Origin of the sequence: Kordiimonas marina (genome assembly GCF_023006325.1) — a bacterium.
Lineage (GTDB): Bacteria > Pseudomonadota > Alphaproteobacteria > Sphingomonadales > Kordiimonadaceae > Kordiimonas > Kordiimonas marina.
The window spans coordinates 339,298-527,241 of record NZ_JAINDF010000004.1 but is presented as its reverse complement, the minus strand read 5'-3'; the positions used below and the strand labels follow the sequence as shown (position 1 = coordinate 527,241).

The window sequence follows — 187,944 nt, the reverse complement described above, 5'->3', positions numbered from 1 at the left end:
GGACATCACCTACTAAGCCTAACCGCTTACCAAAAAGTTCGATCCGGGGAGGAGCAATAGCTCCTCCCCTTTTCGTTTGATGACACTGCTATAAGAAGCCTGCCCTAGTCGTGCGCGGGAGTCTGCGCCCGGCCTGATATCGTGAACAGCGTGATGCGGGACAGCGATCCGGACCGTGCAGCTTTGCTGCGCGGGTACGGCGGCAAAAGAAAACCCTGCTCCTCTTAGTGAGGGCAGGGTTTTCTTTTGATCTGAATGGACGGCCAGTCTATCGGGCGGTCAATATTCCTGCAGCAGCGACTTCAGGTAGGTGCCATAGCTGTTCTTGTAGGAGCTGGCCAGCTTGGCGAGGTCGTCACCGGTGATGAATTTCTTGCGCCAGGCCACTTCTTCCGGGCAGGCGATCTTGAGGCCCTGGCGGGCTTCGATCGTCTGGACGAAGTTGCTGGCTGCCAGCATGGCGTCCACCGTGCCGGTATCAAGCCACGCTGTCCCCCGGTGCAGTTTCACCACATTGAGGGTGCCCTGCTTGAGGTAGGCGTCGTTGATACTGGTGATCTCCAGCTCGCCGCGGGCCGAGGGTTTAACCTCGCGGGCGATGTCCACCACCTGGTTGTCATAGAAATAAAGCCCGGTCACCGCGAGGTTGCTTTTGGGCTGCTTGGGCTTTTCTTCGATCGACAGCGCGCGGCCGCTCTCGTCCATCTCAACGACGCCGAAGGCTGACGGGTTCCCGACCGGGTAGGCGAAGACATAGGCGCCTTTTTCCACTTTGCCCGCGCGTTGCAGGTGCTCGGTGAGTCCGGCGGCATAGAAGACATTGTCGCCGAGCGCGAGCGCACAGCTGTTATCGCCAATAAAATCGGGGTCGAGGAGGAAGGCCTGTGCCAGGCCCTTGGGTTCGGGCTGGGCGACATAATGAAGCTCAATGCCCCATTGGCTGCCGTCGCCGAGGAGGTCCCTGTATAGCGGCAGGTGCTCGGGCGTGGAGATTATCATGATCTCACGAATATCCGCCAGCATCAGCGTGGTCAGCGGATAATAGATCATCGGCTTGTCATAGACCGGCAACAGCTGCTTCGAAAGCGACTTGGTAATCGGATAAAGCCGGGTGCCGAGCCCGCCCGCCAGAATGATGCCTTTCATATGCCCGTTTCCCCCTTTTCGGTTTCTATTGTGCTGGGCTGAAGCTGCCGTCCGCGAACAGGCGGTCGACGCAACGTTTGAGGCTATCCTGCCACTTGGGCAGCTGGATGCCAAAAGTCTTTTCAAGCTTGCCGCAATCAAGGCGGCTGTTGGCCGGGCGCTTGGCCGGGGTCGGGTATTCCGCCGTGGTCAGGGCAGCAACCGTGGGCACGGGATGGCCGTGCTTTGCACCTTCGGCGAAGGTCGCCAACGCGAAATCGTACCAGGTGGTGTCACCCGTGCCCGCCAGGTGATAGACACCGGCGTAAGACGGCTGCCAGCCCTCGGCGAAGATATGCCTGACAACACCGATGAGCGCCTCGGCGATATCCGGCGCGTAGGTCGGGTTGCCTGCCTGGTCGGCGACAACACCGAGTTCATCGCGCTTTTCCGCCAGCATCAGCATGGTCTTGACGAAATTCTTGCCAGTCGCGCTATAGACCCAGGCGGTGCGGAAGATCATCGCATCCGGGTTTGAGGCCATGACCGCCTGTTCGCCTGCGAGCTTGGACCGGCCATAAGCGCCTGTCGGCCCCGTGGCGTCGGTCTCCAGATAGGGGGTGTCTTTCGTGCCGTCGAATACATAGTCGGTAGAGATATGCAGGAATGGCACGTCCACCGCGTGCGCTGCCGCGGCTAGGTTTGCGGCCCCCTGGGCATTGACGGCCAGCGCCGTGACCTCGTCGCTTTCGGCTTGATCGACCGCCGTATAGGCCGCGGCATTGATGACGGCATCAGGCGCGAAGGCCTGAACGGCCGCTTTCACGCCGTCCGCGTCGGTGAGGTCGAAATCCGGGCGGCCGAAGCATTGCACAGCCATATTATGCTTGCCGTCCAGTTCCTGGAGGGCGAGGGCGACCTGACCCGATTTTCCGGCGACAAAGATACGTTTCATGGCTTTATTTCTTCAAGAGCCCACGGCGTTCGGCGGCAACGTCCCTCAAGGGGCCCCACCACCATTCGTTTTCCAGGTACCATTCGACCGTCTTGCGGATGCCGGTTTCGAAATTCTCTTCGGCGCGCCAGCCCAGCTCGGTCTCAAGCTTGGTGGCGTCGATGGCGTAGCGGGCATCATGGCCCGGGCGGTCGGTGACGAAGCTGATCAGTTCGCGCCGGGGCCGGTTGCCGGGGCGCAGCTCATCCAGGATATCGCATATGGTTTCCACCACCGTCAGGTTGCTGCGCTCGTTGCGGCCGCCGACGTTATATTTTTCACCCAGCCGCCCCTTGGTCAGGATGGTGAAGAGCGCCTTGGCGTGGTCTTCAACGAAGAGCCAGTCCCGCACGTTCGAGCCGTCGCCGTAAACCGGCAGCGTCTGGCCGTCGAGCGCGTTAAGCGTCACGAGCGGGATCAGCTTCTCCGGGAAGTGATAGGGCCCGTAATTGTTCGAACAGTTGGAGATGACAACCGGCAGGCCATAGGTTTCATGCCAGGCATTGGCCAGATGGTCGGCCGATGCCTTGGAAGCCGAGTAGGGCGAGCTGGGGTCATAGGGTGTGGTTTCTTCAAACAGGCCGTCCGCGCCCAGCGAACCATAAACTTCGTCGGTAGAGACATGCAGGAAGCGGAAGGCGGCCTTGCGGTCATCCGGCAGCGCGTTCCAATAATCCCGCGCGGCTTCGAGGAGCACGAAGGTGCCGACGATATTGGTCTGGATGAAATCCGCCGCCCCGGTGATCGAGCGGTCGACATGGCTTTCCGCCGCCAGGTGCATCACCGCATCCGGCTGATGGTCGCGGAAGATGCGGTCCAGCGCCGGACGGTCGCAGATGTCGGCCTGTTCGAACGTATAAAGCGGGCTGTCCTCAATTTCCTTCAGGCTGGCGAGGTTGCCGGCGTAGGTGAGCTTGTCGAGGTTGATAACCGTGTGCCCGAGGTCCCGGACCAGATGGCGGCAGACTGCCGAGCCGATAAAACCAGCGCCCCCGGTGACGATAATCTTCATGGGTTTCAAATCCTTAACAGTTTTCGCCATAGACGAACGGGCTGTCGAAATCCGCCCAAGCAGGCAAGGCCTTGTCCTTGGCTGACAGGGTCGCGGTTTCGGCAGTGAACGGCCAGTCGATGCCGATATCCGGGTCATCGAAGGCGAGGCCCGCGTCATGCTCGGGCGAATAATAGTTGGTCACTTTATAGAAAAAGGCGGTATCGGGCACAAGCGTACAGAAGGCATGGGCGAAGCCCGCGGGCACCCACAGCTGCTTCCAGTTCTCGGCCGTCAGCTCAACCGCCACATGCTGGCCGTAGGTGGGGGAGCCCTTGCGGATATCGACTGCGGCGTCCAGAACCGCGCCGGAGATCACCCGGACGAGCTTGCCCTGTGCGAACGGCGGCTTCTGGTAATGCAGGCCGCGCACAACACCGGGATCGCGGGACAGGGAATGGTTGTCCTGCACGAACGTCTGGCCGGGAATGGCGGCGTCAAAGGTCTTCTGGTTGAAGGTTTCGGAGAAAAAGCCCCGGTCATCGCCAAAGCGTTTTGGCGTCAGGATAAAGACGCCGGGGATGGCTGTTTCTTCGACTTCCATAAATACTCGCCCATTATTAGAAATTGCTTTGGCTTGTATAGAGCAGATTACCCGGTTTAAAAAGGCGGAAGTAAGGGGCTGGACCGTCCGGCTTCGAAATTACAGGGGATGCCTGCCCATGAGGGCCGCAAAGGCGCGGCGATACATGGAGGGAAGGCGTCACCGGACTGTAGCTGGATGCCCTATAAAGCATTGCCAACAACCGATCTCTATTTCCTCGGCAGCATGGGCGACCTGGTCTCCGGCGTGGTGCGGCGCGCCCAGGTCACGCGCATCGGCGACAATAGCTTCCGTGTCGGCAGCCGCTATCTGGTGGTCAGGCGCGACCGGGATGAAGTGGTGGACAGGATCCTGTCCGACCAGGCGGCTGAAATCATCTATCTGATCGATGACGACCTGAGCGCGGCGGATGACCCAAGCCTGCCTGAAGGCTACCGTGAACGGCTGGCCGCCCTGAAGGCAGGGCAATACCGCAAGCTTCTGGACCGCGCGGCGCTTGTGGTCGCAAGCAGCGATAAGGTAGCGGCGGGGCTGAGCACGAAAGCCGACATCCGCACGCTGCATCCCTACTGGGCTGGCACCCTGCGCACGGGCAAGCACCTTACTGCCAAGGCTGGCCCGCTCGACCTTGTGCATCTGGGCACAGGCAGCCACGGGGCGGGCTTCGACTTCCTGAAACCGGTGATCGAAAGCCTGCTTGCAGGCGGCGCCGATATCCGCTTCCATTATTACGGTAATGAGCCGCGCCTGGGGGCGTTGGACGATGATCCGCGTATCGTCCGTCATGGGCTCAAGAGCTGGCGGCGTTACAAGGCAGCCCTTGGCCGCAGGCACTTTCACCTCGGGCTTTATCCGCTGCCGGACACGCCCTTTAACGCCGGGCGCTCCATCAACAAGATTTTGGAGTATACTCTGGCCGGTTGTCCCGCTATTTACAGTGCCGACTGGGGACGCGCCCGGGACCTTGTGCACGGGGAGAATGCGTTCCTCGCCGAAGATACGGTCGAAGCCTGGGGGCAGGCCGTTCGGGATATAGTGGCGGAACGCGACCGGCTGCCTGCCGTCTATGAGGGCGCGGCCGCGCACTACCGCCGTTTCAATGACCGGGACGCCCAGCGCCTTTTCTGGCTGGAAACCCTGGTCGGGGGAAACCTGTGAGATTGTTTTTTCTGTTCATCCGGGCCGTTGTCCGCCACCCGCTCAGAAGCCTGAGCGCGCTTTTCTGGTGGCTGCTCGGCAAGAAGCTCAGGGCCAGGAACCGGTTCGGTATCCTGGTTGACGATGAACAGCGCCGCTATGAAAAATGGCTGGCCGCCAAAGCCGGGCTGGACGATGACGCACGGCGTACGGTTGCCGAACGCGTGGCGCACCTGTCCGGGAACACGAATATCCTGATCCTGTGCCGCTTGTCGGCTGAAAATAAGCCAGCGCAGGTCGCGGCAACGGTCGCGAGCCTCAAGGCACAGCTTTATCCCAACTGGACCCTGCTTTTCGTCGGTGACGGTGCGGAAACATATCTGGACGCTGATGAGCACCGCCTGCACGCCGCGCCCGGCGGTGCCAAGGGGCAGGAAGCCTGCCTGAAGGCTATGAGGAAGGCGGCCTACGTCGGCTGGATGCGGCCGGGGGACAGCCTGGACGAGGAAGCCCTGTGTGCCTTCATGGCGACGCTGGGAGACGACCGCCCGGCGCTTATCTATTCGGATGAGGACCAGATCAACGCCCGCGGGGTGCGGCGCTTCGCCCATTTCAAACCCGGCTGGAACTTCGAGCTGTTGCTGGCGTGCGATTATGTCGGCGGGCTCAGCCTCATGCGGGCCGACCTGCTGAAAGGCGAAGCTGTCAGCGATGATGTCGCTTCCTGGCAGGGGCGTTACCATGCGCTCATCCAGGTGGGCGCTCCGCTCAAGAGCGAGCAGGTCCGCCATGTCTCAGACGTTCTGTACCAGCGCTATGTCCCGCGCTTCCTGCGGGCGGATGCCGTGCGGCCATCCAGTTCCGGCGTGGCCCATGAGGCGGTCCTGCAGGCTTATTGCCAACGGGAGGGGCTTCAGGCGGATATCGAGCGCGATACGTTCGGCCATGTGCGCCTGCGCCGGGATGTGGCGGAGCCCAAACCGCTTGTGTCCCTGATCGTCCCGACCCGGGATATGCTCCGGCTCACGCGGAAATGCGTGCGCAGCATTCTTGAGAAAACCACCTATGAGAATTTCGAGCTGCTGATTGTCGATAACGACAGCGAAAAAACTGCGACGCTGGCGTTTTTCGACAAGGTCGTGCGCCAACCCAAGGTGCGGGTGATTAAATACCCCGGCGTCTTCAACTATTCCGCCATCAATAATTTCGCGGTCGGCCACGCGCGCGGCGACTATATCGGCCTGATCAATAACGATACCGAGGTCATCACCCCCGAATGGCTGGATGAGCTGATGGCGCAGGCTGTCCGCCCGGAAGCGGGCGCCGTTGGGGCCAAGCTGCTTTATGCCGATGGCCGCATCCAGCACGCCGGGGTCTATACCGGCATGGGGCGGCTGGCGGGCCATGGCCACCGCTTCCTGAAGAACGACGCGCCGGGTTATTTCTACCGTGCGCACCTCAGCCAATTTGTCAGTGCCGTCACCGGCGCCTGCCTGATCGTCGAGAAGGAAAAATTCCAGGCGGTCGGCGGTCTGGATGCGGACGAACTGTGCGTCGCCTTCAACGATGTCGACCTGTGCCTGAAGCTGCAGGATGCGGGCTACCACAATATCTATGTGCCGCACGCGGTTCTGTATCACTATGAAAGCAAGTCGCGCGGCAAGGACCTGAAGGGCGAAAAGCGGGCGCGTTACCTGCGTGAAGCCGCGGTCCTGCAACAGCGCTGGGGTACCCACCTGGCGCCCGACCGCTATTTCAACCGCAACCTGTCCACCCAGCGGGAAGACTTCACGCTATCCTGAGGCTCAGCCCTTGATGAGGCTGCGCCAGGCGTCCCGGAACAAGGCTTCGTCATAGGCCTGCGCGGCCTTGAAGGCCTGAAGCGCCATGTCCTTCTTCTGGGCCACGGGCAGCTTGCTATAGGCGATGATCTCATCCTCGGCGGCGTTCCGGCTGCGGAAGGTGGCCCCGACGCCCGCCTTCATGACAAGCTCCGCAGCACCGCCGCCATCAAACACCAAAGGCACACAGCCGTAGGACATGGCTTCGACGATCGAAATGCCGAAATGCTCCATATAGTGGGGCTGCAGCGCCGGGCTCATGCCGAAGCCGGTGGCGTGCATATAGATGTCCGCGGTTGTAAGGTTATCGGCCACGCGAGCGGCTGAGACGTTGCATTCCACCGTGACGCCAAGGGGTGCACTGTTCCTCAGCCTGCCGAAATAGGCCATGTCGGCCTCATCGGTCGACAGGCTGCCGGAAATGATGCCCTTGATCTGACGGTTACCCCGGCCAAGCGCCACCAGTGTGTCCAGCACCACATCCTGCCGTTTCATATGCTCCCGCGTGATATAGCGGCCGAGGGTGGCCACCGTCAGCGGGTGGTCTTCGTCCTCAAAACGGGCAAGCGCCAGCTTTTCGTCCTTGTTGACCTTCACCGGCGGGTGGATGACATGGACGGGCATGTCCGGCAGGCGGCGGTCCTGCAGCGCCTTTTTGACGTGGGATGCGGTGAAGTCCGAGTTCACCACGATCGATTCATAGCCGTCGAGCGCGTTGTCCTGCCGGCCCTGAACCCGGTGCAGCGGGAAGGGGAACTGGCAGTGGTATATATTGCGCCGGCCCATCGCCGGCACGGTCGGCAGGATTTCATTGCCCATGGCGATGAAAAGGTCCGGGGTTTCGCGTGGATCGACCTCGCACATGGTGGTGAGGGCAAAGCTGCCTTCAAGCCCCAGGTCCTGCATGACGAAGGCCAGCCGGGTACGGCTGGTGGGCCAGGGTGTGGCGACCGTAACGTCATAGTCTGCGCTCAGCGATGACGCGATACTGAGAAGGTAGCGCTCACCCCCGCCGACGGACAGCCGGAACGGCGTATAGACCAGGGCTTTCGGTTTTTTGCCGCCTGCGTGCGCCTTGAAGCGGCTGAGGTTCGCGCCCGCGCGCGGAATATCATCCGAGGGACGGCGCAGCCAGCGGTCGGCATAGCGGCGGCGGTTGGTGTTGATTTGAGCGACAAATTTGTCGGCGAGCAGTTCGCTCGTTGAGGTGTTTTCAATATGCACCGCGAACGACCGGTGTGACACCAGCACTTTGTGGCCGTGGGCGCGCAGGCGGCGGCACAGGTCGGTATCCTCGAAGAACAGCGGTTCGAAGACAAAATCGAACCCGCCGATGGCTTCGATCTGCTCGGCGCGGACCATGGCGATCGCGGCCGAGATATAATCCACCTCGGTCACATGGGTCTCAGGCGGGCGGCGCAGGATGAACTCGTCCGCCGGCAGGTGTTTGGACCGCTGGATGGTGTTGCCGCAATCAGGCGCGATGCCGCCCTCTTCCTGGATCTTGCCGTCCGGGAACAGGAAGGTCGGGCCGACGAGCGCGCAGTCCGGCGTGCTGTCCAGGATGGAGACCATATCGTCGATGGTGGTCGCGCCCAGGTAGGCGTCATTATTCAGGAACAGCAGATATTTGCCGCGCGCGGCGTCGATCAGCAGGTTGTTGCCTTCACCGAAATAGAGGTTGGTTTCGGATTTGAAGACGCGGACCTCGGTGAAGGGGCTGAGGTAGCGTTCGATCTGGTGCAGGTCCCAGTTGCCGGAGCCATTGTCCATCACCAGGATTTCCGCCTGATGGCCGCCCAGGTTCATGAGCGCGCAATAAGCGCTCAGGATCGTGTGTTCCGGGTTCTTGTAATTGAGGCTGAGGATGCTGACCTCGGGCGTCCCGTCCGTCTGTTCCGGGCGCTTGCATTTGCCAAGCCTGATCTTGGTGACAAGCGTCATGAAATGGTTGGCGGTGAAGGGTTGGCCGCCGCCGATTACGCTGTCGTTCCAGGCGTGTCCCAGCGCCTCGAAATTCACCTTGCGGTGGGGCGAGACGGTCAGGAAGCGCTCATCCATCGCACAGAAGGCCTCGAACGGGTTGGCGTAGGACGTCTCCGGCAGGTTGGCGATGTGATTATAGTAAGGCGCATCGAAGAAGGGCGAGGCCGCGGGCGCGTCCGACCAATGCTCGATGAAATGCTCAAGCGGCGTCAGGCCGTTAAAGTCATTATGGTCCAGCGTGTCGTGCTTTTCCAGAAGGTCCATATAGAAGGCACTGTCGAAAAGCGGGTGCGGGTCATAGCCCTTGCGCCAGCCTTCCAGGACATAGTCGACAAGCTCGTTCTCCCACGTGAGGACAGACGCATGTTGCCGGTAGAAGATCGGGCGGAAGCAGCATTTGGGCAAAAGGCCGACAAGGGTTGCTTCCGGGTCGAAAAGGCGGCTGTAGGCCTCCCGGCTCGGGATATCGGGGATGGCCTCGGTCCAGTCAGCCGGGATGATCGGGTTGAAGCGCGGCGTGTTGCCGTCCCCAACTGAGCGGATGAAATGGGCGTAAAGGTCCGGAATTCTATCGGCGTCTTCCGTCAGGAAATAGGCATAGACGAAGGGCAGGAACAGCGGTGTCGGTTTGCGGCGCTCCAGGCAGCCCTTGCGGATATAATGAACGAACGGCGGCAGGCCGGTTCGCTCGGCGGCAATGCCTGCGGCAGCCTGATACATATCGCTTCGGAACCAGGGGCCGGGGTCATGGCCCTCCCAGATGCCGACCTCCAGAAACCGGGTTTCCAGGGCTTCGGTGTTGAGGCCGTCGAGCTCATGGGCCGCGCCGTACCAGGCCGGGTCGAAATAGGCGAGCGCGCGCTCTCTTTCTTCTTCCGTCAGGTGCTCTGTGGCCATGATCCTCTAGTCCCCCGCTTTTGGTCGTCAGTCTACTGCTGCTCAGGTGTATCGCTAACCGTTTGTAAGATTGCGATAATTTTAACAATAAGTCCAAGCTTTCCGCCCCGGAATGCCACCCTAAAATAAAGATGGCCCATGACGGAAGGCTTACCCGAGCTGTGTGCAGTATTTATTGCGCTTTTCTGATGGCGGCAACCTGTGCTTCAGATTTTTCAATTCCTGCCTGCATTTCCCGTGGGAGGTTGGTCTGAAGGTCACACCGGGGCAGCCGGGGCAGGGGGCGTCATGACCGCATCGAACAGGTGGGCCGCCAGCCTTTTGTCGACCTGGGACAGTTTCATGAAGAAGTCCAGGACTTCCGGGGTCGTCGGCCGCCGGAACGCATGGCCGCTGGCCTCGAATTCGTCGTCAAAGGGGGTATCGTCGTTGCCGAAGGTTTTGAAAGCCTCCCGGTTGCTGTCAGCATACCGGGCCAGTAGCGCGCGTTTTTCCTCAAGCGTGAAGACATCGAGCCTGGGCTCGGACGACAGGTGCTTCTGGATATAGGCGAGCAACTGGTCGCTGATCGCCTGCGGCAGGTCATAGCCGTTGAAATAATGCCGGAACATGAGCTTTTCCCCGTCGAGCGTCGGGTTCGCATGAACGCTGTTATAGCCGTCCGTGATGTTTGCGGGCAGGCCGAGGATATCCAGGAAACTGGGCAGCAGCACCGAACGGCATTTGTCGTAGGAGCGCAGGTGAAGCTTGCTGACGCCGGGCATCCCCGCCCACACCTGGCAATAATGCAGGATATCCATATTGATGCGGACATCATCCTTGATGAAATCCGCCGGTGGAATGCTGAGCTTGAGGTCGTCGCTTTTGGCCCACTGCTTGAACACGGATTCGGCCAAACGGTCCTGCCGCCTGGCATAGAGGATAATCTCGATATCATCCGCGAGCGCCTGCACCTCGGCCCAGAAAGCGGGCCAGCGGTCAGCCTGTTCATAGATGTTGGGGAACAGCTCGGAGCTGATAACCAGCGTCTGGCAACCGCTTTCCTCGATCTCCGCCCGCAGGTCCTTGAAGGCGGGCGCATAGTCTTCCTCCCGCCAGAACGGCAGGGTCAGGCTGTGGTGCGAAAAATCGTTCCAGGCCACCGAGGCCGGGTAAAGAACGCCTTGCTCCTTCAGCCGCTCCCGCGCGTGATAAAGCGCATACTGGATCGCGCTCGTGCCCGTCTTATGCAGGCCGATGTGGAGAAAGAGTTTTTGAACCGGTGTCTGAGCCATGGATGCGCGCCGTTATGCCCCGGTTGTCTTGCGTTTGAAATCATCCTCAAAGCGGACGATGTCGTCCTCGCCGAAATAGCTGCCGGTCTGGACCTCGATGAGGTGCAGTTCCGTCTCGCCTTCGTTGGCGAGCCGGTGGCGTGTCTCCACCGGCAGGTAGACGGACTCATTGGCCTTGAGGGTCAGGATATCGTCATTGCGGGTGACCGTGGCAACGCCTTCGACCACCACCCAATGTTCCGCGCGCTTATGGTGCGACTGCAGCGACAGGCGCTTGCCGGGGTAAACCACCAGCTCCTTCACCTGATAGCGGTGGTTGATGGCGAGCGAGCTATAATAACCCCACGGCCGGTAAACCGTGGTGTGCAGCTTGGCTTCGTCACGCCCCTCCGCCTTCAGGGCCTCGACAATATCCTTGACCTTCTGGTCCTTGTCCTTGGGCACGATAAGCACGGCATCATCGGTGGCAACGATGACCAGGTTGTCGAGGTCGGTGCCGGCGATCAGCTTGTCGTCGGCATGGATGTAGCAGTCCCTGGAATTGAGGAGGAGGACATCGCCTTCGGTGACGTTGCCGCCGGCGTCCTTTTCGCCCTGGTCATGCAGTGCGGAAAAACTGCCGAGGTCGGACCAGCCGATCGAACAGGGCACCACGGCGGCGCGTTCCGTGCGTTCCATGATGGCATAATCGAGCGAATCGGACGGCACGGCCGCGAAGGCGTCTTCGGGCAGGCGGTGGAACTCAAGGTCAGGCGTGATGCCGTCATACGCCTTCCGGCACGCGGCCAGCATGTCAGGCACATGAAGCGCGGCTTCTTCAAGAAGCTGGGACGCCTTGAAGAGAAACATGCCGCTGTTCCAGAGATACTGGCCCGAGGCGAGATAAGCCTGCGCGGTCGCGAGGTCCGGCTTCTCCTGGAAGCTGTCGATCTTGTGGACGCCTTTTGCGGCAACCTCCCCCGGTTTGATATAGCCATAGCCCGTTTCCGGGGCGGTGGGGGAAATGCCGAAACAGGTCAGGTAGCCCTCATCGGTGCCATTCGCCGCCATTTCGGTGGCGGTATGGAAGGCGGGCAGGTCGGCAATCAGATGATCCGCGGCGAGCAGCAGGATTTTGGCGTCAGGGCTTTGTGCCACAGCTTCGAGGGCGGCGATGATCGCCACCGGTGCCGTGTTGCGGCCGACCGGCTCCAGAAATATTTTCTGGGCGGCCAAACCAGCATCGTTCATCTGCTTCTGGATCAGGAAACGGTGGTCCTGGTTGGCGATGACCATGGGATCTTTGAAGCCGTACCGGGGCGCAGTCCGTTCGAGCGCCTGAATAAGAAGGCTTTTATCGCCGGTCAGGCTGAGGAACTGTTTGGGCATGCCGGACCGGGACAGCGGCCAAAGCCGGGTTCCGCTACCGCCGCACATGATGACCGGGAAAATGTCGTTAAACATGGTGTAGAAATAGTCCCTATGAAAATGAATAAGAGCCTTCCGGGGCAGTATCCAATGTTCCGCCGGTTTTGTTAAGGTTAATCAACAGCTTTCGTGCGCATGGCCGCAAAAGCCCCTGTGCGCGGGCCGCAAAAATTATGTACATTTAGGCGCCAGATGGTAAACCCCCTGAAGGGAAGGCGCCTGAAAGGGCGGGCCTGCCGGCGGGGCGAAGGGGTTTTTCGTGCGATTGGGAGTGTAACTTGTGGAACCAGCAATGATTTCCTGTGGCTCAACAGTTCTGCTCGTGGCTGACCGCGCGGATGTGGAAGACTATTACGCCAAGGACGAGACTGGCATCCAGATTGATCTGGTTCCAGAAGGGGTTGCGGACCGGCTGATCGGTATCAACCTCTTGGCGGATGGGGATTTTTCGAGCGATGAAAACCCGTGGCAGGTGACAGCTGGTGAGGCTCAGGGCGGAGTTGACCTCGCGCCGGACTGGACGCTGGCTGGTGCCCACACCGCCTACAGCCGCCTCGCCCCCGGTGTTGCATCTGCAACAGTTACCTATCACCACCCTGAGTATGGACCCTCGGTCCCGGTTCTCGGCGGCCATGACTATATGCTGTCGGCCTATGTGGCCGCGCACCGCTCCTCGGCCCACCTGCAGGTGACTTATTTCGGCGCCGACGGGACTGAGGTCGGGGCCTTCAGTGAAAAGATCGAGGACATCCTGTCCGGCGGCACGAAGCTCGCAACCTATAGCTTCGCCTTCATGAATACCACCGCGCCCGCGGCCGCCCGCACCGCCCGCGTTTCCTTCCTGATGGAAGCGGATGACCCGGCCGCGGACACGGACTGCTACCTTTTCTACACCTATGCCTCCCTCTTCATGTCGAGCGGTAAACCCGCCCGCGGCTGGCACGATACGGTGCCGGGCATCCTGGACATCATCAAGGCGCTGGGCAATGCCGGCACGGTGCTCCTGAGCCTTGAAAGCGCACCGTTTCAGGACGAGAGCGTCAAGCAGCTGGATATCTACAAGGCCGGAACCCGCATCGCTGAAGGTGTCCGGGTGGAGCGCCTGCCGCTCACCTGTCCCTGGATGATCATCCGGGGTCGGCGGTTCAGCGCAGGAGTCGAGCATGAAGCGGGGGAAAACCTCGTCACGATGCTGGACGATGCCGGAAAACCCAGTGCGCTGGGCGTTCAGGTCATGATCGACGGCACGCTCGATACCATCGGCTTCGCCCACAAGACCCAGAGCCCGGAACGCCGGGAAGTATATCTGCGGCTGAGCGCCAGGGCCTTCGACGGCCACGCGCATCATATCCAGCTCCGCACATTCGAGGGTCAGGTCCTTAAGGACGATGTGGTTATTCTGTCCCAGCGCAGTATCGATTTCGAAGTGATCCGCGAACATACCCGGCCGCCGTTCCGGTCGGACCTCAGCCCGATGGCGGGCACGCGCTACCGCTCCCTGCAGGCGCAGATGGCGCACGCGGATACGCTGGGCGCGCAGGCGATCGCGGAGATCGGCCAGTGTGTCGATATCGTCACGACGGGGTTTGAGAAAAACAAAATCTTCGTGCCGCTTGCCTTCCCGGTTCCCGAGGCGCCGACCGTGTCGGTGGTGGTGCCGGTCCATAACAAGTTCGCGGTCACCTACCACTGCCTGGCAGCCCTCCGCTTCGCCTATAATGAGGCCAGTGTGGAAATCATCGTCGTCGATGACGGTTCCAGCGACCGCACGACCGAGCTGGCCGGGCTTGTGAGCGGCATCAAGATCATCCGGCATGAAAAAGCCCAGGGCTTCGTCGGCGCCTGTAACGCCGGGGCGGCGGCCGCGCGCGGGGACTATATCGTCCTCCTCAATAATGATACCGAAGTCACCTACCGCTGGCTGGACGAACTTCTGTTCAGCTTCCGCAATTTCAAAAATGTCGGGCTTGTCGGCTCGAAGCTGATTTACCCGACCGGCAGCCTGCAGGAAGCGGGCGGCATCATCTGGGGCGATGGCTCCGGCTGGAACTACGGCCGCCACTGCAACGCCGATGAGCCGCAATATAACTATACCCGGCCTGTGCATTATTGCTCCGGCGCCGCCATCATGGTGGCAAAGCCGGTGTGGCAGGAAGTCGGCGGCTTTTCCGAGGACTTCGCGCCCGCCTATTATGAGGACACCGACCTCGCCTTCAAAATACGCGATAAGGGCTATAAGACGCTCTATGCGCCGCTCTCGGTCGTGGTCCACCATGAAGGTATCTCGAACGGCACCGAAGTCGCCTCAACCGGTTTGAAGCGCTTTCAGGAGATCAACCAGCCCAAGTTCCTGAAGAAATGGGCGAAAGCGCTGAAGGACGCGCCTGAAGCCGGGCCAGCCGCGCATCTTTACAAGGATGAAGGCGTCACCAAGCGGGCGCTGTTCATGGATTACCAGATGCCGCGCACCGACTATGACGCTGGCTCTTACGCGGCGATCCAGGAAATGCGGCTGATGCAGTCGCTCGGTTACAAGGTGACCTTCCTGCCCGGTAACCTGGCGTGGCTCGGCAAATATGCCGAGCAGCTCCAGCGTATCGGGGTCGAGGTCATCTATGCCCCCTTCTATGTGGCGGTCGATGAATTCCTGCAGGAACGCGGGGCCGAGTTCGATGTGGTCTATATCACCCGCTATTATGTGGCGCAGGACCACCTGGACATGGTGCGCGAATATGCCCCGCAGGCAAAAGTGCTGTTCATGAACGCCGACCTGCATTTCCTGCGTGAAGCCCGCGCCGCCATCCAGTCCGGTGACCCGGAAGCGCTCGAGGAAGCCCGCAAGACGCGGGAGGAAGAGCTGGCGGTGATGCGGCAGGTCGATATGAACCTCAGCTATAATGAGGTCGAGCACGCCGTGATCCTCAGCCACAATATGGAACAGTCCCGCGTGATGAAGGCGCCGTGGGTGGTCGATGTCGCGGACGATATCCCGCCGTTTGATGCCCGCGAAGGCATCGCCTTCCTCGGGGGCTACGGCCATCCGCCGAACGTGGAGGCCATGCGCTACTTCGTGCGGGAGGTGATGCCCGCGCTCAGAAAGGCGCTACCCGGCGTGCCGCTTTATGTGTACGGCAGCAACATGAATGATGAGGTCGCTTCGCTCGCCGCGGATGATGTCATCATCGTCGGCCATATCGAGGATGTCGCGGATGTCTATAACCGGCACCGGGTCTTCATCGCCCCGCTTCTGAGCGGCGCAGGCATCAAGGGCAAGGTGCTGGCGGCGATGGCCTACGGTATCCCGACCGTCCTGTCGTCGATTGCGGCGGAAGGCACCGGCGCGCGGCACGATTATGACTGTCATATCGCCGATACGGTTGAGGATTGGGTGGCGTCGCTTTCCACGCTTTATGGCGACGCAGAAGCCTGGACGTTGATTTCCGAACGTTCCCGCGCGTTCGTGGCGCAAAGCTTCTCCTTTGCCCGCGCGCGCAAGGACCTCCTTAATGCGGTCAAGGCCGTGGGCAGCCCCTATGAGGCCGAAGAAAGCGGACTTTATATCCAGTCGGCAACCATGAACCTGGAACCCTGAGGGTAGGGATGGCGGATAGGCGCACAATCCTTCTGTTGGCCGGGCTGCCGGGGCAGGATTTTTCTGCCATCGCCGAAGCCTGCGCCGCAGAAGGCGCCGCGTTCGTCGCCTTGTCCCGTGAAGCCGTGGACCAGGAAGACAAAAGCTTTCAGGCCCGGCTGAGCCGTATCAACCGGCGCATCCTCGACCTTTCGGGCTACGGCTGGGCCGATGTGCGGATGCTGCGGCAGGATGCTTCTTTCCAAAACATCGACAGCCGTTTCGCCCAATGGGCCAGCATGCGGATGCAGGACCTTATCGCCAAGGCATGGGAAGCGGCGCCTGCGGATAGTGGCAAGCCGCTGGTGATCGCGGGCGATACGTTGGCGCCGACCATCGGTATCTGGGCGCAGGCGTTCACTGCCTTGGATGTGGATGTCCGCCCGGTGCTGCTGGCGCTGACGGCGGATGAGGCCATGGCCCGGTTCACCGAGGCCTTCCCCGGCAAGATCGGCATCCCCGGCGGGCCGCAGCTTTGGCTTAAGCATACGCTATTGGCGCTGAGCCAGATGGCAGAACAGGACGCTGGTCAGCTGACCCACTGGACGGACGATCAAGCCAGCCGTGACGGCATGGCGGGTCTTCTGAAAGGGGAGACACCTGTGGCGTTCAAGGCGCCTGACCGTAGCGGTTTGGCCCGGAACCCCGACGCGTTCGACCTTGTTTCCGCAACCGAGGAGTTGCTCGCCCAATGGCCGGGTGTAGCTGGGGCTGAGCGGAAAGCCCGCTCCGGGGCGCTGCTGGATAGCCTGCGCACGATGGCAGCGCTTTATGGCGACATGGCAGATATCCCTGAAAAGCTGGCAGCGTTCCGCGTGCCGCTTACCCCGGCGCCGACGGTGAAGGGCCGGGCGGTCATCCTGCATTATCATTCCTTCAAGAATGCAGGCACGTCGGTCGATGCCATGCTGAAGGATAATTTCGGCCAGCTGTGCGATAGCCGTGAATTTGAGCGCGAAGAAGACATGCGGCCGCTCGCGCGGGACTGGATCTTGTCAAAGCCGCAGAAGCGGGCTTTTTCCTCCCATACGCTTGAGGGGCCGGTGCCCGATATCCCCGGTGTGGATATCCTGCCGGTGATCTTCCTGCGCCACCCGATAGACCGGGCGCGGTCGGCCTATCTGTTCGAACGGCGGCAGGCGGCGGACACCAAAGGCGCGGAACTGGCGAAGACCCATGATTTCGCAAGCTACATCGACATCAAGATGCAGGAGGAATACGGCTGGGCGGTCGTCAATTTCAACTGTGTCCGCCTGTCGATGTTCTCGGGGGCGCCGGGGGAAGAACCCAGCCTGGAAAGGGCGATGGAAACGCTGGATAGGCTGCCCTTCGTCGGGCTGGTGGAGCAGTTTGAGGCTTCCATCCGGCGGCTTGAAACTTTGATGCGCGCCTATTATCCCGATGTGGTGTTGGGGAGTGTCCTCAAGAATGCCACCCGCGCGCCGGAGCTTTCGCTTGAGGACCGGCTTCAGGAAATCCGGGCCGAGCTCGGCGACGCGCGCTATGACCGCCTTGAAGCGGCGAACAAGAATGATCTGGCCCTCTTTGAGCGGGTCAATGCTTTTTACAGTCAGAATACGTAAAGTAAGGAACAGGGTATGACGGTTTTGGTGACAGGCGGCGCAGGCTATATCGGCAGCCATATGGTGCTTGAGCTTCTGGGCGCGGGCGAGAAGGTTGTCGTGCTGGACAACCTCACCACAGGCTTCCGGGACGCGGTCGCCGGGGCCGCCGAGTTCATCAAGGGCGATGTCGGCGATGAAGCGACGCTCGACAAGCTTTTCACGGACCGTGAAATCGACGCCGTCATCCATTTCGCGGGCTCGATCATCGTGCCGGAATCGGTTTCCGACCCGCTCAAATATTACCGCAACAACACGGCCAACAGCCGCACGCTGATCGAGGCCTGTGTCCGCCACGGCGTGAAGCGCTTCATCTTTTCCTCCACCGCCGCGGTTTACGGCGACCCGGAGTATGTGCCGATCGGGGAGGATGCACCGCTCGCGCCTTTGTCGCCTTACGGCACCTCCAAATGGATGACGGAGATGATGCTGCGCGATGTCGCTGCGGCGCATGATTTCTCCTACGTCGCACTGCGCTACTTCAACGTCGCGGGCGCCGACCCCGAAGGCCGCACCGGCCAGTCGACGGCGAACGCCACCCACCTCATCAAGGTGGCCTCGCAGGCCGCGCTCGGCCTCCGCGACGCCCTCAGCGTCTTCGGCACCGACTATGACACGCCGGACGGGACCGGCCTCCGGGACTATATCCATGTCACCGACCTCGCGAAGGCGCACCGGCTGGCGCTCGGCTGGCTCAGGGATGGTGGCGAAAGCCAGGTGATGAACTGCGGCTACGGCCACGGCTTCTCGGTCTTCGAGGTGATCGAGGCGGTCAAGCGCGTCTCCGGCGTCGATTTCGAGGTGAAGATCGAAGGCCGCCGCGCGGGTGACAGCCCCAAGGTGGTCGCCAAGGCCGACAAGGTGAAAAGCCTGCTCGGCTGGACGCCGGATTATGACGACCTGGATACCATCGTCACCCATGCCTATGCCTGGGAAAAGCGGCTGTCACAGAAAGCCTGACGCGGTCTGTCGCACGGAAAAGCAGAAGGGGCACCTGAAAGGGCGCCCCTTTTTGTTTGTCCGGTTTTGGAAGGCTTACTTGAAGGTCACCAGCGTCTTCAGCTGCGCGGCCATCGACGGGTCTTCGGCGGCCAGCGACAGGTTGGCCATCAGCCAGCCGATCTTGCTGCCGCAGTCGAAACGGCGGCCTTCGAACTCCAGCGCGTGGAAGGGCTGGCTGTCGATCAGACGCGCCATGGCGTCGGTCAGCTGGATCTCGCCACCTGCGCCCACCTGGCGTTCTTCCAGATGCTGCATGACTTCCGGCTGCAGGATATAGCGGCCGACAATCGCCTGGTTGGACGGGGCATCGGCCGGGTGCGGTTTCTCGACCAGGCCCTTGACCTCGATCTTGTTGCCTTCCTGCACGCCCGGGGTGATGACGCCGTATTTGGACGTCTCTTCCTGGGCGACCTTCATGGTGGCGACGATATTGCCGCCATATTCATTGTAGGCTTCCACCATCTGCTTCAGGCAGCCGGGCTTGCCCTTGATCAGGTCATCCGGCAGCGCCACGGCGAACGGGTGGCCGTTGGTCAGCTTGCGCGCGCACCAGATGGCGTGGCCGAGGCCCAGGGGACGCATCTGGCGGACGTAGGAAATACGGCCTTCTTCAAGGAGCATGGAGCGTGAAATCTCCAGCGCTTCATCCTTGCCCTTTTCCTGCAGGATTTTTTCAAGCTCGTAGGCGTGGTCGAAATGGTCTTCCATCACCTGCTTGTTGCGGCCCGTGACCAGGATGATGTCCTCGATCCCGGCTTCCAGGGCCTCTTCCACCGCATACTGGATCAGCGGACGGTCGAGGACCGGCAGCATCTCCTTCGGGATGGCCTTGGTGGCGGGCAGGAACCGGGTGCCGAGACCGGCAACCGGCAGGACGATCTTCTTGATCGGACGGTGCTGCATTGTCACTCCAGTGCGGACAGATATTGCCGCGTCAGAATTTTACCTTCCTCAACCGCGGGCTGATCGAAGGCGTTGACGCCCATCAGGTGTGCGGTCAGGACAGTTTCAAGCATGAAGGACACGAAAAGGCCACCCAAATTTTCTTCCGAAAGCGCGTCGATGACGATCTCGCGGACGGTGCGGCCTTTGCCCCGCAAGGTTTCCTGCGTGGCGCGGGACTGGCAGGTGACCATGTCGCCGATGGTGCGGCCCGCCATGTAATCGAGGCCGTAAGCCTTGGCTTCGTCTTCATCGATTCTCGGGCCCTTGCCGAAGCTCGGGATGGTGATGATGGTGACGAACTTGTCATTGGGGCCATCGAGGAAAAGTTGCAGCTGGCTGTGCTGGTCCACCGGGCCGACGGCGCGGATCGGCGTGGTGCCGAGGCCGTCCTTGCCCAGGCTTTCCGCCCACAGCTGGCCGTGCCAGCGGGTGAAAGCGCGCAGCACTTCAGCATAGGGCATGACCAGAACCTGGGTGATGCCTTTATGTTCGTTCAGTGTCTGCGTGAGCGCGGCGCCGATGACGGCAGGCGCGCTTTCCGGGTTCTCGATCAGGTCCTTGCAGACCTCTTGGGCGCCATCGCGGAAGCCTTCGACCGACAGGCCGGAGACCATCACCGGCAGCATGCCGACGTTCGTGAGCACGCTGAAGCGGCCGCCGACGTCCGTGGGGTGATCCAGGATCGGCGCACCCAGCTTTTCACCGTAGGTGCGCAAGGGGCGCGTCCCCGGCTCGGTGATGAAGGTGAAATGCTCACCGATGGCATCTTCGGCCACGGCGGTTTCAAGCCACGCCCGGCAGGCCAGAAGCTGGGCCAGCGTCTCCGCGGTGGTGCCGGATTTGGAAATCGCCAGTACGTGGGTGTTTTTGGGGTCGAGCGTCCTGAAGAGCCGGTCCATCTCGAACGGGCACAGGCTGTCCGGCGTGTGGATTTGGGTGCCGGTGCCGTCGATGTAGCGCGAAATGGCAAGCGCCGCCTGCGCGCCGAGGCTGGAGCCGCCGGTCCCGAGCACGATGAGGTTTTCGAACGTCGCGGTGATGCGCGCCGCCGCCGCTTTCATCGGGGCCATGTCCGGTCCGGTCGAGGCCTGACGGGCGAACGGCAGCAGTCCATCAGCCGCCAGCGCACGCGCATGATCCGCCGCCTTTTTGAGGTTGGCGTCAAAGGCTGCGCGGATGCCCAGGGCATCCAGGTGATCGTGAAGGCTTTTTTGACCGAACGAGGTGGCGAACATGATTTCTTCCAAACACTAGAGTTTCCAACAATGACAACGCTGCCATTTAGGAAAGGAAGGGCGTGTCTTTCAAGACATTTCCTTCTAATGATGCATGACTGTTACCGGAAAATGACCCCCCGCGCAATTTGACGGGCGAGAATAGTGCAACCCTATGGCGGGGTGTGGGGCTTTTTCAGGGCACCACGGCGTTGGCGCGCGGGCATTCGCGGAACCACAGATTGAAGGCCCATTTTTCGCCCTCGATCACCGGGCATCCGGCATGGAGCGACTGCGGGTGGCAATTGACCGTGCCGGATTCGCAGTTATGGAACACCAGAAGCTTGCCGCGTTCGGGCGGGATGGTGATGCCGATGTTCGGGAAGTCTGTCTCCCCGCCCTTGGTCACGTTGGTGAGGTACCCGAGCGCGGTAATCAGCCGCTGGCCACCGCCTTCCCAGTTGCGCTTGCCCGAAGGTGTGTTCGGGTCGAAGGCGTCAAAATGCGCACGGTATTCGGCGCCGGGGCCGTAGCGGATCATCTGGATGCTTTCGGCGTGGCTGAGCGGCATCCCGATAAGGCCTGCGACGCGCGCCGCGATCCGCCGCGTGGCGGGGTCGGCGTCATGTTCCAGCCAGCACATGTCGTTGGTGCGCGCTTCCACGACGATCGAGTCATCGTCGCCCGAAACTTCGCCGCGCGTCATCGTCCTGGCCTTGGCTCGGGAAATCAGGTGGCTGCATTCCACAGGCGAGACGAAATTGTCGATGGTATAGATCCGCGGGTCCAGATGAAGGTCGATAATGGCGCGTAGCATGGGCGTTTCGGTGGCCTTTTGTATTCCTGTTCTAGTCCCCCTGAACTTTAAGGGGATTTTGAAAATGTGCCAGTGGCTTTTTGGCGAGGCGGGAAGTCCACGGAAAAAGTACGGAGGGAAGGCGGTCTAACCTTTGTCATAAACTTGCGGCGTATGCTGCGCGGGAGGAGGTGCCAGTCTCAAAAAGGCCATGATGGTACGCTGGCATATCTTTTGGGAGCGCGGGCGTGCCGGGTTTGCTATTCTGCTATGCAACGGAGGCTGGTATCCCATAGTCTTGATAGAGTTCGGCCAGAGGGGACGGTCGGGCGTATCTTTTTTGAGGGTAAAAAGTGGTAGATATTCCGAACGACTTAAGTACGACGGCGAGCGTCACCCAGGGTGCTACCTACACCGGCACGATCGATACGGCGGGTGATGAGGATTGGGTCGCGGTCACCCTGCAGGCGGGGGTAACCTACGCCATCAGTATGCAGGGCCAGCCCACCGGCGCGGGCACGCTTGAAGACCCGTACATCAAAGGGCTTTATGATGCCTCGGGCACATCCCTGGGCCTGTCGGATGACGATGGCGGGACCGGGCGGAACAGCCAGCTTGTTTTCACACCCACGGTAACCGGCACCTATTATGTCTCGGCCGGCGGCTGGGACACCACCACCGGCACCTATACGCTCAGCTATGATAATTATGTCGCGCCGGACCCGACCCCGACCACCGATGCCGTGGCAGAGAATGTCGACGCGAGCGGTGTGACCGAGATCGACGCGCTGCTCAACCTCACGCGCTACCAGAATGTCGAGCATGCGTCGACAACGCATGTGACCTACAGTATCCCGACCGCGAATAGCGTTTACTCGGACGCCAACAACGATTATGGCGCCAGCAACGGCGACGGCGAACCCTGGACCGGTCTTCAGGGGCTGACCGCAGCCGAGCAGGAAGTCTTCCATTATGCGCTCGACCAGGCCGCCAGCCTGGCCGCGCTGACTTTCGATGAAGTACCGGACAATGCCACCAGCGCAGGCACCATCCGCGCCGCCTGGACCGGGGTTGCCGATAACAGCGCCGCCGCCTGGGCCTATCTGCCATCAGGCTCGGTGCTCGCGGGGGACATCTGGTTCCTGAGCCAGAACCTGGATACCGGTGGCCGCGGCTCCTACTTCGAGCTGACCATGCTGCACGAGCTTGGGCACGCGCTCGGCCTGAAGCACAGTTTCGAGGCCGACCCGACCGGCGTGACCATGCCGAGCCAGTATGAAGGCCTCGAATATACGGTCATGTCCTATACGATCTCGGCCGAGCATCCGGAGGCCCAGGGCGCGAGCTTCTATCCCACCACCTACATGTATTGGGATATCAAGGCGCTTCAGTATCTCTATGGCCCGATCGACAAGGCGGTGGGGGATACCACCTACACGTTCGAGAACGGCACCAAATATTATGAAACCATCTGGGATACCGGCGGCAACGATACCTATGATGCCTCGCTTACCTCGGCCAATGTGGCGCTGAACCTGACGCCGGGCAGCTGGAGCAACGTCGGTACCCGGATTTCTCTCTATACCAACGCGGCCACGCTGGTGAAAACCGACACGGTCTACACGCCGCCGGAGATCACCATCGAAAATGCCATCGGTGGCACCGGCGACGATACGCTTACGGGCAACAGCGTCGCCAACAGCCTGGAAGGCGGTGCCGGGGATGACATCCTCAAGGGCCAGGGCGGCCAGGACACGCTTGATGGCGGCTCGGGGAATGACAGCCTGACCGGCGGCACGGGTGCCGATGTGTTCGCGTTCGACAGCGGCTGGGGCGATGACGTCATCACCGACTTCACGGTGGGCACGGATGAATTCGACCTGTCGGCCGCGGGCCTCAGTTACGGGACCGTCACCATCAGCCAGGGCGCGAACGGCGCGGTCCTTTCCGACGGGTCGGGCGATACCATCACGCTGACCGGCGTTGACAGCAGCTACATCAGCCGCGGTGATTTCGGGGCAACCGGCACGGCATCGTCCGGGAACGACGCGATTTACGCCACTGCGGGCAATGACCGCATCAAATCGCTTGCCGGGAATGACACGGTCGATGGCCGGGGCGGCAATGATTTCATCTCCGGCGGCTACGGCAGCGACATGCTGATGGGCGGGTCCGGGAACGACGAAGTCTATGCCGGGGCCGGGAACGACAGTATCCGCGGCGATGGGGGCAACGATATCCTCGGTGGCAGTACGGGCGACGACCTGATCATCGGTGGCAGCAGCGAAAGTTCCCTGTTTGAATTTTCGTCCGGCAGCGGTGATGGCGCCGATACCCTGTTCGGCGGTGACGGCAACGATACGCTGGTCGGCGGCAGCTGGAACGACAATGGCAATGGCGTGGTCGAAGTCGGTGAGGTCAGCGATAGCACCGGAGACGCGGGCAATGTCATCTGGTCCGGCACCGGTGATGACCTGGCCTACGGTGCCGGTGGCCGTGACACCATCGGTGGCGGCGAAGGCAATGACGACCTGTTCGGGGAGGGCGGCAATGACGTCCTCTATGGCGGCCCCGGGGCGGCCAATGTGTCGAACGACACGCTCACGGGCGGTGCCGGGAACGACAGCCTTTATGCCGGGGACGGTAATGACGTTCTCGATGGCGGCGCGGATAACGACCTGATGTTCGGCGGTAACGGGTCGGATACGCTGGATGGCGCCTCCGGCTCCGACACGCTTTGGGGCGGCGACGGCAATGACACGCTCACGGGTGGCGGCGGGGCCGACACGCTCAACGGCGGCACGGGGAACGACAGCCTCAATGGTGACGACGGCAATGACCGCATCAACGGCGGCCAGGGCGATGACACGCTTACCGGCGGTGCCGGGGCTGACACCTTCGTCTTCGCCGCCAACCATGGCGATGACAGGGTCACCGACTTCAACAAAGACGAAGACATCCTGCAGCTTTCGGGCACGACGACGGACTTTACGTCGCTTTCCGGCGTCCAGGCGGCGTCAAGCGAGGTAACGGTGAGCGGCGTGGCCGGGCTTCTGATCAACACCGGTGGGGGCGACAGTATCTTCCTTGTCGGCCTGCATATGTCCGACCTGTCGTCGATGGACATCACTTACTAAAGACAAAGGCATCCGCCGGGGGATTGGCGGATGCCTCTTGCTTGCCTTGGGGGTTCAGGCTTCTTGTGTGTCGGCATCCGGTAGCGGGCTTGCGGCCTTCACGCCGTTTCCGGCGCCGGCGAGGGGCCATGCCACTTCCTGCTTCCAGCTCACGGGCTCAAGGCCTTCGATGCCGTATTCCTTAGGGTAGCGGCGCGTGATGTGCGCGGTGCCGAACAGCACGTCCCAGAAGAACAAGAGGTTGCCGTAGTTGCCCTTATAGTTGGTGACGCCGTCCTCTTTATGCAGGCCATGGTGCGCAAAGTGGGTCGAGGGCGTAGAGATCGTACGTTCAACGATCCACAGGAGCGGCGACAGCCATGGCCGCTTGATCAGCGCCTCATCCCAGCGCACGCTCGAATGCGCGCCGATGATCACCGCCATCTTGATGATCAGATAAGCCGGGTAGATGACGCCGAGCCCCATATAGACGAGGACGGAGGAGATCCACAGGCTGGGCATGAACAGATAGTAGAAGATATTGTTCCGGTAGACGACGCGCACGCTCATATAGGACGCACTGTGGTGCGCGCGGTGCAGGTTATAGAGGAACGGCACGGCGTGCGACGTGCGGTGCCACCAATATTGCACCATATCGTCGCCGACGAGAAGCAGCACGACCATGGCCGGGACCGGCAGGTCAGCCAGCATACCCTGCGCGGCGGGGAAGAAGCGGTCGCCCAGCGTATGGACAGCAGCGAGCACCAGCGGAATTGTGATGACGGTGATGGCGATCATCGACAGGGCCTCGATGATCCAGTCCCGCTTTTTGGAGGCGCCGCGGTTCGGGAAGCGGCCGGTGAGGACTTCAAGCGCCACGAACCCGAGGAATACACATAGGACGACAAGTTTTTCGTTCATCTGACAGTTTCCCTTCCAGCCCCACACAGGGGCTTTCCTTCCCATCTGTCACTCTAGCGGTTCCTATACATAAGAATTAGTGATAAATAATACTGAATAAATAACTTATGGATATGTAATGCTCGAAATCCGTCACCTACGGCACCTGATCGCCATCGTCGACCATGGCGGGCTCGAGAAAGCCGCTGAGGCGCTGCATCTCACCCAGCCCGCGCTCACCAAAAGCCTGCGCCGGATGGAGGCGCTTCTGGGTGTGCCGGTGGTCGAGCGCGCGGGCAGGCGGCTGGTGCTTACCGAAATCGGGGCGGATATATTGGCGGACGGCAGGCGGCTGGTGCAGGACGCCGATGAGGTCGAGCGCCGGGCACGGTTGTGGCGCGAAGGCGGCGCCGGGCGTGTAACGGTCGGGGTCGGCCCGGCCGTGCAGGCGGGCGTGGTGCCGGATGTGCTGACCCGGCTCAGCGGCGATGCGGCGCTCGAAGGCGCGCTCCTCATTGAAACCGGCCATGCCGACAACCTGCTGCCGCGCCTGATGGCTGGCAGCCTGGATTTCGCGGTCTATGACTTTGACGTCGATCCGCACGACCCGGACCTTATGGCCACCCCGCTCGCGCCCGAGCCGGTGGCGGCGATGGTGCGGGCAGGGCACCCTTTCACGGAAACCCCGCCCAAGAGCACTGAGGACCTGCGCTCATATTCCATCGGCACAGTCCCTGCGCCGCCAGGTCTCCGGCAGGCAGCGGATGACATGATCCGCCAGATGGGCACAGGCATGACGCTCGAATGCGATAATTACGACTCACTGGCCGAAGTGGCGCTTTCGGGCGACATGGTCGTGCTTGCGCCTGACCGGGTGATCGCCCGGCTTGCCCGCCACCGGCCGCTCGTGGCCGTCTCGCTCGCCTTCATGGCCATGACCACGCGCCCGCAGATCATCCGCCGCCGCCACCGGCCGCAAAGCCCGCTTTCTCTGCGGCTGATGAAACTTTTCGAGGACGTGGCGGGCTGAAAGGCGTTTAGCCGGGAACGGCGGGTATTTCCCGCCGGAGGTCAGGCTCATTATGAAGGAAGGTTAGGCTGAGGGAGAGGAATATCTCCGCATCCCCGGTGGCCCCGCCGCCTGTGAAATCCGCAAGCCGGGCGAGGCTTTCTGTATCCAGCCGGACACCGGCATCTTTCATCCGTGCGGCCAGGGCAGGGAGCTGTTTGGCGGGCAGGGCCAACTGGAAAGCGGCGGCCATGTTTGAGAAAAGCGTATGATCGACAACCCAGCCCTCTGCGCCGGTAACGGCGTGGCCGATGGCGGCGATAACCTGATGCCGGTCCTGCCGTGTGACGCCTTCGAGCCTCAGCCGTTTCGGTCTCACACCTGATCTCCCGTTCCGCTTGTATAAAGTCAAGAAACTGTCAGCCTTCATATAGTATCAGGGAGACAGGATGCCACCCATCGGGCCCTGAAAAGGGGCGGGTCGGCGATGTTTTTCCGCAAGGTGAAGGAGACGGGCATGAGCTACCATTTCAGCAAAACGGTTGAGGGTGATTTCGATGAAGTGATCGCGCGGGTGACGGAGGCCCTGAAGGCCGAGGGCTTCGGCGTACTGACCGAGATCGACGTGCAGGCGACCCTCAAGAAGAAGCTGGATGTGGATTTCCGCCGCTACCGTATCCTCGGGGCCTGCAACCCGGTGCTCGCCCACAAGGCGCTGGAGGCCGAGGATAAGATCGGCACCATGCTGCCGTGCAATGTGGTGGTTCAGGACGCCGGGGATGGCAAGGTGGAAGTCTCCGCCGTTGATCCTGTCGCCTCGATGGCATCGGTGAAGAACGACAAGCTCGGCGATGTCGCCGGGGCTGTCCGGGGCAAGCTTTCGGCAGTGATCGACGCGCTTTAAAACGGCTCTTCCGCGCCAGAAACACGCGGGACCGGACAAGGTTGACACGTTTCGTCAGATTTTGACCTGCGTCAATGTGGCGCTATCGCCGGAATGGTAAATTTGTAATAGTAAGGATTAGTGGACAAATTTTGTCCGATGGATTAGACCGCTCTTTGCGGAAACTGGGAGAGTATGTAATGGCACATATCGTGGTATTGGGCGCCGGTCTCGGCGGCACCATTATGGCCTACGAATTGCGGGATGCCGTCGGGAAGGCACACCAGGTCTCCATGGTAAACATCGGTAGCACTTATTCCTTCGTGCCATCGAACCCGTGGGTCGCAGTTGGCTGGCGCAGCAAGGAGTCGATCGAGGTCGATCTCGCAGCCGTGTGCAAGAAGCGCGGCATCAAGCTGTATCCGCAGGGCGCCAAGCGCGTTCTGGCCAAGGAAAAGGCGCTTGAGCTCAATGACGGCGAAACGCTGGCCTATGACTATCTGGTCATCTCGACCGGGCCGGAGCTGGCCTTTGACGAAATCGAGGGCCTGGGCCCGGATGCCAATACCGAGTCCGTGTGCCACGTCGACCATGCCGTTAAGGCGCAAGAGTCCTTTGCCGAGCTGGTGAAGAACCCGGGGCCGGTGATCGTCGGCGCCGTGCAGGGCGCATCCTGCTTCGGCCCGGCCTATGAATATGCCTTCATCCTCGATAAGGCCCTGCGGGACGCCAAGGTGCGCGACCAGGTGCCGATGACCTTCGTGACCTCCGAACCCTATATCGGCCACCTCGGCCTCGATGGCGTGGGCGACACCAAAGGCCTGCTCGAGAGCGAGCTTCGCAACCATCACATCAAATGGATCTGCAACGCCAAGGTTGAGCGGATCGAAAAAGACAAGATGATCGTCTCCGAAATTGCGGAAGACGGCTCTGTCGCCAAGGAGCATGAGCTGCCGCAGGTTTACACCATGATGCTGCCGCCGTTCCGCGGCGTGCCGGCCGTGCGTGACATCGAAGGCCTCGTCAACCCGCGCGGCTTCGTGATCGTGGACAAGCACCAGCAGAACCCGGCTTTCCCGGAAATCTTCGGCATCGGCGTCTGTGTCGCCATTCCGCCGGTCGGCAAGACCCCGGTTCCGGTCGGTGTGCCGAAAACCGGCTTTATGATCGAATCGATGGTCACGGCGACCACGCGCAATATCTGCCGCCTGCTCGAGGGCAAGAAGCCCGACACCCAGGCGACCTGGAACGCGGTCTGCCTGGCGGACTTCGGCGATTCGGGCGTGGCCTTCGTGGCCCAGCCGCAAATCCCGCCCCGGAACGTCAACTGGGCGTCGTCGGGCAAGTGGGTGCATGCCGCCAAAATCGGCTTCGAGAAATACTTCCTTCACAAGATCAAGAGCGGTGTGTCCGAGCCTTTCTACGAGAAGCTCGCGCTGCAGGCGCTCGGCATCGGCAAGCTGAAGGATGTCAAAACCGAAAAGTCATCCGACTAAGTCGTCGGATGAACCCAAACATACACGGAAGCGACATCAGGTTCGTTTCCGTGTATGGTAAAAATACAACCCTGTTAGGAGACATGACATGTCTGTAGATAAAGCTGTTCTCGCATTTGCCGGCATTATGGTTCTGTTGTCGGTCGCGCTGACCGTGTGGGTCTCGCCGCTGTTCGTTTGGCTGACTGTCTTCGTCGGCGCCAACATGTTCCAGTCGGCCTTCACTGGTTTCTGCCCTGCGGCCATGATCTTCCGCAAGCTGGGCTTCAAGCCGGGTAACGCCTTCTAAAAACTGAAAGAGAAGAAACCGCTATGCGTGTGCTTTTCCTCCTGGTCGGGCTGTTTGCGATAGCAAGCCCGGCCTTCGCTGAAGCTATTTCCCTCACGCCGACGTCCATCACTGAATGGAAGCCGGTTTACGGCCGTGTGGAGGCCCGCTATACCGTGCCCGCGCGTGCCCGTATCGGCGGCGTGGTCATGAAGCTGACCGTCACCGAAGGCGATGCGGTCAAGGCCGGCCAGCAGATCGGCCTGGTGCAGGACCAGAAGCTGGCCTACCAGACCGATGCGCTCGACGCCCAGATACGGGCGCTCGAATCGCAGCTGAAGACGGCTTCGGCCGACCTCAAACGCGGTGAGACGCTTCTGGAAAAGGGTGTGGTGACCAAGCAGCGGCTTGATCAGCTGCGCACGCAGGTGGATGTGCTCCGCAACCAGCTTCAGTCTACCAAGTCCCAGCGCTCGGTGGTTGAACAGCAAAGCACGGAAGGCAAGGTCCTGGCCCCGCTTGACGGCAAGGTGCTGACGATCCCGGTCACGGTCGGTTCGGTCATCCAGCCGGGCGAAGCGCTGGCCATGGTTGGCGGTGGCGGCTTCTTCCTGCGCCTCGCCATCCCGGAACGTCACGCCGAAGCGCTGAAGCAGGGCGCGCCGATCCGCATCACCACGGTGGACGGCGAAAGCGAAGGCCACTTGGCAAAAATCTACCCGGAAATCCAGAACGGCCGCGTGGTCGCCGATGTGGAGGTCAAGGATCTCGACACAGACTTCGTCAACGCGCGGATGCTGGTTGAGGTGCCGGTGGGCAAGCGCGATGCGCTTCTGGTACCGGCAAGCGCCGTAACCACCCGGTCGGGCCTCGACTTCGTGATGGTGAAGGAAGACGGGCAGACGGTGGAACGCGCCGTGGTGCCGGGTGAGCACATCAAGCATGACGGCGGCGACTATGTCGAAATATTGAGCGGCCTCGCCGCGGGTGACACGGTTATCGTCCCATGAGCGAAAATTCCACGAATGAAGAACAGGGGAAACTGGGCATTGCGGGGGCGCTGACACGCGCCTTCATCAAATCGCCGCTGACCCCGCTCTTTCTGATCGCGGCTTTCGCGTTCGGGCTTATCGCGCTCGTCACGCTGCCGCGGGAGGAAGAGCCGCAAATCTCCGTGCCGATGGTGGATATCCATGTGCGCGCGGACGGGCTTAAGGCCGAAGACGCGGTCAAGCTGATCACCGAACCCTTGGAGACCATCGTCAAGGGCATCGACGGCGTTGAGCATGTCTATAGCCAGACGAGCGACAACCAGGTGATGGTGACGGCGCGTTTTGTTGTCGGCACCTCGGCCGATGCCGCCGTCCTCAGGGTGCATGACAAGGTGCGCGCCAATATGGACCGCATCCCCGTCGGCATCCCCGAACCCTTGATCGTCGGACGCGGCATCAATGATGTCGCCATCGTCTCGCTCACCTTGGCGCCCAAACCGGGCATGGACAAGGAGATCAACGCCAATGACCTCACCCGCATCGCGCGGGAGCTGAGGACCGAACTTGCCAAGATCGAAAATGTCGGCCTGACCTATATCGTCGGTGAAACCGGTGAGGAAATCCGCATCGCGCCTGACCCCAAACGTCTCGCGCTCAATGGTATCACGCTTCAGCAGCTTGCCGGTAAGGTCCAGGGCGCCAACCGGTCGTTTCCGGCGGGTCTGGTGCGCGACAAGGGTCAGCAGATTTCGGTGCTTGCGGGCGAAACCCTGAAGACGCCGGAAGACGTCGGCAACCTGCTGCTGACCTCACGGGATAACCGCCCGATTTACGTGCGCGATGTCGCGGATGTCAGCTTCGCCACCAATACGGCTGAGCATCTGGTGGCCAATGTCACCAGGGACAAGGACGGCAAAATCCAGCGCGTACCGGCGGTGACGCTGGCGCTGGCCAAGCGCGCGGGCGCCAACGCCGTGACCGTAGCGGATGAGATCCTCAACCGCGTCCATATGCTGGAAGGCACCCTGATCCCGAAAACCGTGCAGGTTGACGTGACGCGGGACTATGGCGAAACCGCGAACGAGAAGGCGAACGAGCTTCTGTTCCACCTGGCCCTCGCCACCGTTTCGATCATCATCCTCGTCTGGTTCGCGATCGGCCTGCGGGAAGCTGGCGTGGTCGCCATCGTCATTCCGGTGACCATCCTGCTGACGCTGTTCGCCTCGAACCTGATGGGCTACACGCTCAACCGGGTGTCGCTGTTCGCGCTCATCTTCTCCATCGGTATTCTGGTGGATGACGCCATTGTCATCATCGAGAATATCGCGCGCCACTGGGCGATGAAGGATGGCAGGGACCGCCGCCGTGCCGCGATCGACGCGGTTGCGGAAGTGGGCAACCCGACCATTGTGGCGACGCTCACCGTGGTTGCGGCACTGCTGCCGATGCTGTTCGTCTCCGGCATGATGGGCCCTTATATGAGCCCGATCCCGGCGAACGCCTCGGCCGCGATGATCTTCTCCTTCTTCGTCGCTGTCATGGTGACGCCGTGGCTGATGATGAAGATCGCAGGCAAGGCACCCGCGCATGCGGACGCTGACGCGCAACCGCACGGCGGCAAGCTCGGCCATTATTATGCGATGGTCGCGGGCCCGATCCTGGAGACCAAGAAGAAAAGCTGGATCTTCCTCGGTGTTGTCGGGGCGCTGACCCTCGGCTCGCTCACGCTTTTCTACACCAAGCATGTGACCGTGAAGCTGCTGCCGTTTGACAACAAGTCGGAGCTGGCGGTGGAAGTCGACCTGCCGGAAGGTTCGTCGGTTGAAGCCACCGACGCGGTCGCGCAGGACATCGCAGACAATGTGCTCAAGATGCCGGAAGTCATTTCCGCGCAAACTTACGCGGGCACGGCGTCGCCCTTCAACTTCAACGGCCTCGTGCGCCACTATTATCTGCGCATGAAGCCGGAGCAGGGCGACGTTGCGCTGAACCTGACGCCGAAGGGCGACCGGTCCCGCACGAGCCACGAACTCGCGCTCGAAATCCGCAACCGGCTCACGAAACTGGATGTGCCCAAGGGCACGCGCCTCAAAGTTGTTGAGCCGCCTCCCGGCCCGCCGGTCATGGCGACCTTGCTTGCCGAAATCTATGGGCCGGACGCTAAAACCCGGCGCGCGGTTGCAGCCCGGGTCGAAAAGGCCTTCCGTTCGGTGCCCTTCATCGTCGACGTGGACAATAGCTACGGTGTTCCGGCCCGCCGGCTGAGGGCGACCATCTCCACCGATGACGCCGAATATTTCCACGTGCAGGAAAGCGACGTGTTCGACACGCTGGCGATCCTCGGTGGCGGCAAGACGGTGGGCTATTCGCACCGCGGTGGCGGGCGTCAGCCGATCCCGATCCGGATCGAGCGGCCGAAGGGCCAGAAGACGCTGGATGAGGATTATCTCACCACGCCGATCCCCGCCAACGTGCTGCCGGGTGACCGGGGCGTTGTCGAACTCGGCGATGTGGTCAGAGTGAAGGAGGAGCGGGATTCTTACCCGATCTTCCGCCACAATGGCCGCTCGGCTGAAATGGTGACGGCGGAACTCGCCGGGGCCTTCGAAGCGCCGCTTTACGGTATGCAGGCGGTCGACAAGGCGCTGGACGCACAGGACTGGACCGGCCTTCAGAAGCCCGTGATCTCGCTCCATGGCCAGCCGGAGGATGAAAGCCATCCGACGCTCTTGTGGGACGGTGAATGGGAAGTGACCTGGGTCACCTTCCGGGACATGGGTGCCGCCTTCGGGGTCGCCCTTCTGGGCATTTACATCCTCGTGGTGGCCCAGTTCGGCTCCTTCAAGTTGCCGCTCGTCATCCTGACGCCGGTGCCGCTCACCTTCATCGGTATCCTTCTGGGGCACTGGATGTTCGGGGCACCCTTCACCGCCACGTCGATGATCGGTTTCATCGCGCTCGCGGGGATTATCGTGCGCAACTCGATCCTGCTTGTGGACTTCATCCGGCATTCGGCCTCACCCGGCCTGTCGCCGGTTGAGGTGCTGATCGAAGCCGGCGCCATCCGCTTCAAGCCGATCATGCTGACCGCGCTCGCGGCGATGATCGGGGCGGCAGTGATCCTGGCGGACCCGATCTTCCAGGGTCTTGCCATCTCGCTGCTGTTCGGCCTGTTGTCCTCAACGGCGCTGACCGTGCTGGTGATCCCGGCGATCTACCGGGTGCTCAGGACATAAGCACGGCCTGATAGAGAAACAAAAAAAACGGCGCCTCCTGATCGGGGCGCCGTTTTTGTTTGTCGGTTCGGGTGGGGTTCAGTCCCACTTGGGGCTGAAATCCGGGGCGCAGAAGCGCTGGTCTTTCGGCAGCGCCTTGATGGCCGCGCGGTCCGCGTCATCAAGCGTGATACCCCAGGCGTCCAGGTTCGCCTGCTGGCTGACCGTGCGGGCGGCTTTCGGGATGGCGATGACGCCGTCCTGATCGAGGAGCCATTTAAGCGCCACCTGCGCCGCCGACACACCATGCTTTTCGCCGATCTTTTGCAGCGTCTCATTCCCGGCCACGCGGCCCTGCCCAAGCGGGCTGTAGGCCACCAGCGGAATGCCGTGTCCGCGCAGGAAGGTTAGCATCGGCGTCTGGTCCAGGAAGGTGTGATATTCGATCTGGTTACAGGCGATCGGCGCGCCGATCTGTTCCACCGCCTCACGCATCAGGGGCAGGGTGAAGTTGGCGACCCCCATGGCGCGGATCAGGCCTTCGTCCTTCAGCTGGCCGAGGGTTTCAAGCGCCCCACCCAGGTTCATGCCCGGTGCGGGCCAGTGGATCAGGTAAAGGTCGAGTTGGTTGAGGCCGAGCTTCTTCAGGCTGCTCTCGCACGCGCGGCGCATGGCATCCGGCGCCAGGTGGTCGTACCAGACCTTGGTGGTGACATGCAGGTCAGACCGCGGTACACCAGCCGCGGCAATAGCGGCGCCCACCGCTTCCTCATTGTCGTACATTTCCGCGGTGTCGATATGGCGGTAGCCAAGCGCGAGCGCATTCTCGACCGCCTTCTGGCCCTCATCCCCCGTCAGCTTGAAGGTGCCGAGCCCAAGCTTGGGCAGGCTGATGCCGTGAATATCGATCGTTTCCATGGGGGCTTCCTCCATATGTGAGCGGCGTTATTCCACCGTGACGGATTTGGCGAGGTTGCGGGGTTGGTCCACGTCCGTGCCTTTTTCGACTGCGGTATAATAGGCCAGCAGCTGCACCGGAATGGCGTAGAGGATTGGCGCCACCAGTTCGCCCGCGCTCGGCATCGGGAAGCGGTCCAGAAGGCCTTCCTCATCCTCGGCATTGTCGGAGATCAGCACCACACGGCCACCGCGCGCCATGATTTCCTGCAGGTTCGACATGGTCTTGTCGATCAGGCCGTCATTGGGGGCGAGGCCGATCACCGGCACGGTTTCGTCAATCAGTGCGATCGGGCCGTGCTTCAGCTCCCCCGCGGCATAGCCTTCGGCGTGGATATAGCTGATTTCCTTGAGCTTGAGCGCGCCTTCCATGGCGATCGGGAACTGGATGCCGCGGCCGACGAACAATATGTCACGCGCGGGCGCGATCTGGCGGGCGATGTCCGCCATTTTGCCGTCCGCGTGCAGCACCTGCGCCATCAGCTTCGGTGTTTGTTCAAGCTCGGCGATATAGGCGGCTTCCTGCGCCGCATCCACCAGCCCATGCGCCGCGCCAAGTTTGATGGCGAAAGCGGCGAGCACGGCAAGCTGGCAGGTGAAGGCCTTGGTGCTGGCGACGCCAACTTCGGGCCCGGCATAGATGGGCAGGGCCACGTCGGCTTCACGCGCCATGGTGCTGCCCATGACATTCACAAGCACGGCGATATGCTGCCCGGCCGCCTTGGCGTGGCGGAGGGCCGCCAGTGTGTCCGCCGTTTCGCCGGACTGCGAGATGAAGATGGCCAGCCCGTCCTTTTGGTAGACCGGCGCGCGGTAGCGGAATTCGGAGGCAATATCCACTTCGACCGGCACCCGCGCGATCTTCTCGATCCAGTAGCGGGCGACGAGCGCGGCATAATAGCTGGTGCCGCACGCGACCAGCGTGACCTTGTTCACACCCGCGAGGTCGAACGGCATGTCGGGCAGGGTGACGGTGCCGCTGTTGGGGTCCAGGTAGCGCCCCAGCGTCTGCGCGACCACGGTCGGCTGCTCGAAGATTTCCTTCTGCATGAAGTGGCGGTAGTTGCCCTTGTCGACCATGGTGGCGGCCACCTGGCTCAGCGTCACTGGGCGCTTAACCGGCGCGCCTGCGGCGTCATACACCTGCACACTTTCCCGGCTCAATTCGGCCCAGTCGCCTTCCTCGAGGTAAATCAGCTTGCTGGAAAGACCGGCGAGCGCCATGGCGTCCGAGCCCAGATAGTTTTCACCGTCGCCAAGGCCGACCACCAGCGGGCTGCCTTCGCGCGCGCCGAACATCAGGTCGTCCTCGCCCGCGATCAGCACACAGAGGGCAAAGGCGCCTTCAAGGCGGCTGAGGGTTTTATGGAAGGCATCCCGTGGCGCCAGGCCTTCATCCAGATAGCGGGTTAAGAGGCGGGCGACGACTTCGGTGTCGGTCTCGCCTTCGAACGTGACGCCAGCTTTCAGGAGCTCATCCTTGAGCGGGCGGAAATTCTCGATAATGCCGTTATGGACGATCGCCACGCGGCCGGTCATGTGCGGGTGGGCGTTGGCTTCGGTGGGCGAGCCGTGGGTGGCCCAGCGCGTGTGGCCGATACCGGCCATGCCGCCGAGCGGGTCAGCCTTAAGCGTGGCTTCAAGATTCGCGAGCTTGCCTGGTGCGCGCCTGCGGCCCAGCGTGCCGTCCTCAACGGTGGCGACGCCGGCGGAATCGTAGCCGCGGTATTCAAGCCGCTTCAGCGCTTCCATCATGCGCGGAACCGCAGGCGTGTTCCCGAGAATGCCGATAATGCCACACATAGTCAGTTGCCCTTTTTCTGCTCGGCCTTCTTGGCCGCTTGGCGTTCCCGGAAAGTTTTGGCGAAGCCTTCGCGCCCTTCCTGACGGCCGCGCGCGACCGCAAGCGCATCATCCGGCACGTCTGCGGTGATCACGCTGCCCGCGCCAACCATCGCGCCCGCACCCACATTCACAGGCGCGACAAGCGCAGTGTTGGAACCAATGAAGGCCCCGGCGCCGATGGTGGTCTGGAACTTCAGGAAGCCATCATAATTGCAGGTGATGGTGCCCGCGCCGATGTTGGCGTCGGCGCCGATGGTCGCGTCACCGATATAGCTGAGGTGGCTGACTTTCACGCCTGCGTCCAGCGTGGCCTTTTTGATTTCGACAAAGTTGCCGATCTTGGCACCCGCACCGATGTCCGCGCCGGGCCGGAGCCGTGCGAACGGGCCAACGGATGCGCCTGCACGTACGGTAGTGCCTTCGAGGTGCGAGAAGGCCTTGATGGTCACACCGTCTTCCACGGTCACGCCGGGGGCGAACACCACGTTGGGTTCCACGCTCACGTCACGGCCAAGCACCGTGTCATGGCTGAAATAAACACTGTCCGGGTCGGTGAGGGTCACGCCCGCGTCCATCGCTTCCTGGCGCTTTTTTGCCTGGAAGAAACGTTCGGCCAAGGCGAGGTCGGCACGGCTGTTGACGCCGAGCACGTCGTCTTCGGTGGCTTCCACCACGGCGACACCATGGCCTTCCTGGCGGGCAACGGCCACAAGGTCGGTCAGATAATATTCCCCGGCGGCGTTATCGTTCTCAAGCTGGTCCAGCCAGCCATAGAGATGTGCGCCGTCGATCACCATCATGCCGGAGTTGCAGAGGCCGATGGCGCGTTCTTCTGCGTTGGCATCCTTATATTCGACAATGCGCTCGAGCGCGCCGTCCGCATCCTGCACCAGCCGGCCATAGCGGCCGGGGTCGGCGGGACGGAAGCCGAGGACGACAAGCCCGGTGTCCGGCGTGGCATGACGAGCGGCGATCATCGCCTGCATCACAGAAAGCGGGATGAAGGGCACGTCGCCATAAAGCACGATCACGTCGCCGGTGTGCGGGCCGACGGCATCGCGGGTTTCGAGGACCGCGTGGCCGGTGCCCAGTTGTTCGGCCTGCGTGACGATTTCCACATCAGGGGCCGCGGCCGCGACCTGGTCCCGCCCCATGCCGACGACCAGCAGCGTGCGCGCGGGCGCGAGGCCCGAAACCGTATCCAGCAGGTGGCGCAGTATCGGCTTGCCGCCGATCGGATGCAGGACCTTATGCAGGTCCGACTTCATGCGGGTTCCCTTGCCTGCGGCAAGAATGATGGCGGTGATATCCTGTGCAGGCATTGCTCTGCTAAACCCCTGAAAAAATAACGTTAATGGACAATAGCGCTAACGCACGACAATCTGAACAATAATTCGGCAATATGATGGCGGATGGCGAAGATTGGCAGTTAGTCCTCAAGCCCGTCCAGCATCTTCTCCGCCGGGATCAGGTGCCAGGTGGCGGGATAGCCTTTCTGCGCGGCTTCCCGGTCCTTATGGCGCCAGAAGGCTTGCGTCAATGCGTATTCCAAACGGCTGAGCGCAAGGCTGGCGAAGCCCGGCAGCGGGTTCATCGGGTTATGGCGGCTATAGGCCCATATCTCCAACCGGCTTGCGCCTTCGGCTGCTTGCCCGCGGCCATGGAAGCCGTTGGTGTTGGCGATGACGAAGGTCCCTGCCTTTGCGGTCAGCCCTTCGGGCGCGGGCAGGTCCATGGCCTTGAGATCGTCGTCATCGGCCCGGAAGGACCCTTTTTCGGAATAGCCGTCATGAATGCGCGCCGCGACGAGGGAGCGCCTGTATTCCCACCCGAGCCGCTTGAGCGTCAGCTTTTGGGAGCCGCGCACATAGGTGAACGGCCCTTTCTCGGGCGTGACGTCCTCCAGGAACAGCCAGGCCTTCATGGTGGGGTGGAACGTGTCCGAATGCATGGCTTTCTGCGGGTCAGCGGCGCCCTCACACCAGCCATTGCGGATGCGCTGGATATAGAGAAGCGGCCGGTGCGCCTTGGCACCACAATAGTAAAGCCGGTGCAGGAAACCCTTTGCCGTTACCGCTTTATTGAGCTGTGGGCAGGGGACCAGCATGTCGTCCGTGAGCAGGATTTTCTGGGTCGCGGTATCGCCCTGCAGCATCTGGCGCGCCTCGCCCTTATAGGCGGCAAGCTCGGCGCGGATGGCTTTGACCTCGTCCGCCGACAGGAAGCCTTCAAGCGCCACAAAGCCGTCCCGGTGATAAGCCGCTCGCTCGCTCGGGGGCATCATCGGCCTCAGCATCAGCCAGCGGATATGCGCGAACCCATGCGCCAGCACGACGCGCAGCACATGCAGCCCAAGGAAATTCAGGAGCCGCGCGCCCAGAATGGGGTTGGCCTTGAAAGACTTGCCGCCGCTCAGGAGGCCAAGCAGCCAGATGGGCCACATATGGATGTAAAGAATGCGCGGCATAAAGGGCTTTCCACAGCTGAATTGGAACCGGTTTTCTATGTAGCCTGTTTGATCCGGCCTGTCATGCCCGGGTTATGGCCGTTACGGTATTGGGGCTTCCGGGCATGAATTTAACTGTTATAGTGCAGGGGTGAACAGCCTGGCTGTTTCATTGACCGATGATCTCATACGGACCGATTGGGGGGACTATGAGCAAAAGGGACGCTAAATCAGCGGCATCCGCCTTCTGTAGAGGGAGGGCGGGATGAACCTGATGCATGCCGACTTGCTGATCTTTCTGGGCATCGCGACGGTTCCGGCCGCGCTGATCGTCCGCTATAAACGCTGGCGCGGGTTGGACTTCGGCCTGAAGTTCGTCTTCGTCGGTACCATGATCCTGACGCTGACCGCGCTTGTCGACTATCTCGAAAAGACCCCGCTTTTCGACGAAATGCTGTCGCTGGCGCCGCTCAAGACATGGAACATGCTGGAGGCCCTGGTGGGCTACCTGCCGGGGATCGTGCTGACCGGGATCGGGCTTTCCCGCTTTTTCCAGGTTTCCCTCATGCTGGAGGAGGAAGTCCGCCGCCGCAAGGAGGTGGAGGCCGAGCTCCGGCAGCGGACGGTAGAGCTTCAGCACGCGGTGGAGGAGGCTGAAAAAGCCAACCGTGCCAAAACCGAATTCCTCGCGAAGATGAGCCATGAGCTCAGGACGCCGCTCAATGCCATCATTGGGTTTTCCGAGGTGATGAACCTGCAAATCTTTGGGCGGATTGGGGAAAAACGCTACGAAGAATACAGCAATTTTATCCATAGAAGCGGGAAGATGCTTCTGGATATCATCAGCGACATTCTCGACCTGGCCAAGGTCGAGGCTGGGAAGCTTGAGCTTGAGGAAGAGGAGTTCAGCCTCGATGCTTTGGTTGAGGAATGCCTGCCGATCGTCGAGTTCAATGTTCGCGAGGCCGGGCTGACGCTGAGCCGCGAGATCACCAAGGACATGTATATTCTGGCCGATAAACGCATCGTCCAGCAGATGCTGTTCAATCTGCTTTCGAACGCCATCAAGTTCACGCCGGGCGGCGGGCATGTGACTGTGGGCTGTTCCATCGCCAATGACGGCAGCTATGTCCTGATGGTGAAGGATGACGGGGTCGGCATGACCGAGGATGAAATCGATACGGCATTGGAACCGTTCGGGCAGGTGGAAAGCGTGATGACGCGCAGCCACGAAGGCACCGGGCTTGGGCTGTCGCTGGTCAGGACCTTCATCCAGCTCCATGGCGGCGATATCGTGATCGATTCCGACCGGAACAAAGGCACGACCGTCAGCCTGCGCTTCCCGAAATCGAGGATTGTGGCCAAGGCGGCGGAGTAGGGGCACCCCCCCCTGACCTGATTTCATTCCACACCCGACATGAAAAAGGCCGCCCGATGAAGGCGGCCTTTTGGGGTGTTACGTGCTGTTGCACGGCGCCCGGACGCTGTTGCCTCTGCAACAGCTTGGGCTCAGGCGCGGTTACTTGCCGTCTTTCTCATGGTCGTAGGCCTCAATGAAGGCGCGGACGTCATGCATGAGCTTCAGGCGCGACTGCTGGTGCACATACATCATGTGGCCGGACTGGTAATATTTATACTCGACCCGGTCCTGCACGATCGGCGGTTCGGCCATGGCATTTTCCGCGCCGAAGAAAGGCGTGGCGAAATCATAATAGCCCTGGGCGACCAGCACATGCATGTCGCTGTTCCGGCGCATGGCCTTGCCGAGCATCGGCACCACATTCACCATGCGGCCCCCGTTCGGCAGGCTTTTGCCCCAGATGTTCCAGTTCCAGGTGAAATTCTTGTCGCTGTAGGCGCTGTTCTTGTAGGCCCGCTTGTCCAGCTTCACGCCAAGGAAGTTCTTCAGATGGTCATTGATCGCGACCGTGTAGGCGTTGCCTGAAGCGTAGGAGAAGGGATCGGCTTCCGGGTATTCGCCAGCGGAATCCGGTTCTTCACCCAGGTAGCGGCTGTCCAGCCGCCCGACGACCTTGCCCTGGTCACGCATCAGTTCCTTGAAGAAGCGGAACACATTGATGCGCATGTTGGTGGCCTTCAGGTAGGATTTCTTGAGGCCGGTATAAGCGTGCAGCTTGTCGATGATTTCCGCCTGCTTGGCATCCGACAGCCGCGCGCCGGCAATCAGCGCCTCGGCATAATCGGTGCGGGCGAAATCCCGCACTTCCTGGAGGAAGGGCTCCAGCGCCTTCGGCTTGTTGGGCAGCATGTCATGGTACCAGGCGGTGGCGGCATAGCTCGGCAGGAACGAGACATAGGACATCACGCTGCCCGCCTGGAAGCGGCTCATGTGATAATCCAGCACCGTGGAGATCAGCACGATACCGTTGAGCCCGATATTGTGGCGGTTGGTCAGCTGGTCTGCCACCACGGCGGAGCGCAGTGTGCCATAGCTTTCACCCGCCAGGAATTTCGGGCTGTTCCAGCGGTTGTTGTTATCGATCCACTGGTGGATGAAGCGCGCGACCGACTTGCCGTCTTCGAGCACGCCCCAGTGTTTCTTCGGGTCTTCCTTGCCGAGCGCGCGGCTATAGCCGGTGCCGACCGGATCGATGAACACAAGGTCGGAAACGTCGAGGATGGTGTCATGGTTGTCCACCACCTTGTAGGGCGGGGCGCCGTCATCGGCGGGGTTGTCCGGGATGATCACGCGCTTGGGGCCGAACGCGCCCATATGCAGCCACATGGAGGCCGAGCCGGGCCCGCCGTTATAGATGAAGGTCACGGGCCGGGTCGATGGGTCCTTCACGCCTTCCTTGATGTAGGCATAGGTGAAAAAGGTCGCTTCCGGCGTGCCGTCCGCGGCTTTGATGAAGGTATCGCCCGCCACCGTGCGGTAGCTGACCTTCTTGCCGTTGAAGGTGCCTGTCTTCTCGGTGACGAACTCAGCCGGTTTTTCGATGTCCGGGTTGCCGAATTCGGTCTTCGGTTTTGCGTCATCGCCAGCGAATGCGGGGGCGGTCACCTGCGCGGTCAAAAGCGACATGGCGGCTGCCGCCATCAAGAGCCGTTTCATGGCCTCTCCTCCTCAAAAAAATTCCCATATAAATGTAACCCTTTGGTAGCCGATAGATTGCGGGCCGGGAAGTCAAGTTTAGGTGAGCTGAGGCCCTTTGCCGCAGGCTGGACCTGCATGGCTTCTGCAAGGCCCCGAATTTTGCTATGAAAGGGAGACCTCAGCATGTGGAAGCCTCGATGGCCGACAAGACACAAACCATATGGCCGCGCCCAAGCGCGGTGGTGACGGCGGTGCGGCGCCAGCTCAAGCATACGCTGGGCGCCACCCGTGTGCCGACCCGCCAGCCGCGGGCGGCGGTTCATAAATGCCGTAAGGGCGGCAAGCGGCTCAGGAGCCTGCTGATCCTGCTGGAGCCGGCTTACGGGCAGGATGCGCTGATGGCCGAGCGGCAGCTCAGGAAGGCCGCGCGCAAGCTTGCTGACTTCCGTGACGCCACCGCCCGTGTTCAGTGCCTGGACCGGCTGATCGCGGCGGCCCCCACCAAGGCGGCGGCAAACCCGTTACGCATGCTCAGGCGGCAGATGGTCGCCCACGCGTCCTACACCCTGGACCCCGAGGCGGTGACCGCCGCGCTCACCCGTTTCCACAGTTCGGTGCACCGCGTTCAGGCGGAAATCATCGGCTGGCCCAAGGCGGTCCCGGACCGCGGCACGGTGCGGCAAGGCTTCGAAAACACCTACCGCCGCACCCGGCAGGATTTTCAGGCCGCGTTCGATAGCCCGGACCCGGACCATCTGCACGCCTGGCGTAAAAGCCTGCAGCATTTCCGCCACCAGATGCGCCTTCTGGCGGCAGATAGTAAAAAGGCGGCGACCCCGACACCGGAACAGGCGGCGTTGGCCGAGCGTGTGGCGCTTATCGATGCTGTGTCAGACTATCTGGGCGAGGACCATGACCTGCATGTATTGGAGATGTTCCTTCATGCCGGCCCGTTCGAGTTGCCGCCCGCGACGGTGGCGGCCTTCGACGCTGCGGCAAAGCGCGAAGCTACCCGCCTGCGCGACGCTGCCTTCTCAGCCGGTGCCACGCTCTTCTGGCGCAAACCCAAGGCTTTTATCAGCCTGATGGATGAGGCGGGTGCTGCCTGAAAAAGCGAAGGCCGCCTCGGGTTGAGGCGGCCTTTCTGCTGGGGGTTTTAGCCCTAAAGCCTTACTTCTTGGGCTTGTCTTCCTTTTTCTTCTTCTTGGCCGTGTCGTCATATTCCTCGACCTGGACATCGCCTTTCATCAGGCTCTTGTTCTTGTGAACCTGCTTCAGATAGTCCTTCACGAAATCCGGGAAGCGCAGGTCGACATCGTAGGTTTTGAAGTCGGCATAATTGTCGATGTTCATCTCCCCCATGCCGAGGTTGGCGCCTTCACCTTTCGAGGTGCCATAACCCTGTGCGGCATGGACGATCACGGTGGTCAGCGCCGCCCGGTTGGACGCGCTGGCGTTGCTGGCGTGCGCGATACCGCCTGAAAGGTCCGCGATATAATAGTCATTGGTTTTGGCCTCGATGTGCTTGATGTCCATGATGCGCGCGCGTTCGGCCGGGTCTTCCGTCAGCTTGGCCAGATGGTCCTTCAGGTCCTTCTTGAAGTGCGGGAACAGGGCCTTGTTTTCCTCATAATAGTCGGAAACACGCAGCTTCTTGCCGCTGAAGCGCATCCCGCGGCTGGTGGAGATGAATTCCTTGGCGTTCTGGATCAGCAGCTTATGGACATTATCGCCGGTGAAGGCTTCGTCCATGATGTTCGGCCCGCCGATATAGCCCTGGAACATGCCGTACATTACCAGCGAACTGTCCCACTTGTTGATGATGATATTATGGATATCGTTGAGCGACAGGGGCACGCCCGAAACCTTCAGGACCTTCTTGTCCCACAGCGAATGGCGGCCGTACTTCAGCTTCTTCAGGCTTCTGACCGGATATTCCTTGGAGATCTCTTCAATCAGCGTGATGTTGTAGAGGTTCAGCCAGTAGGCCAATTGTTCGTGTTCGTCCCACAGCTTGAGCGGTGCCTGATCCGGCACTTTCTCAAGCTCGGTGCGGATTGTATCCAGCGCTTTCAAATTGGCCGGGTTGTTGGCGAAGGCCTTGAAGTAGAGGCGGTTGCCTTCGTTGCGGGTACTTTTGGTATTGCCGTGGACAACCCGTGTACCGATTTCAGGACGGGGGGTTGAGGTGGACCCGCGGCCGCTCGAACGACCGGCATCCAGTACGGTTATCTGCAGGATACGGTTCCAGTCGCCATAATTGATCTGGATCGGTGAGCCCGGGCTCGCGCCCCGGAAGGGCTCAGGTATCTTGCTTTCATCCGCGTGTGCGGACAGCGCGAAGACGCCCATCCCAGCCAGCGCGGCAACGATGCACAACTTGAGTTTGTTCAGCATGGTTTGCTCCCCCTGATATTCAGCAGTTTCTCTGCGGCTTACGCCACAGGCCCCCTTCCTGCTCACAAGGAGAAATTGTGCCGAAGCCTAAGCCAAAAGGCAAGGTCAGCTAAACCAATGGTCTATGAGTCCGGGGAGGCTTCGGCGGGGCTTGAGGGCGGTCAGTTTATGCCGAGAAGCACACGGCGTTCGCTGGCCAGCAGGGTTTTGATGAAGCCGCACACCCGGTCTACGTGGGGCTCGTGCCTGAGTTCGGCGTGGGCGACCAGCCACAGGTCGCGCATGATGCTCAGCTCACCGGGCAGCACCGGGGTCAGCCCCTTCATGCGGTCCGCGACGAAGCAGGGGAGCAGGGCGATGCCGAGCCCGGCTTCGGCGGCGTTGGCCTGGCCGGTGACGCTGGTGGTGCGGAAAATCACCTGCACGTCACCCAGCGCCTTGTCGAGGATCTGAAGTTCCGGCACGGGCAGCAGGTCATCCACATACCACAGGAAATGGTGGGGTTTCAGGTCCGCAAGCCGGACGATGGGCGGATGCTGCTGCAGATAGCTGGGTGCGGCATAAAGCCGGAGCCGATAGTCACCGACCTTTTCACTGACCACGCGGCCGTGGCCGGGCGGGGCGAGCGTGATGGCGGCGTCTGCGTCCCGGCGGCTGAAATTGAGCGTGCGGGTTTCGGCGATCAGCTCCAGCGTGACACCGGGGGTGCTTTTGTGGAAGCTCATGCAGTGGCGGGCGAGGAACTGGCTGCCGAAGGCTTCCGGGGTGGCGAGGCGAACGGTGCCGACGGGGCCTGAAGCCACAGGCGCGATATCGTCCATCAGCTGGAGCGAGCCAGCCTCGATCCTCTCGGCATGGCCGATCAGCCGGCGGCCGTTTTCATTGAGGCGGTAAGCGCGGTTTTCGCGGTCGAACAGGGGAACGCCGAGCGCTTCTTCGAGCGCGGCAACACGGCGGGCAACGGTGGTGTGGTCTACCCCGAGACGGAGAGCAGCCGCCGCGAGCTTGCCGCGGCGGGCGAGTTCCAGAAAATAGCGCAGGTCGTTCCAGTCAAACATACGTCTCTTGTACGCGATGGAACGACCTTTGCTGAGAACTATTTACGTCTTGGGCTTATCTTTTTTGTCGTCCTTTTTGGTGCCGTCGAATTCCTCGACCTCAACCTTGCCCTTCATCATGCTCTTATTCTTGCGGACCTGCTTGATATAGTCCTTCACGAAATCCGGGAAGCGGGTGTCGACGTCGGCCTTCTTGAAGTCGGCATATTCGCCAAGGTTCATGGTGGCCACGCCAAGGTTGGCGGCGCCGCCCGCGGCTGCGGCCTCACCCGACATGGCATGGACGATGGCGCTGTCGAGCGCGGCCGGGTTGTTGGCGCTGGCGTTCGCGGTGCTGCGCGTGCCGCCGAACAGGTCCGCGATATAATAGTCGTTGGTCTTGGCCTTGATCTTTTTTGCATCCATGACGCGGGCGCGGTCCCCCAGGTCTTCCGTCAACTGGGCCAGGTGCTTCTGCAGATCGGTCTTCCAGTGCGGAAACAGCTTTTTGTTTTCCTTGTAATAGTCGGAGACGATCAGCTCCTTGCCGCGGATGCGCATCCCGCGGGTGGAGGCGACGAATTCGTGGGCGTTCTTGACCAGAAGCTGGTGGACATTCTGGCCGGTGAAAGCTTCGTCCATGATGTTCGGGCCGCCGATATAGCCCTGGAACAGGCCGTACATCACCAGCGATGTATCCCACTTGTTGATGAGGATATTGTGGATGTCATTGAGCGACAGCTTGACACCCGCGACCGTCAGCACCTTCTTGGCCCACAGCGAATGGCTGCCATACTTCAGCTTCTTCAGGCTTCTGACCGGATATTCATGGGCCAGCATCTCAATCAGCGTGATGTTGTAAAGGTTCAGCCAGTAGGCCAGCTGTTCATTCTTGCTCCACTGTTTCATCGGCACTTCGGCAGGAATTTTTTCCAGGTCGGTGCGGATGTCGTGGACCACCTTCAGGTTTTTTTGATTGTCGGCAAAGGCCGGGAAGACGAGGCGGTTGCCTTCGTTCCGGGTGCTTTTGGTGTTGCCGTGAATGACGCGCGTGCCGATTTCAGGGCGCGGCGCTGGCGCGGTCCGCCCGTGTGAGGTCCCGGCGTCGATGACGGTCAGGTGCAGAATCCGGTTCCAGTCATCATAGTTGATCTGGATCGGTGAGCCCGGGCTTGCACCCCGGAAGGGCTCCGGAATCTTGCTTTCATCCGCATTTGCCTGCAGCGCGAAGGCGCCTGTCGCCAGAAGAAGGGCGACGATACACAACTTGAGTTTGTTTAACATGATGGCTCCCCCTGAGAGCTCTCTATTTTCCCCATACTCTTAACTTCCGTGGTCTGATCGGGGATTGTGCGGCCGTATAAAACTAAAGGCAAGGTCTTATAAACTAAAGTAAAAGTCTTGGGCGCCTTATGCGCAGGGGGCTTTCGGTCTTCATCCTGCGGGTGTAAATATACAGGCGGATGCGTGGTATGGTCCGCCCCGGACCGGCAAGTGGGCTTCCCGTCCAGGCTGTTTAATGAGGCCGCGTGGCGGGACGCTGGAAATTCGTGCATATTCGCACAAAGACCAATGCAAAACTTCTTGGTGACCTGCAATATCGCATAACGTATGCTGCGCTCGATTTTGGGGAAGGATCAGCGGCGGTCTGCGGGACTGAGTGCCCGGCCGCGGCATCGGAATTGATGTCGGGTATCCCGGTGAGGGACGCCCGCCGCGTAATTCATTTGGAGGTCTACTCATGTACGAACGTCATCATTTCATCGGCGGCAAAACCGTCGAAGGCACTTCCGGCCGCTTCGGCCCGATCTATAACCCGTCGACCGGTGAGCAGGCGGGCAAGGTCGCGCTTGCCAGCAAGGCGGAAGTCGAAGCCGCTATCGCCACCGCTGAAGCCGCTTTCCCGGAATGGGCCGGCACTTCGGTCGTCAAGCGCGCCCGCGTGCTGCAGAACCTGGTGCAGGTGCTGTACCGCGAAAAGGACCGTCTGGCAGAAGCCCTGTCGGCTGAGCACGGCAAGGTCTTCTCGGACTCGCAGGGCGACGTGCAGCGCGGTCTCGAGATCGCTGAATTCGCGCAGGGCATCCCGCACCTGATCAAGGGTGAGTTCTCCGATAACGTCTCCACCGGCATCGACATGTATTCGATGCGCAAGCCGCTCGGCGTTGTTGCCGGTATCACGCCGTTCAACTTCCCGGCCATGATCCCGCTGTGGATGAGCTGCGTGGCCATCGCCTGCGGCAACACCTATGTGCTGAAGCCCAGTGAGAAAGACCCGTCGGTACCGCTGATGCTGGCTGAGTGCTGGAAAGAAGCCGGTCTGCCGGACGGTGTGTTCAACGTGGTTTGCGGTGACAAGGAAGCCGTGGACACGGTTTGTACCGACCCGCGCGTCAAGGCTGTGTCCTTCGTCGGTTCCACCCCGATCGCCCAGTATGTCTATGCCACCGCCACCGCGCACGGCAAACGCTGCCAGGCCATGGGCGGCGCCAAGAACCACATGATCATCATGCCGGACGCCGACCTCGACCAGGTCGCCGATGCGCTGATGGGCGCGGCTTACGGCTCGGCCGGGGAACGCTGCATGGCGATCTCGGTTGCCGTGCCGGTCGGCAAGGCAGTTGCCGACAAGATGGTCGAAATGCTGAAGCCGCGCGTTGAAGCGCTGAAGGTCGGCCACGCCATGGACCCGAACGCCGAAATGGGCGCGCTCGTAACCGCAGACCACCTCAAGAAGGTCCGTGGCTACCTGGACCTGGCCGAGCAGGAAGGCGCCAAGGTCGTCGTCGATGGCCGCGACTTCAAATACAACATGCAGGGCTATGAAAACGGCTACTACCTCGGTGGCTCGCTGTTCGACAATGTCACGGCCGACATGCGCACCTACAAGGAAGAAATCTTCGGCCCGACGCTTCAGGTCGTCCGCGCTGAGACCTTCGATGAAGCTGCCACCCTGCCGTCGATCCATGAGTTCGGCAACGGTACCTCCATCTTCACCCGCGATGGCGACACCGCGCGCGAATATGTCAACCGTGTCGAGGTCGGCATGGTCGGCGTGAACGTGCCGATCCCGGTTCCGCTCGCGTTCCACACCTTCGGCGGCTGGAAAAATTCCGCCTTCGGTGACATCAACCAGCACGGCATGGAAGGTGTGCGCTTCTACACCAAGACCAAGACGGTCACCAGCCGCTGGCCGACGGGCATCCGCTCCGGCGCGGAATTTGTCATTCCGACGCTCAACGGCTAAATTACCCGGGCCCGGAAGATGCTTGTCTTCCGGGCTCACCGGTTGTGGGGGAGCAACAATAAAAGTTCTAAGTATATCAATGCCTTCATGACCTGACGGGGAGGATGCGCACGCATCCCTCGAACCTATACAGCGGGAAGATGATTCTCATGAAGATGAAGCTGATTCTTTTAAGTGCTGTCGCGTCGGTGGCCTTGGTGGCTTGCAATCCGTCGGACGGTAAAACTCAGGCGGGGAAAGATACGGCGGCGCAAAATGCGGCGACTGTGGCAGCGGCAGAAAAGCCGGCCCTCGACCTAAAATTTGATGTTCCCTATACGAAATTTACCCTTCCCAATGGCCTGCGTGTCGTCGTGCATGAGGACCATAAGGCCCCGATCGTCGCGGTTGGTGTCTGGTACCATGTCGGCTCGAAGGATGAGCCTGAAGGCAAGACCGGCTTTGCCCACCTGTTCGAACACCTGATGTTCAACGGGTCGGAACACCATAAGGGCGAATATTTCAAGCCGTTCGAAGCGGCGGGTGCCACCAACATGAACGGCACCACCTGGTTCGACCGCACCAACTATTTTGAAAATGTCCCGACCCCGGCGCTCGATATGGCGCTGTGGATGGAATCGGACCGCATGGGCCACCTTCTGGGCGCTATCGACAAAAAGGTGCTGGATGAACAGCGCGGCGTGGTCCAGAACGAAAAACGCCAGGGCGAAAACCAACCTTACGGCACCATGGAAGAGCACCAGCTCAAGGGCCTGTTCCCGGTCGGCCACCCGTACCGGCATTCGACCATCGGCTCGATGAAGGACCTGAATGCCGCATCACTCGACGACGTGAAGGGCTGGTTCAAGCAATATTATGGCGCCGCCAACACCGTGCTGGTGCTCGCGGGCGACATTACGCCCGACAAGGCCAAAGCGATGGTCACCAAATATTTCGGTGACATTCCGGCGGGCCCGCCGGTCAAGCACCTGAAGGAATGGGTGCCGGTCAAGGAGACCAACGTTACTGAAAGCTATGTCGATCAGGCAGCGCCCCAGGTCCGCATTTCGCGCAGCTGGGCTGTGGCCAGCAACAGCAACCTCGATAATGCTTACCTGAACCTGTCTGCCGACATCCTGGCAAATGGCAAGAACAGCCGTCTCTACCAGGCGCTTGTTTACAAGAACCAGCTTGCGGTCAGCGTTTCGGCGGATGACCAGCCGTTTGAGCTGGCAAATATCTTCGATATCACGGTGCAGCTGAAGCCGGGCGCGGATGAAGCCAAGGCCAATCAACTCATCAACGACGTGATGAAGGAGTATCTGGCCAAGGGCCCGACCGCGGATGAGCTCCTGAGGTCCAAGACCAAGATCCTGTCGAACAATATTCGCGGGCTTGAGCAAATCGGCGGCTTCGGCGGCAAGGCCACGGCGCTTGCCCGGGGCGAGCTTTATGCTGGTGATCCAGCCTTCTTCGAGAAAATGCTCGATAAGATGAACCGGGCGTCCGTTCAGGATGTGACCGAGGTCACCAAAAAGTGGCTCGGCAAGGGCTATTACCAGCTCACGGTTCGGCCGGAACCCAAATACAAAACCACCGCGTCCGACGTGGACCGCACCAAGGGGGTTCCTGCGGTGGGCGACATGCCGTCGCTCAAGTTCCCGGCGATCAAGGAAGCCACGCTCAAAAACGGCATGAAAGTGGTTGTCGTCGACCGGCCGACCGTGCCGGTCGTGGGTATGGTGATGCAGTTCAATGCGGGCTATGCGGCGGATGCCGGGCGTCCGCTCGGGACCGCGAAGTTCGCGCTTTCCATGCTGGATGAAGGCACCAAGACCCGCTCCTCGCTCGAGATTGCGGCTGAAGAGGAACGCCTGGGCGCCAATATCGGCACAGACTCCGATGTGGATATGAGCCAGGTCTTTATGAGCACGCTGAAGCCCAACCTGGCGAAATCGCTGGCGCTGACGGCGGATATTGTCCGCAACCCGGCCTTCAAGCAGGATGAGCTCGACCGGCTGCGCTCGCGCTGGCTCGCCACTATCCAGTCTGAAAAGGCACGTCCGGTTCGTTTGGCGCTCAGGACCCTGCCGCCGCTTCTTTACGGTAAGGGGCATGCCTACGGCATACCGCTTACCGGCTCGGGGACTGAGGACTCGATCAAGGGGCTGACGCGTAATGACCTCGTCCAGTTCCAGACCGACTGGATCAGGCCGGATAACGCCACCATCTTTATGGTGGGTGATATCACGCTGGATGAAGCCGTGCCCGCACTTGAAAAAGCCTTCGGGGACTGGCAGGCACCTGCCACACCGATCCCGACCAAGAATATCGCCACGGTGGCTCTGCCGAAGCATGCCCGGGTGATCATCATGGACAAGCCGGGTTCGCCCCAGTCGCTGATCCTCGCCGGCCACCTGTTCCCGCCGTCAGGCGCCAAGGACTATCTGGCCGAGGAAACCGCAAACGACATTCTGGGCGGTGAGTTCACCTCGCGCGTCAACATGAACCTGCGCGAGGACAAGCACTGGGCTTATGGGGCTTACACCTTCACGACCAATGCCCGCGGTCAACGTATGTGGCTTGTTTATGCGCCGGTTCAGACCGACAAGACGGTCGATTCCATCGAGGAGCTGGAGAAGGAATTCACCGGCTATCTTGGCAAGCATCCGGCCACCGAGGCGGAGCTTGAGAAGATCATCCAGAAAAAGGTCAACAGCCTTCCTGGTGAATTCGAAACCGGGGCTGCGGTGATGCAGAGCATGGTCACCAACAGTCGGTTCGGACGTCCGCTCGACTATGTCACCACGCTGAAGGCGCGCTATGATGCGCTCGATCTGGCCAAGGTTCAGGCCGCGGCGAAGGCTGACATGCATCCGGGTCAGCTGACTTGGCTGGTGGTCGGGGACCGCACCAAGATCGAGGCCGGCATCCGCAAGCTGGGCATCGGTGATGTCGAGGTGTGGGACAAGGACGGCAACCGCCTGGACAAGTAAGCTAAAAACATGCGGGCGGGGCCATGCGTCCCGTCCGCTTTTAAGATAAGGCCCACTTGAACACCCTTTTGGGAAAGGACCGACGATGAAACTCTGGATAACGGCAGGATTGATTGCCCTGGGCGCGACCGTCGCGCACGCTGATGACAAGAAAGCCTGGAACAACCCGGCGGATATTCCGGCCGCGGCGCCCGTTTCCGTGGGTCTCGCCGGTAAGTATCCGGCGGATGTCACCCGTTTCCTGATGGCGCGGGGGGCATCTGATGTCCATCTCAACAAAGACGGCAGCCTGATGGCCTATCTGAGCCGGGAAACCGGCGTGCCGCAAATCTGGGTGGTGAACCCGGAAGGCGGGCAGCCGAAACAGCTTACCTTCGGTGGCGGCGTCACCTTCTATGCCTGGGACCCGGAAGGCAAGCATATCCTCTATGGCGCCGACAAGGACGGCGACGAGCGCGAAGCCTTTTATATGATCAGCTCGAACGGCACCCAGGAACGCGTGGTGCTGCCGCACACAGGCGCCTTCCGCCGCTTCGGTGCTTTCTCATCCGACGGCACGCAGTTCGTCTATGCCTCGACCGAACGTAACGGCCGCGATTTCGATATCTATGTCGCTGATACCGCCACGGGCAAAAACCATATTGTCTATAAGGGTACGTTCGGTTTCTTCCCGGTTTCGTGGCAGCCGGGCGGCGACACCGTTATCGTCAGCGAAGTGCGTGGCGAAGACGCCAACAACGTCTATTTCCTCAATGTTAAAACTGGTGCGCTGGAGACGGTGTTCAAACCCAAGGTGGCCGCGTCCTATACCGACTTCACCTGGCACTGGAGCGGCAAGCGCTTCTATTTCGCCACCAATGAGGGCCGTGAGCATAAGGCCGTCGCCGTCTATGATATGACCACGGGCGAGGTGAAGACCATCTCGGAGAGCGACTATGACGCCGCCAACGTGCTTATGTGCGCCGGTGGCCGCTATCTTGTCTGGACCACCAACGAAGGCGGCTATGACAAGCTGCACATGTATGACTATATGCTGCACCGCCCCGCCAGCTTGCCGTACCTGCCGGACGGCCTGATGCAGATGAGTTGGGTGGGGATACCGGAATCCCGCATGTCCATTCGGATCAATGGCCCACAAACGGCAGGCGATGTTTACTTCCTCAAGGTTTCCGAAGGCGAGCTCTATCACACGCTGAAACCCAACATGGCGGGGCTTGAGACCAACCGCATGGTGCGGCCGGAACCGGTGAGCTTCAAGGCACGGGACGGCGTGACCGTCCATGGCCTTCTTTACGTGCCGGTCGGGGTGACCATGCCGCCCGTTGTCGTGGACGTCCATGGCGGGCCGACCTCACAGGCAAGGCCGAGCTGGCAGCCGGTGACCCAGTATCTCGTTGGCAAGGGCATCGCTGTCCTCGATATCAACGTCCGTGGCTCCACCGGCTACGGCAAGACCTACGCCCGGCTGGATAACCAGGAAAAACGGCTCGATAGCGTGCGTGACCTTGTCGATGCGGTTGCCTGGATGAAGAAGGACGGCCGGGTGGATGCCTCCCGCGCGGCGGTGATGGGGGGCTCCTACGGCGGCTATATGGTCAACGCCGTGATGGGCGCATACCCCGGTGTCTTCAAGGCCGGGGCCTCGTTCGTCGGCGTGTCCGACTGGGTGCGCGCACTTTCCGAGGCCTCACCGTTCCTGAAGGCCAGTGACCGCATCGAATATGGCGACATCAGTGAGAAGCGCTGGCAGGAATTCTACGCCAAGAATTCGCCGATCAACACGGTCTCGCAAATCACCGCGCCCATGTTCTATGAGCATGGCGCCAACGACCCGCGGGACCCGGTCACCGAATCCGACCGCATGGTCATGGCGCTCAGGGCCAAGGGCGTGCCGGTCGAATATCTCCGCTTCCCTGACGAAGGTCACGGCATCCGCAAGATGAATAACCGTATTACTTTTTACCGGCGTCTGGCCGCTTTCCTTGAGAAGCAGCTGAAGGCGCAGTGAGACAAACAAGAAGCTATAAAAGCAAGAAGAGGGACTGAGTTTGGATTACCAGTTGAATGAGGACCAGCGCGCCATTCAGGAAATGGCCCGCAACTTCACCGCCGACTGCATCACGCCCCATGCAGCCGAGTGGGATGAGAAGAAGATCTGGCCGGCCGATGTCGCCAAGTCCGCCGGTGAGCTCGGCTTCGGCAGCATCTACGTCAGCGAAGAAGGCGGCGGCTGCGGCCTGAGCCGGGTGGAAAGCGTGCTGATTTTCGAACAGCTTTCCCAGGGCTGCCCGTCGACCGCGGCGATGATCTCCATCCATAATATGGCGACCTGGATGATCGATTGCTTCGGCAACGAAGACCAGCGTGAGCGTTTTGTGGGGGATCTGGCGACCTTTGAGAAGATGGCCAGCTACTGTTTGACCGAACCGGGCGCAGGCTCGGATGCCGCAGGGCTCAAGACCCGCGCGGTCAAGGACGGTGATGAGTATGTGCTCAACGGCTCCAAGGCGTTTATCTCCGGCGGTGGCACCAGCGACATTTATGTTGTGATGGCGCGCACGGGCGACAGTGGTGCCAAGGGCATCAGCTGCTTCATCGTTGAGAAGGGTACGCCGGGGCTTTCTTTCGGCGCGCAGGAAAAGAAAATGGGCTGGCACAGCCAACCCACCGCCGCCGTGATGTTCGATGACTGCCGCATTCCCGCCGCCAACCTGGTGGGTGAGGAAGGCCAGGGCTTCAAGATCGCCATGCAGGGCCTCGATGGCGGCCGTCTCAATATCGCGGCCTGTTCGCTCGGCGGTGCCACGCGCGCGTTCAACGAAGCCGTGGTTTACGTGAAGGACCGCAAGCAGTTCGGCAAGGCCATCGCCGATTTTCAGGCGACCCAGTTCAAGCTGGCCGACATGGCGACCGACCTCGAGGCCGCGCGGCTGATGCTCTATGCCGCCGCCCAGAAGGTCAGCAATAAGGCGCCGGACGCCGCGTCCGCGGCCGCGATGGCCAAGCGCTTCGTCACCGACGTCTGTTTCGATGTTGCCAACGCTGCGCTCCAGCTGCATGGCGGCTACGGCTACCTGCAGGATTATCCGATCGAACGGATTTTGCGTGACCTTCGGGTGCACCAGATCCTCGAAGGCACCAACGAAATCATGCGTGTGGTTATCTCCCGCGCGCTTTTGAAGGACTGAGTTTCATGACCGACGCTGAAGTTTTGTTTGAAACCAAGGGCAATATCGGCCTGATCACGCTCAACCGCCCGGGGGCGCTCAACAGCCTCACGCACGGCATGTGCGTGGCGATCAAGCGCCAGCTGGACGACTGGGCCAAATTACCGTCCGTGCAGGCGGTTGTCGTGGTCGGCGCGGGTGAGAAAGCCTTCTGCGCCGGCGGAGACGTGGTCAGGGTCGCCAAGTCCTACAAGGAAGGCACCGGCGAGTGGCGCGACTTCTTCCATGACGAATATCTCATGAATATCGCCATCGATGAGTTCCCCAAGCCTTACATCAGCCTGGTGGACGGCATCGCCATGGGCGGCGGTGTTGGCGTGTCGATCCCCGGGGATTTCTGGGTCGCGACCGAAAAGACGCTGTTCGCCATGCCGGAAACCGGGCTCGGTCTGTTCCCGGATGTCGGCGGCGGCTGGTTCCTGCCGCGCCTGCCCGGTGAAACCGGGATGTACCTTGCGCTGACGGGCGCGCGGGTGAAAGCGCCGGACCTCTATGCGCTCGGCATTGCCAGCCATGTCATCGCCTCCAATCAGGTGGACGAGGTGATCGGGGCGCTCGCGTCGGCCGAAATCGAAGGCAATGACGATGTGCGCAAGCTCTTGGGCCGCTTCCATGCCGACCCGGCCCCCGCGCCGCTCGTCGAATATTATGACGAGATCGACGGCATCTTCGCTGGTGTCCGTGTCGACGAAATCCTGCATATGCTGGAGCTGGATGAAACCGACTGGTGCCAGCAGACGTTCAAGATGCTGATGACCAAGTCGCCCACCAGCCTCAAGCTCACCTTCGCGCAGCTCCGCCGTGGCGAAGTGCTGGAAAATTTCCGCGATAACATGCGCATGGAATACCGCATGGTGAACCGGGTGATGGAAGGCCACGACTTTTTCGAAGGCGTGCGCGCGATCCTGATCGACAAGGACATGAAGCCGGTGTGGAACCCCGCGGGCCTCGACCGGGTTTCGGACGAAACCATCGACCATTATTTCGCGCCGCTCGGCGACGGTGAATTGGATATCGACTAATGAATACGGGACCGTTCATAGCGGTGTTCCTGGGCTCGCCGATCAAGTCGGCGAGTGACGACATATAATAATTCTCGTCATGCGACGGCTGGACCGGCGCATCCAGGAACACCGGCGGCTATGATCGTCCCGCCAAGTAGCTGTAAACAGGGTAGAAACAAGGATAAGAAAATGACGACAATCGCATTCATCGGGCTCGGCAACATGGGGCTGCCCATGTCCAAGAACCTCCTGGGCGCCGGCTTCACCGTGCGCGGGTTCGACCTTGCCGAAATCGCACGGGAGCACTTCACCGAAGCGGGCGGCAAGGCCTTCACCTCGGTCGCCGAAGCCGTGCAGGGCGCGGACGCCATCATCACCATGCTGCCGAACGGTGGCATCGTGAAGACCGTCTATGAGGGCGCGGACGGTGTGTTCGCGAACGCCAAGAACGGCGCCCTGATGATCGACAGCTCCACCATTGATGTGGAAACCGCGCGCGCGGTGGCCTCCGCCGCTGAGGCGAAAGGCTTTTCCATGGTGGATGCGCCGGTTTCCGGCGGTGTCGGGGGTGCGGCGGCGGGTACGCTTGCCTTCATGGTCGGTGGCTCGGACGAAGCTTTCGCGCGCGCCAAACCGGTCCTGGAGCCGATGGCGGGCAAGATCGTCCATTGCGGCCCGTCAGGCAACGGCCAGGCGGCCAAGGCTTGCAACAATATGCTGCTGGCGATTTCGATGATCGGTGTTTCCGAAGCCTTCAACCTCGGCCGGTCACTCGGGCTGGAAGATCAGGTCTTCTTTGATGTGGCGGCGAATGCCTCCGGCCAGTGCTGGTCGCTGACCTCCTACTGCCCGGTGCCGGGGCCTGTGCCCGCGTCGCCCGCGAATAATGACTATAAGCCGGGCTTTGCGACCGCGCTGATGCTGAAGGATTTGCGCCTGGCCATGCAGGCGGCAGGCTCAACCGGGGCGAACACGCCCATGGGCAAGAAGGCGGCAGAAATATATACCGCCATGGACGAAGCCGGCCATGGCGGTGTGGATTTCTCAGGCGTTATCAAGCACCTGACTAACTCGCTGTAGCGTAAGCCATTTCCTGGTTGCGGGCTGCCTGAGCGCGGCCCGCGGCCCCATAGCGGATAACCGCCTGGGTGCGGTTCTGAACCCCCAGTACCTTGAAGATGGCGTGCATGTGCGCCTTCACCGTCCCTTCGGCAATCGAAAGCCGGGCGGCGATTTCCTTGTTGGGCAGACCGTCCGCTGCCATCGCCAGGATTTGCTTCTGGCGGTAGGACAGGCGGCTGAAGTCAATGTCGCTGTCGGGACGACGGGCTATCAGGCTGCTATCCCCACTCCTCGGTGCGGGCATGTCCATCATGCGGCGGACATTCGGCGCGGCGGGCTGGCTGGCCACGGTGCCAAAACCGTCCAGCGGCAGCTTGAGCGCGCGGCGGATGGTCATGACGATTTGGCTTACGCTGGCCCCACGGTGGACCGTCGGAACGCCGTTCGGCACCATCGCAGCTTGACCGGCACGGTCCAGGATCACCACAATCGCGGCGTCCGGGTACAGGCGCTTGGCCAGCTTCAGGCAGTCCTCACCATCTTCCCCGAGGCTACCGGGGTGGACGATGATCAGGGAAAAATCTGCGTGGTGTGCAGTGCGGGCCAGAAACTCGTGTTCGCTGCCGGCTTCCAATATTTCATGGAAGTTCCCGGAGACAGAAATAACTTCTCTCAACGAAAGTCGATATAGTTCCTCGGCATCTACAATCAGAGCTTTCATAGAATTTCCTCGCTGTTAGTTTAGCTGTCGTTTAGCTTGCAGGTCCCACGCCGCTATTTTTTAGACATTCCGAAGGACCCGGTTCCTCATGTTTTTTTTCATATTATCGCAAAACGTCTCTTCTCACGGTTGCGCTGCGATAAACCGAGTATATGGAACGACGAGCTGAAAGATTAGCGGGTCTATGGTTTAAGTTTTGACCGAAAGGTTTAGGGTAGGCCCTACTAGCCTTGACCTGAGGCGGTGTGTCCCGTATCTCTGTGGACGGGAGCACATCGACAGAATTTGTCATACGACCGGAGCTATCATGTCGGTTGACTTCAGATCGCTTTTTGCCACTCCCCAAATCCAAGACGCCCTGAATAGTTTGGACGCCCGCCAGGACGATATGGTGGCGACCGTTCAGACTTGGTCGCGCATCAACAGCGGCAGCCGGAACCTTGAGGGCCTCGCCAAAATGGAGGCAGAGATTCTCAAGGCGTTTGAACCCCTGGGCGCCGAGATCGAGCTGATCGATTTGGCCGACACGGAAATGGTCGATGAAGCGGGGGTGCCGGTCTCCGTCAAGAACGGCCGCATGATCCGCCTCTTCAAGCGCCCTTCGGCTAACCGACGCGTGCTGATGACCGGCCATACAGATACGGTCTTCCCAAAGGATAGCGCGTTTCAACAGCCGGTCTGGCTTGATGATGGCCGTCTGAATGGCCCCGGTGTCGCCGACATGAAAGGCGGTGTCCTTGTGATGCTGAACGCCCTCAAGGCGTTTGAAGCGACGGACATGGCACCGTCTGTCGGCTGGGAAGTGCTGCTTTCGCCGGATGAGGAAACCGGCTCACTCGCCTCCGCGCCGATCCTGATGGAGCGCGCGAAGGCGGCGGATATCGGCATGACCTATGAACCCGCGCTCGCTGACGGCACGCTTGCGGGTGCCCGCAAGGGCAGCGGCAACTATACGCTTGTTGTCCACGGCAAGGCGGTCCATGCAGGCCGGGAGTTCCATAACGGCCGCAACGCGGTGGTTGCGCTCGCCGACATGATCGGCAGGCTGGCGGCTTTGACGGACGGCAGGCCGGAACTGACGGTCAACCCGGCGGTGATAAAAGGCGGGGTCGCGCCCAATGTGGTGCCGGATATGGCGCTGTGCCGCTTCAATGTGCGGCTGAAGGAACCCGAGGACGCCACATGGTTCGAAGCCCAGGTCGCCGCCATCATCAGGGACTGGCAGGGCCGGGACGGCTATGACGTTCATCTTTATGGTGGTATCAACCGGCCGCCCAAGGCGCTGTCGGATGCCAACCTCAAGCTGATGGAAGCGATCCGCGCCTGCGGGGCCGCGCTCGATATCGACATCAATTATGTGCCCACCGGCGGCTGTTGCGAAGGCAACAATCTGGCGGCGGCGGGCCTGCCGAATGTGGATACGCTCGGCGTGCGGGGCGGGCTTATCCACAGCGCGGACGAATTCATGATCCCGGAAAGTTTTTCGGAGCGGGCGAAGCTGTCCGCGCTCATCCTTTTCGCTTTCGCAAGCGGCGGCCTGGACGCCGTGGTGAAGGCCAAGACCTGACATTTGGGCCTGACATCCGGGAAGGGACGTCAGGCAAACAAGCGGCGGATAGACCGCAATAAGGCACCCGGGGCCCTGATCAGTTGCCCGGACTTTGGAGGGAAATTTCATGTTTGTGGTGCGACCCGCACGAATGGAGGATATCGATGGCCTCCTTGAGCTTGCCAAGAAGACCGGCACGGGACTGACGACCCTGCCGGACCACCGGTCCAGCCTTGAGAAAAAGGTGACCGAATCGCTGGTGGCTTTTTCGGCCCCCGTGGGCCTGACCGATAAGCGTTCGTACCTGCTAGTGCTGGAAGACGTGAAGAAGGGCGTGATCGCGGGCACCAGCGCGCTGATCTCCGGTGTCGGGCTCGACCAGCCTTTCTACAGCTACCGCATCCTGCACGTGACCCAGGTCTCCCATGACCCGGAACTCAGGGTCGATACCGAAATCCTCCAGCTTTCCAACGATTTTGTCGGCACCACCGAGGTGGCGACACTGTTCCTGGACCCGGACTATAGGGTCGGCAAGCTGGGCAAACTGCTTTCAAAGGCGCGCTATCTTCTGATGGCGGCGCACCCGGACCGTTTCTCCGACGCGGTGATTTCGGAAATCCGCGGCTGGATTGACGACAAGGGCAACTCACCCTTCTGGGAGGCGATCGGCCGTCATTTCTTCCAGATGGACTTCAAAACGGCGGATGAGATCAACGGCCGTGGCAACAGCCAGTTTATCGCCGATCTTATGCCCAAGTTCCCCATCTATCGGGCGCTATTGCCGGAAGCGGCGCGCAATGTCATCGGCAAGCCGCATGACAGCGCACGGCCCGCGATCAAACTTCTGGAAAACGAAGGGTTCCGCTTCTCGGGCGCGGTCGATATTTTCGATGGCGGCCCGGCCTATGAGGTGCACCGGCGCGGTATCTGGACCGTGCGCAAAAGCATCGGCGGTACGCTCGGCGGGACGGTTGAAGGCGAGGGGCATGACCCGAAGCATCTGGCCTGCAATCCGTCGCTTGAAAATTTCCGCGTCGTGCTCACCAATGTGATTGAGGGCTCAAGCGGGCAGTGGATGCCATACGAGGCGGCACAACTGCTGGAGCTGAATGAGGGGGATGACCTTCGCTACAGCCCGATCGACCGCATCCGCACCACGGCACAAACCAAATAACAGGACAGTAGGGAGTACTCAGTCATGACGCATTTTATCGGCGGTGAATGGATGGCGGGCGAAGGCGAGGTTTTCACCTCCATCAACCCGGCGGACGGCAGCATGCTGTGGGAAGGGTTCGCGGCATCCGCGGCCCAGGTGGCCGCGGCGGTGGAAGCCGCCCAGGCCGCTTTCGATAGCTGGGCGATGACGCCGCTTGAGCGCCGGATCGAGATCGTCCGCGCCTACGCCAAGGGGCTGACCGCGCGCAAGGACGAACTCGCTGAGCTGATCGCCAAGGACGCGGGCAAGGTGCTGTGGGATGCAACCGGCGAAGCCACGGCGATGATCAACAAGGTCGAGATTTCGCTGAAGGCCTATGACGAACGCACTGGCAGCCGCGAGGCGGTGAACGGCGCCATCCGCGCGCGGCTGACGCACCGGCCGCACGGTGTGATGGCGGTGTTCGGCCCCTATAACTTCCCCGGCCACCTGCCGAACGGCCATATCGTGCCCGCGCTGATCGCTGGCAATACCGTGGTGTTCAAACCGAGCGAGCTGACGCCTGCGGTGGCCGAGCTGATGGTCGAAATATGGGATGGTGCCGGCCTGCCGAAGGGTGTGATCAACCTCATCCAGGGCGGGCGTGACACCGGCGCGGCCCTTGTGGCCAACCCCGGCATCGATGGGCTTTTGTTTACCGGCAGCGCCAACACCGGCCTTGCCATTTCCCGCACGCTGGTGGATCGGCCCAATGTCATCCAGGCCTTGGAGATGGGCGGCAACAACCCGCTGATCGTCCATGAGGTGGAAGACACGCAAGCGGCGGCGGTGATGACCATCCTGTCGGCGTTCGTGTCCTCCGGCCAGCGCTGCACCTGCGCCCGCCGCCTGATCGTGCCGAACGGGGAAGCCGGGGATGAATTTGTCGATACCCTGATGGCCACCATGGACGGCATCACGGTCGGCGCCTGGAATGATGCGGAAGAGGCCTATATGGGTCCGCTCGTGTCCGCCGGGGCGGCCGGTAAGGTGCTGGAAGCGCAAGCCCGGCTTGAGGCGTCCGGCGGGCGTGTGCTCTGCCGCGCTGAGCGGCTGGAGCGCGGGGATGCTTATATCACCCCAGGCCTCATCGATGTGACGGCGGTAAAGGACCGCCCGGACGAAGAAGTGTTCGGGCCGTTCCTGCAGTTGATCCGCGTCAAGGATTTCGAGGACGCCATCCGGGAGGCTAACAACACCCGTTACGGGCTCGCGTCGGGGCTGATCTCCGATAGCCGGGCTTTGTATGACCAGTTTTACCCGCGCGCGAAGGCCGGCATCGTCAACTGGAACCAGCAGCTGACGGGGGCGGCCTCGACCGCGCCGTTCGGCGGTATCGGCTGGTCGGGCAACCACCGCCCGAGCGCCTATTATGCCGCCGACTATTGCGCCTATGCGGTGGCGACCATGGAACAGGCCGAAGGCCGCGTTGTCGTGGCCGCGCCCCCCAAGGGGCTGAAGCTGGACTGAGGCTGATCCGCGCGGGCGGCAGGCAAGTAAGGAGACACGCAGATGGCGTGGCAGGAAGTCAATTTCGACGGTCTCGTCGGTCCGACACACAATTACGCCGGGCTTTCTTACGGCAATGTGGCGTCGGCCAGCAACCGGGGGCAGGTGGCCAACCCGCTTGAGGGCGTGTTGCAGGGGCTCGACAAGGCGGCGCATTTGCGCTCGCTTGGTCTCATCCAGGGGGTGTTGCCGCCCCATGACCGGCCGCACCTCAGCACGCTCCGGGCGCATGGCTTTACCGGCTCGGATGCGGAAATCCTGACGGAGGCCTGGAGATCCAGCCCGGCGCTTATCGCCAACGTGGCGTCCTCCGCCGCGATGTGGACCGCGAACGCGGCCACCATATCGCCCGCGCCGGACACACTGGATGGCCGGACCCATTTCACCCCCGCGAACCTTGCTGCCATGTATCACCGCTCGATCGAGGCGCCGACGACCGCCCGCATCCTCAAGGTGATGTTCCCGGAAGGGGAGCGTTTCACCCACCACGCCCCGCTTGAGGGCGGGGTCCATATGGGCGACGAGGGCGCGGCCAACCATAACCGCCTGTGCGCCGATTATGGCGAGCCCGGCGTGGAGCTGTTCGTCTATGGCCGTGGCGCGTTCGAGACCGCAAAGGAACTGACCTACCCGGGCCGCCAGACCATGGAAGCCTCAAAGGCGCTTGCCCGCCAGCACGGTATCAAGCCCGGCAAGGCGCTGTTCGTGCGCCAGAACCCGGCGGCGATCAACGCGGGTGCTTTCCATAACGATGTGGTGGCGGTCAATAACAAGAATGTCTTCTTCTATCATGAGGAAGCCTTCACCGAGGTGCCCAAGCTGCAGGATACCATCCGTGATGCCATGGATGGCACGCAGGTCGCCTTCATCGAAGTGCCCAAGGCGAAGGTGCCGCTGGAGGACGCGGTGAAGTCCTATCTGTTCAACAGCCAGCTCGTCACGGTGCCCGGCCGCAAGGGCATGACGCTGATCCTGCCATCGGAGGTGAAGGAGACGCCGTCCACCCGCCTCTATGTGGAGGAGCTGATCGCCACCGGCGGCACCATTCACCATGCCGACTATCTGGATGTGCGCCAAAGTATGCGCAACGGCGGCGGCCCCGCGTGCCTGAGGCTGCGGGTCGCGCTGTCGGATGACGACAGGGCCGCCATGGGCGGCAACACTATTCTGGATGATGCCCGGCTGGAAACGCTAAGGGTTTGGGCGAAGCGCCATTACCGTGACCGGCTGATGCCGGATGACCTGGCGGACCCGAAACTGATGGAAGAAAGCTTTGCGGCCCTGGATGAGCTGACCCAGATCCTGCAACTGGGCAGTGTGTACGACTTCCAGCGTTAAAGCTTTTGCGAGGGGGCATCCCCTGCGGTGTCGCTTTTGCTGTCAGGCACGCCGGCGCCAATGTCGAAAAATTCGCGTTCAACCAGATTGGTATGGTCGACAGCCTCGGCCCCCAATTTGGCGATCAGCTCATCGCGCGGGACTTCATAACCTGTGCCGACGAAATAGCGGACCTTGCCGAACGGGTCCATAAGCGGCAGCTGGATGGTGCGGTAGACAAAGGGGCGTTCCCGGAAGTCTATGGTGCTGCGGCTGATCATCCCGGCGCAGGGCTGGTCACGCAGTTGCCGGTAATAGAGCGTCTCAGGGATGCGCAGGGGCTCGGGCAAGATGTCGAATATATTCCGGCCCGTCATGTCGAGGCCGATCAGGCGGTCAAGCACCGTTCCCGCCTGGACGACGACAAGCTTGTCGTCCTGCCATTCGCTGAGGAAAACTTCCGGCAAGGCACCGTTGATCTGCGCTGAGGAAAAGTCGGCGCGCTTCGGACAAACCCGCCCCGCTTCGCGTGGAAGTTTTAACCAGAATTGGATCAGATATTCGGTTGCTTTTGAGTGGTTGAGCGCTGTCAGCTCTTCATACATGGGGCATTGGGTCTTTTTGTCTGTTGTGGCGTACGGGTACAGGTTTCCGCGCTTGGCGAGGTTGCGGGAACGGCCCTCAATGTATCTGAATGCGCGAATTTATCAAGCGTTGTGGTTGAGCTTGGTAAAAGGTTCGGTCACGCAGGTGCTTAGGGTGTTTGGTGCGAAAATGCGCGTGTCAGCGATGGGGCTGGAAGTCCAGAATGGTCTCGCCCAGCTTGTCGTCACCCGGCACGCCGGCGCCGATATCGAAAAACCGCCGCTCCAGCAGCCGGATGCTTTTGAAATTGGTCTGGCCGAATTCCTGCTCCAGCTGTTTGCCTTCGAGCGCGGCGCCGGTGCCGACGAAATAGTGCACCTTGCCGAACGGGTCCAGAAGCGGCAGCTGGATGGTGCGGTAGACAAAGGGTTTGCCGCGCAGGTTATTGGCGCTTCGGGTGATGAGCCCGGCGCACGGCTGGTCCCTAAGCGCACGATAATAGATGCGTTCGGGCTCCTTCAGTTCTTCCGGCAGGATATCGAAGATATTGTGCCCGGTAATGTCGAGCCCCAACAGCCGGTCGAGCACGGTGCCTGCCTGAACAATGGCCAGTACGTCTTCGCTGTACCATTCACTGAGGAAAACTTCCGGAAGCGCCCCGTTGATCTGGGCGGAAGAAAAGTCTGAACGCTTAGGGCAGACCTGGCCTTCGGGGCGCGGCAGATTGAGCCAAAAGCGCACCAGGTCCTGGGTGGCTTTAGAATGGCGTAGCATCTGGAGCGCTTCGTTCATAAATAAACGCGGCCTTTAGGGGTAATAAATAAAACAGCCAAGGCACCTTGGCACTAACCTGCACTTGATTTCAAGCGATAGAAAAACAAGACCTTTTCGGTCTTTATTTAATTTCGGACCGGAAAAGGCGTACTCAGTATTTATGTGTCACACGCGGGAGCTTTGTTTTCTGCGGTGTGGCTCGTCTCAAGGCGTGTCAAGTTTTAGGCTGCCTTTGGGAATAGGCAAGCGCTAATTTACGCTACGGATTTCTGGCTTGGCTCAAACCCAGGGGGAAGCCCTGCGCCGATGTCGACCAGTTTGCGTTCGAGAACGACAGCATCGTTAATCCGGTTGGCGGCATAAGATCCCGGGCCGTCAAAATCGAATACTCGGCCGACACCAATCAAATAATGGGGCCTGTTGGCGTAATCGAGCAGTGGCAAATGCAAGACGAAATAACGGGCGCGCTGTCCCTTGATGTCAACGGATCCGCGGCAAAGGACACCGGCGCACGGTGTCTGTCTCAGCAAATGATAGTAAGCGGTTTCGCGTTCCTGGGTTTCACCGATCGAGATCTGCAGCATGTTGATGCCGGTCAGGTCCGCGCCGATGAATTTGTTGATGTCATCGCCACAGCGCGCCACGGCGAGCACATCCTCGGACACCCATTCACTCAGATAAATGCTGCCGTCGATTTCCTTGACTTGGTCGAAATCGAAATCCGACCGTTTCGGACACACCTGTCCCTCAGGGCGTGGCAACGATAACCAATAGTCGTACATGGTCGTTGCGGCATCATCGAAGCACAGGTCATCGATGCTGGCAGTTTTCATAAAGGGGCTTCCACTAACTTTTTACCGGGGCGTTATATATATTTTTTTCAGCGGCGGACAACAAACTCAGTCCCGCTATCTCACCATTCTTGCAACAAGACGTTACTGGACCGTTACCAGCCAGTTGATAAGCTGCAGGTAAGGAGATTGTGCCGATGTTGATTAAATCGCGTGAAAGTTGGGAAGAGGGCGAAGCTAGCGTCACGCCCGAGAAAATCTATCTGAACCGCCGGCGTTTCATGAAAAGCGGCCTGATGGGCGGACTTGCCGCGGGGCTGGCTATGAGCCTGCCTGCTTTCGCCTCAGACGACCGTGTGCTCAAGCCGCTGAATTTCCGCCATACCGATTTCGACCCCGGCGAGACGATGACGCCCTATAATGCGGTGACGGGCTATAATAATTATTACGAATTCGGCACCCACAAGGACGATCCGGCCAAAAACGCCTGGCAGCTTCGGCCGGCACCATGGTCTGTGAAAGTGGACGGCATGGTTGAAAAGAAGGGCACCTTCGGGGTCGAAGACCTTGTCGATTACGCAGCGCTCGAAGAAAGAATTTATCGGCACCGCTGCGTGGAAGCCTGGTCGATGGTCATCCCGTGGGTTGGTGTTCCGCTTGCGTCGATTCTCAAGAAACTGGGGCCAGAATCGGGGGCCAAGTATGTTGCCTTCGAAACACTGGCGGACCGGAAACAGATGCCGGGTATCCGCTGGCCGGTGCTCGACTGGCCCTACCGGGAAGGCTTGCGCATGGATGAAGCCATGAATGACCTGGCCTTCGTCGCGGTCGGGCTTTACGGCAAGGAACTGCCGAACCAGAACGGCGCGCCGCTTCGGCTCGTGGTGCCGTGGAAATATGGCTTCAAGTCGATCAAATCGATCGTGCGTATCCATTTCACCGACACGAAGCCGAAGACCAGTTGGAACATGTCGGCGCCCAATGAGTACGGCTTCTATTCGAACGTGAACCCCGAGGTGGACCACCCGCGCTGGAGCCAGAAGCGCGAGCGCCGGATCGGTGAATTCGGCCGCCGGAAGACCCTGATGTTCAACGGCTATGGTGACAAGGTGGCGAGCCTATATACCGGCATGGACCTGAGGGCCAATTTCTGATGCCTGTGACGGTTTCGGTCCCCACACTCCGGCGCTACGGCAAGCCCCTAGTGTTCGTGGCGCTGCTGCTGCCCGCCTTATGGCTGGCCTATAACTGGTGGCTGGCGTTCCAGTATCAGCCCAATGCGCTCGGCTTCAACCCGCAGGAAGCCTCCAACCGTTTCACCGGGGACTGGACCCTGAGGATGCTTCTGATCACGCTGGCGATCACGCCTTTGTCGAAGCTTCTGAAATCGCCGAAGCCGATCCTGTTCCGGCGCATGATCGGGCTTTATGCCTTCTTCTATGGCTGCCTGCACATCATCAGCTACGTCTGGCTGGATAAATATTTCGCCTGGGGCGAACTGTGGGCGGATATCCTGAAACGCATCTATATCACCGTCGGCATGACGGCGTTTCTGCTTCTGATCCCGCTTGCGGTTACCAGCACCAAGGGCTGGGTGCGGCGGCTGAAGGCCAAGCGCTGGCAGAAGTTGCATAAGCTTGTCTATGCCACCGGCGTGCTCGCCATCTTCCATTTCGTGATGATGCGCAAGGGCTTCCAGCTGGAGCCGCTCATCTACGGTGCCATTCTGGCCGGGCTTTTTGCCGCGCGCCTGCCTGCCGCCATCAAACGGCGACGCAGGCAGGCGGCTGCCTGAAGGAACCTAAGTCAGGCTGGGCGTTTGGCGACCATGACGTTGGTGGTCATGGTCATCACCACCTCGCCCTTCTGGTTCTTGACGTCATAGTCTGATTTGACGAGGCCCAGGTTGGGGCGCGACTGGCTTTCACGCTTTTCGGCGACTTTGGTGCGGACCGAAAGCACATCGCCCGGGAACACCGGCTTTTTCCAGCGGATATTGTCGATACCCGGTGAGCCGAGACCGGCAAAACCGGTTTCGCGCATATGGTCAACCAGCATGCGCATGGTCATGGCGCAGGTGTGCCAGCCGCTTGTACACAGCGACCCGAATACGGACCGTTTGGCGGCGTCCTCGTCCAGATGGAAGGGCTGAGGGTCGTATTTGCCGGCGAAGTCCAGCAGTTCTTCGCGCGTGACCTCATAGGCGCCGAATTCCTCGGTCGCGCCGACGTCAATATCTTCGTAATAGGTTTTGGCCATACTCTTCATCCTCCCCTGTCCGTTCTGTCCATGGGGGAGAAAATGGCACGCGCTTGCTTTTGGTCAAGGCAAAGGACGTCCGCATCGGCCAGGAATGCGAAAATGTCGCTCGGTGTGTCCCTGGCAGAGGTGGACGTAGGACAGGCGGGCGTGTGTATGAATACTTTATGCCGGTGCGGTATGTACCGGCTTTGTGGCCGACTGAAATGGGGGTCTTATGATCAAGCTTGACGACCTCCGGACGAACGTTGTCCGGGTTCTTCTTTTCTTCCTGTGGGCGCATGTGCCAGCTGCCTTTGTCCACGGCTGGTGGGCGGGCAGCAGCCACACGGTGATCGTGGCTGGCATTATTGCCGCCCTGGCGACCGCCGCCACGCTCGCGGCCCGGTTTGCGCCGCCGCTTGCCGGACGCATGGTGCTGGCGGTTGCGCTGACCATGGCGGCAGGCGCGCTCGTCGCCCTCTATCAGGGGCATCCGTGGCAGAAGGACGTTCACCTGTATTTCGCGACCGTGATCGCGCTTCTGTCGTCCACATTCTGCTGGCGCAGTCTGGTGACGGCGGCGGTAGCGACCGTGCTTTACTATGCCGTGATGATGGGGGTGGCGCCTGCGCTTCTGTTCCCGGGTGGTGCCGGGATTTTCGAGGTCGGCTTCAATATCGTCGCCTTTACGGTGCTGACTGCGGGCCTTTTGTGGGTGACAAACCAGGTCCATGGCTTGTTCGGGCAGGTGGAGCAGGAGCATAAAAAAGCGCTCGCCGAAGCCGAAAAGGCCCATGCCGCCAGCGAAATGGCCGAACAGGCGGCCAAGGATGCGCTCGCAGCGGCCGACAGGGCCACCAGCGCCAAGGAAGAAGCCGACGCGCTCCGTGACGCGCAGGCCGAGGCCGAGGAAAAGGCCAAGGAAGAGAAACGCGCGCTCCTGGATGGGCTCGCCGGTGAGTTCGAAGCCTCGGTGCAGCAGATCGTCAAGGATGTGGTTTCCATGGCGTCGGGCATGAAGAATGTGGCTGAAAGCCTGCAGGACCAGGCCCGTCAGAGCATGGAGGGCGCCGCGCAAATCTCAAACGCCACGCGGGATGCGTCGTCAAACGTCGATGCGGTTTCGGGCGCCGCGACCGAACTTTCGGGCTCGACCTCGGAAATTTCCCGCCAGGTGGATCAGACAAGCCGCCTGACCGCCGACGCCGTATCCCAAGCCGAAAACATCGCTGGCCGGATCGAGGTTCTGTCCGAACGGGCGCAGGAAATCGGCTCGGTCGTGGCGCTCATCACCGAAATCGCCGAACAGACCAACCTGCTGGCGCTTAACGCCACCATTGAAGCCGCGCGGGCGGGTGAAGTGGGCAAAGGCTTTGCCGTTGTCGCGACCGAGGTGAAGAACCTCGCGGGCGAATCGGCCAAGGCAGCGGACGGCATCCATAAACGCATCGGTGGCGTGCAGGAAGCCACGGATGATGCCGTCAAGGCGATCCGGGCGATCAATGACATGATCCGCGATATCAATGTCGGCGCCACTGCCATTGCGGCCGCTGTGGAGGAACAGGATGCCGCCACGCGTGATATCGCCCGCTCGGTCCAGCAGGCGTCCGAAGGCACGCGTGCGGCCGCCGACAATGCCACAAATGTGGAAGGCAAGGCGCGCCAGTCTGAAGTCGAGGCCGTCAATGTGCTCAGCGCCATCGCTCAGCTGGAAGCGCTGGCCGGGACGCTGGGGGAACAGACCGACAGCTTTCTCGAGCGCGTGCGCTACGGACTTTAAGAAAACCAGCCTGAAGAAGGCCCCTAAATGGGCTCCGCTCTTGTCTTTGTCCGTCCTTGTGGCAACACTGGCCCCGGACAGTAAGAGCGGAGCCCATGAAGCATCACCCCGAACATCAGCCAGAAGATGCGGCCGAGAAGGCCAGCGTGGTGCAGTCGGTGCTCGGTGTCGGCTTTTTCCTCGGCCTTGTCGAGGTGGTTGACTGGGGCGTGCGCCGTTACGGCCTCAACCTGCCCGCACCGGTGCTTGCCATGGCGCTCCTGACGCTTGGGCTCGCCTTTCAGAAACGGGTGCCCGCCACCCTATCCGCCGGGGCCGGGCTTTTGTTCCGGCTGTTCCCGCTTTTCTTCATTCCACCGCTTGTCGCCATTGTCGCTGTGATGGATGTGGTTGTCCGGTCCTGGGCTGCGCTTCTGTTCGCGGTCAGCATCAGCACCTTCGTCGGCCTCGCGGTCACCGCGCTGGTCTTCAGGGGGCTCAGGAAGGCGCAGGCAGGCAGGGGGGAGGGCACGCCATGATGCCGGCACTGTGGTTCTTCGTCACGCTTGGGCTTTATGCCGCGTCCGACATGCTGTTCCGGGCCACGGGGCGCAAGCCGTGGCTGCACCCCGTGCTGTTGCCGGTGATTGTGCTGGCATTTGTGATGTCACTGCCGGGGGTGAAACTGGTGGACTATCAGCACGGGACAGCCACGCTGCATCATCTGCTGATGGCGGCGGTGGCGGCCTTGGCGCTGCCGCTCTACCGCAACGCCGCGGCGATCCGGCAGGAAGCAATGGCGGTGTCGGTCGCCTTGGTGGCGGGGTCCATAAGCGGGGTAGGCTCGGCGCTTGCGGTAGCCTTCTGGCTCAAGGCTCCAGCCACGGTAGCCGCAAGCCTCGCCAACAAATCCATCACCACGCCACTGGCGATCACGGTGGCGCAGGCGATCGGCGGTATCCCGGCGCTGGCCGCTGCGGTGGTGATCGTCACCGGGCTCGTCGCCGCCATCATCGGGCCGCCGTTCCTCAAGCGTCTCGGTGTGGACGACGACCTGACGGCAGGCCTCGCGCTCGGGACCGCGGGGCACGCGCTCGGTATGGCCGAAGCCGCCAGCCGCAGCGACCTGATGGGCGCCGCGGCCGCCTTTGCCATGGCCGCCAACGGGCTTGCGACAGCCTTCATCCTGCCGCTTCTGTGGAGCATGACCGGTTGAAATCTCGGCCTTTGACGCGGGCGGCGGTAACACTTTGGCAACCCGCGACCTGATATTCTTGGAATCGCCCCATTCTTTTTGGATAGAATAGGGCAGAGGATGTGGGTGGATGAGATGCGGATAAAAGCCCTTGCCTACAGTATGGTCTGTCTGATCGGCGTCAGCCTCCCGGCTGCGGCGGCTGAACGCATTGCCGCGACCTATAATTTCATCCTGCATGGTTTCGTGGTGTCTACGGCCGAAACGGTCGCGGCGCTGAACCCCCATGATTACCGCCTGGATATCGATTTCCGCATGCGGGGCATCGCCAAACTGTTTTCAAATGGCCATAGCGAAATCACCGCGACGGGGCGTTTCGGCCAGGGCGGCGGTCTTGCTGCTGAACGCTTTGTGTCCGCCGGGCACTGGGACGGCAGCGACTATAGCCGCACCATGGTGTTCGATGGGGCTGGAAAACTGAAGGAACAGAAGCGGGATTTCCCTGCAAAATGGCTGAAGGAATACCGCTTTGAACCGGTGCCGAAGGATATGCAGGTCGGGCCTGACCCGGCCTCGCTGATCGTCGCCTTGTTGCGGGACCCGCCGCTTGCGGCCACGGGGGACGGTGTGAAGGCTTACCGGGTCTTCGATGGCGATTCGGTCGTTGAATGGCAACTCAAATGCGGACCCGACATGGTCGAGGTGGAAAAAAGCAGCCATTCGCCGAAATATGGCCCCGCGCGGGAATGTCTGGTTGGGAACCGCCTGGTTGCGGGCAAGCTGATCGAGACCGAAAAGCAGCGCAAGAAGCGCCTGAAGCGGGAAGCCAAGGCCGCGAAGCGCAAGGACAAGGACGATGACGCGGATGTCGCCCCGCGTCTGTGGCTGCAGGCGGTGCCCGGCAGCCGGTATCTCGTGCCCATCCGCGCCGAGTTTAAAACCGGCATGGGCACCATCCGCATGTATCTCAAGGATTTGACCTACGCTGACACGAACGGATTGTCGCGGTGATTGTATGCTTTTGTGAGCCTGGGAAAATGCGGCCCGGCTCACGAACTCGTGTAGTTTGTGATCGGGCGCAGCTGTGCCACACTCCCGCCCGATCAAGGAAAAGACCGAATAAGAAGTAGGGAGGAATTTTCATGTCCGTCATTAAGATGATTACCAAGAATTTGGCTGTGGCTGCCGTCGGCGCCATGGCGACCGCGAGCGTTGCCTTCGCGGGCCAGATCACCGTTATCCACGCCGGTCAGCTTCTCGAAGTGCCGGGCAAGGCACCCCTGAAGGAACAGACGCTCATCATTGAAGACGGCCATGTGAAGGCCGTGCGCAAGGGCTATGTTCCGGCCAGCGAAATTGACCCGAAGGCCAAGGAAGTGGACTTCAAGGACGGCTTCGTCATGCCGGGTCTGATGGACATGCACGTCCACCTCTTGGGCCAGCTCGGGCCGAAGAATGACTATGAGCGCCTGCACTATTCGAATGCCCTTTACGGCATGCAGGGCGTGATGTTTGCCAAGCGCACGCTGATGGCCGGCTTCACCACGGTCCGTGACCTGGGTGATGAGCCCGAGCATATCTTCGCGCTTCGTGACGCCTCGGCCAAGGGCTGGATCCCGGCGCCGCGCATCATTGCGGCGGGCAGCCCGCTGTCGGCGACCGGCGGCCACGGCGACGTGGACGGCATGCGTCCTGACTTCATGCACCTGATAACGCCGAAGACCGTGTGTGACGGTGCCGATTCCTGCCTGCACGCCGTGCGCTATGCAGTCAAATATGGTGCCGATGTCATCAAGATCATGGCGACCGGTGGCGTCCTGTCGGACACCAGCACCGGTACCGGCCAGCAGATGACCGATGCCGAGATGAAAACCATTTGTGATGAAGCTCATAGCCTCGGCCGCAAGGTCGCCGCTCATGCCCACTCGGCTGGTGGTATCAATGCCGCGCTCCGCGCTGGTGTGGACAGCATCGAGCATGGCTCCTACGCCGATGCGGAATCGATCAAGCTCTTCAAGAAGACCGGCGCTTACCTTGTGCCGACGCTGCTGGCCGGTGACACCGTGGTGCATATGGCCAAGACCAGCAACTTCATGCCCAAGGACATCAAAGCCAAGGCCATCCGCGTTGGCGGCGACATGCTGAAGCATTTCACGGCTGACTATAAAGCCGGTGTGAAAATCGCTTTCGGCACCGACAGTGGCGTATCCCACCACGGTATGAACGCAGAAGAAGCGATCCTGATGAACAAGGCTGGCATGACGCCGATGGATGTGTTGAAATCCGCGACCGTCAATGCCGCCGACCTCGCTGGCATGTCCGATAAGCTGGGCACGCTGGAGCCGGGCAAGATCGCCGACGTGGTTGCCATGCATGGCAGCCCGCTCAAGGACTTGCACGAACTGTTGGATGTGGACTTTGTCATGAAAGACGGCAAGATATACAAGAAGAAGTGATTAAGGAGGCCCGCCCGGGCAGGATTGAATGGCAGGACGCATCCACGACAGCCGCGCTTTCATTGGTGCTCTTGCCCTTCTGATCGTCGGGACGATCCTGTCGCTCATGGTGGCGTTCTATCTGCTGCCAGGGGTGTTCGGACGGGAGATCTTTATCGCACGCTGGTGGTGGGAAATCGTTCTCAACCTCCAGATCTTGTGTCTAGCCTTCATGTGGTTCTGCCACCATGAAAGAATCATTCAGGCGTCAGGTCTCTGGCGCCTGCGTGCTATCGGCAACTTTTTGGTCGGGATCATTTCGGTTTCCTACCCCATTGGCGTGATGCTGGTCAGCGCCTGGTTTGACTGGTTCCGTCACGCACCAAGCGAACATACGGTCCTTATCGTTATGATTGCGGGCATATCCCTTTGGGTGTTCGGGGACTTCCTGATGCCGGTTTTCTACCGGATGGCCCTGGGCCCTGAAGGCCGGACCGCCTTGTTGGCGGCGGCAGGGGACAAGCACCTGCGCTGGTTCAGGAATTTCTGGCCGACTTATATTCTTGTCGGGTGCCTTGGGTATGCGACGGTGTGCGGCGGTTTATTGGCGCTTATTCCGATCCCGATCCTGATGTATATGCAAGGGGCGATACCCTATTTGCGCAAGGCAAAGCACGCCTCCCCGCGCGATGCGGATATCTGAGAAAGCTATATTCTGTTAGAGATCGCCTTCAGGCGATGACGACGCGGTTGCGGCCCAATTGTTTGGCGCGGTAAAGCGCGGCGTCGGCTTCTGCGACAAGCTCTCTCAGCTTGGGTGGTGCGCTGCCATCCCAGGTCTTGAGCCCAAAGGATGCCGTGATCGCGATCCGTTCATGGCGGGTCGTCACCGGTGTTTCTGAAACCTTGGCTCGAAGCCGGTTGGCGATGCCTTCCGCGGTTTCCGCGGTGCAGCCGGGCAGGAAGATGCAGAATTCTTCCCCGCCGATACGGGCGATGACGTCATCATCGCGCAGTTCGGTCATCAGCCTGTGGGAAATGCTTTTGAGTGCCTGGTCGCCGATGGCGTGGCCGTAGGTGTCGTTGATCTGCTTGAAATGGTCGATATCCACCACCATCACCGCGCAGGGCTGGCCCTTGTCGCCCATGCGCCGGAGCGCGGGCTTGACGGCATCGTTGAAGCCGCGGCGGTTGAAGAGCGTGGTCAGCGCGTCGCGCTCGGCCATGTGGCGGAGCTTATCCTGCTGGGCCTGCCAGTCGCTGACATCGGTGGCGGACAGCATGATGGCATCATCGTCCATGCGGCGGGCGACAAGGTCGACGACCCGGCCCATGGGCGTCAGAACCCCGCGTTCGACCGTTTCCCCCTTGTCGGAGCTGTCCATGCGCGCCAACAATTCGGTGACAACCGGCGGCACCTCGGCGTTGGGAGTGGGGTCTTCCTGGAACAGGGTGCGCATGGCGCTGTTGACGATGCGCGGACGGCCGCTTGCCGAGAAAATGGCGATCCCGGTGGGGATGGCTTCCAGGATCGTGTCGAGTGAGGCCTCCAGCCGCCTGAGGGAGCTGAGGAGGCTTTCATTGGTCTCCACCGCCGCGCTGACGTCGGTGGCGGTGCTGAGAATGGCGGGTTTGCCGTCCTGCCACAGGATGCATTCGTCGGTAACGTCGAGCCAGATTTCCCGGCCGTCGGACGTGATGTGCCTGAGCCGGTTGCGTTCGAGCGCCTCGGTGCCGCCGATGATGTTGCTCCAGCGTTCGCGCAGGCGCCGGTGCATGTCGGCGGGCAGGTGTGGCCCCAAGTTGCCGTGGGCTATCAGGGCATCCGCATCTTCATACTGCAGCAGCCCGGCCAGGCGCTCATTGGCATAGAGGACGGCCATATCCCGATGAACCATGACGCCAAGCACCGATGTTCTGAACAGATGGTTCAGGTCTTCGACCGATACGGGAGCCGTCATGGATGTTGTCATGGTTAATAACCTGCTGATCTTGGTCCGATACTAACCCTAAGGGCTTAAGAAAGCATAACAAAAAGGAAACATACCCTTTTTGCCAAGTGTTTCTGCGTTTTCTGTGGAGGCGTATCTCTATAGACTGGAACCAGAGATGGAAGATAGCATGAGCTTAGCATTGGCACCCAATGGGGAAGGGGCTTGGCATATGACACCATTCTGGGAATCGTCGGATTTTACCGAGGCCCTGGTTGTGAAAGGCCTTCTGGAGCATGCGGGCTTTGCGGTCCATATGGACAATTTCAACATGGCGTCCGTCTTGCCGCATGTCACCTTCGCAGGTGGCTATCGGTTATGGGTGCCTGATGAGGATGTCCAGGCCGCGGAAAGGGTGATAGCCGAAGCGCGGGCGCAAGCCGAAGCTGCTGATCCCGTAGATGAGGGCTAGGGGCGAGCCGTGGCTCGCCTCGCCGGTGTGGGGCCGTTACAGTCCCTATTTTAAACGGCTGAAACCGTGAGGCTTAGTTCGCGAAGCGGAAGTGCAGGACGTCGCCGTCGGCAACGACATATTCCTTGCCTTCAAGCCGCATCTTGCCGGCATCCTTCGCGCCCTGTTCACCGCCGAGCGATACAAAGTCATCAAAGGCGATGGTTTCAGCGCGGATGAAGCCTTTTTCGAAGTCGGTGTGGATGACGCCTGCGGCCGCCGGGGCTTTGGTGCCCTTGGTGATGGTCCAGGCGCGGGCTTCCTTCGGGCCCACCGTGAAATAGGTGATGAGGTCCAGAAGGTCGTAACCGGCGCGGATCACACGGGCGAGGCCGGTCTGGCCAAGGCCGAGGGTTTCCAGGAATTCGGCTTTTTCCTCTTCCTCGTCCAGCTGGGCGATTTCGGCTTCAACGGCGGCGGAGATCACGACGCAGGCGGCCCCTTGCGCGGCGGCCATCGCCTGAACGGCTTCGGAGAATTTGTTGCCGGTGGAAGCGCATTCTTCCTCGACGTTACAGACATAAAGGATCGGCTTCGAGGTCAGGAGCTGAAGCATTTCCAGCGTCTTCTGTTCTTCGTCATCCTTGATTTCGACCATGCGCGCCGGTTGGCCTTCCTTCAGGAGCGGGATCAGGCGCTCGATCATGTCCATCATCGCCTTGGCTTCCTTGTCGCCCCCACGCACGCGGCGGCCGAGACCATGGACGCGGCCTTCCAGGCTTTCAAGGTCGGCGAGCATCAGCTCGGTTTCGATGGTTTCAGCGTCCGAGACAGGGTCAACGCGGCCATCAACGTGGGTGATGTCGTCGTCCTCGAAGCAGCGCAGCACATGGCAGATGGCGTCCACTTCGCGGATGTTGGCGAGGAACTGGTTGCCAAGACCTTCGCCCTTGGAAGCACCGCGCACGAGACCGGCAATGTCCACGAACGACAACTGGGTCGGGATGATGTCCTTCGAACCGGCGATTTCAGCCAGCTTGTACAGCCGCTCATCCGGCACCGGCACCTGGCCGACGTTCGGTTCGATCGTGCAGAAGGGATAGTTGGCCGCAGCGGCCGATGCCGTACAGGTCAGCGCGTTGAAAAGCGTCGATTTACCCACGTTCGGCAGGCCGACAATGCCACACTTGAAACCCATCTATTTATCTCCTGACTTGAAGGCGCGCAGCATGGCTGCCATGGGGCCCTCGGAATTCTTTTTCTCAACCGGCTTTGCGGCAGGCTTGGTGCCCGCCTCGGCCGGTGCGGCCGTGTCGGCCTTTTGTTTCTTGCCGCCACCGTTCTCGCGCGGCGGATTGATGGTGCGGGCGACTTCGCTCATGAAACGCGGTGTGTCGCCTGCGGCCAGATAGCCGGCTTCCTGGGCTACCGCGTCGAGGATCGTCTCCAGAAGCTGTTGTTCGGCCTTGGCGAAATCGCCCAACACATGGCCGTGCACACGCGCCTTGTCACCCGGGTGATCGATGCCGATCCGTACGCGGTGGAAATCGGCCCCGATATGCTGGGTGATGGAGCGGATACCGTTATGGCCCGCAGCCCCGCCGCCCGTCTTCACCTTGACCTTGCCGAACGCGAGGTCCAGCTCGTCATACAGCACGAACACGTCCGACGGATTGAGCTTGAAGAAGCGCATGGCTTCGCCAACGGCCTGGCCCGAAAGGTTCATGAAGGTTTGGGGTTTGAGAAGCAGTATTTTCTGGCCGCCCAGTGTGCCTTCGCTCACCAGCCCCTGGAAGCGCTTGCGCCAGGGCAAAAAATTATGGCGGCGCACGATCTCGTCCACCGCCATAAAACCCACATTGTGCCGGTTTTTTTCGTAGCTGCCGCCCGGATTGCCAAGACCGACAAAAAGCAGCATGGGATACGTTCCTCCGGCAGTGGAGGGCGCCTGCGTTCAGGCACCCTCTGTGCGTGCTTATTCTTCCGAAGCGTCTTCTTCTGCGCCTTCGTCAGCCGCGTTCTCGGTCGACTTCAGGCCGCTCGGTGCAACGATGGCACAGATGGTGAAGTCGCGATCGATGGTCGGACGGCAACCTTTCGGCAGCTCGATAGCGCTGATCTTGATGGCTTCACCGACGTCGAGGCCAGCAACCGAAACTTCGATGGCTTCCGGAATGGCGTCAGCCGGAACGTGCAGTTCGATGGCGTGGCGGGTGTGGTTGATAACACCACCGCGCTTGATGCCCGGGGAAACTTCTTCGCCCGTGATATGAACCGGTACTTCCATAACCAGATCCATGCCTTTGCCGAGGCGCAGGAAGTCGATGTGGATCGGCAGATCCGAAACCGGATGCAGCTGCAGGTCACGCGGCAGAACTGTGGTTTTCTTTTTGCCAACCTGAACTTCGAACGTGTGGGACATGAAGCCGCCACGGTTCAGAAGACGGATGATCTCGTTCTGCGGGATCTGGATCGATTCGGGTTCTTTGTTGTCGCCGTAAATTACTGCAGGCACTTTGCCAGCACGACGCACGGCGCGGGAGGCTCCCTTGCCTACCCGTTCGCGCGCTTCGGCAACGATGGTGACGATGTCAGCCATGGTATTTCTCCAAAAACTTTATTCAGGGACGGGACCATCCCGCACCTGACCGCCACTTCCTCCAGGGATGCAAGGGCGGACTTTCCCTGACGGCCGATGCCATCAGAGTCGGGCGCGATTTAACGCGAAATGCCCGGAAAAGCAAGCCTAATCGCCCCTGAGTATGCTCATGGGAAGGCCTGATGCGTGTCTGGGCGGCCTATTGCCCGCGCGTGTATCCAGTTCCGGGGGGCATTCCCTTCCTGGGAGAATAAGGCGAGCACGGTGAGCGTAAGTCGCTCTGTCCTATTTATAGGGCAGAAACAATGAAAATATAAGTTGTATTACTAAGCTTAAAGTAAAGCCATTAGGGATATAATATCTGGAATTGCTTAATAGTACACAGCGGACACCTTTGTTTGGAGAATTTATGAAAATTTAACGATAGATGGCCGATATTCATCGAGGGGCCGAGAGAATGATGAATAGAGGATTGTGTGTGTTTACCTTTTTAGGAAGGTGGCTTTCTGCCCTAATGGTGCTGGCCCTCCTCGGGCCACTGGCGACCGGCGTCAAAGCGGCAGAAGACATCAAGGTTGGTGGCTACCAGTTCGAGCCCTTCGTCGGGGGCGCGCATGCAGTCACGCCTGCGCTTATTGAACGCCTGAACAAAATCCAGTCCGACTATCATTTCGTTTTCGTGCCGATCCCGGCTCAGCGGCGGTATCAGCTGATGCGGTCAGGGGCCATCGATGTGCTGATGTTCGAAATGCCGACCTGGGGCTGGGCGGATGCGGGGATCAGTGTGGAGGTCACGCGCCCCATCCTTTCAGGCCATGAAGTGTTTGTCGCCCGTAAGGGCTCATGGGATGCAAGCCTTAAACCCGATGACCGCCTGAAGCGGCGCATGGCGCTTACGCTGGGGTATCATTACGCGTTTGCCGACTTCGATGCCGACCAGAAGTTCCTGAAAAGCCACTTTGATGTGATGTTTGCCGAGACCCAGACACAGGGGCTGAAATATCTGGTGGCCGGCACGGTGGATTTGGCCATCGTTAGCGACATGTTCCTCGCCTGCAGCCAGAAGCGCGACAAGGCCCTCGCCGGGAAGGTGGAGATTATCCCGCCGCATGACCAGGACTATCATCTGCCGTTGATGGTGCGGGCGGGTGCGCCGATCACGGCGGCCAACCTCGGCGCCATGCTCGATACGCTGAAACGCAGCGGCCAGCTCCACAGCTTCTTTGAGCACCAGGGCCTCGGCCAGTTTCTGGTTTACTGAAGCCTGCGCCCCAAATGCAAAAAGCCCCCGCCGGTTAGGGCAGGGGCTTTTTTGTATCTTTAAGTGCGCTTGCGCTTAGTCGAACAGGCTGGAAACGCTGGTCTCGTGCGCGATGCGGTTCATGGCTTCGGCCAAGAGGGGCGCTACGGTAACCACGCGGACCTTCGGGTTCGCCTTCACATCGTCCGACGGGCGGATACTGTCGGTGATGACCAGTTCGTCCATCACGCTGTTTTTGATCCGCTCCATCGCCGGGCCGGAAAGCACACCGTGGGCGACATAAGCCGAAACCGACTTGGCGCCGTGCGCATGCAATGCCTTGGCTGCGTTGCAGAGGGTGCCGGCGCTGTCGACGATGTCATCGACCAGCACGCAATCATAGCCTTCCACGTCACCGACGATATGCATCACTTCGGAAACCCCGGCGCGTTCGCGGCGTTTATCGATGATGGCGATCGGGGCATCCATGCGCTTGGCGTAGGCACGGGCGCGAACCACGCCGCCGACGTCCGGCGACACGATCATGGTCTTGCGGCCAGCGTATTTTTCTTTGAGGTCGCGAACGAGAACCGGCATGGCATAGAGGTTATCGGTCGGGATATCGAAGAAGCCCTGGATCTGGCCTGCGTGCAGGTCCATGGTCAGTACGCGGTCGGCCCCGGCGGTGGTGATGAGGTTTGCCACCAGTTTGGCCGAAATCGGCGTCCGCGGGCCGGGCTTCCGGTCCTGACGGGCATAGCCGAAGTAAGGAATGACCGCGGTGATCCGGCGGGCCGATGCGCGCTTGAGCGCATCGATGCACACCAGAAGTTCCATCATATGGTCGTTGGCCGGGAAGCTGGTGGGCTGAATCAGGAAAACGTCCTCACCACGGACGTTTTCATGAATCTCCACAAACACTTCCTGGTCGGAAAAGCGTTTAATAGCCGCTTTGGCGAGCGGCATATTCAAATAGGCGGCGATGGCCTCCGCCAGTTCCGGGTTAGAGTTCCCGGTCAGGATCTTCATGCCCATTAAATGGCCTCCGTGAGATGAAGACAGTTTTGTTTCGCGCACGGTTTATCAGCGGGGGGCGGGTGTGTAAAGCCGCATGGGCGTTTTACCGGGCGATTGCGCGTTCCACCCCCTTGAGGTGTACCATTATTACGCAGTTTCCCTTTATGGGCGCACCATGATGCCGGAAAGCTGGCGGCCATAGTCCGGCTCGTGCCGGTGAGTCGTCCGCCGGTAGGAGAAATGATCCGCACTTGCATAAGTGTCGAGCCCGGCGTCCCATATGTGCGTGATGCCCGCATCCGCCAGCCGGTGGCGCACGAAGGCGGGCAGGTCGAACTGAAAATGCGTGGCATCTTTGCCGGGGATGAAGAAACGGTCGAAGCTTTCGTCGGATTTCAGGAAGGTCTCGCGGAAGCCAGCATCCACCTCATAGCTCGCCTGTGCGATGGTCGGGCCGATCGCGGCATGGATGCGGCTGCGGTCTGCGCCCAGGTCTTCCATCAGCGCGACGGTGCTGTCGGTCACGCCGCCGAACGCGCCTTTCCAGCCCGCATGGGCGGCCCCGACAATACCGGCTTCGGCGTCCTCAAACAGGACCGGCGTGCAGTCGGCGGTGAGGATGCCGAGGATCAGGCCGGGCCGGTCGGTGACCATGGCGTCGGCCTTCGGGCGGTCATTACCCCAGTCTTCGGTGACATGGATCGCGCCCGCACCGTGCACCTGGTAGCAACTCAGGACCGGCGTGTCTGGTGTGCCTGAAATCAGCCCCGCTGCGATGCGCCGGTTTTCCTGCACATGCGCGGGCACATCATCCGACCCGGCCCCGCAATTGAGGCTTTCATACACGCCGTCCGACACACCACCGATCCGGCTCAGGAAAGCGTGCGGGGCGTGGATGTCGGGACTTTTTATATGGGTCATTGGGCGGGCCTCATTTTCGTGTGCGGCCAGCATAATCAGCCATTGGGGCGGTGAAAAGGCTTATGGGCGTCAAAAGCCCGGCGGCGGGGTAAGGCCGGGGGACTGAAGCGCGATCACCTTGAAAAGCTGGCCCATTTCATCGGGTGCTGTCAGGCGCTTGAGCTCGCTGAGGATGCGCGCTTGCCCGGCGTCATCGGCCCCTGCGGCAAGCTGCTGGGCGCGGGCGCCGAGGCCGATCGTCATCAGGAACGTGCCCTGTTCGGCAATGGCGGAGGCCGTCAGCCCGGCTTCCTGGGCGGTTTCGGCGATCCTGTCGAAGGCGACATGGGCGGTCAGGTCGGCAGCGCCGGGTTCGGCGAACGGATCGGTATATTGATGCGCCTTCAGGGCCTGGAACGTGTCGCCGGGGGCGGAGCGGGCATAGCCGTAATCAAGGATCAGCGCGGCACCACCATGGGCCTTCAGCCGTTCGGCAATGGTGCTGGTGACGGTCAGCGCCGCGGGGCAGACTTCGGCGATACTGCCGTTCGGCGCGGCTTTGACAGCATCGGGGATGAGCGCGAGCTTGGCGCTTGCCGCCCCGAGCGTGAAGCCGAGGGTGTCGTCTTCCGCGCCGACCAGCCGTTCGAACCACAGGCCGTCACGCTTTTCAAACTGGTGGATCGGCAGGGCATCGAAAAATTCATTGGCGACGATCAGGCTCGGCCCCTCCGGCACGGTCATCAGATTATCATGCCAGTGGGCGGCGGGCATTTTCTCGCGTTGGAGCGCGCGCAGCTGTGTGCTTGCTTCAACAAAATGCACAGATGCTGCCGCATGGAAGCCCGGCACCTTGCGGGTCGCGCGCCAGATATCCGCCATCAATGTGCCGCGGCCGGGGCCAAGCTCGATAAGCTGAACGGGCGACGGGCCGCCCATGGCGATCCAGCGTTCCGCCAGCCACAGGCCGATCACCTCCCCGAACATCTGGCTGACTTCGGGCGCGGTGATGAAATCGCCCGCTTTCCCGAACACGCGTTCCTTCTGGTAATAGCCGTGCTTCGGGTGCATCAGGCACATGGCCATATAGTCGGAAAGCGGCATCGGTCCCTCGGCGGCGATGCGCCTGAGGATAAGCTTTTTAAGCGCGGTCATGCCGCCCTCAGGCTTTCTTGCTTGCGCGCTTGCGCTTGATGCCCTGCCACATCAGCCAGGCGGCGAACAGGAACATGGGCACGCTGAGCATCTGCCCGCGCGAAATGCCGTGATAAAGGCCGACCTGCACATCCGGCATCCGCACGAATTCGACCAGAATGCGCGTCAGGCCATAGCCCGCGAAGAAGACACCGGCGATAAAGCCCGGCATTTCCTTGGCGACCCGCGTTTTGTGGAACAGGAACTGGAGAATCAGGAACAGAATGATGCCCTCACCGAAAGCTTCATAAAGCTGGCTCGGGTGCCGGGGCAATTGGGTCGGGTCATGCGGGAAGACCATCGCCCACGGCACATCGGTCGGGCGGCCCCACAGTTCGCCATTGATGAAGTTGGCGATGCGGCCGGCGAAAAGCCCGGCGGGGGTGACGACCGCGACCACGTCGGCCACGCGCATCAGGTCCAGCTTGTTCTTCTTGCAGAAGAAGATGACGGCGAGGATGACGCCGAGCGCCCCGCCGTGGAAGGACATGCCGCCGTCCCACAATTTGAAGATCTCAGCCGGGTGCTGGATATAGAAGGGCAGGTTATAAAAGAGCACATAGCCTGTGCGCCCGCCGAGGATGACCCCGAGGATCGCCCAGGTTAGAAAATCGTCCATATGGGCCGCGGACATGGCCGCGCCCGGTTTCATCGATTGCCGCCTTATGAACCACCAGCCGAACAGGAGGCCCGCGATATAGGCAAGGCTGTACCAGCGGATCGCCAGCGGCCCGAGGTGGACGAGAACAGGGTCGATTTGAGGATAGGCAATGACGCCCATGAGCGCAGAATCAAGCATGTGGGGGTCCCCGGCTATTGTTTGGCGCCATCATGGCGGCATGGGCGCGGCTGTCAAGCACCGGGTGTGGGCATCGGCCCTGCGGCAACGCTGCGACAACTCGGGCCTTGCCATCGGGGCCGGATTCGCCCATATGAAGGGGCGTGCACGCATAAGGATACGGAACCATGCAAACCAGCAACAAAATCTTCGACGATATCGCCAAACTCGCCACCGGTGCCGTGGGTGCTGCCCACAGCGTGAAGGCCGAGATGGAAGATCATTTCCGTGCCTGGCTCGATCGTCAGCTGTCCCAGATGGACCTGGTAAGCCGCGAAGAGTTCGAAGTTGTGCGTGATATGGCTGAAAAAGCCCGCCTCGAAAACGAAGCACTGCGCGCCGAAATCGACGCACTCAAGAAAAAGACCCCGGCCAAGGCCGCCAAAAAGGCCTGATCCGCGCAATAATCTGTCTTTGGAATCAATGGGTGAAGAGCGGATTCTAACGCTCTGTCCGCGCGGCTTTATTCGCCATATCAGAATGGTCCTTCAGGGACTTTTCCACAGAAAATATCCCCAAATCCGAATAAGCCCTTGCCACGGACTCATCCGTTTGGCACGCTACATCTAGTGTTATAAATGTTGGAAGGAGCCAGATTTCGTGGTTCGACAGAGTCAACAGTAACGCGACCGGCGTAACCAGATCTGCCGGTCTTTATCCGGCAGGCAGCATCTCCGGGGGGAAACGAGATGACCACCTTAAGTACCGGACACTCCGAAGTAATCCACAGCAATCCTGTCGACATGGTCGAGGAAATGGCGGGCGCCAATGACTGGGCCGTCGAGCGCCATGGCGACGATGAACTGACTATGTTCATCTCCGGCCATTATACCGACCTGCAGTTCCGGGTTTTCTGGCGCGAGGATTTCAAGACCCTTCAATTTGCCTGCCTGTTCGACCTCCGCGTGCCGGAAGGGCGGCGGATGGATATCTATCACACCATCGGGCTGATCAATGAACGTATGTGGATCGGCCATTTCGAATATTGGGCGGAAGAAGACGCGCTTCTCTATCGCCATGCCAGCCTTGCCAACGACCCGATGCTGGGTGCCTTGAGCGAGGAGCATGTCGCGACGATGATCGATAATGCGGTCAATGAGTGCGAGCGCTTCTATCCGGTCTTCCAGTTTGTAATGTGGGGAGGGCAGTCGCCCGAAGGCGCGATCGAGGCCGCCATGTTAGAGTGCGTAGGCACGGCTTAGGGAGCGAAATGGCCCGGAGGCGTCAAAGCTGGCCGGGCGACTTGCCGACACGGACGGGCGGGGCTATGCTCCGCCCGTTCTCTCTTTGGCGTCCGTGTAAGGGGTATCATCATGCATGACGGGTTCGACACTCACCATCCGCTCATTCTGGTCGGCTGCGGCAACATGGGCCGCGCCATGGCCGAAGGCTGGCTGAAGGCAGGCCATCCGGCAGATGCGCTTTATGTGGTTGACCCCGCGGCAGGCCCTGACGTCCTGCCGGGCGTGCCTGCGGATCATTTTGTGACAAGCGCCGATGCCCTGCCTGCGGGGCTGACCGCACGGGCGCTGGTGCTGGCGGTGAAGCCGCAGGTGATGGACGATGCGCTCAAGCCTCTCGGTGCCTTTACGGTCCCTGAAACGCTGGTGATTTCGGTTGCTGCCGGGATCACCGTTGCCCGGCTTGAAAAAGGCCTGGGGGTTTCCGCCCGCTTCGTGCGCGCCATGCCGAACACGCCGGCGGCTGTCGGCGCCGGGATCACCGGCCTCGCGCCTGCGCCCAATGTGGCGGCGGATGACCGCGCGGTGGCAGGGCGTCTGCTATCTGCCATCGGTCAGGTCGTCTGGCTCGACCATGAAGACCAGATCAATTCGGTCACGGCCGTGTCCGGCAGTGGCCCGGCCTATGTGTTCTATATGGTCGAATGCATGGCGGCGGCCGGTGTTGCCGAAGGGCTGGAGGCCGATGTGGCGATGAAGCTTGCGCGTCAGACCATCATTGGCGCCGCGCATCTGATGGAAGCCCAGCCCGATGTGCCCGCGGCTGAACTGAGGCGCCGGGTGACAAGCCCGGGCGGGACCACCAAGGCGGCGCTTGATATTCTGATGCGGGACGAAGCCGGCCTTGCCGCGCTGATGGCGGAAGCCATGCACGCCGCCCGCACGCGCGGCGAAGAACTGGCAGGCTAAGTGCGCCAACCCGCCCAGCCTTTACGGATTCCGATTCATTAAAAAGCGGCTGTCCTGAAGTCCGTGCCCCGCGCAAGTGGGGGCGGCCTTTTGGCCTGGAATCCTGCCACAAAGAAAATGACCCCGGCAAAAGCCGGGGTCTAAAAAGTTAGTAAACATAGGGAGGTTCATGCGTCTTAGAAACACTTAAGACGAAAAGGGCCGGTCCCGGGGGGGAAGTGGGGGGGGAGGGGGGAGGAACCCCGGGACCGACCTTTATGACGGAAGACCAACGGTATGCCGTCAAATTCGTAAGCGGTTCGCTTTCGCGTTCGCCGCTGTTGAGAGGTATATATGCCTGTGGGCCGGATAGAAAAACCCTTTTTTCTGCCGTACCAGCTATGCGTTTTATGCATAGTTACGCTTTTGTGACCATTTGTTTAACGAATGGCTTAGGCGGGTTAAAAATAGTACAGCAATGCTGACCCAAAAACGTTATATTGGGCAACGGTTTAGCGCGGGAGTAGAGAATGATACACCGGAACATGATTGCCGCCCTTCTGTTAACTTTTGCTGCAGGCGGCCAGGTAAGCGCTGTCAATTCAGCGGCAAAAAATGTTTTCATGGCTGAGATGAGGGCGGCGACAGACGCCCGAGATGCGGCGAATCCCGTGTTTGAGGAGGCTTTGAAGGCCCGCGATTACGACGCGCTGGAGATGCTCGGCCAGATTGGCGGCGATGCTTGCCGCAAGCTCACCCCTTATTTTGACTCGGGCGTGGCGGAAGCCCGGCGCGCGGCTTTCACAGGCGCCGCTTACTGTCAGGACAAGGGCCTCGCCCCCGCGCTGTTGGCTGCTCCGGCGCCCGACCCCAAGGACGCGAAGGTCTATGACGCCTATATGCGGGCGCTCGGTTTTTCGGGTGGCAAGGCGGCGCTCAGTGTTCTTGTCAAAGCGGTGAATGCCATTGGCGCGGATGAGACGGGCGTGAAGGCGACCGCACCGCTTTATGGCCTCATGCAGGCGATCGTTTATGACCGCATGGATGCCCGGCACCTGTCTGACCTCGATTTTCCCCATGTGCTGGCGCTCTCGGATAAAGGCGAGCGCGGCGTGGCGGCGGCTTACCTGCTTACCCGGTTTCAGGGCCTGGACGCGGTTCTCGATGCCAAGGCCATTTATGCCGCCATCGAGAAGGCGGACGATGGCGTGAAGCCGCGCCTTGTGCGTCTCCTCGGCCAGTTCGGTGAAGGCGCGGGGCCCATGCTTGTCAAGATCGCGGAGACGGGCACCAAGGCCATGCGCTATGAAGCGGTGCGCGCCATGGGTGGCCGCACGGATGAAACCACGGCAGTTTATCTTGCGGCCCATGCACAGAAGGGCGATGTTTTCATCCGCCAGATCAGCCTTGCGAGCCTCGCGCGCCGGGCGCCTGACGAAAAGGCCGCGGCCACAATCCTGCGCGCCATGGTGAAGGACCCCAACAAATGGCTGGCGGCGACCGCGCTTGAAGGCCTGGCTGATGTCGACCGGCCCGCGGCGAACGATGTCGCCGGTGAGTGGCTTCAGGGCAAGGACTATTACCTGGCCTATAAGGCGATGGGCATCCTGGCGGGCAGCGATGAAGGCAAGGCCGTGCTGCAGGATTATGCCGATAGCCATCAGGGCACTGCGCGCGGCTATGACGCCGCCGTCCGGCTTGACCCTAGCCTGGAGACGCGGGTGCCCGCCCGGAAAACCCCGCGCGATGCGCTTGTCCGTTCCTACCTGGGCCGGGACCTGCTTCTGGAGACGACGCGCGGCGATATCTGCATCGCGTTTGAGCCCCGCACGCCTTATACGGCGACCAATTTCCGCCGCCTGGCCGATGCCGGAAAGATGGACGGCATGGTGTGGCACCGGGTGATCCCGGATTTTGTCGCCCAGGCCGGGGCTGTGGAGAATAAGGATATCAACAACTGGGGCAGTATCCGCGACGAATGGTTCGTCTCCGACCACCGGCCCGGCACCGTGGGGCTCGCCACCTCCGGCAAGGATACGGGCGGCACCCAGTTCTTCATCAATACCGCCTATAACCTGCATCTCAATGGCCGCTACACCATGTTCGGTCATGTGGTGAAGGGGATGGACGCGGCCTATGCGCTGGAGGAAGGTGACGTCATCAAGAAGGCCTATACCGTCGGCCTTGATGATCCGCACTGCCAGTAAGTTGCCCGGGGTGAGGGGCTAGAGGATATTGCTCTCGGCCCTGATCTGCCGGATCATGAAATCACGGAACAGCGCTACCTTGAGGGAACCGCGAAGCTCCGGCGCGTAGCAATAATAGCTGTTGAAGCTGTGGCCCTTCACGTCCGGCAGCACCCGCACCAGCTTCTTGCGGTTATAGACCAGATAGTCCGGCAAGACCGCGAGGCCCATGCCGCGCTCAACCGCGTGCAGCACGGCATAAAGGTTGTTGACCTGTAGCCGGGGCTTGCGCTTCTTGCGCGGGTTCCCCACGGTCAGCAGCCAGTTCAGTTCCCGGATTGTCGGCACGTTTGAGATGCCGAAGGTGATCAGGTCATGGAAATCCAGGTCGTCGGTGGTGACCGGCGTGCCGTGCTTGTCCAGATATTCCGGGCTTGCGTAAATATGGGCATGGAAGGTGGCCAGCGGACGCTGGATCAGCTCGGCCTGTTCCGGTTCATGCAGACGGATCGCCACGTCGGCGGCCCCGGCGGACAGGTCCAGGTCCTGGTCGTCCAGGATAAGCTGGATGTCGATATCCGGATATTCGGCCATGAACTGTTCCAGGTGCGGTGTCAGCCACACGGCACCGAAGGTGACCATGGTGGTCACGCGGAACAGGCCTGAGGGCCGCTCCTTCGATTCCATCAGGCTGCGTTCGGTTTCCTCGATCCTGAGCACCACCTCACGCGCGGTGTTATAAAGCTCCTGCCCCTCCTGCGTGAGGACGAGGCCGCGGGCGTGCCGGGTAAAGAGCGAGACATTCAGGCTTTCCTCAAGCGCGCGGATCTGGCGGCTGACAGCCGACTGGCTGCAGTTGAGCCGCGCCCCCGCGCTCGTGAAGCTGCCGCATTCGGCGACAGTGTGAAAAATACGAAGCCTGTCCCAGTCCATCCTGTGCGTTCCCCTTCGGCACCCCTTTAGGGGTTGACGATGCCATTGCCAACCTGTGCACGCAAGGGTGCTAACGCCGCTTGCTGTAACTTGTTGTTTTCAATACAATCGACATCTTACAGGAGCGAAGACGCCTTGAGCAACAAATCGGTACTCGAACAAGCGGCCTTTCTTTTCAAAAGCCAGTATCCGTCGCTGACGGCGGAGGCGATTATCTGTTTCCTGATGATCCTCGACCTTGATGACCCGACCGTGGGCAAGGTGGCTCAGGCCGTGGGTATGACCGAACCGCAGGCCTATCACTTCATCTCCGAGCTAGGCTCCACCGGTGCGGGCCTCATCAAATTCGTCAACCGGGGCGACGGCGCCAATGTCTGCGAGCTGACGCAGGCCGGGATGCAGGCACGCACCTCCGTGCAAACGGCGCTGGCCTGAGGGCAAAAAGAAAAGGCGGCACTGCGCCGCCTTTCCCGAAATTTTCTGACAGATACGCTTACTCGGCGGCTGCGGCGTGCTCCAGCTCGGCGATATATTTTTCGCACTCGAGCGCGGCCATGCAGCCCATGCCGGCGGCGGTCACGGCTTGACGGTAGACCTTGTCGGTCACGTCACCGGCGGCGAACACGCCGGGGATGTCGGTTGCCGTGCTGTCCGGCTTCTTGATGATATAGCCCTGTTCGTCCATCGGCAGCTGGCCTTTGAAGATTTCGGTCGACGGCTTGTGGCCGATCGCGACGAACACACCATGCACGGCAAGCTCTTCGGTCTCGCCCGTCTGGGCGTTCTTGAGCCGCACGCCGGTCACGCCCAGCGGGTCTTCGGTGCCGAGAACTTCATCAAGCACCGTGTTCCACTTCACCTCGATATTCTTGGTGGCGAACAGACGCTCCTGCAGGATCTTTTCCGAGCGGAATTCTTCCCGGCGGTGGATGATCGTGACCTTCGAGCACAGGTTGGCGAGGTAAAGCGCTTCCTCAACCGCGCTGTTGCCGCCGCCGATGACGAGGACTTCCTTGCCGCGGTAGAAGAAACCGTCACAGGTGGCGCAGGCGGAAACGCCGTAGCCGTTGAACTTTTCTTCGGACGGCAGGCCGAGCCATTTGGCCTGGGCACCGGTCGCGATCACGAGCGTGTCGGCGGTGTAAACCGTGCCGCTGTCGCCGACCGCGCGCTTCGGCACGGCCTTGAGGTCGACCTCGGTGATCAGGTCATAAATGATTTCGGTGCCGACATGTTCGGCCTGGGCGCGCATGGCTTCCATCAGCTCCGGGCCCTGGACCGCTTCTGCGAAACCCGGATAGTTTTCCACATCGGTGGTGATGGTGAGCTGGCCGCCCGCCTGCATACCGGTGACAATCACGGGGTTGAGGCTCGCGCGTGCGCCATAAATGGCGGCGGTATAGCCTGCGGGGCCTGAGCCGATGATCAGCATCTTGGTATGTTTGGTCGCGGTCATTTCCGGGTCCTCTTGTACTTCGGGCGGGCCATGCCTTCAGGGCCCGCCGACAGGATATTGGGGTTCGCTTTCCTACATAAGGCCATGGGCGCGTCTTCACAATGGCCGAAGCACGCCCACACCATGGAAAGTTTCGATTGGCTTGATCGGATCAGCCGAATAGTGGGACGACGGCTAAGACGCCGGTCCCCCATCCGTTTCCGTCAGCCGTAAATCACCGCCATGCCGCGCTCGTCATAGCGGTTGCCGCTGACCTTGTCGGCAAGGGCATCAAGCCGGGCTGTTTCCCCGTCCGTAAGGGCCACATCATAGGCGCCGAGGTTGGTCTTCAAGTGGCTGAGCTTGGTGGTGCCCGGGATCGTCAGGATATTGTCACCCCTGCCGATGACCCAGGCGAGCGCGACCTGCGCCGGTGTGGCGCCTTTCGCTTTCGCGACCGCTTCGATTTCCTGAACCAGCGCCAGGTTGGCTTCATAAGCGCCTTTCTGGAAGCGCGGGTTCATCAGGCTGCGATAGTCCTTGTCGCCGGGGCGCTTGTCGTTGGTGAAGGCGCCAGTCAGCATGCCGCGGCCGAGCGGCGAATAGGCCACAAGGCTCGCGCCCACATCAGCACAGGCCTTGAGGACCGTGTCTTCGATATCGCGGCTGAAGATGGAATATTCGGACTGGACGGCGGCAATGGGGTGCACGTCGGCGGCGCGGCGGATGGTGTCGCTCGCGGCTTCCGAAAGCCCGATCGCGCGGACCTTGCCTTCCTTCACAAGCTCGGCCATCGCCTCAACCGTTTCCTCGATCGGGGTGGTCGGCGATACGCGGTGGAGATAATAAAGGTCGACATAATCGGTGCCGAGGCGCTTCAAGGAGCCTTCGATCGCGCGGCGGCAATTGGCTGGGCTGCCGTCGATGCCGACGGGGCGGCCGGTCTCAGGGTCGCGCATCGGGCCGAATTTGGTGGCCAGCACCACCTTGTCGCGCTTGCCCTTGAGCGCCGCGCCGACCAGCGTCTCATTGGCGCCCATGCCGTACATTTCGGCGGTGTCGAAATGATTGACGCCGAGGCTGATGGCTTCGTGGATCAGCTTGATGGCGGCGTCCTTGTCGGTCGGGGCGCCATAGAATTCCGAAAGGCCCATGCAGCCAAGGCCGATGGCCTCCACCTTAAGGCCCGAGTGTCCGATTGGTCTGATCATCAGATGTCTCCCTTTGGTACCCATTAAGATACGACAGCTTGTGCAACCTTCAAGGGCAGGTGGGGCGACAAATTGAAGCGACGGGTCTGTCATTTGCAGGCTGGATTGGCGGCACAAGGCAAGTTAGGGTGTAATTGTCACACTGGGGGGTCGGCGCTTGGAGAACCGCGTGCGCTGGATAATTGCGATCTTTTGCCTGATGGCTGCCTTCGCGGGGCCTGTGCACGCCGTTGTGCCGTCCTTTTCGCCGGGGGACCCTGGGGTCACGGTTCTTAAAGACGGCTGGAAGGTCTATGCCGGGCAGATCGTGGACCCTGTCGAGGCCTCGGTCGGCCGTGGGGCGCTTCCTGTCACGCTGCCGCATATCTGGAAGCATATGTCGGATAAGGGGCCGGACGGCGCTTACGGTGTGGCAACCTATGTCCGCCATGTAACGTTGGACGGCGCGGGCTATGACTATGCCCTGCTGCCGGGGAAAATCCGCACCGTTTATCATTATTATGCTGTCCTGACCGATAAGGAGACCGGCGCACGCCGCGTAGTCGACCTTGGTGGGGACGGTCAGCCCGGCCCCGATATGGATACGAAAACCCACGCGCCGCCGTGGATGATGCAATTCACCTTCCCGGACCGTGAGTTCGACCTGGTGATCCAGGTTTCCAACGATGTCCATTTCTATGTCGGCTTCATTCGGGCGCCTGCGGTCAGCAAGGTTGCAGTGGCGCATCATGCGGTTGGTCGACACCTTTCTATTGGTATGGCCTATGTCGGCTTTCTGTTGGCTGTTTCGCTCTACACCATGCTGCTGGCCTTCTGGCACGCGGGCGAGAGCTATTATTATGTCAGCTTCGTCATGCTGGCGACGATGGCGTTCCGCTATCTGATGACGGATGGCATCATCTGGATTTTCTTCCCGGATATGGCCTTTACCACGTTGCTCAGGCTTGAATACATCACCTCTTTTATGGTCGTGCCCGGCTATTATGCGCTGGCTTATGGCCTGTTCCCGAAGGAATCGAGCAGGCTTCTGCTGGTTTTCCTCGTTGCTTTGGGCGCGGCCGGCTGCGCCATGGCATTATGGGCCCCGACCCCGGTGATGTTCGCCTTCCGGAACCCCTATTTTTCGCTGGGTGCGGTGACGATGGTGATTGTGCTCGCCACTTTCCTGAAGGCGCGTCTTAACAAGCGGGATGGGGCATCGATTGCGCTGGCCGGTCATGTGGCGATTATGATTTCGGTTGCGCTTGATACGCTTCTGTATGCGCATGGCCGCCCAAGCGGGGCTGAGCATGTGCCGCTTGCCTCGCTTTTGTTCGCCTTTCTGCTGATGTGGCTGTTTACCCTGCGCTACCGTAAGGAACGGACTGAGCGCCGGGCGCTGTCCAGCCAGCTCAGGGTGGCGAATGAGGCACTGAATGTCCGGGCAGGCGCGCTCGATAAGGCGCAAGGGGATGCCACCGCGGCGCTGGCCATGAAAGCCAGCTTCCTCGCCAACATCAGCCATGAGATCAGGACACCGCTCAATGCCATCATCGGATTCGCCGATCTGCTGCTCACCCAGTCCCATGCACCGGCGGATGTGGAGAAGCAGCGCGAATATCTGCGGCTGATCCATAATAATGGCCAGCACCTCCTGACGCTGATGACCGATATCCTCAGCGTGTCCGATCTGGAGGCCGGGCGGTTCGAAATTACCTGTACGGAGACGGACCCCTGTGACGTGACGGACATGTGCGTTGGCTTTGTTGCCCCCACGGCGCTTGAGAAACAGCTGTTCGTCGATGTCCAATGTGAAAGCGCCGAGATGAAGGCGGATGAGCGCCTGATGCGCCAGGCGATCATCAAGGTTCTGTCGAATGCGGTGAAATATTCGCCGGCGAATGGTGTTGTCACGGTACGGGGCCGGGTGGTGGGCAAGGATTACATTCTGTCTGTCATCGACACAGGGCCGGGGATCGACAAGAAAGATATGCCGGCAGCGCTCGAGCTTTTTGGCCGGGTGGAGGATACCTACACCAAAAAAGACAGTGGCATGGGGTTGGGTCTGCCGTTGGTTTCCCGCTTTATGGCGCTTTTGGGCGGCCGTATGGACATTGATTCGATCGTGGGTGTGGGCACGACGGTGACGCTGACTTTCCCGCTGGTACCGCCCGCTCCGGCTGGGCTTGTGGCAGCAGACTGACAGTAGTCCTGCCCCGCAATGCCACACAAAGCTTTGCGGGACTGCCCGAATGTGCGAGATTTCCCCGGTCAGGTGCTCATTTATTGGGGGCCGTAACGACACGGGGGATAAGAAAATGATCAAGCTTTATTGGTGTGCCCAAACACGGGCGATGCGGGCGATCTGGCTTCTGGAGGAGCTGGGCGTGGATTATGAACTGGTGCCGGTGGATGTGCGCGCGGGCGAACGCCCGGCCGATTTCATCAAGGCAAGCCCGATGGGCAAGGTGCCTGCCATCCAGGATGGCGACGTGGCTGTCTCCGATTCCGCGACCATCGCGCTTTATCTTGCCGATAAATATACCGACGCTGGCCTCGCGCCTGCCGTGACCGCGCCCGACCGCGCCGATTATCTATACTGGATGCTCTATACGCCCGGGGTGATCGAACCGGCGATGGCGGAGAAATTCTCCGATATGCCCGCCAACAAGCTTGCGCATGGCTGGGGTGATTTCCCGACCATGGTGCAGGTGCTCGAAGACCGGCTGAAGGACCGGGAATGGATCATGGGTGACCATTTCACCGCGGCGGATGTGCTGATCGGCTCGTCGCTCAATTTCATGCGCATGTTCGGCATCATGCCGGACAGCGATGTGCTCAATGCCTATACCGACCGCTGTGTCGCCCGCCCGGCCTTCACGGCTGCGATGGCGAAAGACGCGGCCGGTGCCTGATGTGTCTTCTGGAGAGAGTATAGTGAAAAGTAAGTTCGTTTGGGGCCAGTTTATCTTCGGCCTCGTGCCCACCGCCTTCGTGGCTTACGTCATGGTGAACCATAAGGAATTCGTGGCGCTGTATCTTTATGGCGGCATGAGCCTGTTGGCGGCGCTTATGTATTTGCTTGATAAGAAAAGCGCAGAGGCAGGCAGCGTGCGGGTGTCGGAATCGACCCTGAACCTTCTGGCGGTTCTGGGCGGCTGGGCCGGGATGCTGGTGTTCGGGCCGCTCATTCGCCACAAAGTCCGCAAGAAGGATTTTCTCCTGCGCCTGTGGCTGATCGTGGCCGCGCACACGGCCTTCTGGGGCTGGCTCTTCTATTCCAAGCAGACGCTGGCGGCCTGGGTCGCGCATCTGGCGTTCGGCTGACGCCCTTTTAGGGCATCGGCTTGCCAAGCCGGGCTTCGAGAATATCGTACCAGTCGCGCCTTGTGAGGCCGACCTTGAACGCATCCGTGGCCGCGCGGATGCGGGCAGGGCTTTGCGTGCCGATGATCGGCACGACGGGGGCGGGGTGCGCCATGGTGAAGGCAAGCGCCACGGCGGCGCGGTCGACGCCGAAATCTCCGGCGAGGCTGTCCAGCACCTCCAGCAGCACCTGCATGGTGGGGGCATCGGCGGCTTCCTTGGCCTCCCCCGTCATCAAGCGGCCTCCCGCGAGCGGTGACCAGGCGAGGGCGATGGCGCCCGTCTCCTCACATTGGTCGAGCGTGCCGTCATAAAGCGGGTCCACACGCCAGCAGGAAAACTCCAGCTGCTGGCTGGCAATCGGGAAATCCAGATGTGCCTGCAGGGCTCGGACCTGGGCCGGGCTATAGTTGGAAACCCCCACTTCGCGCACCTTGCCGTCATCGCGCAGGCGGGTAAGGGCCGCGGCCATCTCAGGGGCGGGGGTCAGGAAGTCGGGCCGGTGGATCTGATAGAGGTCGATCACGTCGGTGCCGAGCCGTTTGAGCGAAGCCTCGCACGCACTTATCAGGTAATCCGCCGTGCTGTTGTAGGGCAGGCCGGGGATGACGCCGCCCTTGGTCGCCAGCACCATTTGGTCCCGCATGGCTGGGGTGGCCGCCAGCACATCACCGAGCAGGCTTTCGGCATCCCCGAAGCCTTTTTCCCCGTCAAAGCCGTAAATGTCGGCGGTATCGATCAGCGTCATGCCGCTTTCAAGCGCCGCCTCGATGAGGGCGGTTGCCGCGCGCAGTTCACCCTGAAGACGCCAGCAGCCATAGGCGATGGGGCCGATAACGAGGTCTCCCTGGCCCAAAGGGATACGGTCGGCAAAGGGTAACGGCTTTTCGCTCATGATCGGGGGCTCCCATTATGATGGTCATGAAGCTGTGTACGCCCGTTTTGCTGGGACGTCCATCACCGGGCTGTATCGCCCCGAGAGAGGCCATAGTCTAGAGGCAGTTATATCCATCTTCTTCTGTGGCCGGGTCAGGAACCTGGGCCGCCAATTTCTTTGGGGCGACCGTGCGGTAGCTTTGCGCCACCCATTCGCACAGCATATCGGCGGGCACCCTCTCCCCCGCGGCGAACCGGCAAGTCACCCAGCCTGAGCGGCCGAGGCCGTAGCCTGCTTTCTCCGCGAACGGATGGAGGAGCGCGAACTCGGCCGAGCGCGGCAGCTTGACGGTGAAGCCCGTGCGGCCCGCCTTGTCCGTGCCGGTGAACAGGAACACCTTCTTGCCCACCTTGAACACGGGCTCGCCCCACGGGAAATCCTCCCACGCGTGCGGCAGCGATAGCGCATAGGCGCGGATGGCCGAAAAGGCGGCCGCCACATCCAGCGCGCTATCGCATGGGGCAGTCATGCCTGCTTACTGGCCCGGGTGCAGCAGCCGGTACAGCAGCACGGCGATGCGGGCGGTGGCCAGCTTCTGCTTTTCAAGGTTCAGCCATTCCTGCGGTGTATGGTCGCCACCGCCGAAACCACCCAGCCCGTCCATCGACGGCAGGTAGGGCGCGACGAAGCTGACGTCGGCAGCCCCGCGTTTCTCCGGCGGGAAGGGCGTAACCTTGCCGGCGCCCAAGGCTTCGGTGATGTCGCTCAACTCATGGAGAAGCGCCATGCTTTCCGGCCGTACCTGCATGGCGGGGTAGCTGTCCTCAAAGCTGATTTTGGCGTCGGTTACCGGCAGGTGCTTGGCGACGATTTCGCGCATCTTGGCGCGCGCGGCTTCTTTCTGCTCCTTGCTCATGAAGCGGAGGCCGCCGTTCACCACGACCTTCTGCGCCACCACATTGTCCTTGCCGTAGGCGCTTTGCGCGGCGCGGTTTTCACCCTGTTTCACATAGGTGCCGCCTGCGATGACGCCGGGGTTGAAGGTCAGGCCGTGCGGGCCGCGCACGTCATTATAGAAGGCGTTTAGGATGCGGGCGGTCTCGAAGATCGCACCGGCGCCCACGTCCGGGCTGAACACGCCGGAGGAATGCGCGCGCTTGCCGGTGACCTCCAGGCTCCAGCCCGAAGCACCGCGGCGGCCGACCACGGCCTCACCGGAGCTCGATCCCTCGAAATTGAGCGCGATATCGCTTTCTTTCGCGACATCAATCAGCGGCCCGCGCGAAACCGAAAGCGGCTTGCCGGTCGATTCCTCATCGCCGGTGAAGAAGACGCGGATGGTGCCTGCGTCCAGGTGGCCCGTGGCCTTCAGGGCCTTCAGCGCATACAGGATGACCACATCACCGCTTTTCATATCGGCGGTACCGGGGCCATAAGCCATGTCGCCGTCACGCCGGAAGGTCTGGAACGGGCTATCCTTCGGGAACACCGTATCCATATGGCCCATCAGCAGGATCTTCTTGCCCTTGCCGAGCGCCAGCTCACCCGAAAGGTGGCCTGCGCGGTCCATCTCCTTCGGCATGTCGATCCAGTGGGTCTTGAAGCCGAGCTGGTTGAACTCCGCTGCCAGCGTCGCGCCGACCTTTTTCACGCCCGGCAGGTTGCGGGTGCCGCTGTTGATATTGACCAGCTTCTCCAGGAACGAGACCTGGCTTTCATAGTCAGCATACACCTTCTGGACGATCGCCTGTTCCTCGGGGCTCAGGCTCGGCTTGGTGTCGGCCGCCATGGCGGGCACGGTGGCGGCGGCGCTGAGCGCGGTCGCGAACAACAGGTGGGCGGGTTTAACGGTCATGATACTTCCCCCTCAGGATTCTCTTGCTTCAAAAGTTTAGCTGCCACGCTAACGTCAATTCAGGAGGGCCACAAGCGCTTCACGCCCTTGTGTGCGACCGATAGGAAAAAGCCCCGGCAAGGACCGGGGCTTGGTAGGGGCGAATATCAGCCGCTTGTGGCAGAGGGCGGTGTGCTGTGCCCTTTCGGCGGTGGGGTGAACCAATATTGGTTGGCATCCTCTGCCGGGTTGATGAAGGCCTGGGTCGGGCCGCCCGGCGCCTTGGTGACGATAAAATGAGCCAACTGGCCGTCGCACCACCAGGCAAGCGTGAGGTCCCAGCTTGGCCAGAGGGGGGCGCTCTTGGATGTTGGCGGCGTCAGGTCGCGGATACCATAGGTGAGGCCGCTGTCTGTCCCCAACTCCTTGAAGGTGAGTGTCGTTCCTTTGGGCCAGGCGAAAAGCGCCTGGGCGCTGGCCTCTGCATCTTCAAGCGGGGCCGGGTTCGAGCTTGCGGCGACCGCAGGCACGGTTACGGCCAGCACATATTTGCTGGAAGCGGTGGTAACGGTTGTACCGTCCGCCAAGGTGTAGGTGCCGCGGACCTCATCGAACCGGCCGTCATCCTGCGCCAGCACGGCGAAGGCGCCGACATCCTTGCTGGTAGGTTGCAGCGCTTCCTGCAGGATGCCCTGCAGCCAGGCGATATGATCGGCCACGGCAATTTTCTCTTCCGCTGTTGAAGGCCTGCGGGCCTTGACGGAGGGGGCCGTTGTCAGCACCTGGCCCAAGTCACCATAGGGCGGGGTGGATGGGGTGGATGGAGATGCAGATGTGCTCATGGAATACTCCTCTTGCCGGGATCAGTCTTGCCACCAGAAGGCGCCAAAGGGCGCCCATGCCGCCGCACCTGCCTGAATCCATACCGGATTATAGACACCGGGGTAGGGATTGGTGTCATAGCCCTGTTGCCAGTTCAAACCCCAGGGGGTGAAGAACCAGTATAGCCAGCCATCGGCAAACACCAGCGGCACCAGGCCCTGCGCATTGTTGAAGTTAACGGGCAGATTGTTGGCCGGGTCCACATAGTCGATGTTATGGGGATAGGCGCAGTAATAGTTGTCGGCGTTGGTGTCGCGGTTATTGTCCGCCAGGATCACCTCGCCGATCGGATAGAGCCGCTGGTTGTTGAAGACCGTGACGCCTTCGAAATTGTTGATGCCGCCATACTGGTCGACGAAACAGAGGTTCTGCTGGACGTTGGCGCCACTCGGCTTGATGACATTGCGGGTATGCTGGGCCGTCAGCCTGCCGTGCCGGGGGTTTACCTGTGCGCCGTAAGGGGTGCCGTCGTTGCGCCGCGGCAGGGCATAGTCCATGGCATAGCCGAGCTGGTTCCCGCCGCCAGTGCCATAGTTGATGACAAAGGGCGCGAGGCCAAGGATTTCGCAAATCAGGATGAAGCCGACCGCCAGGTTATGGCATTCGGCCCAGGCTTCTGTGCGCGGCCTGTTTGCGGGCGGCACGATGATGGGAAGTGGACTCATGGACATCCAGAGATAGGTATGGAGCCCCGGCGCCGCGCCGCCCCCGGTCACAAGGCCGGTCTGGTTCATGCCCGGAACCCAGCGGTAGTTGAGCGTAAAGGTAATCCCGCGGGATTTCAGGAACAGGAAGATCGCGTCCACGTTGCTTTCGGCATTATTGAAGGCGAAGCCGGGGACGCCACCGGTGGCAACCGGCACCGCGGGGAGATTCTGGACAATGGCGTTACGGCCATCCCGTACTGCCTTGATCGCCAGTTCAAGCCGGGCCGGCGTGACGGTCTGGACCGCGCCCCCCAGGGTGAAATTGTTCGCTGCTACAGATGTGACAGTGCCAGCCGGGTTGGCGAAGGTCAGGTAAGCGGTGCTGGCGGCAGCGACCGTATTCTGCGCGGCTGGCGCATTTGAATTTACCGTGATGGTCAGCCCCAGGTCCGCAAGGCCGATTTCGGTCGGGAAATTGGTGCCGCCGGTGAAGGTGACGGTAAAGTCCTGGGGGACGCCCGGGTTGACCACCGTGTTGGCCACGGGGTTCATGGTGTTCTGGTTGAGCGCGATCTGGAAATTCGCCGGGCCATAGTTGGCGCCGCCGATGGTGCCGGTGGTGCCGTTCAGCTGACCGGCAAAACTGGCGACGGTGACCGGGCCGTTCGTGGCGGTGACCCGGCACACCACGCTGAGGGTCGGCGCCGTGTTCATGGTCTGGGAGAAAGGCTCGGGGCCGCCGCCCCCACGCGTTATATCCCATTCGAGATTGTTATAGGCGCCGCCGCCCGCATCCAGCTGGGTTCCGACCGCCACGCCGTCCGCACGGTTGAACATGGTCTGACCGTTTCGTTGCAGCGTCTTGACGCCGCCCCCATGCCGGCTGGTGAACTGGATCGACCGGATAGCGATGGCTGCTGTGGCGGCCGGTGCGACCTCGTCCTCGTCGGCCAGCAGGTCGGCCACCATTTTCTGCGTCGATTCCTCCAGGCTCTCAAACACTATATTCTGGTTTTTTGCCGTATCGCTCGTGATGGTCTGGTTGGTATTGAGCGGTAGCATTTTCATGATCTTGGTGTTGGACATCATGACTTCGCTGATGGCCGGCTGCACTGCCTTCTGTGTCATGGCCAGAAGCGTTTCCTTGTCGCTTTTCTTGGCCGTCGACTGGGTAATGGTCAGCTGCTGTTTGAAATCGGTCAACAGCTTGACCACGCCCTGAATGTCGAAGGGCGGATTCTTGTATGCAAAATCCTTGCGGTCCCGGAGCGATGTGATAGCGGGGGGCACGGCTTTCAGCGTGGCGGTAACGCTGGCGTTGAGGGTGGGGTTCAGGGGCATGCGGCCTTCTCCCTGCAGCTTGGTTGTCCTGAAGGGGAGACGGAGAGCGCGGCGATTTGTGAGGTCGGAAGATAGCGCCGAAGGCAGGGGGCACAAAAAAGCCCCGGCGTGAACCGGGGCTTTTCGTTTTGTCTGCGTGCGCCTGAAGGCGCGGCGGGCTTAGAGCTCGCTGGCGTGCTTCGACAGATAGTCGGCAACACCGGCTGCGTCGGCTTTCATGCCTTCGTCGCCTTTGTTCCAGCCAGCCGGGCAAACTTCGCCGTGCTCTTCATGGAACTGAAGCGCTTCAACGAGACGGACGAATTCGTCAACGTTCCGGCCGAGCGGCAGGTTGTTGACGGTCTGGTGCCAGACGAGGCCGTCTTTGCCGATCAGGAAGGTGCCGCGGAGCGCAACGCCAGCTTCTTCGATCAGGACGTCATAGTCACGGGCAACCTGTTTGGTCACGTCAGCAACCATCGGGAAATCAACCGGGCCCAGGCCGCCTTCTTTGGTGGAGGTGTTCCGCCACGCGATGTGGGTGAACTGGCTGTCGATCGAGCAGGCCACAACCTTCACGCCGAGTTCCTTGAACTTGGCCATGCGGTTGTTGAACGCCAGGATCTCGGACGGGCACACGAAGGTGAAGTCCAGCGGGTAGAAGAACAGAAGGCCATAGTCACCGGCCAGATATTCTTTCAGGTTGAAGTTTTCGTTGATGCTGCCATCGGCCATGACGGCGACAGAAGTGAAATCCGGTGCGGGTTTGCCTGCGAGAACGGCCATGCGTCCCTCCTGTAAAGTTGGTTTGAAACTGTGTCGACAAAAGCTTTTGGCGCGCCGGTCAGCCCATGGATACCCCTGGGTGTCCCTGCGCGCGTGCCTGCTCAATGTATGCTTTTGACGGCTGATTGCAACCGGCCATGTTCGATTACTGTAATCGACAAAACCGATTAATTAATGCTTAAATAACGGAATGTTTCACTTTTATAAAACAGATGGCGGGCTCTTGCAAGCCTTGGTCACAAACGCCATCTTAGAAAGAAGTTTTGGGTCCGCCGATCCGCTGTTCCGTCATCCCCTGTAGGGCAGCGCTGTTTCGGCTGAATTGCGGGGACTGACCCTTGGGCGAAATCGATACCATCCTGCGCTATAGCGCTTTCGGCTTGCTTTTGTGGCTGGCGGTTTTGTGCTGGCGTAAATACCGGCATCTGATTACCGGCCGGCTTGGCGTGTGGGCGGCGGTGTGTTCCGCGGCCTATCTCCATACCAGCAAGGCAGGCGTCATGCTCGGCGGGGTCAACCTGGGGCCGGTCCTGCTGCCGATCGCGTCGGCGGGGCCTGTGTTCGTCTGGCTTTTCTGCCTGTCGCAGTTTGAGGACCATTTCGAAATCACCTGGGTGCATAAGCTGGTCGGTGCCGCGAAGGTGCTGACCGGGGTCGGCGCTTATTATGCCTGGCAGCCGGGCACCAGCGTGCTGCACGCGCCCTTGTTTGCCGCCACGGTGCTGATCGGCCTCGGGATCATGCTGCATCTTGGCTTTGTCATCTGGCGCGGCAGGAATGACGACCTGGTGGAGGACCGCTGCCGGTTCCGCATGTGGGTGAGCATGAGCGTGGTGGTCGTGACCCTGGCCATTCTGCTGGGGGAACCAGTCGCCATCGGGCTTGGGCTTGAACATTATCTGTTGCCCCTGCAGGCGGCGGCGGTGCTCGGCATTACCCTGTTCCTGCATTGGCAGGTGGCGGGCGACAGCGGGACCGAGCTTTTCGCCTTCGCCCCGGCGCTGGCGGGCGGTATTGGCATTCCGGCTATCCCGGAGGCCACCGAAACCATCACGCCGGAAGACAGGCATGACCTGCGGGCGCTTGAAGGCGTGATGGCGGAAAAGACCTGGCTGGAGCCGGGGCTTACCATCGCGCGGCTGGCTGAGTGTGCGGGCCTGCCGGAACACCGGCTGCGGCGGCTGATCAACCAGCATCTTGGCTACCGCAATTTCTCGGACTATCTGAACCATCACCGCATCGGCGCCGCCAAGGAACGGCTTGGCTCGGTTGAGGAACGGCACCTGCCGGTCCTGACCATCGCCATGGACCTGGGCTACCAGTCCCTCGGGCCGTTCAACCGCGCTTTCAAGGAACGCACAGGCGTCACCCCCACTGAATTCCGCCGTCAGGCCCTTGCCGATTTTTAAAAAACATCCCCTTTTCTGAAAATCTCCTGCCGTTTTCAAAAAAAGCAGGAAATACGACCCGCGCATCCCTACTTGTGTCAGCGTTGGCCCAGCCTGTGTGGGCCTCCCTGTTCAGATTTCTGTGCCCCTTAATCCCCATGGGGGCTTCGACGCGAGGAGATAATGGTATGTCGAAATTTGCAACGATGGTTCGCCGCGTGGCGTTTGCCGGTGCGGCTGTAACGATGATGGGTGCCGGTGCGGCGCAAGCGGCTGACACCGATATCCAGGGCTATTGGGCGCTTGAAGGTGGTGCCGGTGTCGTCAAGGTGGCGCCGTGCGGCAGCTCGGCCAAGCGCCTGTGCGGCACGCTGGTCTGGAGCGCAAGCGGCGCTGAGATGCCGAAGGTCGGCACCCAGGTGCTGAAGAACTTTCGTCCGGTCGCCAACATGTGGGGCAAGGGCAAGGTAACCGACCCTGAATCCGGCAAGACGCTCCAGGGCCGCCTGAAGCCGCTTCAGGATGGCACGCTGAAGGTCAGCCAGTGCCATGGCTCCCTGTGCACCTACAGCACTTGGCAGCGCCCGAAGCCGGACATGGCGGGCCTGCAAACCTTCTTCGAGAAAGCGGGCAGCTAATTTCCCTCAACTGATTTCTCGCTGACGTCCAGCCCACTGGACCTCATGACTGACAAGGGCGGTTTTCCGGGCAGGAGGCCGCCCTTTCTTTATGGTGTGCAGGTGAGGGGGCGTGCCGGGACTTAGTCGTCAGCCTTGTCGCCCAGCTGTTCGCGCAACGACCGCGCGCAGGCGGTGGCGATTTCAGCCTGTAGGCGCAGCTGCATGTTGCCGCTCTTGCGGCTGCCTTCGCCGAGCCGGGCCAGCGCTTCTTCGAGAAGGTCGAGCGTGCTGGTGATCTCCGCCAGGTGCGGGGGCAGGTCGAGCCGTTCCGGCGTTTCCTCTGCGATCTTGTGGGCAGCCGGAACTTCCGGGCCGACGGCACTGATATGCGAGCCGGAAACCATATCGGCGACCGCATCGAGCGTTGCCTTGGTGATGGCATCCGCCGCCGCATGGGTCACCTGTTCGGCCACAGAGTCCGTGAAGGATTTGTCGGCGATGTTCAGGCTCGCCCTGGGCGCGGGTTCATGGGCGGGCGCTGCCGCGCTTTCAGCCAGCACGCTTTGCCGGTCCGTGAAGGTTTGCGGGATCGGCCGGGGCCTGCGGTCGGTCACATCATCGAGGAACAGCGGCTGGTCATCCACATGCAGTGCCGGTTCGCCCAGCGGGTCCTCCGCGGCGACAACCGGGGTCAGCGCGCCTTCATAGCCTTCGAATACGCCACCGATACCGAAAAGCGGGGCGGCATCAAGCGTCCAGAAACGGTGGGCGCGGTCCAGTCCGTCCAGTGTGATCGGCGCGTCATGGATGGCGCTCCGGCGCTGGAACGCGCGGGATACCGGGTGGCCGAGCTTGGTGTTGAGGCCCAGAAGGTCGAGCATCGAGGCGCCGACCGTCACCACGTGACCGTCCAGAAGCTTGCGGCCGTGGGGCGAAACGTCGGTGACGATGCCGTCCCGGTCGGACCGCCAGCACCAGCCGCCGGGGCCTGGGTCGCGCAATTGTTCGCGCGGGGTCGCTGTATATGTGTCCTCGGAAGCGGCAGCATCGGGAGCGGGCTGTTCGGAGGGGGCTTCGGCCGGAAGGCAGGACGTTTGTTCGTCATCGGCTTCGGCCATGCGGGTTTCAGCCATGCGGGTTTCAGGGAGATCAGCCGGTTGGCTCGCGCGGTCGGCGAGCAGGTCTTCGCCCGTGCGCAGGATGCGCAGGCTGGCCGATTTCGGGGCGTCTTCCGCCATTTTGGCGGTCATGCCGTCGGTGCCTGTGGCTTCGGCTTCTTCGGTTCCCCAGGCTGTTGCAGCTGCAACAGCTTCATTGTCGGGATGCAACATGGTGACGGTCGCGCCAGATCGTTCCTGGCCGTTGCCAAGATCGTCGCGCCACAGGGCAAGGGTCGAGCGGCTGTCAAACGGCGGTGCCGCCGGGGCCGCGCGGGCCAGGGCGATCCACACATTGGCGGAAAGGTCGGCGCGGCTCGCCAGAATTTGGTGATGTTCACGGCCCGTCGCGGCGATCAGCTCGATGAAGGCATCCTCATCGAACGGCATCGTCTTGAGGAGATCCTCGGCGAGGCTGGCGCGGTCGCGGGCGAGACGCAGGGCAAGGTCAAGCGGCGGGGCGGACATTTTGGCGACGAGGTCAGCGGCCGTGCGGCGGCTGTCTACCTCGACATGCGGGAGCAAAGCTTCAATAACATCAAGGAGTTGAGAGCGGGTCGGCTCACGGGACGGGGCCTTGCCGGTCAGAAACAGATCGACAAGATTGCGGAAAAGGGCGGTCCGGTCCTCGCCATCACGCTCACGCGCATATGCGACCAGCTCCCTTATCCGACTATCAAGCGCGTTCATGTCGAATGCCGACACTTTGCCCACAGTCCAAAGCCCACTTCTGTTGGGACCAGACCCCACACGGGGATAATGATCCTCCGGCCGTCCCAGCCTCTGAAATCTTATTGTAAGTGGGGTGAAGATAGCTCCCGAATCACCCAGCGTCCCTATACTACCCAAAACGCCATATGATGCTAGTGATGATTAACATTAGAAATATTATTTTACGCATTTGGAACTTTATTTCGGGAAAGCGCTTCGGTAGTATGCGTGGCCGACCCGCATGTAGGGTCGGTCAGCAGTAGCCTTCAGGGAGTATGCATATGGGTCGTGTCAAACTTGATGCCGTCGACCGCAAAATTTTGTCGTGCCTTCAATCGCAGGGCCGCATCACCAACGTTGAACTTGCGGAACGTGTCGGTATCACAGCGCCCCCGTGCTTGCGCCGCGTGCGCGCCCTTGAGGAAGAAGGCTATATCAAAGGGTACCATGCTGACCTTGACCAGGAAGCCCTCGGCTACGGCCTGACGGTCTTCGCCATGGTCGGCCTGCACAGCCAGGCGGAAGTCGACCTCCAGAAATTCGAGGAACAGTGCCAGGGCTGGCCGATGGTCCGGGAATGCTTCATGCTCAACGGCGAAATCGACTTCATCCTGAAGATCGTGGCCCAAGACCTCGCCGCGTTCCAGAAGTTCCTGACCAGTGAGCTGACCCCGGCGCCGAATGTGGCCAGCGTCAAGACCTCGCTGACCATCCGCACGTCCAAGCATGTGCCGGGTGTGCCGCTGCCACCGGTGGCCTAAGCCCCTGCGGTATAACGCCGAACAAGAAAAGCCCGCTCAACTGAGCGGGCTTTCTGTTTGTCTGGGTAAGATGGGCCGGGCTGTGCGCCCGGTCGGCCTTACTTGAATTCGATCTTGGTGATCTCGTAATAGCGTTCGCCACCCGGGGTTTTCACTTCAACCTCGGCGCCGACATTACGGCCGATGAGCGCGCGGGCGATCGGTGACTGGTAGCTAATGCGGCCAGCCTTCACGTCGCCTTCGTCTGCGCCGACGATCTGATAGATGACTTCCTTGTCGTCCTCATCGAGGAGGGTCACGGTCGCGCCGAACACAACCCTGTCGCCGGAAAGCGAGGTCGGGTCGATCACCTGGGCGCGGCTCAGCTTGCCTTCAAGCTCCATGATCCGGCCTTCGATGTGGCCCTGGCGCTCCTTCGCGGCGTGATACTCGGCGTTTTCCGACAGGTCGCCATGAGCGCGCGCTTCTTCGATGGCTTGAACGACCGAGGGGCGTTCCACCGACTTCAGGTTCTTCAGCTCCGCCTCAAGTCTGCGGTGGCCTTCAATGAGCATGGGCACTTTTTCTGTCATGTGTCCCGTCCTGGAATGTTGTTGTCTTATTCTTGTTTCAACTGAGCCGGTACGTGTGTCCACCCGGCCTTCATAAAAACAGGAGCGCCGACCCCAAAGGGCCGGCGCGATCCTTTTTTCTTTAGCCGAGGTACGGCCGAAAATCAAGCCTGATCGCGGGATAGGCGATTTCAGGCGACGTTATAGTCCTGCAGCTTCTTCACCGTCAGGTTACCGGCGTGAAGCGCCTTCAGCGAGTGCACGGCCGCGCGCGAGGCCGCGATGGTGGTGAAGTAGGGCAGCTTCATGGTGAGCGCGGTGGTCCGAAGCTCATAGCTGTCCTTGATCGCCTGCTTGCCTTCGGTGGTGTTGAACATGAGATGGATGTCATCGTTCTTCATCACGTCAAGCACATGCGGGCGCTGGCCTTCGGTCACCTTGAACACGCTTTCCACCTCATCAAGGCCGTTGGCCTTCAGGTAGTTGGCGGTGCCGGTGGTGGCCATCACCTTATAGCCCATCTCGATAAGGTCGCGGGCGAGCGGTACGACGGCATATTTGTCGGAGTCCTTCACGGAGATGAACACCCGGCCTTCCATCGGCAGCTTCACGCCCGCAGCAAGCTGGGACTTGAAGAAGGCCATGGCGAAGGTGCGGTCGATGCCCATGACCTCGCCGGTGGATTTCATTTCCGGGCCGAGGAGAACGTCGACACCCGGGAAGCGTGCCCAAGGGATCACCACTTCCTTCACCGCGACATGTTCGGTGATCGGATCCTTGAGGTCGAAGTCGCTGAGCTTGCTACCGGCCATTACTTGCGCGGCGATGGCGGCAATCGGGCTGCCGATCGCCTTGGCGACGAAAGGCACGGTGCGGCTGGCGCGCGGGTTGACCTCAATGAGGTAGACCTCGCCGTCCTTGACCGCGAACTGCACGTTCATCAGGCCGACCACATTCAGCGCTTTGGCAAGCGCCTTGGCCTGGCGTTTGATTTCGTTCACCAGACCAACCGGCAGGCTGTAGGGCGGAAGGGAGCAGGCGCTGTCGCCCGAGTGGATGCCCGCTTCCTCGATATGTTCCATGATACCGGCGATATGGATGTCGGTGCCGTCGGAAAGCGCATCCACGTCCACCTCGATGGCATCCTTGAGGAAGCTGTCGATCAGCACGGGGCTGTCGCCTGAAACCTGCACGGCTTCGGCGATGTAGCGGTCCAGGCCTTCCTGGTCATGGACGATTTCCATCGCGCGGCCGCCCAGCACATAGGACGGGCGGATCAGCACGGGGTAACCGACTTCATCGGCCACCTTCACGGCTTCGGCGTGGCTGCGGGCAAGGCCGTTGTTCGGCTGCTTGAGGCCGAGGCGCTTGACCAGGTCCTGGAAACGCTCGCGGTCTTCGGCGAGGTCGATGGCGTCCGGGCTGGTGCCCAGGATCGGGATACCTTCGGCTTCAAGCGCGTGCGCGAGCTTGAGCGGCGTCTGGCCACCGAACTGGACGATCACGCCCTTGACGGTGCCGTTTTCCTGTTCCTTGCGGATGATCTGGATGACGTTTTCGGCGGTCAGAGGCTCGAAATACAGCCGGTCCGAGGTGTCATAGTCGGTGGAAACCGTTTCCGGGTTGCAGTTGATCATGATGGTCTCGAACCCGGCGTCGGAGAGCGAGAAGCAGGCATGACAGCAGCAATAATCAAATTCGATGCCCTGGCCGATCCGGTTCGGGCCACCGCCGAGGATGACGATCTTGTCGCGGTCCGTGGGTTTGGATTCACACTCGGGCTCTTCCCCGGCCGCGAAGGTTTCATAGGTCGAATACATATAGGGCGTGCGGGCCTCGAATTCGGCAGCACATGTATCGATCCGCTTGAAGGAGGGCAGGACACCGGCATCCAGGCGCGCCTTGGTCACCGCAGCTTCGGTGAGACCGGCAACCTGGCCGAGCCGGGCGTCGGAGAAGCCGAGCATCTTCAGTTTCCTGAGCGCGCGGGCGTCCGTCGGCAGGCCGTCTTTGGCGACGGTTGCTTCGGTGTCGACGATCTTTTTGATCTCCCGCAGGAACCAGGGTTCATAGTGGGTGACGCGCTGGATGTCTTCGAGGCTGAGGCCTTCGCGCATGGCCTGGGCGATGCGGAGAAGGCGGTCCGGCTTGGCGACCGCAAGGTCACTGAGGATCGGGCGGAAGTCTTCGCTGCCTGAGGTAAAGTCATCGAACTTCACTTCATTGAGGCCGGTGAGCCCGGTTTCCATGGAGCGCATGGCTTTCTGGAGGCTTTCAGCGAAATCGCGGCCGACGGCCATGACTTCCCCGACCGACTTCATTGCGGTGGTCAGCACCGGCTTGGTGCCCGCGAACTTCTCAAAGGTGAAGCGCGGTACCTTGGTGACGACATAGTCGATGGTCGGCTCGAAGCTGGCCGGGGTCACGCCGGTGATGTCGTTATCCAGCTCATCGAGCGTATAGCCGACAGCCAGCTTGGCGGCGATCTTGGCGATCGGGAAACCGGTGGCCTTGGAGGCGAGCGCGGACGAACGGCTCACGCGCGGGTTCATCTCGATCACGATCAGGCGGCCGTTTTCCGGGTTCACGGCAAACTGGACGTTCGAGCCGCCGGTCTCGACGCCGATTTCCCGGAGGACGGCGATCGAGGCGTTCCGCATGATCTGATATTCTTTGTCGGTGAGCGTCAGCGCCGGGGCGACCGTGATGCTGTCGCCGGTATGCACACCCATGGGGTCGACGTTTTCGATCGAGCAGATGATGATGCAGTTGTCCGCTTTATCGCGGATCACTTCCATCTCATATTCTTTCCAGCCGAGGATGCTTTCCTCAACCAGCACTTCGGTGGTCGGCGAGGCATCGAGGCCTTTGGTGACGATCTCGATGAATTCTTCCTTGTTATAGGCGACGCCGCCGCCGGTGCCGCCCATGGTGAAGGACGGGCGGATGATGGCGGGCAGGCCGATGTCCTCAAGGATCTTGAGCGCTTCGTCCATCGTGTGGGCGGTATCGCCGCGGCAGATGTCCAGGCCGATCTTCTGCATGGCCTTGCCGAAGCGGTTGCGGTCCTCGGCCTTGTCGATGGCGTCGGCGTTGGCGCCGATGAGCTCGACACCGTATTTTTCCAGTGTGCCGTCCTGGTCAAGCGCGAGCGCGGTATTCAGGCCGGTCTGGCCGCCCATGGTCGGCAGCACCGCGTCCGGGCGTTCTTTTTCGATGATCTTGGCGACAACCTCGGGCGTGATCGGCTCGATATAGGTGGCGTCGGCCAGTTCCGGGTCGGTCATGATCGTGGCGGGGTTGCTGTTCACCAGGATAACCCGGTAGCCTTCTTCCCGAAGCGCCTTGCAGGCCTGTGTGCCCGAATAGTCGAACTCACACGCCTGACCGATCACAATGGGACCGGCGCCGATGATCAGGATGCTTTTGATGTCGGTGCGTTTTGGCATTTCTGGTCCCTTGTGTTTTAAGCGGCAGTCTTATGTTTCTGGATCATGTCCATGAACTGGTCGAACAGGTAGAAGCTGTCCTGCGGGCCGGGTGATGCTTCCGGGTGCTGCTGCACGCTGAAGATCGGCCGGTCGGTGCATTCGATGCCGCAGACTGTCTGGTCGAACAGGGAAATATGGCTGACCTCCACGCCGTCGGGCAGGCTGTCCGCCTCCACCGAGAAGCCGTGGTTCATGCTGGTGATTTCCACCTTGCCCGTGCGCAGGTCCTTCACCGGGTGGTTGGCGCCGCGGTGACCCTGGTGCATCTTGTAGGTCTTGCCGCCGAAGGCGAGCGCCAGAAGCTGGTGGCCGAGGCAGATGCCGAAGATCGGCAGCCCGGTGTGGATCAGCTTGTTGATGACCGGCAGGGCATACTCACCGGTCGCGGCCGGGTCGCCCGGGCCGTTCGACAGGAAAATCCCGTCGGGCTTATGCGCCATGATCTCATCGAAGCTGGCGGTGGCGGGGACAACGGTCACGCGCGCGCCGGTTTCAGCGAGGCAGCGGAGGATGTTGTTCTTGGCGCCGTAATCGACCGCGACCACATGGGCCTTGGGGTTTTCCAGCGTGCCGTAACCCGTCTCGGCCTGCCAGCGGGTGGTGGTCCAGTCATAGGTCTGGGCGCAGGTGACGTCCTTGGCGAGGTCCATGCCCTCAAGCCCCGGCCAGTCTTGCGCCTGCTTCAGAAGCGCCGGAATGTCGAACACGCCGTCTTTATTATAGGCGATGACGCCCGTGGGGGCGCCGTTATTGCGGATATGGCGGGTGAGCTTCCTGGTATCCAGCCCCGCGATGCCGACAAGGCCCATCTTCTCGGCCCAGGCCGCCAGGCCGCCTTCGGCGCGGTAGTTGGCGGGCTCGGTGATCTCATCCCGGATCACCAGGCCGCGGGCCGCCGGGGTCGTCGTCTCATGATCTTCATGGTTGGTGCCGACGTTGCCGATGTGCGGGAAGGTGAAAGTGATGATTTGTCCGGCGTAGGACGGGTCGGTCAGGATTTCCTGATACCCGGTGATCGAGGTGTTAAAGCAGACCTCGCCGACTGTGTCGCCTTCTCGTCCGAAACCATAACCCCAAAACACGGTGCCATCGGCGAGAACAAGAACAGCAGTTATGTCATCGGCCGGCGGTGTTGAAGACAGTGTCTTCTTAGGGGCGGATTCGGTCATTGTGGATAGTTCCTCCTACCTGGCGATCACAAAAACCCTTGTGCTACAAGGGGGTTGAGGTGGATGTTGCGCACCTCAAGCGGCCACTGGGCTGCGGCCAAATTGTCGGGACAATAAGCAAAAGCCCTCTGAGGGTCAAGGAAAAGCTTTAAAAAAATAGTCGTTTAAAAACAACAAGTTACAACGATTATTCCTGTTTGCCACTGGACCCGGGTTGGTTTACTATGCGCTCTTCCGACTCGTTTTCCGTCGAATGGAGCACCAATGCTTAGGGACGAACTTACTCAGGCGATGAAAGATGCCATGCGCGCGAAGGATAAGCGCGTGCTCGGCACGGTCCGCCTTATTCTGGCAGCGATCAAGGAGCGCGATATCGAGCTTCGCACGCAGGATGCGGCCGACCGCGACGACGATGCCATCATTACCGACATTCTGTCGAAAATGGTCAAGCAGCGCAACGACAGCATCAAGGCCTACGAAGAAGGCGGCCGGTGCGAGCTGGCGGAGCGGGAACGCGAAGAGATCGCCATCATTCAGGGTTTCCTGCCGAAACAGCTCTCCGATGCGGAGGTCAAGGCTGCGGCTGAAGCCGTGGTCAAGGACCTGGGCGCCGAGGGGCTGAAGGATATCGGCCGCTGCATGGCTGCCTTGAAGACCAAATACGCCGGTCAGATGGATTTCGCCAAAGCCAGCACCACCATCAAGGGGCTTCTGAGCTAGGCGGTTTTCCAAAACCGAACACGGGAAAAAGCAGAGGCTTGCCCTCTGCTTTTTTGTTTGCCGTGGCCTTGGTGTCGTTGAGACGCTCAAAATGAGGGGAAGCTGGGCTCAGATTGTCCAATTCCTATATTGCGAGCGCCCTACAGTTTTTAGTATCACGGAAGCTTGCCCCGGTCGTCTTCGTACCTATGGTTACGATATGGGGTGGGGACCCTCTGTTACATCGGGATATCCATGGCCTTAAGTCCGCAGTTTCTGGATGAGCTCAAGCACCGCTTCACGCTTTCGGACGTGATTGGGCGGCAGGTGAAGCTTGTCCGGCACGGGCGCGAGCATATGGGCCTGTGTCCCTTCCATAATGAAAAGTCGCCGTCTTTCACGGTCAATGACCAGAAAGGCTTCTACCACTGTTTCGGTTGCGGGGCGCACGGCAGTGTCATCGACTTCGTGATGGGCACGCAGGGGCTGGAGTTTCTGGAGGCGATCGAGCGCCTGGCCGAGGAAGCGGGCATGGAGATGCCGCGCCAGACGCCGGAGCAGATCGAGCGCGACAAGAAGCGCGGCACCCTCTCGGAAGTCATGGACGCCGTGGCACACTGGTATCAGGCGCAGCTTAAGGGGCAGGTCGGCCGCGCGGCCTATGATTATGTCAAGGGGCGGGGGCTGAAGGACGCGACCATCGATCGCTTCGGCCTTGGTTATGCGCCGGGCGGCCTTTCGGGCGGCAGCCGCACCGCGCTCAAGGACGCGATGCGCGCCCGCGGCATCCCCGAAGACCAGCTCATTGATACCGGCATGCTGATCAAGCCCGAAGGCGGCGGCGAAAGCTATGACCGCTTCCGGAACCGCGTGATGTTCCCGATCACCGACCGGCAGGGCCGGGTGATCGCCTTCGGGGGCCGCGCGCTCGACAAGGACGCCAAGGCCAAATATCTCAACAGCCCGGAAACCAGCATCTTCCACAAGGGGGCGACGCTCTATAACTGGGCGAACGCCCGCGCGGCCGCGTATGACTGCGGGCAGGTGATGGTGGTCGAAGGCTATATGGATGTAATCGCGCTGGCGCAGTATGGCATCGATTATGCCGTGGCGCCGCTCGGCACCGCGCTCACCGAAGAACAGATATCCCACCTGTGGCAGATGGCGGATGAGCCGATCCTCAGCTTCGATGGCGACAAGGCCGGCGTGCGCGCCGCGACCCGCGCGATGGAGCGGGCCCTGCCGATGCTGAAGCCGGGCAAGTCGCTCAGGTTCGTTTTCATGCCGGAGGGTGATGACCCGGACACGCTGGTCCAGCGCGAAGGCCGCAAGGCGGTCGAGAAGCTGATCGATGCGGCCGAGCCGCTCGTCAACGTGCTTTGGAAGACGCTGACGGAGGGGCATTCGATCGATACGCCGGAGCGCCGGGCGGGGCTTGAAAAAAATATCTTCATGAAGCTTTCCGAAATTGAAGATGAAAACGTCAAGAAACTGTACCAGGGCGAATTCAGGAACCGGCTTTATGAGCTGTTCCGTCCGGCCAAGCGGGGTGGCGGCCAGGGAGGCCAGCGCACCTTCACCCCAGGCGGCAGGCGGGACCCCAGGAAAGTGCCACCGACGGGGCTTCTGGCACAAACCAGCATCGGCCGGGGCCGGGGCGGTGGCGCGGTTACGGAGCGCATGGAGAAGACCATCGTGCTCACGCTCGTCCACCATCCGGAGATTCTGATCAAGCATGAAGAAACGGTCGCCCATCTACATTTCAGCGTGCCGGGGCTTGACGGCATCATCGCGGCTTTACTAGAGAAGGCCGCCTTGGGGCACACCCTTGATATGGAGGGGGTGCTCACCCATTTGAATGACAAAGGGCTATTGGACACTTTTGAACGGATAAAACAGGAACGGGCGCTGAGGGATGAATGGTTCGCGTGGGCTGACGCGGCTTTATCCGATGCGCTGACCGGATTTGAGCATATTGTCCAACGGTTTCAGCATATTACCGAGGCGCGGCGCGACTATGAACGCGCGGAAGCGGAATATGCCGAGGAGATGACAGATGAAAACCATGCCCGTTTTGTGGCGGCCCAGGCCGCCTATCGGGCGCTTGAGGAAAAAGAAGCCGATAAGGAAGGCTATCGGCTCGAATCAGGCAGGTTTTCTTTCAACTAATATGGTATAGACTGCGATTCGCGTAGTTTTCGGAGAAAAAATACATGGCAAAAGATGCGACTCAGGACGACGACAAGGACATCAGCACCGATGAAAATAGTTCGGGTCCGCTGGTGAATTCTGCCGAAGCCGCCGTCAAAAAGATGATCGCAAAGGCCAAGGAACGCGGCTACATCTCTTATGATGAGCTGAACGAAGCCTTGCCGACCGAGGAAATGTCTTCCGAGCGAATCGAAGACATCATGACCATGCTGTCCGAAATGGGCATCAACGTCATCGAGGGTGATGAACCCGAAGAGGGCGATGGTGAAAACGCGTCTGCTTCATCTGACAAGGATGACGATGAAGAGGAAGACGAGAAGGACGATTCGGAAGAAGAATTCCGCACCACGGACAAGAAGAAGGAAATCGGTGACCGGACCGATGACCCTGTCCGTATGTATCTCCGGGAAATGGGATCGGTAGAGCTGCTCTCCCGCGAAGGCGAGATCGCCATCGCGAAACGGATCGAGGCAGGCCGCGCCACCATGATCGAGGGCCTGTGCATGAGCCCGCTGACGTTCCAGGCCATTATCGAATGGGCTGAGCGTCTTGAGAATGGCGACATGCTGCTCCGCGACATCATCGACCTTGAAGCCACGCTGGGCAAGGAGCCGGATAACGACGACCTCGAAGACGAGGAAGGCGGCGATGTCATGGCTGAAGGCGCCAAAAAGGCCGACGACGGCAAGGACGGTGACGAAAAGCCGGAGGTCAAGAAAGCGGCCGATGGTGAAGAGGAAGGTGGCGAAGGCGAAGAGGGCGAAAGCACTAGCCAGACCGACGACGATGACGACGATGACGATGAAGAATCGGCCATGTCCCTGTCGGCGATGGAAGAGCATCTGAAGCCGGAAACCATCGAGAAATTCCAGCTCATCACCGCGACCTACAAGAAGTACGCGAAGCTGCAGGAAGCCCGTCTTTCCGCTGCCGTTCAGGGTGACGACCTTTCGGGCCCGCAGGACCGCCGCTTCCGCAAACTGCGTGGCGAGCTGATCGAGCTTGTCGCCTCGGTTAAATTCAACGCGGTGCGGATCGAAGAACTGGTGGACGAGCTTTACGGCCTGAACCGCCGCCTGATGAGCCTTTCCGGCCGTCTGCTGCGCTTGGCGGAAAGCCATAAGGTCAGCCGCACGTCCTTCCTGGAGGAATACCAGGGCAACGAGCTGGAGGAAGACTGGCTCGACCGCGTTGGCAAGCTGAAGACCAAGGGCTGGGCGTCGTTCGTGGCGGCTGAGGGTGAGGCTGTCCGCAATATCCGTGAACAGGTGGGTGAGGTTCTGAGCCGCACCGGCCTGCACGCTGAAGAATTCCGCCGTATCGTTCGCACGGTGCAGAAGGGTGAGAAAGAAGCCCGCATCGCCAAGAAGGAGATGGTCGAGGCCAACCTGCGTCTCGTGATCTCGATTGCGAAGAAATACACCAACCGTGGCCTGCAGTTCCTGGACCTTATCCAGGAAGGTAACATCGGCCTGATGAAAGCGGTGGACAAGTTCGAATACCGCCGCGGGTACAAATTCTCGACCTATGCCACTTGGTGGATCCGTCAGGCGATCACCCGTTCGATCGCCGACCAGGCACGCACCATCCGTATTCCGGTGCATATGATCGAGACCATCAACAAGCTGGTCCGGACCGGCCGCCAGATGCTGCACGAAATCGGCCGCGAAGCCACGCCGGAAGAACTGGCCGAACGTCTGTCCATGCCGCTTGAAAAAGTGCGCAAGGTCATGAAGATCGCCAAGGAGCCGATCTCCCTCGAGACGCCGATCGGCGATGAGGAAGACAGCCATCTGGGCGATTTCATCGAGGACAAGAACGCCATCCTGCCGGTGGATGCCGCCATCCAGTCGAACCTCAGGGAGACCACGACCCGCGTGCTGGCATCGCTGACGCCGCGGGAAGAGCGCGTGCTCCGGATGCGCTTCGGTATCGGCATGAACACGGACCATACGCTCGAGGAAGTCGGCCAGCAGTTCTCGGTCACCCGGGAACGTATCCGCCAGATCGAAGCCAAGGCGCTGCGCAAGCTCAAGCACCCGAGCCGGTCGCGTCAGCTCAGAAGCTTCCTTGATAACTAAACCCTATATAGGGCAGGGATTGTTTCATACCCGAAATAAAATGAAGGGCGGCCTTTTGAGGCTGCCCTTTTTATTTCTCTGCCTGTTGGTGCTGGCGCCCTTCGCCGGGTTCAGGGCCGGAGCCGAAGATTTCGCCCTCAGCCGCGGGCCGGAGGGTCGTTTCCTGGTTGATGCCAGGGTCGGGGCCAAGGTCGGGGCCAAGGTCGGCAGCGGCAAAACCTATCCCTTCGTGCTCGACACCGGCTCCGGCCGGTCGATGGTTTACCGATCGCTGGTGACGGAACTGGGCCTGAAGGCGCTGCCGTTCAAGTCTGTCCGGGTTCATACCGCAACCGGGCTTAGGTCCATGCCGCTTTATGATGTCGGGGTCCTTCAGGCGCTCGGGCGTACATTACCCGCGGACGGTATCGCCATGATGCCGGATGTGGGCAAGCCGGGGGCATATGGCATCCTCGGTGTGGACCTGATGGGTGGGATGATGCTGGAGATCGGCGGAGACCGCGTGCGGGTGATTAAGGATGATGACCCGCTTCCGGCGGGGGACTGGTATCAGATTGGGGGACGGCCGGTCGGCAATGGGTCGCTGGCGGTTGACGTGAACGTGGCCGGTCTCGCCATCCCGGCGCTTGTGGATACCGGGGCCAACTTCACTGTCGTCAACCAGGCGGCGGCGATCAAGCTGATGCAGATGGCGGATATCACCATCACCGACAAAAACACCGGCATCCGCGCGGCGGGCGGCGGGATGCGGGCGGGCACCTTCACCGCCGACAGCCTGACCATCGGCGGCAAGACCTATAAGGATGTGCGCATCCTTGTCGCCAGCCTGCCGGTTTTTGCCACCCTGGGGGCGGCGCGTTCGCCAGCGATGATCCTGGGGGTCGATGTCATCGGGCGCCAGCCAGTGGTGCTGGATTTCGGCGCCTGGACGCTGGCGATTAGGAAGACGGCGGATTAGGACCGGAACAGGCCGAGGAGGGCTGCGGGCTGTTTGTTGGCAATGGACAGCGACTGTATGCCTAGGTCCTGCTTGACCTGATTGGCGGCGAATTGCGCGCTGGCGGCGGCAAGGTCCGCGTCGGAAAGGGCGCCAATGCCCTTTTGGGTGGTCCCTGAAAGGGTCTCGGTGAAATCCTTGACTTTATGAAGTTGGGCAGAGCCGGAGCCAATCTTCGACAAAGAATCGCTGACACTTTGGATCGACTGGTCGATTGCCGCGATGGCGGCTGCAGCATCGGCTTCGGTCGAGATGCCCTGGGTTGGGCCGAGTGATACGTTCGGTCCGCCAAGCGACAGGTTCTGGGCGTCGATGGTGATGCTGCCACCCCCGCTCGCGCCGGTGATGGCGACAATATTATCCCCGCCTGCCTTCAGCGCGTTGGTGCCGTTAAATTCAGCCGACGCGACGGCGGTGCTGATCTGGTCCCTCAGGGCGACAAACTGGTCATTGAGCGCGAGGCGGCTTTGCTGGTCGAGCCCCGGGTCCGCAGCCTGAACCGCCTTTTCCTTCAGCTGCACCAGAAGGCTTGCAATATCGCCGCCGGCCGCAAGCGCGACATCACTGGTTGAGATCGCGCGGTCGAGCGAGTTCTTGACGCTGTTAAGCCCAGCGACATTGCCCTTCAGGATATTGGTGATGGCATAGGTGGCGGCGTCATCCTGCGCGCCAGATACCTTAAGGCCAGTCGAAAGCTGCTTCTCGGACGTGCCGAGCAGCCTATTCGATTTCTGCAAAAATTGTACGCCAAACAAACTGCTGGCGTTGGTATTAACCGACTCCACCATGGTTCTCAGCACCCGTTGTATCTGCGGCCCCCGCCGCAAACAGGTTATTCACCCAACCCCATTATGCCAGAGGCCGGGTTCGTTTTGAAGATTTAGTTAAAAAAGTATTAAAATGTATTTTAACGGCGGTCGGAAAACAAACGGCGGCAGCCGGGAAGGCCACCGCCGTGCGTGGAAGGTTTGGGTCCGGAAAAGGCTTAGCGCGCTTTCTCGATAAAGGCGGAAATGCCGTCCTTGAGCGCCAGCACATCCAGCTTGTCGCTGACTGCATAGGGCGTGTGGATCGACAGCACCGGCACACCGAAATCGATGGTGTCGATATTGTGCCGGGCCAGTTCTACCCCCAGCGTGCCGCCGCCTGCGCGGCCGACCTTGTAGGTGGTCGTCTGCCACGGCACATGGGCGGCGTCCAAAGCGGCGCGGGTCCAGGCGATATAGTCGCTGTCGGCGTTGAAGCCCTTGCCGTAAAGCTTGATGTTGACGCCGTAGCCGAGGCGCGGGGCGTTGGTCAGTTCCCACACACCCGGGTTCATCGGGTTCACGCCGGGGTTCACATCGATGGACAGTGCTTTTGAGGAACGGAGCGCGCGCGTCAGCATCGGCTGGCGATATGCGTCGCCCACCTGGCCATACAAAAGCTCGCTGATAAGGTCCGGCAGGTAGCTCGAAGACGCGCCGGTGACGTTATTGTTGCCGGTCTCTTCATTGTTGGCGAGCAGGATGACGGAGGTCTCCGGCGGGATCTTCAGCCCAATGGCGGCCTGTACGCTCGCGAACGCGGCCAGCCGGTCATCCTGGCCGTAGCCCGCGGTCAGGCGGCGGTCGAAGCCGACATCGCGCGGCGGCATGGCGGGCACCAGCATCAGTTCGGCGGAGACGAGGTCCGCGGGCTCGACACCGTAAGTTTCCTTCAGATATTTCATCACCCACTGGCCGACCGTGTCCTCCCCGTGCGGACCGGAGGCGATGATCGGGTCCAGGTCTTCGTGGCTCACCACATCGCGGGCGCTTTTCTGCATCTGGTCCCGCGCCACATGCGGGGCGAGGTCGGGGATGATGAAGATGGGCTCATCCGGGTTCATGCCGATTTCGACCTTGATGGTCTTGCCGTCCTTGCGGTCGATCCGGCCGACGAGCGCCAGCGGCACGTTGGTCCACTGGTAGGTCTTGATGCCACCGTGATAGTTGGTCTGGAACAGCGCGAAGCCCTGGGTCTCGTTGACCGGGCGGCCCTTCAGTTCCAGCCGAGGGCTATCGATATGGCTTGCCACGATGCGGACGCCGTCCTTAACCGGTGCTTTGCCACCGACGATCAGCGCCATGCCGCGGCCGCGGTTGAGGTCATAATAGCGCGCGCCCGGTTTGATGGCCGTGCCCGGTTTCCAGGGCTTGAAGCCCAGCGCTTCAACCTCAGCCTTCACGAACGCGACCGTCTGCTGCTCCGTGCGGGCGGCGAAGATGAACTTCTTGTAGGTGTCCGCCAGCTTTTCGGCGGCGTGCAGGTGTTTCTTGTCAGCGGTTTTCCAGCCGCTCACGCAGGTCCCTTGCGCGCATTCCCCGGCCGGTGCGGCAGCCGCCACGGGCAGCGCCGAAAGCCCGGTCATTACCGCGAGGATGCTCGCCGCCGTCATCAGTTTTTTCATCTGGTGTGTCTCCATCCTGTAACGCAACCCATGTGCCCAAAACTCTTACTTAGAATGCAGGCGGGGCCATTGCAAATACAAGACACGCTTCCTATATCGGACTGATACAGAACAATATAGCGAGGAGGGTTAAAATGGTCCTGTGGGACATGATTGTGCTGGTCGTCCTGATCGGCGTTATTGGTGGCACCATCAATAACTGGATAAAAATGCGCGAAAAGCAGAGCCGGGCGGCGGCCGCCGGGCATGATGAGGCCACGAACAGCCGTATCCAGAAACTGGAAGAACGCGTCCGTGTGCTTGAGCGCATCGTCACCGACAAGGGGTCGCGTCTCAAGGATGAGATCGACGCGCTTTAAGCGGGCCTTGATGGGCGAACGAAAGAAAGGGGCGGGCGGCTGGTCGGCCCCTTTATCATATCCGGCACTAAGATCATGTTTTCCTGTTTGACGCTGGGGTCCGGGCAGCTGCATTTTTAGGCTGTTCAGGGCGGAAGTCATTTGCTACACGAACCCACGTGGTTGGGGCCTGTAGCTCAGTTGGTTAGAGCCGGCCGCTCATAACGGCTTGGTCGGGGGTTCGAGTCCCTCCGGGCCCACCACGCCCTCTATTAAGTCTCAAAATAAGCTGGAAATTTTGTTGAATCTCAGAGTTCGTGAGAAAAATCTCAAGCTACTGAGACGCAACCGGGCCATCGGTGCATAGAAGTTATGCTATCTGGCAAGGGCCCTCTATGCTTCAGGGTGGTACATCGGGTTTAAAAGCATTTTGGCCACATAGGCACCTTGCTCAAAAGCTTCGTCATCAATTGGCGGGAGTTCGCTCGGTTCTTTCATAGCATACCCCAAAGCTTTTGCAGAACCTTCGACGATATAGCGCCAGGTTTCTAGCTGCTGAGTCTGCCCAAGAATGTCTCGGGTAGCCAGCTCAAACTCCTGCTGCGTCTTTGGATATCGACTAACAAAAATTTTGAATGCCTGAATCGGAGTGAGGCAAAGGTGGTCCACCCAGCGCGCAACTTTGTAACCCCGTTCGATGCGACTGCCATACCAACTGTTCACACCCTTCTCTAGGGGGAAAAGCATTAGCCAAGAATTCGGATGTTCCCGAACAGCCCGGCGATTTTGGACGTGGTCAACATGAACGAACTGCATGCTTGCGCGATCATCCCTATACATTGGCCCTGTCGCTACATCTGCCAGTGCCTGCCGAAAACAGGTGTAACCTGTGCGGGCCCAAACAAACCGGGCAAACTCGTTATGTACCGCAAAAACGTTGTCAGTGCTTCGACGCCCAATGGGGCGGATTTCGAAATGCGCGCGCCGCAAATAGCGCATAAGGTCATAACGCTCCCGGAAATACACCGGAATTTTCAACCGATGCTCCAGAAGAAGATCAACGGTCATACGCAAATCGGCCAGCATTGATACTGGGCCAATAGCTGGCCCAAAAGCACTCTTATTCATACCGTCCACGACTGATGTCTCCAAACGAAGTTGTTTATAGCTTCCCAACGAGAGGTAAGCCTTTTGGTGTGGTTCCATCAAATAGGAGATGACAAGCGTAGCCTCCGATCATGCCGAGGGTAAGGTAGCGCAGACATTTCTCCCATCCTGTTTCAGGGGACCACTTTGCGGCATGGTAGAAACCGCAGCCAAGCAATCCGAGGACAGCATAGCTATGGAAGAATTGGCGATGGTTTGGATGCAATGCGGGCTCCAGAATATCGGGGAGACGCCCACCTACAGCCCCTGCGGCCGCACCAACAAGTACCGAGGTCGTGGGGTCTGTATCATTGCTATCCTCAGAATCCTTGGTCAAAAGAGCACCTGCGATCGCTCCGGCGAGGACATGAATATCCCTGTTCGGCATTACTTCTCCTTTCGAACGCCTTTGAATGGCGTCTTATCGGAAGTCTTCACATCCATGAACTGACCTGTGCTCGTGTCCCGTTTAACCCAGTTGCCGGATGGTGTTTGTGTTTGAGACCGGCCACGGACAGCGCCATTACGATGCCCGTCACCTTTTGGGGGATTTGTTGCCATGTCTTATCTCCAAAGTCAGCGTGTTGAGCCGCCAATGCACCACGCGCAGTTGTCGTGCCCTGCGATGTGTGCTGCGGACAATGTGTGGAACGGGCGGTCATGCCCAGCGCGAATGATCTCGTCAATCTGGCAGTTCGTCTGCTCGTTATCGAGATCATGAACTTCCATGGTGTTGGCGTTGCCACAATAGCGTTCGCCATTCATGTTGCCGGTTCTACGGCGCATTTTCTTTCTCCTATGTAGATGCCTGCAGGCCTCAATTTAGGCCTAGTCTCTACATAGCTGCTTGAGGCGACATTTTTGGTCACCCCCTATAAAGAAAAATGATATACAACCATGAAAGCTACCTATGGGAGAGTTTCGTGGCGAGAGGGGAGAAGCTGGGAGAGCTGATCAACCTGATGCTGGAGATGCAGGTCAGGATAAATGGCATTAGCTACCGCGAAATCGAGGAAGCTTTGGGAATCTGTCATCGATCTGCCCAACGAAATATCCAGGCATGCAGAACTGCCTTTCCTCAGCTAGAGGAATTTAAGGGGATTGATGGTGAAGCGCGCTGGCGCCTGCCTCGCAATGTGCGAATTCCTATTCCAGAAGCAACCCCTGAGGATCTAGCCGCTTTGGACGGCGCATGCCATTTATTGGAGAACCACGGCCGCAATGCCGAAGCTGAGGCTGTTAAAAAAATTGCGTCACTGTTCCGATATCACCTGAAGAATGAGACGCTGCGACGCCTTGAACCTGACTACGATAGTTTGGTCTCTGCCGACGCTATAGCTGCCCAGCCAGGCCCCAAGCAGCGCATCAATCCAGAGATATTGTCTCCCCTTAAAGAAGCAATTAAGGGGTACAATCAGATAGCTATTGAATATCAGAAGAACCTAGATAAACCCGCTGAATGCCATGTTGTCGAACCATATGGGCTCCTATACGGCCATCGAAACTACCTTGTAGCCCGAAACCCCAGTCGCCAGGATGACAGGCTCCGGCATTACGCGCTGCCTAAACTCCTGAGGGTCGAAGTGTTGTCCTCTTCATTTGTGCGCCCTGAGGACTTTAGGATGCGTGACTATGCGCGGTCCTTTTTTGGAGTATATTCAGAGGCCGCTAGTCGAACCGTGTGGCGGTTCTCGCCAAAGGCCGTACCCCATGCCATTGATTTCGAATTCCACCCTGATCAAAAGCTAACACGAGAGGATGATGGAAGCCTGACAGTAGAGTTTACTGCTGGAGGCTTACAGGAAATGGCTTGGCACTTAATGATTTGGGGGATGGATGTTGAAGTGATTGAACCACAAGAACTGCGTGAGCTCGTTCAGGATAATCGCCCCAACTGGGCAATTCTTCCTTAGTCCGTCGTTATAGCTGTTTTCCGCGCCAATCAGACAGATGTTCATGCGGAACATGTGTAGGCTAACTTGGAGAACACATTTTAGCCTTTTAACTGTCTAATAGGGGAGGAAATCTGCTACGAACTGAAGACATGCCAATGTTGACGAATAAAGCTGGCCACGCCTGCTGCGGGACTGTAAAGCGAATACATCGCCTGAAATGCACTAAGCGCTTCATCTAAGCTTTTCCCTGAGAAAATATCGGTATGCTTGACTAGATAAAGGAATGCAATTGAAGGCGATCTTGACATGCCCTGATTGCAATGAACCAAAACCCTCTTACTGCCAATTTGTTCATGTATGGTGGCTACGGCTTCAGCCATAATTTCGAGCGATATATACTTAGGGTCAGGTACATCGACCAGATTCAAGATCAGGCATCCATCCCGTTTAGCCATCAGGTATTCTGGATGGTCCTTTGAGGCAGCTCTTCCAGAGTACCCAAGTGCTTGCCTATGATACGGCTCTTTACAAGCGTGGATGACAAACCAGGAATCGCGAGATGTTAACGCCATCTCATCGTTCTGATCCCCAATGAATAAATTTGGAAATACCTCAATCATGGACAATCACCTCATGGTCTTCGAACCATCCGGCCTCAATTACGTTTTTCTTCAAACCCTCGGGGTCAGATGTATAGGCAACGAGAGCGAGGCTTTTCTGGGCACGACTACAGGTTACATAAAAGAGACGTAAAGTACGGGTGATGCTCGTATCTGCGCCGTCGGCTTCATTCTTCCTATCTGTATCGGAGGGTTCCTTGACGCCAAACAGCTTATCGTATGCGAAAAGGAAACCTTTGGCCTCAGCGTCATCCATGACCACCATGACACGCGGGTACTGAAGTCCCTTGACGCCCTGATGGGTATCGAAGGGGGCCGTGCCAGCGACATAGCTTCTATAGCTTTCAATTTGGCTAAAGGGTGTTTGCAGAAAACGGTCCCAATGATCCAATGGAGAGGCCTCATCCTGTTCGTCAGCTTGACCGAGTTCTTTGAATAATCTTTCGAGCTCTTCTTGTGTGGTATCTGTCTTTCTCCGAACAATTGGAATTAAGGCGTCAGGGATGGAAAAAAGTCCTGAACCTGCGACATTAAGCAACACGTCCATAAATGTTGGATCACCGCCGTTGTCCCATAATTCTAATAGATGACTTACTGCCGTTTCTGCCTTGGCAAGCTGATTTAACTGAGTGTTTCCGTCTGCTTGGAGCGTCCGCTTGCCCAGCAATGGTGAAGCCCGCCGTACTATCAATGCAACTGTAAACTCATCTTGGGCCAGTGCTGCCGTTTTTAACGGAAGTATAAGCTCGGAAAATAAGCGCAATGCAGACAGCGTCCCATCGAGCAGGCTGGTTTTCAGCCGCGAAGAAGAATGTAGGGGTTCAAACATCGGGAGGAAGCCCATGCGTCTTGCCGCCATGTGGTGTTCTAGAACAAGTGCTTTGACGTCCGCGCCGGCGCCTGACCACAGAGGATCGCCAGTTTCTTCAGACATAGCTAACATTATGGAGCGTTCAACAGCAGCCTTGTCTTGACTGTCAGATTTGCAAATGTAGAGACGAACTGTCCCGGCCTCGGCATCCGTTCGAGGTTGCTGTTGCTGCGTGTCTACTTGCGATCTGATTTTATTGATGAGCTGAACCACCCTCTTAGGTGAGCGATGGTTCATCACCTTGGCTGGTTTTGCCCAGCCATCAGGGGTATAGGTGCCTAAATCCTGCCGCCCATCGGTATAAATCCGCTGCATAGTATCGCCAATTAAGCCCAAGCAGAACTTCTCTGGAAATCTGGCTTGGATTGCGTAAAGTGCACCCACAAGAAGCTTGTTGGTGTCTTGGCACTCGTCAATCAGTAGGATGGGATGACGCGCAACAAGAATTTCCTGCATCAAGGGCTCCCTCTCAAGGAAGGTCGAACCGATCTTGATGACTTCTGAATGATCTAAAGAATCCCGCTCACGGTTCTCTCCATTAGGATTATACGTAAACTCCTGAATTTCGCTGAGTTGTTCTAGCCGTTGCCGCTTGGCTTCGATGCTTTTCGCTCGATCTATGTAGGTTTTTGTAGTGGGGTTTTTGCTCTTGGCCTGTTTCTCTTCCAGTTCGGCTATCGTTTCGCGCAAATCACTTGCCAACCACTCTCCAATGTCCGAGTTGAAGCCTTTTATCATCGACCACAAAAAACTATGGATTGTCGAAACCGAAACCGCTGGGTGGAACTCCAGCCTGTCTTTGATTTCCTCACACGCTGCGTTTGTAAAGGTGATAACCGCGATCCGCCTGCCGTTTAGCCTCAGTTGCCGATCATTCTCTTTCAAAAACGTCTTTAGGGAATTTACTAGCGTTCGTGTCTTCCCTGATCCTGCGCCTGCGAATAGAAAAAAGCTCTTAGGTCTTTTCAGGTTAAAATAAGAGACGATGTTTCCATCAACATGATCATCGATAGTATTGTCGAGTTGAGGAACCGCGTTCACGCTCGTCATGCTACCGCCTCCTCCAGGACATTGTCTGCATCTGGTTGTGGCAAAACCTCGGCTGTGTTGGCCGACACTAGGTGCGTTAGCCAGGTCAGCCCTTCGTCTATGTAGCCTGGAACTTTCAGGACTTTCGGATCAGAATCATAAAGTAAGTCCAAGGCAAACTCTGCTTTATTGCCGGTCTTAAGAATTTCCTGGATTTTTGAGCTAAGGTCAGCGGCATCCGGAGTGGTACTAATAGTGTCACGGGCCTTTCGGATGAGACCGGTCCCTTTTAAGGTGCGGAATTTTTCTATGTTTTCATAAATCAGTGCATCTTCAAAGGTGTAGGCAAGAACCTCTTTTTCGCCCGCTCCTTCTGTGAGCTTGCACATTACTGGAGTTTGGTAAGCTGAACGCACTAGAAAGCCTGCTGCATACTCTTTAGTTTTATCAGAGCTTGGCAAATCTAATAGGTGATCGAGGTCGTTTTTCCCAGGCATCCACTTTGCCAGTGTTGGGTTTCCAGTTTTCATACCTGCCCCTCGGGCTGGTGGAGCCTTCTTTCCATCTGCACCAACAGAGTCCAGATCGGAAATAATCAGCGTAGTTAGCTGCATATGCTGAATTAATCTTCGAAGTCGGTGTGCGTGCCTGCCGCCAAGCTCCAAGATTGATATATACCGCTTGTGTAGCTCGGGGTGTTGCTCCTTGATGAAGTGCGGCAGCAACATTCTTTCTGCTGCTCCCTCAACGATGATGAGGGCGTCGGCAAAAAACAGATCACAATGTGATGCCTTTAGGTAGCGGCTAGCAAAGCGAGCGACCTTTTTTCGGTCATCAAACACCCCAGACATGTTCACGACTGTAGACGTTGGTATGTTGTGCGCCTTATTAGAGGCAGGCACTCTGCGAAAATATCTTAGGTCTGAAAAATTGGCCTCATGCGCAATGTGGCTGGAATGAGTGCTGATAACGAGTTGAGTTTGTAAGCTGGAGCCTTCCCCCAAATCCTCATGATTGCGCAAAATGTCGTAAGCTTTGCGCATGAAAACTTGCTGGACCTGAGCGTGAAGGTGAGCTTCCGGCTCTTCAACGAGAACTACATGTAGGGGCGGAAAGCTCAACTCGTCCGTAGGTTCCGCCTGGACTTCTTTCCCGGCTTTACCGACCATCATCCATTGATCTCTGAAACTCATCAGGCGGAACGCCATTGAGATCAGGTTTTGATACCCCAAGCCATTGTAATCTTCTGGTAGATGCAACGGGATATCGCCCGCAGACTTGTCATTCGTCGGTAGTTCATACTGAACAGCAGCAGGATGATTAAGTGCATCCACCGGGGCCACTTTTGCAAGAAAGCGGATTTTGGGATCGGTCATACCAGGGAAACCCAAGTCGGCCATTTCCCCCAATACCTTGGTAAAATCTTTTTCCAAGCTTTCACTGAAGGCGTTTTGTGCCTTCTGTAGAGACATTATTGCTGCCAAGTCGGATGGTTCAGGCGCTTCTGAAGGGTTGATGTGCTTATTATAATAGGAGCGGAGTTGTGCGGATAATTTCTTGAGCCTTCGGCCATCTGTACCCCCGTCGCTATCTTCCTTGTCTTCTTTGTGGCTTTGGTCTTTAAATCCCCGTTGGGCATTAATGTGATTAACTCGCATCAATCCTTTTAATGGATCAGACGTAATTTGAACGGCACTTTCCGGCAATTTCTGTGGAATGGCTGAATTATCGGTCGGTTTTTGAAGCTTTCCGGGGTCCAAGGTATAGGAAACAATAGAAAAAAACATTTTAAGATTGGATTGCTTGTCGAGGAAATCTCGCATGGATTGCGGCCAAAGCAGAACGTCCTTGGCTGTCTCACCACCCTTGTTCTTGGTGTCTTTTGCTGTGTTTCGAGCTTTGAGATATTCTCTGCGCAGGTGTTCAACATTGGGCTCGAATCTAAGTCTGACACCGAGTTTTCCACCGCGCCAAGAAAGCTTCGGAATTAGATGCGAGACGTAGTGTACTTCGTTGGTCTCGATATCTAGCCAAACATCCATTGAAGGCAGCAGCGGTTCCCATTCCTGCAACGTGACTGGTGCTGGATCAGGCTGCCCTTGTTCAGCTTCCCACTTCTCAGCGATGGCCTCTATTAGGGGCCAGTTGGAAAGCGTGAAATCGTCTGGGCGAAATTGGTTCTCTCGCGTGAGGAAGTGCCCCATTGCATCCATAGCAGAGGTCTTGCCACTGTTATTTGCTCCGACAAGCAAGGTTGATTGCTCTGCAATATCAATTCGAACGGATTTCAATTTCCGAAAGTTTTGAATTTCAATAAAAGCAAGTCGCATTTTCCCTAATCGCCTGACATGTGGTTGTGATTTAAGGAAATTATCGCTGAAGTACAGGGGGATGGCAAACGGCAACTCTTCATTTTGTGACTTTTAATCACGTTTGCGTCGCCAGCAGGCTCTTTAGTGCTGCGTTGCCCCGAAGTTATACCAGTTGGGAGTATATGAATATTTGGAAGCCCGTATTATGCGATTGTGTACTAAATCTTTTGTGGTCGAATATAACTTTTAGAGGGTGCAGCCAAGGCTGTGCGTATCATAAAGCATATGAGCATCCTGGAACACAACCGAGCACGCCAAATAGAGCTTGGTCGGTCGCTCTTAGGCCGACTAAAGGTCTATCTTGATGCGCGCTACTGGATCATTTTGCGAGATGCCGCTCTAGACGTTTCTTCCGATGCTGGAGCAATCAAGCTTCTGAATCACTTGCGGCGTGGGGTGGCAAATGGATGTCTCGTGTGCCCAATCAGCGCCAGCATGTTTCTGGAACTGCTAAAGCAATCATATAGCCAAGGCCGCAGGATCGGCACAGCCCAGCTCATTGATGAGTTGAGTCTTGGTGTCAGTATGGCCCCACCTCATACCGTTCTGGGAACAGAGGTGTATTCTTTCCTGCTCAAATCTAAAGGCTTTGTAGACCTCTATTCCATGCAGGAGCTGATATGGACCAAAGTCGGATATGTTCTTGGTGTGAACTATCCTTCTATCTCTCAGCTTCCCCCGACCGAGGAACTCGTAATCCAGGAAGCCTTCTATGACTACCTCTGGAACTATACTTTGAGCGGAATGGTGGAGATGATAGGTGACAAGACACCAACGCCTCACTTCAAAGACCTAGCCTACGAGACTAATGTCCAAAATACCCTACACAAGGACGAGCTTCGTAGTTTCGCACAAACGTACGACATTGAGCTGCGAGGGGGCATTGAGGTCGCAAGCGAAATAGCAGCCGATGTTATCCAGGAGCTTGCTGAAAAAGATGCTGGATGCACATTTTCGCCGACGCCGGAGCAGCGTGCCAGCACCGTTAATATGTGCAGCAATATACTTTACTACGCTTTCAAAAAGGCAACGGCGAGAGACACCCTTCGATGTATCCATATTGGCGCATCCATCCACGCGTCTATGCGTTGGGACAAATGTCGTAAATTCAAGCCCAATGACTACTATGACTTTGAACATGCAACTGCCGCCCTCAGCTATTGTGATGCTTTCCTGACAGAAGGCCCGCTGCATGATCTTGTTACGAGGCCTCAGATCGACCTAACAGCAGTCAATGGATGCAAGGTGTTTTCTGATATTGAAGCGGCGGCTGACCATTTTGGGAAGCTATGTCTGAACTGTAGTTGATCATCGCGAACTGATGAGGAGTTAGCCAAGCGCCATCTGCTTAGGCGTGGAATTTCAGGACGACCTGCCCGGAATCTTCACCAAACGATACGCCTGCTTTTTCAAGAGTGTCCTGGATTTGGACCAGCGTTTTAACTGTAATGCTGGGGATGCCCTCGTTGGGCTCGAGACGCCGAATCGAAGCTATCGAGACGCCAGATTTCTCGGACAGGTCCTTTTGAGACCAGTTTAGGTAAGCCCGAGCGGCACGGATTTGTTTGCCAGTTAACATACGTATGATTCCTCATTGAACATCAAGCATATACCAGCCCGACTCGACAATACAGTATACACTCCATTGGTAGAAATTCTACCATTGAACTGGCCTTGAAATGGCTCAAAAAAGAGCGAAAAAATATCAAAATTTGACTCATTAATATCTTTTGTGCTCCCATTTTTGTGCGAGGGCAGGAGAATTTTTATGGTTCGAAAAATTGTCAGGCGGAGCACCCATCGTGTTGTGGGTTATCACGCGAGTATAAAGGTTAGTGGCCTGGTTCCCTGGGAGAGCCAGATTGAGCAGGCATACTTTGAATGGCTTGAAGTCGATCCAGAGATCATTTCTTTCAAAGCTCAGCCGCGTACATTTTTATGGTCTGACACTCGCTACACGCCAGATGCGCTGGTAGCCACAGACAGTGGTTCTTTCTATGTAGAGGTAAAGCCCGACAAGGTTCTTGAGGACCATGTTCAAATGGCTCGGCTCACGGACATTACGAGGCGTTTAGCCGAGTTGGGTTTGAGCCTAAAGCTCGTGCTGCGTAGTGAGGTTTTCAGGGCACCACTCCGTGACAATGTAGTGCGGTTAATGCGTCTAACACGAAAGCCGCTTGCGGCGCGCCTACGAGACGCAATTCTTACTGAATTGGCCCTAGGCCCAAAGCGGCTCTCTGACTTTTCCAACTTTAAAGGCGTCGATATCGAAACCGCACTTTTGCAGTGCGTCGTTGGTCGCCTGATTTGTTTGGACCTTCAAAAGCCGATCAATGCCCAGGCAGTTTTTTCGTTGCCATCAGAAGGAGCTTCAAATGTCACGTTTCAGGATTGAGGCCACGCAAAGGTACTTACTTGGAGGTGTCGAACTTCTTGTAACCGAGGTGTCCGACTGTGGACGGATTATATTTGAAGCCGTGGAGACCGGGCACCGGCACGTACTCAGAAGAGAGGAGGCTGAGAAAGAAATCCTCTCAGGAGAGCTAATTCTAAAGCCAGATTCAGATGGCAGCCCTGTCGTAGCAAAAACGCCACTGGATCTATTGCCGCCGAATCAAAAAGCTGAGGTGCTCAGGAAAGAGAGGTATTTGCTGGAGTTGCGAGATACCGACCCGCAGAAGTCCTTCCGCTCGAAAATCGTGAATGTGATTGAAAAGGTGGCAACTGACTTGGGGGATGAAAATCCGCCGAAACCTACGACGGTCTATCGATGGTATAAGCGTTAGAAAAAAGAAAACTATTCGCTGGGGGCTCTGCTTAGGCCGCCCCAAAAGCGAGGAGGCCGCTACAACAGGCTCGATGCCGAGGCCAAGTTGCTCATTTCGGATATCCTGGGCGAGAAGTATCTAACAAGGGAACAGAAAACGCTTCAGGCGGTTATCGATTCAGACATCGTTCCCAGATTTATTGAGGAAAACCAAAAGCGAGCAAAAGAAGACCGCCTGAAACTTCCATCCAGGGCCAGCATATATCGTATTGTCGATACTATGGACCCCTATGAAAAAATGCGAGCCAGGGAGGGGGCTCTGGCCGCGGACAGATACTTCCGCTGTTCCGGAGCGGGCATAGTCGCTGAGGCACCACTCGACTATGTTTTGATCGATCATACGGAAGTAGATCTGGAGACAGTACCAGGGGGGTCTCTATACGTCGCTCGCCCCACACTTACGGTTGCCTTGGACCTATATTCCAGAATGCCATGGGGGGTATATCTCGGGTTTGCGGCGCCTGGGTATGAGAGTCTCATGATGTGCCTTCGCAATGGCATCATGCACAAGGGCGAATTTTTGGCGGAGTTCTCCTCAATAGAAGGCACTTGGCCGTGCCACGGACTACCGCGGAAAATCATCTTGGATAACGGCCTTGAGTTTCACAGCGAAAGTTTGCGGGATGTTTGCGGCACGTTTGGCATCAGCATAATTCATAATCCAGTGCGGACGCCCCAATACAAAGGGGCGGTTGAGCGTTTCTTCCGGACATTGAATGATGGTTTTCTGTCAGGTCTACAGGGGCGGACGTTTTCCAATATTGTCAAGAAAGGTGACTACGACCCTGTTAGCCGTGCCGCAATTCAATTCGCTGATTTCAAGGAAGCTCTATTCAAATGGATAGTTGATGTTTATGCGCGGAAATTTCATCGCGGCATAGAAGGGTTCCCAATTGAGTTTTGGCAGCAAGGTGTATCGAGGCAGCCTGTCGACCTGCCGGTGAATGTGGAGGACCTCAAGATCACCCTGGGTGAGGCTGAGACAAGAACACTCAGGAACTCAGGAATATTCATCCACAACGCCAGATATAACTGTACGGAACTTGGGGACCTCTTTAGGCGCTTTGGGAAGCCTCGAAAGGTCAAAGTGAAGGTGGACCCGTTAGACTTGGGAATGATCCATGTCTTTGACGAACAACGTGAAAGATTCATCAGTGTCTCATGTACGGATTCAAATCTGTACGGGGTCGGTAAATGGCAATATCAGCTGATCCGGAAAGAAATAGCGGCGCATAGAATGGCTGGCGAAAGCACTTACGACATTCAGCGGCACCTCAAACGAATTTACGAAATGCTCTCGGCAAAACAGGACGGAGTTAAGCGAAAATCCAACAAGCGCGCAGCTCGCCATGCGGAGTATCAAAATCGCACAAGGGAGAGGGGCGATCCCAAGGGACACAGTGCTGGGCCACCGGACTTTGATGAAGTTGATACGCAGGAGCTTCTTGGTCTCGCTGCACGGAGTGGATGGGGTAAATCGGGCTTTTGGGAGTAGGACACATGGTTAAGGACGTGGATGATCGCCGCCTTAAGGCGCTTGGGAATTTGAATAACCTTTATTTTGATTTTGACTTCACGATGAGTGCCCTTCGGCAGGTGAACATTTTTTTTGAAATGGCAAGAGCATCCAGATCAGCGCACATCATGCTGGTGTTCGGTGAGAGTGGTAGCGGGAAATCTACCCTTTTGAAGCGATTTCGGGATGTCTTCCATACAAAGGCGAATAGGGTCGACCATAGAGAGTCAGTCCTGCTTGTGCAGGTGCCATCCGAATGTAGTCCTAAGTCCCTCGCATCAGGGATTCTGTCACAGTTAGGTGATCCTTATGCAGATAAAGGCGTTTTGACGAATATGACGAGGCGGGTAACCGGATACATCCGAGACCTTGGAGTGCCGTTAGTCGTGTTGGATGAATGCCAACATCTCATAGACAAAGAAAATAGGAAGATTGCTTTGGCGGCAACGGAGTGGCTTAAATCGGTTGTGAGTGACTGCGACTGTGCATTCATACTTGCTGGTATGCCAAGCACGCTTCAGGTCATTCGTGAGAATGAACAATTAGCTCGTCGAGTAACGACCTGGCTTGAGATGATGCCCTTTCCGCTCAAGACAAAGGATGATGTCGCCCGGTTTAGAACGATTTTAGCTCTCTTCTCAGAGGAGTTACCGTTCGAAAACAGTGGTGTGATCGCTGGAGAAAGGGCAGCCAAGATACTGCACTATGTCTGCGGAGGGCTCATAGGAAGGTTGGTTGGGTTTCTCCAGCTTGTTGGCGTGAGTGCCGTCCTTGACGATTCCGAGGTGCTTAAAGCAGAGCATTTTTCGAGAGCATTCAGTCAGTTCTGCAGAGGCCACAAGGATATGGATGGGATGGCCAACCCATTCGGATCTGCTGCGCAAGACCTCTTTGGTGCATTACCCACTGCGAGCTCATAGTGTCGCGGGACGCTAAAGATGAAATTACGGCACCGGTTCGAGTTCCTGCTGTGCTGATTGCTCCGCAAGCGGCCGAAAGCGTATTGGGATACATGGTGCGTCTTACCGAAGCCAACTATTACCCAAATACCGATTGGACATACAAACTATTTGGGATCAATAACGCGTGCTTCGGTTGGTCGCAGACGTATCGAGTATCGAAACAGATTTCTGACCTGTTGGGATCGAAAGAATATGTTTTTAGACGAAGTGCTTGTATGCCGCGTGGAAGCGGTAACCACAGAAAGCTGAGCCTCGATGGCGTTCATGAATTTGATGTCATGGATATGCGTGCCAAAGCGCCAAATATCTGTCCAAAATGTTTGGCGGAATTTGGTTATCTTTTTGCTGCGTGGGAGTTCATATCATTAAAAGTTTGCCCGCGTCATCGCTGCTATTTACTCGATCGATGCCAGCAATGCCTTTCTTCTTTTTCATGGCGTCGCGCCAACGTATCCCGTTGCCAAAATTGTGACTTTGACTTTCGTCTATCGGAAGTATGTCAAGCCCCTAGTTCTTCAGTTGCGTTCGCACAGCTTCTGGCTAGAAAATTACCTATCCCTTTTAGTTTACCTTCGCCCAGCAATGGAAATGTCTGGGAAGCGGTTCCTCTCAACATTTTTCTCTCGAATGTTCGCCTACTCACTGATTTCATACCGAGTATAGATCAGGGTTTTAGATTGCGTCAGTTTAGTTGGAGGTCTGCCGTAGAGGCAGTCGCGTATTGTTTTATTGATTGGCCTCATGGTTTCATCGAGTACCTGTCAAAATTTCCGAGGGAGTCCGCTTTCAGGGACCAACCAGGGGATAAGCTTTGTTACTCTCTAGGTATTGATAGGCTGTATAAGCGTATCGTTACTGAAGATAAAAAAGGTGATCACGAACTCCTCAAAGGCCCTCTGTCTGATTTTGCAATGTCGGACCCTCTCCGATCTTTGATAACGGGGCGTGGCAACGGGGCGTTATACAATGCCGACCTAAGGAGGAAATGGTATCTCACCAAAGAGGAGGTAAAGCGCGAATTACATGTTTCGTCAAAGCGCTTCCATGAGCTCATGATTGATAGGGAGCTCAAAGGCTTCAGGCTTCGCCTTCATGGCCAAAGTCATTATCGCGTGACGGCGCTAAGTGTTAAAAAGTACAAAAATGAGATCGCAAATTCTTGGCTATTACCAGATGCCATGAAGCATTTGGGGATAAGCAAGGGGCTCTTGGTTCAGCTAATTAATGGTGGCTATTTGTACCGACGCAGAAGCTTGGTGGAGATGGGTGGGTATGCATATTGTGTGTCTCAGTCGGAAGCGCAGCAGCTCTTTGAGATGCCAGCGGCTGCATTCAAACCAGCTTTCTTTGGTAATAACACAGGCTGTGCTCTGGCAGGGGCATATAAAGTAGCCCGGACACGACAGCATCTCAAACCATCCGATGCGATAGACGCTTTGGTGAGCGGCCGCATTCCACCAAGATTCATTGCGGAAGCAGTTAAAACTCTCAACCGGTTTTATTACTGTTGTTGGGATATTATGCGCGCGGCCGGACAGGAATGGTTGTCGCAGGTATCAGCTATGAGAGCTTTAGACCTGAAGAGACGCCAACTGGAGGTTCTGTGCGATACCAACGACGAAACCGCCATTCGATCAAAGCTTGACGGGCAGGCGCCTATCTACAACTTAGCAGATATAATAGCCTTTGCTGAAACATATGTGAAAAAATCCGTATTGACGAAGCGCTTGAGTGCTCGCGATGGGGGCGACAATCTGGAAGTGGATATCTCTGATCTCAAGATATCGATTGATCTGGGAAGAGGAGATGGGTTTCTCAAGCTCCGGGACCTCTCTCCAGCTACTATTAGAGCAATCTCCCGCATCTCTGATGCCATGTAGGCAGAAAATCAGTTAAACGCAGGCTGATCTGCTGGCGAAGAGGCTCGAACACGGCTGTCTAGCAATGCGCCGGGTTTACTTGCAGAATAAATGAGCTACAATAATGATTGCTTGCCCTTGATGGGCTTTAAGTAGGCTTGCCCCGTGTGGGCGTAGCCCCGCTTCAGCCGAGGCGGGGCTTTTTGCTGCTTGGCTTACTTCTTCGCGAGTTGAAAGCCGATACCACAATTCTGGACGATAACCGAAAGTTATCGTCGGTAATTATATTGAACGGAAAACAAGGCTCCGGGCGCGACAACTGGATCCAAACCGACAGCGTCCAGCGTTAAACACGTTGAAGATCGGCGAGCGGGCGGCTTCGTGCCCAAGGGGCGAGCATGGTTAATGCCGGGAGGGTGCCGTCCCGGTCGAGCCGGTCGATGTGGCCTTCATCTCTTTCAGGAATTTGAAGAGGTCACTGTCGGTGGTCAGGATCAGCGTCGCATCTTTTCCCATGATGGCCTTGTAGGATTGAAGGGTTCGGGTGAACTCGTAAAACTCGGCGGAGACGGGCGACTGGTTGTAGGCTTTCGTATAGATTTCGGCGGCGGCCGCGTCGGCCTTGCCGCGAATTTCTTCGACCTGCTTATAGGCCTCCGACTGGATTTTATTGAGGTCCCGCACCCTGTTGCCGCGTATCCGGGCGGCCTCGCCATTGCCTTCCGACAGGAAGCGTTCGGCAATCTGGCGGCGTTCGCTGATCATGCGGTCATATATCTTGGGGCGCACGCTTTCGTTATAGTTGATGCGCTTGAAGCGGATATCCAGCAGTTCGATGCCAAAGACGCGCACCTTTTCCGCCGCCGCGGCAAACAGCTCGCGTTCCACGGTCGTGCGGCCTTTCTGGATCGGCACAAGCGCCCCCATGTGTAGCTCGCGCTCGGCATCGGTCAGGTAGGTGTCGCGCAGAGGAACCCGGTCCTTGGTGGTGCGGATGATCTCGATAAGCTCGTGCTTGGCTACAGCGTTGCGGGTTTCGCTGCCCAGGATATCGTCCAACCGGGACTGGGCGCTGCGCTCGTCCCTCAGGCGCAGGAAATACTGCAGCGGGTCGACAATGCGCCAGCGCGCGAACAGATCGACCGAGATATAGAGCTTGTCCTTCGTCGGCATGTCGGATGGGTTGCCGTCCCATTCGAGAACCCTGCGATCGATCGAATTGACCTCCTGAATGTACGGGATTTTCATCTTCAGGCCCGCTGTCGTGACCGGTTTGCCCACAGGTTTGCCGAACTGGGTGATGATGATCTGCTCGACTTCGCTGACGGTGTAGAATGCCCCCGAGATGCCGACGAGAATGGCACCCAGCACCAGGAACAGGGCTATTTTGAGCGGGCGCGACATTATTTTTTCCCTTCGGGGCTATCGAGGTTCAACAGGGGCAGGACGCTCGTCGATTGCGCGTCGATGACGATTTTCGATTTGATGCCCGGCAGCACGCTTTCGAGCGTTTCGATATAAAGCCTGCGGCGGGTTACCTCGGGCGCGAGCTGATATTGCACCAGCAAGGCCTTGAAGCGGGCGGCATCGCCCTCGGCTTCATTGATGCGTTTCAGGCGATAGCCGTCGGCCTCGCGGATCCGCTGGTCCTTCTCGCCTTCGGCCAGGGGGATGACCTTGTTATAGTCGCGTCGCGCCTCGTTGATCAGCTTTTCTTTTTCCTGCTGGGCCTGGTTGACCTCGTTGAAGGATTCCTGCACAGGCTTCGGCGGGTTGATGTTCTTGAGCTGGACCTGGTCGATGCTCAGCCCCATGGCATATTTGGTCGAAAGCGCCTGCATTTTCACCAGCGCCTCGGTCTCGATTTCCTGGCGGCCGATGGTGATGACTTCGTCGACCGTGCGGTCGCCCACCACCTCGCGCATGACGGATTCGGAGACATAGCGGAGCGTCTCGCTGGGCTCGCGCACTTCGAACAGGAATTTCACCGGATCGGAAACCCGGTATTGCACGACCCATTCAACCAGGGCGGCATTCAGGTCGCCGGTAACCATCTGGGTCTCCCGCTGCATGTCTCTGGGCTGCGGACTTTGGTAGGGGTCGTGTGCTCCGGCGGTGAAAAAACCGAACTCCTGCTTGAGCTGCCGTTTGACCGGCACAAGGGTCGCGACATCGATCCCGAGCGGCAGCTTGAGGTGAAGCCCCGGAGGCACATCCTTGGTGTATTTGCCGAAGCGCTGAATCACGGCGACGGAATCGCTGGGCACAGTGTAGATGCTGGACCACAGGATGACGATCAGAAGCACGGCAAGGGCGGGCACCAGAAAGCCGCCGATTCCGCGACCGGTGCCGCCGCCCGGCAATATCCGCCTTAGGCGCTCCTGCATCTGCCTGATCGGATCATCGTTGCCTGCCCCCGGCCTCCTTGGCCTCCGCCAAGGGGTGCGCCTGTCTTCATTATTATTGTTGTCGTTGGGTGCCATGTGTCCGGCCCTTTTCTAGCGTTTGATTTTTGAGATTTTGGTGTCCTCGATGTTGACGCTTGCCATCAGGCCTTGTTGGCTGAAGATAAAGGCGTAAGCGTCGACTGCGGCGATGAGCTAGACAGGTTTTTGGCGGCCCCTCCCTGCCGGTTCTGGAACGGCTCTTTCGCCGGGTCACCCAGGCGAGCGTCAATAGCCCGATTGCCGCAGAAAAGGTGGAATCCGATGCCGTGACGGGTTGGTGTTGTGTGGCCAATCCTTTTCCTGTTTCTACGGGCCTTCTACGCATTGATCTTGCTCCTTCGAGAAAGGCTTGTCGCAGGCCCAGTCATTTCCCGAATAGGCCAAGTGGGCATGATCAGGAATGATGATGCTGATACAGGCGCCGGGCACTTTTCTGTAACCCCTTTCACAGGCCCAGCCGTCCCGATGATAGGCAGCCGCCGTGAGATAGGCGTGCGTCGGCAGATGGACGGCAACACAGTCATTGCCCGACTTCTGATAGCCTCTGTCACAGGACCACCCAGTCCCATACTGGCTATCGTTCAGGTAACTGTGCTCGGGTATGGAGATCGCCTGGCATATAGTCCCGTTCGCCCGGAAGCCGCGTTCACATGCCCAGCCGTGACCCAGCGCCACATCGGACAGATAACCATGTTCCGGCACAGGGATGGCGACGCACGCACGGTCCTGTTGATAAAAGCCTCGCTCGCATTCCCAATCGGAGCCGGCGGCGTCCCCGGTCAGATATCCATGCAGCGGCACGGCAATCGCAAGGCAGGCGTTACCATGTTTCCGGTAGCCCCGGTTGCAGCCCCAACCGTCCCCAAAGACGGAATCCTTCAAATATCCGTTTGGCGGCACCGTAATGGCATCGCAGACAGGCGGCTGGCCGCGCAGACGATAACCGAAAGAGCATTCCCAGCCAGACCCATATTTTTGACCATTCAGAAAACTGTTGGCGGGCGCAGCCAAGGCAATGCAACTATCACCCTTTTCCTGAAAGCCCGTGTCGCATTCCCAGTCGCTACCATAGGGTTTTGCGTGAGCATGCGGGGGGAGGTCTGGGACCAAATCGGCAGACATGACCGCCACGCCGCCATAGAGCAGCATCGCCAAAACCACCAACAGGTAGGACGCATAGGTTTTGAACCTGCTCACATTTGTCATCAGGGCTTGCTTTCGGTACCCATCCTTGGCTTGGAACGATGGCGGTGTTGCCCGCCGCAAAAATGTCAGGACGTCAGTCGTCGAGAAACATTCGCCCAACGCGAGCATCCTTTTCCGACTGCCCCGGGGCATCCTTGATCCAGAGCATGCCCTCGTCTTCGCCGCGCTCAAGCGCGCGTTTGGTTGAGATATCCTCGGCAAGAGCCGTTGCAACGGGCCTAGGCCGGACCGCATGGCCATGCCGACGGTCCCGCGCCAGGGCGGCATCAATCAGGTGAGGTGGCAGGGCCAGCATTTCGGAAACACCAGGCCGGGCGGGGTCTGCCTTGAGATGCAGGGTGACCTGCGTACGCTTGTAGGCCGGAAACGGCAAATCGCCGACATGCTCTTCGTCAACTTCAAGACGATAGGTCCCTGCCGGCAATGTGCCCTTGTATCCTTGAATTTGGAAGGGATACCGGAAATTGATCTCGACGTCACGCGTACGGGTCACATCCTTGACTCCTCGAACTGGAGGGAAAGCATGGACCGAGCCGACGTCTCTTGAGCCGGCACCTTGGGCACGCCCGGTATCTTGTCGGTTTGTTTGTCATCTGTATCCGGCTTCGACGAGGATGAGGGGGCTTTCTTGGATTCCTTGTTTTTGAACAGGTCTTTATAGGTCATTTTTCGATCTTTCTTTTATAAATAAAGTTATTATATCGTTTAATATATATGGTGTTTTTTGCATTTATTTCAATGATACAAATAAACATGATATATATACTATATCTATCGCTATGTTTTAAATAATCTATTTTTTCGTGATTAGAGATATCGACCCGTCGTACATTACCATGGTCTTTGGCTGTTCTCTCTTAAGCCAAGCGCCTGCGTCATCGCCAGCACGGCAATTTGAGCGAAAGACAGGAGGATAGAGGCGAAAATGCGATCCTTTTCGGATCGCAGATCAGAGGTGCTCCTCGCACCTCTCTTGGGCAGCCCCTATGGCCATGCGTTTCGCCTGTGCCACGGCATCGGCCAGGCTGGTGTACCGGAAGGCGCCAACATGGAAATAGTCAACCGGCACGCGCTTGATGCCATACTGTGCCATCATCGCCATGTCCGGCTGGCTGGGTCGTTGCGAGCTGCCTGCAACCAGGTCGGCAGCGGTTTTGCCGGTGCCAGCTTCTACGATAGGGCTGGTATGTTTTTCGGGAAGCGTCTTTTTGGACATGACATGTCCTTTCAAAAAGCGACAAGGATTTGCCGCATTCATAGATATGGGGATCATCGTTCAGGATTACCAATAACGGAACGCGAGACGTCATGAGGCCAGTCCCGCGATGACACCATTGATTGGGGCGTCAAGCTACAAAAACGGACAGGAAACTCAGGCGTTCACGGAAAATCATGCCGCCGGCCTCAGAGAACAGTCATGCCTGTTCTCATCAACGGAAATTGTTATGAGGCCATCGCCCTACAACGGCCAGACCCAAAGGATCATTGGCATGGCAACCGCAATAATCAACAGTTCAAGTGGCAGTCCGACACGCCAATAGTCGCCAAAGTGATAACCGCCCGGCCCCATGACAAGCGCATTATTCTTGTGCCCGATCGGGGTCAGGAAAGCGCAGGATGAACCCACCGCAACAGCCATCAGAAAACTGTCCGGGTTTGCGCCCAGCGCCTGCGCAAGACCGGTGCCGATAGGCGCCATCATCACCGCTGTCGCGACATTATTCATCAGGTCGGACAGTGTCATGGTCGCAATGAACAACAGCATCAGAATGAAGGCCGGGGAATGAGAACCTGACAGGCGCAGGATGCTTTCGGTAATCAAAGCTGTGGCGCCGGTGGTCTCCAGGGCGCCTCCAATCGGGATCATCGCGGCAACCAGCACAATCACCGGCCAGTCAATCGCGTCATAAAGATCCCTGAGCGGGACAACCGAAAACAGCACCATACCAAGAGCCGCGAGCGCCAGCGCAACCGTCAAGCCGACCACACCCAGCCCGGCGAGCGCCACAGCACCCGCCAGCAGGCTTGCGGCAATCCATGCCTGGTTCCGTTTCCCCATCAGGAAGCCACGTTCCGCCAGCGGCAGTATCCGAAGCCGAGCCATGGTGTCTGCGATCCCGTCAGCGTCACCCTGAAGCAGCAAAACGTCGCCCGACCGGAAGACAAGCTTATGCAGCCGTTTGCGGATGGCCTGACCCTGGCGCGAAACCCCCAGAAGATTGAGGCCATAACGGGATCTTAGCCGCAGCTCGCCACTTTCGCGGCCGATCAGGCGGCTGTCGGCTGAGATCACAGCCTCAGCCAGCACCACATCGTCAGATGCAAACAGACCCTTGTCTTTATCGGCGCTGCCTATGGTTTCCAGCCCAAGCTTGTGGACGAATGTGTCCAGTTCCTTGGGGCCGGTTTCAAGCAGCAGGATATCATTTGCCAGAATCTCGGTGGACCTGGGCACACGCAGCATCGGTTTGTGATTGCGCACAATACCCGCGATACTGAGGTCGCAGGATTCGGCGACTTTTTCGAGCTGCACCAGAGATTTTCCGGCGGCGGATGATCCCGCCGGCACCCGCACTTCGGCCATATAGGCATCGATATCAAACAGCTCTTCGGGTGCGGATTTGGCCTGTCTTTCCTTGGGAAGAAGCCGCCAGCCGGCAAGCGCCAGGTAAGCAATGCCCACCGCGGCCACCGCAAGCCCGACCGGAGCAAAGTCAAACATCGAAAACGGCGCCCCTAACACGTCGCTACGGTAATTGCCGATCACGATATTGGGCGGCGTGCCGATCAGGGTGATCAGGCCGCCCAGGATGGAGCCAAAAGACAGGGGCATCAACAATAGCGCTGGCGACCGGCCGGCTCTTTTGGCGCTTTCGATGGACGCGGGCATCAGAAGCGCAAGCGCTGCTACGTTGTTCATCACGGCAGACAGCACGGCCGCAAAACCCGACATGACGCCGATTTGCGCGGCGAGGTTTTTAAGAGGGGGCACCACGATATGAGCGACGCGGTCAATTGCGCCCGAGTTGGCCAGGCCTTTGCTGACTATCAGCACAGCCGCTACCGTGATCACCGCCGGGTGAGAAAACCCGGTGAAGGCGGTGTCGGAGGGCACGATACCAATCAGCACGCAGACCATAAGGGCCGCGAATGCCACAATGTCATAGCGCCACCGTCCCCACGCAAAAAACACGAAGACACCGGCAAGCACCATGAAGAGACCGATTTGATCCGTCGACATACGGCAAGCTACGCATCCAAAGAGCGTCATGTAAAGCTTGCAGTTGCCGGAGACAGTCTTGTCAGGAGGGTTCATCCATATGCGCCGGCAAAAGGTCGTCGATACATCCTCGGCAAGGCTTCACAACGCATGCCTTATAGGGTTTATGGCGGGCAAAGGCCGGTCATTCGCTATTCCAGGTCTGGAGCGGCTCTTTTCCGCCGGGTCACCCAGGCGAGCGTCAATAGCCCGATTGCCGCAGAACAGACGGAGCCGGTGAGAATGCCGAGCTTGGCCGGGTCGAGCATGGTCCGGGCATAGGCAAGTTCGGCGATGAACAGCGACATGGTGAAGCCGATACCGGTCAGGAAGGCTCCGGCGGCCAGGATGGGCCAACTCAATGTGCCTGCCCGGGTGGCCAGCTTGAGGCGCACGGCAAGCCAACTGAAGCTGAAAACACCAATTGGCTTACCCAGGACCAGGCCCGCGAAGATCGCCAGAGAGACCGGCTGACTGAGCCCAGCCTCCGTGATCACGACACCGGCGTTGGCTAGGGCGAAGAGGGGCATCACGATGAAAGCCACCCATGGGTGCAGCATCATTTCCAGACGTTCCAACGGCGAGAGCGATTCCCTGACCGCCCTGCCTGCCTTTTTGAGCTCGTCCCGGTCCGCCGTATCGGGGCTCTCGCCCCCCGGATAGGCCAGCACGCGGCCCAGGATCACCCGCAGGCGCGTGTCGCTGAGCCATATGCGTGTTGGCGTCATCAACCCAAGGATGACACCGGCGATGGTGGCGTGGATGCCGGAGGCGTCAAAGCACAGCCAGACAAAGGCTCCCAGGCCGAAATAGACCGAAAGGCTTCGTATTCCGAGGCGTGCAATGCCGGCGACTGCACCAAGCCCCAGTGCGCCCAGCCCGAGCGCCAGCCAGTTCAACCCATCGCCATAGCCGATCGCCACCACCAAGATTGCCCCGACGTCGTCGAAGATTGCGAGCGACAACAGAAACAGGCGTAATGCTGCTGGAACCCGGGAGCCGAACAGCGCAAGACAACCGATCACGAATGCTGTGTCGGTCGCCATCACCGATCCCCATCCGTGCATGCCCGGTTGTCCAACCATCAGGGCCAGATAGACGGACACCGGAACGATCATGCCGCCCAGGGCGGCCACGAAAGGAAGGGCTGCCGTTCGTATATTCCGCAACTCGCCGAGGACGCTCTCGCGCTTGAGCTCAAGCGATATTACGAAGAAGAAGAAAGTCATCAGCCCATCATTGATCCAATGCCGCAGAGAACGGCTGAACTCCAGCGCGCCGAAATGGAAGCCGACCGGAGTCTCCCAGAATCTTAGGAATGGCATCGACCAAGACGAGTTTGCCAGGGTCAGGGCCAATAGCACGGCAAGAAGCAGTAGCCCCCCCGCCGCGGCTTCGATCTTCAGGAAGCGTGCAAATGGCTTCGTTATCCAGTCAGCCAATTCATGCGGGAGGTCGTCGGTGTTTCGGTCGGTCATTGCGGCTCCCTGCTGGCAATACGCCATGGTATGGTGCGTAAGCCGATGCTAGCCAGGCCGCAGTGGCCCAAAGTGTCGGGCAGCTTGGTCGCCAGCATAGGGCGAAACGGGGTTGAGAGCAAACCCGGCCTCAGGGCTGTGCCTGTTGAAAGCACAATGGACAGGGCGCAAATCTCTCTCTTGTGTGGATACGGGGGGCAACTTCTAAAAAGTTGTCCGGCAAATTCGCGGGGGCAACCCAGGGCAAATTTCCAGCTATTTTTGAGAATCTTTACAAATTTCCAGTTTTTTCTGAGAAAAAGTCGGTCTATTTCTGAGAATGGCTCTATGGAAATGGCGGAAATGCTATGGTCTGCATCCAGCTATTCGTGAAATTGCACACGTCAGGATTGTTTATTGCTTAAACCGCGTGTGGCGACGGACCTGTCAGGCACGGACCGCACAGGGGCTCGGCGAGACCCCCTTTGATCATATCGAGTTTTTTCACATCCCGACACGCAAGCATGGTAACAATGGAATGCTGTTTCCCACCAAGTTCGAACAGTAGAAAAATTTGAAAGCCTAGGGTGTCTGTGAGACTTGGGGCTATTCGATGTGTCGCCCGGGCTGTCGCTACGAGCGCAGCGGTTACACTGTGCATGCCACTCGGGAACAAAGGAAAGACCATGAAAAAGCTAACTTTGGGGGTTATCGGAACCTCCAAGAAGGTTGCTGAGCAGCGTGTTCCAATTCATCCGGATCATTTCCCACGACTATCTGAAGACTATCGAAAGCAGCTGATTTTTGAAGAAGGGTACGGGGCTCCCTTTGGTGTCTCGGACGCGGAAATAGCCGCGCAGACAGGGGGCGTTGCTTCGCGGCAGTACCTGTTGGCGGAGTTAGGGAATGTCATTATTGCAAAACCCACCCTGGCCGACCTGGAGGACCTCCCTGAAGGAGGAAATTTATGGGGATATCCCCACTGTGCCCAGCAGCGCGCCATAACCCAGGCCGCGATAGACAGAAAGCTGACGCTCATTGCTTTTGAAGATATGTATGTCTGGGGTCCTTCGGGGCAAATTGGCCGCCATACTTTCTACAAGAATAACGAAATGGCAGGATATTGTGCGGTGTTGCATGCCCTGCGCCTGAAAGGGATTGACGGGCACTATGGAAACCAGCGCAAGACGATTGTCCTGGGTTTTGGGGCCGTCAGCCGCGGCGCAATCTATGCCCTCAAGGCGCACGGGTTCCGGGATATCACAGTTTGTATTCAGCGCCCTGATCACGAAGTAAGGGAAGAAGTGCTGGATTGCCATTATGCGCGCCTTCGCCGCGGCGAAGAGGGTGAAGCAAGGATGATTGTCGTTGAACATGACGGCAGTGAGCGTGCGTTGTCCGAGCTGATAAGCGAGGCAGACATTATCGTTAACGGTAACCTGCAAAATCCGGATCACCCCGTTGATTTTGTCATCGAAGCGGAAAAAGAGTGTCTGAAGCCCGGCAGCCTCATTATTGACGTGAGCTGCGATGAAGGCATGGGCTTCTATTTCGCCAAACCGACAAGCTTTAAGGACCCCATGTTCAAGGTTGGCGATACGGATTATTACGCCGTTGATCATACCCCAAGCTATCTCTGGGAAAGCGCGTCTCGTTCAATTTCCGCTGCCCTCATCGTGCATTTGCCGTCTGTGGTTGATGGACGTGCGGGGTGGCAAAAGAATGAAACAATCAGGCGTGCAATAAACATTGATGCTGGCGTTATTGTGAAACCGCATATCCTGTCATTCCAGAAACGCCACACGGACTACCCACACGCACCGCTGGCCTGATCTGAAAAGGCGATACCTTGTCACGAGGATACCCGTAGGGCAGAGCTTACTTGCGCACTGAGATGGAGCCAGGGAATGTTAAAAATAGTGTCTGTAGAAATTGATGAGATTTACATCCCAACGGCCCGGCGTAAGGAGCTGGATCAAAGCCAAGTGGATGCGGTCACCGAGAAGATGCTCAACGGCGAGCAACAGAAACCGATAAAAGTACGCAAGGGCAAAGGCCGCTTCGTTCTGGTTGAAGGTGTTCACCGCCTTGAAGCCAGCAAGATCCTGGGTGAAAAGGAAATCGACGCCTATATCGTCCAGGCCCCTAAGTTCTGAGGTTTCTGGAACGCGGTAATTTCAGCGCGTTGGCCCCGCCTGGGAAAAGGCCAGTCCGTTTCCGGGGAGGCACACTAGTCTCCCATGATACTTTGGTTCCAAGCTTACTTTTCGGGCGTGCGGAATAGAATTGTCCCCGTCCAAAGGTTTATCTCATTGGAATTTTATGATGGAGCCCTTTCCTGATCGTGATAGCATATCACGCAAGTGAAATGGGGTGGCCATGGCCACCAGGACCTTGATGTTGCTAGTATTCTTCTGCTTTTGTGGTCAAATGGACACCAGAAGCTAAATATGTATTCGAGACTAACGCGAACAAAAGAATGAATGATTATGCTTGTCGCCATTTAGGCATCCCCACATAAGCATATGTTCAGTCTTTCAGAGGACGGGAGCCATATTATGTCCGGCGGCTTTAACGCTACTTCTATTGCAGGTACCGAGGTTTTTACTGAAGGCAACACTGTGCGGAACCTCAAGGAAGATATGACAGATCGCGCGCTGCTGGTTGTTGATTCGTCCGTCGAAGACAGGGATATCCTGCTGGCGGGACTTTCCGATGCCGTCGATGTAATCGTTGCAGAGCCCTCGGGCCTGGCCGGTCTGGCCGCCAAACTTGGCGCCCGCGCCCCGGTCGGCAGCCTCCATATCCTGACTCACGGTGAGCCGGGTGCCATCACGCTGGGCGGCGAGCGGATCGATGCGGCTGCGCTTCAGAAGGGCGGGCCGATCGCCGATGCGCTGGCAGGCCTTATGGGCGCCGGGTCGCGGCTGGCCCTGTGGGCGTGTTCCGCGGGGGCCTCATCCCTCGGACAGGCCTTCACCGATGCCCTTGGCGCGCTGACCGGCGCGCGGGTTTTTGCCAGCAGCCAACCTGTTGGCGCCCGTGCCGCAGGTGGCACCTGGGATATCGGCACGAAGTCGCCGTTCTCCGGGCGCGCTATGGCCGCCTATCCGCACACCTTGCCGGCAGCGAACGAAGATTTCGACAGCATAACGGCGCAGATCGTCTCCAACACCGACCATTTCAACAATGACAGCACGGTGGACTGGAACTTCCACCAGGGCACGGACGCGCAGATCGCCATCGCCGGTAACGCGAACGGCGGCACCTTCACCAACGGCTTGTCGAACGACGGGGCGGGCGATCGGATCATCTTCCTCAACTATAACGGTCTGACCTCGAACAATACGTCCTTCGATTTCGAGCAATCGGATGGCGACCATTTCCAGCTCGTGTCCTTCCAGTTGGGTAACAACCTGGCCGGTTACAGCACGAGCGTGACGATCACGCTCTATAACGGCACGACCAACCTGGGCTCGGCCATCATCGACCTCAATACATCGAGCACGTCGAACGGCATCACCTACACCTATGGCGGTGACAGCGGCGGCGGCAGCGCGCAGCCTTATGGCGACATTACATTTGCGAATAATTATAGCGATGTGGATAAGGTCGAGCTTGTCTACTCAAGCGCGGCAACGCCGATCATCGACAATATCATTGTGGCGACCCCGAACGCCGCCCCGACGATCAATACGATTCCGTCGGACATTACCGTGACCGAGAACACGGTTTCCGATTTTGACCTCAGTACCCTTGCCCTGAACGACACTGAAAATGATACCCTGACGGTGACCTTGAACATCGACAGCGGCACATTCACTTCGGTTGCTGATGGCGCAGCCAGCAGCGTGACGGAAACGCTTGTTAGCGCAACCCAGATCACGCTGGTCGGAACCGCCAGCCAAATTCAAACTTATCTCAGTGACAAGACCGTGATCCAGTATCTCGGCGCCACTGACCTCAGGGGCAATGATGTGGCGGGCTTGACGGTTTCGGTTGCCGATGCCCACAATACCGCGCAAAGCACAGCCCACATCGACATCACGGGCAATAACCTGCCGCCTTCAGCGCCGCACCTGACTACGGACGGTGTTGAGGAAAACGACCCAGGCGCCTTCGTTGGTACGCTCTCCGCGACCGACCCGGAAGGCAGCGCGGTTACCTTTTCCACCGATGACAGCCGCTTCGTCATCAAGGGTGATGAGCTATGGCTCAAGGACGGTGTTTCGCTTGATTATGAGAGCGAGCATCAGGTGACCCTGCAGGTCTCATCTTCCGACACCAGTGGTCTCATGGGCTCGGCCTTCGTCAAATTCAATGTCGGGAACGTAAACGAACAACAGACCGCGACTGGCGGCAGCGGACAGGACACGCTTCAGGGCAGTAATAGCGTAGACAGCAACTCCCTGTGGGGCCGTGGCGGCGATGACCATATGAGCGCGTCGGATATGGGTGACCGCATGGGCGGTGGTGACGGTAATGACACCCTGTGGGGCGGCGCCGGCAGCGACACGCTTTTTGGCGGCACGGGCGATGATGTCCTTACCGGCGGCACAGGGAATGACCTTCTTTACAATGGTGCCGGCAACGATAGCGTCGATGGCGGCACAGGGAACGATACCCTCTGGGGGGGCGCAGGGAACGATACGCTCACGGGCGGTGCTGGCGCAGATACCTTCATCTTCGGCACTACAGTCGGCAACGACACCATTACCGATTTCAATGTCGATGAAGACCATCTTAACTTCAGCTGGAACGTCAGCGGCTTCACCAGCCTGGCCGATGTGGAAGCGGCGGCCAGCGAAACCACCCAGGCTGGCGTGGCCGGGGTGCTGATCGACCTAGGAAACAACGAAAGTATCTTCCTGCAGGGGCTCTCGCTGACGGACCTTACAAACGCGGATATGACCTTCTAGGAAAATCAGCCTTTTCAAAAATCAAACGGCTCGCATTTGCGGGCCGTTTTCTTTTCGCGGGGAGGTCAAGACCAGCCTCTTGGCATACCGTGACAGGTGATGAGCGGTGTCCTGGCCCTTAATGGACCGTGCTGGAAAATGTTCCCTGATGCTTTGTCAGGAAAGCGTTGAAGTCGTCCTCGGACAATGGTTTCGAGATGACATAGCCTTGCACGCGATTACAGCCCAGGGCGTTCAGCGACGTCAGGGTTTCCTGGTCTTCTGCGCCTTCGGCCACAACGCTTAGGCCAAGCGCGTGTGCCATGGCGATGGTGGAACTGACGATGCTGTGGTTGCGCTCGCACGTGACCATGTCGCGGACGAACATCTGGTCGACCTTCAGTTCCCGGATTGGAAAGCTGCTGAGGTATGACAGGGATGAATAGCCGGTGCCGAAATCGTCGATAGAAGTATAGATGCCAGCGGTGCCCAGCTCCTTGAGGACGATTTTGATGCCTTCGGAATCCTCGGCGACGCTGGTTTCCGTCAGCTCGAGCTTCAAGTCGGAGGCAAGCGCGCCGTGACGGTCAAGCGCCGCTTTGATGATCGAGGGAAGCTCGGTTTCCAGAATATCATACACGGCGACATTCACGCTGATGGTGCAGTCGATGCCTCTGCGTCTGAGGCTGGCGCTGATACGGGCGGCTTCATCCACCATGCGCGCTGTGACCTTGGTGATAAGCCCGGCCTTCTCAAGAAGCGGGATGAATTTGGCGGGGGAGATGAAGCCCAGTTCTTCATGATGCCAGCGTACGAGCGCTTCCGCGCCGACGATGCTGCCGGTCTTGAGGTCGATTTGTGGTTGAAGGGCTGCCTGGAGGTCGGTGCCGCCGCTCTTGCGGAATTCAGCCACGATGCGAAGGTCGGTCTGGTCCGGTTCCATGGTGGGGTCATAGGTGGTGCAGTCATGATTGCGGTCTATGCTGACGGCGAGCGCGGTTTCCGCATGTTTGACCAGGTCGGCACAGCTGGTGCCATGGCCAGGCCAGTGGGCGATGCCACAAATCAGTTGAGGGTAAAGCCCCAGGCCACAGGTTTCGAGCTGCTCCGACAGGGCATCATAAGCTTCGTTCATGGTGCTTTGGTCACACAACACAGCGAAAATACCACGGCCGAAATAGCTGGTGACGTCGAAATGGCCGCCTTTCAGACGCTCAGCGAACTCTTCAATGATGCCTTCGCCTGTGGAATAGCCGAAGGTTCGGATGATGGTCTCGGTTTCAGCGAGTTTGAAGACGACCATTTCCTTGGACGGGGAGGGCAGGCTTGAGGCCTCCGCCAATACCTTGTCGCCCAGTTCGATGAAATGGTGATATTCGGGCAGGCCCGTGTGGGTGTCATGGTCGGCGAAGTGACGGAGCTGGGCTTGCATATCCTTGCGCGCTTTCAGTTCATCCTGAAGCTCCGCCGTGCGTGCTGCAACCCGCCTGCGCAGCGTGAAAGACCATCCGAAACCGAGGGCCGCCAGCAGGAGAAGGGGGCCGGCGATAAGGGCGGAGGTTTTCAGGATTTGCGAGCTTGAGGTCTGTGTCGGCTCCAGTCGGTCCCGCCACGCATTGTACACAGCTTCATAGCGGCCGTTGACAATGGCCTGATTGAGACTGTTCTGAAGCCAGGCCAGAAGGTCAGGCCGATCCTTCCGTACAGCAAAGGCATAGCCTTGGGGCCATAAGGGAGGACTTACCCGCCGGACTGCCAGGTGCTGGTCGCGGATGAGGTGCTCTGCGGTCGGTGTGGTCAACAGGGCATAGTCCGCCTTGTGCTGGGCAACCGCCTGCAAGGCTTCCAGCGTGTTGCCGGTAAGGATGAGGTGAACATCCGGATAGCCGGTTTCCAGCTTGTTCTGGGCGTATGAGGTTTGCTCCACCGCAACTGTATGGCCGCTTAGGTCCGCGAGAACAGGAATCTTTGTCGTGCCCTGTTCCGCATAGATCGCATGGTCCATGAAATAAAAGGCCGAGGTGAAGAGGAACTTTTCCCGCCGCTTGTCGGAGATCAGCATTGGCACCACATCGACGTCTCCGGTTTCGAGCGCGTGCGTGGTGACCGGCCAATCGTCCAAACGATGTTCAGCCTTGGCCTTGCCAATTTCAGCGAGGGCATTTTCCAGGTCAATGTGAAACCCGGTTGGGGTTCCCTTGTCGTCCCATTCAAAGGGGGGATAGACGCGGTCGCCGCCAAAAATGACCGTGTCAGATGGCGGGGCCGTACCAGCCGCTATGCTGGATGACAGAATGAACGAGAGCAAGAAGAGGCAGGCCACGTGCGGTATTCTGATCATGCAGAAAGCCCTTTCCCATCCTTGATGTCGGGGCACCTATAAGTAGGCGTTAATTCACCTTATACTATAAAATACCTTTTATGGTAATGGGGCTGAAAGGCTTGGTGTTGCGATCAGCCGGTTGGGTCAGCTGTATGCCTCAGAATCCCGGGCAGTATTTTCATTAAATTGAGTAAATCGATTATTAATAATAAAACAATCGATTGGATAGATTTTTGTCATCCCGGTATATCTCTCCTTGGCCGCCGATAATGGCGCAACGAAATTTAGGAGAACCCCAGTGGCGATGATCAATAAATCCATTCCGGAATTCAAAGTCGAAGCTTTCCATGACGGCGAATTCAAAACCATCACCGACGCCGACGTAAAAGGCAAATGGTCGATCTTCCTGTTCTACCCGGCTGACTTCACCTTTGTCTGCCCGACTGAGCTGGAAGACATGGCCAACCAATATGAAGAGCTCCAGAAGCTCGGCGTAGAAGTCTATTCCGTCTCGACTGACACGCACTTCTGCCACAAGGCATGGCATGACAGCAGCGACGCCATCGGCAAGATCAAGTTCCCGATGCTCGGTGACCCGACCGGTGCCATCACCCGCGGTTTCGATGTGATGATCGAAGAAGCCGCCCAGGCGCTCCGCGGCACGTTCCTCGCGAACCCCGAGGGCATCATCAAGGTTGCCGAAATCCATGACCTCGGCATCGGCCGCTCGGCCAAGGACATGGTCCGCAAGGTGAAGGCTGCCCAGTATGTGGCCGAACATGACGGTGAAGTCTGCCCGGCGGCGTGGGAAGAAGGCCAGAAGACCCTGACCCCGAGCCTCGACCTCGTCGGCAAGATCTAAGGATCTGATTACCCCAAGGCTTCAATTCCCCGAAGCCCCACTTTGAAACCAAAGGCGGCACGCCCCGTCCCCCGATAAAGGCGTGCCGCCACCCCGAACCCCCAGGTTTCCCCGCAAAAGCACGGAGCAGGCACATGTTGACCAACGATATCCTCGAAGCCCTCAAGGGCTATACCGCCCAGATGCAGAATGACGTGACATTTGTCTTGCAGACGGGAACCCACGAAAAACGCCAGGAGCTCAAGGATTTCCTGACCGCCATCGCCTCCGTCTCCGACAGGCTGCGCTTTGAGGAGCGGGACACGAACGGTGTGCTCAGAAGTCCAGTCAGCTTCCTTCTGGAACGCGACGGCGAAGACAGCGGTATCCGCTTCTCCGGCATTCCTGGCGGGCATGAATTCAATTCGCTGATCCTCGCGGTCCTGCACTTGTCCGGCACGCCGATGAAGCTGGACGACACGGTGAAAACACTGATCGCCGGTGTGTCGGATACGCTGGACTTTCAGGTGTTCGTGAGCCTGAGCTGCCACAACTGCCCGGATGTGGTGCAGGCGCTTAACCAGTTCGCGGCGATCAACCCGAATGTCCGTACTGAAATGATCGATGGCGGCCTGTTCCCGGCGCTGGTGGAAGAAAACAACATCCAGGGCGTGCCGACCGTGCTTCTGAACGGCAAGCCGTTCGCGACCGGCAAGGTGGACACCTCCGTCATCGTCGCCAAGCTTCTGGAGGCGAAGCCCGCCATGAAGGATGCTCCGGCCCGCCAGGAAGACGCCCTGCCTGTTCAGGATGTCACGGTTATCGGCGGTGGCCCGGCGGGTGTGAGTGCTGCCATCTATGCCGCGCGCAAGGGCCTGAAGGTCACGCTGATCGCGGAGCGTTTCGGTGGCCAGGTGAAGGATACCATGGGGATCGAAAACCTGATCTCGGTGCCCAAAACCACGGGGCCGGAACTTGCTGGTGCCCTGATGGAGCATATGCGCGACTATGACATCACGCTCAAGGAACACTTCCGCGTGGCGAAGGTTGAGACGGGCCCGGTGAAGAAACTGACCCTGACGTCGGGTGAGGTGATCGAAACCCGCACGCTGATTGTGGCGACAGGCGCCCAGTGGCGCGAGCTGGGTGTGCCGGGCGAGCGGGAGAATATCGGCAACGGCGTGGCCTACTGCCCGCACTGCGACGGTCCCTTCTTCAAGGGCAAGGACGTCGCGGTCATCGGTGGCGGCAACTCCGGCATCGAAGCCGCGCTCGACCTCGCGGGTATCGTCAGCTCGGTCACCGTGTTCGAATTCCTGCCGGAGCTGAAGGCCGACCAGGTGCTGGTGAAGCAGGCGCTGAAGCGGGACAATATCACCATCATCAAGAACGCCGCGACCAAGGAAATCACCGCGGATGGCGGCAAGGTGGATGGCCTTACCTATGAAGACCGTGCGAGCGGTGAGTTGAAGCGCTGGGATGGTGCGGGCGTGTTCGTCCAGATCGGTCTGGTGCCCAACAGCGGTTTCATGGACGGCGTGGTCGAGCGCACGCGCTACGGCGAAATCGTCATCAACGAGAAGGGCGAAACCAGCGAAGCCGGCATCTATGCCTGCGGTGATGTGACCACCGTGCCCTACAAGCAGATTGTCATCGCCATGGGCGAAGGCGCCAAGGCATCACTGGCGGCGTTCGAATATCTGATGATGAACCAGGACGAACAGCTGGCGGCTTGATGGCGTCATCCCAACAAGAAAAGGGCCCGATCACCGATACGGTGGCCGGGCCCTTGTTCATTCATGGGGGGAGGCTTCAGGTCTTTTCGGGGCCGTAGGCGCGCATGAAGACGTCGACGGCGGTATCGACCCGCTCGGCGATATAGTCGGGGCTGGTGTCCTGTGCCACGCCCAACAGGTGCCGCATATGCAGGTCACCGATGCAGAGGCTTTTGAAGTGCGCGGCAGCGATTTCAGGGTCGGCCTCCCTCAGTTCGCCGCGTTCCATCGCCGCCTTCAAGGTTTCGGCGATGCGCCTGCCGCCTTCGCGGGGGCCGGATTCGTAAAAGGTGCGGCCGAGTTCCGGGAAACGCTGGCTTTCGGCAGCAATCAGCCACAATAGGGTGAGGCTTTCGGGTGACAGGAGCTTGGAAATCAGTGCCTTGCCAAGTTCCCTGAGGGCGCTGTCCACGGTGGGGGCATTCGCGACAATGTCGAACATGGTCTCCAGCGTGTTGCTGCAATCCTCGCAGATGATGGCGCTGAAAAGCTCTTCCTTCGAGCGGAAGTGATTATAAAGCGTGCCCTTGGAGCCGCCTACCTCAGCGGCAATCGTCGACATGGACGTGGCATTATAGCCCGCGGACATGAATTCTGACCGTGCTATTTCCATGATCTCGGTGCGCTTGGCGTCACCGCGTTTTTGTCTCTCGCGCATTGCTACCCCTGCGTCAAACTTTCAACTTGACCCACCCAGATGACGGGTCTATGGTGCGCCTCATAAAAACGTACCGTACAGTACGGTTATAGTCAAGACTTGTCGAGGAAAACATGTCGCCTAATACATTCCTCCCCCGCCGGTCAAAAGCGGTTGCGTCGCTTATTCTGCTGACGCTTCCGCTCGTTTCTGCTTGTGCGCCTGACCTTGGGCCTTTGCCGGAACCCAAGGCAGTTGAAAAATATGATGCTGCCAAAACCTTGAAGGCAGCGGAACGCGCCTGGCCGAAGACTGACTGGTGGGCGGCCTATAACGACCCGCAGTTGACCACCCTTATTGAAGAGGCCGTCAAGGGCGCGCCGGAAGTTCGCATCGCCGATGCCCGCTTGCGGGCGGCGGTCGCGGCGCAGTCCCAGGCGCGTGGCGCGCTGGGTGTCGCGACGGGGGCCGAGGCCATGGTGCCGACGGTGAAGCAAAGCCTGAACACCGGTTTCCCGGATGAGTTCAAAACCTTCCTGCCGAAAAAATTCCATGTCGGCGCGCAGGTGGATGTGCAGGCCTATTATGATTTCGATATCGCGGGCAAAAACCGCGCGATCCTGGCTGCGGCGACATCTGAAGCCGATGCGGCTGCAGTTGAGGCAAGGGCTGCGCGCCTGAGCCTCTCGACCGCGGTGGCGACGGCGTATGCCAATCTTGTCCGCCTGACGGTGGAACGGGACATGGCTGTATCCGCCATCCGGGTGCGGACGGACAGCCTGGGGCTTGTCTCCGCCCGTGTGAAACAAGGGCTTGATACCAAAGCGGCGGCGGCCCAGGCCGAAGCGGCGCTTGAAAACGCCAAGGCACGGTCGGCGGCAATCGACGGCCAAATCAGTCTTGTCCGTAACCAGATCGCAGCCCTGTTGGGCAAAGGCCCGGACCGGGGGCAGGACATTGCCCTGCCGAAGCGGCCGGACGTGCGTCCCATGGGTGTGCCTGCCAACCTGCCAGCCGAGCTTCTGGGCCGTCGTCCCGATATTGTTGCCGCGCGCCTCCGGGTGGAAGCGGCCGCCTCGCGGATCAAGGTCGCCCGGGCGGATTTCTACCCGAACATCAACCTGACGGGGCTTTTGGGCCTGCAATCCTTCGATATCGCGGATATCCTGACCGGTGATTCCTTCATGGGTCATTTCGGACCGGCTATTCAGTTGCCGCTTTTCCCCGGTGACAGCCTCAAGGGTGCCCTTAAAGGGGCCCGCGCACGTTATGTCGCGGAAGTTGCTCAGTATGACCGTGCGGTGACCAACGCCTTCAAGGATGTCGCTGACGTCTTGGCGTCCGAAAAAGCCTTGAGCACACAGACGACCCACGCACGGGCGGCCGAACAATCTGCCGAACAAGCCTGGAAGCTGATCCGCCTGCGCTACAAAGGCGGGCTCGCACGCTATTCCGAGGTTCTGCTGGCGGAAGACAGCCTGCTTGGCGCTCGTAGCCAGGTTGCAGACCTCGAAGCCCAAACTTTTGCTGAAGACATAGCCCTGGTCCGCGCCCTTGGTGGCGGCTTCGGCTCCTGATTTAAACTTTCAACCTGGACATCTCCCCATGACACAGGCCGAAAACGAAAACTCCAAACCTCATCAAGCAGGCGAAGTGGAAGCGACGCTAAAACGGCGCCGCTTGCGCAAACGCCTGATGATGGGCTTTCTGCTGATCTTGATCCTTGCTGCAGGCGGCTGGGTCGCCTGGTGGCACTTTATCGGCAGCCACTATGAAGAAACCGACAATGCTTATGTCGGCGTGACGCTGTCGCAGGTTACGCCGCAGGTTGCCGGTACCGTAACCGATGTAACGGTCGACGACACGCAGCCGGTGAAAGCCGGTGACGTGCTGGTGAAGCTTGATCCGGCAGACGCCAAGCTCATGCTGGCAAGCGCCGAAGCCCGGCTCGCGGCCACCGTGCGCCGCGTGCGCCAAACCGTTGCCCTGGTTGCTGCGGGTGAAGCGCAGGTGCAACTCCGGAAGGCCGACCTGGCCCGCGCCAAGGTCGACCTGGACCGCCGCAAGGCTCTGGCGTCTTCGGGTGCTGTGTCCGGCGAGGAACTGACGGTTGCGCAAACAGCCTATGCCACCGCGCAGGCCGCGCTTGAGGCTGCCAAACAGCAGCTGGATGCCCAGCGTGTCCTGGTTGAGGGCGTGGACGTTGACCATAACCCGGACGTTCTGGCCGCACAGACTGCTGTGGATACCGCCAAGCTGGATCTTGAGCGCACAGTCCTGAAGGCGCCGGTCAGCGGCGTGGTTGCCAAACTTCAGGTACAGCCCGGCCAGCATGTCGGTGTCGGCGCACCTTTGATGCAGATTGTGCCTTTGGAAGAGGTCTATGTGGACGCCAACTTCAAGGAAGGCCAGCTCACCCGTGTGCGGATTGGCCAGCCGGTTACGCTGACCTCCGACATCTACGGCAAGGACGTGGTTTACCACGGCAAGGTTTCCGGCCTTGGCGGCGGCACCGGGGCGGCCTTCGCGCTTATTCCGGCGCAGAACGCTACCGGCAACTGGATCAAGGTGGTCCAGCGTCTGCCTGTCCGTATCAAGCTGGACCCCAAGGAACTGGCGGCACACCCGCTCAGGGTCGGCCTGTCGATGACCGCCCGTATCCAGCTGGAGAAGTAAGGATATGAGCGCGGCCGAAGCAACCAAGGACGGCGGGGCCATTCGCTTGCCCTCCATCACCCTGCAAGGGGGGACCCTTGCGGCGGCCATTGTCCTGCTGGCGCTTTCCAACTTCATGGTGGTTCTGGATATGACCATCGTGAACGTGGCGGTGCCGCATATTGCCGGTGGGCTTGCGGTTTCGCCGAACGAAGGCACCTGGGTTATTACCTCCTATGTGGTGGCTGAGGCGATCATGGTGCCGCTTTCCGGCTGGCTCGCCAACCGGTTCGGGACCGTGCGGGTGTTTGTGACCTCGGCGCTTCTGTTCGGGCTTGCGTCCGCGCTGTGTGGCTTTGCCAGCTCCATCGAGACGCTGGTGGCTTTCCGTATTCTGCAGGGCTTGAGCGGTGGGCCGATCATGCCCATGTCGCAGGCGCTTTTGATGCGGGTGACCCCGAAGGAAAAGGTCAACGTCGCGCTTGGGCTTTATACCATGACCATGATCGTCGGTCCGGTTGTCGGCCCGCTTCTTGGCGGGACGATCGCCGACACCATCGGCTGGCCATGGGCTTTCTACATCAACGTGCCGGTTGCCATTGTCTGTTCGGTTTTCGCCTGGAACCTGTTCATCGCGCGCGAAACGCCGACGAATAAGGTCCCGATCGATTTTATCGGCCTGATGCTTCTGGTGTTCTGGGTCGGGTCCATGCAGATGATGCTGGATACCGGTGAAAGCCATGACTGGTTCGCTTCCCCCATGATCATCGCCCTGGCGCTGTGTGCTGCCATCGGCTTTGTGATGTTCCTGATATGGGAGGTCGGGGAAGACCACCCGGTTGTGGACCTGCGGATTTTCAGGAACCGAAGTTTCGCGCTCTCGTGCGTGTCCGTCATCCTGGCGTTCGGGGCCTTCTTCGCGACGGTCGTGCTTGTGCCTTTGTGGCTGCAGCTCAACATGGGCTACACCGCGACCGAGGCCGGGCATATCATGGCCTTCAACGGGCTCTTCGGTATCTTCATGTCGCCTGTGGCGGCGATGCTGCTGTCGCGCGTCGACCCACGGGCGCTGATGAGCTACGGCATGAGCATCATGGCGATTGCCACGCTTTACCGGATCACCTTCGCGCCCAACATGACCTTCTGGCAGATGGTGCCGCCGCAGTTGGCGGTTGGCCTGGGGATGCCCTTCTTCTTCATCCCGATCATGGGCATGTCGATGGCGACCTTGAAGCCGGAGGAAATGGCCTCAGGGGCGGGCATGTTCGGTTTCGTGCGGACAACTTCCGCCGGGTTCGCCACCGCCCTCATCACCACCATGTGGCAGGATGCCACCATCGACAGCCGTAGCGACATGGTTGGCTCCCTCAATGGCGCGGAGAAGGCGATGGCGAAAATGCAGTCCATGGGGATGCTGCCGGAACAGGCGCGCCATTTCCTGGACAGCATGGTTCAAAGCCAGGCGGTGATGGCGGCCACCAACCATATCTTCCTGATTCTCGGGCTTTTGTTCGTGGTGACCGCGCTGGGCGTCTGGCTATTGCCGAAACCGAAGGGGCCGCTGTCCGTCGGGCCAGGCCACTAGGGCCTATAGCTCCTTGATAAGGTCGAGGAGCGCGTCGGCGGCCCGGCTTCTGTAGCGTTCCTTATGGCGAAGGCCATAGTAGGGCCGCGCGGGCAGGGGCAGGCTGAGCACCTTCAGGCGGCCACTTGCAACCGCGCAGGCGACGACCAATTCTGACAGGACGGCCACGCCGGCACCGGATGCCACGGAGGTAAGGACGGCCTCGTTTGCCGGCAGTGTTAAGGAGATATTGAGCCGGGCAGGGTCAAATCCCTGCTCGGCCAGCGCTGCCTCAAAGCTGGAGCGCGTGCCGGACCCGCGTTCGCGCACAACCCAGGACGCTTCAGCCAGCCATTTCTCATCAATCTCATCCGGAGCCGTGACATCTGGCGCCGCTACCAGACGCAGCCTGTCTTCCGCGATGGGCCAGACAGCGATGGCGGGCTCATCCACCTGGCCTTCGGCAAACCCTAGCTCAGCAGCGCCTTCCAGCACACGAGCAACCGCGCCTTCGGTGTTGGCGATGGCGAGGTCTATCTCCACCTGAGGGTACCGCGTATGGAAGACGGCGAGCTTGGGCGGCAGCCAGTAGCTGGCGATGGTTTGGCTTGCCACCAGCTTGAGCGTGCCGCGGGTCAGCCCGGTGAATTCGCTGAGGGTGTGTTCGGCATTTTGGGCGCTGAGCAGGACCAACCGCGCTTCTTCAAGGAAGGTGTGGCCTGCTTCCGTCAGTTCGATCCGGCGGCCGATCCGGTGGAACAGCTTGACCCCATGCCGGGCTTCAAGCGCCGAGATGGCCGTGCTGGCCGCGGACTGGGTGACATTGAGCGCTTCGGCCGCACGGGTCATATGTTCCCGTTCAGCGACACCGACGAAAATCCGCAATTGCTCAAGAGTGAGTGAAGGCTTGTCCATAGCCGCGGATCCTAGTCCAGGCCCAAAAGGCAATCAAGCGGGCAATCAAGCCATCCCGATCAGGTGGATGAGGCCGAGGCTGATAAGGCCGAGTGCGAGCAGGGACAGCACCACGGCTGCGGTTACACGGCCACCCGCGCGCGCCACGACCCGGACATCGACACCGAGCCCAAGCGCCGCCATGGAAAGGACGGTCAGAAGCGTCGTGACGGTCGAGATGGGGGGTAGGGCGACGTCGGGGACGAGGTTCATGGAACGGACCACGGCCATCACCAGAAAGCCGATGATGAACCAGGGCACCAGCTTGTGGACCGGCAGGCGCACAGGCACCACGTCGGTGTCGTTATCGCCTGCACCGGCAAGGTGCGGCCGCAGCATGGCAAGGATAACGCACACGGGGCCAAGCATGAGAACGCGGACAAGCTTCACCAGCGTACCGGTGTGGACGGCGACACTGCCAAGCGGGGCGGCGGCGGCCAGCACCTGCGGCACGGCATAAACGGTGAGCCCCGCGAGCGTGCCATATTGGAAATCGCTCATATGCAGGAGACCGCCGAGAAGCGGCAGGGCCAGCACCACCACCACGCCGAGGACGGCAGTGAAGGCGATGGAAGCGGCAACATCATCACTGTCGGCGCCGATGACGGGGGCGACCGCCGCAATGGCGGAGTTGCCGCAGATGGAATTGCCGCACGCCACCAGAAGCGCCATGCGTGCGGGCAGGCCGAGGAGACGGCCAAGCGCGAAGCTGATCAGGATCGCCGCGAAGACCACGACGGCAATGCCGCCCAACAGGCTGCCGCCGACGGCGGAGATCGTCTGGCTGCTGAGGGAAAGGCCCAAAAGAACCACGGCAATTTCAAGCGGGATTTTGGCGCTGAACCTGATGCCTTCGTTACAGCGTTCGCTGGGCGTCCAGAGCGAGCGGACGGCGGTGCCGATCAGGATCGCCATCACCAGGGCTTCGAGCCAGGCATGACCTGTCAGCTGCTCTTCCAACTCGGTCAGCGCGTAGGCCGCGATCGTGACAAGGATGCTCAACACCAGCCCCGGAATGACCCGGCTGCTATAATCCGTTGTTTGTTTGAGCACCGCTTGCATACACCTAACCTCTAGTGACTATCTGTTGACGGAGCCAAGGTGCCGCATCTCATTTGATCATTCCAATTTATTATAATCATAGTTTTAATATGAATTTTTGATTGAATGAAAAAGGCACCCCAATGCGGGATGCCTTTTGTCGGGTCTTCATGAGCCATGCCATGCCGGTCCTGAGTGGCGGGCTTATTCAGCCGCCTGAGGCTCAGCCGCTTTCGGTGCGGTATGGCCCATCAATTTCCCTGCCAGGAATATCTTGAACAGGATGAAGGCGACACAGCCAGTTGCGGCAAAGCCGGCATGAAGCAGCCAGAAGTGGGTGGTCGGCATTTTGCCGTAAAGGCCACCAAGCCAGCCAACCAGCGAGTTGCCGATGACGAAGGAGATATAATACAGCCCGATGACCGTGGCGTTGATCTGCTTTGGCGCAAGGCGCGCGAACAGCGACAGGCTGATCGGCAGCAGGTGCGCGAAGCCGATACTGTTGACCACATGGAACATCACCGGCCAGAACAGGCTGACTTTTTCGCCGTCCGGCGTGGTGGCGGCTGCCATATAGAGGCAGAGCATCCCCCCGATCGAGAAAGCGGCACCGATGATGATCTTGGTCATCTCATCGGGTTCCTGCCAGCGTTTGCCGTACCAGCGGTAGAAGACGGCAACGATGAACAGGAAGCTGGTGCTGACGGTCGCATCAAGCGCGATGAGCCAACCGCTGGGGATAGCGAAATTGTGGATGTGCCAGAAAACCAGGTTGAGGTCATGGATCATCAGGTCGAATTGCTTGTCCCCCCAGACCAGATAAGCATTGAAGATTTCCTGGTTCGGGACGACGGCGATCGCCATGATCGGGATCAGCAGCAGGACAGCCGCCAGCGACAGGTAATCACTTTTGGTGAAAGGCTCACGCGGGGCTTTCTGTGCACCTGTCTTCTGGGCGTCGAAATGTTCTTTGGGCAGATATTTCTGGCCGGCGATATAGATGATGGTGCCGATGAGCATCCCAACACCCGCTGCACCGAAGCCCCAGTGCCAGCCAACTTTCTGGCCCAGCGTGCCGATGACAAAGGGCGAGATAATGACGCTGATATTGATACCGAGATAGAAAATCTGGAAGGCGTCACCGCGGCGCAGGTCCTCAGGCTTATAGAGCGCGCCGACCTGGCTTGCGATATTGCCCTTGATCAGGCCGCAGCCGATCACCAGGCACAGAAGCGCGAACAGGAATGAGGATTCGAACGCCATCAGGAAGTGGCCGATGGACATGGTAATGGTGCCGATGAGAACAGCCCGGCGTTTGCCGAGGACCCGGTCAGCCAGAAGGCCGCCAAGAATCGGCGTGAAGTAAACCAGCGCCGTATAGGTGCCGAAGATGGCGGAGGCGAGGGCCCCACGGTCCAGGTCGCCAAAGAGGTGACGGAACTGTTCAAACAGGATGATGTTCTCAACATGCCCGGGCCACAGAAGCACCTTGGTCATGTATAGGATCAGAAGCGTCTGCATCCCATAGTAGGAAAAGCGTTCCCAGGCTTCGGTGAAGGCGAGGTAGGCGAGGCCTTTCGGGTGTCCGAGGAAGGCAGTGTCGGTATGATCGACAATGTCCAGCTCGGGCGTGGCTTCAGCTGTTGTCATCTAGAGATCCCCAGTTTGATTATCTTTGTTCTTTACCCGCCGCGTCTCTCCCGGGCGCGGACCCCGCGGACCTAAGCATGGAGAACCGGCTTTGAAAAGGGATTTTCCGGCTGAGATATGGTAGGGCTGGACCGACAGGCGAGGCGATTAGTCTCACCTGTAACCAATTATCTGAGGTTTTTCAGGGGATAAGGATAATTTTTGTTTCGGGTGAAAAAAATTGTCTTGTTAGTCTTGAAAATCTGATGAAGTTGTAGCTCTATAGAAAAGTGATCACATTTTTCCGATGTGATGGGGCCGCCGAAAGCGATTCAGTTTTCAGGCAGGGGCGATGTGCCCAGGCAGGCGGAACGAGGAAGACAGTAAAATGTACAGGTTCTTGCGCGGTCTCCTGATGTCCGCCGTTTTGACTGTTCCGGCGTTTGCGGATCAGCCTGTGGTGAATGTCTATAGTTGGGCCGATTATATTGATCCCCCGCTGATTGGCGAATTTGAAAAAGAGTTCGGCATCCACGTCAATTACGACACGTACGAAAGCTCGGAAATCGTCGACAGCAAGCTGATGGCGGGCGGGACGGGCTATGACGTGATCGTTCATGATGCCCAGCTTGTCGGACGTCTGTTGCCGATCGGCATCTTCCAGAAGCTGGACTTCTCCAAAATCCCCAACGCCAAAAATATAGACCCGGCCATCTCCAAGATGACCGAGGGCTATGACCCCGGCAACACGCACAATGTGCCCTATATGTGGGGCTCTGTCGGCTATGCCTACAATGTCGACATGATCAAGAAGCGGATGCCCAATGCGCCGATCGGCTCGGGTGATTTTATCTTCAAACCGGAAGTGTTGGCCAAGTTCGCGGACTGCGGCATCTCCTTTCTCGACTCACCCGTCGACGTTATCCCGATGGCGCTGGCCTACCTGGGGCATGACATCAACTCGGTCGATCCGAAGGACCTGAAGGATGTGGAAAAGCTCCTGAAGGGCGTGCGGCCCTATATCAAATATTTCAGCTCCACCAAGCTTATCCAGGACCTGCCCAACCGGGAGGTCTGTGTGGCTATGAGCTGGTCGGGGGACTATGCCCAGGCGCAGAAACGCGGGCGCGATGCCCACCTCAATATCCATCTGGCTTATGCCGTGCCGAACACCGGCGCGCCCCTGTGGGTGGATGTGATGGTGGTGCCGAAGGACGCGCCCCACAAGGATAACGCCTACAAGTTCATCAACTTCCTGATGCGCCCGAAGGTCATGGCGCGTATCTCCAACTATGTCTATTATGCCAACGGCAACCTGGCCTCGAAGCCTTACATCAAGCCGGAAGTCGTGAATGACCCGTCCATCTATCCGCCCCCCAATGTCATGGCGGTATTGAAGGCGAAAAAGGTTCTGACCCCCAAGGAGGAGCGCTTGCGCACCCGGCTTTGGGCACGGTTTAAAACGGGTATGTGGAAATGATGCATCAGTCAGCCGCGACGAACGACAGCAAGGAAGCTGCCAAACGTACGCCATTTGTTGAAATTCAGTCTGTCACCAAGTGCTTTGACGATTTTTGTGCCGTCGACGATGTCAACCTGACCATCGGCAAAGGCGAGCTTTTCTCGATCCTGGGTGGCTCCGGCTCCGGCAAGACCACGCTTCTCAGGATGCTGGCGGGCTTCGAACGCCCGGACAAGGGCAGCATCCTGATCGACGGTCAGGATATTACCGAGCTGCCGCCCTATGAGCGCCCGGTCAATATGATGTTCCAGTCCTATGCGCTGTTCCCGCATATGACGGTTACCCAGAATATCGCCTACGGCCTCAAGCGCGACGGCGTGGCGAAGGATGAAATCGCCGACCGCGTGCAGGCGATGCTGAAGCTGGTGCAGCTGGAGGATTTCGGCAAGCGCAAGCCCAGCCAGCTTTCGGGCGGCCAATGCCAGCGTGTGGCGCTGGCCCGCGCGCTTGTGAAAAAGCCCAAGGTTCTGCTTCTCGATGAACCCACCGGCGCCTTGGATAAGAAGCTTAGGGAACAGACCCAGTTCGAAATCGCCAACATCCAGTATGAACTCGGCATCACCTTTATCGTCGTGACCCACGACCAGGAAGAAGCGATGAACATGTCCGACCGGATCGCGGTGATGAACAAGGGCAGCTTCCAGCAGGTCGGCACCCCGCACCAAGTGTATGAAAACCCGCAGACCAAATATGTGGCCGACTTTATCGGCGGCATCAACCTGGTGGACGGTGTCGTGAAGGAACCGGCGGGCGAGGGCGCCTGGCTTATCGAGCTGCCTGACTTCGACATGAGCGTCCCCGTTGCCTGTGCTGAACAGCTTCAGGCCGGGCAGGCGGTTACCGCCGCTATCCGTCCGGAAAAGCTGTTCGTCTCCACGTCGACCAGTGCGGAGCCCGGGTATCTGAAAATGCCGGGTATCCTGTATGACCAGGGGTATTTCGGGCGCCTGTCGCTCTTCAAGGTGCGGCTGCCTTCGGGCCATATCATCACGGCGACGGCGCAGAACCGGGTGCGTACCGCCCACCGCGCCATCGACTGGGATGAAAATGTCCATCTGTCGTTCGATCCGAAAAGCATGATGGTGCTGACCAAATGAGCGCGGCCCCGGCAGAAATGGCGGGTACCCCGCGCAGTGGCATCGGCAGTATCGGCGATTTCCTGGACCGTAACTGGAAGCGGATCGTCGTCGGCACAGCGCTTCTGTGGCTGACGCTGTTCTTCCTGCTGCCGTTCCTGATGGTCATGAAAATCAGCCTCGCGGACCCGATTATCGCCAGCCCGCCCTATACGCCCTTCTTTGGCGCTGGCGGCAAGCTGCAGGCGACGCTGGATAACTTCCGCTATGTGCTGGGGGATGGGCTTTATGCCTATACCTATCTGAACAGCCTGAAGCTGGCGACAACCTCGACCATCCTGTGTCTCTTGATCGGCTATCCTATGGCTTACGGCATTGCGCGGGCCAAGGGCCACAAGCGGGTGATCCTGCTGTTCTTCGTGGTGCTGCCGTTCTGGACCTCCTTCCTCCTGCGCGTCTATAGCTGGATGGGCCTTCTGGGCAACCACGGGCTTATCAACGGGCTTCTGATGCATTTCGGGCTGGTCGATCATCCGATCAAGCTGCTCTATACCGATTTCGCGGTCTACCTGGGCATCACCTACAGCTACCTGCCGTTCATCATCCTGCCCCTCTACGCCAGCATTGAGCGGTTGGGCGACACGCTCAATGAAGCTGCGGCGGATTTGGGTGCGGGGCCTGTGCGTACCTTTATCGACATTACCCTGCCGATGACCGCACCGGGCATCCTGGCGGGCTCGCTGCTCGTCTTCATTCCGGCGATGGGCGAATATGTCATCCCCACGCTTCTGGGCGGGCCGGACAGCCTGATGATCGGCCGCGTGCTCTATGACGAATTCTTCTTCAACAGGGACTGGCCGGCGGCGTCCGCCGTGGCGGTGATCCTGCTTCTGATGCTGATAGCACCCATTGTGTGGTTCCAGCATCTGAACGGCAAAAGCCAGGAGGCGGACCAATGAAGAAGCGTTCCATCTTCCTGATCAGTTGCCTTTCGTTCGGCTATGCTTTCCTGTATCTGCCGATCCTGATCCTGATCGGCTTCTCCTTCAACGACGCTAACCTTTCCACCACCTGGACCCACGCGTCGCTCCGCTGGTACCGCGTGCTTTTGGACAATGATCAGGCCTTCAAGGCCTTGATGCTGTCCCTCCGCATCGCCCTCATCAGTGCGACCGCCGCGACGATCTTGGGGACGCTCGCAGGCCTCGCGCTCGCGCGCTTCGGTCGCTTCCGCTTCCGCCTGTTGCTGGCGGGCATGGTTTCAGCGCCGCTTGTCATGCCGGAGGTAATCACCGGCTTGGCGCTGCTGACCTTCTTCATCGCGCTTGGCAATCTGGTCGGCTGGCCGGAACACCGCGGGGTCAGTACCGTGACCATCGCGCATATTACCTTCTCGCTGGCGTATGTGGCGGTGGTGGTGCAGTCGCGCCTCAGCTCGCTCGACCATGCGCTTGAAGAAGCGGCGATGGACCTGGGCGGCCGCCCGATGCGGGTTTTCTTCGATGTGACGCTGCCCCTGACGGCGCCAGCGATGGTTGCCGGGTGGCTTCTGTCCTTTACCCTGTCGCTGGATGACCTGGTCATTTCCAGCTTTGTGTCGGGGCCGGGCGCCAACACGCTGCCTATGTATATCTTCTCCAAAGTGAAGCTGGGTGTGAGCCCGGACATCAATGCCCTTGCGACTATCATGATCGTTACGGTAGCGTTGGTTGTTGGCATCGCCGGTTATATCGGGATGCGTCGCCGTGGTAGCGGCCTCAACTAATCCTTCCCGGACCTTTCTTTTAGGGCGTTTGTTTTATGTCTCCCGTACCCGAACAGTATGTATTGAAAATCCATTGTCCTGACGTCGTCGGCATTGTCGCCGCCGTGGCGGGCTTTCTGGCCGACAGTGGTTATTTCATCGTCGAATCCTCCCATTTCGGGGATGCGCTGACCGACCAGTTTTTCATGCGCACGGTTTTCACAAGCGGCGACAAGGCGCCGACGCGGGCGTCCTTCGAGGCCGGCTTCGGGGCGATTGCGGAAAAATTCGGCATGACATGGTCCCTGCATGACAGCCGGGTGAAAAAGCGGGTGATGATCATGGTCTCAAAGGCGGACCATTGCCTGCTTGACCTTCTGTACCGGCATGGCAAGGGCGAGCTGAACATGGAAATCCCGGCGATCGTGTCGAACCATATGCATCTGGCCAACATCGCCGACGCCCACAATATTCCCTATTTCCACATCCCCGTAACGCAGGACACCAAGCAGGAAGCCGAAGCGCGGCTTCTGGACCTGATTGAGGAAACGCAGACCGAGACGGTGGTGCTTGCCCGCTATATGCAGGTGCTGTCGGATGAGACGTGCCGGAAGCTTTCTGGCCGGGCCATCAATATCCACCACAGCTTCCTGCCGGGCTTCAAGGGCGCGCGGCCCTACCATCAGGCCCATGCTCGCGGCGTGAAGCTGATTGGGGCCACCGCCCATTATGTCACGGCGGATCTGGATGAAGGCCCGATCATCGAACAGATGGTCGAACGGGTCAACCATTCGAAAACGCCGGAGCAGCTCATCACCATTGGCCGCAACACCGAGGCACGGACGCTGTCCCGCGCGCTTGGCTACCATCTGGAGGACCGGGTCTTCCTCAATGGTAGCAAAACGGTGGTGTTTGATTGATCCGCTTTTGTCCCTTCACGGCTTTGTCAAAGGATGGTCTTTTCACCGACACATTTTGTCCCTAAAGTCCGGTGACGAATATGGGGGTGTGCGCCAATAGCGCACGAAAGGGATGATACTATGCTGCGGCAAAAGGCTGGCGCGCGATAAAATGATCATGAAGACTGCTACGACATTTAGCCGGGCCACAAAGGGCGGCCTGACAGGCCGTCTCGCACGTATCTTTGCCGGTTTGGGGCTGATGATGCTGGCCGCTGGTGCCTCGGCCTCAGCGCAGCTGCCAACCCACGAATTGCCGGGGCTCAAGCCCCCCGCCGCGCGGGAGCCGGTCGCGCCCATCATGTCCGACAAGTCGCATTATAGCGAATATTGGGAACAGATTTTCCTGATGGATGACGGCACGCTGTTTACCAGCCAGTTCACCATTGCCAACTTCCCGTTCAGCAAGCACCGCGGCCTGATGCTGTCCACCCTGGTGTGGCCGGACGGCAAGACGGTCGTCATCAAAAACGGCCGCAGCCGCAAGGGCTGGGACTATGATGCCGTCAATCACCAGCTGAAGATATATCAGCATACGCTGAAGCCGACCGAAGACGGCTATGCCCTGCATCTGCATAATACAGCGGCGGAAGCCCGGATGGATTTCCAGCCGATGGCCGAACCGCTGACCTTCCTGAAGTGGGAGGCTGGCAAAAGCGACTATGGCGTTACCTATTATGCGCCGGAAGCCACGGCCAAGGTATCCTGGCGGCCGGGTCCGGAAATTGACGGCCCGGGTGATGACGGGCCGTGGATGGCGCTCGGGTCGGGAACGGGCTTCGGTGTCCATGTCATCCAGACGGACAGCCTGGAAAATATGTTCTCAAGCTGGATGCGGGCGTTACCGCTGGGCAAGACGGATGGGGATCGCCCGGTCTTCAACTGGATGGTAAAGCCGGGTGGCAAGGCCGTGGCGCAGCTGTCTCTGATCGATAGCAAAGGCCAACTGATCACACTGACCGATGTCCAGTTCGATGCGGATAAGGACGGCAATGTCTGGCATGTCCGTGCGAAAGGCAATGGGGTGGCGCTCAAGGGCGCATACCGGCTTGAAAAGTCGGTGGATACTTTTGCCCTTGGCGACCATCTGACCGCGATTGAGAAAATGGCGGCAGGCACGCTGGCACAATTGAAGCGCCAACGGTATCAGGCAAGCTATGACTTCACCCTCAGCCGCAAGGGGCATAAAACCGCCCTCAAAGGCCGGGCGCTTGCGGAAATTTTGAAGCTTGACGCCGGTAAGGAAACCGTCTCGAAGAAACGCCGGATCAGGCGCTAGGTCACTTCCGGTCCGGCGCCGGTTGCGTCCAGTCACCAACCTGCGCCGCTTCCACGCGGCTGACGGTAGGGGTATCGCTGCCCGCAGGGTAATGAAGCCGCATCCCTGCTTCCAGAAGCACCGGGACCGACGGCAGGGCCGCTTTCTCCATACCGTCCTTCAGGCGGCATACGGAAACGAACCCTTCTGCGACCGTGATAGTGTCATCCGCACCCGTATCCGCAATCTCAAACCGGGTCCCGACCACGCGGACCTGTCGTCTGGTGGTGTTCACATAAAACGGCCGGTCAGCCATGTGGCGAACCTCGAAAAAGGCGCGTCCCGGGCTCATGGTGACCGTGCGGCGCCCTTTTGCCATATCCACCGCGATCCGGGTTCCGGCGCCAAGTGTGACTTTGGAGCCATCGGCCAGGCGAACGGCCAGCATGGCTTGCGCAGGCGCGGCATAATGCCGGGTGACATCCGCATGATAGAAAGGCAGCTGCTTCTGAAAGCCGAAGAACAGGGCGGCGGCGACAAAGGCGAAGGCAAACGCTGCCCTCGGCCAGAATAATCCCGTCCGCATGTAGGACCGCAGGCTCGTGAAAATGCGGGGCGGGTGCTTCAGAAACGCAAAAGCAAAGGCCGTCCGGGCCACGGGTTCGGTTCTTGCCGCAGCCTGCATGCGCCCGCATACGGTTTCATACGCCTGAATGTGGCGCGGGTCGGCCAGCAGCCAATCCATATGCTGGCTGCGGTCGTCATCGCGGGCCTCGGTCGTATGGAGCCGGAGATACCAGGAGATGGCTTCTTCCTGGACTGCCTCGGCTGTCGGGTCGACTGTTTTGGCTGATGTTTGGGGCGTCATTTTTTTGCTCATCGTTATGGCTATGTAACGGTGAGCGGTCGCTGCCGCCTCCACCCTTGTGGGGCTTCAGGCCTCGCGGACGGCGCTCAGGGCCTTGATGGCCCGGATCATATGTTTTTCGACGGTGCTTTTCGGGATGCCGGTGCGTTCGACAATTTCACTGTGGGAGAGGCCTTCAAACCTGTGCAGCATGAAGACGAGACGGGTCTTCTCGGAGAGGCCTTCAAGCACCTTGAGGGCGGCCTCTGCGCTCTGTCGCGCCTGCAACACCCGGGCGGGGTTCGGGGCGCTGACGGAAGCAAGGTCGGTATCGGCGCCGGGAATATTCAGTTTGCCCCAGGCATCCTCGCGGGCGGCGCGGGCGCTATATTCGCGGACCCGGTCGATCACCAGGTTGGCGACAATACGGGCGAGCAGGGCTTCCGGGGCATCGATGGTGGCGGGATTGTAACGGGTCTGGAAGCGCAGGAAAGCTTCGTGGACGATCTCTTCGGCGTCTTCTTCCCGTTTGATCCGGGCGATGGCAAACCGCATCAGCGCAGGCTTATAGGCCCGGAACAGATTGTCCATGGCTTGTGTTGCCTGCCGGTCGCCCTTCAGATGCGGGGTTCCGGCTCTGTCCGCCCATTCATACATTATTGGCACTTCAAAGATGGTGTTTGCACACTGATCCCTAGCACCGTAACATTTTTTTCACAAGTCTATGGAGGTAGGGGGGCGATCGGTCCGTTTCCTCCACAATGTAATTGCGCAGTATGCTGAGGAGAATGCAAGTTATGTCGCAGGCAGAAAACAAAACCATTAATGTCGCGATCATCGGTGTGGGGAACTGTGCCAGCTCTCTCATCCAGGGGATTTACTATTACGGGGCGGAACGTCCGCAGGACGCATCGGGGCTGATGCACGAAGATCTGGGCGGCTACCGTCCGACCGATATCCGCATCGCGGCGGCCTTCGACATCGACGAACGTAAAGTCGGGAAAGATGTTTCGGAAGCGATCTTCGCACGTCCGAACTGCACGGAAATTTTCCAGGCCAATATCCCGACGATGGGCGTGACGGTTCAGATGGGTCACATCCTTGACGGTTATTCCGACCATATGGCCGGCTACCCGGACGATCGCCGCTTCCTGCCGCTCGAAGCACCGGAAGCGACCAAAGAGGAAGTCGTCAAGACCCTCAAGGACGCGAATGTCGACGTCATGATGAACTACCTGCCGGTCGGCAGCCAGAAAGCCACCGAATTCTATGCCGAATGCGCGCTGGAAGCCGGTGTGGCCTTCGTCAACAACATCCCGGTCTTCATCGCCAGCAACCCGGTTTGGGCGAAGCGTTTCAAGGACGCCGGCCTGCCGATCATCGGCGACGATATCAAGGCCCAGCTCGGCGCCACCATCGTTCACCGTATCCTGACCGACCTGTTCGCCAAGCGCGGCGTTGCGCTTGACCGCACCTACCAGCTGAACACCGGCGGCAACACTGACTTCCTTAACATGAAGAACCAGGCCCGCCTGGAGTCGAAGAAAACCTCCAAGACCGAAGCTGTGCAGTCCGTTGCGGCCAACCGTCTTGAAGATGAAAACATCCACGTCGGCCCGAGCGACTATGTCGCGTGGCAGAATGACAACAAGGTCTGCTTCCTGCGCATGGAAGGCCGCCTGTTCGGTGACGTGCCGATGAACATCGAACTGCGCCTGTCGGTCGAAGATTCGCCGAACTCGGCCGGTGTTGCCATCGATACCATCCGCTGCGCCAAGCTGGCGCTTGACCGCGGCATGGCTGGCATCATCGAAGGCCCGTCGGCCTTCTTCTGCAAGCACCCGCCGGTTCAGTATACCGATGATCAGGCCCGCCTGATGACCGAAGCTTTCATCGCCGGTGAAAAATTTCACGCCGTTGAAGGTGGTGCTTCTGGAAAAGCAGAGGCCGTAGCCAGCTAATTTAAGCAGTAAACGCTTGAAGCCAGCGCCCCCAACCGGTATGTGATGTCCGGTTGGGGGCGTTTGTTTTTACCCCCGGAGTTTTTGGGGGGCAGGAGTAAGGCTGGCATGGCCCACACGGCAACTTCCACGAACGGGCCCGCCCAGGCGGAATACGGGCGGCCGGCGAGCATTGAAGACGCTAGCAATCGCTATTTCGTGCATCCGATTTCCGATCAGGTGGTCAAAGTTGCGCTCGCCTTGCGCTTGAGCGCCAATGCCATTTCGCTGATTGGCCTTTTTGCCGGACTTCTTGCTGCCGTTTTCTACAGCTTCCTGCCGTCGCCGCTTTATGTGCTTGGTGGTTTCCTGTCCATGTTGGCCTGGCACGTCTTCGACGGGGCTGACGGCAAGGTCGCGCGCGCGACCGGCACTTCAAGCGCGTTTGGCCGCATCCTTGACGGCATCTGTGATCATCTGGTCTTCGGCGCGGTTTATATCGCGTTCGCGTTCTATCTGACCGGAACGGGCTCGCCCGTCTCCATCTGGTGGCTCGTGATCGGGGCCGGACTGTCCCATGCGGTGCAAGCCGCGGGCTATGAGGAACGGCGCCAGAAATACCAGCGCCGCCACGCCGGTGTGCTCCGGGATAATGTCCAGTCCACGCTTTTGGAAGTGAAGGGCCGCCGCTCCTTCTGGGCCGGCCTTTATGACAAGGTCCAGAAACTGGTGTCAGGCGGAGACTATGGTCTCGATGATGCGCTTGCGGGTTTGCGCGCCGTGCCGGGGCAGGCGCAGGCGGTCACCGCGCTCATCAGCCGGACGGCGCCAATGGTCAAGTCCTGGGGGCTTCTGAACGCCAACAACCGGACCGCACTGATCGCGGTTTTTGCGCTTCTAGGCCAGCCCGCGCTGTATTTTCTTTTCGAGATCGTCGTCTTTAACCTTGTCATGATGGTGCTGATGCTGGCTGAATGGCGTCAGGAGAAGGCGCTGGCGGCTCTCGCCCGTGAAGCGCTCACCCACGAGGGAGCAGCACGCTCATGAGCAACAGGGATGTCGGCGATATCGCCCGCGGCGCACTTGCGTCTTTAGGCGGGTTTGGCGGCCGTATGGTGGCGCGCCTCGCGCTTATGGTATCCGCGGGCCATCTCTACGGTGTTTCCAACGTCGGTTTCCTGGGCCAACTCGCTGCCATCGTTGAGATTTTGGCCGCCATTGCCGTCTTCGGCTTGAAGCGTAGCCTTCTCGACATGCTTGGCTTTGCCGCCAAGCACGACCAGCCGCTTGGCCGTGCGATCGCCACGGCGCTGACGCTTTCTATGGGCATTGCAGCCGGGCTCGGCCTTATCCTTTACCTGGTGTGGCCGATCCTGTTCCCGGCGCACGGCGACATGCCGGTGCTGGTCTTTTTTGCCTTGCCGGCCATTGCCTTTGCCGATGTGTCTTCGGCGGCGACCCGCTACCGCCGGGTGATCCGCTGGGAAGTGCTGGCGCGCTGCGTGGTGGAGCCCTGGACCTTCCTCGGCATTGCGCTCGGCTGTTATTTCTTCGGCCTTCAGGAAGAAGGGCTTCCGATTGCCTATGCCGCGTCGCTCATCGCGGCAGCCTTCACCGGGCTGTGGGGCCTTTTCCATACCTACAGCAGCAAGGACGTCGTCACCTGGCGGCCTGACCTGAAGGCGCTGCCCAAGATGGCGCATCAAAGCCTGCCGGTCGGGATTACCGATATCGGTGTCATGATGCTTCGGCGCGTGGATATCCTGCTGCTTGGCCTGTTCGTCGATCACCGTATCACCGGCCTCTATTACATGGCCCAGCAGATCACGACGGTACCGCACAAGATTTACCAGCTGTTCGAGCCGATGATGGCACCTGTGATCGCCAGCCTGCACCATGCCCAGAACGCGGACGGTATCCGGTCCAAACTCGTTGGATTGTGCCGTTGGGTCTTCACGCTTCAGATTGGCCTGACCGTCCCCCTGATGGTGTTCGGGGACCGGGTGCTCGGTCTCTTTGGTCATCAGTTTGCGGCGGGGGCCGTGGTGCTCGGTGTGCTTTTGATGGCTGAACTTGTGGACGGCAGCTTTTCGCTTGTGGAAACCCCGCTCGTGTTCGCGCGCCGGACCGTTCCTGCCGCCCTCATCATGGCGGCGCTCCTGGTTGAGGCGGTCAGTATCCCGGCCTTTTCCTATATGTGGGGTGCAGAAGGCGCGGCGCTCGGCTTCCTGTGCACCACGGTGCTTCTGGCGGTTGGCCGGCTTTATATGCTGGAACGCACGCTCGACATCGGCGTCGTGGACCGTGGCTATGTCGGTCCATTATTGATTGCCGTCCTCGTCGGTGGGGCGCTTTGGAGCCTTAGGCCCTATATCCCGGTGGAAAGCCCGTCTATGGCAGGCTTCACCATTCTTTCCGGCATCGGTTGTTTCCTGCTGCTTATCAACACGTTCATTGTGTCCGATGACGACAGGCGCATTATCCGGGGCTTGCGGTCCCGCTAAACCCCGGCGGGCTTAAACTTCCGGGTGCTTTTCCAGCCAATCTTCGGCCAGCTCCAGCATATCCGGGCTATCCACATCGATCCAGCAGGCGTCACCAATGTCGATGCCGAGGGCGCGGTCATCGCGCGCCAGAATACGCATCCCACCGGAAATGCTGAAATCCTCCAGCTCACGCCCGCTTTGTTCGAGCGCGTCGAAGAGCGCGGGGCCAGCCGCAAACACGCCGGTGTCGAACGCGTTATAGGGCTCCATCTCCTTGCCGATGGCGCGGATATGACGGCCATCCAGCATAACGCGGGTGACATCCTCCAGGTCCACAAGCGGGTTATCGAGCCGGGTATCGACCGCAAGCGCGACCGTATCGGACCCGCGTTCCGCGGCCAGCAGGGGGGTATAAAGCGCGGGGTCGACGAAATGGTCGCACATGGTCAGGCAGAAGGGGCCTGTGAGCACGTCTTTGGCCTTGAGGACCGACAGGCCGTTCGGCAGGGTATAGTCCGGGTTGAAGACGGTGCGGATATCCCAGCCGTGTTTGTCCCTCAGGCTTTGCAGGTGGTCTTCCAGAATGTCGGCCGCATACCCGGTGACGATGGTCGCGCGGTGCATCCCTGCCGTGAAGGCGCTCCCGATCGCGCGCTCAATCAGGCTCATGCCGCCAAGTCGGGTCAGCGGCTTCAGCTCGCTTTTGCTTCTGAGGCGGGTGCCCATACCGGCAGCGACGATCAGCAGGTCTTCAATCACTCTATAGTCCTATATTTATATGGGGTGTTTCAGGGAAGGCGGCGCAGGCGCCGTTCAAACGCGGTCAGGAGCGCGGGCAGCAGCGTCCAGGTGATGACGAGGCAGCTGGCGAAGCCTATAAGCGCCATCAGCCCCATGGAGCGCAGGCCCCCCATCGACGCGGTGATCAGCCCGGCGAAACCGAGGAGCGTGGTCAGCGTCGAAATGGTGGTGGCCCAGCCGGTCGTCTGCATGACGTGGGGCACGGTGATGTGCTCCTCCTCGCCTTCGAAGCGCTCATACAGGTGGATGCCGTTATCGACCGCAATGCCGATAATGGACGGCAGGATCACCATATTGATGATTGAGAGCTTGAGGCCCGTGAGCGCCATCAGGGCCACGGTGACGAGAAGGCATAGCGCGGGCGGGATCAGGATAATCGCCGAGCCCGCCGCCGAGCGCGAAAACAGAACGACCACAATCGCCGTCATCACACCGACAAGGATGATAGCCCTGAGGGCATCGGATTTCATGAGCGCCAGCATCTCAACGAAAATGAAGCCTTCGGACGCCGGGTAATATTCCTTGCCGCCCACCTTCACCTCAGCGGCGTCATCATAGAATTCGCGCGCGAGCGTGGCGTCGTCCATCGTCACGGAATTATAGATATACATCAGGTAGCCGGGGTGCCCGGGCTCGCCCAGGAAGGTGCGCTTGAGCGCGGGCGGCAGGTCGTTCGCCGTCACCGGCCCGATGTCCAGGTAGCGCATGTTGGCGCGGAGGTCGGGCGGCAGCAGTGAGCCGTCCCCCAGCTTCTTCTTGATACGCGCGATGACGGCCAGACGGCGCTTCTGCGCGTCGGCGTCCGGCAGCAGGCTGCGGACGCTGATCACCTGCGCGATCGTCGGCGTCTTGGTATCCTTTTTGATGTAGTCCTCGAAATAATGGTCGATGGCTTTGACCTCGTCGAGGCTGTCGACCACCAGGACCGCGCGGTCATGGCCTTCCTTGAACACGCTTTTGGACTGGGCCTGGGTCCAGGCCTGCTCGGCCGTGCGCTTGGCCTGGATATTCTTGAAGTTCTTTTCGAACTGCAGCCCGAACCCGAAAATGATGGCGAGGGTGGTAACCGCAATCGCCCCCCAGATGATCGAGCGCGTGTGCCTGTGCCCGAACTCGGAAAGCGGGGCGACGAATTTGGGCACGCCAACCGTTTTCGACTTCCAGCTCAGGAACCGGTGGGTGACCGACAGGAAGGCCGGGAAGACGATATACATCGACAGAAAAATCAGGCAGATGCCCGACCCCGCGATGAAGCCGAATTCACGGAAGGCGCGGAATTCGGTGAGCAGCAGCACATAAAAGCCTGCGGCGGTGGTCAGCGCCGCGGCAAGCGAAGCCTTGCCGGTGCAGCCGATCACGATGGCGAGCGCATCGCGGTGGCTGGTGCCGTCCGCCCGTGCTTCGCCGTAGCGGCTGAAATTATGGATGCCGAAATCGATGCCCAGCCCGAACAGGATCAGCGCCAGGAACACGGTGATGAGGTTGAGCCCGCCAATGAAAACGGCGGTGACGCCGATGGTCCAAAGGATGCCTGCGACAAGCGGCAGCACGATAAGCGGGATCACCACAAGGCGGCGGTAGGCGATGAGCAGCAAAAGCAGGATCATGCCGACCGAACTGCCGAGCCCGAACACCACGTCATGGATGACGGCGTCATATTGCACGACCTTGTTATAGATACGGCCCGCCACGCCCGCGCGCATGACCTTATGGTCGGCATTCAGCTTCAGGCGTTTGATGATGCCCTGGATGTCCCCGACCATCTGTTTCGCGCGGGCAAGGCCTTCATTGCCTTCCTTCGGCCAGATGACCAGCGCGTGGGTCATGCCGTCGTCGGAGACGAAATATTTGCGGGACGGAACGTCGGTTTCCAGCTTGGCCTTGATGTCATCAAGCGCCTTGTCCTCGCCCGGCTTCTTGGCTTCGGCGGTTACGCCTTCCTGGGTGAGGTTGATGGAAACGGGGATGCCGGCTTTCTTGGCGATTTCCTCGGCGACCTTTTCGGCAAGGCCCTGGTCGATCTTGTGTTCGAGGTTTTCAAGCTCCGCGGTTTTAAGCGCCAGAAGCTTGTGTTTTTCAAGGACGCTCAGGTCCTCGTAATATTGCACGCTTTCGGTCCAGGGTAGTTTCTGGATCTCGTCCTGCAGCATCACCAGCGTTTTGGCGGCCAGGTCCTTGTCCTGCGTGCGCAAGACCACCTGGATCGAGGCGAAGCTGCCCGCCTTTTCAAGCGCCTTGTTGAGCGTGACGACGCTGCGCGCGCCTTCCGGCATCAGGGATTCAAGCTTGGTCGAAACCTTGAGGCCTTCAGCGCCTTCAAGCGCGGCGAAGGTGGCGAGAAGCGCAAGCAGCAGCACAAGCCAGCGGAAGCGGTCGATAAAGGACGCCATATGGTGCGCCCACAGGGGGGCTGTCACATCCGGATGCGCCGGAGGCGGGTTGCCTTTACCTTGTGCTGCGTTCGTGTCTGACATCAAAAATAGGCTGTCTGGCGATAATTGCGGGCGATGTCGTCGCTCGCTTTCGTGGCATACGCCCTGAGCCTAACAATGAAACGGATTTGGGCAACAAAAAAGGTGACGAGCGCATAGAAGGCCAGCGCCCAATATCCGGTGTAGGGCGTGCCCATCAGCACGAAGGGCAGGAACGCCCACATATAGGTGTTGCGCCGCCCGCCGATCAGCCGCCACAGGCGTTCAAACCGGCCGGCATCATCCAGTTGGGCACCGGTCAGGCGGCGGTAGAATTCGCCCTGTACGGCCTCGGCCCAGGAAAAGCCGATAACCACGAGCGCCAGCCCCCAAACGGCATTGCCGTGCGCGGGCACAAGGTAGGCAGCGAGGGCGATGAACCAGCTGTATTCAACGAATTTCGTCAGCAGGTGTTCGGCCCGGCCGAGGCGGCTTTCGCTCATGGTGGCGCGGGCAAGCTTGCCGTCGACCCCGTCAAGCACGCCGACCGTCAACGCGAGCAGGAGGCCATAAAGAATATAGCCCTGCACGAAGAACCAGGCGGCGGCAAAGCCGGTCACGGCGGCCACAGCGCTGACGCTGTTGGGGCTGATGCCAAACCGGGCAGACAGCCGGGTCAGGAAATTTTCCATGGGCGCGTGCAGCAGCCGGGCGGGCCAGTCGAGCGTGCCTTTCTGGGTCCGGGTCACCATCAAGCGGCTGAGGGCCAGGATACGCTCAGGCCCGGTGACGCGCTCAAACAGCATCGGCTGGGTGCGGCGGAGCTCGGGCTCATAGGCTTGCAGGCAATCGATATTCACAAACGCCGCCTTATCGGAGATGGCGCCGTAGGTCTGCTCAAAGGTCTCAGCGCCCGCAGGCAGGCGGCCGGTGATCTTGACCGCAGGTACAAGGCAGGCGAGCGCCAGCGGAGACGGTGCCTTCCCGCGTTTGGGGGGCTGGTCCGCGTCTTCGATTTCCCGGTAGGCGATGACGGTGTCGGCGCGCCTGTCCCGCACAGTGGCGAGGATGCGGTCATCGACGAGACTGTCGGCCCTGGTTAGCAGGAAGAACGGCTGGCGGCTGCTGCGGCACATGCCGGCAAGCGCGGCTGGCGTGTCGGCGACAAGGATATCGCTGCGGCCCTGGTTTGCAGGGGATAGACCGGCCCGGATGGCTTCCGCGGTATTCGGCGCAAACAAAATAATGATATGGGCGCCGAGGCGGGTCAGCTGACGCACCTGACGCTCAATCAGGCTCAGCCCGGCAACACGCGCGGTGGCCGAGATGAAACCGTCAGCCCTTTCGGGCTGGTCGGCATAAATTATCGCTGCGAAACCTTGTTTTGTCTGCATTGTTCCGGGCTCATAAGTGCAGTCAAATATCAAAAAGGTGACGGAGCCGGGGGGAGTCTGCCTCCACGCGGCGTCAAAGAAAATGACAGAGCCGAAACCTTTCGCCCCTGACATTGGTCAAGGCGGATTGATTTCAGCTTCTATTGTATGAAAAAAGAATGCACCTTTTATGGCATCGCAGTCCTCTTTTGGGCATAGTGCCGGGAAGGTCAGGTTGGGGGCGAAACGAGGGAGACCTGGGTATGGGGTCCTTTAGGGGGCAGTATTTTGGTGCGGCAGCGGCGGCAGGGCTGATGCTGGGCCATGCGGCATATGCCGACGATTATAAGCTGGGTCAGGGGGTGCGCATCGACGACCTCAAGGTCTCCGGCTATATGACGGTCGATGCCGAGGTGCCGGACAAGGGCAAGTCGGAGCTTCTGGCCGATGACCTCAGCCTTTATGTACAAGGCCGCTTCAACCGCTTCTTCAACCCGTTTTTCGAAGCCGAAATCGCCGGTATCCCGCTTTTGAAGGAAGGGGAAGACCCGCTTTCGGGCAAAACGGCGACCGTGGTGCTGGAACGCCTCTATAACGATATTTACCTCAAGGACGACCTGACGCTCAGGATCGGCAAAAGCCTGTCCACGGTCGGGGAATGGAACGGCATTCATGCTGGCCCTTTGGTGCCGACAGCCACGCGGCCGCTCACGACCTACAGAAGTTTCTCGGAATTTATCTCAGGCCCGGCGCTCATATACCGGCCGAGCGATGAGGCCCTGCCGGTCACCACGCTCTACTGGCAGCCCGCGGGCACCATGAGCCATGATCTCGATACCATCGAGAACAGGAATTTCCGCAATATTCGCGGGGTGAACCTGTCGTGGAACTGGGACCTTGAGAACACGGTCGGCCTGTCGCTCCAGGAAGCCAACATCAAGGACAGCGATGAAAGCCAGACACTGGCGGGCTTCAACGCCCATCTGGTGTTCGAGCCTTTCGTCATCCGCACCGAGGCGACCTATACCTGGCTCCACAGCCCGCGGTCCATGCGCGTGCGGGATCATGAAGCCGGTATTTTCGTCCAGGGCGAATATAACCTGAATGACCGCTGGGCGTTAAGCGCACGCTATGAATATTTCCAGGACAGGGATTATGTGCAGGCCTCCAAGAATGCCGTGTTCGGCATGGCCTACAGGCCGCAGCCGCCCGTCGTCTGGAAACTGGAATACCTGACCCAATGGGGCCAGGAACTGGGCCTTAGAAGCGGGGTTTACGCCTCGCTTGCGGTGTTGTTCTAGGGGGCGGTATGCGGGGGTTTGTACCATATCTTCTAGCTGCCTTGATCTGCCTTAACGCAGGAAGTGCGACGGCGGCACCGACCGAGCGGTTGATGATCATCGGCAACGCCAACGTGCCGGTTCAGGCGATCGACACGGCGGAGCTCACGCGTATTTTCATGCTGAAGCGCACGGTCTGGCCGGACGGCACGGCGATCGTGCCGGTCAACCGCGAAGCGCGCAGCGAGGAGCGGCAGTATTTCTCCAAGCAGGTACTGGGCCGCAGTATGCGCTCGCTCGCCAGCTACTGGAACCACATGCAGTTCAAGGGCTTCATGCCGCCCGTTGTGCAGGAATCGGATGCGGCCGTGGCCGCTTTCGTCCGGAACGTGCCGGGGGCCGTGGGCTATATCGTGGCCGACAAAGTGCCTGAAGGCGTCCGCGTGCTCGGAGAAATCAAATGATGGCCTGGTTCGCACAGTCCGTCCGGCGCAAGCTGATGGTGGCGCTCATTGGCATATTCGTCGCGACCTATGGCCTGACGGCGCTGGTGATCCTGACCTCGGTCCAGCGCTCGCACCGGGATACCGAGGCCGGGGCGCTCACGCACGTCGCCGACCAGAAACTGGGGCGGCTCGATAGTTATCTGGAGGCGCTCAAGACCAATATCGGCGCCTGGTCGCAGCTTGAGGTCATGAACGATATTTATTCGGGCGATATCGATAAACGGATCGCCCGCGCGCTGATGGACCTGCATGCGCACTACAAACTCGCGGGCGATGTTTTCGTCTTCGACCAGAAGGGTGAGCTTGTGGCGGCGTCGCGCCCGATTGCTGAAGGCGCGGGCCTGCCTGCGGACTGGAAGGCGGACACGGGCGTTCGGTTCGTCGGCAAAATGCCTGATCCTCTGGTGGGCGGCCCGGCCGCCACGGGGGATGCGGGCCATGATGTCGTGGCGCTCGTCGCGCCGATCCGAGCCCAATATGGGGCAGCAAAGCCCATCGGAACCCTGGTGGCGACGGTGCCATGGGCTGTCGTGACGGCGATGATGAATGATGACGGCCTTCCATCACTTCTGCTGGATGAGGCCGGTCATCACCTGCTGCTGGCCAGCAATGTCGCGGCCCCGAAGGCGCCTTTGCCGGTGAATGATGCGGTGCTCACGACGGTGATGCTGGGCGGCCAGCAGTATCTGTGTGGCCATGCCAGCATGAAGCTGGAGGACGGCAGCCTGACCGGCTGGTCGGTGATCGCCGTTAAACCGGAAAGCGAGGTTTCGGCTTCCTTGTGGGCTGTGGGCTGGCAGCTGTTGGGGCTTGGTATCGCGCTCTTTGTGCCGATCAATTTCGGTATCCGCTGGATGTCCCGCCGCCTGACCGACCCGGTCAACGCGCTGGAGGAGACGGTCAGCAACATCACCCGGGCGAAGGACCTGTCGCTCCGGGCTGATGTCAAAACCGGTGATGAAGTCGGCCGACTTGCCGAGGCCTTCAATGAGATGGCGCAAAGCCTGGAAGTGACGTCCCGCGAACGGGAAGAGGTGCTAGACCGGCTTGCCAACCTCAATGCCACGCTGGAGAAGAAGGTCGAGGAACGCACGGCGGCCCTCAGTGAAGCCAACGGTCAGCTGCAGGAAGCGTTCGAGAAGCTGAAGACCGCACAAAGCCAGTTGGTGCAGTCCGAGAAGATGGCCTCCCTCGGCCAGATGGTGGCGGGTGTGGCGCATGAGCTCAATAACCCGATCAGCTTCATCTATGCCAACTATCCGCATATCGCGGAATATGCTGATGAGATCATGGAGCTTCTGGACGATATCCAGGCCATGCCCATGGCCGATGAAACGCGCGATGCCATCAAGGGCAAGGTCGCGTCCCATGACCTGGACCTCGTGCGCGAGGATTTGGCCAAGATCATTGAAAGCGGCAAGGCCGGGGCCTCCCGCATCAAGGAAATCGTGCTGGCGCTTAGAAGCTTCTCCCGCCTTGATGAGGCCGAGAAGAAGAAGGTCATGCTGGAGAAGGGCCTCGATGATACGCTGGCGATCCTGAACCATTATCTCAAGAATGGGATCACGGTGACCAAGGACTATCAGCTCAATGCGCTGGTGGATTGCCATCCGGGCCAGGTCAACCAGGTCTTCACCAACATCATCTTCAACGCCGTGCAGGCCATGGGCGAGAAGGGCGGCCTGACCATCACCACGCGCCGGGACGGTGACTGGGCGGTGGTTGAGATTACCGACACCGGCCCCGGTATCCCGGACGAGATTATCGACCGGATTTTCGACCCCTTCTTCACCACCAAGAAGGTGGGCGAAGGCACAGGGCTTGGCCTTTCCATTTCCTATGGCATTATCGAAAAGCATGACGGTAAGCTTGAGGTGGAAAGCCGCGCCGGGGAAGGCACCAAATTCACCATCTCGCTGCCGATGACGCACAAGAAAACCGATAAGGACGATGACTGACCATGACGGCTGAGCCCAAACGCATGACCGAGAAATTCACCCTGCTGTTCGTGGATGACGAGAAAGACATTCTCGACAGCCTGTGGCGGGCATTTCGGCGGGATTTCAACGTCATCACCGCTGAAAGCGGCGAGAAGGGCATAGAGATCATCAAATCCCAGCCGGTGAACCTGATCATCTCGGACCAGCGGATGCCCGATATCACGGGCGATCAGGTGCTGGCGGTCGCGCGTGATGAACAGCCGGATGCCATCCGCATCCTGCTGACCGGCTATTCGGATATCGAGGCGCTGGCCAACTGCGTCAACGAAGCGGCGATCTATAAATATATCACCAAGCCGTGGGAGCCGGAGATGCTGCGCCTCACGGTCGTGCGCGCGCTTGAGGCGCTGGCGCTGGACCGGATGCTGAAGGAAACCTCGGCCGAACTTGAACAGGCCTATGAGGACGCCATCACCATGCTGTCGGTCGCGTGCGAGGGCAAGGATGAGGACACGGGCTTCCATGTCCAGCGCGTGCAGCATTATACCGAGGCCTTGGCGCTGGAACTCGGCGTCGAAGCCAAGGCGGCCAAGCATATGGGCCTCATGAGCATCCTGCATGATGTCGGCAAGCTGTTCGTGCCCGACGCCATTTTGCAGAAACCGGCCAAGCTGGATGATGACGAATGGGTGGTGATGCGCCAGCACCCGGACCACGGCGTGCGCATTCTGGGGGACAACCCTTTCTATAAGGTCGCCCGGGAAATCGCCGGCGGCCACCATGAGAATTTCGATGGCAGCGGTTACCCGAAGGGCCTCAAGGCGGAGGATATCCCGATGTCGGCGCGCATCGCCAAGGTGGCGGACGTGTTCGATGCCCTGTCGTCCAAACGCCCCTATAAGGAGCCGTGGCCGATGGACCGGATTTTAGGCCTGCTGGGTGAAGAATCCGGCCGCCAGTTCGACCCCACGGTGATCGAGGCCTTCATGCGGCTTGAGAAGGGCGGCAAGATCGCGGAGATCATGACCACCTATCATGCCCACGATGACCCGGACGTGCAGGAATAAGCCTGGGTTTACCTGTCCCTAGTGGCACAGAAGCAGCGGCAGGTTGGTCTGCTGCAACAGCTCCCGCGTGGCACCGCCGAAGATCATTTCCTGAAGCCTTGCATGGCCGTAGGCACCCATGACGATCAGTTCGGCTTCCCGGTCATGCGCGACCGCGAGAATATCGGCGGCCACCGTTTCCGACGGCGTCAGCCGCACGGTATCAACCGTCAGGCCATGGCGGGCCAGGAACGCCGCGAAACCGGCGGAGGGCAGGTCGTCCGGCGCATCATCGCCAAACTCGACCACGACAACCTCAGGCGCGCTTTGCAGCATCGGTAAGGCCTGGCGCACGGCATGGGCCGCTTCGGGGGACCGGTCCCACGCGATCAGGGCAGGCTTTTTGCCAAGCGGGGCTTCGGCACCGTCCGGCAGCACCAGCACCGGCAGACCGGATGCCATGGTGATATCGCCCGCAAGCATGGGCTCCTCGCGCTCACCGGTGTCCTCATCAGGGGCGCTCAGGCCGACCACGGTCATGTCCGCATTGATGGCAAGATCGGCGAGCACCTCGGGGGGCTGGCCGGTGCGTTCAAGCCATTCGTAGGGCGGTCCTGCCTCGGGCCAGTGTTCTTCGAATGTCTGCCGGACCTTGATGGCTTTTTCCTCCATCTCATCGGCGACCGATTTGCTGACCGCGTCCGACAGCCGGTAGGCCTGGGCATAGGGCATATAGCTGACAAGCGGCGGGGTGATATGGCACGCCAGTATGTGGGCGCCGTATTTCTGCGCGAGCGACAGTATGGCGTCCAGCCGCGCGGGCAGCCCGTCATCCGGGGTGATATGGCAAAGCAGGGTTTTCATGAAAAGCTATTCCCTCCTGAATGATCAGAAAAATACTATAACTCGGAATGCGGGACGGAGGCTTTGACCAAAATCAGGTTTTAATGCCGGGCCTCATGATTTCTCCGCTGATCCCTGCAACCTGGTGCTGTTCAGTTGCGTCTTGAAAGTAAGCGTGGTTTGCTTTGACCAACATCAATGGCAATGGTGCCGTTCCGCCTTAGTTTTATGGAAAACGGGGGAAGGCTGCTGTTGTCGGTCGCCCATATTATAAGCCCGATAAGGATTTTGCCGTGACAGCGACGACGTCTGATTTAAGCGCCGGAAAGCATGACGATAGCCACGCTGCTGTCGCCCTTGAGGCACGGGGGCTGACCAAGGTCTACCATATGGGGGCGGTTGAGGTGCAGGCGCTCCGGGGCGTGGACATCGACCTTTACCAGGGCGAGCTAATCGTCCTTCTGGGTCCGTCCGGCAGTGGCAAGTCGACGCTTCTCAATATATTGGGCGGGCTGGATGTCCCCACCGAAGGCAAGGTGGTTTTCAGGGACCACGACCTCAGCGAAGGCGGCGACAAGGCGCTCAATCTTTACCGGCGCGAACATGTCGGCTTCGTGTTCCAGTTCTATAACCTGATCCCCAGCCTGACCGCGCGTGAGAATGTGGCGCTGGTGACCGAAATCGCCACCAACCCCATGCGGCCTGAGGAAGCGCTGGAGCTTGTCGGCCTCGGTGAGCGGCTGGACCATTTCCCCGCCCAGCTTTCAGGGGGCGAGCAGCAGCGGGTGGCCATCGCCCGTGCCATCGCCAAACGGCCGGACCTTCTGCTGTGTGATGAGCCCACCGGTGCCTTGGATAGTAAAACCGGCATCCTGGTCCTCGAGGCCATCATGCGCGTGAATGAGGAGTTGGGCACGACCACCGCGCTCATTACCCACAACGCCGTCATCGCTGACACCGCCCACCGCGTGCTGTCCTTCGCGGATGGCCGTATCGCGGGCACCAAGGTCAACAAGACCCGGATAAGACCTGAGGAGCTGGCCTGGTAATGCTGTTTACGCCCCTAAACCGCAAACTGCTGCGAGACCTCTGGCGCCTGAAGATGCAGGTGCTGGCGATCGCGTTTGTGGTCGCGTCCGGGGCTGCGCTCCTCATCATGTCGCTCACCACCATCGAAGCGCTCGAGGACACGACAAGCGCCTATTATGATCGCTACCGCTTTGCCGACGTGTTCGCGACCGTCAAGCGCGCGCCGGAGGCCCTGCGGCATGAGATCGCCGACATTCCGGGTGTACAGAGTGTGGAAACCCGCATCGTCCAGGTCGCGACCGTGCAGATGAAGGACTTCCCGGAACCCGCAAGCGCCGAGGTTCTCTCCCTGCCCAAATACGGGCCGCAGATCATGAACGTGCTGGTCCTGCGCGCCGGAAGACTGGCGGAGCCCGACCGGCCCGATGAGGTGGTGGTTTCGGAACCCTTCGCCGATGCCCATAACCTGAAGCCGGGGGATAGTTTCGATGCGGTCCTTCGTGGCCGCAAGCGCACGCTCGATGTGGTCGGGATCGCGCTCAGCCCTGAATTTGTTTATGCCATCGCGCCCGGGGGCCTGATGCCGGATGACAAGCGCTTCGGCGTTATCTGGATGGGCCGCCGCGCGCTCGAAGCCGCGTTCGACCTCAAGGAAAGCTTCAACAACGTTACCCTCAAGCTGATGCACGGCACCAACAGCCAGGTGGTGATCGACCAGCTCGACAAGCTGCTCACGCCCTATGGCAGCACTGGGGCTTACGGCCGCAAGGACCAGATTTCCAACTGGTTCCTGATGAGCGAGATTGAGCAGCAGAAGAACCTGTCGAAGCTGTTGCCCGCCATCTTCCTCGCGGTGGCGGCCTTCCTCACCAACATGGTGATGGCGCGCCTTATCGCGACCGAGCGGCGGGAGATCGGCCTTCTGAAGGCGTTCGGCTATACCAACACCGCCATCGGCTTTCATTATGCCAAGATGGTCATGGTGATCGCTGGCATCGGCGTGCTGCTTGGCTTCGGGCTTGGGGCTTGGATGGGCAAGTTCAACACCGAGCTTTATGCCGATTTCTACAAATTCCCCTTCCTCTTGTACCGGCCGGGCCCGGCGAGTTTTGTGCTGGCGGCAGGGGTCAGCCTTATCTCTGCGCTCGCAGGAAGCATGACCTCGGTCGCGAAAGCTGTGAAGCTGCCGCCCGCCGCCGCCATGCAGGCGGAGGCGCCGCCCATTTACAGGCGCGGCTGGCTTTCGCGCAGCATATTCTCGAAGGCGCTGGATGAACCGACCCGGATGGTCTTCCGCCGCATCGTACGCTGGCCGGTGCGGGCCTTCCTCGCCAGCTTTGGCCTTGCCATGTCGGTAGCGGTGCTGGTGCTGTCGCTTCAGTGGCTCGATGCCATTGATTCCATGGTGACGACCTTCTTCGAATATGGTCAGCATCAGGATGCATCGCTCAGCTTCAATGACCTCAAACCAGCAGTGGCGGAGGAAGCCATCCGGCACCTGCCGGGTGTGCTGTCGACCGAACCGTTCCGCATGGTGCCCGCGCGGTTCAGCCATGGCCGGGCTTCGGTGCGTCAGGGCATTTTCGGGGTTCCTAAGGGCGCTTTTCTCAGCCCTGTTTACGACACCGACACCGAAAAGGTTATCCCGGTCCCGCCCGGCGGGGTGGCCATGTCCCTCACGCTGGCGGACATGCTGCATGTTAAGCGCGGCGACAAGGTGAAGGTGGAAATACTCGAAGGTCGGCGCCCGGTTGTGGACCTCACGGTGGCGCGCATCTTCGATACTGATATCGGTAGACCTGCCTATATGAGCCTCCCGGCCCTCAACCGGCTGATGCAGGACGGCCGGGTGGTCAGCGGCTATCACATCTCGATCGATAGCGACAAGCGGGCGGAGCTTTTGCTCAGGCTGACCGAAATCCCCAATGTGGCCACCATCCTGTTCCGGCAGGCCGCGATCGACACCTTCCACCAGACCATGGGCGAGACCATGTATATCTTCACGGGTTTCTTCGTCGTCTTCGCGATGACGCTGTCATTCGGGGTGACCTACAATTCGGTGCGAATTGCATTGTCCGAACGCGCACGCGAGCTGGCGACCCTGCGGGTGCTCGGCTTCAGCCGGTGGGAAATCAGCTATATTTTGCTCGGTGAGATCGGGCTTCTGACCTGGATTGCCATTCCGCTCGGCCTCGTCATTGGCTATCTTCTCTCGTGGTACATGTCGAACGCCTTCGCGACCGAGCTTTACCGGGTGCCGCTTGCGGTAACCGATCAAACATACGGCATGGCGGCAATTATCGCGCTGGTGACCACAATCCTCTGTGCGGCACTGGTGCGGCAGCGCCTTGACCATTTGGACCTCATCGCGGTCCTGAAAACTAGGGAGTGACAGACGTGGATATCAAACGACGGCGGCTTGTGATCTGGGGCAGCGTTTCCGCTGTGCTCATTGCGGGCATTGTTTATGCGATGCGGCCGCAGCCGGTGCTGGTGGATATGGCCAAGGCGGAACAGGGGCGGCTTCTTGTCACCATCGACAAGGAGGGCAAGACCCGTATCCATGATGTCTATACGCTTGATGCACCGCTGACGGGCGAGATGACCCGGATCGACGCGCTGGTGGGCGATACTGTCAAGGCCGGGGAAACTGAGCTGACCGAGATACAGCCCGCAGAACCGGCGTTTCTGGATGTCCGGTCCGAAGCCGAACAGAAGGCGGCGGTAGAGGCGGCGAAAGCGGCGGAGAAGCTGGCGTCAGCCGATGTGGGCAAAGCGCAGGCAACGCTGGCCTTCGCCAATGAGGAACTGGCCCGCGCCCGCGGGCTTATCGAGGACGGGACGATCTCTAAACGGACGCTCGATGATGCAGTGCGTGCCCGCAAGGTCGCCGAAGCCAGTCTCGAAAGTGCCAAGGCAGCCCTGAAGGTACGCGAACATGAACTGGCGCAGGCACGCACACGGCTTCTCAGTCGTAAGGATATCGACAGCAAGCAGAAAGGCTGTGACTGCGTGCCGGTGAAGGCGCCCGTGAGCGGCGTGATCTTGCAGATTTTCCATAAAAGCGAAGGCGTGGTTGCGGCTGGGACGCCGCTTATCGAGATCGGCAACCCTGAAAACCTGGAACTGACCGTGGACCTTCTGTCGGAAGACGCGGTGCTCGTGAGCCCGGGCCAGAAGGCGATCATTACCGGCTGGGGCGGCCCCGATATGGAGGCGCGCGTACGCCGGATCGAACCCTTCGGCTATACCAAGGTCTCCGCGCTCGGCATTGAAGAACAGCGGGTGAACGTGATCCTCGATCTCGTCAATCCGCCGGAAAGCTGGCACCGGCTCGGCCACGGTTACCGGGTCGATGTGCGCGTGGTGCTGTTTGACGGCAATGTGCTCAAGCTGCCGCTCGGCGCCCTGTTCCGCAACGGTGGCGGCTGGTCGGTGTTCGTTGTCGATGACGGCCATGCCCGGCTTAGGGAGGTCGAGGTCGGCGAACGCAATAACCTGGAAGCCGAGATCAAAGGCGGCCTGAAGGCCGGGGAAAAGGTCGTGCTTTACCCCGGCGACCGCATTCAGGATGGCACCGCCGTCGCCCAGCGCTAAGCTATCAGAAGAGGATGAGCCTCAGACCGTAGGCAACCACGCCTACGGTCAGGACACCCGCCACCCAAAGCCCTGCGAACCACAGGAGCTTCTTGGATAGCGGGCGTTCGTCTGGGGTGGGGCCGGTCATCAGTGATAGCCTTCGCCCTGTTTCACCTTGCCCCGGAAAATCCAGTAGGCGTAGGCGGTGTAGCCGAGGATGATGGGCAGCAGAACCACCGTCCCCACCAGCAGGAAGCCGAGGCTCTTGTCCGGCGCCGCTGCTTCCCAGATCGTGACTTTAAGCGGCACGATATGCGGGAACAGGCTGATGCCGAGGCCGATGAAGGACAGCACGAACAGCGTGACCGCCGCCAGGAACGGCTTATAGTCGGCGCCCTTCTTGAGGCTGCGCCACAGCCACAGCGCGGCGGCCATCACCGCGATCGGCACTGGCGCGGTATAAAGAACCGCCGGGTAGGAGAACCAGATC

Annotated in this window: 157 protein-coding genes, 1 tRNA gene and 1 pseudogene (1 of these 159 only partly in view); 82 read left to right on the top strand and 77 right to left on the bottom strand. The window is 59.6% G+C overall.

Annotation, left to right across the window (positions count from 1 at the left end):
- Nucleotides 1–279: 279 nt before the first annotated feature.
- Genes rfbA through rfbC form a run of 4 tightly spaced genes read right to left on the bottom strand, consistent with a single transcriptional unit; the run spans nt 280 to nt 3,714 of the window.
- Nucleotides 280–1,146, bottom strand: a complete 867-nt coding sequence (rfbA, locus tag K6118_RS11785) for a glucose-1-phosphate thymidylyltransferase RfbA (protein WP_247120555.1) — start codon at nt 1,144–1,146, stop codon at nt 280–282.
- Between the two features lie 25 nt (nt 1,147–1,171).
- Nucleotides 1,172–2,080: a dTDP-4-dehydrorhamnose reductase gene (gene rfbD / locus K6118_RS11780; RefSeq protein ID WP_247120554.1), complete on the bottom strand. Its 909-nt coding sequence runs from the start codon at nt 2,078–2,080 to the stop codon at nt 1,172–1,174.
- A gap of 4 nt (nt 2,081–2,084) precedes the next feature.
- Nucleotides 2,085–3,131, bottom strand: coding sequence for a dTDP-glucose 4,6-dehydratase (gene rfbB, locus K6118_RS11775; RefSeq protein WP_247120553.1), 1,047 nt, complete (start codon nt 3,129–3,131; stop codon nt 2,085–2,087).
- Between the two features lie 13 nt (nt 3,132–3,144).
- Nucleotides 3,145–3,714 (bottom strand): dTDP-4-dehydrorhamnose 3,5-epimerase, encoded by a 570-nt coding sequence (rfbC, locus tag K6118_RS11770; protein WP_247120552.1) that lies wholly within the window; start codon nt 3,712–3,714, stop codon nt 3,145–3,147.
- A 177-nt stretch (nt 3,715–3,891) separates the two neighbouring features.
- Here rfbC and K6118_RS11765 point away from each other — a divergent pair, with 177 nt between their 5' ends.
- The gene (locus tag K6118_RS11765; protein WP_247120551.1) at nt 3,892–4,872 is read left to right on the top strand and encodes a glycosyltransferase family protein; all 981 of its coding nucleotides are present in this window, start codon (nt 3,892–3,894) and stop codon (nt 4,870–4,872) included.
- Nucleotides 4,869–6,653, top strand: a complete 1,785-nt coding sequence (locus K6118_RS11760) for a glycosyltransferase family 2 protein (protein WP_247120550.1) — start codon at nt 4,869–4,871, stop codon at nt 6,651–6,653. Before K6118_RS11765 ends, K6118_RS11760 begins: the two co-directional genes overlap by 4 nt.
- 3 nt (nt 6,654–6,656) lie before the next feature.
- Here K6118_RS11760 and K6118_RS11755 read toward each other — a convergent pair whose 3' ends face one another.
- The 3 genes from K6118_RS11755 to K6118_RS11745 all read right to left on the bottom strand — a co-directional run bounded on the left by K6118_RS11755 (nt 6,657) and on the right by K6118_RS11745 (nt 12,292).
- A complete protein-coding gene (locus tag K6118_RS11755; RefSeq protein ID WP_247120549.1) occupies nt 6,657–9,575 on the bottom strand; it encodes a glycosyltransferase in 2,919 nt (972 codons plus the stop codon).
- A gap of 257 nt (nt 9,576–9,832) precedes the next feature.
- Nucleotides 9,833–10,849, bottom strand: coding sequence for a hypothetical protein (locus K6118_RS11750; RefSeq protein WP_247120548.1), 1,017 nt, complete (start codon nt 10,847–10,849; stop codon nt 9,833–9,835).
- Between the two features lie 12 nt (nt 10,850–10,861).
- Nucleotides 10,862–12,292: a mannose-1-phosphate guanylyltransferase/mannose-6-phosphate isomerase gene (locus tag K6118_RS11745; RefSeq protein WP_247120547.1), complete on the bottom strand. Its 1,431-nt coding sequence runs from the start codon at nt 12,290–12,292 to the stop codon at nt 10,862–10,864.
- Between the two features lie 244 nt (nt 12,293–12,536).
- Here K6118_RS11745 and K6118_RS17570 point away from each other — a divergent pair, with 244 nt between their 5' ends.
- Genes K6118_RS17570 through galE form a run of 3 tightly spaced genes read left to right on the top strand, consistent with a single transcriptional unit; the run spans nt 12,537 to nt 18,469 of the window.
- The gene (locus tag K6118_RS17570) at nt 12,537–15,848 is read left to right on the top strand and encodes a glycosyltransferase (RefSeq protein ID WP_247120546.1); all 3,312 of its coding nucleotides are present in this window, start codon (nt 12,537–12,539) and stop codon (nt 15,846–15,848) included.
- Nucleotides 15,849–15,856: 8 nt separating this feature from the next.
- On the top strand, nt 15,857–17,470 hold the full coding sequence (locus tag K6118_RS11735; protein WP_247120545.1) for a hypothetical protein: 1,614 nt from the start codon (nt 15,857–15,859) through the stop codon (nt 17,468–17,470).
- 15 nt (nt 17,471–17,485) lie between these two features.
- Complete coding sequence (gene galE, locus K6118_RS11730) at nt 17,486–18,469, top strand: UDP-glucose 4-epimerase GalE (RefSeq protein WP_247120544.1); 984 nt, start codon at nt 17,486–17,488, stop codon at nt 18,467–18,469.
- 75 nt (nt 18,470–18,544) lie between these two features.
- Here the strand turns inward: galE and galU are convergent, their stop codons facing one another.
- The 3 genes from galU to K6118_RS11715 form a co-directional block, all read right to left on the bottom strand.
- The gene (gene galU, locus K6118_RS11725) at nt 18,545–19,414 is read right to left on the bottom strand and encodes a UTP--glucose-1-phosphate uridylyltransferase GalU (protein WP_247120543.1); all 870 of its coding nucleotides are present in this window, start codon (nt 19,412–19,414) and stop codon (nt 18,545–18,547) included.
- A 2-nt stretch (nt 19,415–19,416) separates the two neighbouring features.
- Complete coding sequence (locus tag K6118_RS11720) at nt 19,417–20,691, bottom strand: hypothetical protein (RefSeq protein ID WP_247120542.1); 1,275 nt, start codon at nt 20,689–20,691, stop codon at nt 19,417–19,419.
- Nucleotides 20,692–20,866: 175 nt separating this feature from the next.
- Entirely contained in the window at nt 20,867–21,487 is a 621-nt protein-coding gene (locus tag K6118_RS11715; protein ID WP_247120541.1) for a 2OG-Fe(II) oxygenase, read from the bottom strand.
- A gap of 332 nt (nt 21,488–21,819) precedes the next feature.
- Between K6118_RS11715 and K6118_RS11710 the strand changes: the two genes are divergently transcribed.
- Complete coding sequence (locus K6118_RS11710) at nt 21,820–24,603, top strand: M10 family metallopeptidase C-terminal domain-containing protein (RefSeq protein ID WP_247120540.1); 2,784 nt, start codon at nt 21,820–21,822, stop codon at nt 24,601–24,603.
- Nucleotides 24,604–24,657: 54 nt separating this feature from the next.
- On the opposite strand, the gene K6118_RS11705 is transcribed toward K6118_RS11710, so the two are convergent.
- Nucleotides 24,658–25,503, bottom strand: a complete 846-nt coding sequence (locus tag K6118_RS11705) for a sterol desaturase family protein (protein WP_247120539.1) — start codon at nt 25,501–25,503, stop codon at nt 24,658–24,660.
- Between the two features lie 118 nt (nt 25,504–25,621).
- On the opposite strand from K6118_RS11705, the gene K6118_RS11700 reads away from it, so the two are divergent.
- Nucleotides 25,622–26,512, top strand: coding sequence for a LysR family transcriptional regulator (locus K6118_RS11700; protein WP_247120538.1), 891 nt, complete (start codon nt 25,622–25,624; stop codon nt 26,510–26,512).
- Between the two features lie 7 nt (nt 26,513–26,519).
- On the opposite strand, the gene K6118_RS11695 is transcribed toward K6118_RS11700, so the two are convergent.
- Entirely contained in the window at nt 26,520–26,870 is a 351-nt protein-coding gene (locus tag K6118_RS11695) for a hypothetical protein (RefSeq protein ID WP_247120537.1), read from the bottom strand.
- 138 nt (nt 26,871–27,008) lie between these two features.
- Here K6118_RS11695 and K6118_RS11690 point away from each other — a divergent pair, with 138 nt between their 5' ends.
- The 5 genes from K6118_RS11690 (at nt 27,009) to K6118_RS11670 (ending at nt 33,366) form a co-directional block, all read left to right on the top strand.
- Nucleotides 27,009–27,395, top strand: a complete 387-nt coding sequence (locus tag K6118_RS11690) for a DUF302 domain-containing protein (RefSeq protein WP_247120536.1) — start codon at nt 27,009–27,011, stop codon at nt 27,393–27,395.
- A gap of 179 nt (nt 27,396–27,574) precedes the next feature.
- A complete protein-coding gene (locus K6118_RS11685; RefSeq protein WP_247120535.1) occupies nt 27,575–28,870 on the top strand; it encodes an NAD(P)/FAD-dependent oxidoreductase in 1,296 nt (431 codons plus the stop codon).
- A gap of 88 nt (nt 28,871–28,958) precedes the next feature.
- The gene (locus tag K6118_RS11680) at nt 28,959–29,159 is read left to right on the top strand and encodes a YgaP family membrane protein (RefSeq protein ID WP_247120534.1); all 201 of its coding nucleotides are present in this window, start codon (nt 28,959–28,961) and stop codon (nt 29,157–29,159) included.
- A gap of 23 nt (nt 29,160–29,182) precedes the next feature.
- Nucleotides 29,183–30,148, top strand: coding sequence for an efflux RND transporter periplasmic adaptor subunit (locus K6118_RS11675; protein ID WP_247120533.1), 966 nt, complete (start codon nt 29,183–29,185; stop codon nt 30,146–30,148).
- On the top strand, nt 30,145–33,366 hold the full coding sequence (locus K6118_RS11670) for an efflux RND transporter permease subunit (RefSeq protein WP_247120532.1): 3,222 nt from the start codon (nt 30,145–30,147) through the stop codon (nt 33,364–33,366). Before K6118_RS11675 ends, K6118_RS11670 begins: the two co-directional genes overlap by 4 nt.
- A 78-nt stretch (nt 33,367–33,444) precedes the next feature.
- Here the strand turns inward: K6118_RS11670 and K6118_RS11665 are convergent, their stop codons facing one another.
- The 4 genes from K6118_RS11665 to K6118_RS11650 form a co-directional block, all read right to left on the bottom strand.
- Nucleotides 33,445–34,263, bottom strand: a complete 819-nt coding sequence (locus tag K6118_RS11665; RefSeq protein ID WP_247120531.1) for an aldo/keto reductase — start codon at nt 34,261–34,263, stop codon at nt 33,445–33,447.
- Between the two features lie 27 nt (nt 34,264–34,290).
- Nucleotides 34,291–36,105 (bottom strand): glutamine--fructose-6-phosphate transaminase (isomerizing), encoded by a 1,815-nt coding sequence (gene glmS / locus K6118_RS11660; protein WP_247120530.1) that lies wholly within the window; start codon nt 36,103–36,105, stop codon nt 34,291–34,293.
- A gap of 2 nt (nt 36,106–36,107) precedes the next feature.
- Nucleotides 36,108–37,469, bottom strand: a complete 1,362-nt coding sequence (gene glmU, locus K6118_RS11655) for a bifunctional UDP-N-acetylglucosamine diphosphorylase/glucosamine-1-phosphate N-acetyltransferase GlmU (protein ID WP_247120529.1) — start codon at nt 37,467–37,469, stop codon at nt 36,108–36,110.
- 107 nt (nt 37,470–37,576) lie between these two features.
- Nucleotides 37,577–38,614, bottom strand: a complete 1,038-nt coding sequence (locus tag K6118_RS11650) for a phytanoyl-CoA dioxygenase family protein (protein ID WP_247120528.1) — start codon at nt 38,612–38,614, stop codon at nt 37,577–37,579.
- 244 nt (nt 38,615–38,858) lie between these two features.
- Between K6118_RS11650 and K6118_RS11645 the strand changes: the two genes are divergently transcribed.
- Nucleotides 38,859–39,971, top strand: coding sequence for a sensor histidine kinase (locus K6118_RS11645; RefSeq protein ID WP_247120527.1), 1,113 nt, complete (start codon nt 38,859–38,861; stop codon nt 39,969–39,971).
- A 141-nt stretch (nt 39,972–40,112) separates the two neighbouring features.
- Here the strand turns inward: K6118_RS11645 and K6118_RS11640 are convergent, their stop codons facing one another.
- Nucleotides 40,113–41,669, bottom strand: coding sequence for a S10 family peptidase (locus K6118_RS11640; RefSeq protein ID WP_247120526.1), 1,557 nt, complete (start codon nt 41,667–41,669; stop codon nt 40,113–40,115).
- Between the two features lie 179 nt (nt 41,670–41,848).
- Here K6118_RS11640 and K6118_RS11635 point away from each other — a divergent pair, with 179 nt between their 5' ends.
- Entirely contained in the window at nt 41,849–42,760 is a 912-nt protein-coding gene (locus K6118_RS11635; protein ID WP_247120525.1) for a CHAD domain-containing protein, read from the top strand.
- 61 nt (nt 42,761–42,821) lie between these two features.
- Here the strand turns inward: K6118_RS11635 and K6118_RS11630 are convergent, their stop codons facing one another.
- The 3 genes from K6118_RS11630 to K6118_RS11620 all read right to left on the bottom strand — a co-directional run bounded on the left by K6118_RS11630 (nt 42,822) and on the right by K6118_RS11620 (nt 46,369).
- A complete protein-coding gene (locus tag K6118_RS11630) occupies nt 42,822–44,048 on the bottom strand; it encodes a DUF547 domain-containing protein (RefSeq protein ID WP_247120524.1) in 1,227 nt (408 codons plus the stop codon).
- Between the two features lie 161 nt (nt 44,049–44,209).
- Nucleotides 44,210–45,106 (bottom strand): LysR family transcriptional regulator, encoded by an 897-nt coding sequence (locus tag K6118_RS11625; RefSeq protein ID WP_247120523.1) that lies wholly within the window; start codon nt 45,104–45,106, stop codon nt 44,210–44,212.
- A gap of 42 nt (nt 45,107–45,148) precedes the next feature.
- Nucleotides 45,149–46,369 carry a DUF547 domain-containing protein gene (locus K6118_RS11620; protein WP_247120522.1) on the bottom strand — a complete coding sequence of 407 codons (1,221 nt, stop codon included), beginning with the start codon at nt 46,367–46,369 and terminating at the stop codon, nt 45,149–45,151.
- A 457-nt stretch (nt 46,370–46,826) separates the two neighbouring features.
- Here K6118_RS11620 and K6118_RS11615 point away from each other — a divergent pair, with 457 nt between their 5' ends.
- The 6 genes from K6118_RS11615 to mmsB all read left to right on the top strand — a co-directional run bounded on the left by K6118_RS11615 (nt 46,827) and on the right by mmsB (nt 56,618).
- Entirely contained in the window at nt 46,827–48,332 is a 1,506-nt protein-coding gene (locus tag K6118_RS11615; protein WP_247120521.1) for a CoA-acylating methylmalonate-semialdehyde dehydrogenase, read from the top strand.
- Between the two features lie 149 nt (nt 48,333–48,481).
- Nucleotides 48,482–51,307 (top strand): M16 family metallopeptidase, encoded by a 2,826-nt coding sequence (locus K6118_RS11610; RefSeq protein ID WP_247120520.1) that lies wholly within the window; start codon nt 48,482–48,484, stop codon nt 51,305–51,307.
- Between the two features lie 85 nt (nt 51,308–51,392).
- Nucleotides 51,393–53,315 (top strand): S9 family peptidase, encoded by a 1,923-nt coding sequence (locus K6118_RS11605; protein ID WP_247120519.1) that lies wholly within the window; start codon nt 51,393–51,395, stop codon nt 53,313–53,315.
- 34 nt (nt 53,316–53,349) lie between these two features.
- Nucleotides 53,350–54,495 (top strand): acyl-CoA dehydrogenase family protein, encoded by a 1,146-nt coding sequence (locus K6118_RS11600; RefSeq protein WP_343269951.1) that lies wholly within the window; start codon nt 53,350–53,352, stop codon nt 54,493–54,495.
- A 5-nt stretch (nt 54,496–54,500) separates the two neighbouring features.
- Nucleotides 54,501–55,556 (top strand): enoyl-CoA hydratase/isomerase family protein, encoded by a 1,056-nt coding sequence (locus tag K6118_RS11595; RefSeq protein ID WP_247120517.1) that lies wholly within the window; start codon nt 54,501–54,503, stop codon nt 55,554–55,556.
- Between the two features lie 171 nt (nt 55,557–55,727).
- Complete coding sequence (mmsB, locus tag K6118_RS11590) at nt 55,728–56,618, top strand: 3-hydroxyisobutyrate dehydrogenase (protein WP_247120516.1); 891 nt, start codon at nt 55,728–55,730, stop codon at nt 56,616–56,618.
- Here the strand turns inward: mmsB and K6118_RS11585 are convergent.
- The gene (locus K6118_RS11585) at nt 56,605–57,321 is read right to left on the bottom strand and encodes a helix-turn-helix transcriptional regulator (protein WP_247120515.1); all 717 of its coding nucleotides are present in this window, start codon (nt 57,319–57,321) and stop codon (nt 56,605–56,607) included. The two genes, mmsB and K6118_RS11585, sit on opposite strands and share 14 nt — an antisense overlap.
- 307 nt (nt 57,322–57,628) lie before the next feature.
- Between K6118_RS11585 and K6118_RS11580 the strand changes: the two genes are divergently transcribed.
- From K6118_RS11580 to astB, 4 genes are all read left to right on the top strand, one after another.
- Entirely contained in the window at nt 57,629–58,888 is a 1,260-nt protein-coding gene (locus tag K6118_RS11580) for a hydrolase (protein ID WP_281500755.1), read from the top strand.
- Nucleotides 58,889–58,997: 109 nt separating this feature from the next.
- The gene (locus K6118_RS11575) at nt 58,998–60,044 is read left to right on the top strand and encodes an arginine N-succinyltransferase (protein ID WP_247120513.1); all 1,047 of its coding nucleotides are present in this window, start codon (nt 58,998–59,000) and stop codon (nt 60,042–60,044) included.
- Between the two features lie 24 nt (nt 60,045–60,068).
- Nucleotides 60,069–61,535 (top strand): succinylglutamate-semialdehyde dehydrogenase, encoded by a 1,467-nt coding sequence (gene astD, locus K6118_RS11570; protein ID WP_247120512.1) that lies wholly within the window; start codon nt 60,069–60,071, stop codon nt 61,533–61,535.
- A gap of 42 nt (nt 61,536–61,577) precedes the next feature.
- Nucleotides 61,578–62,912 (top strand): N-succinylarginine dihydrolase, encoded by a 1,335-nt coding sequence (astB, locus tag K6118_RS11565; protein WP_247120511.1) that lies wholly within the window; start codon nt 61,578–61,580, stop codon nt 62,910–62,912.
- On the opposite strand, the gene K6118_RS11560 is transcribed toward astB, so the two are convergent.
- The 3 genes from K6118_RS11560 to K6118_RS11550 all read right to left on the bottom strand — a co-directional run bounded on the left by K6118_RS11560 (nt 62,909) and on the right by K6118_RS11550 (nt 65,083).
- Nucleotides 62,909–63,496 (bottom strand): PAS domain-containing protein, encoded by a 588-nt coding sequence (locus K6118_RS11560; RefSeq protein ID WP_247120510.1) that lies wholly within the window; start codon nt 63,494–63,496, stop codon nt 62,909–62,911. The two genes, astB and K6118_RS11560, sit on opposite strands and share 4 nt — an antisense overlap.
- A gap of 178 nt (nt 63,497–63,674) precedes the next feature.
- Nucleotides 63,675–64,250 (bottom strand): PAS domain-containing protein, encoded by a 576-nt coding sequence (locus K6118_RS11555; protein WP_247120509.1) that lies wholly within the window; start codon nt 64,248–64,250, stop codon nt 63,675–63,677.
- A gap of 254 nt (nt 64,251–64,504) precedes the next feature.
- Entirely contained in the window at nt 64,505–65,083 is a 579-nt protein-coding gene (locus K6118_RS11550; RefSeq protein ID WP_247120508.1) for a PAS domain-containing protein, read from the bottom strand.
- A gap of 155 nt (nt 65,084–65,238) precedes the next feature.
- Here K6118_RS11550 and msrP point away from each other — a divergent pair, with 155 nt between their 5' ends.
- Both msrP and K6118_RS11540 read left to right on the top strand, forming a co-directional pair.
- Complete coding sequence (gene msrP / locus K6118_RS11545) at nt 65,239–66,195, top strand: protein-methionine-sulfoxide reductase catalytic subunit MsrP (protein ID WP_247120507.1); 957 nt, start codon at nt 65,239–65,241, stop codon at nt 66,193–66,195.
- On the top strand, nt 66,195–66,836 hold the full coding sequence (locus K6118_RS11540) for a protein-methionine-sulfoxide reductase heme-binding subunit MsrQ (RefSeq protein ID WP_247120506.1): 642 nt from the start codon (nt 66,195–66,197) through the stop codon (nt 66,834–66,836). Before msrP ends, K6118_RS11540 begins: the two co-directional genes overlap by 1 nt.
- A gap of 11 nt (nt 66,837–66,847) precedes the next feature.
- Here K6118_RS11540 and K6118_RS11535 read toward each other — a convergent pair whose 3' ends face one another.
- Nucleotides 66,848–67,300 (bottom strand): MaoC family dehydratase, encoded by a 453-nt coding sequence (locus tag K6118_RS11535; protein ID WP_247120505.1) that lies wholly within the window; start codon nt 67,298–67,300, stop codon nt 66,848–66,850.
- A gap of 217 nt (nt 67,301–67,517) precedes the next feature.
- Between K6118_RS11535 and K6118_RS11530 the strand changes: the two genes are divergently transcribed.
- The 6 genes from K6118_RS11530 to K6118_RS11505 all read left to right on the top strand — a co-directional run bounded on the left by K6118_RS11530 (nt 67,518) and on the right by K6118_RS11505 (nt 73,374).
- On the top strand, nt 67,518–69,062 hold the full coding sequence (locus K6118_RS11530; protein ID WP_247120504.1) for a methyl-accepting chemotaxis protein: 1,545 nt from the start codon (nt 67,518–67,520) through the stop codon (nt 69,060–69,062).
- A gap of 95 nt (nt 69,063–69,157) precedes the next feature.
- Nucleotides 69,158–69,580: a CidA/LrgA family protein gene (locus tag K6118_RS11525; RefSeq protein WP_247120503.1), complete on the top strand. Its 423-nt coding sequence runs from the start codon at nt 69,158–69,160 to the stop codon at nt 69,578–69,580.
- Nucleotides 69,577–70,257 (top strand): LrgB family protein, encoded by a 681-nt coding sequence (locus K6118_RS11520; protein WP_247120502.1) that lies wholly within the window; start codon nt 69,577–69,579, stop codon nt 70,255–70,257. The genes K6118_RS11525 and K6118_RS11520 overlap by 4 nt, the downstream gene beginning before the upstream one ends.
- Before the next feature lie 114 nt (nt 70,258–70,371).
- Nucleotides 70,372–71,247, top strand: a complete 876-nt coding sequence (locus tag K6118_RS11515; RefSeq protein ID WP_247120501.1) for a DUF3108 domain-containing protein — start codon at nt 70,372–70,374, stop codon at nt 71,245–71,247.
- Nucleotides 71,248–71,378: 131 nt separating this feature from the next.
- Entirely contained in the window at nt 71,379–72,692 is a 1,314-nt protein-coding gene (locus K6118_RS11510; protein WP_247120500.1) for a metal-dependent hydrolase family protein, read from the top strand.
- 28 nt (nt 72,693–72,720) lie between these two features.
- Nucleotides 72,721–73,374 carry a hypothetical protein gene (locus tag K6118_RS11505; RefSeq protein ID WP_247120499.1) on the top strand — a complete coding sequence of 218 codons (654 nt, stop codon included), beginning with the start codon at nt 72,721–72,723 and terminating at the stop codon, nt 73,372–73,374.
- A 28-nt stretch (nt 73,375–73,402) separates the two neighbouring features.
- Here the strand turns inward: K6118_RS11505 and K6118_RS11500 are convergent, their stop codons facing one another.
- Entirely contained in the window at nt 73,403–74,632 is a 1,230-nt protein-coding gene (locus K6118_RS11500) for a sensor domain-containing diguanylate cyclase (protein WP_247120498.1), read from the bottom strand.
- 202 nt (nt 74,633–74,834) lie between these two features.
- On the opposite strand from K6118_RS11500, the gene K6118_RS11495 reads away from it, so the two are divergent.
- A complete protein-coding gene (locus tag K6118_RS11495; RefSeq protein WP_247120497.1) occupies nt 74,835–75,074 on the top strand; it encodes a putative signal transducing protein in 240 nt (79 codons plus the stop codon).
- Between the two features lie 73 nt (nt 75,075–75,147).
- Here the strand turns inward: K6118_RS11495 and ychF are convergent, their stop codons facing one another.
- The 3 genes from ychF to K6118_RS11480 are packed head-to-tail and all read right to left on the bottom strand — an operon-like array spanning nt 75,148 to nt 77,652.
- Nucleotides 75,148–76,251 (bottom strand): redox-regulated ATPase YchF, encoded by a 1,104-nt coding sequence (gene ychF, locus K6118_RS11490; RefSeq protein ID WP_247120496.1) that lies wholly within the window; start codon nt 76,249–76,251, stop codon nt 75,148–75,150.
- Nucleotides 76,252–76,971, bottom strand: coding sequence for an aminoacyl-tRNA hydrolase (gene pth / locus K6118_RS11485; protein WP_247120495.1), 720 nt, complete (start codon nt 76,969–76,971; stop codon nt 76,252–76,254). It abuts the gene before it with no gap.
- Between the two features lie 57 nt (nt 76,972–77,028).
- Complete coding sequence (locus K6118_RS11480; protein WP_247120494.1) at nt 77,029–77,652, bottom strand: 50S ribosomal protein L25/general stress protein Ctc; 624 nt, start codon at nt 77,650–77,652, stop codon at nt 77,029–77,031.
- Nucleotides 77,653–78,166: 514 nt separating this feature from the next.
- Here K6118_RS11480 and K6118_RS11475 point away from each other — a divergent pair.
- Nucleotides 78,167–78,913 carry a type 2 periplasmic-binding domain-containing protein gene (locus K6118_RS11475; RefSeq protein WP_247120493.1) on the top strand — a complete coding sequence of 249 codons (747 nt, stop codon included), beginning with the start codon at nt 78,167–78,169 and terminating at the stop codon, nt 78,911–78,913.
- A gap of 75 nt (nt 78,914–78,988) precedes the next feature.
- Here the strand turns inward: K6118_RS11475 and K6118_RS11470 are convergent, their stop codons facing one another.
- From K6118_RS11470 to lgt, 4 genes are all read right to left on the bottom strand, one after another.
- Entirely contained in the window at nt 78,989–79,921 is a 933-nt protein-coding gene (locus K6118_RS11470) for a ribose-phosphate pyrophosphokinase (protein WP_343269949.1), read from the bottom strand.
- A 150-nt stretch (nt 79,922–80,071) separates the two neighbouring features.
- Nucleotides 80,072–80,830, bottom strand: coding sequence for a peptidoglycan editing factor PgeF (gene pgeF, locus K6118_RS11465; RefSeq protein WP_247120491.1), 759 nt, complete (start codon nt 80,828–80,830; stop codon nt 80,072–80,074).
- 69 nt (nt 80,831–80,899) lie between these two features.
- Nucleotides 80,900–81,964, bottom strand: a complete 1,065-nt coding sequence (locus K6118_RS11460) for a class I SAM-dependent methyltransferase (protein WP_247120490.1) — start codon at nt 81,962–81,964, stop codon at nt 80,900–80,902.
- Between the two features lie 7 nt (nt 81,965–81,971).
- Entirely contained in the window at nt 81,972–82,802 is an 831-nt protein-coding gene (gene lgt / locus K6118_RS11455; RefSeq protein WP_247120489.1) for a prolipoprotein diacylglyceryl transferase, read from the bottom strand.
- Nucleotides 82,803–82,969: 167 nt separating this feature from the next.
- Between lgt and K6118_RS11450 the strand changes: the two genes are divergently transcribed.
- From K6118_RS11450 to K6118_RS11435, 4 genes are all read left to right on the top strand, one after another.
- A complete protein-coding gene (locus tag K6118_RS11450; protein WP_247120488.1) occupies nt 82,970–83,236 on the top strand; it encodes an accessory factor UbiK family protein in 267 nt (88 codons plus the stop codon).
- A gap of 294 nt (nt 83,237–83,530) precedes the next feature.
- Nucleotides 83,531–84,043 carry a type III secretion system chaperone family protein gene (locus K6118_RS11445; RefSeq protein WP_247120487.1) on the top strand — a complete coding sequence of 171 codons (513 nt, stop codon included), beginning with the start codon at nt 83,531–83,533 and terminating at the stop codon, nt 84,041–84,043.
- 111 nt (nt 84,044–84,154) lie between these two features.
- The gene (proC, locus tag K6118_RS11440) at nt 84,155–84,991 is read left to right on the top strand and encodes a pyrroline-5-carboxylate reductase (RefSeq protein ID WP_247120486.1); all 837 of its coding nucleotides are present in this window, start codon (nt 84,155–84,157) and stop codon (nt 84,989–84,991) included.
- 602 nt (nt 84,992–85,593) lie between these two features.
- On the top strand, nt 85,594–87,177 hold the full coding sequence (locus K6118_RS11435) for a peptidylprolyl isomerase (RefSeq protein WP_247120485.1): 1,584 nt from the start codon (nt 85,594–85,596) through the stop codon (nt 87,175–87,177).
- An 18-nt stretch (nt 87,178–87,195) separates the two neighbouring features.
- Here K6118_RS11435 and K6118_RS11430 read toward each other — a convergent pair whose 3' ends face one another.
- Nucleotides 87,196–88,089 (bottom strand): LysR family transcriptional regulator, encoded by an 894-nt coding sequence (locus K6118_RS11430; protein WP_247120484.1) that lies wholly within the window; start codon nt 88,087–88,089, stop codon nt 87,196–87,198.
- A 135-nt stretch (nt 88,090–88,224) separates the two neighbouring features.
- On the opposite strand from K6118_RS11430, the gene K6118_RS11425 reads away from it, so the two are divergent.
- On the top strand, nt 88,225–88,524 hold the full coding sequence (locus K6118_RS11425; protein ID WP_247120483.1) for a hypothetical protein: 300 nt from the start codon (nt 88,225–88,227) through the stop codon (nt 88,522–88,524).
- 58 nt (nt 88,525–88,582) lie between these two features.
- On the opposite strand, the gene trxB is transcribed toward K6118_RS11425, so the two are convergent.
- Together trxB and K6118_RS11415 are read right to left on the bottom strand one after the other, a co-directional pair.
- A complete protein-coding gene (gene trxB, locus K6118_RS11420) occupies nt 88,583–89,545 on the bottom strand; it encodes a thioredoxin-disulfide reductase (protein ID WP_247120482.1) in 963 nt (320 codons plus the stop codon).
- Between the two features lie 203 nt (nt 89,546–89,748).
- Nucleotides 89,749–90,738: an aldo/keto reductase gene (locus tag K6118_RS11415; protein WP_343269948.1), complete on the bottom strand. Its 990-nt coding sequence runs from the start codon at nt 90,736–90,738 to the stop codon at nt 89,749–89,751.
- Between the two features lie 166 nt (nt 90,739–90,904).
- Between K6118_RS11415 and K6118_RS11410 the strand changes: the two genes are divergently transcribed.
- From K6118_RS11410 to K6118_RS11400, 3 genes are all read left to right on the top strand, one after another.
- On the top strand, nt 90,905–92,917 hold the full coding sequence (locus K6118_RS11410; protein WP_247120480.1) for a sensor histidine kinase: 2,013 nt from the start codon (nt 90,905–90,907) through the stop codon (nt 92,915–92,917).
- Nucleotides 92,918–93,032: 115 nt separating this feature from the next.
- Nucleotides 93,033–93,629: a glutathione S-transferase family protein gene (locus K6118_RS11405; RefSeq protein ID WP_247120479.1), complete on the top strand. Its 597-nt coding sequence runs from the start codon at nt 93,033–93,035 to the stop codon at nt 93,627–93,629.
- 22 nt (nt 93,630–93,651) lie between these two features.
- The gene (locus tag K6118_RS11400) at nt 93,652–94,041 is read left to right on the top strand and encodes a DUF1294 domain-containing protein (protein WP_247120478.1); all 390 of its coding nucleotides are present in this window, start codon (nt 93,652–93,654) and stop codon (nt 94,039–94,041) included.
- Between the two features lie 7 nt (nt 94,042–94,048).
- Here the strand turns inward: K6118_RS11400 and K6118_RS11395 are convergent, their stop codons facing one another.
- From K6118_RS11395 to K6118_RS11370, 6 genes are all read right to left on the bottom strand, one after another.
- A complete protein-coding gene (locus tag K6118_RS11395) occupies nt 94,049–94,975 on the bottom strand; it encodes an aldo/keto reductase (protein WP_247120477.1) in 927 nt (308 codons plus the stop codon).
- A 97-nt stretch (nt 94,976–95,072) separates the two neighbouring features.
- Complete coding sequence (locus K6118_RS11390) at nt 95,073–95,486, bottom strand: MmcQ/YjbR family DNA-binding protein (RefSeq protein ID WP_247120476.1); 414 nt, start codon at nt 95,484–95,486, stop codon at nt 95,073–95,075.
- 6 nt (nt 95,487–95,492) lie between these two features.
- Entirely contained in the window at nt 95,493–96,812 is a 1,320-nt protein-coding gene (locus K6118_RS11385; RefSeq protein ID WP_247120475.1) for a M20/M25/M40 family metallo-hydrolase, read from the bottom strand.
- A gap of 146 nt (nt 96,813–96,958) precedes the next feature.
- Nucleotides 96,959–97,633: a hypothetical protein gene (locus K6118_RS11380; RefSeq protein WP_247120474.1), complete on the bottom strand. Its 675-nt coding sequence runs from the start codon at nt 97,631–97,633 to the stop codon at nt 96,959–96,961.
- Nucleotides 97,634–97,654: 21 nt separating this feature from the next.
- A complete protein-coding gene (locus tag K6118_RS11375; RefSeq protein ID WP_247120473.1) occupies nt 97,655–99,661 on the bottom strand; it encodes a hypothetical protein in 2,007 nt (668 codons plus the stop codon).
- 159 nt (nt 99,662–99,820) lie between these two features.
- Nucleotides 99,821–100,426: a peroxiredoxin gene (locus K6118_RS11370; RefSeq protein WP_247120472.1), complete on the bottom strand. Its 606-nt coding sequence runs from the start codon at nt 100,424–100,426 to the stop codon at nt 99,821–99,823.
- A gap of 338 nt (nt 100,427–100,764) precedes the next feature.
- On the opposite strand from K6118_RS11370, the gene K6118_RS11365 reads away from it, so the two are divergent.
- Together K6118_RS11365 and K6118_RS11360 are read left to right on the top strand one after the other, a co-directional pair.
- Nucleotides 100,765–101,835: an AraC family transcriptional regulator gene (locus K6118_RS11365; RefSeq protein WP_247120471.1), complete on the top strand. Its 1,071-nt coding sequence runs from the start codon at nt 100,765–100,767 to the stop codon at nt 101,833–101,835.
- Between the two features lie 167 nt (nt 101,836–102,002).
- Nucleotides 102,003–102,452, top strand: a complete 450-nt coding sequence (locus tag K6118_RS11360; protein ID WP_247120470.1) for a DUF2147 domain-containing protein — start codon at nt 102,003–102,005, stop codon at nt 102,450–102,452.
- A gap of 122 nt (nt 102,453–102,574) precedes the next feature.
- Here the strand turns inward: K6118_RS11360 and K6118_RS11355 are convergent, their stop codons facing one another.
- Nucleotides 102,575–104,296 (bottom strand): hypothetical protein, encoded by a 1,722-nt coding sequence (locus K6118_RS11355; protein ID WP_247120469.1) that lies wholly within the window; start codon nt 104,294–104,296, stop codon nt 102,575–102,577.
- 287 nt (nt 104,297–104,583) lie between these two features.
- Here K6118_RS11355 and K6118_RS11350 point away from each other — a divergent pair, with 287 nt between their 5' ends.
- Nucleotides 104,584–105,063 carry an Lrp/AsnC family transcriptional regulator gene (locus K6118_RS11350; RefSeq protein WP_247120468.1) on the top strand — a complete coding sequence of 160 codons (480 nt, stop codon included), beginning with the start codon at nt 104,584–104,586 and terminating at the stop codon, nt 105,061–105,063.
- A 98-nt stretch (nt 105,064–105,161) separates the two neighbouring features.
- Here K6118_RS11350 and greA read toward each other — a convergent pair whose 3' ends face one another.
- The 3 genes from greA to carA all read right to left on the bottom strand — a co-directional run bounded on the left by greA (nt 105,162) and on the right by carA (nt 110,274).
- Nucleotides 105,162–105,635 (bottom strand): transcription elongation factor GreA, encoded by a 474-nt coding sequence (gene greA, locus K6118_RS11345; RefSeq protein ID WP_247120467.1) that lies wholly within the window; start codon nt 105,633–105,635, stop codon nt 105,162–105,164.
- A 170-nt stretch (nt 105,636–105,805) separates the two neighbouring features.
- Nucleotides 105,806–109,063 carry a carbamoyl-phosphate synthase large subunit gene (gene carB / locus K6118_RS11340; protein ID WP_247120466.1) on the bottom strand — a complete coding sequence of 1,086 codons (3,258 nt, stop codon included), beginning with the start codon at nt 109,061–109,063 and terminating at the stop codon, nt 105,806–105,808.
- A 17-nt stretch (nt 109,064–109,080) separates the two neighbouring features.
- Nucleotides 109,081–110,274, bottom strand: coding sequence for a glutamine-hydrolyzing carbamoyl-phosphate synthase small subunit (gene carA / locus K6118_RS11335; RefSeq protein WP_247120465.1), 1,194 nt, complete (start codon nt 110,272–110,274; stop codon nt 109,081–109,083).
- Nucleotides 110,275–110,538: 264 nt separating this feature from the next.
- On the opposite strand from carA, the gene K6118_RS11330 reads away from it, so the two are divergent.
- The 4 genes from K6118_RS11330 to K6118_RS11315 all read left to right on the top strand — a co-directional run bounded on the left by K6118_RS11330 (nt 110,539) and on the right by K6118_RS11315 (nt 116,223).
- Nucleotides 110,539–110,994, top strand: a complete 456-nt coding sequence (locus K6118_RS11330; protein WP_247120464.1) for a GatB/YqeY domain-containing protein — start codon at nt 110,539–110,541, stop codon at nt 110,992–110,994.
- 234 nt (nt 110,995–111,228) lie between these two features.
- Nucleotides 111,229–113,142 carry a DNA primase gene (dnaG, locus tag K6118_RS11325; RefSeq protein ID WP_247120462.1) on the top strand — a complete coding sequence of 638 codons (1,914 nt, stop codon included), beginning with the start codon at nt 111,229–111,231 and terminating at the stop codon, nt 113,140–113,142.
- Nucleotides 113,143–113,186: 44 nt separating this feature from the next.
- Nucleotides 113,187–115,265 carry an RNA polymerase sigma factor RpoD gene (rpoD, locus tag K6118_RS11320; protein ID WP_247120461.1) on the top strand — a complete coding sequence of 693 codons (2,079 nt, stop codon included), beginning with the start codon at nt 113,187–113,189 and terminating at the stop codon, nt 115,263–115,265.
- Nucleotides 115,266–115,320: 55 nt separating this feature from the next.
- On the top strand, nt 115,321–116,223 hold the full coding sequence (locus K6118_RS11315; protein ID WP_247120460.1) for an aspartyl protease family protein: 903 nt from the start codon (nt 115,321–115,323) through the stop codon (nt 116,221–116,223).
- On the opposite strand, the gene K6118_RS11310 is transcribed toward K6118_RS11315, so the two are convergent.
- Together K6118_RS11310 and K6118_RS11305 are read right to left on the bottom strand one after the other, a co-directional pair.
- Nucleotides 116,220–117,050 carry a flagellin gene (locus K6118_RS11310; RefSeq protein ID WP_281500754.1) on the bottom strand — a complete coding sequence of 277 codons (831 nt, stop codon included), beginning with the start codon at nt 117,048–117,050 and terminating at the stop codon, nt 116,220–116,222. The genes K6118_RS11315 and K6118_RS11310 overlap by 4 nt on opposite strands.
- Before the next feature lie 197 nt (nt 117,051–117,247).
- Nucleotides 117,248–118,693, bottom strand: coding sequence for a zinc-binding metallopeptidase family protein (locus tag K6118_RS11305; protein WP_247120458.1), 1,446 nt, complete (start codon nt 118,691–118,693; stop codon nt 117,248–117,250).
- A 134-nt stretch (nt 118,694–118,827) separates the two neighbouring features.
- Here K6118_RS11305 and K6118_RS11300 point away from each other — a divergent pair, with 134 nt between their 5' ends.
- Both K6118_RS11300 and K6118_RS11295 read left to right on the top strand, forming a co-directional pair.
- On the top strand, nt 118,828–119,052 hold the full coding sequence (locus K6118_RS11300) for a hypothetical protein (protein ID WP_247120457.1): 225 nt from the start codon (nt 118,828–118,830) through the stop codon (nt 119,050–119,052).
- A 165-nt stretch (nt 119,053–119,217) separates the two neighbouring features.
- Nucleotides 119,218–119,294: transfer RNA gene (locus tag K6118_RS11295), tRNA-Ile, on the top strand.
- 130 nt (nt 119,295–119,424) lie between these two features.
- On the opposite strand, the gene K6118_RS11290 is transcribed toward K6118_RS11295, so the two are convergent.
- From K6118_RS11290 to K6118_RS11280, 3 genes are all read right to left on the bottom strand, one after another.
- Nucleotides 119,425–120,168, bottom strand: coding sequence for a hypothetical protein (locus K6118_RS11290; protein WP_247120456.1), 744 nt, complete (start codon nt 120,166–120,168; stop codon nt 119,425–119,427).
- A gap of 25 nt (nt 120,169–120,193) precedes the next feature.
- Complete coding sequence (locus K6118_RS11285) at nt 120,194–120,565, bottom strand: metal-dependent hydrolase (RefSeq protein WP_247120455.1); 372 nt, start codon at nt 120,563–120,565, stop codon at nt 120,194–120,196.
- A gap of 188 nt (nt 120,566–120,753) precedes the next feature.
- Nucleotides 120,754–120,963 (bottom strand): hypothetical protein, encoded by a 210-nt coding sequence (locus K6118_RS11280; RefSeq protein WP_247120454.1) that lies wholly within the window; start codon nt 120,961–120,963, stop codon nt 120,754–120,756.
- A gap of 137 nt (nt 120,964–121,100) precedes the next feature.
- Here K6118_RS11280 and K6118_RS11275 point away from each other — a divergent pair, with 137 nt between their 5' ends.
- Entirely contained in the window at nt 121,101–122,090 is a 990-nt protein-coding gene (locus tag K6118_RS11275; RefSeq protein ID WP_247120453.1) for a helix-turn-helix transcriptional regulator, read from the top strand.
- 116 nt (nt 122,091–122,206) lie between these two features.
- Here the strand turns inward: K6118_RS11275 and K6118_RS11270 are convergent, their stop codons facing one another.
- The 3 genes from K6118_RS11270 to K6118_RS11260 are packed head-to-tail and all read right to left on the bottom strand — an operon-like array spanning nt 122,207 to nt 126,922.
- The gene (locus K6118_RS11270) at nt 122,207–122,692 is read right to left on the bottom strand and encodes a protein-tyrosine phosphatase family protein (protein ID WP_247120452.1); all 486 of its coding nucleotides are present in this window, start codon (nt 122,690–122,692) and stop codon (nt 122,207–122,209) included.
- Nucleotides 122,685–124,613, bottom strand: a complete 1,929-nt coding sequence (locus K6118_RS11265) for a UvrD-helicase domain-containing protein (protein WP_247120451.1) — start codon at nt 124,611–124,613, stop codon at nt 122,685–122,687. The genes K6118_RS11270 and K6118_RS11265 overlap by 8 nt, the downstream gene beginning before the upstream one ends.
- Nucleotides 124,610–126,922 carry an AAA family ATPase gene (locus K6118_RS11260; RefSeq protein WP_247120450.1) on the bottom strand — a complete coding sequence of 771 codons (2,313 nt, stop codon included), beginning with the start codon at nt 126,920–126,922 and terminating at the stop codon, nt 124,610–124,612. Before K6118_RS11260 ends, K6118_RS11265 begins: the two co-directional genes overlap by 4 nt.
- 267 nt (nt 126,923–127,189) lie before the next feature.
- Between K6118_RS11260 and K6118_RS11255 the strand changes: the two genes are divergently transcribed.
- Nucleotides 127,190–128,272 (top strand): hypothetical protein, encoded by a 1,083-nt coding sequence (locus K6118_RS11255; RefSeq protein WP_247120449.1) that lies wholly within the window; start codon nt 127,190–127,192, stop codon nt 128,270–128,272.
- Between the two features lie 40 nt (nt 128,273–128,312).
- Here the strand turns inward: K6118_RS11255 and K6118_RS11250 are convergent, their stop codons facing one another.
- Entirely contained in the window at nt 128,313–128,543 is a 231-nt protein-coding gene (locus K6118_RS11250) for a helix-turn-helix domain-containing protein (RefSeq protein ID WP_247120448.1), read from the bottom strand.
- Between the two features lie 189 nt (nt 128,544–128,732).
- Here K6118_RS11250 and K6118_RS11245 point away from each other — a divergent pair, with 189 nt between their 5' ends.
- The 5 genes from K6118_RS11245 (at nt 128,733) to K6118_RS11225 (ending at nt 134,149) form a co-directional block, all read left to right on the top strand.
- Nucleotides 128,733–129,359 (top strand): hypothetical protein, encoded by a 627-nt coding sequence (locus tag K6118_RS11245; RefSeq protein ID WP_247120447.1) that lies wholly within the window; start codon nt 128,733–128,735, stop codon nt 129,357–129,359.
- On the top strand, nt 129,340–129,750 hold the full coding sequence (locus K6118_RS11240; RefSeq protein ID WP_247120446.1) for a hypothetical protein: 411 nt from the start codon (nt 129,340–129,342) through the stop codon (nt 129,748–129,750). Before K6118_RS11245 ends, K6118_RS11240 begins: the two co-directional genes overlap by 20 nt.
- Before the next feature lie 519 nt (nt 129,751–130,269).
- On the top strand, nt 130,270–131,286 hold the full coding sequence (locus K6118_RS11235) for a Mu transposase C-terminal domain-containing protein (protein ID WP_343269943.1): 1,017 nt from the start codon (nt 130,270–130,272) through the stop codon (nt 131,284–131,286).
- Between the two features lie 5 nt (nt 131,287–131,291).
- A complete protein-coding gene (locus K6118_RS11230; protein ID WP_247120445.1) occupies nt 131,292–132,227 on the top strand; it encodes a TniB family NTP-binding protein in 936 nt (311 codons plus the stop codon).
- The gene (locus tag K6118_RS11225) at nt 132,227–134,149 is read left to right on the top strand and encodes a TniQ family protein (protein ID WP_247120444.1); all 1,923 of its coding nucleotides are present in this window, start codon (nt 132,227–132,229) and stop codon (nt 134,147–134,149) included. The genes K6118_RS11230 and K6118_RS11225 overlap by 1 nt, the downstream gene beginning before the upstream one ends.
- A gap of 381 nt (nt 134,150–134,530) precedes the next feature.
- Here K6118_RS11225 and hflC read toward each other — a convergent pair whose 3' ends face one another.
- The 9 genes and pseudogenes from hflC to nhaA all read right to left on the bottom strand — a co-directional run bounded on the left by hflC (nt 134,531) and on the right by nhaA (nt 142,518).
- Nucleotides 134,531–135,532: a protease modulator HflC gene (hflC, locus tag K6118_RS11220; RefSeq protein ID WP_247120443.1), complete on the bottom strand. Its 1,002-nt coding sequence runs from the start codon at nt 135,530–135,532 to the stop codon at nt 134,531–134,533.
- On the bottom strand, nt 135,532–136,611 hold the full coding sequence (gene hflK / locus K6118_RS11215; protein WP_247120442.1) for an FtsH protease activity modulator HflK: 1,080 nt from the start codon (nt 136,609–136,611) through the stop codon (nt 135,532–135,534). Before hflK ends, hflC begins: the two co-directional genes overlap by 1 nt.
- Before the next feature lie 15 nt (nt 136,612–136,626).
- A pseudogene (locus K6118_RS17565) lies at nt 136,627–136,751 on the bottom strand (lipid-binding SYLF domain-containing protein); the annotation flags it as partial.
- Between the two features lie 130 nt (nt 136,752–136,881).
- Nucleotides 136,882–137,781 carry a hypothetical protein gene (locus tag K6118_RS11210; RefSeq protein WP_247120441.1) on the bottom strand — a complete coding sequence of 300 codons (900 nt, stop codon included), beginning with the start codon at nt 137,779–137,781 and terminating at the stop codon, nt 136,882–136,884.
- Nucleotides 137,782–137,854: 73 nt separating this feature from the next.
- The gene (locus K6118_RS11205) at nt 137,855–138,274 is read right to left on the bottom strand and encodes a hypothetical protein (RefSeq protein ID WP_247120440.1); all 420 of its coding nucleotides are present in this window, start codon (nt 138,272–138,274) and stop codon (nt 137,855–137,857) included.
- Nucleotides 138,271–138,447, bottom strand: coding sequence for a hypothetical protein (locus K6118_RS11200; protein WP_247120439.1), 177 nt, complete (start codon nt 138,445–138,447; stop codon nt 138,271–138,273). Before K6118_RS11200 ends, K6118_RS11205 begins: the two co-directional genes overlap by 4 nt.
- Before the next feature lie 283 nt (nt 138,448–138,730).
- Complete coding sequence (locus K6118_RS11195) at nt 138,731–138,997, bottom strand: hypothetical protein (RefSeq protein WP_247120438.1); 267 nt, start codon at nt 138,995–138,997, stop codon at nt 138,731–138,733.
- Nucleotides 138,998–139,240: 243 nt separating this feature from the next.
- Nucleotides 139,241–141,022: an SLC13 family permease gene (locus K6118_RS11190; RefSeq protein ID WP_247120437.1), complete on the bottom strand. Its 1,782-nt coding sequence runs from the start codon at nt 141,020–141,022 to the stop codon at nt 139,241–139,243.
- Nucleotides 141,023–141,192: 170 nt separating this feature from the next.
- Entirely contained in the window at nt 141,193–142,518 is a 1,326-nt protein-coding gene (nhaA, locus tag K6118_RS11185; RefSeq protein WP_247120436.1) for a Na+/H+ antiporter NhaA, read from the bottom strand.
- Nucleotides 142,519–143,183: 665 nt separating this feature from the next.
- Between nhaA and K6118_RS11180 the strand changes: the two genes are divergently transcribed.
- The 3 genes from K6118_RS11180 (at nt 143,184) to K6118_RS11170 (ending at nt 147,416) form a co-directional block, all read left to right on the top strand.
- Nucleotides 143,184–144,329, top strand: a complete 1,146-nt coding sequence (locus K6118_RS11180) for a N(5)-(carboxyethyl)ornithine synthase (protein WP_247120435.1) — start codon at nt 143,184–143,186, stop codon at nt 144,327–144,329.
- Between the two features lie 87 nt (nt 144,330–144,416).
- Entirely contained in the window at nt 144,417–144,653 is a 237-nt protein-coding gene (locus K6118_RS11175; protein WP_247120434.1) for a ParB N-terminal domain-containing protein, read from the top strand.
- 486 nt (nt 144,654–145,139) lie between these two features.
- Entirely contained in the window at nt 145,140–147,416 is a 2,277-nt protein-coding gene (locus K6118_RS11170) for a DUF4347 domain-containing protein (protein WP_247120433.1), read from the top strand.
- Between the two features lie 118 nt (nt 147,417–147,534).
- Here the strand turns inward: K6118_RS11170 and K6118_RS11165 are convergent, their stop codons facing one another.
- Entirely contained in the window at nt 147,535–149,736 is a 2,202-nt protein-coding gene (locus K6118_RS11165; RefSeq protein ID WP_247120432.1) for an EAL domain-containing protein, read from the bottom strand.
- A gap of 286 nt (nt 149,737–150,022) precedes the next feature.
- On the opposite strand from K6118_RS11165, the gene ahpC reads away from it, so the two are divergent.
- Together ahpC and ahpF are read left to right on the top strand one after the other, a co-directional pair.
- Entirely contained in the window at nt 150,023–150,580 is a 558-nt protein-coding gene (ahpC, locus tag K6118_RS11160; RefSeq protein WP_281500775.1) for an alkyl hydroperoxide reductase subunit C, read from the top strand.
- Between the two features lie 134 nt (nt 150,581–150,714).
- A complete protein-coding gene (gene ahpF, locus K6118_RS11155; RefSeq protein WP_247120430.1) occupies nt 150,715–152,295 on the top strand; it encodes an alkyl hydroperoxide reductase subunit F in 1,581 nt (526 codons plus the stop codon).
- 76 nt (nt 152,296–152,371) lie between these two features.
- On the opposite strand, the gene K6118_RS11150 is transcribed toward ahpF, so the two are convergent.
- On the bottom strand, nt 152,372–152,992 hold the full coding sequence (locus K6118_RS11150; RefSeq protein WP_247120429.1) for a TetR/AcrR family transcriptional regulator: 621 nt from the start codon (nt 152,990–152,992) through the stop codon (nt 152,372–152,374).
- A gap of 113 nt (nt 152,993–153,105) precedes the next feature.
- On the opposite strand from K6118_RS11150, the gene K6118_RS11145 reads away from it, so the two are divergent.
- From K6118_RS11145 to K6118_RS11135, 3 genes are read left to right on the top strand one after another with little or no spacing between them, the layout of a single operon-like run.
- Complete coding sequence (locus K6118_RS11145) at nt 153,106–154,548, top strand: efflux transporter outer membrane subunit (protein WP_247120428.1); 1,443 nt, start codon at nt 153,106–153,108, stop codon at nt 154,546–154,548.
- A 28-nt stretch (nt 154,549–154,576) separates the two neighbouring features.
- A complete protein-coding gene (locus K6118_RS11140) occupies nt 154,577–155,647 on the top strand; it encodes an EmrA/EmrK family multidrug efflux transporter periplasmic adaptor subunit (protein WP_247120427.1) in 1,071 nt (356 codons plus the stop codon).
- Between the two features lie 4 nt (nt 155,648–155,651).
- The gene (locus K6118_RS11135; RefSeq protein WP_247120426.1) at nt 155,652–157,211 is read left to right on the top strand and encodes a DHA2 family efflux MFS transporter permease subunit; all 1,560 of its coding nucleotides are present in this window, start codon (nt 155,652–155,654) and stop codon (nt 157,209–157,211) included.
- 3 nt (nt 157,212–157,214) lie between these two features.
- Here the strand turns inward: K6118_RS11135 and K6118_RS11130 are convergent, their stop codons facing one another.
- From K6118_RS11130 to K6118_RS11120, 3 genes are all read right to left on the bottom strand, one after another.
- Nucleotides 157,215–158,105: a LysR family transcriptional regulator gene (locus tag K6118_RS11130; protein ID WP_247120425.1), complete on the bottom strand. Its 891-nt coding sequence runs from the start codon at nt 158,103–158,105 to the stop codon at nt 157,215–157,217.
- Nucleotides 158,106–158,150: 45 nt separating this feature from the next.
- Nucleotides 158,151–159,197 carry a YeiH family protein gene (locus K6118_RS11125; protein ID WP_425531548.1) on the bottom strand — a complete coding sequence of 349 codons (1,047 nt, stop codon included), beginning with the start codon at nt 159,195–159,197 and terminating at the stop codon, nt 158,151–158,153.
- Nucleotides 159,198–159,389: 192 nt separating this feature from the next.
- Nucleotides 159,390–160,835: a peptide MFS transporter gene (locus K6118_RS11120; protein WP_247120423.1), complete on the bottom strand. Its 1,446-nt coding sequence runs from the start codon at nt 160,833–160,835 to the stop codon at nt 159,390–159,392.
- A 367-nt stretch (nt 160,836–161,202) separates the two neighbouring features.
- Between K6118_RS11120 and K6118_RS11115 the strand changes: the two genes are divergently transcribed.
- The 6 genes from K6118_RS11115 to K6118_RS11090 all read left to right on the top strand — a co-directional run bounded on the left by K6118_RS11115 (nt 161,203) and on the right by K6118_RS11090 (nt 167,394).
- Nucleotides 161,203–162,294 (top strand): polyamine ABC transporter substrate-binding protein, encoded by a 1,092-nt coding sequence (locus tag K6118_RS11115; protein ID WP_247120422.1) that lies wholly within the window; start codon nt 161,203–161,205, stop codon nt 162,292–162,294.
- Nucleotides 162,291–163,433: an ABC transporter ATP-binding protein gene (locus K6118_RS11110; protein WP_247120421.1), complete on the top strand. Its 1,143-nt coding sequence runs from the start codon at nt 162,291–162,293 to the stop codon at nt 163,431–163,433. The genes K6118_RS11115 and K6118_RS11110 overlap by 4 nt, the downstream gene beginning before the upstream one ends.
- Nucleotides 163,430–164,371: an ABC transporter permease subunit gene (locus K6118_RS11105; RefSeq protein WP_247120420.1), complete on the top strand. Its 942-nt coding sequence runs from the start codon at nt 163,430–163,432 to the stop codon at nt 164,369–164,371. The genes K6118_RS11110 and K6118_RS11105 overlap by 4 nt, the downstream gene beginning before the upstream one ends.
- On the top strand, nt 164,368–165,177 hold the full coding sequence (locus K6118_RS11100; protein ID WP_247120419.1) for an ABC transporter permease subunit: 810 nt from the start codon (nt 164,368–164,370) through the stop codon (nt 165,175–165,177). The genes K6118_RS11105 and K6118_RS11100 overlap by 4 nt, the downstream gene beginning before the upstream one ends.
- Before the next feature lie 35 nt (nt 165,178–165,212).
- Entirely contained in the window at nt 165,213–166,076 is an 864-nt protein-coding gene (gene purU / locus K6118_RS11095) for a formyltetrahydrofolate deformylase (RefSeq protein ID WP_247120418.1), read from the top strand.
- A gap of 157 nt (nt 166,077–166,233) precedes the next feature.
- The gene (locus tag K6118_RS11090) at nt 166,234–167,394 is read left to right on the top strand and encodes a hypothetical protein (RefSeq protein WP_247120417.1); all 1,161 of its coding nucleotides are present in this window, start codon (nt 166,234–166,236) and stop codon (nt 167,392–167,394) included.
- A 1-nt stretch (nt 167,395) separates the two neighbouring features.
- On the opposite strand, the gene K6118_RS11085 is transcribed toward K6118_RS11090, so the two are convergent.
- Both K6118_RS11085 and K6118_RS11080 read right to left on the bottom strand, forming a co-directional pair.
- Nucleotides 167,396–168,241 carry a FecR family protein gene (locus K6118_RS11085; protein WP_247120416.1) on the bottom strand — a complete coding sequence of 282 codons (846 nt, stop codon included), beginning with the start codon at nt 168,239–168,241 and terminating at the stop codon, nt 167,396–167,398.
- Between the two features lie 66 nt (nt 168,242–168,307).
- Nucleotides 168,308–168,877 carry an RNA polymerase sigma factor gene (locus K6118_RS11080; protein ID WP_247120415.1) on the bottom strand — a complete coding sequence of 190 codons (570 nt, stop codon included), beginning with the start codon at nt 168,875–168,877 and terminating at the stop codon, nt 168,308–168,310.
- Nucleotides 168,878–169,017: 140 nt separating this feature from the next.
- Here K6118_RS11080 and K6118_RS11075 point away from each other — a divergent pair, with 140 nt between their 5' ends.
- The 3 genes from K6118_RS11075 (at nt 169,018) to K6118_RS11065 (ending at nt 172,664) form a co-directional block, all read left to right on the top strand.
- Entirely contained in the window at nt 169,018–170,181 is a 1,164-nt protein-coding gene (locus K6118_RS11075; RefSeq protein ID WP_247120414.1) for an inositol-3-phosphate synthase, read from the top strand.
- A gap of 108 nt (nt 170,182–170,289) precedes the next feature.
- Nucleotides 170,290–171,207, top strand: coding sequence for a CDP-alcohol phosphatidyltransferase family protein (locus K6118_RS11070; protein ID WP_247120413.1), 918 nt, complete (start codon nt 170,290–170,292; stop codon nt 171,205–171,207).
- Nucleotides 171,204–172,664: a lipopolysaccharide biosynthesis protein gene (locus K6118_RS11065; RefSeq protein WP_247120412.1), complete on the top strand. Its 1,461-nt coding sequence runs from the start codon at nt 171,204–171,206 to the stop codon at nt 172,662–172,664. The genes K6118_RS11070 and K6118_RS11065 overlap by 4 nt, the downstream gene beginning before the upstream one ends.
- Nucleotides 172,665–172,676: 12 nt before the next feature.
- On the opposite strand, the gene K6118_RS11060 is transcribed toward K6118_RS11065, so the two are convergent.
- Genes K6118_RS11060 through K6118_RS11050 form a run of 3 tightly spaced genes read right to left on the bottom strand, consistent with a single transcriptional unit; the run spans nt 172,677 to nt 177,252 of the window.
- Nucleotides 172,677–173,405, bottom strand: coding sequence for a phosphocholine cytidylyltransferase family protein (locus K6118_RS11060; protein WP_247120411.1), 729 nt, complete (start codon nt 173,403–173,405; stop codon nt 172,677–172,679).
- A 29-nt stretch (nt 173,406–173,434) separates the two neighbouring features.
- Nucleotides 173,435–175,921 (bottom strand): efflux RND transporter permease subunit, encoded by a 2,487-nt coding sequence (locus K6118_RS11055; protein ID WP_247120410.1) that lies wholly within the window; start codon nt 175,919–175,921, stop codon nt 173,435–173,437.
- Entirely contained in the window at nt 175,921–177,252 is a 1,332-nt protein-coding gene (locus K6118_RS11050; protein WP_247120409.1) for a CDP-alcohol phosphatidyltransferase family protein, read from the bottom strand. The genes K6118_RS11055 and K6118_RS11050 overlap by 1 nt, the downstream gene beginning before the upstream one ends.
- 242 nt (nt 177,253–177,494) lie before the next feature.
- On the opposite strand from K6118_RS11050, the gene K6118_RS11045 reads away from it, so the two are divergent.
- The 4 genes from K6118_RS11045 to K6118_RS11030 are packed head-to-tail and all read left to right on the top strand — an operon-like array spanning nt 177,495 to nt 182,024.
- Nucleotides 177,495–178,532, top strand: a complete 1,038-nt coding sequence (locus tag K6118_RS11045) for a porin (RefSeq protein ID WP_247120408.1) — start codon at nt 177,495–177,497, stop codon at nt 178,530–178,532.
- Between the two features lie 8 nt (nt 178,533–178,540).
- The gene (locus K6118_RS11040) at nt 178,541–178,975 is read left to right on the top strand and encodes a substrate-binding domain-containing protein (protein ID WP_247120407.1); all 435 of its coding nucleotides are present in this window, start codon (nt 178,541–178,543) and stop codon (nt 178,973–178,975) included.
- The gene (locus tag K6118_RS11035) at nt 178,972–180,975 is read left to right on the top strand and encodes an ATP-binding protein (RefSeq protein WP_247120406.1); all 2,004 of its coding nucleotides are present in this window, start codon (nt 178,972–178,974) and stop codon (nt 180,973–180,975) included. The genes K6118_RS11040 and K6118_RS11035 overlap by 4 nt, the downstream gene beginning before the upstream one ends.
- 2 nt (nt 180,976–180,977) lie before the next feature.
- Complete coding sequence (locus K6118_RS11030; protein WP_247120405.1) at nt 180,978–182,024, top strand: HD-GYP domain-containing protein; 1,047 nt, start codon at nt 180,978–180,980, stop codon at nt 182,022–182,024.
- 18 nt (nt 182,025–182,042) lie between these two features.
- Here the strand turns inward: K6118_RS11030 and K6118_RS11025 are convergent, their stop codons facing one another.
- Nucleotides 182,043–182,867: a universal stress protein gene (locus tag K6118_RS11025; protein ID WP_247120404.1), complete on the bottom strand. Its 825-nt coding sequence runs from the start codon at nt 182,865–182,867 to the stop codon at nt 182,043–182,045.
- 368 nt (nt 182,868–183,235) lie between these two features.
- Here K6118_RS11025 and K6118_RS11020 point away from each other — a divergent pair, with 368 nt between their 5' ends.
- The 3 genes from K6118_RS11020 to K6118_RS11010 are packed head-to-tail and all read left to right on the top strand — an operon-like array spanning nt 183,236 to nt 187,472.
- Nucleotides 183,236–183,895 (top strand): ABC transporter ATP-binding protein, encoded by a 660-nt coding sequence (locus K6118_RS11020; RefSeq protein WP_281500773.1) that lies wholly within the window; start codon nt 183,236–183,238, stop codon nt 183,893–183,895.
- A complete protein-coding gene (locus K6118_RS11015) occupies nt 183,895–186,267 on the top strand; it encodes an ABC transporter permease (RefSeq protein WP_247120402.1) in 2,373 nt (790 codons plus the stop codon). Before K6118_RS11020 ends, K6118_RS11015 begins: the two co-directional genes overlap by 1 nt.
- A gap of 5 nt (nt 186,268–186,272) precedes the next feature.
- A complete protein-coding gene (locus K6118_RS11010; protein WP_247120401.1) occupies nt 186,273–187,472 on the top strand; it encodes an efflux RND transporter periplasmic adaptor subunit in 1,200 nt (399 codons plus the stop codon).
- Between the two features lie 4 nt (nt 187,473–187,476).
- Here the strand turns inward: K6118_RS11010 and K6118_RS11005 are convergent, their stop codons facing one another.
- Complete coding sequence (locus K6118_RS11005) at nt 187,477–187,602, bottom strand: DUF2474 family protein (protein ID WP_247120400.1); 126 nt, start codon at nt 187,600–187,602, stop codon at nt 187,477–187,479.
- A protein-coding gene (cydB, locus tag K6118_RS11000; RefSeq protein WP_247120399.1) for a cytochrome d ubiquinol oxidase subunit II crosses the window boundary here: on the bottom strand, nt 187,602–187,944 show its 3' end. It continues 659 nt past the right edge of the window; only the last 343 of its 1,002 coding nucleotides appear in the window; its start codon lies off the right edge, out of view; its stop codon occupies nt 187,602–187,604. The genes K6118_RS11005 and cydB overlap by 1 nt, the downstream gene beginning before the upstream one ends.

Excerpts from the sequence above, each read along its gene's own strand:
- rfbA (WP_247120555.1), bottom strand. The coding sequence starts at position 1,146 with ATGAAAGGCATCATTCTGGCGGGCGGGCTCGGCACCCGGCTTTATCCG.
- rfbD (WP_247120554.1), bottom strand. The coding sequence starts at position 2,080 with ATGAAACGTATCTTTGTCGCCGGAAAATCGGGTCAGGTCGCCCTCGCC.
- rfbB (WP_247120553.1), bottom strand. The coding sequence starts at position 3,131 with ATGAAGATTATCGTCACCGGGGGCGCTGGTTTTATCGGCTCGGCAGTC.
- rfbC (WP_247120552.1), bottom strand. The coding sequence starts at position 3,714 with ATGGAAGTCGAAGAAACAGCCATCCCCGGCGTCTTTATCCTGACGCCA.
- K6118_RS11765 (WP_247120551.1), top strand. The coding sequence starts at position 3,892 with ATGCCCTATAAAGCATTGCCAACAACCGATCTCTATTTCCTCGGCAGC.
- K6118_RS11755 (WP_247120549.1), bottom strand. The coding sequence starts at position 9,575 with ATGGCCACAGAGCACCTGACGGAAGAAGAAAGAGAGCGCGCGCTCGCC.
- K6118_RS11750 (WP_247120548.1), bottom strand. The coding sequence starts at position 10,849 with ATGGCTCAGACACCGGTTCAAAAACTCTTTCTCCACATCGGCCTGCAT.
- K6118_RS11745 (WP_247120547.1), bottom strand. The coding sequence starts at position 12,292 with ATGTTTAACGACATTTTCCCGGTCATCATGTGCGGCGGTAGCGGAACC.
- K6118_RS11735 (WP_247120545.1), top strand. The coding sequence starts at position 15,857 with ATGGCGGATAGGCGCACAATCCTTCTGTTGGCCGGGCTGCCGGGGCAG.
- galE (WP_247120544.1), top strand. The coding sequence starts at position 17,486 with ATGACGGTTTTGGTGACAGGCGGCGCAGGCTATATCGGCAGCCATATG.
- galU (WP_247120543.1), bottom strand. The coding sequence starts at position 19,414 with ATGCAGCACCGTCCGATCAAGAAGATCGTCCTGCCGGTTGCCGGTCTC.
- K6118_RS11720 (WP_247120542.1), bottom strand. The coding sequence starts at position 20,691 with ATGTTCGCCACCTCGTTCGGTCAAAAAAGCCTTCACGATCACCTGGAT.
- K6118_RS11715 (WP_247120541.1), bottom strand. The coding sequence starts at position 21,487 with ATGCTACGCGCCATTATCGACCTTCATCTGGACCCGCGGATCTATACC.
- K6118_RS11705 (WP_247120539.1), bottom strand. The coding sequence starts at position 25,503 with ATGAACGAAAAACTTGTCGTCCTATGTGTATTCCTCGGGTTCGTGGCG.
- K6118_RS11700 (WP_247120538.1), top strand. The coding sequence starts at position 25,622 with ATGCTCGAAATCCGTCACCTACGGCACCTGATCGCCATCGTCGACCAT.
- K6118_RS11690 (WP_247120536.1), top strand. The coding sequence starts at position 27,009 with ATGAGCTACCATTTCAGCAAAACGGTTGAGGGTGATTTCGATGAAGTG.
- K6118_RS11685 (WP_247120535.1), top strand. The coding sequence starts at position 27,575 with ATGGCACATATCGTGGTATTGGGCGCCGGTCTCGGCGGCACCATTATG.
- K6118_RS11680 (WP_247120534.1), top strand. The coding sequence starts at position 28,959 with ATGTCTGTAGATAAAGCTGTTCTCGCATTTGCCGGCATTATGGTTCTG.
- K6118_RS11675 (WP_247120533.1), top strand. The coding sequence starts at position 29,183 with ATGCGTGTGCTTTTCCTCCTGGTCGGGCTGTTTGCGATAGCAAGCCCG.
- K6118_RS11670 (WP_247120532.1), top strand. The coding sequence starts at position 30,145 with ATGAGCGAAAATTCCACGAATGAAGAACAGGGGAAACTGGGCATTGCG.
- K6118_RS11665 (WP_247120531.1), bottom strand. The coding sequence starts at position 34,263 with ATGGAAACGATCGATATTCACGGCATCAGCCTGCCCAAGCTTGGGCTC.
- glmS (WP_247120530.1), bottom strand. The coding sequence starts at position 36,105 with ATGTGTGGCATTATCGGCATTCTCGGGAACACGCCTGCGGTTCCGCGC.
- glmU (WP_247120529.1), bottom strand. The coding sequence starts at position 37,469 with ATGCCTGCACAGGATATCACCGCCATCATTCTTGCCGCAGGCAAGGGA.
- K6118_RS11650 (WP_247120528.1), bottom strand. The coding sequence starts at position 38,614 with ATGCCGCGCATTCTTTACATCCATATGTGGCCCATCTGGCTGCTTGGC.
- K6118_RS11645 (WP_247120527.1), top strand. The coding sequence starts at position 38,859 with ATGAACCTGATGCATGCCGACTTGCTGATCTTTCTGGGCATCGCGACG.
- K6118_RS11640 (WP_247120526.1), bottom strand. The coding sequence starts at position 41,669 with ATGAAACGGCTCTTGATGGCGGCAGCCGCCATGTCGCTTTTGACCGCG.
- K6118_RS11635 (WP_247120525.1), top strand. The coding sequence starts at position 41,849 with ATGGCCGACAAGACACAAACCATATGGCCGCGCCCAAGCGCGGTGGTG.
- K6118_RS11630 (WP_247120524.1), bottom strand. The coding sequence starts at position 44,048 with ATGCTGAACAAACTCAAGTTGTGCATCGTTGCCGCGCTGGCTGGGATG.
- K6118_RS11625 (WP_247120523.1), bottom strand. The coding sequence starts at position 45,106 with ATGTTTGACTGGAACGACCTGCGCTATTTTCTGGAACTCGCCCGCCGC.
- K6118_RS11620 (WP_247120522.1), bottom strand. The coding sequence starts at position 46,369 with ATGTTAAACAAACTCAAGTTGTGTATCGTCGCCCTTCTTCTGGCGACA.
- K6118_RS11615 (WP_247120521.1), top strand. The coding sequence starts at position 46,827 with ATGTACGAACGTCATCATTTCATCGGCGGCAAAACCGTCGAAGGCACT.
- K6118_RS11610 (WP_247120520.1), top strand. The coding sequence starts at position 48,482 with ATGAAGATGAAGCTGATTCTTTTAAGTGCTGTCGCGTCGGTGGCCTTG.
- K6118_RS11605 (WP_247120519.1), top strand. The coding sequence starts at position 51,393 with ATGAAACTCTGGATAACGGCAGGATTGATTGCCCTGGGCGCGACCGTC.
- K6118_RS11595 (WP_247120517.1), top strand. The coding sequence starts at position 54,501 with ATGACCGACGCTGAAGTTTTGTTTGAAACCAAGGGCAATATCGGCCTG.
- mmsB (WP_247120516.1), top strand. The coding sequence starts at position 55,728 with ATGACGACAATCGCATTCATCGGGCTCGGCAACATGGGGCTGCCCATG.
- K6118_RS11585 (WP_247120515.1), bottom strand. The coding sequence starts at position 57,321 with ATGAAAGCTCTGATTGTAGATGCCGAGGAACTATATCGACTTTCGTTG.
- K6118_RS11580 (WP_281500755.1), top strand. The coding sequence starts at position 57,629 with ATGTCGGTTGACTTCAGATCGCTTTTTGCCACTCCCCAAATCCAAGAC.
- K6118_RS11575 (WP_247120513.1), top strand. The coding sequence starts at position 58,998 with ATGTTTGTGGTGCGACCCGCACGAATGGAGGATATCGATGGCCTCCTT.
- astD (WP_247120512.1), top strand. The coding sequence starts at position 60,069 with ATGACGCATTTTATCGGCGGTGAATGGATGGCGGGCGAAGGCGAGGTT.
- astB (WP_247120511.1), top strand. The coding sequence starts at position 61,578 with ATGGCGTGGCAGGAAGTCAATTTCGACGGTCTCGTCGGTCCGACACAC.
- K6118_RS11560 (WP_247120510.1), bottom strand. The coding sequence starts at position 63,496 with ATGTATGAAGAGCTGACAGCGCTCAACCACTCAAAAGCAACCGAATAT.
- K6118_RS11555 (WP_247120509.1), bottom strand. The coding sequence starts at position 64,250 with ATGCTACGCCATTCTAAAGCCACCCAGGACCTGGTGCGCTTTTGGCTC.
- K6118_RS11550 (WP_247120508.1), bottom strand. The coding sequence starts at position 65,083 with ATGAAAACTGCCAGCATCGATGACCTGTGCTTCGATGATGCCGCAACG.
- msrP (WP_247120507.1), top strand. The coding sequence starts at position 65,239 with ATGTTGATTAAATCGCGTGAAAGTTGGGAAGAGGGCGAAGCTAGCGTC.
- K6118_RS11540 (WP_247120506.1), top strand. The coding sequence starts at position 66,195 with ATGCCTGTGACGGTTTCGGTCCCCACACTCCGGCGCTACGGCAAGCCC.
- K6118_RS11535 (WP_247120505.1), bottom strand. The coding sequence starts at position 67,300 with ATGGCCAAAACCTATTACGAAGATATTGACGTCGGCGCGACCGAGGAA.
- K6118_RS11530 (WP_247120504.1), top strand. The coding sequence starts at position 67,518 with ATGATCAAGCTTGACGACCTCCGGACGAACGTTGTCCGGGTTCTTCTT.
- K6118_RS11525 (WP_247120503.1), top strand. The coding sequence starts at position 69,158 with ATGAAGCATCACCCCGAACATCAGCCAGAAGATGCGGCCGAGAAGGCC.
- K6118_RS11520 (WP_247120502.1), top strand. The coding sequence starts at position 69,577 with ATGATGCCGGCACTGTGGTTCTTCGTCACGCTTGGGCTTTATGCCGCG.
- K6118_RS11515 (WP_247120501.1), top strand. The coding sequence starts at position 70,372 with ATGCGGATAAAAGCCCTTGCCTACAGTATGGTCTGTCTGATCGGCGTC.
- K6118_RS11510 (WP_247120500.1), top strand. The coding sequence starts at position 71,379 with ATGTCCGTCATTAAGATGATTACCAAGAATTTGGCTGTGGCTGCCGTC.
- K6118_RS11505 (WP_247120499.1), top strand. The coding sequence starts at position 72,721 with ATGGCAGGACGCATCCACGACAGCCGCGCTTTCATTGGTGCTCTTGCC.
- K6118_RS11500 (WP_247120498.1), bottom strand. The coding sequence starts at position 74,632 with ATGACGGCTCCCGTATCGGTCGAAGACCTGAACCATCTGTTCAGAACA.
- K6118_RS11495 (WP_247120497.1), top strand. The coding sequence starts at position 74,835 with ATGACACCATTCTGGGAATCGTCGGATTTTACCGAGGCCCTGGTTGTG.
- ychF (WP_247120496.1), bottom strand. The coding sequence starts at position 76,251 with ATGGGTTTCAAGTGTGGCATTGTCGGCCTGCCGAACGTGGGTAAATCG.
- pth (WP_247120495.1), bottom strand. The coding sequence starts at position 76,971 with ATGCTGCTTTTTGTCGGTCTTGGCAATCCGGGCGGCAGCTACGAAAAA.
- K6118_RS11480 (WP_247120494.1), bottom strand. The coding sequence starts at position 77,652 with ATGGCTGACATCGTCACCATCGTTGCCGAAGCGCGCGAACGGGTAGGC.
- K6118_RS11475 (WP_247120493.1), top strand. The coding sequence starts at position 78,167 with ATGGTGCTGGCCCTCCTCGGGCCACTGGCGACCGGCGTCAAAGCGGCA.
- K6118_RS11470 (WP_343269949.1), bottom strand. The coding sequence starts at position 79,921 with ATGAAGATCCTGACCGGGAACTCTAACCCGGAACTGGCGGAGGCCATC.
- pgeF (WP_247120491.1), bottom strand. The coding sequence starts at position 80,830 with ATGACCCATATAAAAAGTCCCGACATCCACGCCCCGCACGCTTTCCTG.
- K6118_RS11460 (WP_247120490.1), bottom strand. The coding sequence starts at position 81,964 with ATGACCGCGCTTAAAAAGCTTATCCTCAGGCGCATCGCCGCCGAGGGA.
- lgt (WP_247120489.1), bottom strand. The coding sequence starts at position 82,802 with ATGCTTGATTCTGCGCTCATGGGCGTCATTGCCTATCCTCAAATCGAC.
- K6118_RS11450 (WP_247120488.1), top strand. The coding sequence starts at position 82,970 with ATGCAAACCAGCAACAAAATCTTCGACGATATCGCCAAACTCGCCACC.
- K6118_RS11445 (WP_247120487.1), top strand. The coding sequence starts at position 83,531 with ATGACCACCTTAAGTACCGGACACTCCGAAGTAATCCACAGCAATCCT.
- proC (WP_247120486.1), top strand. The coding sequence starts at position 84,155 with ATGCATGACGGGTTCGACACTCACCATCCGCTCATTCTGGTCGGCTGC.
- K6118_RS11435 (WP_247120485.1), top strand. The coding sequence starts at position 85,594 with ATGGCTGAGATGAGGGCGGCGACAGACGCCCGAGATGCGGCGAATCCC.
- K6118_RS11430 (WP_247120484.1), bottom strand. The coding sequence starts at position 88,089 with ATGGACTGGGACAGGCTTCGTATTTTTCACACTGTCGCCGAATGCGGC.
- trxB (WP_247120482.1), bottom strand. The coding sequence starts at position 89,545 with ATGACCGCGACCAAACATACCAAGATGCTGATCATCGGCTCAGGCCCC.
- K6118_RS11405 (WP_247120479.1), top strand. The coding sequence starts at position 93,033 with ATGATCAAGCTTTATTGGTGTGCCCAAACACGGGCGATGCGGGCGATC.
- K6118_RS11395 (WP_247120477.1), bottom strand. The coding sequence starts at position 94,975 with ATGAGCGAAAAGCCGTTACCCTTTGCCGACCGTATCCCTTTGGGCCAG.
- K6118_RS11390 (WP_247120476.1), bottom strand. The coding sequence starts at position 95,486 with ATGACTGCCCCATGCGATAGCGCGCTGGATGTGGCGGCCGCCTTTTCG.
- K6118_RS11385 (WP_247120475.1), bottom strand. The coding sequence starts at position 96,812 with ATGACCGTTAAACCCGCCCACCTGTTGTTCGCGACCGCGCTCAGCGCC.
- K6118_RS11380 (WP_247120474.1), bottom strand. The coding sequence starts at position 97,633 with ATGAGCACATCTGCATCTCCATCCACCCCATCCACCCCGCCCTATGGT.
- K6118_RS11375 (WP_247120473.1), bottom strand. The coding sequence starts at position 99,661 with ATGCCCCTGAACCCCACCCTCAACGCCAGCGTTACCGCCACGCTGAAA.
- K6118_RS11370 (WP_247120472.1), bottom strand. The coding sequence starts at position 100,426 with ATGGCCGTTCTCGCAGGCAAACCCGCACCGGATTTCACTTCTGTCGCC.
- K6118_RS11360 (WP_247120470.1), top strand. The coding sequence starts at position 102,003 with ATGTCGAAATTTGCAACGATGGTTCGCCGCGTGGCGTTTGCCGGTGCG.
- K6118_RS11350 (WP_247120468.1), top strand. The coding sequence starts at position 104,584 with ATGGGTCGTGTCAAACTTGATGCCGTCGACCGCAAAATTTTGTCGTGC.
- greA (WP_247120467.1), bottom strand. The coding sequence starts at position 105,635 with ATGACAGAAAAAGTGCCCATGCTCATTGAAGGCCACCGCAGACTTGAG.
- carB (WP_247120466.1), bottom strand. The coding sequence starts at position 109,063 with ATGCCAAAACGCACCGACATCAAAAGCATCCTGATCATCGGCGCCGGT.
- carA (WP_247120465.1), bottom strand. The coding sequence starts at position 110,274 with ATGACCGAATCCGCCCCTAAGAAGACACTGTCTTCAACACCGCCGGCC.
- K6118_RS11330 (WP_247120464.1), top strand. The coding sequence starts at position 110,539 with ATGCTTAGGGACGAACTTACTCAGGCGATGAAAGATGCCATGCGCGCG.
- dnaG (WP_247120462.1), top strand. The coding sequence starts at position 111,229 with ATGGCCTTAAGTCCGCAGTTTCTGGATGAGCTCAAGCACCGCTTCACG.
- rpoD (WP_247120461.1), top strand. The coding sequence starts at position 113,187 with ATGGCAAAAGATGCGACTCAGGACGACGACAAGGACATCAGCACCGAT.
- K6118_RS11310 (WP_281500754.1), bottom strand. The coding sequence starts at position 117,050 with ATGGTGGAGTCGGTTAATACCAACGCCAGCAGTTTGTTTGGCGTACAA.
- K6118_RS11305 (WP_247120458.1), bottom strand. The coding sequence starts at position 118,693 with ATGAAAAAACTGATGACGGCGGCGAGCATCCTCGCGGTAATGACCGGG.
- K6118_RS11300 (WP_247120457.1), top strand. The coding sequence starts at position 118,828 with ATGGTCCTGTGGGACATGATTGTGCTGGTCGTCCTGATCGGCGTTATT.
- K6118_RS11285 (WP_247120455.1), bottom strand. The coding sequence starts at position 120,565 with ATGCCGAACAGGGATATTCATGTCCTCGCCGGAGCGATCGCAGGTGCT.
- K6118_RS11280 (WP_247120454.1), bottom strand. The coding sequence starts at position 120,963 with ATGCGCCGTAGAACCGGCAACATGAATGGCGAACGCTATTGTGGCAAC.
- K6118_RS11270 (WP_247120452.1), bottom strand. The coding sequence starts at position 122,692 with ATGATTGAGGTATTTCCAAATTTATTCATTGGGGATCAGAACGATGAG.
- K6118_RS11265 (WP_247120451.1), bottom strand. The coding sequence starts at position 124,613 with ATGACGAGCGTGAACGCGGTTCCTCAACTCGACAATACTATCGATGAT.
- K6118_RS11260 (WP_247120450.1), bottom strand. The coding sequence starts at position 126,922 with ATGCGACTTGCTTTTATTGAAATTCAAAACTTTCGGAAATTGAAATCC.
- K6118_RS11255 (WP_247120449.1), top strand. The coding sequence starts at position 127,190 with ATGAGCATCCTGGAACACAACCGAGCACGCCAAATAGAGCTTGGTCGG.
- K6118_RS11250 (WP_247120448.1), bottom strand. The coding sequence starts at position 128,543 with ATGTTAACTGGCAAACAAATCCGTGCCGCTCGGGCTTACCTAAACTGG.
- K6118_RS11245 (WP_247120447.1), top strand. The coding sequence starts at position 128,733 with ATGGTTCGAAAAATTGTCAGGCGGAGCACCCATCGTGTTGTGGGTTAT.
- K6118_RS11240 (WP_247120446.1), top strand. The coding sequence starts at position 129,340 with ATGTCACGTTTCAGGATTGAGGCCACGCAAAGGTACTTACTTGGAGGT.
- K6118_RS11235 (WP_343269943.1), top strand. The coding sequence starts at position 130,270 with ATGATGTGCCTTCGCAATGGCATCATGCACAAGGGCGAATTTTTGGCG.
- K6118_RS11230 (WP_247120445.1), top strand. The coding sequence starts at position 131,292 with ATGGTTAAGGACGTGGATGATCGCCGCCTTAAGGCGCTTGGGAATTTG.
- hflC (WP_247120443.1), bottom strand. The coding sequence starts at position 135,532 with ATGTCGCGCCCGCTCAAAATAGCCCTGTTCCTGGTGCTGGGTGCCATT.
- hflK (WP_247120442.1), bottom strand. The coding sequence starts at position 136,611 with ATGGCACCCAACGACAACAATAATAATGAAGACAGGCGCACCCCTTGG.
- K6118_RS11210 (WP_247120441.1), bottom strand. The coding sequence starts at position 137,781 with ATGACAAATGTGAGCAGGTTCAAAACCTATGCGTCCTACCTGTTGGTG.
- K6118_RS11200 (WP_247120439.1), bottom strand. The coding sequence starts at position 138,447 with ATGACCTATAAAGACCTGTTCAAAAACAAGGAATCCAAGAAAGCCCCC.
- K6118_RS11195 (WP_247120438.1), bottom strand. The coding sequence starts at position 138,997 with ATGTCCAAAAAGACGCTTCCCGAAAAACATACCAGCCCTATCGTAGAA.
- K6118_RS11190 (WP_247120437.1), bottom strand. The coding sequence starts at position 141,022 with ATGTCGACGGATCAAATCGGTCTCTTCATGGTGCTTGCCGGTGTCTTC.
- nhaA (WP_247120436.1), bottom strand. The coding sequence starts at position 142,518 with ATGACCGACCGAAACACCGACGACCTCCCGCATGAATTGGCTGACTGG.
- K6118_RS11180 (WP_247120435.1), top strand. The coding sequence starts at position 143,184 with ATGAAAAAGCTAACTTTGGGGGTTATCGGAACCTCCAAGAAGGTTGCT.
- K6118_RS11170 (WP_247120433.1), top strand. The coding sequence starts at position 145,140 with ATGACAGATCGCGCGCTGCTGGTTGTTGATTCGTCCGTCGAAGACAGG.
- K6118_RS11165 (WP_247120432.1), bottom strand. The coding sequence starts at position 149,736 with ATGATCAGAATACCGCACGTGGCCTGCCTCTTCTTGCTCTCGTTCATT.
- ahpC (WP_281500775.1), top strand. The coding sequence starts at position 150,023 with ATGATCAATAAATCCATTCCGGAATTCAAAGTCGAAGCTTTCCATGAC.
- ahpF (WP_247120430.1), top strand. The coding sequence starts at position 150,715 with ATGTTGACCAACGATATCCTCGAAGCCCTCAAGGGCTATACCGCCCAG.
- K6118_RS11150 (WP_247120429.1), bottom strand. The coding sequence starts at position 152,992 with ATGCGCGAGAGACAAAAACGCGGTGACGCCAAGCGCACCGAGATCATG.
- K6118_RS11145 (WP_247120428.1), top strand. The coding sequence starts at position 153,106 with ATGTCGCCTAATACATTCCTCCCCCGCCGGTCAAAAGCGGTTGCGTCG.
- K6118_RS11140 (WP_247120427.1), top strand. The coding sequence starts at position 154,577 with ATGACACAGGCCGAAAACGAAAACTCCAAACCTCATCAAGCAGGCGAA.
- K6118_RS11135 (WP_247120426.1), top strand. The coding sequence starts at position 155,652 with ATGAGCGCGGCCGAAGCAACCAAGGACGGCGGGGCCATTCGCTTGCCC.
- K6118_RS11130 (WP_247120425.1), bottom strand. The coding sequence starts at position 158,105 with ATGGACAAGCCTTCACTCACTCTTGAGCAATTGCGGATTTTCGTCGGT.
- K6118_RS11120 (WP_247120423.1), bottom strand. The coding sequence starts at position 160,835 with ATGACAACAGCTGAAGCCACGCCCGAGCTGGACATTGTCGATCATACC.
- K6118_RS11115 (WP_247120422.1), top strand. The coding sequence starts at position 161,203 with ATGTACAGGTTCTTGCGCGGTCTCCTGATGTCCGCCGTTTTGACTGTT.
- K6118_RS11110 (WP_247120421.1), top strand. The coding sequence starts at position 162,291 with ATGATGCATCAGTCAGCCGCGACGAACGACAGCAAGGAAGCTGCCAAA.
- K6118_RS11105 (WP_247120420.1), top strand. The coding sequence starts at position 163,430 with ATGAGCGCGGCCCCGGCAGAAATGGCGGGTACCCCGCGCAGTGGCATC.
- K6118_RS11100 (WP_247120419.1), top strand. The coding sequence starts at position 164,368 with ATGAAGAAGCGTTCCATCTTCCTGATCAGTTGCCTTTCGTTCGGCTAT.
- purU (WP_247120418.1), top strand. The coding sequence starts at position 165,213 with ATGTCTCCCGTACCCGAACAGTATGTATTGAAAATCCATTGTCCTGAC.
- K6118_RS11090 (WP_247120417.1), top strand. The coding sequence starts at position 166,234 with ATGAAGACTGCTACGACATTTAGCCGGGCCACAAAGGGCGGCCTGACA.
- K6118_RS11085 (WP_247120416.1), bottom strand. The coding sequence starts at position 168,241 with ATGACGCCCCAAACATCAGCCAAAACAGTCGACCCGACAGCCGAGGCA.
- K6118_RS11080 (WP_247120415.1), bottom strand. The coding sequence starts at position 168,877 with ATGTATGAATGGGCGGACAGAGCCGGAACCCCGCATCTGAAGGGCGAC.
- K6118_RS11075 (WP_247120414.1), top strand. The coding sequence starts at position 169,018 with ATGTCGCAGGCAGAAAACAAAACCATTAATGTCGCGATCATCGGTGTG.
- K6118_RS11070 (WP_247120413.1), top strand. The coding sequence starts at position 170,290 with ATGGCCCACACGGCAACTTCCACGAACGGGCCCGCCCAGGCGGAATAC.
- K6118_RS11065 (WP_247120412.1), top strand. The coding sequence starts at position 171,204 with ATGAGCAACAGGGATGTCGGCGATATCGCCCGCGGCGCACTTGCGTCT.
- K6118_RS11055 (WP_247120410.1), bottom strand. The coding sequence starts at position 175,921 with ATGTCAGACACGAACGCAGCACAAGGTAAAGGCAACCCGCCTCCGGCG.
- K6118_RS11050 (WP_247120409.1), bottom strand. The coding sequence starts at position 177,252 with ATGCAGACAAAACAAGGTTTCGCAGCGATAATTTATGCCGACCAGCCC.
- K6118_RS11045 (WP_247120408.1), top strand. The coding sequence starts at position 177,495 with ATGGGGTCCTTTAGGGGGCAGTATTTTGGTGCGGCAGCGGCGGCAGGG.
- K6118_RS11040 (WP_247120407.1), top strand. The coding sequence starts at position 178,541 with ATGCGGGGGTTTGTACCATATCTTCTAGCTGCCTTGATCTGCCTTAAC.
- K6118_RS11035 (WP_247120406.1), top strand. The coding sequence starts at position 178,972 with ATGATGGCCTGGTTCGCACAGTCCGTCCGGCGCAAGCTGATGGTGGCG.
- K6118_RS11030 (WP_247120405.1), top strand. The coding sequence starts at position 180,978 with ATGACGGCTGAGCCCAAACGCATGACCGAGAAATTCACCCTGCTGTTC.
- K6118_RS11025 (WP_247120404.1), bottom strand. The coding sequence starts at position 182,867 with ATGAAAACCCTGCTTTGCCATATCACCCCGGATGACGGGCTGCCCGCG.
- K6118_RS11020 (WP_281500773.1), top strand. The coding sequence starts at position 183,236 with ATGGGGGCGGTTGAGGTGCAGGCGCTCCGGGGCGTGGACATCGACCTT.
- K6118_RS11015 (WP_247120402.1), top strand. The coding sequence starts at position 183,895 with ATGCTGTTTACGCCCCTAAACCGCAAACTGCTGCGAGACCTCTGGCGC.
- K6118_RS11005 (WP_247120400.1), bottom strand. The coding sequence starts at position 187,602 with ATGACCGGCCCCACCCCAGACGAACGCCCGCTATCCAAGAAGCTCCTG.